The following is a 200,166-nucleotide window of genomic DNA, read 5'->3' on the forward strand; positions in this document are numbered from 1 at the left end:
AGCAACGCCACCGCCGGCGAGCCGACCAGCGACATAACGTCGCGCACCGCGTGGCCCGCAGGCAGGATGGTGGCGGAAACGGTGCCAAGCATAATGATCAGAATAGGAATGACGATCAGCGCGGCGATCAATCCGGCCGGCGGCGTGGAAGAGGGTGACGCGTTCGGCGTGGTCTCCTCCGGTTTTGCCAACTGCAACTGCTCCAGCACGTCAACGGATAGCGCATAGTTACGCCGATTGAGCCCTTTGGCGACCCAATAACTGATGATGCCGACGGGAATGGAGACCAGCAGGCCGATCATCGTCAGCCAGCCAATATCCGCATTCAATAAACCTGCCGCCGCCACCGGGCCGGGATGCGGCGGCAGGGCGACGTGAACCGTCAGCATCACCCCGGCGACCGGCAGACCGAATTTAATCGGCGACACTTTGGCGACTTTCGCAAAGCCATAAATAATCGGGGCGAGAATAATAAACCCGACATCAAAAAAGACCGGGATCCCCAGAATAAAGGCGGCGATAGTCAATGCGGCCACCATTAATCCCGGCCCCATTAACTGGGCGAAACGCCGGGCCAGTGATTCGGCGCCGCCGGAGACCTCGATCATCCTGCCCAACATGGCGCCGAGACCAATAATAATCGTCACCGAACCTAGAATACCGCCCATGCCGGAGGTCACGACTTTCATGACTTCGCCGGTCGGAATACCGGTCGCCAACGCGACCAATAAACTCACGACCAGCAACGCGACAAACGGTTGTATTTTTAATTTAATGACCATCAGGAGCAGTAATAATACCCCGGCAATGGCGATACAAAGTAATAGCGAGGTGGACATATTTATGATCTCGTCAATATATCCGTTATCTTTCACATTGCAGGAATATTGACTGCGCTGTGAAATCTATCGGGTATTTATTCGTTATTTAAAGAAAAAGACGTCCTTGTTTCCGTATTGAAATAATAGGGAAACTCGGTCTTTTCTCGTTTTTTAATAAACGCGTCTCTGGCGCCGATATATACCCAATAGATTTCGAGATGCAGAAAGGCGGTAACCGAGCGACAAATTCATCGGGAACGAATTTGACCAGCCAACGCACCTGCGACTTGAAAAATGACGGGTATAAATACAATCCAAGGTTATAGGTTATTTTTCCTCTTCAGCCAGGGTTTCACCCAACTCAACCCCGCTTCGGTTTTACCTCGCGGGTTATATTCACATCCAATCCAGCCGGAATAATTCACGTCGTCCAGCGTTGCAAACAGGAACGGATAATTAATTTCCTCGTCGTCGGGTTCATTCCGGGAGGGAACCGAAGCAACTTGAATATGCCCGACGCGCCCCTGAAGATCGTGAATAATTTGCGTCAGGTTGCCGTCCACAATTTGCGCGTGGAAAAAATCCAGTTGGATATAGACGTTCGGCCGATCGATCAGGTTCGCCAATTCCAACGCCTGATACTGACTGGAAAACAGATAATGCGGCTTCACCTTCGCGCTTAACGCCTCAATCATGATGTTGATGCCATGCGGCGCAAATTTATCAGCGGCGTAGCGCAGGTTATCGATAAACGTTTGCTGATAGGCGGCGCGATCGGCGCCGACAGGCACTACTCCCGCCATCACCAGCACCGACGGACAGTTCAGCGCCAGCGCATAGTCCAGCGCAGCGTCGATATCCCGGCGGGCATCGTCAATGCGGTCGGGCAGCGCGGCGACGCCCCACTCTCCCGCCGCGATATTGCCGGGCGCGGTATTGAATAACACCTGCGTGAGGCCGTTTTCCCGTAGTTTTTCCGCCAGCAGCGAAGCCGGGTATTCATAGGGAAACAGGTATTCGACGGCCTCAAAACCGGCGTCGGCGGCGGCTTTGAAACGATCGAGAAATGGCACTTCCGTGAACAGCATGGAAAGGTTGGCAGCAAATTTAGGCATGATTAACTCCGTAATTCATCAATTTCGTCAACGGTGAGATAACGAATACGCCGATCGCCGAGAATAAAAATCAGTTTGGCGGTCTCTTCCAGTTCTTCCATATTGTCCGCCGCCGCCCGTAAATCTTTACCGGTGACGACCGGACCGTGGTTGGCTAACAGAAACGCCCGATAATGCGGGGCCAGCTTCGCCAAATCCTCGCCGAGCCGCGCGTCGCCCGGGCGGTAATAGGGCACCACCGGCACCTCGCCGACGCGCATCACCACATAGGGCGTGAACGGTTTAATCGCATCCTGCGGGTCAAGCCCTTCCAGACAGGACAACGCCGTCAGGTAGGTGCTGTGCAGATGAACGACCGCCCGGCATTGCGGGTTATTGCGGTAAAGCGACAGGTGGAAACTGACCTCTTTCGACGGCTTGTCGCCCGAAATCCATTCGCCGCTCATGTCGACTTTGGATAAGCGCCCGGCATCCAGCTCGCCCAGACAAGATCCGGTTGGCGTGGCCAGCAACGTGCCGTCATCCAGCAGCAGCGAGAGGTTGCCTGCGGAGCCGGTGGCATAACCGCGCTGAAAGAAAGACGCCCCCAGCCTGACCATCTCGTCGCGTGCGTGTTGTTCATTCATACTGCGAACTCCCTTTGTGCTCGGGCAAAAAAGTCTTCATCGCCAAAATTGCCGGATTTCAATGCCAGCGACAGCGGGTGGTTGGTGGATCTGACCCAGGGCACGCCGGGTGAAATCGACGGGCCGATATGGAAAGCGTGGATACCCAACGTTTGCACCACAATGCTGGACGTTTCTCCGCCGGCAATGATGAAACGCTGAAATCCTTGCTGCTGAAGCTGTCGGGCCACGGCGGCGAACAGCGCCTCCACCGCCTGACTGCTGGCCTCCGCCCCCCAGCGTTGCTGGATCTGCGCGAGTTCGTCCGCTGAGGCCGTCGCGTACAACAGCGGCGCAAGCGCCTCATCGCGGTGCTCATTCACCCATGCGGCGAGCTCGCGGACATAGGCCTGCCGCTCTTCATCCCCTTGCAGGCAGCGCGCTACCTCAATGGCGCGGCTGGCCGCCTGCTGGCGGTAACGGGCGACCTGCTGATTGGTCATCAGCGAGCAGGAACCGGACAGCACCACGCCGGGACCGGGCTGCGGCATACCGGCGGCGGTGGCCGCGCCACCCTGTCCGGCGGACTGCGCCCACTGGCGGGCAAGGCCGATAGCCAGACCGGAGCCGCCGGTAACCAGCTTCATATCGCGCAGCGCCTCGCCCTGCGTCAGCAAATGTTGTTCGTTCAGGGTATCCAGCACCGCGTAACGAACGCCTTGCTGCCTGAGCTGCGCCAACTGCTGTTTAACCGCCTCCGCGCCCTGCTCCATCACCGGATAAGGCACCAGCCCGCAACGGCCGGCGGCCTGCCGCTCCATCACCCGCATCAGATTGCTGTCCGTCATCGGCGTCACCGGATGATTTCGCATACCTGATTCGGACAACAGTTGATTCATCACAAACAGATGGCCCTGATACACGGTTCTGCCGTTGACCGGCAAGGCGGGCGAAATCACGGTTTGCGTTTCCCCCAGCGTATCCAGCAACGCGTCGGTAACCGGCCCGATATTGCCTTTATCCGTGCTGTCAAAGGTCGAGCAATATTTGAAATAATACTGCTGACAGCCCTGCCGCCGGAGCCAGGACAACGCGTCCAACGACGCGGCGACGGCCTGCTGCGCCGGGCAGGAGCGGGATTTCAGGCTAATGACCACGGCCTGCGCGTTAACCTGAAAATCCGCCGGCGGGACGCCATTCAATTGCACCGTCGGCAGGCCGTTTCCGACCAGAAAGCTGGCGATGTCCGTGGCGCCGGTAAAGTCGTCTGCAATAACACCCAGGGCGATCATTTTTCCTCCCCTTTTTCCGGCAGGCTAATACCGCTGAAAATTTTGATCACCGCGCTGTCGTCTTCTTTGCCGAACCCGGCGTTGCTGGCGGCGGTGAACATGTTGAACGCAGTCGACGCCAGCGGCAGCGGGAAGTGGAGCGCTTTAGCCGTGTCGGTCACCAGCCCCAGATCCTTAACGAAGATATCGACGGCGGATTTCGGCGTATAGTCGCCGTCCACTACGTGACGCATCCGGTTCTCGAACATCCATGAGTTACCGGCGGCGTTGGTCACCACGTCATACATGATGTCCAGCGGAATGCCCGCGCGCGCGGCCAGCGCCATGGCTTCCGCGCCCGCGGCGATGTGTACGCCGGCCAGCAGTTGATGAATGATTTTTACCGTCGCGCCCAGACCGATCTCATCGCCGACGCGATAAACTTTGCTGGCGACGGCGTCCAGCACCGGCTGCAATTTTGCAAAGGCGAGATCGGAACCCGCAGCCATCACCGTGATTTCCCCGGCGGCGGCTTTGACGGCGCCGCCGGAGACCGGGGCATCCAGCATAATCAATTGATGCCCGGCGAGTCGTTGAGCGATATTCTGGGCGTCCTGCGAGGAAATGGTCGACGACACCATAACCGCCGTGCCGGGTTTCAACTTCCCGGCAACGCCAGGTTCGCCAAACAGAATGCTGTTCACCTGCGCGGCGTTGACAACCAGAAGTACCACGGCATCCAGCTTGTCGGCAAAGGCAGCAATATCCGTTTCGGCCTGTGCGGCGCCGGCCTGGCGTAAGCGTTCAAGCGCTTGCGGGTTAATGTCCACGCCGTAGGTGGTTAATCCGGCTTTGATACAGGACGTCGCCGCGCCAAAGCCCATGGAACCCAAACCGATAACGGCTACGGCATACTCTGATGTTTTTTTCATAACTGTCGCCTTTGTTAATTTTAGTGATTATTTGTTCTATGGTGTTAAATATAAGCGTTTATATTGCTATGCAGGGTGATTAATATCACATAAATTAACATTAAAATCGTAAAGATTGTGAGGAAAGCAGGCCCGCGTCGTGGTTTATAGCGTGAATTTATGATAATTATCGTTCTCAAACGCGATAGTTATCACAATATTTATCAAATAAGGATAGGAGCAGGGATGATCCCAGTAGAACGTCATCAACGTATTCTGGCGCTGGTCGCGGAGCGCGGTGTGGTTAGTATCGCTGAACTGACCGAGCGGCTTGAGGTTTCGCATATGACCGTGCGGCGGGATGTACAAAAACTGGAACAGGACGGCCTCTTGCTCAGCGTATCCGGCGGGGTGCGTTCTCCGGAGCGCCTGGCGATTGAACCGTCGCATCAGGATAAGTCCGTCATGTTCAGCCAGCAGAAAGAGGCGATTGGCCGGTTGGCGGCCCGGCAGATCCCGCCGAACAGCTGCATTTATCTGGATGCCGGCACCACCACGCTATCGTTGGCGCGCCAACTGGCCGAGCGGGATGACTTATCGATCGTGACCAACGATTTTGTGATTGCGGCCTTTCTTATTGAATCCAGCCAGTGTCGCATGATCCACACCGGCGGTACGCTATGTCGGGAAAACCGCTCCTGTGTCGGTGAGGCAACCGCGCAGGCGCTGCGCAACCTGTTTATCGATATCGCCTTTATTTCCGCTTCCTCATGGAGCCTGCGCGGCTTATCCACGCCGAATGAAGACAAAGTGGGGGTGAAACGCGCGGTAGTGACGGCCAGCAGCAAGCGTATTCTGCTCTGCGACACTTCAAAATACGGCCGCATCGCCACCTATCTGGCCACCCCGCTAACGGTTCTTAACAGTATTATTACCGATAACGGGCTGCCGGGCACGGCGAAAGAAGCGTTGGGGAAAATGGGGGTTGAGGTGCTGGTGGCGGAATAACCCGGCTAAGCGCGGAGGGACTCACACAAAAATGCCTTGTTTGTATTTTTATATTTAACATGCTGATATTAGATATAAATTTAGTGTTTAAACCGGTCACCGCACGGCGTAAGAAATTACGCTGAGGTGGACGTCCCCGCGAATGCGGCGCAAGCCAGTGCCGCGTCGGGAACGCGTCACTGGCGGTTCGGGAAAGGGGACTACCGCCGAAGGAGCCGCGTCAACGGTCTCAGGCGGCCTGAGCGGTAAATCAATCGGCCTTTAGAATGACTCCCAATTCTGCGCGCTGGACTGGCCGGCCAGTTTCAGCGTCGGCGTTTGCGCCGGACGACCGGCCTTCTGCGCAGGAATTCTACCCACATCCTCGCCGCTCAAACGGAAAGTGCTCATCAACTCAACCAGACGTCTGGCCTGATCGCTCAGGCTGTCCGCGGCGGTAGCGGACTCTTCTACCAGCGCAGCGTTCTGCTGCGTGACTTCATCCAACTGGTTAACCGCATCATTTACCTGGGAGATCCCCTGGGACTGTTCACGGGTCGTTACGCCGATTTCACCCAGCAACTCCGCGACGCGGCGTACCTGCTCGACGATTTCGCCCATCGTGGTTCCGGCTTCATTGACCAAATGTGAACCGTTTTCCACCTTTTGTACGCTCTCGCCAATCAGATCCTTGATCTCTTTGGCGGCGGATGCGGAACGCTGCGCCAGCGAACGCACCTCGCCGGCGACGACGGCGAAGCCGCGCCCCTGTTCACCGGCGCGAGCGGCTTCCACCGCGGCATTCAACGCCAGAATATTGGTCTGGAAAGCAATGCCGTCAATAACGCCGATAATGTCGCCGATCTTACGTGAACTGGCGGAAATATCTCCCATCGTGGCGACCACATTGCTGACCACGGTCCCACCTTTGGTCGCCGTGGCGCTGGCCGCGTTGGCCAGTTCCGATGCCATGGTGACGGTATCCGTATTCTGTTTGATGGTCGTATGCATCTGCTCCATGGAGGCCGCGGTCTGTTGCAGATTAGAGGCCTGTTCTTCGGTGCGCTGACTCAAATCGGTGTTGCCTATCGCAATCTGGCCGGCGCCGGTGGCAATCGATTCGCTGCTCTGACGCACCTGATTTACCGTATGGCTCAGGCCGTCGCGCATGGCCGCCATCGCCGCCAGAACGCTGCTGGTATCGCCCGGACGTAACTGGACTTCCAACGCCAGATTGCCCTGCGCCACCTGTTGCGCGATTTCAACCGCATACGTGGGTTCGCCGCCCAGTTGCTTCTTAATCTTGTAGGTAATTCCCCAGGCAACCAGCCCGCCCAACAGCGCCACCAACGCCGCTATGATGAGCATTAATGAACCCGCGGTGCGCGCCTGATGTTCTGATGCGTTTGCGGTATCAATGGTCAGCGTCGCCTGGTAGGTGACCATTTCACCCAACGCGTTAAAAATACCGTCCTGCGCATCTTGCAACTCGCCGAACAGTATATTACGCGTTTCCTCAAGCTGCCCCGACATCCCCACGCTAATCGATTTGTTTACCGTCTCAATATAAGACGGTATGAGTTTTTCCAGGTTTTGCGTGCGCGTCCGGGCTTCTGGCGAGATGGTGTTCTCCCGGATCTGCGTAAACAATTCGGCATTACGTGCCTGTAACCTGACAATACGTTGCCTCTGTTCTTCCATCTCCTGCCGATCGTCCATCAGCGCAATGTTCCTGATAACGCGCGATAGGGTATTGATGTTGTCTTTAACCTCCTGCATCAACAGCAGATTGTTGATACGCACCTGTGACAACTGGATATTGCCGCCCAGTTCTGCCAGTTGCATACGGCCAAACAGGGAGACAACAAAACCAATCAGGATAATGACGGCAAAGCCTGACCCTAGCATTGTTCCCAATTTCATGTTTTTTAAAAAATTCATAATGTTCCTTGGTGTTGAATATCTGCCGACAGATCCGCTTGCCGAGATATGTCTGTGTAATTGTTTTACATGGGGACGTTAGACAAGCTGTTGTTAAGAACTTGTTATTTATTCACGTCATACCTGATGAACTCGGGTATCGGGCAGTCAGTGATGAATAAGGAGTATAAGTGAGCGGCCAACAAATCTATTGTTGGATAAATGAGCGAAAACAGGCCTGATTGTCGCCATACAATAGTGAAAATCTACATATGTAAAAATATTGATCGTCATTGACTATTGCTATAGCGCAATCATGCTCGTAAAACTCGTACCCTGTCACAGAAGCGGCGCGCTTTTTCGCCATGCAGTCTGCATTTGTCAGCGCTGTTTGGTCTGCAACCCAAACCGTCATAGGGTGAGCGCGAGTTGACGTTTGAGGCCGGGCCGGAGCATATTCAGTTGGCAACACGCACGACTGGCGGCATTTGTCCGCACAGTCATGGTATTGGTTTGATTCGCAAAGCGGATTACGGATGGAACAATGCAAGATACCTGGCCATATCCGGCGATTGTCGCCCATCGCGGCGGCGGTTCACTGGCGCCTGAAAACACGCTGGCGGCGATTGATGTGGGCGCCAGTTTCGGTCACAAGATGATCGAATTTGACGCCAAGCTGTCGCGGGACGGCGAGATCTTTTTACTGCATGACGACACGCTTGAGCGAACCAGCAACGGTTGGGGGATTGCGGGCGATCTGCCGTGGGACAAATTAGTCGGGCTGGATGTCGGCGGCTGGTACGGTAAACAGTTTGCCGGCGAACGGTTGCCGCTGTTATCCGAAGTGGCGACGCGCTGTGAGAAATACGCGATGGCGGCCAATATTGAAATTAAACCCACCACCGGCCGCGAGCGGGAAACCGGGCGGCTGGTCGCCCTGGCCGCGCGTCGGCTCTGGCGAGATCACCCCGTCGCACCGCTGCTGTCGTCATTCTCGGCGCAGGCGCTGGAGGCGGCCCGGCAGGCGGTTCCCGAGCTTCCTCGCGGCCTGCTGCTGGATAAATGGAACGACGACTGGCAAACCCTGACGCAACGTTTAGGGTGCGTATCGCTCCACCTTAATCATCAACGGCTGACGGCGGAACGGACGGCGTTACTGAAAGCCGCCGGGCTGCGGATTCTGGCATATACCGTGAACCAACCTGCCCGGGCGCGAACATTACTTGATTGGGGCGTTGACTGTATCTGCACTGACCGGATAGATTTGATCGGGGCGGGCTTTGCTGCCGGTTGAAATCCGCCCGTTGTTGCGATTAGCGCCGGTTAATAAGGAAGTGGCTCGATGCCCGCATTTATTAGTTCGCTCTGGCACCAGATTTTCCTTTCTTTACCACTATTTGTGTTGATCATGCTGGGTTATGGCCTAATCCGCTTCGGAAAATGGCCGACGACCATTACCGACGGCATGAGCCGCTTCGTCTTCTCCGTCGCCATGCCGGCGATGTTATTCCGCATGATGTGCGATTTTGCCCAGCGTCCGACGGTTGACGCCCGCCTGCTGATCGCGTTCTTCGGCAGTTGCCTGATCGTTTTCGTGCTGGGCCGCATCGTGGCGCGTAAGATTTTTCATCTGGATGGCGTTTCCGGCTCGGTTTTCGCGCTGAGCGGCATCTTCTCCAACAATGTGATGCTGGGATTACCGATCGCCACGCTGTTGCTGGGTGAGGAGGCGGTGCCTTCCGTCGCCCTGGTGGTGGTGTTCAACGGCCTGATCCTCTGGACGCTGGTGACGGTATCCGTTGAGTGGGCGCGCAATGGCGCGCTCTCTCTGCAAGGCTTCACCAAAACCGCGCTGGGGGTACTGAAAAACCCGCTGATTATCGGTATTCTTTCCGGGACGGCGTTCAGTCTGACCGGCTTGACGCTGCCGTCTTACGTCGATAAGCCATTGGTCATGGTGGGCCAGATTGCGGTGCCGCTGTCGCTGATTGCGCTCGGTATGGGACTGGCTGAATACCGTATTCGCGACGGCTGGCAAATCAGCACGGCGATCTGTTTCATCAAATTGCTGGTACAGCCGCTGGTGATCTGGCTGCTGGCGATGGCGCTGGGCCTGCCGGAAATGGAAACCCGGGCCGTGGTGCTGCTGGGATCGATGGCGGTGGGCGTAAACATTTATCTGATGTCGCGCCAGTTTAATGCACTGGGCGGTCCGGTGGCGTCCAGCCTGTTGCTGTCGACGGCGCTGGCCGCCCTGACCACCCCGCTGATCCTGACGCTGATGGGCGTGCGTCTTTAAGCGGCCAACCGGTTAAGGGGTTTGCCGGGGTTGGGTCGGCAGCATCTTTTGCTGGGTGCTGCGTTGCCGCTCCAGCTCCAACTGCTGCTGTCGTTGCTGCTGCAACTGGGTATTGCGTTGCTGTAGCTGTTGGTTCAGTTGCTGCTTCTGCCCCTGCTGGTTCTGTTGCATGCGCTGCTGTAGCTGCTTCTGGCTGCTAATGCCGTTTTCATACTGCTGCTGCGCCGATGGCGTTTGCGGATTGGCGGCCTGGCCGGCCAGCGGCAGCAAAAACAGCGCAGACAGCAGCGTCGTCAGTGTGAATGAATACTTCATCTTCGGTCCTCCACGGCACGGAATGTGCCAAAACCGTCATTTCGCCCGGGCCGATACCCATTCAGGTAAATCATTGGCCCGTCGCTTATAGTGTAACCGTCAATAGTGAAAACGTCCTGCGGAGTAATCCGCATTGCCTGACCGTTCAGGTTTTGGGTTACTTTGATGGAATGTTATATACTGCCGACAGAATTTTTCTGGTCATTGAAGTCACTCCATGTTTCATATTGCGCTCTATGAGCCACAAATAGCCCCGAATACCGGTAATATTATCCGTTTGGCCGCCAACAACGGCTGCACGCTTCATCTGATTGAACCGCTGGGCTTTGATTTTGAAGAGAAGAAGCTGCGCCGGGCCGGGCTGGATTACCATGATTTAGCCAACGTTCGCCGTCATAAAAACTATCAGGACTTTCTGGCGACGGTGGCAGGGCTGCGTATTTTTGCCTGCACCACCAAAGGCAGCCGCCCTTACGATCGGCCGGACTATCAGCCCGGAGACGTACTGCTGTTCGGCTCGGAAACGGCCGGACTGCCCGATGAGATCCGCAATGGCTTTGCGCCGGACTTCCGTATCCGCATCCCCATGCAACCGGAGAGCCGCAGCCTGAATTTATCTAATGCGGTTGCCATTATCAGCTACGAAGCCTGGCGGCAGAACGGCTTTGGCGGCCGCGTTTAATCGCCTGCGCCAGGGCGCTGTTTTTCCGGCGGCGGATTTAGCAGAAAAACAACCTCGCCGCGATAGTAGGGAGACGCCGCAAGGCGCTGTTGCCATGCCCTGTCCCACTTACCGTGCTGCACCAACCCCAGCCGGAAAGGGATCGTCAACTTCATCAAGGCCGGCAGATAGTCGGCATAACGGGTAACCGTATTGCGCCCCTGATAGGTTTGCACCACCAGTTCGTCAACGCTGTCATGCAGTCGGTTCAGTTCGGCCGCGTCGCCGGTTTTCGCCCAGTCGAGCAGCCCGGTGATGCTCAGCCGGCAGTCTTCCGGCACTCTTTTTCGCAACTGTCGCAGAAACGCCACATATCCCGCCAGTTGGTGGCTTTTGGCGTCAAAGTCGATTTGAATTCCCGGCGCCTGATTGCCATGGCGACGCCAGCTTTCCCGCAGTTTCAGCATACGGTTGAGGTGATTATCAGACAGTTCCAGCGTGGTCAGCCGGAAAGAAAGCCATAGATGGGTTACGCGTAATTTGCTGGCGGGGATCCCCTGACGAAGAAAAACACGCTTTCCCTGCCGACGGGCGATCTCGCCCTGATGAAGATACAGCGTATCGGCTTGATGTAGCACCGGCTGCGGCCGCACCGCCGCCCACAGCCAGAAAGCCCGATAGTGCGCGGCATTAACGCTGCCGGCCTGAACCGCGGCGCTGACCGACAACAGCCAGGCCAGCGCTATCGCCCGGCCTACCAGTAATATTTGAGCCGCCCTGCCCACGGCGTGCCTTTAAACTCGGTTTTCAGCCTGGTAAACCAGGCCTTGCGCGTGGCTTTGCCGATCTCCTGCCGACCGCAGTCATTGTGTCCGCTGGGGGCGTAGCAGTAGACGGCCCGGTAGAGCGCGTAGCTTTTATCTTCCGGCGGCGCATTGGGATCGGCGATCACCCGCAGATAGCCATCCAGTCGGTTATATTCCTGGCCGGTAAACCGGGTCGGCGCGTTGATTAACTCATCCAGCATATTGCTCTCGCCCCAGTCAAAGCCGACGACATTGCCGGTGCGCAGGAAAAATTCGCCGAGGCAGTTGCTGGCCCGCGCATCGTCAGGGTGCTGACTCAACCGGTTCACCACCGCATTCAGCGCCGGACATTGATACCCTTCTTCGGCATCGCCGCCGTCCCAGTCAAACACCGCCAGGTTTTCCCGGCTCCAACTGATGTTTTCCGACTCTTTCAGCGGTGAGATGGCTTTTCTCAACTCAATGTCTTTGAGGTAGCCGGCATAATCGGCATGCGTCAGTGATTTTGTCAGCAAGGTATGCAGGGCAATGGCGCGTTCCTCATGCGTCTGCTGTGGGCCGGTTTGCTGGCGGAGCAAGTCGGCGCCGGCGCTGGTTTTTAACACCGCGGAACGAAAACGCAGATTTTTAACCGGGCTGTCGGCGGCGAATACGGCTTCCGGGCGGCCCGCCTTCGCCAGCGTCTCGGCCAGCGCGAGTTGCAGGAACTGCTGCTGGGTATAATTCGTTTTCAGCGTCAGCAGGCGGCGCCAGTGCATTTCGGCGTCCTCCCACTGCCTCTGCTGCTGGAACGCTTTTCCGCGCAGCACTTGCAAACTAAAACGGGTGGTATCGGTGAGATCGTCATCTTTAGCGGCAGGAATGCTGTTTATCACCGCAGCATAATCTTTCAGGTGATAAAACCGCCAGGCGGCCTGTAGATAGCTGAATTCCGTTTGCATACCCGCATGGTCAAACAACGCTTGCTGGCTTGCCAATTCTTGCGCGGATAAGGCCGGTAATTGCATCCAGCCATCGTCGGCGCGCAGGCGCTTAAGATCCTGCACCAGCATTAACAGCGGACTCTCCGGCGAGGTGGTGAATTTGCCATTTTCCAGCAGTTTGCTATCAATCTCATTACTCAGCGCCTGTAACTCACTGACGCTGCCGGCATGGCTCAGCGCCTGATGGTAGGTTTTCGGTAATGCATTCAGATCGCCGACTAGCCAGTACGCCCGCCGATAAAGGCCCTGCGCGGAAGCGGCGTATCGTCCTTGCGGATACTGCTTCAGATAGTCGTCAATCTGCCGTATGGCGAGCAGCCCGACGTTTTTATCGACCTTGCCGGCATCGAACATATTGTACTCGTCCAACGCATGCTGCATCGATTGGTTAATCGCCACCCGTATCAGCATATAGCGCGCCGTTTCGGCAACCCATGGCTGGTCGACCTGGGTCAGTGACTGAAACCCCGTTTCCGCCCGATCAAATTCACCCTGATAGAAAGCAAACGCAGCGATCAGATAGCGCTTAAATTCCCCCGCGCGGCCGTCGTCAGGCAGGCCGCCAAGCTCAGCTGACAACGCGGCGGCCTGATAATCCGCTGATAGCATATTCACCCGCGTCTGAGCCAGCAGCGTACGCTGCACATCCGTCAGTTGCCGATCCGCCAGCAGTACATCAAAGAACGTTGCAACGGTTGAGACCGTATTCGAGAGTTGCCGTCCCTCGCTACCGCCGGGGCTCAGTATCCTGAGCGTTTCACGGGTCGCGGGGGATAAATGAAGCTGCTGTATGTTGTTTTGCAGCGAACGCTCTTCCGCCAGCTCCGCGGGCGTCGCAGATGAAGACGTTTCTTCTGTCGCCGCCAACCCCATCACACGGTAGGCCGTGAACGGATCGATGCGCGTATTCGCCTGATCGGGCACAGGCTGGGGAACGGGCAGTGCGATATGACTGCGACTGCTCTGCAATAACATCAGGTTGGTTCGGGTGTCGTTATCCGGCGCCAGATAAGGAAATGCGGCTATCCCGCACTCTTCGTCGAAAAAACCACATATCCCATCGCTGGAGCTGAGTACCGGAGCGCTGAATAATGTGGTCAGCAAACCAACCAGCAGCGTCATGCCTTTCATGTGCATATTGCAATTTATCTCTGATGTAATGGCAGCCAGATAATTAGCCGCAGACCGCCCAGCGGGCTATCTTCCGCTTTTACCCAGCCTTTATGCTGCGCTATCGCCGTCTCTACGATTGCCAACCCCAAACCCGTACCGCCCGACTCCCGATCGCGGGCTTCGTCGGTGCGGTAGAACGGCCGGAAAATCTGTTCCCGATCTTCCGGGCTGACCCCAGGGCCATCATCATCCACTTTGATGGTGATCCCCTGATTATCGACGGAAAAGGCGACGGCAATATGCTGGTGAGAATAACGCAGCGCGTTGCGCACGATGTTTTCCAGCGCGCTGTCGAGGGCGGAGGGATTACCATACAGCGTCCACGGGCCGGGCGGATAAGTCACTTCCAGCGTTTTCCCCATCTGCTCCGCTTCAAAGCCAGCGTCATCCAAAACATTGCCCCACAGTTCATCGGCACGGAGAAATTCGCGGGTAAGTTCGTTCTTATGCTGCGTGCGCGACAGAACCAGCAGATCGTTGATCATGCTATCCAGCCGCTGCGTTTCGGTTTCAATACGGTTAAGCTCATGGCCCTCCCCCTGACGCCGGCGCAGTAATGCGGTAGCCAGTTGCAGACGCGTAAGCGGAGTGCGCAATTCATGCGAAATATCGGACAGCAGACGGTGTTGCGCCGTAACCATCCTCTCCAGCGCGCTGACCATCTGGTTAAAACTGACCCCGGTCGCCAGAAATTCCTGCGGCCCCGCCTCCAGTTCAGGATGCTGCCGCAGGTTGCCGCGCGCCACTTCGTCCGCCGCATATTTCAGCTTACGGGCCGGTTTCGCCAGGCTCCAGGCAAGCCATAACAATAAGGGCGAGCTGATCAGCATGGTGAAAATCAACAGCAACAACGGACGGTCGAACAACAGGTTGATAAAGTCTGATTGCAGGCTGCTTGCCGGACGAATCAGGTAAAGCTGGTAATTATCTTCACCGTCCCGGATAGAGAATGGCCCCAGAAGTTCGACACGGCCATATTTCTTTTTTTGTGGATGATCGGCGTTGTCGGACAGGCCGATAAAGTTACGCACAATTTGCGTTTCGCTTTTCTGCGCGCCAAGCACCCGCCCTTCGCTGGTGACCAGCAAAAGACGCTGCCCCGGCGGAGCCCATTTCTCAATGACCCAGAATAACCTCAGCCACCAGCGCAAATCGTTGGCGGGAGTATTCGCCAGATCGGCCTGAATATGTTGCTCCAGCATAATCCCTTGCCGCTGCTCGCTTTCCAGCAGCGCCGTCAGCTGACGTGAATCAAGCTTGGGCACCATCAGTACCAGCATGAGCACCAGCGCCAGCGTCAGCCAGAAAATAGCGAAAATACGTGCGGTCAAACTATTGATCATGCAGCAGACACCATGAGATAACCTCGTCCGCGCAACGTTTTAAACCACGGCAACCCATCTTTGCGCTCGGGGAGTTTGCGGCGCAGATTAGAGATATGCATGTCGATGGCGCGGTCAAACGGCGTCAGCCGTTTTCCCAGCACTTCCTGGCTCAAATGCTCGCGCGAGACAACCTGGCCCAGCCGTTGCGCCAGCAGATACAGCAGCGTGAATTCGGTGCCGGTCAGATCCAACACGGTTTCATCAAAGCTGGCTTCCTGCCGACCGGGGTTAAGGCGCAGGCCGTCAACTTCCAGCGTCGGGGCGCCGGTTTCGCCGGACTGTTGCTGATCCGTCCAGTTAGAGCGCCGCAAAATAGCGCGGATACGGGCAACCAACTCACGATCGTTAAAGGGCTTCGGCAGATAGTCATCCGCGCCCAGTTCCAGGCCGAGCACCCGATCCAGTTCGCTGCCGCGGGCAGTTAACATGATTACCGGTGTCTGGTGCTGCTGGCGCAGTTCTTTTAATGTATCGATACCGTTTTTCTTCGGCATCATCACATCCAGCAGCAACAGGTCGACAGTGTTATCCAATACGTTTAACGCCTGCTCGCCGTCGTAGGCGACAACGACGTTAAAACCTTCCATTTCAAGCAATTCTTTCAATAAAGACGTTAGCTCTCTATCGTCATCAACCAGTAGGATCTTGTTCATGTTTTCTCTACCTCCAGGGGCAAAATACGTCATAGATTACCGCTATTCCATGACTTTACGTAGTTTTACATCCTCTGACGCATGTTTGCAGCAAGACGATTAGACTGATGCTCATTGATTCACAGAACAGCACGCCACACCAGGGAGTTTTTGATGCAACACGTCACAACGTTATCTCTTGCCTCACTGCTGATGCTGAGCTCTTTCACTGCATTTGCAGCGGGTGTTGAAGGTGCGGCTGTGAATGGCTGGCAGCATGATGATGACTCTGCCATGAAAAGAATTCCTGGTCAGCAGGGCATGTTTGATGGTGTGAAGTTAACCGAGCAACAACGGCAGCAGATGCGCGATTTGATGCATCAGGGCCGTCAGGACGCCCCGGCATTTAACACTGAAGATATTGAAACCATGCACAAGCTGGTTATCGCCAATAGATTCGATGAAGCCGCCGTCCGCGCTCAGATAACCAAGATGATGCAAGGGCAGATTGAGCGTCAGGTTCAAATGACCCGAGTGCGTAATCAGATGTATAACCTGCTGACAACTGAACAGAAAAATATTTTAGACCAAAAACACCAACAGCGCATGAAAGAGATGCAGCAGCAGATATCAATTTTTAATCGGATGCCCGATCAATAATCAGGCATTCGCCCGTAATCCCGAGCAGTGAGTAGTGAGTAGCAATGTAGTTCGAGTAATACCTGTAGTAGATACACCCTATTTTCCTTGCCATAGACACCATCCCTGTCTTTTGCCCTCCATGATGGAGGGCTTTTTTTTAGCGGTTTTCCGGTAAAACCGTTTTAAAACAACCACCTATTAAGCAATCACAAGCAACTGTAAACGGTTAGAAAGTGGTCAAAAACCGGTCATTTTTGGCAAATGTGGTCACTGAGTGGTCACTGATAAACGGCTATTTTCCCCCGCAACGGGTTGAGCGTAATAGCGTTTTCCAGATAGTCCGGCGCCAGATGGGCGTAAGTCATGGTCTGCTGGATGCTTACAGTTGATATCGACGTCGGCCGATTACTCGGCGGTGCGGAAAAATTAACGTTACCGAATTCGTTAATCGACCGTATAGTTCGCTGCGTGGCAACCAACCCGGAGTAAACGTCGATCTGGTTTTCTTGCACAAGCCGCATTAGAGCGCATTTCCGCTATCCGATAAGCTATTCGATGATTTGAAAAACCCACTCGCGGATATATCTCTATATCATTCCGGTTATTCCCCTCCGCGTGACGGCAATGCGGAGGGGTCCCTATTGTTTAATGGTTAGTGCAACTCAGGCGGAAAGCGCGGCTTTTTTCCCGGCGATACGACCGAAGACAATACAGTCGGTCATCGCCACGCTGCCAAGCCTGACCGCGCCATGCACGCCGCCGACCGTTTCACCGGCGGCGTACAGACCGGGGATCGGCTTCAGATCAAACCCGATTACCTGGGCGTCTTTGTTAATCGCCAGTCCGCCCATGGTATGGTGCACCCGCGGCCACAGACGCGCCGCATAGAACGGCGGCGTGACATTAGGCACCGCGTCTTTGAAAATCATGCTGTCGAGATCCGGATCATGTTCATTACGCTGCTCGATAAACGAATTCCAGCGACTGACCTGTTCGACAAACGCGCTGACCGGCATATCATAAGCTTTCGCCACTTCTTCCAGCGTGTTGAACATTTTTAACGACCCGTTTTTCAGCGCCCCCTCTCGTTGCCCCGGATCCACCATGTTCAGGGTATTGGTTTTATCGGCGATTATCACCGCCGGATGCCCCAGTTGGATAATCGCATCGGCACGCTCTTTGCGGTTGCCGGTCTCTTTAAAGAAGCGTTTTCCGCTGGCAGGATCGACCATCAGGCCATAGCCGACGACCCGTTCAACGAACTGCGGTACATAGCCGAACCCCTGCTCGTCGGGACTGGTCCAGGGCCCCAGTTGGATCCAGTCCATCTGCGTATCCAACGCGCCAATCATGCAGGCCGCCATAATGGCCTCGCCGGTCGCGCCCGGATGATTGGTGGAGGTAAACTCCTCGGTCAGTCTGGGATCATACATCTGACGCAACGCGACCCCTTGAGAAAAACCGCCGGATGCCAGTATCACGCCCTTGGTGGCCCGGATGTAGGCGATTTTACCGGAGTCCTCATCGGGAAACCTATACCCGCGCCGAACCTCGGCCCCGATGACCTTGCCGTCCTGATCGACAACCAGCCGCAGAAGTTTGGTTCTCTGCTCGATCACCGCCCCCAGTTCCCTGGCTTTCTGCTGCTGTTTCATGATCAGTCCCGAGCCGGAACGTTGCACCAACTGGTGCGCGCGCTTCACAGAATGGCCGCCGTGATAATTGACCACGTTAAACTCCGCGCCAATACTCTGCGCCCATTCGAGCGCCTCTACCGAATGTTCCGCCACGGTTTTGGCCAGTTCCGGATAATTAAGCCAGTTGCCCGCTTTCATCATGTCCTGATACATCAGCTCCGGCGAGTCTTTGATACCCTGCTCCTGTTGCATTTTGGAGCCGGCGGCGGCCAGATCTCCGCCGTTAAGTACCGAATTTCCCCCCAGCAGCGGCATCTTATCGATGATGAGTACCCCGGCCTTCGCATTACGCGCCTCTATGGCGGCCGCCAGCCCGGCAAATCCGGTACCGACAACCAGCACGTCGACCGTGGTATCCCATTGCTTCGGTTCGGCTATCGGCGGCGTCACCGCCTGGGCCGGACGGGATAACGCCGCACCGCCCAGCGCGCCGATAACGATGCCGGTTGATTTCAGAAAGTGGCGGCGACTTTGCGGATCAGATATTGGTTTTTTACTCATTGAATTATCTCCATGTTCAAAAACAGTAAATCACGATAAAAAAACAAAGAATAATCTGGATAGTTCGCAAGATGATTTGGATAACGGCACACAGCCTGTAATCATGGCGGGAATGTTCACCGACGGCGTTATACGATATGCATTGGCCGGTGATTATTGGCAGGCTAAGTACCTGACTGTATTTCAACATAAACAGTGCGGAGTTAAACGTGAGTCCACTCTCATTGTCATACAGTCATGATTCACTTAACGCGGCGCGGCCGCAGACAGCAACCGCGAGAAACCGAAGTCGGACAGAAGGGAAAGATTAATCTTATCAGGCGCTTTCGTTTACCGAACGTCACGCCGCCGCAGGCGCCACGTCAGCAGCAGCCCGCCAAGCCCCAGTATTGCCGCCGCCAGATAGATGGACGCAATACCGGTATAGCCCATCAGCACACCGGCTGCCGGGCCTACCACGCCCAGCGAGAGATCGAGAAAAATGGTATAGGTAGCCAGCGCGCTTCCCTGATTTTGCGGGGAGACCATCTTAACCGCGACCACGCCCAGCGCCGGAAAGACAAGTGAAAAACCGGCGCCGGCCAGCAAGGCGCCCAGCTCCGCCATCAGCGGTTGCGTCGCTCCCCACACCAGCAATAATCCGATGATTTCCACCACGAAGCACGCCAGCGCCACATGCAATCCCCCAAACCGATTAATACTGTTGGGAAACAGCAATCGGGCGCCCACAAAAGCGCAACTGAAGATCGTCAGCGTGAGCGCGGCGCCCTCCCAGTTTCTGTCGGCATAGAACAACGTGATAAAGGTCGCGATCACCCCAAAGCCGGCCGAAGCGAGCGCGAGAATGACGCCGTAGACCCAGACCTTTCCCAGCACTTCCCGGAATGGGATTTTTTTGCCCGGCGTGACCTTCACCGTCGGACGCCACGAAGCAAAAATCATGGCGATCGCCGCGACCAGTATGATGAAAATCGACAGCAGTTTCAGGCCGCCGATGTGGTTAAGCCATACGCCCAGCGGCGCGCCGATCGCCATGGCGCCGTAGGTGGCGATCCCATTCCATGAAATCACCCGCCCGATATGCCGTGACCCCACCAAACCCGCGCCCCATAAGGTCGCGCCGGTTCCGGCGAAGCTCTGCCCTGCGCCAAGGATTAAGCGCCCGACGCACAACAAAAATAAGGCCATCGCCGGAGAAGCCTCGTTCCAGGCGGCCAGCAGGTAACACACGCCGCTCAGCATGGCGCCGGCCAGCCCCCAGACGACGACCTGTTTGGGGCCTTTTTCATCGGCGTACCGCCCGGCCCGGGGACGACTCAGCAAAGTGGAAAAATATTGCAGGCTAATCACCAACCCCGCCCAGAAAGCGCTGTAGCCCAGACCATCGTGAACATAACCCGGCAATACCGCCAACGGTAAACCGATTGTCAGATAGCTGGCGAAGTTGAAAATGACAACGGACACAATACGCAGATTCAAACGTAATGCGCCAACGGCAGGTTCCGATGAGGGCGAAATAGGCATGGAGAATTTTACTCACTTAACATCATTGCTTAAGGCAAAAGCATCAACCGCAGCCGGTATGGAAGCTTCGGAGTATAAACAAGCGCTTCCCGCCTTTCACCGTCAATTAATGCTAAGTCGTAACGGACGTTATAATTAGAATCTGTCCCATTAGACAAGGGTAATGCGGTAATAACCGTAACATTCTCATATTGTTGGTTATAATCAAACTCACAGCAATACTGACCGCAGGAGAAGATCAATGCCAGCATCGGCAGATCCGGAGCGTCATTCTCAGCCGACCCCCGCAGCCAAAACCGAGGATAAACCCTCGCCGCAGCCCCGAACCGTTCTGAACCGGGCCAAAAGTTGGATGCAACGTATTCAGGCTATCCCCAGCGTGGCGCATATGATCCGCGCCGGCGAACGCTTCAATGACCGAATGGGGAATCAGTTTGGCGCGGCGATCACCTATTTTTCCTTTCTATCGCTGATACCGATATTAATGGTGTCGTTTGCCGCCGTGGGTTTCGTGCTGGCCTCAAATCCAGACCTGCTTACTGAGTTGATTAACCGGATCGTCAACAGCATCAGCGATCCCAACCTGGCGAACACGCTGAAAAATACGGTGAATACCGCCATCCAGCAACGTACCACCGTCGGGATTACCGGGTTGCTCATCGCGCTTTATTCCGGCGTCAGTTGGATGGGGAATTTACGCGAGGCCATCCGCGCCCAGTCGCGCGATGTCTGGGAGCGCAACCCAAAAGATGAGGAGAAAATTTACTTTCAGTATACCCGCGATTTTCTGTCGCTGACCGGGTTGATGCTGGCGCTGGTGGTGACGCTGTTCCTGACTTCCGTCGCCGGAACGGCGCAGGATATGATTGTTCGCGCGCTGGGCCTGGAAGGAATCGAATGGCTGCGCCCGGCCATGACCCTGATCGCGCTGTCGATTTCAATTTTCGCCAACTATTTGTTATTTTTATGGATATTCTTTGTCTTACCGCGGCACAAACCCAAACGCAAGGCGTTGTTCCGGGGTACGTTAATTGCCGCAATCGGTTTTGAAGCGATTAAATTCGCCATGACCGTCGCCCTGCCCAAACTGGCAAGTTCGCCCTCCGGCGCCGCTTTCGGTTCGGTTATCGGGCTAATGGCATTTTTCTATTTGTTCGCCCGGCTCACGCTATTTTGCGCGGCCTGGATTGCCACCGCCAACTATAAAGGCGATATTTCGGCAGACCGTAATGCACCGCAAAACGACGCGCAGGAAAAAGATCCATCGACATAATTCATACCCAAACAGGAGAGTGTATGCCGTACGTAAATATTAAAATCACCCGTGATGGCGCCACGGCGGAGCAAAAGAAAACCCTGATCGCCGGCGTAACGCGGCTTCTTGCCGAGACGTTGGGGAAAAACCCGGCCACCACGATGGTGGTCATTGATGAAGTAGATACCGATAACTGGGGAATTGGCGGGGAAAGCGTCACCGATCGCCGCCGTAAATAGCCCACCCCGCGCCCGCATCATCACCGGCAAAACGGATCGGAAAACAGGGGTTTTCCGATCTGCGTCATGAAAAAATAAAACATTGTTTTAATGCTATTGACTCAATGTCTCGTTATGTTGAGACTGAGGGTAATTTCCGCATTTACCGTCTTTTTCTTCTCATACAGGCCAACAGTGATGACAACTAACCACATTGCCATAATCGGCGAATGCATGATCGAACTGTCGCAAAAAGGCACGGATCTTAACCGTGGATTTGGCGGCGATACGCTGAATACAGCCGTGTACATAGCACGTCAGGTCAGGCCGGACGTGTTAGGCGTGCACTACGTCACCGCGCTCGGCACCGATAGCTTCAGTGAAGAGATGGTTGCCGCCTGGCAGGAAGAAGGGGTAAAAACCGATCTGATCCAGCGTCTGGATAACAAATTGCCCGGTTTATATTTCATCGAAACCGACGACAGCGGTGAACGCACTTTCTACTACTGGCGCAACGACGCCGCCGCCCGCTACTGGCTGGACAGCGCCGACGCGGAAAAGATCTGCAAACAGTTGGCGCATTTTGATTACCTTTATCTGAGCGGCATCAGCCTGGCGATTCTTAATGCCGAAAGCCGCCAGCGCCTGTTGGCCTTATTGCGCGCCTGCCGCGCCAATGGCGGCAAAGTTATTTTTGATAACAACTATCGCCCACGCCTGTGGCAAAGCAGAGAAGAAACGCAGAAAGCCTATGCCGATATGCTGTCCTGCACCGATATCGCCTTCCTGACGCTGGATGATGAAGACATGCTGTGGGGAGCCAAACCGGTTGCCGAGGTGCTTAAACGGACACATGGTTTAGGCGTGACGGAGATTGTGATTAAGCGCGGGGCCGACGCCTGCCTGGTGTCGCAACAGGGACAAGAATGCATTGATGTGCCGGCCGTGACGCTGCCAAAAGAGAAAGTGGTCGATACCACCGCGGCAGGCGACTCTTTCAGCGCCGGTTATCTGGCCGTGCGCCTGAATGGCGGCGGCGCGCGGGAAGCGGCGCAGCGCGGCCACCTGACCGCCAGCACCGTTATCCAGTACCGCGGTGCGATTATCCCACAGGAGGCCATGCCGGCTTAAGCGGTGACGGGCCGCTTGCACGGCCTTGTGTTTTTTCATTACGGCGCGACGGGCGGATCCGTTTCATCCTGTGGTTTAGGATCTTCCGCGGCGGGGGCGGCCGCATCGGCAACCGGCGTCATAATCCGGCTATAGGCGGCCTGAAGCTCTTTCATATTGGCTTCCGGCTCTCCCTGCGGCTGTATCAACATCAGCGTCGCTTCCTGCGAAAGCTGGTGATGCAACGCCTCATTCAGCACATCCAGCGTCAACGCAGACAGAGAAGCCTGCCGCAGTTTCTGGTACTGCTCCGGCGCAATATCCACCACGCCGTTCTGCTGCGATCGTAAACGCTGATCCATCAACACGTCCGTACCGGTGCGGGCATAGGTGGCAAACAGTTTGCTCAGTTCATCCGTTTTGTGAGCGATAAGCCCATCAAACTCCTGCTGCGTCAGCCCGCTATCCCTTAACGACGCTAACTCCTGAGCCAGAAACGTCAGGTCCGCCATCACGCCGCTACTATCGGGAACATCCATATGCATCGCGCACTGCGCGCGGGTATAAAACACGTTACAGTCGAAACGGAGGTTATTGCCTTTTTGATGATTTTTTTGCAATGCCTGCTGCACGTGCCAGAACAGGGCTTCCCGCGCCAAATCGCTTCGCCAGTAACGGGCTAATGCCTCAGCGTCCCGAATCGGGTGCCACGGGGAATCCCATATCAGGGACAACGTATTCTGCTGAACGTTTTGATTCATCAGGCTGATAGCCTGAAGCGGCAAGGGGCTTAACGTCGGCACCGGCGCGGGAGCTTCGCGTTTGCCTTGCAGAGATGAGAACGCTTTACCGATTTGCTCAACCATGCCGCGGTGGTCGACATGCCCGACGATATAGAGCGTCATGGCATCCGGCGTGTACCAGGTTTTATAAAATTGCGTTAACTGCTCGTGATTTAACGGCGGTTTGACCGCCTGACCGGGATCGTGAGCCAAGAGCGCGGAGCCTTTCAACCGATAACGCCAGCCGGGATCCTGTGGATTAAGCGGGAATGTCGCCACCTGGTCGGGCATATTCAATGCCGCATTAATGCTTTGCTCGCTGATAGCCAGTCGTCCGGCGGTTTCGGACAGCCAGTTTAACGCCTCTTTCAGCAGCTCCGGTCGGTTATTCGGCAAACTCAGATTGTAAGACGTGAAATCATAGGAGGTGATCACCGGCGGCAAAGGACGCTTGCCGTCATTATGCTCTGTCCACATGGACGGCAGTTGCGCCGCCGAAAGCGTCTCGCCAGGCACAAACGCCAAACGAGGAAGAAAATGCGCGAACCCGATTTGCTGCGCGTTTTCCACCAGCGAACCGGTATTCACCATCAGGCGTAGCTCAACCCTGTCGCCCGGGCGCTGCGGCGTCGTCAGTAATTGCCAGGTAAAACCATTATCAAGTTTACCCTGCTGCCAGGCAGGATCGGGTTGTAGCGCTTCAGCCTGCACGTTGCTGCCGACAACCGTCAACAACATTCCACCAACTAAAAGGCCTATTTTGGTGCCCTGCATGTGAACCCCTACTTAAATAACTATCCAACATAATGTGGTCATTGTTGATAATAATAGTGGCCTTGCATTTGCCACCGAACACTCTCGTGGATGCATCACGGAAAATGGGAAAGGCGGAAGTGTACCATCCCCTTTGACCACACGCTTTTATCTATGTCACTTCACGTGGTGAAATAAAATTCAAAAAAGGGAAAATATTGAGGTATAACAGATTGGCGGCGGGATCTTGCTCGTCACTTTTCATCGTTAGGTAAGGACGATGTTCGGGGAATTCTGCAAGTCGCCACGCGCTTTCTCCGCTTGTGCTTGCGCGTCATCCGCGATGTGGCCGAACAATGCCGGCAGACATACACAGTCCGACATTTTCCGACGATAATTTACACTTTCTCCTTAATTTTCCCACGATTCGCTGAACCTTACCGGATAAAGTAAATTACGGCTGGCGCGCTCTGCGGCAGTGATTATCACGTACAGACCACCGCTGAGGAGCGTCATTCGATGGCGAATTTTTTTATTGATCGCCCCATTTTTGCCTGGGTGTTGGCAATTATACTCAGCTTGTGCGGTATGCTGGCGATCGTTTCACTGCCCGTCGAGCAATACCCCGACCTCGCGCCGCCCAGCGTGCGTATTAATGCCAACTATCCCGGCGCGTCCGCCCAAACCATTGAGAATACCGTGACGCAGGTTATCGAGCAGAGTATGACCGGGCTTGATAATTTGATGTATATGGCTTCGGACAGCAGCAATACCGGACAGGCAAGGATAACGCTCAGTTTTGAAGCGGGAACCAATCCGAATGAAGCCCGTCAGCAGGTGCAGAATCAGTTGCAGTCCGCCCTGCGAAAGCTCCCGCAGGCCGTGCAACAGCAAGGGGTGACGGTCAGTAAGACCGGCGACGCCAATATTCTGATGATCGCCTTTGTTTCCACCGATGACAGCATGGATAGACAGGATATTTCGGACTATGTCGCCAGCAATATTCAGGATCCGATCAGCCGCATCAACGGCGTGGGCGAGGTAGACGCCTATGGCTCGCAGTATGCGATGCGTATCTGGCTCGATCCCCTGAAGCTCGCCGATTACGCGCTCACCACTGAAGATGTGGTATCCGCCATCGAGGCGCAGAACAGCCAGGTTTCGGTCGGCCAGGTGGGCGGTACGCCGTCGGTGGATAATCAGACGCTGAATGCCGCCATCAACGGTCAGTCATTGCTGCAAACCCCGCAGCAGTTTCGTGACATTACCCTGCGCGTGAACCAGGGCGGCTCGGCGGTGACGCTCGGCGATGTCGCCGAAGTGGAGCTTGGCGCGGAAAGATATGACTTCCTCAGCCGATATAACGGTCAGGCGGCCTCCGGTCTGGGGATAAAGCTGGCTTCCGGCGCCAATGAACTGGAAACGGATAAACTGGTGCGCGCCCGTATTGAGGAGTTATCGCACTATTTTCCGCGCGGGCTGGAAGCCAAAGTCGCTTATGAAACGTCGCCTTTTGTTAAGGCTTCCATTATCGATGTGGTGAAAACCCTGTTTGAAGCGGTACTGCTGGTTTTCCTGGTGATGTACCTGTTTTTACAGAATTTCCGCGCCACGCTTATCCCCACTATCGCCGTGCCGGTCGTGCTGCTGGGCACCTTTGCGGTGCTGTATGCCTGCGGATTCAGCCTCAATACCCTGACCATGTTCGCGATGGTGCTGGCGATCGGTCTGCTGGTGGACGATGCCATTGTGGTGGTGGAAAACGTCGAGCGCGTCATGAGCGAGGAAGGCCTTTCTCCACGCGAGGCGACGCGCAAGTCGATGCAGCAGGTTCAGGGCGCATTGGTGGGGATCGCGCTGGTGCTGTCGGCGGTTTTTGTCCCGATGGCTTTCTTCGGCGGCACCACCGGCGCCATCTACCGCCAATTCTCCATTACCATCGTTTCATCCATGATCCTGTCGGTGCTGGTGGCGATGATCCTCACCCCGGCCCTGTGCGCCACCCTACTTAAGCCCCTGGCCAAAGGACAGCATCACGGCCGCAAGGGATTTTTCGGCTGGTTTAACCGCCATTTCAACCGCGGCGCGGCGCGCTATGAGCAGGGCGTCGCCAAGATCCTGGTGAGAAGCGGCCGCTGGATGCTGCTTTATCTTGCCGTCATCGGCATCATGGCGTTGCTGTTTATCCGGCTGCCCACGTCATTTCTGCCCCAGGAGGATCGGGGCGTGTTCATGACGCAGGTTCAACTGCCGCCTGGCTCGACACAGCAGCAGACGTTAAAAGTGGTGCAGAAAATTGAGCAGTATTACCTCACCAAAGAGAAAGAGAATGTCGTATCGGTATTCTCCACCGTGGGCGCCGGGCCGGGCGGGAACGGGCAGAACGTCGCGCGTCTGTTTGTGCGGTTGAAAGACTGGGATGCGCGCACGAGTGAAGAAAATAGCGCCTTTGCCATTATCGAACGCGCCACCCGCGCTTTTCATGCCATTAACGAAGCGCGGGTGATTGCCAACAACCCGCCGTCCATTAGCGGTCTGGGCAATGCGGCCGGCTTTACCATGCAATTACAGGATCACGCCGGGCTGGGCCACGATGAACTGATGCAGGCCCGCAACCAACTATTGTCCATGGCCGGCGATAGCCCGGATCTGACCCGGGTGCGGCATAACGGTCTGGATGATAACGCACAGTTGAAGATCGATACCGACCAACGCAAGGCGCAATCGCTGGGCCTGTCTATCGACGACATCAACAGCGTATTGCAAACCGGCTGGGGCTCTACCTATGTCAACGATTTCATCGATCGCGGACGGGTGAAAAAAGTCTATGTTCAGGCCGCCGCAAAATATCGCATGCTACCGGACGACATCAGCAAATGGTACGTCCGCAACAGCAATGGCGGAATGGTGCCGTTTACCGCCTTTGCGCAAACCTCATGGGAGAGCAGCTCGCCGCGTCTGGAACGGTACAATGGCTATTCCGCGCTGGAAATCGTCGGGGAGGCCGCGCCGGGCGTCAGCACCGGGACGGCCATGGAGATCATGGAAGCGCTGGTAGAGAAACTCCCGGACGGCATTGGCTTGGAATGGACGGGAATGTCCTATCAGGAAAAACTGACGGGCGCGCAGGCGCCGGCGCTGTACGTCATTTCGCTGCTGGTGGTGTTCCTGTGTCTGGCGGCGCTGTATGAAAGCTGGACCGTTCCCTTTTCGGTCATGCTGGTGGTTCCGCTCGGCGTGCTGGGCGCATTGATCGCCACCTGGGGACGAGGATTGGAGAACGATGTTTATTTCCAGGTAGGGCTGCTGACCGTCATCGGCCTGGCGGCGAAGAACGCCATCCTGATTGTCGAGTTCGCCAATGAGTTGAATCAGCGCGGGCGGGATCTGGTTGAAGCGACGCTGGAGGCGTCACGTCAGCGGCTGCGGCCGATACTGATGACCTCGCTGGCGTTTATTTTCGGCGTACTGCCGATGGCGACCAGCAACGGCGCGGGTTCCGCCAGCCAGCATGCCGTAGGCACCGGCGTCATTGGCGGCATGATTTCCGCGACGATCCTCGCCATCTTTTTCGTACCGTTGTTCTTTGTGGTGGTGCGCAGGCGTTTTCCGCTGCAAGAGAAAGCGCAATAAGTATTCAGCGACGCTAATGGCTTAACGATCATCCCCACCGCACAACCGTGCCGTGGGGAAAGATCAAAACGCGAGGGAAAAGCGCGGATTATGACTGCGCCGTCGGCTCGGCGGTTTTGTCGCCTTTGCTGCCGGTATCGCCCTTGTTGCCGGAAAGTACCGCGTCCATCTGCTGCGCATCCAGCTCATGGCAATACTTGGCGACGACGATGGTGGCTACGCCATTGCCAATCAGGTTGGTCAGCGCGCGGGCTTCCGACATAAAGCGGTCAATGCCCAGAATCAACGCCAGACCCGCCACCGGCAGATGGCCTACCGCCGAGAGCGTGGCGGCCAGCACGATAAATCCGCTGCCGGTAACGCCCGCCGCCCCTTTGGAAGAGAGCAGCAAAACCACCAGCAAGGTAATCTGATGCCAGATATCCATATGGCTGTTGGTTGCCTGCGCAATAAAGACGGCGGCCATCGTCAGATAAATAGAGGTGCCATCCAGGTTGAATGAATAGCCGGTAGGAATAACCAGCCCGACAACCGATTTCTTACACCCGACCTTCTCCATCTTCTCCAACATCCGTGGCAGCACCGATTCGGAAGAAGACGTACCCAGCACAATCAACAGTTCCTCTTTGATATAACGGATAAACTTGAAGATGCTGAAGCCGGTGGCTTTGGCGATACTGCCCAGCACCAGGAACACGAACAGCAGACAGGTTATATAGAAGCAGGCGATCAACTGGCCCAGCTGCACCAGTGTCCCTAGCCCATATTTGCCGATGGTGAACGCCATGGCGCCGAATGCGCCTAAAGGAGCCAGACGCATGATCATATTGATAATGCCGAAAATCACTCTGGAGAAACTTTCGATCACATCAAAGATCATTTTGCCTTTTTCGCCCAGCCGATGCAGCGCAAAACCAAACATCACCGCGAACAGCAGCACCTGCAAGATATTGCCGCTGGCGAAGGCGCCTACCGCACTGGAAGGGATCACATCCATCAGGAACGGAATCAGCCCCTGCTGCGATGCCTGCTGGGTATAAACGGCGACGGCGGAGGCATCCAGAGAAGCGGGATCGATATTCATGCCGGCGCCCGGCTTTACTACGTTGACCACGATCAGCCCGATGATCAAGGCAATCGTACTGACAACTTCAAAATACAGCAGAGCGGTCGCGCCGGTTTTACCCACTGACTTCATGCTTTCCATGCCGGCAATGCCGGTCACCACAGTACAAAAGATGACCGGAGCAATGATCATTTTAATTAATTTAACAAATCCATCGCCCAGAGGTTTCATCTGCGTGCCAAGTTCCGGATAGAAATGGCCCAGCAGTATCCCTACCGTAATGGCAGTAAGCACCTGAAAATAAAGACTTTTAAAAATAGAAGTTTTCATACGTACGTCCTATGGTGGGGAGACACAGGCGGACAATATACGAATAGGGAATACCACCTGTGATTGCGCCGGAAAATAACACCGCACTAATAGTCTGGAAATGTTTTATAACTTTAGTTTGTGAACATGAGGTTAAAAATATGAGCGGAATCGCTTCAGTAAAAGTAAACATTAAACAATAGTGCAATTTATTTGTAACAAGCAGAAAGAATCCCGGCTTAACGTCGAAGAAAAATCCGCGGCGACCAGTCATAAAGGTAGGTTAAAAGAGCAAATAACGGAGGGTGAAAATAACCATCAGGCGACGAATAAGGGATTATTCATCAAAAACATGAATGCCATTCTTCCTTTCATGGCGGGCGCGTTGCATCGCCAAACGCGCTTGCGAAAGGAAAAGCGCCGCATGCGTTGTCTGTTTGCCGGGGGATGCGTCAACGTGCAGAATACCGACGCAGGCCGTAAGCGGAGAGGCGTTATCGTTTAGTGATATGAACGGCGCATTTATTTGCATAATGACATTGCGCGCCCAGGCTTGCGCCTGCTCCACGCTCGCCAACGGTTTTCCCAGCACCGCGAACTCATCGTTGTCCAGACGGGCCAATAAAACGCGTCTTTCCTCCGGCGGTTCATTAACCGCCGCTTTTAGCTGATTAATCAACGTAGCGGAGATCTGGCTGCCGTTATCGGCCGATAGCGGCGCCAGACCGATCACCATCAGGCTAAACGGCGTGTTTTCCGCCAGCCACCGCTCCAGATGCATTATAAAATCGGCTTTATCGGGGAAGTCATACTGCATGGCGCCGGAAAAAAGCGACTGTTTCAGCAACTGTTGATTGCGGTTATAACTGCGAACCAGTACGCCAAGCTCATCGTCCTGATGCCATTCCGGCAGCGTCAGCTGATGATGCGGGATCGCTTCTGCGGGTAAATTCTGTAGTTCGGTGATAATGGCGCGTAATGGATGTACCATCAGTCGGTTCATACACCAGGTAATGGCGATGGATAAAACAAGCGCCAATAACAGGTAAGTCGCCAGCATGATCGAGAACGTACTGACGATAAACTGGAACATGCGATAAGAGTCGGCCTGCAAAACCAAATGCGCCAATGGCGTCGAATTTTGCGTCTGCGGCGGGGAATACAATGGCACGGAGATCTGTATCGGCAGTTTGAAGAAACCGGCGATCCAGTTCGGCACCGGGCGTTCCGTCGGGAAACTGGCATGCAGCGTCTGAAATTCATCGGGCAACAGCACATCCGCCCGACTGAGAAAGCCGACAGGCAGTAAACTGTTCAGAATATCTTCAGCCCGTTGCACTTCGCCTTGCAGCACCGCCTCCGTCAGCGGCTGGCGCACGGAATAAGCGATGACCTCCAGTTGCCTGGCATAATCCTCACGACGCTGATTCACGAAGTGAAAAAGCTGTATCACGATAAACAGACTGATGGTAACCAGCGCCACAGCGGACACGGCTGTCATCTGCTTAATCGTTAATGAACGTCTGAGCCGCAAACACCTTCTCCGTCAATTCTATATTGCTGCTGTAGTTGTCTAAAAAAACCAAACCTGCCATAAGGCGAAACCCCGCCAGTATAAGACAGCTTGCCGGAGCTCCCGTGCTGTTTTCGTCCTGTCGCCACAGGATTTCGTCTTAATCCTAAGCTATCCGCCCGTATCGGTTTGCCCCCGTGATAACGCGTCTCAGAATAGGGGATATCGCCCGCACAAGCCAGAAAATGGGCTCAGGTTTACGTTTGATATCAACGGGCAGGAAAATGATGGGGAATGAGAATAGCGTTAATACATAAGAATTGAGTTGTCGGCGTTAATCACCATGAAAATAAGGTCTTTATCTTTATTTCACGGCATTTTTTTATCCTCTTCTTGCAAAAGTTTCGTCAAAAAATAAAAGATCTATTATTCGCAACCATCGCGATGCCATTGTCGCTTTTTTGATTTTTTCATCGAATGGGGTATTAAACATTCCGATGATATCAATCCTGGCTACGTCCCTTTCAAGGTTAAATAAATACTCTATCGCTCAGCAATAATTACCCCGGATAACAGGTTATGGTTCCTGCGCCGGCAGGAACCATGCATCCATAAGTCATCGGCTGCTCGTCAGTCGGCGCGCCAGCAGCGAACGTCCACATGTTGTACCGTGGGCGACATCGGTTGCGGCCGCTCGCAGCCTGCGGCGGCCTGCGGGCAGCGCTCGCGGAAAAAACAGCCCCGCGGCAACACGCGGTTGCCCGGCAATTCGCCCTTACGATCCTCTATCTCTCCATCCAGCGACCGATCCACGCGCGGCACGGAATCCAACAACAGCCGGGTATAAGGATGTTTCGGCGCGGTCAGCACCTGTTGAGCGCCGCCCAGCTCGACGATTTGCCCAAGATACATCACCGCGACACGGTCGCTCATATGGCGCACCACCGACACGTTGTGTGAAATCAGCACATAGGTCAGTTGGCGCTGCCGTTGCAGTTTCACCAGCAAATTGAGAATTTGCGCCTGCACGGAAATATCCAGCGCCGACGTGGGTTCATCGAGCACAATAATATCGGGCTGCGAAGAGAGCGCACGGGCGATTGAGATACGCTGGCGCTGGCCCCCGGAAAAAGCATGGGGCAGCCGATCCAGATATTCCGGGCGAATACCGACCAGTTCCGCCAGCTCCGCCGCTAACGCACGACGCTCACGTTCACCGTTGTGCTTCTGCAACCAGACCGGCTCGGTAATAATACGCCAGACGGGTAAACGCGGATCCAGTGACGACAGCGGATCCTGAAACACCATTTGCATCCCGCTGCCAAGCCATGAGGTCGGGCTGCGGGCTCGAAAACACTCGCCCGCGGCGGGGGGCAACATACCCATCAATAACTGGGCCAGCGTGCTCTTGCCGCAGCCGGACTCACCGACGATACCCAGGGTTTCCCCGCGGACAATTTGCAAATCCAGGCCATTTAACGCATGGACCTGTTCGGTGACTTTTCCACGCCAGTTTTTCCGGGCGGGAAAATTGACATGCACATCCCGTAGTTCAAGCAAAATATCAGACATGTTCAGCCTCCCGTTGCGGATGCCAGCAGGCGGCGCGTTGTTCGCCGGCGCCGCAGGATGTTAATACCGGCTGTTGCCGACAGCGCGCGTCGGCGGCAAAGCAGCGTTCGCGGAAAGCGCAGCCCGCCGGCAGCGACGCCAGATTGGGCACCGTGCCCGGAATGGCGGGCAACACCGCGCGAGGCGGCGCGTCTTCCGGCGCGCAGCGCAACAAACCGATGGAATAAGGATGGACGGGGCGGGCAATCACATCCCGCGTGGCGCCGCTTTCGATCACCGCGCCGGCGTACATCACATACAGACGATCGCAAAGCTGAGACACCACCGCCATATCGTGGCTGATAAACAATACCGCCGTACCGCGGGCGCGCGCCTTCTGCTGTAGCAGACGCAACACCTGCCGCTGTACGGTCACATCCAGCGCCGTCGTCGGCTCATCGGCAATAATCAGCGCCGGATCGCAGGAGAAAGCCAGCGCGATAATCACCCGCTGACGCATGCCGCCGGACAATTCAAACGGATAGCGCTCCATCACCCGCGCCGCATCGGAAATCTGCATTTCATTGAGCAACGCGATGGCTTTCTGCACCGCCGCCCGGCGGGAAATCGGCTGGTGCTGGCGGATCACATCGGTCATCTGCTGCCCGATACGCCGCGTGGGATTCAGCGCCGTCATCGGCTCCTGAAAGATCATCGCCACTTGCGCGCCGCGCAGCCGCCGCATCTGTTTCTCGCTGGCATTCAGCACATCCTGACCGAGCACGGTAAGACCGCCGCCGTTGATGCGATAGCTGCCGGCCGGCAACAGGCGCATAGCCAGCATGGCGGTCACCGACTTGCCCGAACCGGATTCGCCGACCACGCCGACAATTTCGCCACGTTTGACATACAGCGAGACCTGATTGAGCGCGCGAACCTCGCCGTTATATACCGGGAAACTCAGTTGTAGATTATCGATATTCAGAACGTCATCGTGCATCAGTTGCGTCCTCCGCTTTTCGGATCGAGCAGGTCGCGCAGGCCATCGCCGAACAGATTAAATCCGACGGCGGTAATCAAGATCGCCATCCCGGGGAAGGTGCAATACCACCACTGATCGAGCACATAGTTACGGCCGTTTGCCACCATCGCCCCCCACTCCGCCGTCGGCTGTTGCGCGCCGAGGCCGATAAACCCCAGCGTGGCGGCCATCAATATGGCGGTGCCGATATCCAGCGACGCCTGCACAATCAGCGGCGGCAGCGCGTTACGCAGCACGTGCCAGCTAATCAGATGCCAGCGCGTGGCGCCGAAAATTCTTGCCGCCTGTACATAGGCCAACTGCCGCACCACCAGCGTCTGGCCGCGCGCCAGACGGACATAAAAGGGAATGCGCACAATGGCGATAGCCAGCATGGCGTTAAACAGACTCGGCCCCAGCGCGGCCGCCAGCGCCATGGTCAACACCAGCGAGGGGATCGACAGCATGATATCCATGATGCGCATAATCAACGCATCGGCCCAACCGCCCACTACGCCGGAAAAACAGCCCAACAGGGAGCCAATAATGCCGGAAAACAGCACCACCGCCAGACCGGCGGCCACCGATTGCTGGCTGCCGACCAGCACGCGGCTAAAAAGATCGCGCCCCACCTCGTCCGTGCCAAACCAGTGTTGCGCCGAGGGCGGCTGCAAACGGGCGGCCAGATCGATGGCATTGGGATCCTGCGGCGTCAACCAGGGCGAAAAGATCATCAACAGCAGCATGATCAGCATAATGACGCCGCCGATCAGCGTCAGAGGGCTGCTCTTCAGCATCCAGGCGCGTTTGCCCCAGCGTTGTCGCCGTTCGCTTTGGCGCGGCGCCGCGGCCTCGTTGCTTAACATCATCATTCAGTCCCTCCACGCCCGATGCGGGGGTCGATCCATAAATAGAGCAGATCCACCACCAGATTGACCACCACATACGCCAGCGAAACCACCACCGCAAAGCCCATCACCGCCGGGAAATCCAGCGCCTGAATCGACGAGACCACATAAGCGCCCATGCCGGGCCAGGAGAAAACGGTTTCCGTCAGCACCGCGCCATACAGCAGATCGCCCAACGCCAGCCCCAGTACGGTAATCAACGGGATCAGCGCATTGGGCAACGCATAGCCCAGGATGACGCGCCAGGCCGGTAAACCACTGGCGCGCGCGGTGCGAATATAATCTTCACTGAGTTGCTCAAGCATGGCGGAGCGAATTTGACGCGCCACGATGCCCAGGTGCACAAACGCCAGCGTTATCGCGGGCAAAATCAAATGTTGCAGACTATTCCAGAAAGCCTCCCCGTTGCCGGCCAGCAGCGAGTCGATGGTATAAAAACCGGTGACCCGCGTCGGCGGATCGATCCAGTCATCGAGACGGGCGCCGCCGGGCAGCCAGTTAAGGTGCCCGTAAAACAGGACAATCACGCCTAATCCCAGCCAGAACGCCGGGGTTGAGATACCGGTTATCGCCAATAAGCGCACCAGGTGATCGAGCCAGCGATCGCGATACACCGCGGACAGCACGCCAAGCGGCACGCCCAGCATCAGCGCCAGCAGCAGAGCGAAAAAGGCCAGTTCCAGCGTGGCGGGAAAGAAAGTGCGCAAATCTTCCAGCACCGGACGGCCGGTGCGAATGGACGTTCCCAGATCGCCATGCAGTAAGTCGCTAACGTAACGGGAAAACTGAACGTACAGCGGTTGATCCAGGCCCAGCTGTCGGCGAATATGCTCGACCATGGCGTCGCTGGCGCGATCGCCGGCCAGCAACCGCGCCGGATCGCCGGGGATCAGGTGGGAAATAATAAAGGTGATGACGCAAACCCCCGCCACCACGAGTATTAGACCCCAACAGCGCTGCCGTAAAACACTCCAGAAGGTCATGTTAAAGCCCCCAGTCAAAGAATAGGGCCAGCGGCCTGACCCCGAAATAAAAGCGGTGCCTGTTGTTATTTGCTCATGGTCGCCACGTTAAACACCTGCTCCAGCATCGGGTTGAAAACAAAGCCTTTCACTTCCTTGTTCATGGCGACCTGATAGTTTTTCTGGAACAGATAAACATAGGCGGCTTCATCAATGACGATCTTCTGCGCCGCCTGGTAAGCGTTGGTACGCTCGGCCTGATCCGACGTCGCCACGGCTTGCTTGAGCAAATCGTCGACGGTTTGGTTGTCATAGAAGGAACGGTTTCCCGGCAAGCCTTTCTTATCCGACTCGAACCAGTAGTTCATGAACATATAGGGATCGGCGAAGTCGGGGCTCCAGTTGCCGATGGCGATGTCGTAATCCCCTTTCCCGACGCGGTCGCGCATGGTGGCGTTAGCCAGTTTTTCCAGCTTGACGTTAATCCCCAGCGTATTCAGATTCGCCTGGGTGGAAATGGCGATCGGTTCCCAGTTGGGATCGCTGTCCGAATAAAGAAACGTCAGGCCTTGCGGCTTAACGGCGAGCTTGTCGTAAGCCGCTTTCGCTTTGGCGGGATCCCGGCTGTACTGCATGGCTTGCGGATCGTACCCCCACAGCCCTTCCGGGATCGGGCCGCGCATCTGCTTGCCGTTCCCGCCGAGAATACCGTTTACCATGCCCGCGTAATCGGTCGACCAGGAGATGGCGCGCCGCAGATCCGCCTGGTTTAACGGCGCCTTGCCGTTGTTGAGATAGAGATACGTCACGCGCAGCGACGGATATTCATCAGTGGCGACTTTCCCCTCCTGTTTCAACGCCGCCATTTGATCGACGGGCAGCGACTCCGCAATATCAATGTCGCCGCGGGAAAGCTGTAAGCGACGCGTCGCGCTCTCGCCGATTATTTTCACCGAGACGCGTTTAAAGGCCGGTTTCGCGCCGCTATAGTGCGGATTGGGCACCAGCACCAACTGCTGCCCTTTCTGCCAGCGTTGCAACAGGTAAGGGCCGGAACCCGCCGTGTTCTCCGCCAGCCAGCCTCTGGCGTCATCGCCGCCATGCTCTTTCATCACCGCGGGGTTAACGATCGCCGCCCCCGCATTGGCCAGCGTATAGAGGAAAGGGGCAAACGGCGTACTGAGCGTGAAACGCACCGTGTAGGGGTCAACCACCTCGACGTTGAGATCTTTTGGATAGGCTTCCGACGGCCCCTGCCCGATCTTCAGCAAGCGCTCGAACGAGAACTTGACCGCCTCGGCGGTGACCGGTGCGCCATCAGAAAATTTGGCATCGTTTTTCAGTTTAAAGGTCCAGACTTTCCCATCGTCGGAAGCCTGCCAGCTTGCGGCCAAATCGCCTTCCACCTCCGTGGAGCCTTTGCCGTTTTCCGTTTTATACTGCACCAGGCGTTGATAGACGGGGTAAGTGACCGTCCAGTCATTATTATCAATGGTGACCGCCGGATCGAGCGTCTGCGGGTCGGCGGCTTTGCCGATCACCAGCATATCCTTCGGCACCGCCGCCAGTGCCGGCGTGACGATCATGGCAATGGCCGCGGCGATCAACGCCGGTCGAAACAACGAAACTGCGGTGGTAGTCATCTTCATGGCCGTACTCCTGGTTTCATAGTAAGTTGGGGGTGGTTACGTTTCGCGGTGCGATACAGCTAAAACGATCGCTTAACAGCGGGTAGGCCGTGGAGCCGGGCAGTTCAAAGTGCCACCATTCGCTGGCGATGCCGACAAAGCCGCCGCCAAACATGATGGCGTTCAGCAACAGGCGATTGCGCTGCGCCGCAGGCGGCACGCTGGGGTGATAAGGATGCGAGCGCTCATGCATCTCATCAAATTCGGTGCCCATATCCAGCAGCCGGCCGTTTTCGTCGAAAAGCGTGACGTCAACCGCGGTGCCGCGGCTGTGATTGGAACCCTGCGAGACTTCCACCACATACCGCGGATCCGGGCAGGCCAGCCACAGATACTCTTGCGCTTTCTTTGGACGATAAGCGTCGTAAACCAGCAGCCTGACGCCCGCCAGCGCGGCGATTTCCACACTGCGCCGCAGAGCGCCGGCGGCGTCAGGATGCAGTAGGCAACGATTTTCGCTGTATATGGTCTGGCCGGTAATGTTATCCGGCGTCGCATATTTCATGTCGATGCCCACCTGCGGCAACGCGGAATAAACATCAACCAATTCAATTTCTTGATTCATATAACAGACCTTGTTTAGCGTTCAAATTGTCCAAACTCCTGTTGCAGTTGGCGGTTTAGCGCCAGACGGGGCGCCAAACGCTCGCCGAGCCGTTCCACCACCGCGGAAAGCAGCAGGTTGAACAGGCAACTGAGCGGCGCCAGCGAATCCCAAAAATGACCGGTATCGGTATGCACTTGCAGCAAATCCAGCGGATAGTCACGCGCCCACGGGCACCAGATATCGGTGACCAGCGCCAGCGGCAGGTTGCGCTCGCTGGCCGCCCGGCAATACTGGCGGGCGACGGCGGAATACGCCCGGGTGTCGGTGACCACCAGGTAAGGGCGGGCAAACTCGGAGTTGAGCGACTCGACCCAGGTGCCCGACAGGCCGTCGACATAGCTGACGCGGGGACGCAGATATTCCAGATGGCTGAAAAAAGCGTTGGCGATACCGCGCGTGGACTGAATGCCTAAAATAAACACCGCTTCCGCTTCGGCCAGTTGCCGGCTCACCCGCGCAAAGGTTTCGCTCTGCGCCAGTTGATAAACCTGAGTGATGGCCTCCAGTTCAAGCTGGAGCGACTGGGAAAAACGCTCAGGCAACGCGTGCTGTTGTTGCCATGAATCGAGGCGGTCAATCACGCCCCAGGGTTTATAGGGCATGTCCGACGTATGACGCAGGCTGCTTTTGACATCTTCCAGATTGCGATAGCCCAGTCTGCGCAGGTAGCGGCCAACGGTAATCCCCGTCGTTCCGGTTGCTTTGGCGATGCTGTCCGCGGTCTCAAACGGGATCTGGGCAATATGCGTCAGCAGCCAGCCAGCGATACGTTTTCCGCTGGGCGTTTGCTGGCTAAAGCTGGCTTCAATCCTGGCAACTAACGCTGTCGTTTCCGTCATTTCCCGCCCCAATGTTATCTTTCTGTCATTAATTAAAATGCTGTTATATGGATAACAAATGCAGGGTGCGTGCCAGGTTTTATCCGGCCGGCAGAGCGGCCGTCAGGCGGCATTCGCGGTCATTAAGCGTCAAAAATCAGGTATAAAAGCGCAAAAATCGTGCAGAACCGATCCGTTTTGGTGCATGTTGGCGCCCGTGCGGGCAAAAAGAAAGGAACAGAAACGCGCTGTGGCGATGACGCACAGCGCGGCAAGGTTTTATTTACGGATTATCGACGGCCGATGCGTTTTATGCCTGCTTAGGCTGGCCGTTAGAGGCCGTTAACCCGCCGTCGACAGGAAGATTCGCGCCGGTGATATAACGCGCGTCATCGCTGGCAAGAAAGGCAATGACATCCGCAATGTCCTCAGGTTCGCCCGCCCGCTGCATCGGGATACGCTCATAGAATTTTTCCAGCAGCGCTTTATCCTGCTCCGTGTCTTCGGTAAGTTCCGTCAGGATAAAGCCCGGGCAGATCGCATTGACGCGCACGCCGTCTGCGGCATAGTCCATGGCGACCGCTCGCGTGAAATTCGTAATCGCCCCTTTCGCGGCGTTATAGCTGCTCATGCCCCAGTCGCCGCCAAGACCGGAAACCGACGAGATATTAATCACGCTGCCTTTGGTGTTGAGCAGGGCCGGCATGAAATAATGCAGGCAATAAAATACGCCGTGCAGGTCGGTGCCCATCAATTTATGCCAGTCATCCAGCGTCAGTTCATGTACGCGCCCCTGGACGATCATCCCGGCATTGTTAACCAGCACGTCGACCCGGCCGTACTCGTCCGCTACGCGCCGGGCCAGGGCTTCGACTTCGCTGGCCTCAGAGACATCGCAAGCCGCAATCAAATGTTTTCCCGACGCTAACGATGCCGCGGTTTTTTCCAGTTTTTCCTGGGTACGGCCGACCAGAACAACGCTTGCTCCTTCGCGGGCAAAACGCCGGGCCGTTCCGGCGCCAATGCCTGAACCCGCACCGGTGATAACCACAACTTTATTCTTAAAGCGTTCCACGTTGCCTCCTGTTTGTGCTGCATTTGTTAATTGTGACGTGCATCACGTATATATTTAACCTTGGCAGCCACAGGAAACTCTGCAAGAAAAAAACGTATTTTGCGGTTAATCAACTGTTTTTTATGGCAATAAAAATCTTTAAAAATGTGTCGGATAAACCAGGCGAGCAGGGTTAAACCACCATCCCCCGCCCGCCGTAGCTTCTGGTTTGCGCCAGGTTTTCCCAGAGCGGCTGGAGCCGTTCGAGCGCAATACGCATCTGTGCGGGTTCCAACGTAAACGGTAGCCTTAGATACCGTTCAAATGCCCCTTCGATGCCAAATCGCGGGCCTGCGCCGATACGGATGCCGATGGACTCGGCGCTGGCGGCGAATACGCTTGCCAGCGGTTTTGGCAGTTCGATCCACCAGGATAAGCCGCCGGCCGGCTCGGTTATCCGCCAGTCGGGAAATAACTGTTTTATCGCCGCGCTGCTGATATCCCGCTGCCGGCGCAGCGTTTCCCGGCGCCGCGGCAGAAAATTATCGGCGTCATTAAACAGGCTGATGGCCGCAAGTTGTTCCAGCACCGGACTCCCTAAATCCAACGTGGCGCGTACCTGCATCAACGCGGCGATGGTGCGCGACGACGCGCGGATCCAGCCAAGCCGCAACCCTCCCCAAAAACTTTTTCCCGCGGAACCAAGCGTAATCACTCTGTCCGCCTTATCAAAGGCCGCCAGCGGCGGCGGCGGCGGCGCGTCGAACCATAAATTCACCATGGTTTCATCCACCACAATCGTTGTGCGGGTTCGGGCCGCAATCCCGGCTACCGCCGCACGCGTTCCGGCATCCATACAGCGCCCGGTCGGGTTATGAAAATCAGGAAGCAGGTAAGCCAAACGAGGGGAAGTCTGGGCAATGGTCGCCGCCAGTCCATCGGTGTCCCAGCCGTTTTCCGGCAGACTGACGGGCACCGGGCGACACGAAGCGCCGTTGATTGCCGCCAGCGCCATCGGGTAAGTCGGATGGTCGATAACCACACGATCGCCGGGGCCGGTAAGCAACCGCAGGATCAGACCGAATCCGCTGACCGCGCCGTTCACCACCATTATCTGATCCGCCGTGGTCGGCAGCCCGCGGCCGGCGTAGTGGCGGGCAATGATCGCACGCAGCTCAGGCAGGCCCAGTTGATCGTATCCGGTGGCGCCGAGGTGCTCCGGCAGAGCGATCAGCGCGCGGGCATAGGCCTGATGGATCTCCGGGCCCGCCGTCAGGGCGGCGATGGAGAGATCGAGCGTCGGAGCCGCACCCGGTAAAGGGGAGGAGGCATTGCCGCCGTCCGGCAGTAGCGTTACCGAGCCGGAACCGTGACGACTGAGCAGATAACCCTCGTCACGCAGTCGCGCCAGCGCGGCGGCCACCGTGGTACGGCTAATGCCCAGTGCCGTCGCCAGTTCGCGCTCCCCCGGCAGCCGGCTGTCCAGCGGCAGACGACCGTCCAGAATCAACAATCGCAGGCCATCCGCCAACTGACGATAAACCGGCATGCGCGGTAAATCCTGGCGCCAGTGTCCAAGAAGCTTAATCAACGAGGCCGTACCGGTTCTGCGCTGTGCCATATCAGTCCACTTTATAAAAACTGGACCTTAATACTAAATCCATTTTGCGAGAAGGTATAGCCACGATGAATGTATTAAGGTGAAGATCATGATGGCGCGTCGCTTGCTGCAACTTTATATCGGACTGGCGTTATACGGCGTATCCACGGCAATGTTTGTGCACGCCAATCTCGGCGTCGATCCGTGGGACGTGTTTCACCTGGGCGTGGCGCGGATCTTTTCTCTGACTATTGGTATGGTGATAATCGTCGTTGGCGCATTGGTGCTGCTGCTGTGGATCCCGCTGCGTCTGCGTCCCGGACTGGGAACCGTCAGTAACGTGATTGTGCTGGGTCTGGCGGTGGATGCCGCGCTGGCTTTGATGCCGCCTCTTGAATCGCTGATGGCGCGCGGCGCACTGTTGATTGCCGCCGTAGTAATCAACGCGTTGGCGACCGGCATGTACATCGGCGCGGGTTTTGGCGCCGGGCCGCGCGACGGGTTAATGACCGGAATTCATGCCCGCACCGGCTGGTCGGTGCGTAGCGTGCGTACCGCGATTGAAGTCACCGTACTGCTGGCGGGCTGGATGATGGGCGGCACACTCGGCGTCGGCACCGTGCTTTATGCGCTGGCGATTGGCCCGCTGATCCAGCTTTGCCTGCCGTGGTTTCATATCGATCCGCGCCCGAAAAAACCGCTGACCGAACCCTCGGTGAATAATGGAATATAATAAATAATCTAATATATTTTTTATAAAATAACGTTTTATTTTATTATCTCACGACCCGATAAAGGAATAATATTAAATAGTCGAACGGTATCAAAAGAGATAAGTAGAACATATCGCGTTTAAATTTATTTATCGTCGATATTATAATGAAAAGTTGCAACTTGATTGCAAGTTAATCCATTGTAAACGAAATGTTCGCCCTTGCTTCTACATTTTATCAACAAACCCTAATTAAATAGCAACAACATAAAATATGTTCCATGATTCAAATCACAAAATAAATTAACAATAAGTCGCTATACTGAGCCTGTGTTTATTATTAAATATAAAATCACAAAAAACATAGGATACATTATCATGTATAAAAAATTATTTGAGCCTAAAAGAATAAACCAATGCGTTATTCCTAACCGGCTTGTTGTAACCGCAATGGTAGCAAATTATTGTAACACCGACGGCACCTCTTCCGATCGATACATTGCCTATCATGAGGAAAAGGCAAAAGGCGGCTGGGGGTTAATTATCACCGAAGATTACGCGGTCAATGAACATGCGATGGGCTATCAGTATATCGCCGGTTTATGGAATGACGAACAAATCGCCAGCCATAAAAAACTGACGGATACCATTCATCGCTACGACAGTAAAATCTTTGCCCAAATTTATCATGCGGGCAGACAAAGCAACGGTAAAGTCAACGGCGGGGTTCAACCCATGGCGCCGTCGCCCATTCCCTGCCCGTGGCTGAGAGAAATGCCGCGTGAGTTGTCGATTGAGGATATTCAGAATCTGGTTAAGGATTTCGGCAACTGTGCGAAAAGAGTCAAACAGGCGGGTTTTGACGGCGTAGAGATTCATGCGGGTCACGGTTATTTAATCGCCGAGTTCCTCTCTCCCTATGTCAATAAACGCGTCGATAAATACGGCGGCTGTCTGGACAACCGGGTGCGGTTTTTGAAAGAAATCTATCAGGAAGTGCGCAGCAATGTCGGGCCGGACTTTCCGGTGATGGTCCGCTTCTCGGCGTATGAAGGTTTTGTCGGCGGCCGGGACATTTCCGAATCCCGCGTGCTGGCTCAGTTGTTTGAAGAATGGGGCGTTGATGCGCTGGATGTTTCCGTCGGCGCCTATGGCGATCATAATAAATTCGGCACGGTTTCCCCGATGTATGTAGGCCATGCCTGGACCGTGCCGTTTGCGGAAGAGATAAAGAAACTGGTGAATATCCCGGTGATTACCGCCAACCGCATTAACGACCCAAGGATGGCGGATAGCATTCTGTCGATGGGCAAAGCCGATTTTATCGGTATGGGCAGAGGCTCGCTGGCCGATCCCCATTTACCCAACAAAGCCAAAGCCGGAGAATTAACCTCAATCCGCTACTGCATCGGGTGTATGCAGGGCTGTACCGGCAGTCTGTATGTGGGCGGGCCGCTAGAGTGTCTGGTCAACCCGACCCTGGGACGGGAAGGCGTGCTGGACTACACAAAAACCTCAACGCCCAAAACCGTTTTTGTCGCCGGCGGCGGGCCGGGCGGGATGGAAGCCGCCCGCGCCGCGGCGCTACGCGGGCATCGCGTGACATTGTTTGAAAAAAGAAATCAGTTAGGCGGGCAATTCCTTTCCGCCGCGTTCCCTCCCGGCAAAGGTGAATTGGCAACCTACACCGCATGGGCTATTCAGGAATTGGAAAAACTGAATATCGACATAAAATGCGGCACCGAACTGACCGAAGACATTATCCGGCAGGAAAAACCAGACACCGTTATTATTGCCACCGGCGGGAAACCGGCTATGCCGCCGATTAAAGGCGTTAATCTCCCTCATGTTGTTTTTGCGGAAGATGTTTTGTTGGGTAAGGTAATAACAGGAAATAATATTGTTATTGCCGGCGGTGGCGAAGTGGGCGGTGAAACCGCCGCGCATCTTGCCATGCAACAAAAAAATGTGACCGTTATAGAAATGCGCGACCAGATATTGCAGGAGCTTGATGGCGTCAGTAAATTACACGTTATAAATATACTGAATGAATTCAACGTAAAACAATATCTAAATACCAAAGTGGCGGAAATTACCGACACGCATGTCATTGTTGAAAATCAACAAGGACAAGTTTCTATTGAAGCCGATACCGTCGTTCTGGCATTAGGTTATGTTCCGGTTAATGAATTAGCGAAACATCTTAATCAAACCAGCAATAATGTGGTGGTAATCGGCGGCGCGGTAAAAACCAGTAATGCCATGGTGGCAATAAAAGAAGGATTCGATGCGGGTATGGCGGTGGTTTAATTCCGTCTTACACCTTATCGATTTTACGTTGTAGAAACCGGGGCGAATCCTCTTCGCCCCGTAACACAACGCAGGCCTGCGTCACGTACTCATCCTGCACGCTGGCGGTGCAATAACGCACTGCGACCAAACACCGGAAGTCGATTTTATCCCCCGCACGCTAAGGGCTTCGCGCCCTTACCTCTCTTGTCCGGTTAAATAATTCCATTTGATAACAGTAAGATATTTTCTATATCTGCATTTTCTGCGCGGAACAGTCAGTGTGGCATGTTTCATGCTTTTATAACTACATGCAAGTTACTTGAATTAAATGCACATCACTTTCAACAGGGGAATATCATGACATTACGCAAATTCGCCGCCGTATGTTACGCATCCACGTTGTGTGCGATCGGCGCGCTGGCCGTTCCTGCCCACGGCGCCGACCTGCTGGATCGGATTAGCGCTCAAAAAACCATCACCATCGCCACCGAGGCGCGCTATGCCCCCTTTGAGTTCGTTCAGGACGGCAAAATCGTGGGTTACGATGTCGACCTGATGAACCACATTTTGCAAAAGCGCCTGCCGGACGTGAAGGTGAAACAACTGGATCTGCCGTTTCAGGGGATCCTGCCGGGGCTGGATGCGAAAAAGTTCGATTTCGTGGTCACGGCCGTCACCGTCAACAAGCAGCGGATAGAACATTTTGCCTTTACGGTGCCCATCGCCGAATCCACCGTGGCCCTGCTTAAACGCGAAAACGATACGTCGATCGCCACGCTGGACGATCTCAGCGGCAAAGTCGTTGGCTCGCAGGCAGGCTCCGGTCAGTTGCAGATTTTACAAGCGTTCAATGAGCAATTGAAAGCCGGCGGCAAGCCCGGCATCAAAGAAATCAAGCAGTACGTTTCCTTTGATGAAGCCTATGCGGATTTGGCGAACAAACGGCTTGACGGCGTCGCCCAGTCGCTGGCGAATCTCGGCCCGCTGATCAAAAGCCGCCCCGGCATCTTCAGCACGCTTGAACCGATGCTTGGCCCTACCACCTATTTCGGCTGGGTCGGACGTCAAGACCAGGATAGCGCCCGGCTGGTAAAACTGTTTAGCGACGGCATTGCCGAAGCCAACCGCGACGGCACGATGAAAGCGCTGCAAGATAAATGGTTCGGCTTCACCATGACCGTTCCGGCCGATCAGATGCCTGCGCCGAGTCTGTAAGGGAGACGCATGGCCGATTTTTACGCACGGTTCCTCGCCTGGCTTCCCGACCTGCTCAACGGGGCGGCGACCACCGCGTCGTTGTGTCTGACCGCCATCGTCGCCGGCTTTTTTGTCGGCGTGGGGCTCCATCTGATGGAACGCAGCCCGATGCGGATCTGGCGGAGCATCGCCAACGCCTGGGTCAGCCTGTTCCGCGGCACACCGGTGCTGGCGCAGATGCTGCTGTGCTTTTATCTGCCCGGCGAACTGGGGCTGGAAATATCCAGCTATCTGGCCGCCGTGTTAGCCCTGACGCTCAATACCGCCGCCTATCAGTCACAAATCCTGCGCAGCGGCTTTGCCGCCATCCCGCCCGGCCAGTTGGAGGCGGCGGCAATCTGCGGTCTGAGCCCACGCCAGACCTTGTGGCGTATTCAGGTGCCGCAGGTGCTGCGCCTGACGCTGCCGTCATTAGTTTCTGAACTGATCGACGTGGTGAAAGCTTCCGCCGTGGTATCGGTTATCGCCATCACCGACCTGATGCGGGTGGGCCAGCAACTGGCCTCGTCAACCTATCAGCCTCTACAGGTGTATATCGCCACGGCGCTGGTCTACCTGTTGCTGACCAGCCTGCTCGCGCTGCTGGGCCGTCATTTTGAACGCCGCTGGGTGAAGGAAAGAATATGAACGATCTGCTTCTCTACCTGCCTGACTACCTGCGCGCGATGGGCGTCACCCTGTGGATCAGCGCCTGCTCGGCGCTGCTGGGCGCGCTGCTCGGTTTCGCCCTGCACGCGCTGTGCCGCCGGCAGCGGGCGCTCTATGCCGCGTGGCGCTTCTACGTCTGGGCGATCCGCGGCACCCCTTATCTGGCGCAGTTGGCGGTTATTTATTTCGGTCTGCCGTCGGTCGGCATCATGCTGAGCGCCATTGAAGCCACCATTTTGTCGTTGACGTTATACAGCGCCGCCTATTTTGGCGAAATCTTCCGCGCCAGTTGGCAGAGTATTGCCCGCGGCCAGTTGGAGGCGGCGGCGGCGCACAATATTTCGCCGTGGCACAGCTTCTGGCATATCCAGACGCCGCAAGCAATGCGCTTCAGTCTGCCGCTGCTCGGCAATCAGTTCATTCTGACCATTAAAGAAAGCGCGGTGGCCTCGGTGATCACCGTGCCCGAGCTCACCATGACGACCGGACAAATCGTTGCGAATACCTATACCTACGTCCTGCCCTATGCCCTGCTGATCCTGAGCTATTGGCTGCTGGCGCAGGCCGTCAGCCTGAGCATTCGCCTGCTTGGCCGCTGGCAGACTTCTAAAGGATACCCCTATGGCTGAAACCATTATCGAACTGCGCGGCGTCGGCAAGTCATTCGATGGCAACCGGGTGCTGAAAAATATCAATCTGGCCGTCGATGCCGGCGAGATCGTCACGCTGATTGGCCCGTCGGGATCGGGGAAAACCACCGCGCTGCGCTGCATGAACTTTCTGGAAGCCTATGATGAGGGGGAGATCTGGATTAAAGGCCAGCTATTGGGTTATAGCGGGCCGGGGCGCGAGCCACGGCACCGCGACAGCCCGGCGTTGATTGCCGACGTGCGCCGTCCGCTGGCCATGGTGTTTCAACAGTTCAATCTGTGGCCGCACATGACGGTGCTGGAGAACGTCGCCGCCCCGCTGGTGCTGGGGAAAAAGCTGCCGCGCCACGACGCCCGCCAACGCGCCGCCGCCGCGCTGGCGCAGGTCGGCATGAGGGAAAAGGCCGACGCCTGGCCGTCGCGCCTGTCGGGCGGACAGCAGCAGCGCGTCGGCATTGCCCGGGCGTTGGCGCTGGAGCCGGAACTGCTGTTGCTGGATGAGCCGACCTCCGCGCTCGATCCCGAACGGGTCGAGGAAGTGCTGGACGTAATAAAAGCGCTCGCCGACAACGGCATCACCATGGTGATGGTCACGCATGAAATGTCGTTTGCCGCCCATATCTCTTCGCGCATTGTTTTCATGGCCGACGGTTCGGTGGTGGAAAGCGGCCCGCCCGGTACGCTGCTCCGCGCCCCGAAAAGCGTACGCTTGCAGACCTTTCTGGCGCCGTGGTTTAAAAGCCCGTTGCAGCTTGATGAGCCGAGGTTCGCCGATGATCAGTAAACAGGCGAAAAAAGCGGCGGACTGCGTCAGGCAGTCTCGGTTACTCGACAATCTGGCGATTCTGTCGCGATTCGGCGCGCTGGCTTCCGGCGGGGTAGACCGTCAGGCCCTTTCCACGGAAGATCTGGACGCCCGGGCCTGGCTGATCGATCTGGCGCAATCGCTGGGCTGCGAGGTCTCCACCGATGACTGCGCCAACCTGTTCATTCGCCGGGCAGGACAGCAGGATCTGCCGCCGGTGGTCACCGGCAGCCATATTGATACCCAGCCATGCGGCGGCAATCTGGACGGATGTTACGGCGTGATGGCCGGCATCGAGTGCCTGAGCGCGCTCAATGAAGCCGGCATCGTCACCCAGCGGCCGCTGGAGGTCGTCGTCTGGACCAACGAGGAAGGCAGCCGCTTTGCTCCCGGCGCCATGGGCTCCAGCGCCTTTGTCAATCCAGACTTGCTGGCGGGCTATCTGGAGAACCGCGATCGGGACGGGGTCACGGTCGGCACGGCGCTGGCCGACTGTCACCGCCGTTTTGCCTCCCTGCCGCGCCGCGCCGCATACCCGATGGCGGCGTTTATCGAACTGCATATCGAACAAGGGCCGGTGCTGGAACAGGCCGGCCTGCCGCTGGCGACCGTACAAGGCATTCAGGGCGTCCGCTGGTATCAGATCCGCTGCCTCGGCCAAAGCGCCCATGCGGGCACCACGCCGATGGATCGGCGCAAAGACGCCATGACATTAGCGCGCCGTCTGGCGGATCGCATTGAGCAGAGCGTGGCCGCGGTGCCAATCGATCGGCGGCGCTTAACGTTTGGCAGCTGGCAGGTGACGCCGAACGCCATCAACACCGTGGCGAGCGAAGTCAGTTTCACCGTCGATTTCCGCCACCCCGACGACGCCGTTTTAGACCGCTTTGATGCGGCCATCGCCGCGCTTGCCGCCGACGACGTGACCGTGACGTCATTGCTGTTTCAAGCGCCGGTCGCCTTCGACCCGCATCTGCTGGCGCAGCAGCAGGCGTGCTGCGAGGTATTGGATATTCCGACCGGTCAGTTGGTTTCAGGCGCTTTCCATGACGCGATGTATCTGGCCCGGCACTGTCCGACCAGCATGTTTTTTGTCCCCAGCCGTAATGGCATCAGCCATAACCCGGCCGAATATACCGATCCCCATTCGCTTTGGCTTGGCGCCAGAGCGCTCGCCTGCTGTCTGACAGCGCTGGCAAATCCATTAACAGGAGTCAATTCATGAGCACACACCACTACCCTGCCTGCTGTGAAAAAGATAACGGCGCCGCACTGGGCACCAACGCCACCGCCACCTCGCCGATTTCCGCCGACGGCACGCCGGTTCCCGGCGAGCTGTATACGGTGCCCGCCCGCTGCGGCCGCGCCGTGCGTCTGCAAAAAGGGCAGGTTATCCGCATTATCAATACGCCGGGAAGCCAGGTGTGCGATACCTGGCTGTTCAACAGCGACGATCTGAGCGAGTTCTCATCCATGGAGCACACCCGCGCATTTATCGACAAAATCATCCCCAAACCGGGCGACGTGCTGGTCACCAACCAGCGCCGCGCCATCGGCACGCTGCTGACCGATACCTCGCCGGGGGTGCACGACACCCTGATCGCCGCCTGCGACCTGTTCCGCTACAGCAATATGGGGATCACCGAATACCACGACAGCTGCGCCGATAACATGCGCCTGGCGCTCAATGCCATCGGTCTGCGCGCCCGTGAAGTCCCGCAGCCGCTGAACCTGTGGATGAATACGCCGGTAAACCCCGATTACAGCATCTCCTGGCTACCCGCCGTCAGCAAAGCGGGAGACTATGTCGAGATCCGCGCCGAACTGGACTGCATCGTGGTCATGTCCGCCTGCCCGCAGGACATCGTGCCAATCAATGGTTGTAATCCTCAGGCGATTCATTTTAGTGTAACGGCATAATCAGCCATGCTGCCCGCTGTCAGGCGGACGACGGGCAGCGTCTACATTCACAACCGATAACTCGTTATGAAAAAAAACGGCGATACCAGCGGTACTGTACTCTCCAATCTGGGCATGCGGCTACGGCATGCCCGTCTGGCGCAAGAAATGACCTTGAAACAGTTGGCGCAGAAGGTGGAATGCTCTGAAAGCCTGCTGTCTAAACTGGAAAACGAGGTGGCGACACCCTCACTGGCCATGCTCCACCGGCTGGCGCGCTCACTGGAAACCAACATTTCAGACCTGATGGCGGAAAACTGGGTGACGGATTCGCCGGTGCTTAAACCGGAGCAACGGCGGCGAAAACGTTTTCTGCAACGCAATAAACAGGGCGGCATCGAACTGGAAAACCTGACCTATCACCATAAGGGCGGTCTGTTACAGGGAAATATCCACATCATTGAGCCAGGCGTCGCCAGCGATGGCCTGATTGAACACCACGGCGAAGAGATGGGATATGTGCTGTCCGGCGATATCGAACTGTATCTGGGCGAAGAAACCCATCGTTTAGCCGCCGGGGATTCCTTTTATTTCCCCAGCCACATCCCTCACGGCTACAGCAACATTGGCAAAACGGTTGCCCATGTGCTGTGGGTCAATACGCCCGTTACGTTCTGAATCGCGCAGCCCCACGCGCCGCAATCCCCTCAGTCTGGCCGGCAGCCGCCCGGCCAGGCATCCCCCGCTGAAAAGCCGCCGCTGTCGATCCGACTCTGGCTATTTCCCGATCCACGCGGTGGATTCATGAACTTTTTTAGTGCGAAAATTGCTCACCCTGCTCTATTTCAGTACAGCCCCTGCCGACATCCCGCTGGCTTAGCACCGTATTTTCCCCCTATAACCACGGCACAACGCCCGTCCCGACGGCATTTTCATACCCATTTCAGGCGAATAAAAAAGCAGGCATGAAACTTGCTTTATTTAAACTCAAGTTACTTGAAAGCAAGTTAACACTATTGAATCGGAGAATGAAGATGGCCACATTTTATACCCCGCGTCCTTTTACCGCGCTCTCGCGGATAGCCGCTGTCGCCGCTGTCTCAATAACGCTTGCATACGCCAGCGTGGCCAGCGCCCAATCATTGAAGGTGGCCATTGTGATGGCCGGCAACATTACCGATCACTCGTTTAATCAGTCCGGTTACGAGGGCGTGACGCAGGCCGGCAAGGCGCTGGATCTTGAGGTGGCCTACAGCGAAAAAGTGCCCCAGCCCGATCAGGCCCGCGCGCTGTCTGACTATGCCCGTCGCGGCTACGACATTGTGATCGGCCACGGCGGCGAGTTTCAGGACGCGGTCGAGCGGGTCGCCAAACGTAATGCCAACACGCAGTTTCTGATCGTCAACGGCACCAAAAGCGGCGACAACGTCTCCACGCTGGCTTTTGACATGAAAGACATGGGTTATGTGATTGGTTTTATCGGCGGTAAAAGTTCGCAAACCGGGGTCGGCGGTTTTGTCGGGGCGCAGAAAATCAAAGCCTATACCGATCTGAACGACGGTTTCGTCGAGGGTTTTAAGGCCGCGAGACCGGATGGCAAGGTGCTCAGCGCCTGGACCAACGACTGGGACGACCTGGCTAAAGGCAAGGAAGCGGCGCTGAACCTGATTGACCAGCAGGCGGATGCCCTGTTCCCGACCATGGATAACGCGGTGCTTGGCAGCCTACAGGCGATAAGAGAGAAAAATAAACAGGGTTTCGGCATTTACTATGACGCGCTGAAAGACTGGCCGGACAACCTGCTGCAATCCGCGGTGCTGGATATGCGCGGCGCATTACTCACCGTCCTGACCCAGGCCAAAAACGGGCCGCTGGGCGGCAAAGCCTACGTCTACGGCTTCGAAACCCCGACCGCGTTTCGTCTGGGCAGCTACGGGAAAGCGGTATCGGAACAGACCAAAACCGAGGTCGCCGCGTTAATTGAGGAGATCAAACAACGCAACGCCGCCGCGGCAGCGCAACCGTAATGAATTACCTCAGCATCGAAGGCCTGAGTAAACGATTTGGCGAGTTCACCGCGCTGGACACGGTCTCGCTTAACGTCAGCAAAGGCAGCATCCATGCGTTGCTGGGAGAAAACGGCGCGGGCAAAACCACGCTGATGAATATCCTGTACGGCCTGTACCAGCCCGATAGCGGCCGCATCAGTCTGGCGGGCACCCCCCTGAAGGCGTCATCTCCCAGACAGGCGTTGGACAGCGGTCTGGGGATGATCCACCAGCATTTCATGCTGGTGGATAACCTGACGGTGCTGGAAAACGTCATTCTCGGTTTTCCCGGCGGGCTGCGGCTCAGACTGGCGGAGCACCGTCGCAGGCTCATCGAACTGAGCGAGCAGGTCGGCCTGGACATCCACCCCGACCGTCCGATATGGCAATTGCCTATCGGCATGCGCCAGCGGGTGGAGATCCTCAAGGCGCTCTACCGCAATGTTGACGTGCTGATCCTCGACGAACCCAGCAGCGTGCTCGGCCCCGATGAGATAGAAGCCTTTTTGCAGATTCTGAAAAAACTGCGCGGCATGGGAAAAACCATGCTGTTTATCACGCATAAACTGGACGAGGTGTTCCGGGTTTGCGATCGGGTGACGGTGCTGCGCCGGGGCAAGGTCGTCGGACACGCGGAAATTGCCGACACCACGCCACAGACGGTGTCGCGGATGATGGTCGGTCGCGAGTTGGCGAAGCCGCCCGATCTGCCGCCGACGCCGCCGGGCGACGCGGTGCTGGCGGTGCGGTCGCTCAATGCCGACAACGGTCGGGGAATGCGGGCGCTGCATGATATTTCATTCCAGATCCGCGCCGGCGAGGTACTGGGCATCGCCGGGGTTGACGGCAACGGTCAGTCGGAGCTTGCCGAAATCATTACCGGCTTGCGCCGGCCCACCTCCGGCGACGTCAGCATACGGGGGGAATCGATGTTGGGTTATGACGTGGGCGAACGCCGTCGCCGCTTCAAGGTGGGCTATGTTCCCGAAGATCGCCACAGCACCGGCCTGATTCTGGACTTTGCTCTTTGGCAAAACGCCATGCTGCGCGACGCCTGCCGCGCGCCCTTTGCCCGCCACGGATTGATCAACGCCCGCACAGCCCGGGACATCACCCGCGACTGGTGCGAGAAATACGATATCCGTATGCATTCGGTTAACCAACCGGTTCGCTTCCTGTCCGGCGGTAATCAGCAAAAACTGATTTTTGCCCGTGAAGTGGAATGCGACCCGACGCTACTGGTGGTGATGCAGCCCTGTAAAGGGCTGGACGTCGGCGCCATCGAGGCGGTGCAGCGCGTGGTGCGCGAGCAGCGTATGCTGGGTAAGGCGGTGCTCTATATCTCCACCGAACTGGAAGAAATTATGGCAATTTCCGACCATATTGGCGTCATGTGCGCCGGCCGACTCACCGGGATGCTGACGCGGGCCAACGCGACGACAGAACGTATCGGCGAGCTAATGACCAGCGATACCGTCGAGGACGGCGGCCATGAATAATCTGCGGCAGGCGCTCTACCGTTTACGCATGGTGTGGGCGGTGATGGCGGCCTTTGCCGTCGGTTCATTGCTGATCCTGGCGACCCATCACAACCCGATCAACGCCTATGCCGCCCTGTTCCAGGGCGCCTTTTTCGATTACTACGGTCTGGCCGATACGCTGATCAAGATGTGCCCCATGCTGCTTGCCGGCCTGGCGGTGATCGTGCCGATGCGCTGCGGCCTATTGAACGTGGGGGGAGAAGGGCAAATTTATATCGGCGGACTGGCGGCGGCGGCGGTCGCCCTCTATCTGCCGGCGGCGCCCGCCTGGCTGCATCTGCTGCTGTGTCTGCTGGCCGGTATGCTGGGCGGCGGGTTGTGGGGCGCCATCCCCGGCTACCTGCGGGCGACCCGTGGCATCAATGAGGTGATCGTTACGCTGCTGATGAATTACGTCGGCATCAACATCGTCAGCTATTTCGCCGGCGGCCCGATGATGCAGGACGGCGCCCCTTACCCCTACTCCAACGAAATCAGTGAAAGCCTGTGGTTGCCGATTTTCCTGCCGCACACCGACACCCATATCGGCGTGTTCATCGCCGCCGCGCTAAGCATGCTGCTCTTTTGGGTTTTACGCTACACCACCGTGGGTTTTTCCATGGCGGCGGTAGGTAAAAGCCCCACGGCGGCGCGGTGGCCGGGCTGGCGGGAGCGATTGAGGTTGTGGGCGTCAAGTATCGGTTGTACCACCTTTTCAGCCCCGGCTACGGTTACGACGGCATCGTGGTGGCATTTATGTCCAGCCTCAACCCGCTGTTCGCCATGCTGTCCGCCTTTTTCCTGGCCGGGTTAAGCTCCGGGGCGCAGTTCATGCAGCGGGCCATCGGGCTTGACGTCACGGCGATTGAAGCGCTACGCGGCCTGATCGTCATCTTTGTCGCCGCGGGTCTCATCTGGAAACTCAGGCGACAAAAGCCGCCGGCCGCCGCGGATAACCTCGTTCCCTCCCCCCTCTCGTCACGGAGCCACCGGTAATGGATGCAACCTATCTCGCGATTGCCTCGACAGGGCTACGCCTGTCCATTCCGCTGATCTTCGCCGCACTGGGCGGCATCTGGTCGGAACGCGCCGGGGTTTTCAACCTCGCGCTGGAAGGCAGCCTTCTTAGCGGCGCGTTCGGCGCGGCGCTGGGCAGTTTCTACTTTCACAGCGCCTGGGCCGGGCTGGCGGTTGGGCTGTTCGCCGCCGGGTTGACCGGCCTGCTGCTGGCGGTGATGACCGTCTGGCTGTCCATCAACCAGATGGTGGCGGGTATCGCCATCAATATGTTCGCGATCGGCATAACCGCCTTTCTCTCGCGCATCGTTTTCAGCGGACAAGGCGCCTCCGACAGCCTGACCGGCTTTTCTCCCCTCGCCATCCCCGTGCTGTCCTCCATACCGGTCGTCGGCAACCTGCTGTTCAATCAGGATGCGCTGGCGTACCTGATGTACGCGCTGGTGCCGCTGGCGTGGTGGTTATTGTTTCATACGTCCTGGGGGCTGAACCTGCGCGCCACCGGCGAGTATCCGCGGGCGGTTGACAGCGCCGGTCTGTCGGTGTTTGGCATTCGTTTTATCAGCGTGGTCGGGTCGGGGGTGATTGCCGGCCTCGGCGGCTGTTATCTGGTGCTGTCGCAGGTATTTATGTTTACCGAACATATGAGCGCCGGCAAAGGTTTTATCGCGCTGGCGGCGCTGATACTCGGCCGCTGGCACCCGCTCGGCGCGCTGGCGGCCTGTCTGTTGTTCGGTCTGGCGGATGCGTTACAGCTACGGCTACAGTTCAGCCATCCCGACGTGCCTTATCAGCTGTTCGTGGTGCTGCCTTATGTGGCGTCCATCGGCGCGCTGATCGTCTTTGCCGGGAAAATCAGACCGCCGGCGGCGGCCGGGGAACATTATCAGCGCGGCGGTAAATAACGCGCCGTATTTTTCCACCTCACTTATCAGGCAATGGTATGACAACAACACACGGTATGATCAACAACCCCATCCCCTGGCCCGATGGCGCGCGGTGCGCCGTGGCGATCACCTTTGATGTGGATGTAGACAGCTTTCTCCATCTGCAACGCCCAGCGGACAGCTATAAGCGGGTCAGCACCCTTTCAACGCTGCAATACGATCCCAACATCGGCGTGCCCCGCATTCTGCAAACCTATCGCGAACTGGGCCTTAAGCAGACCTTCTTTATACCGGCGTGGTGTATCGAGCGCTATCCGGCCATGGCGGAGGCCATCGTCAGGGAAGGTCATGAGATTGGTCACCACGGTTACATTCACGAGCACGTCAACGAACTCAGCGAACAGGAAGAACGCTTCTGGCTGCGCAAGTCGATTGAGATTATCGAGCGGCATACCGGCAAGCGGCCGCGCGGGTTTCGCGCCCCGCTGTATAACTTTTCCCCGGCCACCACCGATTTGCTGATTGATGAAGGATTTCAGTACGATGCCTCGCTGATGGGCGACGATGTGCCTTACCTGTTGCGCGGTAAAAAAGGCCATCTGGTCGAGCTGCCCACCCACTGGGCAATGGACGACTGGCCGCCTTACGTGCATATGAGCGACATCGACTACGTTATGCCGATTCGCTCGCCGCAGGAAGCGATCGGGGTGTATAAGGCCGAGTTCGACGCCATGTGGGAGTACGGCGGACTGCTGGTGGCGGTGTGGCACCCCTTTGTCACCGGGCGACTGGCCCGCTGGCATGAAACCGTGCGCTTTATCGAATACATGCAGTCACGCGGCGGCGTATGGTTCGCGACCCTTGAGGAAATAGCGGCCCACGTCAATAAAGTCCGCGCCGACGGGCGGGTTCATCTGCATGAAGAACAGATGCCGCCTTATCCGGGGCCGGTCACGTTCGATAAATTTTAACCCGCTATTGAACCGCCCCACAGGAAGCGGTTCGTCCCCTCGCCGACCTCAATATCCTATCGCCGCCCCCGCCGGGCGGCGAATGTCATTGGCGCCGTACAGGTAGCCTTCACGCACTTTGCCGGATACCGCCGAGTCGTTGCCGGAATTGGCGGGAGTCACCCCCGGCGCGCCGGGCAACCCGACCATGATCAGCTCCGCCGCGCCCCAGGGCGTTTGTTCAACCATTTTGTAGCCGCGCTGTTTCAGCAAAGCCAGCGTATCGGCAGACAGACCGCGTTGTTCGTAATACACCTCATCCGGCAGCCACTGATGATGAATACGCGGCGCATCCACAGCTTCCTGCGGCGCCATGCCGTGGTCGATCACATTGAGCGCCGTTTGCAAGGTAATGGTGATAATGCGCGAGCCGCCCGGCGATCCCAGCACCATGAACACTTTCCCCTCTTTGGTGACCAGCGACGGGCTCATGGATGAGAGCGGGCGCTTGCCGGGGGCAATGGCATTACGCTCCCCCTGCACCAGTCCATACAGGTTTTTCTCCCCGACCTTAATGGTGAAATCATCCATTTCATCGTTAAGGAAGAAGCCGGTGCCCGGCGCAATCACCACCGCGCCGAAACGGCCATTGACCGTATAGGTGGTGGAAACCGCGTTGCCCTGATTATCGACAATCGAATAGTGGGTGGTTTCCGGTTTTTCATGCGGCCCGATGCCCGGCTGAACCCGCAGCGACGGCGTGGCGTTTTCCGGTTCTATTTGCTTGCGGATCTCGGCGGCATAGCTTTTGCTCAGCAGGCGGTCGATCGGGTTGCGGACAAACTCGGGATCGCCAAGATAGGTATTGCGATCCATATAGGCATGACGCATTGCCTCGGTGAGCACATGCACGGAAGCCGCAGAATTAAAGCCCATCGATGCGATGTCGTACCCTTCCACGATATTGAGAATTTCACACATCGTTACCCCGCCAGAGCTGGGCGGCGGCGAGGAAATGAATTTATAGCCGCGGTAATCACAGGTAACCGGCACGGTTTCGGTGATGCGGTAATTGGCGAAATCAGCGGCCGTCAGAACACCGCCCCCCTGCTTCGCCGCCTGCTCCACCAACTGGGGAATGCTTCCCTTGTAGAACGCGTCCGGGCCGTTATCCGCGATCGCCTGCAAGGTATTCGCCAGATCGCGCTGCACCAGCTTATCGCCGGGCTGCAACGGGCTGCCGTCAGGACGCAGGAAAATCCGCGCGGATTCAGGATCGTCTTTGAAACGCTTGACCGTGGTGTCCAGAATATCGGTATCCGCCCGCGTCAGCTCGAAACCATAACGCGCCAGCTTGATCGCCGGCGCCATCACCTGTTCGCGGCTCAGCTTGCCGTACTTTTGCAGCGCCGTATCCAGCCCCAGCACCGTGCCCGGTACGCCGGCGGCCAGATAACCATACAGGCTGGCCCCTTTCTTCACGTTGCCTTGCGCATCAAGATACATATCCGCGCTGGCCGCCGCCGGCGCGGTTTCACGGAAATTGATAAACGTGTCTTTGCCGTTTGCCAGATGAATGGTCATAAACCCGCCGCCGCCAATATTGCCGCAGCAGGGATTAACCACCGCCTGCGCATAGCCCACGGCGACAGCGGCATCGATGGCGTTGCCCCCCAGCTTCATGATATCCACCCCGACCTGAGAAGCCAGATGCTGCGAACTGACCACCATGCCGTTTTTCGCTTCTACCGCCGGCGCCGAGGCGGCCCGTACCGCTCCGCCGACCAATAGCGCCGCCACGCCCAGTGACACAAGCCATTTTGCCGATACCATCACGACTCCTTTTACCCTGTTGATTGTTGAGCGCCCGCCCTCAGTCTCGTCGACATTCGCCGCGATAATCCATCGCTTTCCCTATACGCTGAATAAGCGAATGGCCGAGGTTATTGTTCCAGTTAAAGCTGTTTTGCAGCACCACGACCGCAATCTTGTGCTGGCGATCCAAGCCGATATAACTGGAGTACCCGCCAATATAGCCTACCTGATAAGTAATACGTTGCCGGCCGATCTCATCGGTAATCCAGGCAATATTTGCCGCCTCTTTGGTGCGATTGTAGTAAGTTTTCAGCGAGTCGCTGATGGCTTCATCCAGCGCGGCGTCGCCTGTCGGGTAGAGATGCGCGTGCGCAAATTTCAGCAAATCATTCGCGCTGGTGTAGAGGCTGGCCGCCCCCATCATGTTGGAAGAGAAATGCCAGTCGGGTATCGGCGTGCCGCGTAAAATAAATTTTGGCTGATCGCCCGCATGACCGATGGCGCGATAGGGGAATTGTTTTAATTTTCCGGGTGTGAAGCTGGTATTTTTCAGTCCGAGCGGCTGGATAATATGATTATTGACTAACTGATCGATCGGCGCGCCGGTTTTCAGCCGCAGGATATAATTCAGGATGGCGTAGCCGAGGTTGGAATAGATCGGCACGGGATGAGCCGGCGCATTAAAATTAGCCAGGTAGTTCAGAACATTGTCATCATCCAGCGTGGCGTAAAAGTTGTTTCCGGTGAACAGATATTCGGCGAACAATCTCAGCATCCGCACATCCATCATCTGTCGTGGTAAACCGGAGGTATGCGTCGCCAGTTGCAGCAGGGTGATCTTTTTTGCCCGCTCGCTTAAACGAATATTTCGGGGCATCAGCCGCTCAAGCGTATCATCCCATTTCAATACGCCCTGTTTTACCAGGATCGCCGTGGTTTCCGCCGTAAAACCCTTGCTCACCGAACCCACCGCAAAAAGGGTATCGCCGGTGATCAGGTAGCGATGATAAGCGTCTGTTACGCCATAGCCCCAACTGCGCATTTGCCCGTCGGCCGTCAGCACGCCGACCACCAAACCCGGCGTGATATTTTGTTTGAGTAATGGAATAGCGAGACGCTCGACTTCTTCTTGCAAATCATAACGGCAGGCCAATCCACTGCCGTCAAAATTCGACTCGTCCGTCGACATATTCGACAATGTGCCACAGCCGGAAAGCGTCAATACAAAGGCGGTACAGAACGCCAATTTAAGGGCTGCGAGCATAGTTGTCTTTTCTGAGCGCTAACATGGTTGCTTGAGATTAAACGATTTTACAGAGGATGATAATCAGATAGCTACGTTTTGTTCACCCTCCGGCTGCGTAAAACGCCGCCTGCCGCAAAGCCGTCGCATTACCGGGATGCTGATTTAGCACTTTATAAAGATCCCAAAATGGCGCTTTATAAAGAATTTTAGGGCTTAATATCCAATATTATGAACTTTATAGATAAACAAAAATACCAAAATCATAATGTGCTATTATTTTAACCTAAAGCCATATTTCTGCTATTTATGTCCTAAAAAAGGAACATTATGAGCATTGCTAATAAATCGCCGGCGGCGATTGCCGAAGAACTGGGGGAGCGCTTAAAACAGGCCCGGTTAAACAGTAACTTAACACAGTCAGACGTTGCGGAGCTGGCCGGTTTATCAAGAAAAGCGGTACTCAACGCTGAAAAGGGGAAAGTCCAACTGGAAGCGTTGGTGGCTATCATGGTTGCGCTTAATCTGGCGGAACCGTTAGATAAATTTCTGCCCGCTCAGGATATTTCCCCGATCCAACTCGCCAGGCTGCAAGGCAAGCAGCGACAAAGGGCGTCAGGTCAGAAAAAATCGAAAGATAACCAAAGTCGCGGGGACGTACTTGAATGGTAATGGAAGTTATCAACGTCAATTACAGAAATAGTGAAGTGGGCGCCGTCAGTTTTAATACGGAAACCGGTATCGGCGCATTTGAATATACCGCTTCATTTATCAGGCAAGGCGTTGAACTCGCCCCGCTTAAAATGCCGTTGGACAAACGAATATACTCTTTCCCCGAGCTTGATTTTGAAACATTCAAGGGATTACCGGGATTAATTGCGGATTCCCTGCCGGATGACTTCGGCAATGCCGTACTCAACGCCTGGGTGGCAAGCAAAGGTAAACAACCGCGCGACATTACGCCCCTGCAACGCTTGCAGTATACCGGTAAGCGAGGAATGGGCGCGCTCGAATACGCGCCTGCCACCAGGCTGAAAAATCTGAATGCCTCACAGCAGGTTGAAATTGCATCATTGGTCAGTATTGCCCAGGAGATTCTGGATAGCCGGGCAGACTTTTCAGTTGCGTTAAATAAAGCCGGTCAGGAAGATCGCGAAGCCATGATGACGCTGTTATCGGTGGGTATGAGCGCAGGCGGCGCACGCCCCAAAGCGGTTCTGGCATTTAATGATGATTTTACCCAGGTTCGTTCCGGTCAGACCGACGTTCCCAAAGGGTTTACTCATTGCCTGATGAAATTCGATGGCGTAAGCGAACACAATAAAAACCAGGAAACGTTCGGCGACCCGCTCGGTTATGGCGCCATGGAATACGTTTACCACCTGATGGCCAAAGCCTGCGGTATAGACATGATGCCTTGCAAACTGCTGAATGAAGGCCATCGCCGCCACTTCATCACCCAGCGATTCGACCGGATCGGCAATCAGAAAATTCATGTGCAAACCCTCAATGGGCTGGCTCATGTGAATTATAAAAAACCGGGTTCCTTTTCCTATGCGGAACTATTCGGGGTAGCCAGGCAGCTCCGCCTGCCAGCCGCCGCAGCCGAACAATTGTTTAAGCGTATGATATTTAATATCGTCGCCAGAAATCATGACGATCACGCTAAAAACTTTGCGTTTATTTTGAATGACGACGCCTGGGCTCTGGCGCCGGCCTATGATATCGCCTACAGCTACAAGCCACACAGCAAGTGGGTCAATAGTCATTGGATGAGCCTCAACGGCAAACGCGACGACTTTACCCGCCATGACCTCTATTCCCTCGCCGGGCTCAGCCCGCTCTTTACGCCGGGAAAGATCAATAACATGCTTGACGAAACCATCAGCCACGTCGCGCAATGGCGAAAACTGGCTACAGAACAGAGTGTGCCAGAGACGTTGATAGCGGAAATTGAGGCCAACCTCAGGCTGTCGCTATAAACGACAGCGATAAACATAGTCTGGCGGGAAGCGTTAAAATCCCCCTCACAAGCAGTTTCCCAAACGCGATTTCATTGGGAAACCGCTTGAGCGCAGAGCGTCAACGCATGGTCACAAACTCTTCCGACGCCGTCGGGTGAATGGCGACGGTATTGTCGAAATCCTGTTTTGTGGCGCCCATTTTTAACGCCACCGCAAAGCCTTGCAGCATTTCGTCCATCCCGACGCCAATCCCGTGGATACCGACGATTTTCTCTTCCTGGCCCACACATACCAGCTTCATGCGGCACGGCTGACGATGCTGCGTCACCGCGGTATACATGGCGGTGAAAGAAGAGGTGTAGACCTTCACCCGATCGTCGCCATACTGTTCACGCGCCTGTGGCTCGGTGAGGCCAACGGTGCCGATCGGCGGATGGCTGAACACCACGGTCGGAATATTGCTGTAGTCCAGATGTTCGTCCGGTTTGTCGTTAAACAAACGTTCGGACAAACGGCGGCCGGCGGCCACGGCGACCGGCGTCAGCTCTACCGCGCCGGTGTTGTCGCCCACCGCGTAAATGCCCGCTACGTTGGTATTCTGGAATTTATCGACGTTGATGTAGCCTTTGTCGTTTAACGCCACGCCCGTTACGTCCAGGTTCAGATTATCCGTCGCCGGCTGGCGGCCAATGGCCCAGATCAGGCAGTCGACGGTGTGTTGTTTACCGTTTTCCAACTGTAGCGTCAGGCTGCCGTCGGCGTTTTTTACCACCGCATTGGGAATGGATTCGGTATGCAGCGTCGGCCCTTCGCTGTTCATCACTTCAACCAGCGTGTCGACAATCAACGGATCGAAGCTGCGCAATGGCGATTGCTTACGCACAAACAGGTGCGTTTCCGACCCCAGCGCGTTCACCACGCCGGCAATTTCCACCGCGATATAACCGGCCCCGACGATAGCGGTACGTTTCGGCAACGCATCCAGCGCAAAAAAGCCGTCGGAATCGATACCGTATTCGGCGCCGGGAACATCGGGACGCGTCGGACGCCCCCCCGTCGCGATTAAAATATGGTCGGCGGTGATCCTCTCACCGTTCACTTCCACGGTATGCGCATCAACAAAGCGGGCAAAACCCCGAATGACATCCACGCTGTTTTTACCCAGCACGTTATTGTAGGACTGATGAATACGCTCAATGTAGGCGCCGCGGTTTTTAACCAGCGTACGCCAGTCAAACCGGTTGACCGTGGTATCAAAGCCGTAATCCGGCCCGTACTGATAGATTGCCTCGGCGATCTGCGCCGCATGCCACATCACTTTTTTCGGCACGCAACCGACGTTGACACAAGTACCGCCCAGATATTTTGCTTCAATCAACGCACATTTTTGCCCGTACATCGCCGCGCGGTTGATGGAAGCGATCCCGCCGCTGCCGCCGCCAATAGCCAGGTAGTCATAGTGTTTGGTCATCAGAGTATCCATGCTTGGGTAAGTAAAATTCGCCTAGAGTGTAACGCCGCCGTCCCGCCTGCCGCAAAGGTTGTGCCTATGGTTTCGATAGGGAAAACAACGCGCCTGACCGCCGCCGGATGAGCCGCTTACTCCGGTACAATCTGCTCGACGCGCACATGTCCGGTTCCCGCCGGAACCAGCACGTTATGCAGCCAGGGCAGAACGCTTTCCATTTGCGCTTTCAATTTCCACGGCGGATTGATCACCAGCATGCCGGAGGCGGTCATACCGTGCCGATCGCTATCCGGCAACACCGCCAGCTCAATTTGCAGGATGTTGCGGATGCCGGTGGCTTCCAGATCTTTCAATAAGCGCTTGATTTGCTGACGCAGCACCACCGGATACCACAGCGTAAACACCCCGGTGGCGAAACGCCGGTGGCCTTCGTGAATGCCTTTCACCACCGCCTGATAATCCGTTTTCAATTCATAGGGCGGATCGATCAGCACAAAACCGCGCCGCGACAGCGGCGGCAACTGCGATTTCAACTGCTGGTAGCCGTCATCGCGCAAAACTTTGGCACGGGCATCTTTCTGAAACTCATTACGCAACAGCGGAAAATCGCTGGGATGAAGCTCCGTCAGGTGAATTTTGTCCTGCTCGCGCAACAGCTGGCGGGCGATCAGCGGCGAACCCGGATAATAACGCAGTCGATCATTATGATTATAGGTGCGAACCGCCTGCATGTATGGTTCAAGTTCAACGGGAATATCGTCGCGCTGCCAGATTTTGGCAATGCCGTCCAGATACTCTCCGGTGCGTTCCGCATGTTCGCCGCTCAACTGATAGCGTCCGGCCCCCGCATGGGTGTCCAGATACAGGAAAGGTTTCTCTTTTTCTTTCAGCGCGGTAATGATCAGGCTCTGAACTGTGTGTTTCACCACATCGGCATGATTGCCGGCGTGGAAGCTATGGCGGTAACTTAGCATAGTGGTTCTTGCTTTCCGATGGCTTGATATTTTCAGGTTAAATCAATCAATTACCTTGATTCAGCCTGTATGTTTCCCTGCTGAACAGTTGCTGCGGCGTTGAAAATAACGGCAATCGCAGAAAGCAGGCAAAAGGATGATGTCTCCGCAGTATAAACCGTCTGACACAGAAAATGACTACACAATGCCACAGCAATATTTTTCGTCGGCGAGGGAGGGATGCCGCCGCGGTTGATTTTCATCATCCTTGCCCTCATCTTAGTGATTAATCCGCTGAAATTTACCTCGGCTTTCATAATCAGGACTGCGCTATGACGAATCCATTACTGACCCCATTCATCCTGCCTCCTTTCTCTAAAATCAAAACAGAAGACATTGTCCCGGCGGTAAAATCCGCGCTGGACGATTGTCGTCAGGCCGTAGAGCGCGTTGTCGCACAGTCCGGCCCGTTTACCTGGGATAATCTTTGTCAGCCGCTGGCCGACAGCAGCGATCGCCTCAGTCGCATCTTTTCGCCGATTAGCCATCTGAATTCGGTAAAAAACAGCCCGGAACTGCGCAGCGCCTACGAACAATGTCTGCCGCTGCTTTCCGAGTACAGCACCTGGGTCGGCCAGCACGCCGGACTGTATCAGGCCTATCGCAGCCTGCGCGACGGCGAGCATTACGCCGCCCTGAGCGTGGCGCGGAAGAAAGCCGTCGACAACGCGCTGCGCGACTTTGAATTGTCCGGCATCGGTCTGCCGCCGGAAAAACAAAAGCGTTATGGCGAAATCGCCGCCCGTCTGTCCGAGTTAGGCTCGCAGTACAGCAATAACGTACTCGACGCCACCATGGGCTGGAGCAAGCTTATCACCGACGTCGCCGAACTGGACGGCCTGCCGGAAAGCGCGCTGGCCGCCGCCAAAGCGCTGGCTGAAGCCAAAGAGCAGGATGGCTGGCTGCTGACGCTGGATATCCCCAGCTATCTGCCGGTGATGACCTACTGCGCCAATCAGGCGCTGCGTGAAGAAATGTACCGCGCCTATGCGACCCGCGCCTCCGATCAGGGGCCGAATGCCGGCAAATGGGATAACAGCGAGGTGATGGCGGAAGAGCTGGCGCTGCGCCATGAACTGGCGCAATTGCTGGGGTTCGACAGCTACGCGCATAAATCGCTGGCGACCAAAATGGCGGAAAATCCACAGCAGGTGATCGACTTTCTGACCGATCTGGCCAAACGGGCGCGCCCTCAGGCCGAAGAAGAGTTGGCCCAGCTGCGCGCTTTCGCCAAACAGCATTACGCTGTCGATGATTTACAGCCGTGGGATATCACCTACTACAGCGAGCAGCAAAAACAACATCTCTACGCCATCAGCGACGAACAGCTACGTCCCTACTTCCCGGAACAGCGCGTGGTTGAAGGGCTGTTTGAAGTGGTGAAACGCATCTACGGCATTCGCGCCAAAGAGCGGAAAGACGTGGACGTATGGCACCCCGATGTGCGGTTCTTCGATCTGTTTGATGAAGACGGCGAACTGCGCGGCAGCTTCTATCTCGATCTCTACGCCCGCGAACATAAGCGCGGCGGCGCCTGGATGGATGATTGCTCAGGCCGCCTGCGCAAAGGCGATGGCGAGTTGCAAAAACCGGTCGCCTATCTGACCTGTAACTTCAACCGCCCGGTTAACGGCAAACCGGCGCTGTTCACCCATGATGAAGTCACCACGCTGTTCCATGAGTTCGGTCATGGCCTGCACCATATGCTGACCCGCATCGATACCGCCGGCGTCGCGGGCATCAGCGGCGTGCCGTGGGATGCGGTCGAACTGCCGAGCCAGTTTATGGAAAACTGGTGCTGGGAACCGGAAGCGCTGGCCTTTATCTCCGGCCATTATGAAACCGGGGAACCGCTGCCGCAGACGCTGCTGGATAAAATGCTGGCGGCGAAGAACTATCAGGCGGCGCTGTTTATTCTGCGCCAGTTGGAGTTCGGCCTGTTTGATTTCCGCCTGCATGCCGAGTTTGATCCCGCCCGGGGCGCGCAGATCCTGCCGACGTTGGCCGAAATCAAGGCGCTGGTGGCCGTGGTGCCAAGCCCGAGCTGGGGTCGTTTCCCGCACGCTTTCAGCCACATCTTCGCCGGAGGCTACGCCGCCGGTTATTACAGCTATCTGTGGGCCGACGTGCTGGCGGCCGATGCCTACTCCCGCTTTGAGGAAGAGGGGATTTTCAACCGCGCCACCGGTCAATCGTTCCTGGATAACATTCTGTCGCGCGGCGGTTCCGAAGAGCCAATGGAACTGTTCAAACGCTTCCGCGGCCGGGAACCCAAACTGGATGCGATGCTGGCGCATTACGGCATTAAAGGATGAGCGGCAACATCGTATGAGTATCTGCCTGATCGCAGAACAAGGCGCCGATAGCGGCGCCTTATCGTTGCTGGCCGAACGCTGGGGATTGGTTTGCGATCCCGCCGCCGCGCTGGCGCTGGTGCTGACGCCGCAGCGGCTTGAGTTGCGCAAGCGGGATGAACCCCGGCTGGGGGCGATCTATGTCGATTTTGCCGCCGGCCCGCTGGCGCACCGTCGTCGTTTCGGCGGCGGTCGCGGCGAGGCCGTCGCCAAAGCGGTGGGCATCAAAAAGGATTACCTGCCCGACGTGGTGGACGCCACCGCCGGACTGGGCCGCGATGCCTTTGTTCTGGCGTCGCTGGGATGCCGGGTTCGCATGGTGGAACGCCATCCGGTGGTGGCGGCGCTGCTGGACGATGGTCTGCAACGCGGCTATCGGGATGCGGAAATCGGCCCGTGGCTGCGCGAGCGGCTCACGCTGCTGCACGCCTCCAGCCTGAATGCGCTGCGCGATATCACGCCGGCGCCCGATGTGGTGTACCTCGACCCGATGTTTCCCCATCGGCAAAAGCGTGCGCTGGTGAAAAAAGAGATGCGGGTATTTCAATCGCTGGTTGGCGCCGATGATGACGCCGACGCCTTGCTGACGCCGGCGCGGGCGCTGGCAAAGAAACGCGTGGTGGTGAAACGGCCCGATTATGCGCCGCCGCTGGCCGGCGTTGCGGCGCAATCGATGCTTGAAACCAAAAGCCACCGCTTTGATTTCTATCTGCCGCTGTAATAGGACGTTTGTACGAGTGCCGGCAATGAGGCTTCCGCCGGCTGCACCGGCTAAGCGCGTTGCCATTAATGCCCCTCCCTGCCATGCTGACTGCGACATAATTTAGGGCGTCTAATGCCGCACGACTCAATTGTCAGCCCAATGAATGAAGATCCATAAGGATTAATATCATAAATCAACCACCTTCCACTGAATTACCAGATATTAATCTGGTAATTCAGAAAAATTCCAGCAATAAATATCGATTAAAAAAACTAAAGCAAATCATCACGCCATTTATTCAAAATTAGTCAATACATTGTAAATTAAATTCAGAGTTTTGTATAACTAGTTGTTTTTAAAACATAAAAACACAACACCCATCAATATAGTCATTCAAATAAATAGAATAAGATCCTCAATAACATCCGTTTTCTAATTCATTAGCATCGGCGTAACATTCTTCATATCGAAAGGGAAACAACCTTTCATCTCGTCAACCAGAACAGGATAAGACATTATGAAAAACGTAAAAACCATCGCCGCTGCCGTTGTACTCGCCACCGTTTCTTTTGGTGCTTCCGCTGCTGATTATGTCTCCGCACAGCAAGCACAACAGTTGGAAAAAATCGGTGTGGTCTCCGCCACGGCACACGACCTCAGCTCACTGAAAGCCCAGTTGGCGGAGAAAGCGGACAAAGCCGGCGCCAAAGCTTATTCGATCACCTCGGCAACCGGTGATAACCAACTGCGCGGTACGGCGGTAATCTATAATTAATCTCTCTTTCATCATTATTACCCTCTTCCGGTTTGTCTCCTCATCAGGACAAACCGGCTTTTTTATGTCTCCCCCGGCAATTGATGGCACTTCACCTTTTTAACTATAAAAACCACAAATTGAGATTTAAAAATCGCTCGCCCTCCCTGTTATGTTTATCTCTCTAATGTTGCACATTATCACTTTATTTTAACTTTTGGTTATAAGGAGTCTCTGTGCGTACGCTGTTTATGAGCAAGGATCCAACCACCAGAAGCCCAGGCCGACACCACATGTTTCTACACCGTTGGCGAGCGGCAGTGGCTATCGTTATCGGACTGTTTAGCGTTGTCGCCCATGCGCAGGAGTCCCTACCGGAGCAGTTCCGCATCGGCTATCAAAAAGGTTCGGTCAGTCTGGTGCTTGCCAAATCCCATCAATTGCTGGAAAAACGCTTTCCTCAGACCAAAATCAGCTGGATTGAATTTCCGGCCGGCCCACAAATGCTGGAAGCGCTTAACGTCGGCAGTATCGATCTGGGCAGTACCGGCGATATTCCGCCGATTTTCGCCCAGGCCGCCGGGGCCGACTTATTGTACGTCGGCGTTGAACCGCCAAAGCCCAAAGCCGAAGTGATTCTGGTTGCCGAAGATAGCCCGATCAACACCGTCGCCGATCTGAAAGGCCGTAAAGTCGCGTTCCAGAAAGGTTCCAGCTCGCACAATCTGCTGCTGAGATCGCTGCAACAGGCGGGTTTGGCATTCAGCGATATCAAACCGACTTATCTTACGCCGGCAGACGCGCGCGCCGCCTTTCAACAAGGCAATGTAGACGCCTGGACTATCTGGGATCCGTATTACTCTGCCGTCTTATTGCAAGGGGGCGTCAGAGTGCTGGCGGACGGCACCGGCCTTAATCAAACCGGTTCTTTCTACCTGGCCGCCCGCCCGTATACCGAAGCGCACGGCGCGTTTATCGCTCAGGTACTGGAGGTGTTGACTCAGGCCGATGCGCTGACGCAAAGCGATCGGGCGCAAAGCATCACGCTACTGGCGAACGCGGTCGGTCTGCCGGAAAACGTGATCGCCACCGCCCTTGACCATCGTCCGCCAACCACCATCAAACCGCTGGAACAGCCCACGATCCAGGCGCAGCAATATACCGCCGACCTGTTTTATGAAAATCGGCTGCTGCCGGTAAAAGTTGATGTATCCCAACGCGTCTGGCGTCCCCGGCTCCAATAACCCGCCATCGCCCGGGAAAATCTTCCCGGTTCACGCATTCAGGAGATAACGCAATGAGTCTTAACGTATTCTGGTTTTTACCCACCCACGGCGACGGCCGCTATCTTGGCAGCGCGGAAGGCGCGCGCCATGTGGATTACGCCTATCTGCAACAGGTGGCGCAGGCCGCGGAACGGCAGGGATTTGGCGGCGTATTGCTGCCTACCGGCCGTTCCTGCGAAGATTCCTGGCTGGTGGCGGCCTCGCTGATCCCGGTGACCCAGCGGCTGAAATTTCTGGTCGCGCTGCGTCCCGGCGTTATTTCGCCGACCATTGCCGCCCGTCAGGCCGCCACGCTGGATCGGCTGTCAAATGGTCGGGCGCTTTTCAACCTGGTCACCGGCGGCGATCCTGAAGAGCTGGCCGCTGAAGGGCTGTTTCTGAACCATGACGAGCGTTATGAGGCCTCCGCCGAATTTACCCACATCTGGCGCAGGTTACTGGAAGGGGAGACGGTCGACTTCGCCGGCAAACATCTTCAGGTCAAAGGGGCAAAGCTGCTATTCCCGCCGGTACAGCAGCCGCGGCCGCCGCTTTATTTCGGCGGATCGTCAGCGGCGGCGCAGGATCTGGCGGCCGATCAGGTCGATCTTTATCTGACCTGGGGCGAACCGCCCGCTCAGGTGAAAGAAAAACTGGACGAGGTGCGGGCCAAAGCCCAGGCCAAAGGCCGTCAGGTACGATTCGGCATCCGTCTGCATGTGATTGTCCGGGAAACCACGCAAGAAGCCTGGCAGGCCGCCGATCGGCTGATCGCCCATCTGGACGATGACACCATCGCCAACGCGCAGGCCGCCCTGGCCCGCTTTGATTCCGTCGGACAACAGCGGATGGCCGCGCTGCACGGCGGCAAAAAAGACCGTCTGGAAATCAGCCCCAACCTGTGGGCCGGAGTCGGGCTGGTGCGCGGCGGAGCCGGTACGGCGCTGGTCGGCGACGGCCCGACGGTCGCGGCGCGTATTCAGGAATATGCCGATCTTGGCATCGATACCTTTATCCTGTCCGGTTATCCGCATCTGGAAGAGGCTTATCGGGTCGGAGAGCTGCTGTTTCCGCATCTCGATCTGGCGCACCCCACGCCGTTACGGGCGGTGGAAGCGTCCGGCGAAGCCGTCGCCAATCGTTATATTCCACAGAAAGTGTCGCAAAGCTGAGGGGACAGGCGATGGCTATCTGGCCATGAACGCCCGTGAATTTCTGCAAACGAATGTGGTGGCGGCGGCTATCGTCCTTTATGCCCTGCTCGGAAAACTGGCCGACATCAGCACGCAATGGCTGGAACGCCTGTGGCTACGCTGGAACCCGGCTTATCAGACATCATCGGGAGAACGTCATGACCGCCTTTATCTCTTCTCATGCGGCAATACCGTCGCCGATTTCCAAAGGCACGCCGCTAATACTGGATTCCATTACCAAGCGCTACGGCGGCCGCACCGTATTGGATGATGTGCGGCTACGTATCCCCGCCGGACAGTTCGTCGCCGTCGTCGGCCGCAGCGGCTGCGGGAAAAGCACGCTGCTGCGCCTGCTGGCCGGACTGGAATCCGCCAGCGGCGGCGCATTGCTGACCGGCAATATGCCGCTTGGCAGCGCCAGCGACAGCACGCGTCTTATGTTTCAGGATGCGCGGCTGCTGCCGTGGAAAAAAGTCATTGATAATGTCGGGCTGGGTCTGCGCGGCAACTGGCGAGCGCAGGCGCAGCAGGCGCTGGCTTCCGTCGGGCTGGCCGATCGCGCCAATGAATGGCCCGCCGCCCTGTCCGGCGGTCAGAAACAGCGCGTGGCGTTGGCCCGGGCATTGATTCATCATCCACGTCTGCTGCTGCTGGATGAGCCGCTGGGCGCGCTGGATGCGCTGACCCGTATTGAAATGCAGAGTCTGATCGAAAGCCTGTGGCTACAGCACGGATTTACCGTGCTGCTGGTCACCCATGATGTGGGCGAGGCCATTGCGCTGGCCGACCGCGTGGTATTGATTGAAGCGGGCCGGATAGGTCTGGATCTGAAGGTGGATCTGCCTCGGCCGCGTCGGCGCGGGTCGGCGAAACTGGCCGAACTGGAAGCGGAAGTGCTTGAGCGGGTGCTGACCCCCGCCTCTTCCTCGTTACCTCGACAAGCCGCGATATAACGAAACGGGAGCGGGAAAAAACGGATTTTCCCCGCCCATCCATTAAATCAAAAAAACTGAATGATTTACTCAATAAGCTCCGTTTTTCCTTTATCAAGTATCGGCGTAATATCCTCTCTATCGAAAGGCAATGACCTTTCACTTCAAATAACACAGAACAGGATATCCATCATGAAAAACGTAAAATTGTTCGCCGCCGCCGCCGTTCTTGCCACCGTTTCTTTTGGCGCTTCCGCTGCCGATTACATCTCTGCTCAACAGGCGCGGAATCTGGAAAAAGTGGGCGTGGTTACCGCGACCGCCCGCAACCTGGACTCGCTACAGGCGCAGTTGGCGGAGAAGGCTGAAAAAGCCGGCGCCAAATCCTATGCCATTACCTCCGCCACCGGTAATAACCAGTTGCGCGGCACGGCAACCCTGTATAACTAATGGCCTGTAAAGATAATCAAAAAAATTAAACGGACTTTCATCTATAATGATGAAAGTCCGTTTTTTCGTCAGCCGTTCCGGCGATGCTCGCCGTAATTTCAGATTTGCACAAAATGCCCGCGGGAGACTTCCCGATAGCCGCGCGCCGGGCTGATAAAGTCCGGCGGCCTCACCGGACTTTTCAACTCATCGCTAAACAAGGTGCGAACCGGTCTGGCCTCCGGGTCAGGGATCGGCACCGCCGAAATCAGGCGACGGGTATAATCATGCTGCGGATTATCGAAGATGGCGGCGCGCGGCCCGATCTCGACAATCTCCCCCAGATACATCACCGCGACGCGATGGCTTATCCGCTCAACGACCGCCATATCATGGGAAATAAACAGGAAAGACAGCCCCAGCTTCTGTTGCAAATCCAGCATCAGATTGATGACCTGCGCCTTAACGGAAACATCAAGCGCCGAAACCGATTCGTCGGCGATGATAATTTTCGGTTCCAGCGCCAGCGCTCTGGCGATACAGACCCGTTGCCGTTGCCCGCCGGAAAACTGATGCGGAAAACGTTCCGCCATCCAGTCCGGTAAACCGACCTGTTCCAGCAACGCGCTGACCCGGGCGCGAACATCCTTCGCGCTTGCCAGCCCATGAACCCGCAGCGGCTCGGCGATGGCCTCCCCCACCCGCATTCTTGGATTCAGACTGTCATAGGGATCCTGAAACACCATTTGGATCTGTCGACGACTGTCCGACAGGCTGTGCTTATCGGCAGTGAGGATATTCTGCCCTTGAACCAGAATTTCCCCGCTGGTGACCTCGGCCAGACGAATAATCGACCGCCCGGTGGTGGATTTCCCGCAGCCCGACTCGCCCACCAAAGACAGGGTTTCGCCAGGCCACAGATCAAAAGAGACGTTTTCTACCGCATGCACCCGCCCGGCCAGCCGGCGAAAAAAACCGGCGCGGATATCAAAGCGAGTCACCAGCTTTTTCACTTCCAGTATCGGCCTGTCGCCGGACAGGGTATTGACCGTCTCCGGTATCGGTTGCGGGGTTCCCGTCTGGAGATCGATCAACGGAAAACGCTGCGGCCATTCGGTGCCCGACATCGATCCCAACTTGGGTACGGCGGACAACAACATGCGGGTATAAGGGTGTTTGGGATGATGAAAAATCTCTCTGGTGGCGGCGTTTTCAACCATTTCGCCCTGATGCATCACCAACGTGCGATCGGACACTTCCGCCACCACGCCCATATCATGGGTGATAAACAGCACCGACATCCCTTCGTCTTCCTGAAGGGTTTTAATCAACGCCAGTATCTGCGCCTGAATGGTGACGTCCAGCGCCGTGGTCGGTTCATCGGCAATCAACAGTTGCGGGTTACAGGCCAGCGCAATGGCAATCACCACCCGCTGGCGCATACCGCCGGAAAAGCTTTGCGGATACTCGTTTAAACGCGATTTGGCGCCGGGAATTCGCACTTTTTCCAACAGACGAAGGGCTTCGGCCTTGGCTTGCGCTCTGTCCATCCCGCGATGCCGGCGCAACACTTCGGTAATCTGATAGCCAATCGGCAACACCGGGTTGAGGCTGGTCATCGGCTCCTGGAAAATCATCCCGATGCGGTTGCCGCGAATATTCTGCATTTCCCGCGAGGAAAGGGAGAGCAATTCCGTGCCGCCAAAGTGGATTTCCCCGCTCACCTGGCTTTGCCCGGCGGGCAGCAGCCGCATGATGGATTTCGCCATCACGCTTTTGCCCGAACCGGACTCGCCCACCACGGCGACGGTCTCTTTCTCACCGATAGTGAAGGAGAGATCGCGCAGCACATTCATCCACTCGCCGTTCACCTGAAAGGCGGTTGTCAAATGTGATACCGACATAATTGGCGACGTCATGTTGTGCCCCTTAGTTTCTTGGATTGAGGATATCGCGCAGCGCATCCCCAACCAGATTGATCGCCACAATCAGCAGCAGCAGCGTCAACCCGGGGAAGAAACTGATCCAGTAATCACCCGACATCAGGTATTCAAAACCGTTGGCAATCAGTAACCCCAGCGACGGCTCCGTCACCGGCAACCCGATGCCCAGAAAAGAGAGCGTCGCCTCCAGCATGATGGCGTACGCGATGCGCATCGTCGCCACCACAATCAACGGCGCCAGGCAATTTGGCAAGATATGCCGAAATAAAATCCGTCGATTGGATAACGCCATGCTGCGGGCGGCATCCACATAGCTTCGGCGGCGTTCGACCAACGCCGAACCGCGAATAGTGCGGGCATAATAAGCCCACTGGGTCACCACCAGCGCCAGGATAATCTTATCGACGCCCTGTCCCAGCACCGCCAGCAGGATCAGGGCAATCAGGATCGGCGGAAAGCTGAGCTGAATGTCGACGATACGCATAATCATCGCGTCCGTCCTGCCGCCCACATAGGCGCTGATTAACCCCAGCGAAGCGCCAATCAGCAGGGCGAACACCGCGCTGGAAAAACCGACCATCAGACTGATGCGGGTGCCGTAAAGAATGGCGCTGAACAAGTCGCGCCCCTGATCGTCGGTGCCCAGCCAATAGCTCATGCCGCCGGCGCTGCTCGCGCCGGGAGCCAGACGGCCTTCCATAATGTCCAACTGCATCAGGTCATAGGGGTTTTGCGGTGAAATAATCGGGGCGAATACCGCCAGCAGAATAAAAATCCCCAGAATGATCAGGCCGCACAGCGCCAGCCGGTCTTTGGCGAGCGCAATCAGAACCAGCGAGAAAGCCGAATAAACTTTCTCCTGCCCTGCCGCGCGCTGATGTACGCTATTGGTGGACATCAGTTATTCCCTCCCAGCCGCACTCGCGGGTCAACCAACACATACAGCAGGTCGACGAGCAGGTTAATCACGCTGAACATCACCACGGTTATCATCAGATAGGCCAGGATCACCGGCCTGTCCAGCACCGCGATGGAGTCAATAATCAACTTACCCATGCCCGGCCAGGCGTAAATGGTTTCCGTCACCACCGCAAACGCGATCAGCGAACCCAACTCCAGACCGATAACCGTAATCAGCGGGATCAGGGTGTTGCGCAGCACGTGCACCAGTACAATCCGGGTTTCCGACAGCCCTTTCGAGCGGGCGAATTGCACATAATCCTGTTGCAGACACTCCATCACGCCCGCGCGCATCAAACGGATAATCAGTGAGATTTTAAACAAGGCTAAATTGAAGGCCGGTAAAATCAGGTGCTCAAGGCCGTCTTTGGTCAAAAAGCTGAAAGGAACGCCAAACCACTCGCCGGTGTGACCGCGACCGGACGCCGGCAGCCAACCGAGTTTGACGCTGAAAAACATAATCATCACCAGCCCGATCCAGAACGTCGGCAAACTGAAGCCAAAGATGGAAAAGGTCATAATGGATTTGGCAATAGCGCTGTCCGGCCGTAATCCGGCATAAATGCCCAGCGGAATGCCGACCACCAGCGCGATTATAAATGCCGTCATCGCCAGTTCCAGCGTGGCGGGCATACGTTGAAAAATCAACGTCAGGGCGGGCTGGTTGAAAATAAACGATTTACCCATGTCGCCCTGCAAGGCATTCCATACAAACAAACCGTACTGTTCCCACACCGGCTTATCCAGACCAAATGACTGGATGACCGCCAATCTTTCGGCGGGCGTCGCCGTCGCGCCCAGCAACATATCCACCGGATCGCCTACCAGATAAACCCCGACGAACACCAGCACCGACATGACGATCAGCGTCAAGATAGTCTGTCCGATACGGCTTAGCAGGTAGGCAATCATTAACTTTCCTCGGAACCGTAGCGGCTCAGGTAGTCGGCAAGCAGGGACAGGAAACCCTGTTCATCAATATCCCGCATCACCAGCGCATTCTCCGGCTGGCCGAGCTTGTGATAAAAATCGGCAAAAACATAACCCGCCGTTTGACCGGTAACCTGCACCCCGACGGCGGCGCTGACGCCGGTAAACAAGGCCGGCTTGAGTAGCCACGCCACCACGGTGGCATCATGGATAGGGCCGCCGTCACGGCCGAAACGGGCGACTTCGCTGCGGTCAAAGGTACGTAAAAGCGCGGCCAACGCTTTGCCGGGCGCGCCGCTGCGCCGTTCAATTTCATCAATCTGCGCCGGGCGAATCAGCGCCTGAAACGTCATATCCAACGGCATGATCGTCACCGGAACGCCGGCGGAAAAAACGATGGCCGCCGCGTGGGGATCGGCATACACATTGAAATCGGCCCAGGGAACCCGATTACCCAGCGCGCTAAACGCGCCGCTCATGGTCACAATCCGCCGAATGCCGCGCCCGACATCCGGGTGATGGCGTAAAGCCAACGCCAGGTTGGTCATCGGCCCCAGAGCGCAAATCGTAATCGGATTGTTCTCCGCCGCCGCCCGACGCGCCGTACGCACCAGAAAATCAACGGCATGTTCCCGCTGCGGAAGAAAAGACGTATCCGGCACCAGGTCAGGGGAAAATGCCCCGATATGGGCATATTTTCCGTATACCTGATTACGCACCAGCGGCCCGTGGGCGCCGGCATAAACCGGAACATCGTTTCTGCCGGTCAACCCCACCACCTTGCAGGCATTGGCGAGCGCGGACGCCAGGGGAACATTGCCCGCCACGGCGGTGATCCCCAACACCTCCAGTTCTGGCGCCGCCAGCGCCAGCCAGATGGCAATCGCATCATCCACGCCGGGATCGGTATCAATTATAATACGTTGCGCCACCATCTCAGACTTTCTCGGCATAGCGGGTCAACAGGTCGGAAAATAGCGCAAAAACCCGTTCGGCATCGACCTGGGTAACGACATCCACATTGGGCGGCCGGTCGGTCTTGCCGTACCAGTCGGCGACGGTCTGCCCCATGCAAAGCTCACTTTCGTGCTCAATGTAAACTCGCGCCTTTTCGGTGCGAAAACACGTCGGCGCCAGCATCCAGGCGATCACCAGCGGATCGTGCAGCGGCCCGCCGCGCGATCCGTAACGGCGAACATCGTTACGATCCCAAAAGGCCATCATCTCGCCCAACGGGACGGCGATGCGCCCGGCAAGCGCGATAAACCGCGCAACGTGGTCGGGCGTCAGAATCACCTGATGCGTGGCGTCCAGCGGCAAGGCGACGATGGCGATCGAGGAAGAGAACACCACATGCGCGGCGTGCGGATCGGCCAGCATATTGAACTCCGACGTCAGGCTGCGATTACCCGCCTGGCGATAAGCTCCGCCCATCATCACGATGCGCTCGATGCCGCCGACAATGTCGGGATTCAGACTTAGCGCCATCGCCAGATTGGTTAACGGCCCCAGCGTACATAACGTTATGCGCTTGCCGGAGGCGACCGCCTTTTCACATTGCTCAATAATGAAACTCACCGCATGCTGTGGTTCGGCCTGCTTTTGCGGCGCCGGTAATACCGTATTGCCCAATCCGCTTTCACCATGAAACTGCCCATGAATAGGCTCCCGGAAAAGCGGACGATGACAGCCCGCATAAACCGGAATGTCCGTTCGTTTCCCCAGTTCGGTAATCTGTAAAGCGTTACGAACGGTACGCTCCAGCGGTTGATTGCCGCAAACCGCGCAAATCCCCAGAATATCCAGCTCAGGCGCGACAAACGCGCTTAACAGCGCGATGGCGTCATCGATACCCGGATCGCAATCAATAATAATCGGTACGGCACTCATCCGGTTATCGTTCCTTTATTCTTATTTTTTATCGAGTTAAAGCACAAACGGACGCCAGACCGCGACAAATGCACGCTTGCCCGGCCCTGTTTCAACCGTTATTGCGCGGAGCGGACAAAATACGGCAGCGTGTAAGCGTCCGAGCGCCCCACATAGGTGTACTGCTTTTTCATCGCCCAGGTGTTGGACAGGAACATCACCGGGATTACCCCCAGATCGTTCATACCGATATTCATTGCCTCGGCCAATAGCGTTTCCCGCCGCGTGCTATCCAGCGTGGAGCGCGCTTCGTTCAGCGTTTTATCAAAGACAGGATTGGAATAACGACCGCGGTTGCCCTGGCCGGCATGGGGGCCGAAGGTTTCCAGCAATGGCCCCAGTACGCCGGAGGCTTCCCCGGTTTCAATCGCGGCGCCGCCCATAATCAAGCTGAATTCAAGACGGGATGCGCGCGAAAAATAGACGCTGCCCGGCATCGTCACCACATCGGTTTTGATACCGACGCGGGTAAACATCTGACCGATGGCCTGAGCAATTTTAGAATCATTGGGATAGCGATCGTTCGAGGCGTGGAATGTCAGCGTAAAACCGTTGGGGTAGCCCGCCGCCGCCAATTCCTGCTTAGCTTTCTCCGGATTGTAAACCGGCGCGGGAATGGAAGCGGAATACCCGAAATACCCCTTCGGCACAAGCTGAGAGGCCTCAACCGCTTGCCCCTCCATAACACGCTCGACGATTGCCTGGCGATTAAGCGCTAAAGACATCGCCTGACGAACTTCTTTTTTTAGTAATGGATTCTTGCCATCGGGACCTTTAGCGAACGGTGATTCGTCTCGCTGTTGGTCCATGTGCAAGTAAATAATACGATTCCCTGGTGTTGAAATCGTTTGTAGCTGATTGTTGTTTTCAATATTACGACTGTCGGCTGTTGGAACGTTTTCAATCATGTCCACATCACCGGATAAAATTGCTGCTACACGCGCACTACTGTTTTTAAACACGCGGATTGTGACTTTGTCCCATTCCGCTTTTTCCCCCCAATAATTGTCATTACGTTCAAGGACAACTCGGTCATCAGGGACCCAGGAAACAAACTTGAAAGGCCCGGTGCCAATTACGTCTTTGCCGGAATTCAGCGTTTCCGTCGGTACGGTCTCAAGCCGGGCGGGTAAAATGGAAACCCGGCTTAAATTATTCAACAGCAAGGGCGAAGGCGCCTTGGTGATAATCTGAAGCGTTAACGGATTTATTTCTTTAACTTCAGCAATATCACTTACATAAGGAGCATATGAGCTCGGGCTGTTTTTTGATGCCAGCGCAATCCGTTTTATACTGGCAATCACATCTTTGGCAGTGAAATCACTACCGTCATGAAACTTTACCCCTGGACGTAAGGTGAATTCCCAGGTTTTATCATCAATAATTTTCCATGATGTCGCTAAAGCAGGAGAAATTTGTTGTTTTTCATCCTGTAAAACCAGAGCGTCGAAAATATTGCGCGCCATTGCGCTATTTGGTCCACCCACATAAAACTGAGGATCCATTGACGTTGTGGATGAAGCCAGCCCAATATTCAGATCGGCGCTATATACCAAAGGCGAAGACGAAAATAAAACGGCAAAACATACGGCAAGCGTTGATTTTTTCATTCAATAAACCCTCTATTCCATGATTGATTTATGAAGTGTATTAAATATTATGATTCTGAGTCTATGCGCTAGATTGAATAATGAAAAATTGCATTTTGTGTTAAATTGATAACTAAATATTATGTTTGGGAGTGGGAAAGATGCGTATCAATCCCCGTCAGGTTGAGGCTTTTCACAAAGTTATCCTTACCGGTGGGATCACAGCAGCAGCCAATATGATGCATATCACTCAGCCTGCGGTGAGCCGTCTGATTCGCGACTTTGAATACGCTCTAAACCTAAAGCTGTTCGATCGAGACGGGCGGGGCCTTATTCCCCGAGCCGAAGCGATGAAGCTCTATCGGGAAGTGGAGCGTCTGTATCTGGGGCTGGATCACATTGCCCTGATTGCCGACGAAATCCGCCATGCCAAGGGCAGCGTGCTGCGCATCGCTTCCGTTCAGGCCTTGTCCTTTCTCTGCTCTGACGACGTGTTGCCTTCCGTAATCAGCAAATATCCTGATATCACTTTATTTTTAGATATAGAAAGCACCAGTCACATCACCAAGGCGATCGCCGGCAACCAGTACGATGTCGGCTTTATTTTTGGTCAGATCGGCACAAAAGGTCTGGAAGCCGAGACGCTGGCCGACGCCAGCGTGGTCGCGGTGCTCTCCATGGATCACCCGCTTGCCAAAGCGGAGACGATCACCATCGCCGACTTAATGCGCTATCGTGCGATTCTGCCGGGCCGCACCACGCCGTTACGGGCGGAAATCGATCTGTCGATCAGAAAAAACCTGGGGTATTTACCTAACCCGATTGAAACGTCAATGGCGAACTGCTGTGTATTGGCCGCAAAAAATATCGGCATTGGCGTAGTGGATTTCGTTACGGCGCTCAATAGCCAATCCCCGATTATCGTTAAACCGTTTAATCCCGATATAAAAATGGCCTATTGTGCGGTTTATCCGCCACAAATTCCCAGAAGTCAGTTAGTTAATCACATCACTCAGTTGATGAAAGAAAAAATAATCGACTGTCTGGCGTTAAAATAATACCAGACGGCAGCGACATATATTTTACCCATGACTTCATTGGCGAAAATATCGGGAATATATTCCCTGAAATAAATAGCAGGATAATAATTATAAATAATCAGCTCTACCGTTGATGAACCCGCCGTAAGAGTGGGACACAAGAAAGCATCCCATCATAACCCCTCGGTAGGAGTAGGCCCGGGTATCCCAGGCCTACCGGCGATTTTGTCAGCCGCAGGGCGGAGGCGGTTATTTGGCGTTAAGCACAAACTTCTCAATCGCGTAAGCCACGCCGTCTTCCATATTGGTTTTGGTGACGAACTGGCTGGCGGCTTTAATCTGATCGGTTGCATTGCCCATCGCCACGCCAAGCCCGGCATAATGAATCATCGCCAGATCGTTTTCCTGATCGCCCAGCGTCATGACGCTTTCACGGGGAATGTTGAGGTGCTCGGCCAACATTTTTACCCCTTCGCCTTTATTGACCCGCTTATCCAGAATTTCCAGATAATATTCGGCGCTCTTCAGGATGGTATAATTCTCGAATGCTTCCGGCGGGATTTGACTGATAGCCCGATCCAGCACCGGCGGCTCATCAATCATCATCACTTTCGGGAACGTCAGGCGGCGATCCATCTCTTCCACCGTCCGATACTTCAACGGCATGCCGGTCAAATGCGCTTCATGAACGGTGTAAGCGCTGATGTCTTTATTCGCCGTATAGACAAAATTGAAGTCCAGGGCGTGAAAGTGGACGTTGAGTTTACGCGACATCGCCTCGAAGTAGAGATAATCATCAAAGCTAAGCGTGGTTTGCGCCACACACTCGCCATTCACGGTACGCTGCACCAGCGCCCCGTTGTTGGTGACGCAATAGCAGCCTTCCTGCTGTAAATCCAGCTCTTTCAGGTAACGTTCCACGCCAATAAACGGGCGGCCGGTGGCTAACACCACCTGTACGCCTTGCTCCCTGGCGGCGGCGATAGCGGCTTTTACGGCGGGTGAGATTTGATTTTGGGGCGTCAGCAGCGTCCCATCCATATCGATTGCAATTAATTTAATAGACATAATTTTCTCAGCATCAAATTATCTGTTTCATGCTAACGCGATTCAGTGATGAAGTCGCCAGCGAAATGCGGCATGATGACGCGCAAACGGCGCATGCAAATAAAAAAGCCGCGCTGGCCGCACGGCTTACCTCGTCAATCCTTCTCGCTACAGATCGGCGCCATTGCTGGCAATCACTTGCTTATACCAGTTAAAGCTCTTTTTGCGGGAGCGCCGTAACGTACCGGTGCCATCATCATGTTTATCGACGTAGATAAAGCCATAACGCTTGCTGTACTGGCCGGTGGTAAACGAAACGCAGTCGATACAACCCCAGGGGGTATAGCCCATTAGGTCGACCCCGTCCTCCAGCACGGCTTTCTTCATCTGTTCAATGTGCGCGCTGAGATAGGCGATACGATAATCGTCGTGGATTTGCCCATCCGCCGCCACTTTATCGACCGCGCCGAAACCGTTCTCCACAATGAACATCGGCTTTTGGTAACGCTCGTAGAAGCTATTCAGCGTGTAACGCAGCCCCACCGGATCAATCTGCCAGCCCCATTCCGAAGCGGAAACGTGCGGATTTTTCACCGCCCCCGGAAAGCCTGCGATGGCATCATCCACTTCCTGGTCTTGCGCCGCTTTCTGTACGGCATTACTCATGTAGTAGCTGAAGCCCAGATAATCGGCGCAGCCGTCACGCAGGGTTTGTTCGTCTTCCGGCTGCATATCGATGTGATAGCCTTTTCTGGCCCACTCTTTCAAGATATACGCCGGGTAATAGCCGCGTAATTGCACGTCGCCAAACAGATGACGCTCACGCATCGCCTCCTGGGCGAACATCACGTCATCCGGATGACAAGACCACGGGTAAAGCGGCACCAGCGCCAGCATACAGCCGATTTTGAAGTCCGGATTGATCTCGTGCCCCAGCTTCACCACTTTGGCGCTGGCCACAAACTGGTGATGCAGCGTCTGGTACATCGCCTGTTCAGGATTGTCGTGCTCGGTGAACACTACGCCGGAACAGCAATAACCGAACAGCGGGTAACGCCAGTTGCGCTGGTTGTTGATTTCATTAAAGGTCATCCAGTATTTCACTTTGGACCGATAGCGCTTCATCACTACGTCACTGTAGCGTACAAAGAAATCCACCACTTTACGGTTCAGCCACCCGCCATACTGTTTGACCAGATGATACGGCATCTCGAAATGAGAGAGGGTAATCACCGGTTCAATATTGTGTTTCAGCAGTTCATCAAACAGATCGTCATAGAATTGCAGCCCGGCTTCATTCGGCTCCTGCTCGTCGCCATTGGGGAAAATGCGCGTCCAGGCGATGGAGGTCCGAAAACATTTAAACCCCATTTCCGCCAACAGCGCGATATCCTGTTTATAGTGGGAATAAAACTCTACCGCCTGATGATTGGGATAGCTGAATCCGGGCTGTACCCCATCGGTTATCACACGATCCACGCCGTGCGCGCCGCCGGACAATACGTCGCAAATACTGACCCCTTTCCCACCTTGATCCCAACCGCCTTCAACCTGATGCGCCGCTACCGCGCCGCCCCACAGAAACTCTTTCGGTAACTGCTGAACAGACATCTCATATCCTTCTTTGCTTATGATGAAATAAACCGGCGTCACGCCGTTGAAATCGTGGCCGCTGCGCTTCGCCGTCTACGTCGCCGGGGGCGTAAGCGCGGCAATCTTCCGATGTAAATAAATAAGCTCTTCAACCAGTTCACGGCACAGCATCGCGTTCATCAGGTGATCTTGCGCATGGATCAAAATCAGATTGACCGGTATTTTTCCACTCCCCTCATCCGCGCCAATCAGCGTCGTCTGCATCCGATGAGCTTTACGAGCGGCGCCGGCAGCCTCGGCCAGCAGCGCGTCAGCCTTATCCCAGTCCTGTTTTCTGGCGGCGCTCAGCGCTTCCATCGCGTTGGAGCGCGCTTCTCCGGCATGGATAATCAGTTCCATTATGGTGTTTTCATCCAGTTCCATCAGCGCGCCCCCTCGGTTTGTGCGCCGTCTTTTTCCTGCGCTAAAAGCTGGCGTTCATACAGTTTGAAAAACGGGTAATAAATCACCGACGACACAATAATCAATACCCCCACCAGCACCACCGCCCGCCAATCCCAGCCGGTGGACCAGGCCGCGCCGATCGGCCCCGGCGTCGTCCAGGGCGCCAGCGCTATCACATGGTTGACCAGATCGGTTCTGGTGGCGGTATAGGCAATGACGGCGTTAACCAGCGGCGCGGCGATAAAAGGAATAAACAACAGCGGATTCATCACCACCGGCGAGCCAAAAATAACCGGTTCATTGATGTTGAACATACTGGGCACCACGGCCAGCTTGCCGATCGAACGCAGGTGCGCGGAACGGCTGCGCAGATAGAGGAACACCAGCCCCATAGTCGAACCGGAACCGCCCACCACAATAAAGAACTGCCAGAAGGGTTCGATAAAGATCTGGGTGATGGGCTCGCCCGCATTGAGCGCCTGCTGGTTGATGCCCAGGTTGGTCAGCCAGAAAGCCTGCAAAATACCTGTCACAATCACCGCGCCGTGGATCCCGGCAAACCACAACAAATGGCACAGCAGCACGGCGATCAAAATAGCCGGCAGCGAATCCGAGGCGGAGATAATCGGCGCGAAGATCGCCATAATCGCCTGCGGCAGCAGCATGTCAAACTGGCTTTGAATAAGCAGACTGAGCGGGAACAGCGTCAGGAAGATGGCGAGGATCGGAATGAGCAGGTCAAAAGACTGGCGGATCTTCGGCGGCACCTGCTCCGGCAGCCGGATACCGATATTACGCTTCTGGAGGAAATGCATTAACTCGGTGGTATAGAGCGAAACCAGGATCGCCGTAAATATCCCTTCGCCCCCCAGCGACCCCACCGGTAAGCTGCCGCCAGCCTGCGGCGCCGCCACCACCAGAAACGACATCAGCGATAAACTGGCCGCCATAAAGCCATTCATCTTATAGCTTTGCGCCAGGTTATAGGCAATTGCGCCGACAATATAGAGCGCCATGATCCCCATGGTCATATTGTAGGGCATCATAATCTGTTCGCTATGGCGTGCCACCACCCCTAACCACCACCGGGCGAACGCCCACTGGCTGTCGGCGCTAAAAGGGGGATGAGCAAATAGCAGCATAAAGGAACCGACAATCAAAAATGGCATGGAGGCGATAAAACCATCTTTAATTGCCACAATATGGCGTTGACTGGAAATTTTTACGGCAACCGGACTGATACGGTTTTCAATTACGCTGAATAATGACTCACTGAATGTACTCATTATTATTTCCCATAATTTAGCCGATCATCGCCAGCGCATCGTTGAGAACTTTTTCACCATTCATCATTCCATAATCAATGATATTGATAACGGCGATAGGCTTGTTTTGCGCAGCGGCAATCACTTTAAATTCCGCCAGCTTATATTTGATCTGCGGCCCAAGCAGACAGCAGTCATACTCTAAAATCGCCTCATTAAACTCTTCAAAACCAACAGCTTTTATCTCGACGGCGATCCCTTTTTCCCGCGCGACTTTTTCCATGCGCTGAACCAACATGCTGGTGGACATACCTGCTGCGCAACAGAGTAAAATCTTATTCATCCTGCACCTCACCGCTTAATTTTTTTATTATTCAAGCAACATAACAAGCAATGTGCAACCGGTTTCATATTAAATTCTTCGTTTTTTGAACACGATCATGGATAAGATTTATCAGCAATAAAAAACTTCCCTGTCCGCCGTTTAACGATTATAAAAAACGAGCTGTTTATCCTTATAATAAAAGGGGGAAGCAGAAAGCGGTTCCAGTTGGCTTGGCGAATTGAGAAAACAGAATGACAACCATGCTCGATGTGGCGAAAAAAGCAGGCGTATCAAAGGCGACGGTATCACGTGTGCTGACAGGTAATAACTACGTCAGCCAAACCACCAAAGACCGGGTTTTCAAGGCTATCGAGGAGATGGGATACCGGCCAAATTTATTGGCGCGTCAGCTTGCCACCAATAAATCCCAGAGCATCGGGCTGGTCGTCACCAATACGCTGTATAACGGCCCTTATTTCAATGAGTTGCTTTTCCAGACCGCCACCATGACCGAGCAACACGGACGCCAGTTGATTCTCGCCGACGGCAAACACAGCGCAGAAGAAGAACAGCAGGCCATCAAGTTTCTGCTCGATTTACGCTGCGATGCGGTCATCATCTACCCGCGTTTTCTGTCCATTGCGGCGCTGGAAAATATCATCGAGCAACACCGGCAACCCATTATGGTGGTGAACCGGAAACTGAACCATCATGAAGAAAACGGCATCTGCGCCGACCATCAGTCGCACTGTTTTGACGCCGTCAATTACCTGATTGATAACGGCCATCGGGATATTGCGTTTATTCTTGGCGCATCGGGATCGCCCACCGGGGAAAGCCGCTTTTCAGGTTATCGGCAGGCGCTGGCGGGAAAAGGCATTGCCTTCAACGACAAACTGGTGGTCGAGGGCGACTGGACGCCGGAAAGCGGTTACGCCGCCGTGAACACGCTGTACCAGCGAGGCGCCGCTTTCAGCGCGCTGGCGGCCAGCAATGACGATATGGCGATTGGCGCGGCAAAAGCCTTTCGCGAAAAGGGAATAGCGATACCGGATGATGTCTCGCTGCTGGGCTTCGATGACCTGCCCCTGGCCTCCTGGGCGCACCCGCCGCTGACCACCGTTCATGTCCCGGTGGCGGAAATGATTAAGCGCACCCTTGAGAAACTGCTCTGTATGCTGGAGGGTAAAACCGCCGCGCCGTCTCCCCCGTTTCAAGGCTCGCTGATCGTTCGCGAATCGGTGGGCAAAGGCCCGGCGGCCCGCTAACCCCGACGTTTACGCGCCAGGCCGAGCGCCTGGCGCGGCGCCAAAAAGATTGAACGCTAATAATATGCGCAATATGCTACTGTTATTCCTATCGGCTTGCGACCCGCTTGATACATCATCGCTCACTAGCCTATATATTCCTATACACTAAATAGTTCGAGTTACAGGACAAAACGTTATTGTTTTGAACAACGCAAAGCGTTGGCCCTCTATGCCGAGGCCCAGAGAGGGGCCGAGTAACAAAGCCAACGCACCTGCAACTTGAAGTATGACGGGTATAAACCTATCAGCGCCCTGACGACAAAAAATGACATTAATAAAGCTTCCCCTGCTGGCCCAGATTTCATCCGCTCACCTGGTGAGCCATTTTCATATGATGGTGCTGCCCGCGCTGATCCCGCTGCTATCGGAGCAGCGAAATATCAGCTTCGTCGAGTTAGGTTTTGCGCCCGGGATCTTACTGACCGTCGCCGCTTTCACGGGCATTAACAGCGCCTTTATCGTTGCGGGGGGAGTCGGTCTATTGATAGTTCTGCTGTTATTAGCCGGAGGCGGCCAACCCGTCCGACTTCAGCGCGCGGCTTCGGGCGGCGCGCAACCGAATAAACCCCGGGTGGCGCTTTTTACCCTGCCGATCATGGCGCTGTTGGTGTTATTCCTGCTGTTGAATCTGAGCACCAGTTCGATTCAGAATTTCTCGGTGACGGCATTTGTTACGGGCTATGACCTGCCGTTATCCCAGGCAAATATCGTGCTGACATCCTTTCTGTTCGCCAGCGCTTTTGGCGTACTGGCCGGCGGCGCGCTGGCCGATAAAACCAAACGCCACGGGCTGGTAGCGACGGCAGCGCTGGCAATGACCGCCTGTCTGGTCAGTGTGGTGGCCATCTATCCCCTGCCAGTATCCGTGTTGATTCCGCTACTGACCGCCGCCGGCTTTCTGTCCGGCATGATCGCCCCATCGCGTGACATGCTGGTACGCGCCGCCTCGCCGGCCGGCGCCGAGGGTCGCGTTTTCGGCATCGTCTCCACCGGCTTTAATATTGGCGGCGCGGCAGGCCCGGTGTTATTCGGCTGGCTGCTGGATCACGGTTATCCACAGGCTATTTTCTGGTCAGCGGTGATTTTTATGCTGATCACCGCGCTCATCACCCTACGCCAGGAATTACGCAGCGCCAGACAACGGGCGGTGGCGCTATAAAAAAAGCCAGCCCCAAAAGGAGCTGGCCAGACCGTTGACAAATCTATCATCCCTTATCGAACGGTGATAATGGAATGGAAGAGTAAAGCGTCCGCGCCAGGGATGGCGCGGTTCGAGCTTACAGGGATGTACTTGCAGCGTCTTTACGATCCATCCATTATCGCCGCTCACCGGACTTTGTCAGCAAACTCACCAGCCCCAAAAGGGGCGGGCTGAGGTTGCAGATCAGGCAGTTGTCTAATCAGATATCGATATTCAGCGCCTTCAGGGCGTTCTCTTCGATAAACGCACGACGAGGTTCAACCGCATCGCCCATCAGCGTGGTGAACAGCTCATCCGCCGCGATAGCATCTTTGACCGTAACGCGCAGCATACGACGACTGGTCGGATCCATGGTGGTTTCCCACAGCTGATCGGGGTTCATTTCACCCAGTCCTTTATAACGTTGGATGGCCAGACCACGGCGGGATTCTTTCACCAGCCACTCCAGCGCCTGTTCAAAGCTGGCTACCGGCTGACGACGCTCACCGCGTTCAATATAAGCATCCTCTTCAATCAGATCGCGCAACTTCTCACCCAACTGATTGATTTTGCGATACTCACCACCGGTGACGAAGCCGAAATCCAGTGGATAATCGGTGTCTACGCCATGTGTCCGCACCCGCAGAGCCGGTTCAAAGATCTGCTGTTCCTGATTCTCGTGGATCACAAAGCTGTAAGCGCTGCCATGCAGTTCCCGCTCATTCAGGCGAGTGACCAGCGTTTCCATCCACTGCTGAACATGCGTGCGGTCGCTTAAATCCGCTTCAGCCAGGGTTGGCTGGTAGATTAACGCATTCAACAACGCCCGTGGGAAACGACGCTCCATACGACCGATGGTTTTCTGCACCGAGTAATGTTCGGCCACCAGTTTTTCCAGCGGTTCACCGGCCAGCGCAGGCGCCGCGGCATTGGTATGCAACGTTGCCCCGTCCATCGCCAGCGCAATCTGGTACTGATCCATCGCTTCATCGTCTTTGATGTACTGTTCCTGCTTGCCTTTCTTCACTTTGTACAGCGGCGGCTGCGCGATATAAACGTGTCCGCGCTCAACGATTTCCGGCATCTGACGATAGAAGAAGGTCAGCAGCAGGGTACGGATGTGAGAACCATCGACGTCGGCATCGGTCATGATGATGATGCTGTGATAACGCAGTTTGTCCGGGTTGTACTCATCGCGGCCAATGCCGCAACCCAGGGCGGTGATCAGCGTCGCCACTTCCTGTGAAGAGAGCATCTTGTCGAAACGCGCTTTCTCAACGTTGAGAATTTTACCTTTCAGCGGCAGAATCGCCTGATTCTTGCGGTTACGCCCCTGCTTGGCGGAGCCGCCCGCCGAGTCCCCTTCCACCAGGTACAGTTCGGAAAGCGCCGGATCGCGCTCCTGACAATCCGCCAGCTTGCCCGGCAGACCGGCCAGATCGAGCGCGCCTTTACGGCGGGTCATATCGCGCGCTTTACGCGCCGCTTCACGCGCCCGGGCCGCATCAATAATTTTCCCGACCACGATTTTGGCGTCTGACGGGTTTTCCATCAGGTAATCCACCAGCTTCTCATTCATCAGCGACTCAACGGCGGTTTTCACTTCCGATGAAACCAGCTTGTCTTTGGTCTGCGAGGAGAACTTCGGATCGGGCACTTTAACGGAAACCACGGCAATCAGGCCTTCACGCGCATCGTCGCCGGTGGCGCTGATTTTGGCTTTCTTACTGTAGCCTTCTTTATCCATATAGGTGTTGAGGGTACGGGTCATCGCGGCGCGGAAACCGGCCAGGTGCGTACCGCCGTCACGCTGCGGGATATTGTTGGTAAAGCAGTAAATATTTTCCTGGAAGCCGTCATTCCACTGCAACGCCACTTCCACGCCGATGTCATCTTTCACCGTGGAAAAATAGAATACCGTCGGGTGAATCGGCGTTTTGTTCCTGTTGAGATAATCAACAAACGCCTTAATGCCGCCTTCGTAATGGAAGTGGTCGGATTTATCTTTTTCGCGCTCGTCGAACAAGCGGATAGACACGCCGGAATTCAGGAACGACAGCTCGCGCAGGCGCTTGGCCAGAATGTCATACTGAAATTCGGTCTGGTTGGTAAAGGTTTCGTAGCTGGGCCAAAAACGCACCGTGGTGCCGGTTTTCTCCGCATCGCCCACCACTTTCAGCGGCGCTTGCGCCACGCCGTGGCGATAGGTTTGCTGGTGGACTTTACCTTCACGGCGGATCACCAGCTCCAGTTTTTCCGACAGGGCATTAACGACGGAAACCCCCACGCCGTGCAAACCGCCGGAAACCTTATACGAGTTATCATCAAATTTGCCGCCGGCATGCAGCACCGTCATGATCACTTCCGCCGCGGATACCCCTTCCTCTTCATGAATACCGGTGGGAATACCACGGCCATCATCCTGTACCGAGACTGAGTTATCAGCATGGATAGTGATGACAATGTCTTTACAATAGCCAGCGAGTGCCTCGTCGATAGCGTTGTCCACAACCTCGAATACCATGTGATGCAGACCGGTACCATCATCCGTATCACCGATGTACATACCTGGGCGTTTACGTACCGCATCCAGCCCTTTCAATACCTTGATACTTGAGGAGTCATAAGAATTCGACATCAACGTTTCTCGCTCATTTTAGTCCTGTGATTGAACCGTTATTTTACCCTGTTCTACGCGGAACATCTTGCCATTTTCACCCACCATATCGCCTATCTGCTCAGCGCTGACCGCGCTGACAAAGACTTGCGCATGGGTGGCTTTTAACCGTTCAGCCAACAAACGGCGGCGGGTACTATCCAGTTCGGAAGCAAAATCATCAATCAGATACAGACAGCGCAGTCCGTTCTGACGGGTGAGAAACTCACCCTGGGCCAGCCTTAAAGCACACATCAGCAGCTTTAGCTGACCACGGGACAGCATATCCTCGACCGCCACGCCGCTGGCGCGGATACGGAAGTCGGCTTTATGCGGCCCAAGCGCCGTATAACCCAGCATACGGTCGCGTTCAAACTGCCGTTCCAGCAGTTCGGCATAATCACTTTCTTTATCCCAGCCGCGCTGGAAAGAAAAACCGAGGGCAAACTCAGGCAGAAACTGGCTACAGGTGGCGGCAATATCTTCGGCGATCGCCGAGCTGTATTGCGCCCGCCATTCGCTGATACGTTCAGCCAATGGCACCAACTCCTGATCCCAGGCCCGCAGTTGCCCGTACTGACCCACCTGCCGCAACGCCGCATTACGCTGACGCAACAGGCGTTTCATATTGCTCCAGGCGGAGAAAAAACCGGGTTCGTTATGAAAACACCCCCAGTCAAGAAAAGCACGGCGGTACTTCGGCCCGCCGTTCAGCAAGGTAAACCCTTCGGGAGTAATCAACTGAATCGGCAGCAGCTGCGCCAGTTCGGCCACTTTGTGACCGTCGCTGCCGTCAATGCGCACTTTACCGTCGCCCTGACGGTTCTTACTCAATCCGACCGATCGCTCGCCCTCAATACCGTCAATACGACCATGCAGGACAAACTCGGCCCGATCGTGGCGGATCACGCGCGCCGCCTGCACGCTGCGGAACGCCCGCCCGTGCCCCAGCGTGTAAATCGCCTCCAACACGCTGGTTTTGCCGCTGCCGTTCGGCCCGACCAAAAAGTTGAAACCGGGCGCCAGCGCCAAATCGGCCGCTTCAATATTGCGGAAATCTTTAATCAGAAGACGAGTAAGCGCCATGCGACTATCTTCTTGCGATCAAGACAGAATTGTCGCTGGCGGATTGGAGACAAGCGCGGCGAGTACCCCGAGGCGTACTCAGCGTAAGCGAGCATGGCGAGCGCCGCCCCATCCCAACCCGGCCAGTCAAATAGCTCACCAGCATACTAGAGGCGCATCGGCATAACGACGTAGGCCGCCGCCCGGCTGGCGCCATCTTCGATCTGCACGCTGGAGACGGAATCCGTCAGCAGCAAGCGAACATCCTCACACTTCAGCGCATTCAGAACATCCAATACATAACTGACGTTAAAACCAATTTCCATCTCGGTGCCGTCGTACTGCACATCCAGAATTTCTTCCGCCTCTTCCTGTTCAGGGTTATTGGCGGTGATCTTCAGTTGGTTCTGAATCAGGTGCAGACGCACGCCACGGAATTTTTCATTCGACAGTATGGCCGCACGGGAGAATGCCTGCTTAAGTAAATCGCAGCTGGCTTCCAGCGTTTTATCCGGATTCTTCGGCAATACGCGGCGATAATCGGGGAAACGGCCGTCAACCAGCTTGGAGGTGAAAATAAAATCACCGACGTGGGCACGAATATTATTACTGCCGATTTGCAGCCGCAGCGGCGCATCGCCGCCATCCAGCAAACGCGCCAGTTCCATCACCCCTTTACGCGGCACAATCACCGAATGGGATGGCAAGGGCTGCCCCACCGGCATCGAGCACACGGCCAGACGGTGACCATCGGTGGCGACGGTACGCAATTCCTCTCCCTCGGTTTCAAACAACATTCCGTTGAGGTAATAGCGAACATCCTGATGAGCCATCGAAAACTGCGTGGCTTCGATCAAACGCTTCATCGTCGCCTGCGGCAGCGAGAATTCAACGTCGCTTTGCCAGTCATCCAGATTGGGAAAATCGGCGGCAGGCAGGGTCGACAACGAAAAACGGCTGCGCCCGGATCGCACCAGCATGCGATCGCCATCCAGCATGATGGTGATTTCCGCGCCATCGGGCAGACCACGACAGATATCAAATAATTTACGCGCCGGAACCGTTGTGGCGCCCGGTTCATGGGGTTGCGTGAGCGCCACTTTGGCCACCATCTCCATTTCGAGATCGGTGCCGGTAAGCGACAATGCTCCGTCGGTGACCTGGATCAACAGGTTGCCCAAAATCGGTAACGTAGGCCGGCCGCCCAATGGGCTGCTGACCTGTTGCAGTGGTTTTAGCAGATGTTCGCGTTCAACAATGAATTTCATAATGTTATGAAGATAATGTTCTGATTAAATTGGAAAAATCTTCTTTGATGTCGTGACTTTCTTCACGCAGCTGTTCGATTTTACGACAGGCGTGCAACACCGTGGTATGGTCGCGGCCGCCAAACGCATCGCCGATTTCCGGCAGGCTGTGATTGGTCAGCTCTTTGGCCAGCGCCATCGCCATCTGGCGTGGGCGGGCCACCGAGCGGGAACGACGTTTAGACAATAAATCGGCGACTTTGATTTTATAATATTCCGCCACCGTCTTCTGAATATTGTCGATAGTAACCAGTTTTTCCTGCAACGCCAGCAGATCGCGCAGCGCCTCGCGCACAAAATCAATGGTGATGGAGCGGCCGGTAAAGTTGGCGTTGGCAATCACCCGGTTCAATGCGCCTTCCAGCTCGCGCACGTTGGAACGCAAACGCTTGGCGATAAAGAAAGCCACTTCGCCGGGCAGGCGGATATCATTCTCATCCGCTTTCTTCATCAGAATCGCCACCCGCGTTTCCAGCTCCGGCGGTTCGATAGCCACCGTCAGACCCCAGCCAAACCGCGACTTCAGGCGATCTTCCACGCCGTTTATCTCTTTCGGATAGCGATCGGAGGTTAAAATAATTTGCTGATTACCTTCCAGCAACGCATTAAAGGTATGGAAAAACTCTTCCTGCGAACGCTCTTTGTTGGCAAAAAACTGAATATCATCAATCAGTAGCGCGTCCACCGAACGGTAATAACGTTTAAACTCTTCAATGGCGTTATTCTGCAACGCCTTCACCATATCCTGCACGAAACGTTCGGAATGCATGTAAACCACTTTCGCATTGGCTTTACGGGCGATGATGCCGTTGCCCACCGCATGCAACAGGTGCGTTTTACCCAGGCCGGTTCCGCCATACAGAAACAGGGGATTGTAAGCGCCGCCCGGATTATCGGCCACCTGACGAGCGGCGGCGCGCGCCAGCTGGTTCGACTTACCTTCGACAAAGTTATCGAACGTGTGCTTGGGGTTCACGTTGGAGCGATAAGTGTGCTCCGCCTGCGCCGGTGAATTATCCCAGCTTGGGCGCACTGGCGCTAAACGCACCTGTGTCGCTGCCGCGACGCTGACATTATTATGGTGGTTGACCGGCTGACTGACTGTCTGAACCAGGGGTTTGCTACCCACTTCAAAACGCAGCAGCGGAGCATCCATCCCACAAAAATCATTCAATAAACCATTGATATTATTTAAATATTTATCACGAACCCAATCCAGTACGAAACGATTAGGGGCGTAGAGCGCCAGAGTGTTATCACTCAGCTCCGCCTGTAACGGGCGTATCCACATACTGAATTCTGTGGCAGGTAACTCATCCTGCAAACGGGCAAGACACTGCTGCCAAAGCGAAAGTGACACGGCGGACTCCACTCGAACAAGAACGATCAAAAAGAAAAGAATAAGAAACGTTATTTATATGACTCATGATTTTGGCACCTGCCCCCGTCACAACAAGACGACAGATGCACCGCGTAGTATAGTAGATGCGGTTTACCGTGACGATCCCGAAGAAGGATCGCTAACGGGACGGCGGATCATAACCTAAAGCAGCGAATAGATCCTCCCCTTCTGCACAGTTTCGATCCTTTTTATCCACAGGCTATTCTTATAGCAGCCTCAGGCAGCATGCAGAAGATCCGACTAATCTCATTCAATCAGTTATAGCAGAAGGCGCTCTAGAATAAACGATGTGGTAGGCGCGTTACGGTGACATTGATCATGATCCGGCAGGGAGGATCAATGCAGGATCCTTGCGCTTTATCCCAGAGTCCGTATAATCTTCAGCCCGCGCGTCCTCGCCTGTTTTCTGTGCTCAGCCAGACAGAAATCCAAAATAATTGGCATGGCTGGCAGGTAAAGTGTGATGTTAATTGACTCAGGGCTGTACAATTATTACAATCCCGCCTCTTTCAGTTATATGATTGTTATATGCGATTGAGGCGTCGGTCATTTTCACGCCGAGTAGCCAAACGCGTTTACTGTGAAGTCGTGTTTGTTCCCCGCGCCAGCAGGGATGAACCGTTAATTATCCAAGTTTAGGTAGAAATCGCCATGAAACGCACTTTCCAACCGTCCGTATTGAAGCGTAACCGTAGCCACGGTTTCCGTGCTCGTATGGCCACTAAAAATGGTCGTCAGGTTCTGGCCCGCCGTCGTGCGAAAGGCCGTACTCGTCTGTCCGTTTCTAAGTAATAAAAGCTAACCCACCGAGTGGTTAAGCTCGCTTTTCCCAGGGAGTTACGTTTGTTAACTCCCAGCCATTTCACTTTCGTCTTCCAGCAGCCGCAACGGGCCGGCACGCCGCAAATTACTATTCTCGGCCGCCTGAACACGCTGGGGCATCCCCGCATCGGTCTTACCGTTGCCAAAAAGCATGTTAAACGTGCTCATGAACGCAATCGGATTAAACGCCTGACGCGCGAAAGCTTTCGCCTGCATCAACATTCATTGCCCGCAATGGATTTTGTGGTGATTGCGAAAAAAGGGGTGTCCGAACTGGATAACCGAACATTGACGGAAGCGTTGGAAAAATTATGGCGTCGGCACTGTCGTTTGGCTCCCGCCTGCTGATCGGGTTGATACGTGGTTATCAACTTGTAATCAGCCCGTTACTTGGACCACATTGCCGGTTCCGGCCAACGTGTTCACAATACGGTATTGAGGCAATACGCAGGTTCGGCATGATAAAAGGCAGTTGGTTGACGCTGAAACGCGTATTAAAATGCCACCCTTTGAACCCTGGTGGTGATGATCCCGTACCGCCAAAAACCGACAATAACAGAGAACATTAACGATGGATTCGCAACGCAATCTTCTTCTCATCGCTCTGCTATTCGTAACCTTTATGATCTGGCAGGCCTGGGAAACGGACAAAAATCCGCCAGCGACCACGCAGGCCATACAGCAGGCGACGAATGCAGCACCCGGCGATGCCACCAACCAGGGCGTACCCGCTAGCGGCCAGGGTCAACTGATCACGGTTAAAACCGACGTGCTGTCTCTGACTATCAATACCCGTGGCGGCGACATCGAGCAGGCGCATCTGCTGGCTTACCCGGATACGCTGGGTTCTGATAAACCGTTCCTGCTGCTGGAAACCTCGCCCGAATTCGTCTATCAGGCGCAAAGCGGCCTGACCGGTAAAAACGGCCCGGACAACCCGGCCAATGGCCCGCGTCCATTGTTTACCGCCACGCAGGATCACTTTGAACTGGCTGACGGCGAAAACGAACTGCGCATTCCGCTGACCTATACCGCGGCTGACGGCGTCACTTACACCAAAACGTTTGTACTGAAACGCGGCGACTACGCGCTGAACGTTGATTACAGCGTCAATAACACCAGCGCCCAGCCGCTGGAACTGACCTTGTTCGGTCAGTTGAAACAATCCATCGATTTGCCCAAGCACCGCGATACCGGCAGCAGCAACTTTGCGCTGCATACCTACCGCGGCGCGGCGTTCTCCTCCAGCGAAGACAAGTATAAGAAATACAGCTTCAGCGACATGGATGAGAACCTGAATATCACCACCAACGGCGGCTGGATCGCCATGTTGCAGCAGTACTTCGCGACCGCCTGGATCCCGACCACCGCTGGCGCGAACACCTTCTATTCCAGCAATCTCGGCAACGGGCAGGCGGCGATTGGCTTTAAAGCCGCTCCGGTCGTCGTACCGGCCGGCGGCCAGCAAAACCTGAACGCCACGTTGTGGGTCGGCCCGGAAATTCAGGACAAGATGGCCGCTGTGGCGCCGCATCTGGATCTGACCGTCGACTACGGCTGGCTGTGGTTTATCTCTCAGCCGCTGTTCAAACTACTGAAATTCCTGCACGGCTTTATCGGCAACTGGGGCTTCTCCATTATTGCCATCACCTTTATCGTGCGCGGTATCATGTACCCGCTGACCAAAGCGCAATACACCTCAATGGCCAAAATGCGCATGCTGCAACCGAAGCTGACCGCCATGCGTGAGCGTATCGGTGACGACAAGCAGCGCATGAGTCAGGAAATGATGGCGCTGTATAAGTCGGAGAAGGTTAACCCGCTGGGCGGCTGTTTCCCGCTGTTGATTCAGATGCCAATCTTCCTGGCGCTGTACTACATGCTGATGGGCTCCGTTGAACTGCGCCATGCGCCGTTTGCCTTGTGGATCCATGACCTGTCCGCGCAAGACCCGTACTACATTCTGCCGATCCTGATGGGCGTGACGATGTTCTTCATTCAGAAGATGTCGCCGACCACCGTTACCGACCCGATGCAGCAGAAGATCATGACTTACATGCCGGTGATTTTCACCGTGTTCTTCCTGTGGTTCCCATCCGGTCTGGTGCTGTACTATATCGTCAGCAACCTGGTTACCATCATTCAGCAGCAGCTGATCTACCGTGGTCTGGAAAAACGTGGCTTGCATAGCCGCGAGAAGAAATAACCCCGGTGATGGACAATCATTGAGAATAAGGCGGTCAATGACCGCCTTTTTTTATAACCTGAGAGACAGAGACAACCATGAGTCATACCGACACCATCGTAGCCCAAGCCACGCCACCGGGACGCGGCGGGGTAGGTATTTTGCGTATTTCCGGAGCGGCGGCTTCGGCCGTGGCGCAAGCGGTATTGGGCAAGCTGCCCAAACCACGTCACGCCGACTATCTGCCCTTTCGCGATACGGATGGCAATCCTCTCGATCAGGGCATCGCCCTGTGGTTCCCCGGCCCCAACTCTTTTACCGGCGAGGACGTGCTGGAGCTTCAGGGACACGGCGGCCCGGTCATTCTCGACATCCTGCTGCAACGTATTCTGGCGTTACCCGATGTGCGTATTGCGCGCCCCGGCGAATTCTCTGAACGCGCGTTCCTCAATGACAAGCTCGATCTGGCGCAGGCGGAAGCCATAGCCGACCTGATAGACGCCAGTTCTGAACAGGCCGCGCGTTCGGCTTTGAACTCTCTGCAAGGCGCCTTTTCCGCCCGTATCAACCATCTGGTGGAAGCGTTAACGCATCTGCGGATTTACGTTGAAGCGGCGATCGACTTTCCTGATGAGGAAATTGATTTTCTCTCCGATGGAAAAATTGAAGGCCAGCTCAACCAGGTGATGGCCAATCTGGACGCCGTTCGCGCCGAAGCGCATCAGGGCAGCCTGCTGCGCGAAGGGATGAAAGTCGTCATCGCCGGCCGTCCCAACGCCGGAAAATCCAGCCTGCTCAATGCGCTGGCCGGTCGTGAGGCGGCGATTGTCACCGATATCGCCGGAACCACCCGCGACGTATTGCGCGAACATATTCATATCGATGGAATGCCGCTGCATATTATTGATACCGCGGGGCTGCGAGATGCCAATGACGAAGTGGAACGTATTGGGATTGAGCGCGCCTGGCAGGAAATTGAGCAGGCGGATCGCGTCCTGTTTATGGTCGATGGCACCACGACACAAGCCGGAGAACCGGCGGCAATCTGGCCGGAGTTTATGGCTCGGCTACCGAAAACGCTGCCGATTACCGTTGTGCGTAATAAAGCCGATATTACCGGCGAACCGCTGGGCATTGAAGATGTGAATACTTACTCACTTATTCGACTTTCAGCACGAACCGGCGAAGGAATCGATACGCTGCGCGACCATCTCAAGCAAAGCATGGGGTTCACCAGCAACACCGAAGGGGGTTTTCTGGCGCGCCGCCGGCATTTACAGGCGCTGGAACAGGCGGCCCAGCATCTGACGCAGGGTAAAGATCAGTTAGTGAGCGCTTACGCGGGTGAACTGCTAGCGGAAGAACTGCGGCTGGCGCAGCAGGCCCTCAGCGAAATCACCGGGGAATTTACCTCCGACGATCTACTGGGGCGTATTTTCTCGAGTTTTTGCATCGGCAAGTAACGCTGAGTCTGTAAGCGTCCACTCACTTCCACACATCCCGCATAGCGCCTTGTTATGCGGGATTTTTAGCACAATACATACTGTAATCCCGTACTTTAATGATAAATTCTGGAGATAACATGCATATACCAGAATCAATGGTTATTTAAAAAACACATTTCCGGATGCTAAATCACCGGGTTAATCAGCCCTAGCCGACTGCCTCATAATACGTTCTCTCATCACGACCCAACAATTAGATGAAAAGCATTACAGGATATCCTCTCGCCAAAACATGTTTATATCGGGCGATAGGGTCATACTCCCGCTTTAGCCATTCATTTCCATTTCATCCCGGTTTGTCAGTGGGTTATCGACCGATTCTGGCAAGATAAACGATATAGAACCCTTCAGACATTTGAAATTGATTCCCCTCTGACGGCGACTGATGGAGCTGAATCGACCCTTTTCATCTGACGGGAGTTTTGTGAGCGCAAAGCCCCCCACATCGTGATTGACCTCGGTATCAATGATCACTTTTAGCCGCTGGTTATGCCTTGTTGCACAGAAAGGCATAGCTTATGGCGAAAACGAATTTCACCCGCCCCCTGCTTTTGCTCTACTTTAAGAGGTCTGAATGCCTCAGGCTGGTGCATTTTTGCCCATATCATCAGTCAAACTTTGGTTTTAAAACTCTATCCTTTTGATTTTTAGTAGGTATTTTGTTGGCATAAAAATTGTATATACATGTCTATTCACAACATTAACTCTACGCTGGAGAAAGCAATGCGCACAACAACAATCAGGCATGCTCTGTTATTAATCGCAGGATTAACCGCTGTTACCCCTGCGGTGCAGGCAGCGGATGTGATCGTCGGCAGTAAAAACTTTACTGAGCAATATATTCTGGCGGAGATCTACGCGTCAGCGCTGGAGCAGGCCGGGATCTCTGTTGAACGCAAAATTAACCTCGGCGGCACCCTGATTGCGCAGGCAGCGTTGGTAAAAGGCGATATTGATATGTACCCGGAGTACACCGGCACCGCCCTCAGCGCGGTGGTAAAAGGTGAGCTATCGTCAGATCCGGATAAAGTTTATCAGCAGGTGAAAAGCGTCTACGCGGAAAAATATCAGCTCACCTGGCTGGCCCCGGCTAAGCTAAACAATGGTTATGCCCTGCTGGTCAGCAAAGCGCTGGCGGAAAAGTATCAGTTGAAAACGCTGTCCGATCTGGCGAAAGTCGCCCCGCAACTGACCATCGGCGCAGGCGCTGAGTTTGGTGATCGTCAGGATGGCCTGAAAGGGCTGGAACAGGTTTACGGTATCAAATTCAAATCGTTCCGTCAGTTTGCCAAAGTGGGCCTGCGCTACGATGCGCTGGCTGCCGGGCAGATTGATGTGGCGAACGGCTTTGCCACCGACTGGCAAATTGCCGATGGGCAGTATGTCTCACTGGCCGATGACAAACATCTGTTCCCTCCCTATTTCGTCGCCCCGGTGGTTCGTGACCAGACGCTGAAAGCGCATCCAAACGCGGAAGCGGTGCTGAATAAAGTCAGCGCGCTGCTGGATAACGCCACCATGCAGAAACTCAATGCCGCAGTTGAGAAAGATAAAGAAGAACCCGCTGATGTTGCCGAACAGTTCCTGCGCGAAAAAGGCATTGTGAAATCCTGATCGATCCATATTAAGAGGGGCTATGACCTTTAACCTCGGTGATAAAACCGCGTTAACTCTGGCGATGCTGGTAAAGATCGCCAGAGACGATCTTCCGGTGGCATTCAGCCCGGCGGCGCAACAGCGTATCGAACAGAGTTTCACCTTCCTTTATCAGCGGATTGCCGCTGGCGACAATATCTATGGCGTGACGACCGGCCTTGGCGCTGGCGTCGATACCGCGGTGCTGAGCAGCGCCGACGGCCAGCGTGATATTGCGCGACTCCTGGCGATCCAGCAGCGTATTCCGCTGGCGCGCGCCGTTGGCGTCGGGCCGCTGGCGAGCCGCGATCAGGTGCGGGCGATGATGCTGGCGCGGCTTGCCGGACTGGCCAGCGGCCACTCCGGTATCTCTCCGGCCAGCGCCGCGGCGCTGCTCCAGCTGTTAAATCTGGGCGTCCATCCGCTGGTGCCGTTGATCGGTTCGATTGGCGAAGCCGACCTCGCGCCGCTGGCGCATATTGGCAGAGCGCTCACCGGTGAAGGCGAAGCAGAGTATCGCGGTAAAGTCGGCGAGGTCGCCACGCTGGCGAAAACGCTCGGTTTCAGCCTGCCCTTAATGCAGGGTAAGGACGGCCTGGCGCTGGTGTCATCAAATGCCGCCAGCGTCGGCCTCGCCGCGCTGCTACTGAGTGATATCGCCCAACTGGTCAACGTGCAGGCGGGAGCGATTGCCCTGTCGTTTGAAGCGTTTCGCGCCAATATCTCCCCGCTGTCGCCGTGGGCCAGCCATATTCGTCAGTTGCCCGGCGGCGCGCAGTGCGCCAGCCATCTGCTGTCGCTGCTGGCCGGTGGGACGCTGGTGCAGGCCGGTGGCGCGCGCTTATTGCAGGACCCTCTGAGTTTCCGCTGCGCCGCATCGGTGCTGGCCAGCGTCCGGCAGGCGTTTAACCACGCCAGACAGGCGACCGAACTGGAGCTGAACAGCGCCGATGATAATCCGGCGCTGATAGCCGACGCCGATCTGGTATTAGCCAATGCCAATTTCGACGCCACCCATCTGGCGCTGGCCTTTGAAGCGCTGGGGCTGGCGCTGGCGCGTCAGGCCAGTTGCGCCGCTGAACGCATCATAAAGCTGATGTCGGCGAGCGCCAGCGGGCTACCGCGTTTCCTGACGCCACATAGCGGACAGACCGGCTTTGCCACGCTGCAAAAAACCATTTCCGCCCTCACCAGCGAGATTGTCCATCATGCTAATCCGCTGTCGGCGATTACCATTCCGGTCGCCGATCGGGTCGAAGATTACGCCGCACAATCGATGGCGATAGTGAGCAAAACCGCCCGTCTGGTCGACAGTTTCCGTTATCTGGTGGCGATTGAGCTGATGGTCGCCGCGCAGGCACTGGACTTGCGTCAGCTGGCGCAAGGTGAATGCGGCGGCGGCAGCGCCGCAGTCTATGCCCGGGTGCGCGCGCTGGTCGCGCCGCTGGATGAGGATCGTTCCACCGCTGGCGATATCGCCAGCCTTGCCAGCGCGATCGGCGCCGCCGACTGGCTGAGCGCCAGTGAACAACTTCTGGAGACCGGCTGATGCGTTGGGCCCCCAAACACCTTGATGATATTGCGCTGGCCTTATGGCAACACCTGTGTCTGGTTGGCATCTCGCTGGCCTGTGCCTTTGTGATCGCCATGCTGCTCGGCATCTGGAGCGCACGGCGGCCAAAAACCTATGCGCTGGTGCTGACGTTTACCGGCATGTTGTTTTCCATTCCCAGCCTGGCGCTGTTCGCGCTGTTTATTCCCTGGCTGGGGATTGGCCCGCTGCCGGCGATTGTTGGCCTTACCGCTTACGCCTTAATGATTCTGGTGCGCAATATCGCCACCGGCTTTCACGCCATCGCTCCTGAGGTGCTGGATGCGGCGCGCGGTATGGGTTACGGCTACTGGCGGCGGCTGTGGGAGATCGAGTTGCCGCTGGCGCTGCCGTTTATTGTTACCGGTCTGCGCATCGCCGCCACTACGCTGATAGGCATCGCCACCGTCGCCGCCTATATCAACGCCGGTGGACTCGGCACCATTATTTTCGCCGGGCTGGATCAGCGCTACCCGGAAAAAATTCTGATTGGCGGGGGCCTGACTTCGCTGCTGGCCATCGGCGTCGACGCCCTGTTCCTGCTGCTGCAACGGCGTATGGCGCGTCGTCGCCCGGTTGTTAACTTAGAGGCCAACGCATGATTTTTATTGATGCCTGGCGCTGGATCCTCGCCAACCCGCAGCAGTTCGTTGACGCCCTGCTGCAACATCTGCTGATGTGCGGACTGGCGCTGCTATTTTCGCTGCTGCTGGCGCTGCCGATCGGCGTCAAAGTCGCCGCCTCGCCGCGCGCCACCTTTATTGCCACCAATATTGCCAGCACCCTGCGCACGATCCCCAGCCTGGCGATCCTCGCCGCCGCGCTGCCGTTTCTTGGCATTGGCCTGCTGCCGTCAGTGGTGGCGCTGGTGATCCTGGCGCTGCCGCCGATCCTGCTGAATACCTGCACCAGCATCCAGTCAGTGGATAAAGATACCCTCTCCGCCGCGCAGGGCATGGGCCTGACGCGCGCGCAAATCACCCGTCAGGTGATCCTGCCGCTGGCGGCGCCCGGTATTCTCGCCGGGATCCGTACCGCCGCCGTACAGGTTATCGGCGGCGCGGCGCTAGCCTCCTTTATCGGCGGCGGCGGGCTGGGCGACTTTGTGACTACCGGCATCGCCATTATGGATATGTCACGCCTGCTGGTTGGCGCCATCCCGATTATTTTGCTGGCGATTGGCGCCGAGCTGCTGTTCGCCGCGGTAGAAAAGAGCTGGTTTAAACATGTTCCTAAAGGATAAGCCTGATGATTAGACTGGAAAATATCACCAAAATTTATCCCGGAACCCGTCATAAAGCGCTGGATAACCTGACGCTGGAGATCCCGCAAGGTTCCACCACTGCGCTGATTGGCCCCTCCGGCTGCGGCAAAACCACCACCATGCGCCTGATCAACCGGCTGGAAGATGCCAGCGAAGGGCGGGTGTGGGTTAATGGCGAAGATATCACCGCCGTCGATCCGGTGCAGCTGCGCCGCCATATCGGCTATGTCATTCAGAACGTGGGGCTATTTCCGCATATGAATGTGGCGGACAATATCGCCACCGTACCGCGTCTGCTGGGCTGGGATCGGCGTAAAACCAGTGCGCGCATTGATGAACTGCTGCACCTGGTGGGGCTGGATCCGGCCAGCGATCGTCAGCGCTATCCGGCGGAACTGTCTGGCGGGCAACGCCAGCGTGTCGGCGTCGCCCGCGCGCTGGCCGCCGATCCGCCAGTGATGCTGATGGATGAACCCTTTGGCGCCATCGATCCGCTGGTGCGTGGCCGCCTGCAACTGGAGTTTAAGCAGATCCTGCAACGGGTAAAAAAAACCGTGGTCATTGTGACCCACGATCTCGATGAAGCGATCAAAATGGGCGATCGTATCGCGATTATGCGCAACGGCAGGCTGTGCCAGTATGACACCCCGGCGGCGATCCTCAGTAACCCCGCCGACGATTTCGTCGCCGCCTTTATCGGCAGCGACGCCGCACTGAAGCTGCTGGCGCTGACGCCGGTCCGCCAGGCGATGACGCCGGTAGCTCATAGCGCCTTTGCATTGTCGGTTAAAAGCGATGTCAGCCTGAAAGAGGTGCTGTCGCTGATGCTGGCCCACGATGCGCAGGGGGTAAAGATCACCGATGACCAACACCGGTTGCTGGGAGAGTTAAATCGCCAGCAACTTTTCACTTTATCAGCAAACACTGCTTGCGGCCTGAGCGCCGAATTAAGGGAAAGAGATGACTGAACACGTCAATATCAGCTACCTCAATGGGCCAGATATCCAACAGTTGGCGATGAGCGATAGCGAAATTCTCGCTGCGGTCGAAGCCGGACTGCTGGCGCAGGGTAACAATCAGACGGTTATCGAACCACGCGTCCATCTGATCCCCGATCCGGCGTTTAACGGCCACTTTAACGTGCTGCGCGGCTATATCGCCCCGCTGAATCTCGCTGGCGTCAAGGTGGTCGGTGATTACGTTAATAATTACCAGCATGGCCTGCCGTCAGAGATGGCGATGCTTAACTTATTTAATCCGCAAACCGGTATGCCGGTGGCGATCCTCGATGCCTCGGCGATTACCGATATGCGCACCGGCGCCATCACTGCTCTCGGCGCCCGCCATCTGGCGGCGAAAAACAGCAAAGTCCTCGGGCATATTGGCGCGCGCGGCACCGCCTACTGGAATGTGCGCCTGCTTGACAGTCTGTATGACTTTGATGAAATCCGTATTCACTCGCGCCGTCCGGAGAGCCGCGAAGCCTTTGCCCGCCGCCTTGAGCAGGATCTGGGGAAAAAGATTATCGTCACCGACGACTGGGAAAGCTGCGTGCGCGATGCGGATATTGTGGTGGAAGCCTCGCGACTGGAAAAACCGGCGCCAATGCTGAAAACCGCCTGGATTAAACCCGGCGCGCTGGTGGTGCCTTACGGCACGATGAGCGCAGTTGAACTGTCGTTAACCGATATTATGGACAAAATGGTGGTGGATGACTGGGGCCAGTGTAAAGGCGGCATGTTCGGTTCGCTGCGCGCCCACGTTGAGGCCGGTAAGCTGAGCGAGGCGACGCTGCATGGCGAACTGGGCCAGATTGTCGCCGGGATTAAAAGCGGCCGCGAGCGCGATGACGAAACCATCCTGTTCTGGCATCGTGGCCTGTCGCTTAGTGATATCGCCCTCGGCCATGCGATGCTGGAAAAAGCGCAAAAGCTGGGCATCGGCCAGACGTTACGCTACGCATGATCGCCAACGGACGGATGTACTCAGTCACCGCGGCGGCGGCGGCCAACTGGAAAAATCTGTTGCAGGAGGTTTATCGCCGGGCGGAGGTGGCAGGCGGGGTGATCGACTACCCCGCCCCGGCGCCGCTGGAGGCGCTGTGGCAGCGCGCGGATCTGGCCGCGGTATTTATGTGCGGTCTGCCGTTTTCGCTGCGGCTATTCCCGGTGGTGCCGATAGCCACACCGGCGCCGCTGCATTCGCTGACGGATGGCGCAGGCAGCTATCGCAGCCGCTTAATTGTCGCGCGGGACGCCCCCTATCAGCATTTGCCGGAGACCTTTGGCCAGCGGCTGGCGTTTACCAACCCGGAATCCCACTCCGGTTACAGCGCCCTGCGCTATCATCTGCTGCGCTGGTTGCAGCCCGGTCAGACTCGCCTGTATCGGGAAACCGTCGGACCGCTGATAACCCCGCGTCGGGTGGTGGAAACCATCGCCAATGGCGAGGCGGATATCGGTCCGGTGGATAGCTATGCCTTTGAACTGCTGGCACGGGATGAGCCAGAGCTGATGCAGCAGGTGCGGGTGATCGATCAGACTGCCCCAGCGCCAATGCCACTGCTGGTGGCCTCAGCGACCATTGATGCAGGTTCGCTGGCAAAGTTGCAGCGCGCCTTTATGACGTTACAGCAGGACAGCCAGGGCGCAGCTTGCCTTAGCGCGCTACAACTCCAGGGCTTTACGCTGCCCGCCACACTGGATTATCAGCTGCTGGCGCAGCGCGCCGCGGCGGCGCGACAGGCGGGTTATTCAGTATTGCAGTAAAGCCAACTCAGATTATAAATCCGTGATGACGCTAACCTGATGTTGAAAAACATCAGGATTGGACAGCAATTCGAACTGTTCATCGTCCGGATAGATCACTGCGATAGGGTAATTTTCCCCGGCAAAGGCTTTAACTGGATCGATATCGAACGCCAAGACCAATACTAAGAGGCCCCGTAGGAGCCTAATCCCAACCGGTTGTCAGGCGCTGCGCTCTTTTCTGCAAGCTTTCTAAGATAGCTTCACGAATACGCGGAGGGAAATCAGCAGATTTTCATATTTTTTCGCGGAGTTGACGGCGTAGCGGTATGGAAAGAGAAATAGCGCCGCTGCCCGTTTTGGTGAATACGCCCACCCGGTAGCCGCTCATGTCGACATCGAGCGCGGCCATTACCACATATTCCTTCCAGGATAATGTGCAGTAGAAGCATCTTTACTGCTGCATCCGCATTACGCCCGATTCGCATTGATGAAGGCCAGACTAGGGGAGTCTTTAATAAAAGCCGGGTGGTTTTTATCATAACCCGCCAGATCCAGTTGTTTTTGTAGACGTTTATCAATGTCACGGAATTTTGTTTCATTCAGGGCGTTATATATGATATTGGCTCTGGATTTTCCGTGGCTGGAAACATCGCCGGGTGCGGTTTCAGCATAAGAAAAACCTTTATCCAGCCGATACATTCCTGCCAAATTATGCTCAATCAATGATTCCTGCGGCAGTAACTTCTGTATTTCATTCGTAAGATTCAACGCCTCGCCCACGTGGCCTTTCAGATAAAAGATGACGCTATCCGCATCCTGGCCAAAAAAGGCAGGATGGGCGATTTTGGCCGACGCTAAGTAATCTTTGTCCCTGATGAGGGCATGTAATACATCAGGCAATTGCACCGCGTTCCTGGAGTGGACGCTCCACGTAATCCTGCTCGTCGTCCCCTCTGAATCGCCGGAAGCACGCCTTGCGAACATGATAAAATTGTCGGCCGCAGCGGGATGCTCCCGCAGATAGCCTTTGAAGAGATTTTTGTCTATCGGGCCAAACTGTTGAGGGAATACATCCACCCCTTCTGTTTCGTGCAGCGCAACAAACTTGTGTAATAATATTTTTGCATCTTTTGGATCGATTAGGGGAAGGTTCGGTTTTTCTGACTTGTAAAGCGCATAGATCTCCCGTGCCGAGGGACTGTCGAGCTGTTTAGCCTGTCTGGCCCAATGCTGTATGCTTTTTAAAGAATCGTCCACGGGAATGGACGATGCAGGCCGTTCTCTTCCCTGGGTCGCCGTACTTGAAGAGGCGGTAGCATGTTCACTTTTTTCAAAAACACGCATAGCGTTTGAGCGAATCAAACGAGGTTTGCTTTCCAGTATCTGAGCGATAGCCTTACTTTCTCCCGAGCCGCCCATCATATTACCTACGGCATTAAAAAATCCCGTTGCCTTTTCAGCAAGCGCTACGTGCAATGTGGCGCCTTCCGCCGTGCTGATATGATACTTTTTGCCATTCACTTCCAACGATCCGTGATCCAGCAGACTTTTGACGTCTACCGATGACGATTGCAGTTGCTGAAGACTGGAAAAACGAGGGGTAATCGGTTGCATAAGAAATGTCTCTTTAAGCTTGACTGGCGTTTCGCCAAAATCTGATGTAATCCACCAACTCGGCAATCTTGCGCAACAAAAGCTCGGCGGTGAGTATCGATTGTTCAATAGCATGACAAGCGTAAAACTGTTTTACGCTGGGGTCGGCGGCGATAATAATAAGATTATCGCCGCGAATCAGGTTGAGGTTGGCCTCCAGCAGAACTTGAGGGTTGTGGTTCACAACATCGCCTAAAAGCGCGATCAATAAAAGCCGCTGATTGCGCGCGTCTTGCTGTAACCGGAGGGGGATTTCATTATCAACAACAAGATCGCAAACGCCTTTTTTATCCAACCGTAGGCGAGCCATTTTTAATCTGTCGGCAAACGCGCATAACAACGTATCATAAAAAAGCTGGCTCATTTCTCACCCATAGATTGATTTCTCTAGTTTATGAGTGACGCAACAGGAAAAAGAGTTCCCTGTTTCACGACCACGACCAGCAAGCTGATTACCCCACCGGGATATGTTGGCTTTTTATCACCCGCACCGCTTTTTCAATTTCCGGCGCCAGCCAGCGATCCTCTTCCCAGGCGGCGACGCGTTCGCGCAGCATCGACCACGCGCATCGCGTTCCCTCACCCGCGTTATCCGCGCCGCAAAAGTCCAGCGCCTGCGCCGCGAGCAGGTATTCAATCGCCAGAATATGGTAACAGTTGGCGGCCAGCTTCAGGAGTTTCAACGCCGAACTGGTGCCCAGACTCAGGTGATCCTCTTGCAGGCCGGAGGTGACGAAATTATCCAGTACCGCCGGCTGCGCCAGTTGCCGGTTCTCGCCGCACAGCGAAGCAGCCACATACTGTGCGATCATCATGCCGGAATTTACCCCGGGCCGGGCCACCAGAAAGGCCGGCAGGCCGCTGACCAACGGGTTGATCAGCCGGTCGAGACGGCGCTCGGCCACGCTGCCCAGCTCGGCCAGCGCGATCGCCAGCACGTCCGCCGCCATCGCCACCGATTCGCCATGCGGATTGGCCTGCGACACCACCCGCCATTTTTCCACCGTGCCCAACACCAACGGGTTATCGGTCGCGGCATTGAGTTCGGTTTCGATTTGTATCGCCGCATGCGCAAACTGATCGCGGCAGGCGCCGTGGATCTGCGGCATAGAGCGAATACTTAGGGCATCCTGGGTGCGGATCCCCTGACTTTGCGCCACGATCCGGCTGCCCGCGAGCAGCTGGCGTAAACGCAGTCCCACTCGTTGAATGCCCGGGCTGGCTTTCAGCGCCAGGATCTCCGCATCAAAGGCATCAAGCTGGCCGCGCAGCGCTTCAAAGCTCATCGCGCCGGTGACGTCGGCCCAGTCCAGCAGCCGGCTGGCATCGTCCAACGCCAGGCAGGACAACCCGGTCATACAAGGGGTGCCATTCACCAGACTGAGACCGTCTTTCGCACCCAGCGCACACAGGCTCAGACCCTCCGACGCCAGCGCTTCCGCCGCCGGAACGATGCTTCCCTGATAGCTGACGTTGCCGATGCCGATCGTCGCCAGCCCGATATGCGCCATATGAGTCAGGTAGCCCACCGACCCCTGCGAAGGCACCTGCGGCGTAATGCCGTGGTTAAGCAACGCCAGCAGCGCGTTCACCACCGCCGGGGAAATGCCGGATTTACCGTGGCTGTAGTTGGCAATCGCCGCGCAGATAATCGCCCGCACCTGTTCATCGCTCAATGGCGCGCCGACGCCGCAGGCATGACTCAGCAGGGTATTACGCGACAAGGTGCTCAGTTCATCATCATCAAGCGTGATGTTGCACAGCGCGCCCAGCCCGGTATTGATGCCATAGGCCGTCTGGCGCTCCGCCACAATCCGGCTGACGATATCGCGGGCATTATGGATACGCTGCCAGGCGGCAGCGCTAAGCCGGAGCGGCGCACGCTGCGTCGCCACCTTTACCACATCCTGCCAGCGCAGTGGGGCATCCCCCCAGATAACCTGTTGAGTATTCACCCCTTCCTCACCAATCAATGACGTTAAATAATGGGCTGACATTCACTTTCCGTTTAAATGTTATGTCTTGTATATACAACGAAGCAATTGTTATGCCGCTTCAAGTAATCATTATTAATTGATTGAAAATCAAATACTTTATAAACAACCACCGCACAGTACGCCGCTCATCCCCCCTGCCGCTATGCACCTGAATAAAGCGCCGCGCCCTACCATAAAGCGCCCATTCCTGGAACGGAGCCGTTTCGCCGCAGGCCGTTATTGTATAGACATATACAGGCTCCTCATCTGATGTGTAAACTCCCCTCTATCTCCGGTTCCAGAAAAGGTTAATACGGTGTCAGAATACAAAACGCTGTCAGAAATGATGACTCACCTCAGCGATGAGCCTGCCCCGCTATATCAACAGGTGAAAAAAGGGATCATCCGACTGATCGGTAACGGCGACTGGCAACCGCGTCAGCGTGTGCCGTCGGAGAGTGAACTGGTACTGGAACTGGGGGTCAGCAGAATGACCATCAATCGCGCGCTGCGTGAGCTGACGACCGAAGGGTATCTGCTGCGGCTACAGGGCGTGGGCACCTTTGTCGCCGAAACGAAAGCCTTCACGCCAATGCTGGAAGTGCATAATATTGCAGATGAAATCACCAGCCGCGGTCATCGCCATGCCAGTCAGGTGCTGTTTCTGCGGGCTGAACGCGCCGACGCAGGCGACGCCCGTATGTTTGGCCTTAACCCCGGCGCCACGTTGTTTCACTCACGCATCGTCCATTTCGATAACAACGTGCCGGTGCAGCTCGAAGATCGCCGCGTCAATCCGCAGGCGGCCCCGGATTACCTGCAACAGGATTTCACCCGCAGCACGCCGTTCGCCTATCTGACGCAGGTCGCGCCGCTGACTGCCGGTGAACATGAGGTCGAAGCCGTCAATGCAAACGAGGATGAACAGCAACTGCTGCAAATCGGCAATAGCGAACCTTGCCTGCAAATCCAGCGCCGTACCTGGCATCATAAGACGCTGGTGACCTGCGCGCGCCTGCTCTATCCCGGCGCGCGCTATAAGATGTTTGGCCGTTTTCAGCAGCAAAGCTGAAGAGAGGAAATCCCGCAGGTTAACGCGTGAATCGCCTTTTTCAACAGCGGTTGCAGACGGGCGGTAAAATCGTAAGGTTTTACCCTATCGCTTTCCCGCGAAAGATAACCTGACAAGGGAGTTGCCCGCCCAGCCAGTAAACCAGTTCCGCCGGGCGCGCCAGCGGCCAGTGGACAAAATCGGCCCGTTTACCGCTTTCCAGCGACCCCTGGGTTTTATCCAGCCCCAACGCCTGCGCGCCATACAAGGTGACCCCGGCCAACGCTTCCTCCGGCGTCATGCCGAACAGCGTGCAGGCCATATTGAGCATTAAACGCAGCGAGAGCGCCGGAGAGGTGCCGGGGTTGGCATCGCTGGCCAGCGCCATCGGCACGCCGTACTGACGGAAAAGCGCCACCGGCGGCACCTGCTTCTCACACAGCAGATAGAACGCGCCGGGCAGTAACACCGCCACGGTGCCGTGTTTTGCCATCGCCGCCACGTCGCTTTCGACGGCGTATTCAAGATGATCGGCGGAAAGCGCGTTGAAACGGGCGGCCAGCGCGCCGCCGCCGAGCGACGAGAGTTGTTCGGCGTGCAGTTTGACCGGCAAACCCAGACGCCGCGCCGTCTCAAACACCCGGGCCACCTGCGCCGGGGAAAAGGCCAGATGTTCACAAAAGGCATCGACCGCATCGGCCAGCCGTTCCGCCGCGACTTGCGGCAGCAGCGCCTCGCAAATCACATCAATCCAGCCGTCGGGGTTATCTTTAAACTCTGGCGGCACCGCATGGGCGGCGAGGCAGGTGGACTGAATTTGCGCCGGAACCTGCTGCGCCAGCAGGCGGATAGCCTGCATCATGCGCACTTCGCTGGCCCGATCGAGACCGTAGCCAGATTTGATTTCCAGGGTTGTGACCCCTTCCGCCAGCAGTCTGTCGAGCCGCCGGCGGGCAGACGCAACCAACTGTTCCAGCGATGCGGCCCGCGTGGCGCGCACGGTGGAGATAATGCCGCCCCCTTGCGCGGCGATCTCGCTGTAGCTGACGCCATTCAGACGCTGTTCGAATTCATGGCTGCGATCGCCGCCGAACACCAGATGCGTATGGCAATCCACCAGCCCGGGCGTCACGATGCCGCCGCCAAAATCGGTCTGTTGCGCGGCGCGGATGTGCGCCGCGTCGGCATAAGGGCCGATCCAGACGATTTTGTCGCCGCTGACCGCAATCGCCCCTTGTTGGATGATGCTGTACTTGCCCCCTTGCATGGTGACGATATCAGCGCCATACCACAAACTGTCACAGCCAAGTTCAATGGTCATCTCATCTCCGGGGATTACCCGCTTTGTTGTTATTGCATAAGTATGTATATGTATATACAACCACATTGATCGGGAAGCAACCAGGGATCGATATTTTGCGGCACGCGGCGTAATCTCCGTGCCGAGCAAATCTTTCAGCCGTGTCCTTTAAACCGCCCCAGCAGTTTATAACGCGATCCGGGGTACAACAGCCTGGCGTAGGTGACGATTTTGGCATCGCTCCAGGTCTGACGGCGGATCAACAGGCAAGGTTCATGCGGCTCCAGCGCTAAATTGCCGCACTGTTGGGCATCCGGCAATATCGCTTCAACGATGTGCTCGCCGGCGGTCAACGGCGCTACGCGCATCAGATAGGTGTACGGGGTGAGGCTGTGGTAATCCTGTTTGAGATAATCCGGCGCCACCTGCGGATTCACCAAGCGGTCTTCCATCTGCACCGGTAGTTCATTTTCGTAATGCACCATCACCGAATGAAAAATCATATCGCCGGTCGCCAGCCCCAGCACCGCCGACTGTTCGGGATCGGCTTTGATTTCACGCAGAGTGATAATCTTGCAGCTATGTTGATGGCCGCGCTGGGCAATCTCTTCAGCGATATTGTGAACCTCCAGCATGGCCGTATAACCCTTCATTTCGGCCACAAAGGTGCCGACCCCCTGCATGCGAAGCAGATAGCCTTCACTGGTCAGTTCACGCAGGGCGCGGTTGATGGTCATGCGGCTCACGCCCAGCTCATTGACCAGTTCGCTTTCGGAGGGGACTCGCTGGTTGGGCTTCCAGATGCCCGCGCTGATCTGGCTGATAATCGCCTGCTTCACACGCTGATAGATAGGCGCAGGCTGGTCGCCCATCGCCGCGGAGAGTTGCGAAATGGCAGTCTGAACAACCATAACAGGATCCTTTCGTCGGTTAATTGCGCCAGTTTACTGTTGAACCGCGTGGATGTATATACATCTACAGGGGCTGCACTACCATCGGGCGGCGTGCTTCATCATGGCGCGGATTATGGTAAACGTATGGGCTTGCGCTCAGCCCGATTTTCACCGTTGTTTGCCGTCAGCCCCCGCTCTGCGGGCTGAGGGAAGGAAAAACCGCCAGAGAAAATATTTTTCGATCGATCTGGCACAAGCGTTGCTAATTGTATATACAAGACTATACACATCTGCTTTACTCAGCGGCGCTGATTGCCATTAAAGCGAGTAAACCTGATTTTCCGTTAATTCCACCTTAGTTGGGAATAGCCATGAAACATCTTGTATATACAGGAACATACCATGCCACTTAAGAGGGAACATTGCCAACTAACGCCGGGCAAAGTGGATTTGGCCATGCTCAAAGCCATTTATCATGGCGGCGTAAAATTGACGCTGGATGAAAGTGCCCGGACGAAGATACGCAAAGCCCGTGAAACGGTTGAATCGATAGTCAGTTCCGGCAAGGTCACCTACGGCATCAATACCGGTTTCGGTAAACTGGCTCAGACATCCATTCCCGCACAGCGTCTGGCTGAACTACAGCGTAATCTGGTGCTGTCACACAGCGCTGGCGTCGGCGAGTTACTGCCGGATAACGTAGTGCGACTGGTGATGGCGACCAAAGTCATCAGCCTGTCGCGCGGTCATTCAGGAATTCGCATGGCGCTGATTGACGCCCTGCTGGCGCTATTCAATGCCGGCGTCATGCCCTGTATTCCGGAAAAAGGCTCGGTAGGCGCCTCGGGCGATCTGGCGCCGTTGGCGCATCTGTCGCTGATGCTGCTGGGGGAAGGCGAGGTTCGGGTGAACGGTACGCTGATGCCGGCGGTTGCAGGGCTTTCGCTCGCCGGACTACAGCCGTTCGTGCTCGGCCCCAAAGAGGGGCTGGCGTTGCTTAACGGCACTCAGGTCTCTACCGCTCTGGCCTTACGCGGTCTGTTTGAGGCGGAAAAGGTCTTTGCCGCCGGACTGGTTGCCGGCGCGCTGTCGCTGGAAGCGATTAAAGGCTCGCTGAAACCTTTCGATAAGCGCATTCATGCGGCACGCGGCCAGCATGGGCAAATCGCGGTGGCCGCCGCCGTCTCCGCCCTGCTGGAAGGCAGCGAAATTCTGGACTCGCACGTTCACTGCGGCCGCGTACAGGATCCCTACTCTATCCGCTGCGTACCGCAGGTGATGGGCGCATGCCTTGATAACCTGCTCCACGCCGCACGGGTGCTGCAAATTGAAGCCAATGCCGCCTCAGATAACCCGCTGGTGTTTTCCGACACCGGCGATGTGATTTCCGGCGGTAACTTCCATGCCGAGCCTGTGGCCTTCGCCGCCGATATCATCGCTTTGGCGATTGCCGAGGTCGGGGCGATTTCCGAACGTCGTCTGGCGCTGCTGTTGGATAGTACGCTCTCCGGCCTACCGCCGTTTCTGGTCAATGACGGCGGGGTTAACTCCGGTTTTATGATTGCCCAGGTGACGGCGGCGGCGTTGGCCTCAGAAAACAAATCCCTCGCCCATCCGGGCAGCGTCGACAGCCTGCCTACCTCGGCCAATCAGGAAGACCATGTCTCGATGGCGACCTACTCGGCGCGCCGTCTGGGCGCCATGTGCTTCAACACCGCCGTGGTGGTCGGCGTGGAAGCGATGGCGGCGGCACAGGGCATCGATTTTATTCGTCCGCTGCAAAGCTCGCCTCTGCTTGAAACAGAGCTGGCCGCTTTACGCCGGCGCGTCGCTTTTCTTGATCAAGACCGCCTGATGGCTCCCGATATCGAACAGATGCGTTTATGGGCGAGCAGCGACAACTGGCCCGCGCCGATAGCGGCTCTGTTACCCAGCATAACGTTAAGCAACTAACCGTTTAAGGATAGGATGATGAGTGAAGAAGTAAGCAAAGCCGTAGCTCGCGTGGTGCGCGCGCCTCACGGCAGCGATCTGCATTGCGCGAACTGGCTGATTGAAGCTGCCTTTCGCATGATTCAAAACAACCTCGATCCGGATGTGGCCGAGCGTCCTGAAGATCTGGTGGTCTACGGCGGCATCGGTAAAGCCGCGCGCAACTGGGACTGTTTTGAACAAATCCTCCGCTCGCTGCAAGCGCTGCAACCGGAGGAAACTTTGCTGGTGCAGTCCGGCAAGCCGGTTGGCGTATTCCGTACCCATGCCGATGCGCCGCGCGTGCTGATTGCCAACTCCAATCTGGTGCCGCACTGGGCCAACTGGGATCACTTCCACGCGTTGGATAAAGCCGGTCTGATGATGTACGGCCAGATGACCGCCGGTTCGTGGATTTACATCGGGGCGCAAGGCATCGTGCAGGGCACCTATGAAACCTTCGTCGAGGCGGGTCGCCAGCACTTTAACGACGATCTGAGCGGTAAATGGATCCTCACCGCCGGCCTTGGCGGAATGGGCGGCGCGCAGCCGCTGGCCGGCGTGCTGGCCGGTGCGTCGGTGCTGGCGGTTGAGTGTCAGGAATCGCGCATCGACTTCCGCCTGCGTACCCGCTACCTCGACTACAAGGCCTACACCATTGATGAAGCGCTGGCGATGATCGACCGCGCCAATAAAGAGAAACGCCCCATCTCCGTCGGTCTGCTGGGCAACGCGGCGGAAATTCTGCCGGAGCTGGTGAAACGCGCCAAAGCAGGCGGCATGAAACCCGATATCGTCACCGACCAGACCTCCGCGCACGATCCGATCAACGGCTATCTGCCCCTTGACTGGTCGCTGGCGCGCTGGGAACAAGAGCGCGCGGCCAATCCGAAAGCGGTGGAAGCAGCCGCGCGCGCCTCCATGGCGGTGCATGTGCAGGCGATGCTCGACTTCTGCCATATGGGGATCCCTACCGTCGATTACGGCAACAATATCCGTCAGGTGGCGCTGGACGAAGGGGTGAAAAACGCCTTCGACTTCCCGGGTTTTGTCCCTGCCTATATCCGCCCGCTGTTCTGCGAAGGCAAAGGCCCGTTCCGTTGGGTGGCGCTGTCTGGCGACCCGGAAGATATTTATAAAACCGATGCCAAACTGAAACAGCTCTTCCCGGACAATAAAAACCTGCATCGCTGGTTGGATATGGCGCAGGAACGTATTGCCTTCCAGGGGCTGCCGGCGCGCATCTGCTGGCTCGGCCTTGGCGAACGACATCTGGCCGGCCTGGCGTTTAACGAAATGGTGCGCAACGGCGAGTTGAAAGCACCGATAGTCATCGGCCGCGATCACCTCGACTGCGGTTCCGTCGCCTCGCCAAACCGCGAAACCGAAGCGATGCGGGATGGCTCCGACGCGGTTTCCGACTGGCCGCTGTTGAACGCGCTGCTGAATACCGCAGGCGGCGCCACCTGGGTCAGCCTGCATCACGGCGGCGGCGTCGGCATGGGATTCTCTCAGCATGCCGGCGTGGTGATTGTCGCCGACGGTACGCCGGAAGCCGACCGGCGTCTGGGCCGCGTATTATGGAACGACCCGGCCACCGGCGTCATGCGCCATGCGGATGCCGGTTACGAGCTGGCGCGGCAGTGCGCGGCAAACCACCAACTCAACCTGCCGATGGTCAAATAATACTGACGATCAAAGGGCCGGCCACGGCTGGCCCTGGATAAACCGCGACTATGCGCGGCCGAGCAGCACAACCCCGCTGACCAGCACCAGGCAGCCGACCAGTCGCCAAATGCCAACCGGCTCACGCAGGATGAACATACCGAATAGCGCGCCGACCATCATCGACATCTCGCGGGCGGGCGCGACCACGCTAAGCGGCGCGCCAAGCCGCAACGCCAGCAGCACCAGGATATACGAAAGGGGCGAAAGAACGCCTACCGCGATCGCCAACGTCCATTTGCCTCTCATAAGACCGCTTATCTCATGGCGGTGGGTAGCCAGCCAGGGCAACAGCATCACCAGACGGATGGCTTGCGAACACCAGTCCAGCACCACGGGGTGGATCCCCAAAACCTTGACGCCATAGGCGTCAACGACGGTATAGCCGGCGATCATCGATCCTGTCGCGGCGCCCCAGCGTACGCCTTTCTGTGCGGCGGGTTGGCGAAACCTGGCGAAGCTTCCCTGACTGGAAATCAACACGATCCCCATCACGATCGCGCCGAGACCCGCAACGCCCGCCAACGTTAGCGGTTCTGAAAAAAGCAGAAATGCCGCGACGCTGGACAGCATGGGCGCTGAGCCGCGAGCGACGGGATAAATAACGGAAAGATCGGCGACCTGATATCCACGTTGCAAAAACAGGCTGTACGCCAAATGCACCGCGCCGCTCATCACCACGCAGAGAATGACCGGCAGATCCCATCTCAGCGTACCGGTCGCCAACAACCAGACCACCCACGGCAGGTAAAAGAGACAGGCAATGCTACTGTAGGCAAAGACGAAAGCGACGCCAGCCGAAGCCGCGCGTTTGGCAAGCAAGTTCCAGCTAGCATGGATAAACGCGGCCAGAACGACCAGCGAAAAGGTAAGAAAAGACATAAGCGCTCCGGTTCAAAAAGTCATGGGGAAGACTCGACGTCTCCTCCTCTGGGCTTTTCTCCCTCGGGTGCAGCTGCGGCAAAAAACCGCAGTCTCTACAACGCTCGGACCAGACAACAGCGTTTGAACGCTGTCCGGAACCCTAGTTGCCACTCAGTCGATGCGGTAAATTTAGCCGAAGCCGCGGCGTCATGCAAACGGGTCGCGTCGCTGATTAGCATTCCTGCCCAAGATGCCGGGAAACAGAGCTTATCGCCCCTGCCATTACCACCGCATGGCGGGGAAAAACATCGTCATCGTTTAACGGAGTGCTTAACAATATACTTCTCGGTATTTTGGTAAGTATCTGACACATCAACTATTTTATTTTCCTGCGAAAAACTGATCGATTGCACCCGTAGCAACAGTGAATCAGGCTCTACATTCAATAAAACAGCGTGTTCTTTGGTTGCAAAAACCGGGGTGTAACTTCTATGGCTTTCAATCACCGTTACATTGCATTCGTTTTTAAAATAGTTGAATTTTGATTTTTCTAAATGCCCAATGCTCAGATAAGGAAACGCTTTGACCGGTATATAACTATTTTCTAATAAAATAGGCGTGTTTTTGATTAACCGAATGCGTTTTACAAAGTAAATTTTCTCATTCGCCTCTATTTTTAATTGATGTGCAATACTGAGCGGCGCATTAATTATATGGAAATCAACCACCTGGTTGGTGTAATCAGTCACGCCCACAATTTCCATTTGATGGTTAAACCCGTCCAGTTCCCCACCGTGATAGCTTATTTTTCTGGCGACATACGAGCCGCTACCATGTTTTTTTATAATGAGATTTTCTTCTTCCAGCGGCGCCAGCGCCTTGCGAATAGTCATTGGCGATACATTGAACTCATATGCCAACGCTTTTTCACTGGGCAACGCATCGCCAATCTCATAATTTTCGCTGTTGATTCTCATTCTTATTTCTGCGGAAATTTTTTTATATATCACTTTTATATCTCTTCTCTCAAATTAGCTCACCACAGAAGTACATACAACCAACTGATAAATATCATTATTTATTGAAAAATAAAAAATAAAACTTCGACAGCTATATAAAATCGAGAAAAAGTATATTTTGCATGCCAATAAAAATGTATGACTTTCATCACAATTACCAGACATTCAACACCAGCATCTAAAAATACCCCTTATCCTTCACTCCACACGAAGACCGCTTTTCAATATCAAAAATAAAACGTTTTCGATCGATCGCTTATTTTTAACGCTATACCCTAAATGATTCGAATCGCAGAAAGGCGGCAAGCGAAGGACAAATCGGTCTGGAACCAATTTGGACAGCGTTCGCGCTGACCCAAAGGATGAGTCTTGGGGATGAGGCTCATTAATTCTTAATCACTTACTTGGATAAGTGATTAGAGTGACTAAGCGCAGCCAACACACATACGGCTTGAAGTATGACGGGTATAGGCAACATATCTACCGGGTGGAGCTATAAATGAATATACTAAAAAAATTACAAGCATTTTCAAAAGCCATGATAGGCCCTGTACTATTTTTGCCTATTGTGGGGTTGTTAATAGCGATCGCCAGCATCATAACCAATAAGGCGTTCATCACCGAAGGCAGCTATCTTTATATCTTTGGTAAATATATATCCAGCATATTATGGGCCATTATGAATAACCTAAGCTTATTTTTTTGTTTAGGGTTAGCATTAGGGATGGCTAAAAAAAGAAAAGCAGACGCCGCCTTTGTTGCCACGATGTCCTATTTTATGTATCTGGCCGGTAATAATTCATGGCTAACGCTGACCAACAAATTAATGGAAGGTGCATCTAACGCTGAACTCTACGGCACCGGACAAATATTTACCTTCGGTTTCAAAGTTATCGATATGGGGGTTTTCTTAGGGATAATCCTCGGGGTTATTGTTGCCTATATTCATAATAAATTTATTGATAAGGAATTCAAAGGCGCCTTTTCTATCTACGGTAATAGTAAATTTGTGCTGATTGTTATGATCCCGATCATCGCAATATTCGCCATTCTGGTTGTTTACATCTGGCCGGTTATCGCCCATGGCATCTCTGCCTTAACGGAATTTATGAAAACCTTTGGAGCCGGCGGCGTTTTTTTATACGGATTTTTAAATCGATTTTTAATCCCTACCGGACTACACCATCTTATTTGGTCACCTTTTGTCTATACCTCTATTGGCGGACAGATGTTAATCGATGGACAAACACTGATTGGCGCCAAACCTATTTTTCTGGCTGAAATAGCTAACTCAAGCATAACAACGCTGGATGATTCCGCCCGTTTCCTCACTTATGGCATGGTGAAGATTTTCGGCATCGCCGGCCTGGCGCTGGCGTTCTATAAAACGGCCAAACCAGAAAACAAAGCAAAATTAAAAATTACGCTATTACCGTTGGTCGTGACCTCCGTGTTGGTAGGCATTACCGAACCATTCGAGTTTCTGTTTATTTTCACCGCGCCCTTATTATGGTTGGTCTATTCGCTATTGGACGGTTTTTTCCAAATGCTGGCCTATATTTTTGACATCCGAGTCTGTGTGACGAATGGGATTATTGACTTCTTTGTCTATAATATTCCCGCAGGTGTCGAAAGAACAAACTGGCCGATGTTTATTATATTAGGTCTTCTCGAAACGTTTACCATGTTCATGGTCGGGAAATTCCTGATTATAAAATTAAAAATGCTTACTCCGGGCAGAGGGGCGCTCGAAGAGAGTAAAAGTGAAACTATCGGTGAAACGCAAGAACGCGGTAATCAAACCAGCCTCGGTAAAGATATCGTCGCAGGGCTGGGAGGCGCTAATAATATCCGCACGGTTGACAATTGCTTTACCCGGTTAAGAGTAGACGTTGTTGATGAAAATCTGGTTAGCGAAGCGCTGCTAAAAAATACGGGCGCATCAAGTATGGTAAGAAAAGGTAATCACGTACAGATTATTTATGGATTAAAAGTGAATAAAGTCAGAAACATTGTTGATAGTGAATTAGGTATTCAGGAATAAAGAGGATATAGCATATGAAAGAGAAATACTCAATAACTATTGCTGGCGGTGGAAGTACTTATACCCCAGGCATTATTCTTATGTTGATGGAGAATGTTGATAAATTCCCAATTAGGGAAATAAAGCTGTATGATAATAATGCCGAACGTCAGTATATATTGGGCGAGGCCTGTAAAATAATGATGAAGGAGCGCCATCCGGATATACATTTTTCATATACCACCGATCCTGAAGCAGCCTTTTCCAATATTGATTTCGTGATGGCCCACATTCGTGTCGGTTTGTACGCCATGCGTGAACAGGATGAAAAAATACCTTTAAAATATGGCGTGCCGGGACAAGAAACATGCGGCCCTGGCGGCATCGCCTATGGCATGCGCTCTATCGGCGGGGTACTTGAGATCCTGGACTATATGGAGAAATACTCGCCCGACGCCTGGATGTTGAACTACTCCAACCCCGCCGCCATTGTCGCGGAAGCGACACGCCGTTTACGGCCCACATCCCGAATAATCAATATCTGCGATATGCCGGTGGCCATTGAAGGGATCTTTGCCGATATTCTGGGGTTATCATCCAGAAAAGAAATGAATGTCCGTTATTATGGGTTAAATCATTTCGGTTGGTGGACTAGCATTACCGATAAAGCCGGAAATGATCTTATGCCCCAACTTAAAGCACACGTAAGTCAATTTGGCTATTGCAGCCAGACGGAAGATTTTCAACATAAGGCGCCCAGTTGGAAAGAGACCTTTGAACAAGCGAAAAAGTTGTTCTCGTTAGATCCGGAAACCCTACCGAATACTTATCTGAAATATTACTACTACCCTGACGATGTGGTGCAACATTCCAATCCTGATTTCACTCGGGCAAACGAAGTCATGGCTGGGCGTGAAAAAGATGTTTTCGATATGGCGAAATCGATTATTGAAAAAAATACCGCTCAGAATGCGAATTTTCATGCCGGCGCTCATGCAACGTTTATTGTCGATCTGGCCTGTGCTATTGCCTTCAATACGCAAGAAAGAATGCTGTTAATCGTGGAAAATAACGGCGCCATTGCCAATTTCAGTGACGAATCGATGGTGGAGGTTCCCTGTTTAGTCGGCAAAAATGGCCCGGAACCCCTGGCGATGGGGAAAATTCCTCTTTTCCAGAAAGGATTGATGGAACAACAGGTGGCGGTTGAAAAGCTGACCGTAGATGCCTGGATTGAAGGCAGCTATCAGAAGCTGTGGCAGGCGATTACGCTCTCTAAAACCGTGCCCAGCGCGGGTGTGGCGAAAAAAATTCTCGACGATTTAATCGTTGCCAATAAAGATTTTTGGCCGCCGCTGAATTAATCGACACCTCACGGCAGTGGTCAACCCGGCGTTGGCCGCTACCGGATATCGGCACTCACGTTCGTCTGGCTGACGGCGTTATGACTGATGCGAAAGGTCACACGTTGCGGATGATTGACCGACACCAGATATTCCACCGGTTGACTCAGACGATCGTAAATAACGCCGCGATAAACCAGCGCCGGGCTGTCTGGCGGCGCCTCCAGCAGCGCTTGTTCTTCTTCGCTCATTACGCTGACGCGAATCGTCCCTTCATCGGCTATCCCCTGAATGTGATAACGCTCGGCCAACAGGCGATACAGCGAGCCGTTGGCTTCGAGCATCGGCGCGCTTAAATCCGGTACGCGCTGACGCGGCAGGTAGCTGGTTTCAAGGCAGAACGGCCGCCCGTCCGCCAGCCGCAGGCGTTTGATCATCAGCAAGGGCGCCCCGGTTTCTATTTGCAATAAGCGGGCGATGCGTTCGCTGGCCAGCGCATCCTGAAAGTAAACCAGGCGGCTGCTGGGCACCGCGCCGTTATGCTCGATAATTTTGCTGATCCCCTGTTCGATCGCCTGGGTTAGCGGACGTTCAATGGCGGCAGCCGTCAGCCAGGTGCCCTGATTACCACGTCGTTCCAGCAGCCCCTGAGCAATCAGTTCGTCAATAATTTTTCTCAGCGTCATACGGCTGATGTGCAGACGCGCCGCCAGCTCGCGCTCGGCGGGAATTTGATCGCCCTGGTTGTATTCCGGCGTCGCCAGCAGAGCCAGCAAAGATTGCCGGGCTTGTAAATAGGCTTTGCGCGGGCGCCGTTTTGTTTCGCTAATCTCAGTCATGGTCTATTTTAACTAGCTCAACGCCGTAAAATTTTGCATTAATTATACCGCTGAATATCTGATTAGCCAGAAAAAAACCACCGCCACGATAATGGAAAGCCGATATCAATATCAGACCACCATGAATAAGCAATTATTATACAAATAAAAATATCAACAATTTCTTGTATTGCGCCAAACCGGCGAGTATATCTTTTATTGGTATATTTTATGGTATGGTTACACTAACGGAGAGAACGATGAAAAAAACACTGCCTCTTTTGTTGCTTAGCCTGGCGTTGCCCTGGCTGTCTTTTAGCGTTCATGCCGAGCAGCAAATCCGCTTCGGAACAGACCCTACTTTCCCGCCGTTTGAATCAAAAGCGGCGGATGGTTCCTTACAGGGTTTTGATATTGATATCGGTAACGCGCTATGCGCCAAACTCAATGCAAAATGCGTATGGGTGGAGAGCAGTTTTGACGGGTTGATCCCGGCGCTGCATGCGCGCAAGTTTGATGCCATTCTCTCCTCCCTGTCGATTACCGACGAGCGCAAAAAAGCCATCGACTTTACCGATAAATTATTCAACACCCCCGCTTTTCTGGTCGCCCCGCTTTCCAGCGGTTTAAAACCGACCGTCGCGTCACTGCGCGGAAAGCGTCTGGGCGTGCAGCAAGGCTCAGTATTTGAGTCTTACGCTAAAAAACACTGGCAAAGCCAGGGCGTGGAAGTGATCCCCTACCCCAGCGCCGACGACGTCTATGCCGATATGGTGGTGGGAAGACTGGATGCCACGCTGGATGATGCGACCGTAGTGACCGAGTCCCTGCTCAGCAAACCCCATGGCAAAGGTTTTGCGCTGATTGAACCGCAAGTGAAGGATGAGGTGATTTTCGGGCCGGGCACGGGCATTGGCCTCAACAAGCAGAACGACAAACTACGCGAACAGCTCAACGGCGCAATTGCCGAAATCCGCCGCGACGGCACCTATGACCGTTTGGCGAAAAAATACTTTAATTTCAATGTGTATGGCGATTAATTTATGAATACCGCTGCAATCATCACTTCGTTAATAGAACGCCGCTTTCATCCAGAAGGCGGCCTGCGTCAGATCTTTCTTGTTGCCTGCGGCGGCTCGCTGGTGGATATGTATCCAGCGCATTATTTTCTTAACCGCGAATCCACCACGCTACACAGCTTTATGATGACGGCAAATGAATTCGTCCACGCGGCGCCGAAAACGCTGGGTAAAAATTCCCTGACCATCGTTTGCTCCCACGGTGGAAATACGCCGGAATCGGTCGCGGCGGCGAAACTGGCGCAGCAGCATGGCAGTACCACCATCACCCTGACGCACAATGCCGAGGCCGGGCTGATTGCCTGGTCTGACAGCAATATTCTGTATGCCTGGGGTAATGACAGCCAGGTGGTGGACAACCCGATGGCGCTAATCCTGAATCTGTGTGTCGACGCGTTGGCGCAGAGCGAAGGGTTTGACGGCTATGCGGATTTCCACAGCGGCATGGCGCAGATTGATGGCATCATTGCCCGCGCACGCCGGCAAGTGCAACAACGTTGCGCGGCATTTGCCGACCGATATCGTGACGAATCGCTGTTCTACGTGCTTTCCAGCGGCGCTTCTTACGGCCATGCTTATGGCTTTGCCATTTGTTCGTTAATGGAAATGCAGTGGCTCAATGCCGCGTCGATTCACAGCGGTGAATTTTTCCACGGCCCGTTTGAAGTCACCAATAAAAACATCCCCTGGATTGTGATGGTGAATGAAGGCCGCACACGCCCGCTGGACGAACGCGCCGTCCACTTCCTGGCGCAATATGGCGATAAAATGGAAATCGTTGACGCCAAAGAACTGGGCCTGGGCGTTATTCCGGCGTCGGTGGCGGACTATTTCAACCCGGTGCTGTTCTATAGCGTGATGTGCGAATACCGCGCCGCACTGGCCCTGGTACGGCAACACCCGCTGGAAACACGCCGTTATATGGGAAAAGTGGCGTATTAAGGACATGATGATGAAAGTGCTCGGTATCGGCGATAACGTCGTTGATCGTTATACGCACACGCATATCCGTTATCCGGGCGGCAACGCGCTTAATTTCAGCGTCTACGCGGAAATGCTCGGCGCACAGGCCGCCTATCTCGGCGTCTTTGGCGATGACGACAATGGTTCACATGTGCAACGCGCGCTGGCCGCCCGCAACATTGATACCTCACGCTGCCGCGTGGCATCAGGTGAAAACGGTTATGCCGACCTGACCATCAACCAGGGGGAGCGGATCTTCCTTGGCTCCAACGCGGGCGGCATTCGGCAACATACCTCAATGGATTTCGCCGTAGCCGATATCGCCTGGTTGAGTCAGTTCGCTTTGCTGCACACCAGCGCTTACAGCTATCTGGATAAGCAGTTGCCTGCGCTAAGCAGGTTGCCGGGCCGCCTGTCGTATGACTTTTCCGATGATTTCAACACTGCATCGGCCCTCGCTTTATGCCCGCATCTGGATTACGCGTTTTTTTCCTGTGCCGAGCGCAGCCTGGAGGAAACACGGCAAATTCTGGCTGACGCCCATCGTCAGGGCGGGTGTTGCGCCATCGCCACCCGTGGCGCTGAAGGCGCCGTACTGTTCGACGGCCAACGCTGGCTGGATCAGCCGCCGCAACCTGTTGCGGCGCTGGACACGCTCGGCGCCGGCGATGCGTTTATCACCGCGTTTTTACTGACGCATCAGGCGGGGAAATCGTTATCGGCCAGCCTGCACGCAGGCGCCGCCTTCGCCGCGCAAATCTGTCTGCTGGACGGCGCGTTTGGCGAGGGCGAGAAATATTAATGCTATCGCCCATGACGGTTGGCGGCGGCAAAATCATCACCGCCGCCAACGCCGTGTCAAATCGCCCCTTTCACCACCGTTGCCAGCGGCGTGGTGGCCCGACCGATCAGACGGCTCAATTGATGACCATCATCAAATAAACCGCCCTTCGCGGCTCCCACATCCGAATCAGCAATGATATCCGCAAACACCTCGGGTATCCCCGCCGCCGCCAACGCCGCGCTGAATTCCGCTGGCGGCAGGTTCCGGTAACCTATCGTTTTACCTGACTGGCGGCTGACTTCAGCCGCCAACTCCGCCAGCGTATAGGCTTCATCACCCGCCAGCTCATAAACCTTACCGGCCTGATTGTCCTGCGTCAGCACGGCCACCGCGGCGGCGGCATAGTCGGCGCGCGTGGCGGAGGCAATTTTCCCCTCGCCCGCGCTACCGATAAACACGCCGTGCTGCAATGCGACCGGGATGCTGGCCGCATAGTTTTCGGTATACCAGCCGTTACGCAACAACACATAAGGCAAGCCCGATGCTTTTAGCTGCGCTTCCGTTTCCTGGTGTTCGGTCGCAAGCCGCAGCGGCGAGGTATCGGCATGCAGAATACTGGTATACGCCAGCAGCTTAACCCCGGCCCGTACCGCCGCCTCAATCACGTTGCGGTGCTGTAACGCACGCTTGCCCACCTCGCTGGAGGAGATCAGCAACACCTTATCCACCCCTTGCAATGCGGCGGCCAGAGCCGCTGGCTGGTTATAATCCGCCGCCTTTACCTGAACGCCGCGCGCGGCTAAATCAGCGACTTTGCCGGTATCGCGCACCAGCGCCACAACCTCATTCGCCGGAACCTTATCCAACAGTTGTGCAATAACCAAACGGCCCAGTTGACCGGATGCACCTGTAACAGCAATCATCATAAGCCCCTTTCGTTGACTGACATTGGCTGGCATAATACCCGCTTAACTAACTTTAAGTAAGTACGCACATAAAGGTAAGTATAGTGCCGAAAAAAACAATACAGACCGCCGCTTCGTCCGTTGTCGCGTTGCAGGGGGATCTTTTTGCCGAAAAATGCCCTTCCCGCCAGATACTTAACCATGTGACCAGCCGCTGGGGAGTGCTGATTCTGGTCGCCTTGCTGGACGGCACGCTTCGTTTCAGTCAGCTGCGGCGCAGAATTGACGGCGTCAGCGAACGTATGCTGGCGCAAACGCTACAGTGGCTGGAAAATGATGGTTTCGTCCTGCGAACGGCTTATCCGGTGGTGCCGCCGCATGTGGAATACAGCCTGACGCCGATGGGTAAAGAGGTCAGTGAACGGGTCAAAATTCTGGCCGACTGGATAGAAGAAAATATAGGAATGATATTGGCGGCACAGCAGGAAAAAGATTCAGCTTTTTCTTAAAAACACATAGCTTATTGTATCTATGGCGTTTTTAACCATTAATGGCTTTTTATCTGTTATTTCATCCGGCATTTACCCTCCATCATGGTCTACGCTTGATTATATTGCCGTAAACCACAGGAGAAAATATGTCTATCGAAAAAGTTCTCTATGTTGCTCATGCTAAAGCCACCGGCGGGCGCGACGGCCGCGCGGTGTCCTCAGACAAACATCTTGATGTTAAGCTGGATGTGCCAAAAGAACTGGGTGGCAACGGCGGTGAAGGGACGAACCCTGAACAGCTGTTTGCCGCGGGTTACTCCGCCTGTTTTCTTGGCGCGCTGAAAAGCGTCGCCTCAAGTGAGAAAGTCTCGCTTCCGTCGGACACCTCAATTGAAGGCAGCGTCGGTATTGGTAAACTTCCGACCGGATTCGGTATTGAAGTCGAACTGAAGATCGCCATCCCGGGGTTTGACAAGGCAAAAGCGGAAGAATTGGTGAAGAAAGCGCACGTTGTTTGTCCTTACTCGAACGCCACCCGCAACAATATTGATGTCACGCTGACCGTTGTTGTCTGACCTTGCGTTCCGCTCACCGGTAATACCGCGCACTAAAGCCTGATTTCAGGCGCATCGATATGATAACGCCGCTCATCGACACAGAGCGGCGTTTACCGTTCCTCTCTAATGCTTAATAGGTTTCTTTACCATATTGTAATGAGCGTGGGCCATAGAGCATACCGCGCGGATGACCGGCAGCCAGCAGGCGCGCGCTGGTAATACCGGCGATATCATGAGCTTGATCGGTCATTGTACTGGCGATTTGTTCAATCGCTGCCTGCACCAGAATGCCAATAATGCCGCCGGAGTTTGATTGCTGCTCGTCGCTCGACGCGGTGGCGCTTCCGCTCCACAGTAACTTGCCGGTTCTTAAATCAACCAAACGCGCGTCAGCGGTCACCCGGGTTTCGCTATTGATAACGATGTATTTGGTGCCATACTCTCTTACCTCCAGATACAGAGCTGCATCAGCGCCAAAGATTTGTTGCAGCTTAGCCGCATTTACCGTCTGAATATCCTGTGCCACCGTCAGGCCATTTTGCTTGAAGGTTTCTTCAACAACCGCGACAGGAAACACATAGTATCCAGATTCAGCAAGCGGATAAGTCACCTGAGAGAGCAGGCTGTAACTTGCTTTAACATCCGGCGAGTGGTTTATCGGCGGCAGCACTAGAATTGATCTGGGCTTACTTTGTTTAAATGCCGTGTAGTCATAAGGAACGGGCCTGGCGCACCCGACTAATAACAAAGCGAACAGAATGCCGCATAATCCAAAGAGGCGATTCATTTGATATTTCCTTTATTTTTGCTCAACAGAAAGTCCATGAAAGGTGCTGACTCTGGAAATTTCACTTTTTCAGTTTCAAACTGCTGGCGCGCCTCGCCATCACGACCGGTATTCACGTAGAGCAATCCCAACTGAGCGTGGAGTCCGGGAGGAACGGGCTTATTTTTCGCTTTCGCTTTTTCGATTGATTCTGTAAGAGAGGCGATTTGCTCTTCCGGGCTAACTTTATCTTGTTGATAGTATTGATAAAGTGTTGGCTGATACTTATCCCAGCTATAGATGGTTTTAGGCTCGGAGACACAGCCCGCCATGACTGTCGCTGCCAGCAGCAGGACAATTTTTTTATGAGATAACATAGAGGTATCTTCCTATTCCATTAGTTTGTCGGACGCCATGCGCCACTTTCTATCCCGGCCACCAGATTATTTACCGCCTCGCGGATCGCCAAATCCAGCACTTTGCCGTTCAGCGTAGAGTCATAGCTGGCTGTACCGCCAAAACCGATGATCTCACGGTTTGACAGCGTATATTCACCCGCGCCCTGTACGGAATAAACCACTTCCGAGGTTTGTACGTTCACCACATTCAACGTGGTTTTTGCATAAGCGACCTGTGTTTTACCCCGTCCGAGGATCCCCCACAGTTGGTGATCCCCCACTTCTTTACGACCAAATTCCGTCACATCACCGGTAATGACGTAATTTGCCCCTTTCAGCGTCTGCGTTTGGCCTTTCATCCCCGCTTCTGCCTTCAGCTCATCCATATTGGTACGATCCAATACGTTAAAGCGGCCGCTTTGCTGTAAATGGCTGACCAAAATAGTTTTAGACTGGTTACCTAAACGGTCTACGCCATCAGAAAAAATACCATTCATATAATTGGAACGATTTTCAAATTTCCCGATGGAAATCGGGCTGCGAACACCTTGATAAGGCGTGCCGTAGGACGTGACTTTTTGTGCTTCAACAGTACGAGAGGATTCCGTTGCGCAACCGCTTAACAGGGCGGCGGACATTAAGATGGAACAAAAAAAAATCTTTTTATTCATAATTTCTATCCCTTAGTGAAACTCCATTAATGCAGAGCGATATTATTGACAGTAAATTGCCATTACGCTTTCAGGATGAAAGCTGTCAGCGGAATAACGCGGATATTATGGACAACGTAATGAAAAGTAACTAGTTATTTCACAAGTAAATATTCCAGAATAATGATTATGAATTCGACCCGACGGGATAAAAATCATCAAACCAGGGTAGACAATACGATCCCCATTATCGTTTGTTGCCCATATGTAAAATTATAATCAACTGAATCGATTCAATAATGTTGATCGGAAAATTTTATATTTAACCAGCTTTTTACATGCTCCACATCAAAGTAACAGCCGATAAAATCATTAGGATGATAAGCAATAACTGGGGGGATAGTTGTATTTTCTCCTGACGAGATCCTTGCCAACCCCTTCCAAACCATTTTCTGGGTGACCAGACAAAAAATCGAACGCCAAATATCAGAGGCTAGCGATCTGGACGTAAGTAAACACCTTACATCCAATGGATACGTGCGCAGCAAAAACAGGCCAGTCTGGCTGTTTTGAGCTGAGCCGCCTCTGGGTTCTTTTTTATAGGTAAATGAAGTCGGGGAAAAGGGTATGAATCGGTTTGTTATTGCAAATGCTCAGGACTGTATTGGTTGCCGCGCTTGTGAAATCGCCTGCGTGATTTCACACAACAACGATCGCTATCCAACCAGCGCCGAGATGTTCCAGCCCAGAATAAAAGCATTCAATACACAGGATTTGCGCTCCGCAGTGACCTGCCGTCATTGTGAAGACGCGCCCTGCGCCAGCGTTTGCCCAACGCAGGCCCTGGTGCATAAAGACAATAGTATTCAGATCGTGAAAGAAAAATGCATCGGTTGCAAAACCTGCGTACTGGCCTGTCCGTTCGGCGCGATGTCCATTGTGACGGACACAGCGAGCGCCGCGGCAATCGCCCACAAGTGCGATCTGTGCGCAGGCAGGCCGCAGGGGCAAGCCTGCGTGGAAGCCTGTCCGACCCAGGCGCTGCGCTTAATCAGCGAACACACGCTGGAAAACCGCCGCCATGAAAAACAGCAAAGTACGGCGCGTCGCTCGGCCGCGCATTGGCAACACGCCACGCCGGTGCTTAACACCATCATCACCAACCCGCTGAATAAACGAAAAAACTGGCCGCGCCTTGATGCGGAGAAAAAACCGCTGGCGCAACGGAAATCCACATTCGACGAAATTTACCACGGATTCACCCCGCAGCAGACGCAGGATCAGGCCGACCGCTGTCTGGCCTGCGGCAAACATTCGATCTGCGAATGGACCTGCCCGCTGCACAACAACATTCCGCAACTGCTCAGTCTGGCGAAGCAGGGACGTATTCTCGACGCGGTAGAACTGTCGCACCGGACCAGCAGCCTGCCGGAAATTTGCGGCCGGGTGTGTCCGCAAGATCGCCTATGCGAAGGCGCCTGTACGCTGGGCAAGGAGTACGGCGCGGTCACCGTCGGCAATATTGAACGCTACATTACCGACGCCGCGATGAAAATGGGATGGACGCCCGACATGACCCAGGTCGCGCCCACCGGCAAACGGGCCGCCGTTATTGGCGCCGGCCCGGCCGGACTGGCCTGCGCCGATGTACTGGCGCGCAATGGCGTTCAGGCCGTGGTATTCGATCGCCATCCTGAAATCGGCGGACTGCTAACCTTTGGCATCCCGCCTTTTAAGCTGGATAAACAGGTTTTAGCGCATCGCCGCCAGATCTTTCGTGAGATGGGCATTGAATTTCGGCTCAACGTCGAAGTAGGCAAGGATATCTCGCTGGCCCGGATCCTCGAAGAATTCGACACCGTCTTTCTGGGGGTCGGGACTTACCGCTCGATGAAAGCCGGCCTTGAACATGAGGATGCGCCGGGCGTATTCGATGCGCTGCCCTTCTTAATCGCCAATACCAAACACGTTATGGGATTACCTGAACGTGAAGACGAACCTTATATTTCCATGGCGGGCAAAAAAGTCGTGGTTCTGGGCGGCGGCGACACCGCGATGGACTGCCTGCGTACGTCAATCCGCCAGGGGGCCGAGTCAGTCACCTGCGCTTACCGCCGCGATGAAGCCAACATGCCGGGTTCGAAAAAAGAGGTAAAAAACTCCCGCGAAGAAGGCGTTGATTTTATGTTCAACGTACAACCGCAGAGAATTTGCCTGAACGAGCAGGGCGAAGTGTGCGGCGTCAGTCTGGTGCGCACCGAACTGGGCGCGCCCGATGCCAGCGGGCGTCGTCGTCCCCGCCCTATCCCCGGCTCCGAGTTTGTGCAACCCGCGGATGCCGTCATTACCGCGTTCGGCTTTCAGGCACACAGCATGCCGTGGCTCGAAGAAGCAGACGTCAGTCTGGATAACTGGGGACATATCACCGCGCCGGCCAGCGGCCGCTTTCCCTGTCAGACCAATCACCCGCAGATTTTTGCCGGTGGGGACGCCGTCCGGGGAGCCGATCTGGTGGTGACCGCGATTGCCGACGGCCGTAAAGCCGCCATGGGGATGATTGACATGATGGAGCTAAAAGCCTGTACCGCCGCGATACCGGCAACGTCGCTGGCCTGCGATTTCAACTCATCCCGGGAGGAAAATCTATGATGAATCAATTTGTTATCGCTGAGGCGGAAAAATGCATCGGCTGCCGGACCTGTGAAATCGCCTGCGCGGTCGCCCATGCGGGCGGCAACAGCGCAAAACTGCGGCCCACTCACTTTTTCCCCCGCTTAAAGGTGATAAAAAGTGCCAGCGTCAGCGTACCCGTGCTCTGTCATCAGTGTGAAAACGCGCCCTGTGCCAGCGTCTGCCCGCAGGATGCGCTGGTTCGCGATCGCGGCAGCGTTCAGGTTATCCAGTCGCGCTGCATTGGCTGCAAAAGTTGTGTTATCGCCTGCCCTTTTGGCGCGATTAATGTCGTCCTAAGGGAAAGCAATCAGGATGACGAACCGCCGTATACCGCGCCGAGTAGCGAAGTTCACAAATGTGATCTATGCGTCGACGTGGCGGATAGCCCTTCCTGCGTACGCGTGTGCCCGACGTCGGCGCTCAGGCTGGTCACATCAGCGGAATTACAACAACGGATCCTTGAGAAACAGCGGCGTTCAGCGCGAGGCCATGGAGACGTTCGTTTACTTTAACGCTGGTGCGGAAAGACACCGCGGTAATGTCAGGTGAGAGAGGAGATTTTGGAACATCATTGCGATTAATAAATAAAAATCGCCGATTTATCCGCTTATTTTTCTTTAGTTCATATTTTTGTCTGATAATATGCATCTGTTATACTATAAATAACGACTCGAATGAGATACGCCATTTTAATCGTCATCACGGAGTGAATAATGACCTGCCATTTCGTCAGGTGGACCAGCACGGAAGCACTTCCTGACCTACACAGACTACCCGATGAACTCATTTCATCGGCGCAGGGCTTTCCCGCTAAACGCAGCGAGCGTTATCTGAAAAGCCGGGCGTTGCTGGCCGAGATGATGTTCTATTTTTTCGGCTATCCGCGATTGCCCAAGCTGCTTATTTCGCCGGATGGACGGCCCTATTTCGCCGATCCCAACCTGCCTAACTTCAGCCTGGGTTATGCCGGAAATACCATTGCCATTCTGCTGAGCGAAGAAGGCTGCGTCGGCATGGATATTGAGATTGTGCACGTCAGAACCCATACCCCACCCCCCGCACGTATGCAAACACAGACCCTTGCCGAAAAAGCATGGATTGAAGCACAGCACGACCCATTGGAGGCCGCGACCCAGCTATGCACTATTCGCCAGTCGCTGATGAAAATTCCAAGATCCCATGAATGCCGGGCGGAAAATCTGAAACTTCATCCGGCATCAGGCCGGCTGCGCTCCAACTGCCATCCCACGGTGGAAGTCATGAGTGATATTGATGATTATCTGGCTTGGGCATGTGCGCATGTTCCGGCGCTGAACCGGCTGATTATGTGGACATACGACACGGGATCGGGCATGAAGAAAACCGGAGAAATCGTGCAACAGCAGCGCCAATCCCTGCGCTATATGAAACTGACCAGCCACACCGCGGAAAAAGCGGCACAGAATCACGCGTCGTCGACCCTCTCAAACTAGCGCAGCTCCGGAGCGAGCCCCGGAGCATAATGTTATTAATGCGCGTCGATAAAAATAATTTTTAACAGGAACAACAGCGCAACCACCACCACGCAGGGGCTGATTTCGCGCCAGCGGCCGGTCGCCAGCTTCATCACGCAATAAGAGATAAAGCCCAGCGCAATCCCTTCGGTGATCGAGAAGCTGAACGGCATCATCACCGCCGTAATAAAGGCCGGTACGGCTTCGGTCAGATCGTCCCATTTCACCCGCGCCAGGCTTGATGTCATCAACACGCCCACATAAATCAGCGCGCCTGCGGCGGCATAGGCCGGCACCATACTCGCCAGCGGCGACAGAAAAATCACAAACAGAAAGAGTAAACCCACCACAACCGCGGTCAGCCCGGTGCGGCCGCCGACGGACACGCCGGAAGAGCTTTCGATATACGCCGTCACCGATGAGGTGCCGATAAAAGCCCCGCCCACCGAGCTAATGCTATCCACATACAGCGCCTGTTTCATACGGGGAAACTTACCGCGTGCATCCACCAGACCGGCTTTATCCGTTACCCCAATCAGCGTACCGGAGGAGTCGAACAGGTTGACCAGCATAAAGGAAAAGATAACCCCGGACAGCCCCAGATTCAGCGCTCCCGCCAAATCAACCTGTCCAACCACCGATGTGACGCTCGGCGGCATGGAGAAAACGCCGGCAAATTTCACATCGCCGAGCAGCAGGCCAATGGAGGTCGTCACCACAATGGAAACCAATACCGCGGCGTGGATATTGCGTGAAGCCAGCGCGGCAATAATGAAAAAGCCAAGCGCGCCCAGCAATACGCCGTGTGACGTCAGATTACCGACGGCAACCAATGTTTCAGGGTTGGACACGATAATACCGGCGTTCTTCAGCCCCATCATGGCGATGAACAGACCGATACCGCTGGCGATCCCCAAGCGCAAACTGAGGGGGATATTGGCAATCATCCAGTAACGGATCTGGAAAATGGTCAGCAACAGGAAACCGATTGCGCCCCAGAAAATAGCGCCCATGGCGACCTGCCATGAAAGCCCCATCGCCCCGACGACGACAAACGCGAAGAAAGCGTTCAGTCCCATGGCCGGCGCCAGCGCAACCGGCAGGTTGGCCAGCAATCCCATCAGGATGCTGCCAAACGCGGCGATCAAACAGGTGGTGACAAAGACGGCTTTGGTATCCATACCGGCCGCGCCTAAAATCTGCGGGTTAACAAAAACGATGTAGACCATGGTCAAAAAGGTGGTGAAGCCGGCGATCGTTTCCGTCCGCGCGGTGGTGCCGTGCTGTTGCAATTTAAACAGCCGCTCCAGCAGGCCTTGCTTCGCCGCAAGGCCGGATTGCGATTTACTCATTGTCAGCGTTCCAAAGAAAGGGATAGTGGTTTTCGGGTATCCTATAACAAATTCGCGCGTATTAACCTGGATTCGCTATTTTTTTCTTCAGCAAATTAGCCTCTGCAACGGTTCACGATCTCAGCCCACAGACTGGGGCGGGAAAAGCGGCGCATCATCGAATTCATTACCAGCCCAATCCAGCGGGCGACACAGGAAAGTTTACGGGAAAGATAAACGACGCTCCCTGTCAACCGTTTGTTTTTCATTGAAAATGAAAGCAGGGTAGTGGTTTCATCGTACATATTATACTCTGTTCGATGACAAAGGTCGGCGGACGCGCGTGCGTTCATCCGCTGGTCAACGACCCAGGCCGATTTGCTCATTGATAAGGATCCTTCATGCCCCGTATTGAATGCGTTTTCTTCGACTGTGACGGCACGCTGGTAGATAGCGAAGTCTTATGCTGCCAGGCTTACGTGAATATTTTTATCCCTTATGGCGTCGAGCTATCTCTGGAAGAGGTGATAAAAACCTACAAGGGCGTGAAGCTGTACGAGATTATTGCCCGCATCAGCCGGCAATATGGGCTACAGGTATCGATGGAAAAAGCCGAGCGTCATTTTCGACAGGAAATCAAGCGCCTGTTTGATGAATCCCTGCAACCTATCGCCGGCGCCCGCGAGCTGGTGCAATCAATTAAGGTGCCGATGGCCGTGGTGTCGAATGGCCCGGTCAGTAAGATGCACCACTCTTTAGGGCTGACGGATATGCTCGAACTCTTCGGCGACCACCTTTACAGCGGTTACGATCTGCAAAAATGGAAGCCCGACCCCGCCCTGTTATTCCATGCGGCGGAGCAAATGCAGGTTCCCATTCAAAACTGTATTCTGGTGGACGACTCCGCCTCCGGCGTTCAGGCGGGTATCGCCGCCGGCATTCCGGTGTTCTACTACTGCGCCGATGCGCACAACACGCCGATTCACCACCCGCTGGTCACCCGGTTTGACGACATGAAAGCATTGCCGCAGATATGGCGTGAAAAAGGCTGGGATATAGTGGCGTAAAAATCAGGCGGGCTTGTTGCGCCACCCAAACCATGTGCGTTTTGGCCGTTTTTCCTGCCGGCTAAAACGCTTGTTGATCCCGTTCGCCAGCAGTTCCAGCGACAGACAAAACACAAAATAGACCAGCGCGACAAACAGGAAAACCTCCATCGGATAAACCATGCTGCGGTTGTTCACCTGCGTGGCCAGGAATGTCAGTTCGCCCACCCCCACGATGTACGCCAACGAGGTATCTTTAATCAGCGAAATCCATTGGTTGATGAAAGACGGCGCCATCATCCGCAGCGCCTGGGGCAAAACGATATGCCACAGCACCGCCCAGCGATTAAACCCCAGGGATAACCCGGCCTGCCATTGACCACGACCGATAGCCACGATCCCCGCTTTCACGCCGTGCGCCAGATAGGCCGATGCAATCAGCGCCAGCGCGCACACCACGGTGGTAATTTCAGGGATCTCCACGCCGAACAGAATAGGCAGCAGGAAATAAGTCCAGAAAATCAGCATGATGACCGGAATGGCCCGAAAGAAGCCGAGGATCATCGCCAGCAGCGCCGCCCACCTTCCGCGGGACATCGCCAGCGCAACGCCCAGCAGGGTTCCCAGCACCGCGGAAGCGATACCCGCCAGCAGGCTAATCGCCAGCGTCAGCGCCGCCCCGCCCAGCGGGCCATCGGGAAAGGCGCCCCACATCAGATAGCTGAAGTTATCGTAAATAATAGTGAAATCCATTTTCAGCGCTCCCCGACCGGATGACGTTGCTGACGCCACATTCCCCAGCCTTCCATTAACGCAATGATGGCGATGTACAAAACCGTCGCCACCCCAAACGCCTGAAAGGTGCGCAACGTTTCGGTTTCCACCTGACGGGAGGCATAAGAAAGTTCGGCAACGCCAATCGCCATTGCCAATGAGGAGTTTTTAATCACATTCATGTACTGCCCCAGCAAGGGCGGCAGGGCGATGTTCAATGCCTGCGGCAACACCACGTAACGCATGGATTGCCACCCTGTTAACCCCAGCGCCAGCGCGGCGTACTTTTGCCCACGCGCCACACCGCCGATACCGGCGCGGATCTCTTCCGCAATAAACGCGCTGGAATAGAGCGTCAGCCCTAACAGCCCGGCCAGAAACTCAAACGAGGGCCACCCCACGCTCACCCCCAGCAGGGTGAAGTCATGCGGCGTGTTAAGCCATTGCATCATGGCCGAGGGGAACAACTGACCGGCGCCGAAGTACCAGAAAAAAAGCTGTATCAGCAAAGGCGTATTGCGGAATAACGAACTGTAAGCCATGACCGGCCAGCGCAATACGCGCAGTTGGCTATCCCTCGCCGCCGCCAGCAGGAACCCCAGCGACGTGGCTAAAATTACCGTACAAAGGGAGATCCACAGCGTGACCAGAAAACCCTGCCAGAGCCAGCCGAGGTATTGGGGAGCCAACAGCCACTCATCAATATAGTGCAGCGCGGTATCCGTCAGTTTCATAATTAGCCGTTTTTATATTTTATCGGGTGTTACAAACAAGAATGCCCTCTGCTTGCAGAGGGCCGAAAATGCCATGGTTAATCACCCGGTTAGCGTATCAGGCTTTTGGCTGCCGATCTAACGGTGCGAAAGTAAAGTCGCCGCGCGGCTGAGCAGATTTTGTCTCTGGCCCGAACCAGCGGTCATAAATCGTTTTTGCTTCGCCCTGTTTTTCCAGATTCGATAAGGTTTCGTTTACTTTCTCCGTCAGACGTTCTTCACCTTTGGGAATGCCCACGCCCTGATACTCTTTGGTTATGCTGAACGGCGAGATTTCAAAATCGGCTTTCTGGGCATCCGGTACGTTCGCCAGCAAACCGACCAGTTTGGCGTCATCCTGGGTGATGGCCTGAACATTCCCGTTGCGCAGCGCGGCAAACGCCAGCGGCGTATCGTCATAGGAGATCACTTTGGCGGTGGGATAGTGCTCACGCAGGGTAATTTCCTGTACCGTGCCTTTATCCGCGCCAATACGCAGCGCTTTAATATCTTCCGGGGTTTTCAGCACGCCTTTGCGGGCAATGAATTTTTGTCCGGTGGCGAAATAAGGAATGCTGAAGTTGACCTGCTTGGCGCGTTCATCGGTGATGGTGAAGTTGGCGGCGATCAGATCCACTTTTTTAGCGCTTAGTAATGGAATACGGTTGGCCGGATTGGTTGCGCGCAGTTCTACTTTCACTCCCAGCGCTTTAGCAATCGCTTCGGCGATATCCACATCGTAACCCACCAGCTTTTTGCTCTGCGGATCGACAAAACCAAACGGCGGATTGCTGTCGAATACCGCGATTTTGACTACGCCCGCTTTTTGAATATCATCCAGCTTATCAGCCTGTGCAGCCCCGGAAACGGCGGCCAAACCGGCCAACAACGTCAATGCCACAATACGATTCTTCATTCTTTGCCCCTGAATGGTTTAATTATTGAATTCAGGCTATCAGCGGGATGAAAAAGCGGGAAATAACATAAATAGCTATAATATAACCTTATGTTACATGGGGTATTTAGCAGATTATACTGATAAATAAATTCGCCGAGATCGATAAGATATCGCGCGTAATGAGGAAAAATAAATGAAAGCCAAATCCCCTCTGGTGACGCCTCCCCCTGAGGAAAAGAAATCTTATGAACTGGATCGCTTCGATACGGCCATTCTGCGACTTTTGCAGGCGGATGCCTCTTTGTCCAACGTGGCGCTGGCGGAAAAAGTCAATCTCAGCCCGCCGGCCTGCCTGAGACGCGTCGAACGCCTCAAACAGATTGGCCTGATTAAAAACGTCGTCGCGCTGCTTAACCCTGAAGCGCTTAACGCCGGGCTGGTGGTATTAATCGGGGTGGTGTTGGATCGCTCGACGCCAGGCTCGTTTGAAGATTTTGAAGCCGCGGTACAGAAAATCAGCGGCTGTATGGAATGCCATGTGGTTACCGGTGAGTTTGATTATATTTTGATGATCCGCACCCGCGACAATCAGAGTTTTAACCGGCTGCATGCCGAACAATTGCTTTTTCTACCCGGCGTGCGCCAGATCCGCTCCTTTATCGGCCTGCGGGAAGTGCTTTCCACCACGCAGTTGACTTTTTAAGGTAGAAATACGCGCACAACGGACCAAACCGCCATTCCCGCGCAGGCGGGAATCTTTTTAATCAATGAGTTATCTATAAAAAAATCCCCGCTTTCGCGAGGATGACGACCGAAAGGCTACTTGACTGTCTAGAACCCACTCGTGGGCACAATACTGTCCGTCAACCGTTACGGAAAATATAGCTATAGGCGCTCAGCGCCGGCGCGCCGCCCAGATGGGCATACAGCACTTTCGAGCCTTTTGGGAACTCCCGGTTGCGGATCATATCGATCATACCCTGCATGGATTTCCCCTCATACACCGGATCGGTCATCACGCCTTCCATTCGGGCGCACAGACGAATGGCTTCCAGCGTGCCCTCGCTCGGCAGACCGTATTCCGGGCCGCCATAGCGGGTATCCAGCACCACATCTTCCTCGGTGATTTCCCGGCCCAGCTCAACCAGATTCGCCGTGTTCTGCGCAATACGCAGGATCTGCGCCCTGGTTTTTTCCGGTTTGGCCGACGCATCAATACCGATGACATTCCGGGCGCGGCCATCGGCGGCAAAGCCGACCACCATACCAGCCTGGGTGCTGCCGGTAACGGAGCACACGACAATATAGTCAAACTTGAAGCCCAGCTCTTTTTCCTGCTGGCGAACTTCTTGTGCAAAACCGACAAATCCCAGGCCGCCATAAGGGTGTTCGGAACAACCGGCAGGAATAGGGAACGGTTTACCGCCATTCTGCGACGCTTCTTCCATGGCGTTTTTCCAGCTTTCGCGGATGCCGATATCAAAACCGGCGGCATCCAGGCGCACATCCGCGCCCATAATGCGGGATAACTCAATATTCCCTACCCGGTCGTACACCGCATCGGCATAATTCACCCAATTTTCCTGCACCAGGATACACTTCATGCCCAGATGAGCGGCCACCGCGGCCACCTGACGCGTCTGATTCGACTGAATGCCGCCGATGGAAACCAGCGTATCGCACCCCTGTTCCAGCGCTTCAGGAATAAGATATTCCAGCTTACGCGTTTTATTGCCGCCAAACGCCAGACCACTATTACAATCTTCACGTTTGGCATATATTTCTACCTCGCCGCCTAAATATTCACTGAGCCTTTTCATTGGCGTAATAGGGGAAGGTCCAAAAGTTAATGGATAACGTGGAAATTTCTCCAGATTCATAATAATGCTCCAGTAAATAATAAGGAGTGGTAGCCGCAGGTTGCCAATATTCCATTGAGAAATACCGTCATCCCATAACCATAATATTACCTATAAACAGATGAATTTAAATTGCTAAATTCTTCAAAATTAATCATTTAAATTTCACAAAAAACAGTTAAAACAGCCTTTACACTAAAAAAATACCCACATCACGAAATAAAATTAATCTGCTATGGCAGCACAATGCCTTCCGGCGGCAAAGGCAGGGTGGTCTTATAGCGCACCTGCTTGAGCGCAAAACTGGATCGAATGTTGGCCACCCCGGGAATGCGCGTCAGATGGTGGAGGATAAAATGCTCTATCTCATTGATATTTTTTACCAATACCCGCAGAAGATAGTCCGCGTCCCCGGTCATCAGATAGCACTCCATGACTTCCGGGCGCTCAGCGATGGCCTGTTCAAAACGTTGCAGAACCTCTTCCACCTGTCGGTCAAGACTGACGTGGATAAACACATTCACGTGCAGCCCAAGCCGTTCCGGCGAAAGTAACGTGACCTGCTGACGGATAAGCCCGAGCTCCTCCAGCGCTTTCACCCGGTTAAAACAAGGCGTGGTGGAAAGATTGACCGCTTTCGCCAACTCCACATGCGTGACTTTCGCATTTTCCTGCAACTTATTGAGGATACGGATATCGGTTTTATCCAGTTTACGCATAAAAGAAAACCTTGCCTGTTAATAACAAATCGGTTGGAAAAATTACCCTGCAAAAACCAACTATCCGGATTAATAAGGGAAAAAATTTCCGTTGGAAAAATAATAAACTGGATTTATCCAGCAACCGGCGAAAAGAAAATATAAAATGATTTCTCCCTCGTTAATAAATAAGAAAATAATCTGGCTGAAAGAAAAATCAGCCGGCGCATTATCGTTGCGTCAGATTGGGGGAGTGATACTGCTTTTGCTGGCGATCGTGATTTGGGGCGCCAACTGGCCGGTCATGAAACTCGGACTGGAACATATTACGCCGCTCTGGTTCTCTGCGCTGCGTTTCGCGCTGGGCGGGCTGTGCCTGTTCTTTATCCAGATTGTCACCGGCACGCTGAAACTGCCTCAACGTCGCGATATCCCCCTGCTGTTCAGCGTCGGCCTGTTGCAGATGCTGACCTTTACCGCGCTGGGCGCCATCGCCATGATGGCGATCCCCGCCGGCCGCTCCGCCATTCTGGCCTATACCACGCCCCTGTGGGTTCTGCCGGGCGCCATTCTGCTCTTCAGACAACGCGTGACCCGTCGGGAACTGCTCGGCACGCTGATGGGCATTGCCGGCGTCGCTATTCTGTTTAACCCGCTGACGCTGGACTGGACGGACAGCGACGCGCTGCGCGCCAATGCCCTGCTGCTGATCGCATCATTCTGCTGGGCCATCTGCATCCTGCATTTGCGCCATCATCGCGGCGCGTCCAGCGCCTATCATCTGGCGCCCTGGCAAATGCTGATTGCCGCCGTGCCGCTGATTGTTATCGCTTGGTATAAAGAAGGGCCTTATACCGGGGATAACTCACCGCGCCTGTGGGAAATCGCCCTGTTTGTCGGGCCGCTCGCCACCGCCTTCTGTTTCTGCGCCGTGAATACGGCCAGCCAGTGGATTTCAAGCACCAGCATGGCATCCTCCATGCTGGGCGTTCCGGTTGTCGGGTTGATTATCTCGATTCTGTTTCTGAATGAGTCTTTAACCCTCGGGCTGATTATTGGCGTCACCGCCATTATTGCCGGCATGCTGGTCGTCACCCTGAACAGACCCTGTCCTTCGCAACGCCGACGCAGGTCATGACTTCCGCACCGCATGAGCGGAGCGATGTCGCCATCAGCCTAAAACGCCGTATTCCTGGCGAAACCGCGCATCCTGTATCGCCAGCTCATCACGTAAAAACTCAACAAAACCTTTCAGCGCCGGCGTCGTCGGCTTACTGACTTCGGTCTGGATCTGTAGGGTTCGCTGGCTCAATGGCTCCATATTGACCGACTTCACCTGTAAACCATCGCGTCGGGCGCTGTACAACACGGAAAAATGGCTGCATATGGCGATAGCATCCGGCGTATTGAGCAAAAAAGCATACAGGGTGGAGAAATGATTACAGGTAAAGACCGGATCGATGAAAACGCCGTTCATGCGGCATGAAAGATCAAACAATTGACGGATGGTCGCCGCCTGATCGGGAAGCGCGACCGGAAAAGCATTCAGATCGGCCATCTGGAAATCCGTTGTTGCCAACGGGTGATCCTCTTTCATCACCGCCATAAACGGCGCGGAAAAAGAGGCGAAAACCTGAACGCCGTGTTCCGGCGCCAGGCTGTACTTTAGCGCCACATCGCATTCGCCGTTGCGAACCAGATCGGGCACCTGCCTGGCGCTGCCCACCGTCAGCACAAAGTTGACCGCCGCATGCTGCTGACGATATTTCGCCAGCAGCGTCGGCAGAAGGTTAAAGCCGAGGCCGTCGGTGCAGACCACCCGGAGGGTGGTCTGACGGGTGGATTTCAGTCCTTCGATTTCGGCAATCGCCAGTTCCATGTCGGTGATGCTGCGCCGTACATGATTTTCCAGAATATGTCCGGCATCATTCAGTATCATCCCCCGGGCATGCCGCTCGAACAAAGGGACGCCCAGACGAGCTTCCAACTGCTGGATCTGTCTGCTGATGGCTGAAACGGCGACAAACAACTGCTTGCTGGCGGCGCTCAGCGAACCGGTATTCGCCACCGCCATAAAATAACGCATTTCGTTGCTATGCATCCGACCTCCCACACTGGGTGTTGAAGCTTATAGCGCTGCCGCCGATTGAGGTTTCGTTATCTGTGAACGCATCCGTAAAATGTCCGCCCCTTGCTCAGCCAGATCCCAGAACAGACCGGTCATGATTTTAAGGGCTTCCAGCGTCATATCCGCCAGAATATGCTCATTCGGCGCGTGTTGCGAACAGGCAGGATAGGAATGCGGCACCCACAGCGTCGGCAACCCCAGCGTTTCCGAGAAGCAGGCATTGGGCAGTCCGCCGCCGAAATTGGGCAATACCGCCGCTTTGGCGCCGGCAGAGCGGGTTATCGACGCCGCCCCCCATTGCACCCACAAATCGTTGGGATCAAGCCGGGTAGCGGCATAATGGCTAACCGCATTAACCACCTCCACGTCTTCAAATCCGTTGGCATCCAGATGATGGCGGACATGCCGGCTAAAGTTCGCCACGTCGCTGCCCAACACATAACGCATATGACAATGTGCTTTGGCATGCGGCGGAATAGCGTGGGCGGGCTTATCCGGATTGCCGGTCACAAATGCCAGCACATCCAGCGTATTCCAGCCGTAAAGTTTTTCCGCCGCCGTCAGGCCCGGTTCTCCCCAGCCGGGATCGATAGCCGGGTCCGTCGCCCCGCCGCCCAGTTCAATGTCGGCGAGAATACGGCGCAGGGTCTCGGATATCGCCGGCGGCCGCAGCCCCGGCACCAGAATCTGGCCGTGGGCGTCCACCATGCTGGAGAGGGCATGCGCCAGGCGAATGCCCGGGTTGCTCAACAGCCCCCCCCAGTTGCCCGAATGGTGCGCGCCTTCGCGCAAATTCAGCCGTAGTTCAAAATTGAACACCCCGCGGGACCCGAGAAACAGGGTCGGACGGGCGGCGGAAATCCTCGGGCCGTCCGAGGCAATAAACAGATCGGCGGCCAGCCAGTCGCGGTATTGTCCGCAGATCGCGTCCAGCCCCGGCGAACCATCCTCTTCCCCCATCTCCAGAATGATTTTCACGTTGTAGCCAAGATGACCGTTGCGCGCGGTCAGCACCTGCTCCAGCGCCGACAGGTTGATGGTGTGCTGCCCTTTGTTATCGGCGGTTCCGCGTCCGTACCAGAGGTTGCCGTCCTTCACCAGCTCCCACGGCGATAATCCCTCACGCCATTGGTCGTCATAGCCCCGCACCACATCGCCATGACCATAGGTCAATAGCGTCAACGCGGCGTCAGGCTCTATGCGCCGGGCCAGCAAAAAAGGCGCTTTGCCGCCGATGGGGTTTTCCACGATCAGACATTCGAAACCCAATGCCCGCAGCGCGGGCAGCATCTCATCCGTCAGGTAGGACATCAGAACCGGCCCGCTGCCGGCATCCTGGCTTTCCGTCCGGTACGCCACCCTGCGCGCCAGGGTGGCCGTGAATTTGCCTGCATCAAAATAATCGACGGTAGCCCGGATAGTCTCTTCACGCGTCATCGTCAGTCTGTCCTCTTTTTATCCGATATTGATGAGTAAACAGCATGGCTCCCGCGGAGCCGTTGCGTGTTTGTCCGTGCGGTCTGCGCTTGGTTCGGGTTAATGCGGTTCGATATCCGGAATGCCCAGTCCCGGCTCCGGCGTCAGCACCGAAGCCAACAGCGATTTGGTATAAGGGTGCTGCGGCGAGTGGAAAATCTGCTCGCGCGTACCCTGTTCGACAATCGAACCTTTCTGCATCACCGCCACGTGATCGACCAGATGCTCCACCACCGACAGGTTGTGGCTGATCAGCAGATAGGTCAGGCCAAATTCCTGCTTGAGCGCCAGCAGCAGATTAAGGATTTGCGCCTGCACCGACACATCCAGCGCGGAGGTCGGCTCATCACAGATTAGAATGTCAGGGCGCATAATCAGCGCCCGGGCGATCGCCACCCGCTGACGCTGGCCGCCGGAAAGCTGACCGGGATACTGACTGTGCGTCCGGGCGGGCATCCCCACCACATCCAGCATTTCGGTGACCCGTTGTTTACGCTCCGCCGGCGTGCCGATACCGTGCAGGCGCAGGGCGACCTCCACGATATCCGCCACCGTGCGGCGCGGATTGAGCGATGAGTAAGGATCCTGAAAAATAGGCTGAATGTGGGCCGACATTTCCTTGCGGTTGCCGGCATCAATTTCACGCCCTTCGATCAGCACGTTGCCGGACGTCGGCGGCAACAGGCCCAGCAGCATTTTCGCCAGCGTGCTTTTTCCGCAGCCGGACTCGCCCACCAGCCCCAGCGTTTCTCCCCGCCGGATGCGTAGCGAAACATCGTTCACCGCCCGGATTTCGCCCGCGCGGGTAAACAGCCCGCGATTGAGGCGGAAAACCCGCGATAGCGAACACAGCTCCAGCGCAATATCATCATTGCCCGGAATATGCGTCGGCAACGCCGAAGACGCGACATGAGGGTTCAGGCTATCACTCATGCGACCTCCGCGTTCCGTATCGGTAAGGCCCGAATGCAGCGCACCGCATGTTGGTCCGTTACCTTGACATAAGGCGTGTCCTGATCACAGGCCGCCGCACAGTGGCAACAACGATTGCTGAACGCACAGCCCCGCTGGGCGCCAATCAGACTGGGCACCACGCCGGGAATGGCGTTCAGCGGCTGACCGGGAATGGTTTTCCCCTGAATCGGAATACACTCGAGCAAGGCCCGGGTATACGGGTGACACGGATGGTTAAACAACGTCATCACCGGCGCGGTTTCCACGATCTGTCCGGCATACATCACCGCCACCCGATCGGCGATACGCGCCACCACCCCCAAATCATGGGTGATGAAAATCACCGCCATGCCAAACTCCTGCTGCAACTCGCGCAGCATGCGCAGGATCTGCGCCTGAATGGTGACATCCAGCGCGGTTGTCGGTTCGTCGGCGATAATCAGTTCCGGTTCGCACATCAGCGCCATGGCGATCATGATGCGCTGCCGCAGACCGCCGGAAAGCTGATGGGGATACTGATTCAGGCGATCGGCGGCCATGGGAATGCCTACCCGCTCCATCAGATAAACCGCCCGATCCCGGGCCTGTGACTGCGAAACCTTGCGGTGCGCCTGAAGCGTTTCGCACAGTTGATTACCCAGCGTGAACGAGGGATTGAGCGAGGTCATCGGTTCCTGAAAGATCATCGACATTTGATCGCCGCGCAGCGCGGTGATCTCGCGTTTTTTCAGCGATTGCAATTCGATGCCCTTAAAACGAATATGATCCGCCGTGCGCACCGCTTTACGCGGCAGCAAATCCATCAGCGCCAGCGACGTCATGGACTTGCCGCAGCCGGACTCGCCGACCAGACACAGCATTTCCCCGCGTCGTACCGAAAAATCCAGCCCGCGAACCGCATGCAGCGTACCCCGGGACGTGGGCAGGTCGACGCGCAGGTTTTTTACATCCAGCAAAATGTCGTTATTCATGGCGTGTTCCTCAGTTACGTCCGTCCAGCGCGGTAATATCACGCAGGCCGTCTCCCACCAGATTGATCCCCAGCACGAGGATAGCCAGCACAATACCGGGGATCAGGATGACCCACGGTTGAAAGAACATGTACGCCTTGCCTTCCGCCACCATTAGCCCCCATGACGGCATCGGCGGCTGTACGCCCAGCCCGAGGAAAGAGAGCGTGGCCTCCAGCAAAATGGCATGGGCGATTTCCAGCGTGGCGACCACCGTCAGCGGGCCAAGCAGGTTAGGCAGGATCTCCCGCAGCATGATGAACAGTGAAGATGCGCCCAGCGTCTTGGCGGCGGCGATAAACTCCGCCTCACGCAACTGCCGGGTAACCGAACGGGAAACAATCAGGAAGCGATCCCACAGCAGTAATCCCAACAGCAGGATCACCACTTTTACCGAGCCGCCCACCAGCGAAGCCGTCGCCAGCGCCACCAGAATGATCGGCATGGACAACCGCACCGTCAGGATATAGCTGACCAGCGCATCCACCCGGCCGCCGAAATAGCCGGCCAGCACCCCCAGCGTAATGCCGATAAATCCGGCCACCAGCACGGAAACCACACCGATGGTTAACGACACCCTGGCCCCGAACAGCAGGCGGCTCAGATAGTCACGCCCCAGCTTGTCGGTGCCGAGAATATGTTCCCAACTGCCTTTTTCATGCCATACCGGCGGAATCAGACGCCGGCTTACATCCTGCGCGTAGGGATCGTGCGGGCTGATTAACGGCGCCAGGACGGCCGCCAGGACAATAACCGCCAGAATCGTCAGACCGATCATCATGCTGTGATGCCCGAGGATGCTGCCAAGCCATTTCCGCCAGGGCGCCGGTTCCGGAATCAGCCCCGGTTCAGGCATCGACGCCTTGGCGACCAGCGTGGAAGAGAGTGATGAAGACGTTTTCATGGAGGCTCCCTATGAAGTACGCAGACGCGGATCGAGCGCCGCATTAAGCACATCGGCCAGAAACGTCAGCCCGATATAAAACACGGAGATAATCAGTACGATGGCCTGCACAACCGGAAAATCGTTGCGGGAAATGGAGTCCCATGCCAATTGCCCCAATCCCTGTAGGGCGAACACCGACTCAATGACCACCGAACCGCCCAACATAAAGCCCAGTTCGACCGTCGCCAGCGCCACCACGGGAATGATGGCGTTACGCAGCCCGTGCTTGACGATGACCCGGAAAGAACTCAACCCCTTTGCCCGTGCGGTACGGATATAGTCCGACCCCAGCACGTCCAACATGCCGGAGCGCGTCAGACGCATCAGCGACGGCATGGCGTAATAGCCCAGGGCGATGGCCGGCAACACAAAGTTCTGCCAACTGCCGTTCCCGGCCACCGGCAACCATTTCAGGCCCACGGCGAAGATGACAATCAGCAGCAGGGCAAACCAGAAATTCGGCATCGCCTGACCGATAACGGAAATGAAAATGGAACATCTGTCGATCCAGGTATCGCGAAACACGGCGGCCAGCACGCCGAGGGGGATCGCCACCACCAGCGCCAGCAGCAGGGAAACCGCTCCCAGCTTCAGGGTAATGGGCATCCTCTGGCCGACCAGCTCCATCACGGTGTTCTCAAAATAAAACGAGCGCCCGAAATCAAGATGCAAAGCCGACCACATCCAGTGAGCAAACTGCGTAATCAACGGCTGATCCAGGCCATATTGCACCCGGATACGCTCAACCACCTCGGCCGTGGCTTCCGGGCCGGCAATCGCCGCCGCCAGATCGCCGGAAAGATGCAGGAGAGAGAAACTGACGACCGCCACGGTAAACAGCACCGCCAGCGCGACGAGCAGCCGATGTAAAATATAGATAATCATAAGCTGTTCCCCATTCTCACCGGATATTGTCGGGAATCGATACCGCTACCGATCCCCGACAGCCGGTTACTTCCAACTCGCCAGCGCGAAGCGCGGCAGTTCATCCGGCCAACTGTCAAAGTTCAGATCGGAGGTAAAGGCATAATTGGTTGAATAGGAAAACAGCGGCGCCAGATACGCTTGGGAAGAAATACGCCCCAGCACATCCGCATACATGGCGCTGCGCTGCTTGGTATCGATGGTTTCATCCGCCTGGTTCAACATGCTGGTGACTTCCGCGTCTTTCCAGATATCGTCTCCCTTGCCGCCGAAATAAGGCGTAACAAAAGCGGACGCATCGTTGATGGAATAAGAGCCCCAGGTGCGTACCGCCATCGGCGCTTTACCGGAGATCAGATCGGCCGCCAGAACCGAATGCTGCACATAATGCAGCCGGGCATTGATGCCGACTTTGCGCAGATCGCCAATGATGGCTTCAGCGTAGTCCCGTTCGCGATAGGCCCAGATATCGGTATCAAAACCGTTGGGGTAACCGGCCTCCGCCAGTAGCTGTTTGGCTTTTTCCGGGTTGTACTCGTACTTGATCACTTTGCTGGTGTTACAGGCGGCCTGGGCGGAGAAACAGGCGGAATAGACCGGCTGACTGCCGCCGCGCACCAGATTATCGACCATTCCCTGACGGTTAATGGCGTGGTTTACCGCCTGACGGACGCGCAGGTCTTTGAACGGTTCGCCGCCCGGCCCGCTGGCATGGGTGTTCAGCGCCAGGAAACCGATACGCATGGTTTCGCCGCTTTTCACTGAAAGATTCGGCATGGTTTCCAGCGAGGTCATCTGATCGGCCGGCACCCGCCAGATCCAGTCAACCTGACCGGTCATCAACTGCGCCAGCCGGGTTTCCGGATCGCGGATCACCACAAATTGCAGTTTGCCGATTTTAGGTTGTCCGACCGGGCTTTCCTTGAAGTAATCGGGATTTTTCTCCATCGTGACCCCCTGCGCCGGCGTCACGCCGGTGACCTTATAAGGGCCGGTGCCAATCGGGGCTTTACTGAAGCCGGCCAGCTTAACCTGCTGGTAGTATTTGGCGGGATAGATCGGCGTCGGGCCGGACAAATATTCCAGCGCCGCCGGGAAAGGTTTTTCCAGATGCAGTTTTACCGTGTAGTCATCGACTTTTTCGGTTTCCTTAATCCAGTTAACGCTCTGCGGCATAACTGAATCGGTATTATCGCCGGCGATATTATTGAAGGTGTAAACCACATCATCAGCGGTAAAATCATCGCCGTTATGAAATTTAATGCCTTTGCGCAAATGCAGAACCAATATTTCCGGCGAATCCCATTCCCACGCGGCGGCCAACTGCGGTTCATATTCACCGGTTTTTGGATCGCGATAGACCAGTCTGTCCCACACCAGATTGGAGATAATCACGCCTTCGCGCAGGGTATTATGATAAGGGCTGATATTCTCTACCTCGTTATCCGAGGCATACACCAAAGTATCGTTCTGCTTTCCCGCATAACTATATGAGGCGCATCCAATCAATAATGCGGATAAAGCATAGTGTTGTATCCGTCTTGCCAGGGAACGAGTCATGCCATTTCTCCATGCCGTTAATGAATAAACCATGAATACTCACGGTGTAATCATTGCAAGACTGAAGCCAATAGCAGATTTATAACCTTACAGATTTTAGGTAAGAGGTTTCTAAAAATACGAAACCGTAGGCGTGGCGTGCACTATTTTTGAATACTGCGGCGGAGAAACGACACGCTATTTTTAGCATAAGCGTTTCATCTGGATGATTAGCGCGCTAATAGTGCGGAGATGTTCTTTTTTTGCACTATTTAAAAGCACGACGCCCTGCAAGCAGGGCGTCAGACCATTGACAAAACCCGTAATTAGGGAGAGCGTGGCGAGGGGCCGGAGCGCCCCTCGGTACGGTAGGCCCGGGTATCTCGGGCTTACCGACGACTTTATCGGCAAGCGGAGATAGGGACTGATAGGTTTGTCAGCGGTCTGAACCGGAAAGAAAGGCTATTCCTCTTTCTTGCTCTCTTTCTCGACCAGCAGTTTTTCCAACGCATCGCCGCCAATATGGCGAAAATCCTGCCCCTTGACGAAATAGAAGATAAATTCGCAGATATTCTGGCAACGGTCGCCAATACGCTCAATTGAACGTGCGCAGAACAACGCCGTCAGCACGCTGGGGATGGTGCGGGAGTCCTCCATCATGTGCGTCATCAGCTGACGGACGATGCCTTCATACTCTTTATCCACCTTTTTATCTTCACGATAGATACGCACCGCCTCATCCAGATCCATGCGGGCAAACGCATCCAGCACGTCATGCAGCATCTGCACCGTGTGTCGTCCTAACGATTCCAGGCTGACCAGCAGCGGTTGATGCTGATGGGAGAATTTTTCCAGCGCGGTGCGGCAGATCTTATCCGCCACGTCGCCAATGCGTTCCAGTTCGGAAATGGTTTTGATGATCGCCATCACCAACCGCAGGTCGCTGGCGGTTGGCTGACGTTTAGCGATAATGCGCACGCAGGCTTCATCGATGGTCACTTCCATCATGTTGACCTTGGCGTCTCCCTCAACCACTCTCTGCGCCAGTTCGGCATCCTGATTGTGCATCGCGGTGATGGCGTCGGTCAGTTGTTGCTCAACCAGCCCGCCCATGGTCAACACCTGGGTACGAATATGTTCCAGTTCGGCGTTGAACTGCCCGGAAATGTGTTTGTTCAGATTCAAATTGTCCATGATGCTTCCCGTAATCAACCGTAGCGGCCGGTGATGTAATCTTCGGTCTGTTTCTGCCGTGGCGCAGTAAACAGGGTATCGGTATCGCTGAATTCGATGAGCTCGCCCAGATACATAAACGCCGTATGGTCTGAACAACGTGCAGCCTGCTGCATATTGTGGGTGACGATCACCACGGTGTAGTCTTTCTTCAACTCGGAAATCAGCTCTTCGATTCTGCCGGTGGAAATCGGGTCAAGGGCGGAACAAGGCTCATCCAGCAACAGCACTTCCGGACGGATCGCGATGCCCCGCGCGATGCACAGGCGCTGCTGCTGACCGCCGGACAGGCTGTATCCGCTCTGATGCAGCTTATCTTTGGTTTCATGCCACAGCGCCGCTTTGGTCAGCGCCCACTCCACCCGTTCATCCATATCCACCCGCGATAGCTTCTCAAACAGCCGCACGCCGAAGGCGATGTTGTCGTAAATGGACATCGGAAACGGCGTCGGCTTCTGGAAAACCATCCCCACCTTGGCCCTCAGCAGTGAGATATCCTGCTTATCGGTCAGGATATTATCGCCATCCAGCAAAATATCGCCCTCGGCATGCTGCTCGGGATAGAGCTGATACATTTTATTCAGGGTGCGCAGTAACGTGGATTTGCCACAGCCCGACGGGCCGATAAAAGCCGTAACCTGATTGGCGGCAATGTCCAGCGTGATATCTTTTAACGCATGGAATTTGCCGTAATAGAAATTCAGATTACGTACCTGGATTTTACTGGTGGATGTCTTTGTCGCCATACTCATCAAGACTCTCTTTTATACCGGCGCTGCCAGGCAACGCCTTAAATTTATTAATATTTCTTGCCGGAAAAAATAACGCGCGCCAGAATATTCAGCAGCAGAACACACAGGGTAATCAGCAATACCCCCGCCCAGGCCAGCTGCTGCCACTCCACAAACGGACTCATGGCAAACTTGAAGATGGTGACCGGCAGGTTGGCGATCGGATGCATCAGATCCGTACTCCAGAACTGATTGGACAGCGAGGTAAACAGCAGCGGCGCGGTTTCCCCGGCAATGCGCGCGATCGCCAGTAAAATCCCGGTCATAATGCCGGATACCGACGCTTTCAGCGTGATGGCGGAAATCATCTTCCACTTCGGCGTACCCAGCGCATACGCCGCTTCACGCAGGCTATCCGGCACCAGCTTGAGCATATTTTCCGTGGTGCGGATAACGATGGGCACCTGCAACAGCGCCAGCGCAATCACCCCGGCCCAACCGGAGAAGTGCTGCATTTTCGCCACCACCAGCGTATAGACAAACAGCCCGACCACAATCGAAGGCGCCGACAACAGGATGTCGTTAATGAAGCGGATAACTTCGGCGATCCATGACTTGCGGCCATATTCCGCCAGATAGATACCGGCCATGATGCCGAGCGGCGTACCTAAGATGGTCGCCCACAGGATCAATAAACCGCTGCCGGCGATGGCGTTCGCCAATCCCCCGCCCTCGGTGTTCGGCGGCGGCGTCATTTCGGTAAACAGCGCCAGCGACATGCCGTCAACCCCTTTGGTGATGGTCGAAAACAGGATCCACACCAGCCAGAAAAGGCCAAAAGCCATGGTGACCATCGACAAACACAGCGCAATACGGTTTTTCTGACGTCGCCAGATCTGCATATTACGTCGGGAACGCGCCAGCGCCGCGTCCTGATCTCTGCCTAACGCCGCCATCAGCGCGCCCCCTCATTCTTGGTCAGTCGCATAATCATTAATTTCGAACACGCCAGCACAATAAAGGTAATCATAAACAGGATCAGACCCAGTTCCATCAGCGCGGCGGTATGCAGACCGGATTCCGCTTCGGCAAACTCATTCGCCAGCGCCGAGGTAATACTGTTACCGGGCATATACAGCGATATGCTGTCCAATTGATAGGTATTGCCGATAATAAAGGTCACCGCCATGGTTTCGCCCAGCGCGCGCCCCAGCCCCAGCATAATGCCGCCAATCACCCCGTTCTTGGTATAAGGCAGAACGATATGCCAGATCACTTCCCAGGTGGTGCAGCCGATGCCGTAGGCCGACTCCTTCATCATCACCGGCGTTTGTTCAAACACATCGCGCATCACCGCCGCAATATAAGGAATGATCATGATGGCCAGAATCACCCCGGCGGCAAGAATGCCGATGCCAAAGGCCGGGCCGGAGAACAGCGAACCGACGATCGGAATACCGGACAGCACGTTACCTAGCGGCTCCTGAAAATATTTGGCAAACAGCGGGGCGAAAACAAACAGCCCCCACATGCCATAGACAATACTGGGGATCGCGGCCAGCAGTTCAATCGCCACGCCCAAAGGACGCCGAAGCCAGCCCGGCGCCAGTTCGGTCAAAAACAGCGCGATGCCGAAACTGATCGGTATCGCAATAACCAGCGCAATCAGCGAGGTGACGATGGTGCCGTAGATCGGCACCAGCGCGCCAAATTGTTCGGCCGGCGCATCCCAGTCCTTGGTCCACAGAAAAGCAAAACCAAACTTTTCGATGCTGGGCCAGGAGGCCACAATCAGGGAAACAATGATGCCGCCCAACAACAACAGCGTCACCAGCGCGGCCAGTTTCACCAGCGCGCCAAAAATAATATCGCCATGTTTCCCAGGGGCTTTGATAGTTGGCTTGTACTCCGCCATGCGTCTCTCTTCTTAATTTAACCGCGTTTGATAACGAAAATAACGCAGAGCGAAAGGTGTTCATCACCTCTCGCCCCATTGTACCTTGCGGCAACTCAGCTTACGGCCTTACTGCCAAACACAAGGAAAGCAGTACAATTTTAGTACAATCAGGCTTAATGCCATTATTTTTAACACTAATCATTTTTAATACTAATTATTTTTAATACAACGCATTACCGCTGCCGTCTTTTATATCGGTCTTCCAGGCGGCGCGTACCTGCTCCACCACTTCATTGGGCAGAATGGCGTAATCCAGCGCCGTTGCCTGCTCGCCGCCTTTGGTATAAGCCCAGTCAAAGAACTTCAGCACTTCCGTACCCTGTGCGGCGTTCGGCTGTACTTTTTGGATCAGGATGAAGGTCGTCGAGGTAATCGGCCAGGCATCCTCACCTTTCTGGTTGGTCAGATCCTGCGCGAAAGATTGGCTCCAGTCTGCGCCTTTGGCCGCATTACTGAAGCTTTCCTCTGTCGGGCTGACCACTTTTCCGTCAGCGGAAACCAATTTGGTGTAGGCCAGGTTATTCTGCTTGGCGTAAGCGTATTCAACATAGCCGATGGAACCCGGCAGACGCTGAACGAACGCGGCAATGCCATCGTTACCTTTTCCGCCCAGCCCGGTCGGCCAGTTAACCGTGGAGCCCGCGCCGATTTTTTCCTTCCACTCCGGGTTCACTTTCGCCAGATAGCTGGTGAACACGAAAGAAGTACCCGCTCCGTCCGCACGACGCACCACCGCAATATTCTGATCCGGCAGTTTGGCGTTCGGGTTCAGCGTGACGATGGCGGGATCGTTCCATTTTTTGATTTTGCCCAGATAGATATCACCCAGCGTCTTACCGTCCAGCGTCAGATCGCCGGATTTGATGCCCGGAATGTTAACCGCCAGCACCACGCCGCCGATCACCGTCGGGAACTGGATCAGACCGTCCTGCGCCAGCTTATCATCGGACAGCGGCGCATCCGTCGCCCCGAAATCCACGGTCTTGGCGATAATCTGCTTTACCCCGCCAGACGATCCAATACCTTGATAGTTAACTTTATTACCGGTTTCTTTATGATAGGAGTCAGCCCATTTGGCGTAGACCGGCGCGGGAAATGTCGCGCCCGCGCCGGTGAGGTTGGCGGCGGCCAAAGCGGAAAGCGATGTCAGTGAAAACGTGACCGCAGCGATATGGGTAATCGTGGTACGCATAAGTTTCATAATCCCTCCTGTGGGAGACTAAAAGTAGTGCCGACCCGGAGCCGTGATTAATCAGAGTGTAGTGTGCAGGAGGAAAAATAGAGCAGTTGAGTGACAGTAAAATGTACGAAATATGACAGTTTTATGACATACGGCAAAAATGCCGTTTCCGCTTCTTCCCGCATCGTGCCCCTGTGCCGGTGGTTCCTGCCGGCGCAGGAACGACGGGGATGATCCCATCCCCGGTTATCTCAGTCCTGCTTCCAGCGGCGGAAAATCAGCGAGGTATTGATGCCGCCAAAGGCAAAATTATTCGACTGCACATAGTCGGTATCGATATGCCGCGGTTCGCCCATAATGTAGTCCAGTTCGCCGCAATCTTCCGCCGGTTGCCGCAAATTGAGGGTCGGAGCGAACCAGCCTTCACGCATCATTTCAATGCTCATCCAGGCTTCCAGCGCGCCGCAGGCGCCCAGCGTATGGCCGAAATAGCTTTTCAGGGAAGAGATGGGCGTAGCGCGGCCAAAAACCGCGGCGGTCGCCTGACTTTCCGCCACGTCCCCGCGGTCGGTCGCCGTGCCGTGTGCATTGATATAGCCGATATCGCCGGCCTGTAAACCGGCGCAGCGCAGCGAACCTTCAATGCAAATCTGCATGGTTTCGCGCTGCGGTTGCGTAATGTGCGCCGCATCGCAATTGGTATAAAAACCCACCAGCTCGGCATAAATCGTCGCGCCACGCGCCTGCGCATGTTCCAGCTCTTCCAGAATCAGCGTGCCCGCGCCTTCGCCAATCACCAGTCCATCGCGTCCGGCGTCAAAGGGGGACGGCGTGGTCTCCGGCGCGTCGTTGCGCTGGCTGGTGGCAAACAGCGTATCAAACACCGCCGCTTCCGACGGGCAAAGTTCTTCCGCGCCGCCGGCCACCATAACCGTCTGATAACCATGACGGATCGCTTCCCAGGCATAGCCTATCGCCTGACTGCCGGAGGTACAGGCGCTGGAGGTGGGAATAACCCGGCCGCGCAGACCAAAGAACAGCCCGGCGTTGACGGCCGTGGTGTGCGGCATCATCTGTACGTAGGTGGTGCCGGTAATATTGTTGGTATGTTTTTCGGTCAGCATGGTGGCGAACTCGCTGACCGGGCCGGTGCTGCCCGTTGACGAGCCGTAGGCAATCCCGGTTTCCCCGTTGGTCAACACCGGGTGCTCCAGCAGCCCGGCTTGCTCCAGCGCCAGCTCCGTGGCGCGCGTCGCCAACAGCGAGACTCGCCCCATCGAGCGAATGCGTTTGCGCGTGTAGTGCGCGGGCAGACTGAAATGGTCAATGGGCGACCCCAGTTGAGTATGCAGGCCGGCATAAATCCGCCACTCCGGCATCTTGCGTATCGCATTACGACCGGCGCGCAAACCGCTTGAAACGCTTTCCCAGCACTCGCCAAACGCAGTCACGCCGCCCATTCCCGTTACCACCACACGACGCATCACAGCATACCTCCGTTAATAGAAATAACCTGACGCGTCACGTAACCCGCGATATCGGACATCAGATAGCTCGCCAGCCCCGCCACTTCATCCGCCTGCCCCATGCGTTTCAGGGGGATCATTTTCATCGCTTCCTCAACGGCCGCCGGCTCCATCTGGATCATGCCGGTATCAATCAGCCCGGGGGCAATACAGTTGACGGTGATTTTCCGCTTCGCCAGTTCGATAGCCAGCGCTTTGGACGCGCCGATAATGCCCGCTTTCGCCGCGCTGTAGTTGACCTGCCCGCGGTTTCCCATCAGGCCGGAAACCGAGGACAACGTAATGATCCTTCCCCCTTTACGCAGGCCGATCATCGGCATCACGCAGGGGTGGATAACGTTGTAGAAACTATCAAGATTGGTGTGGATCACGCTGTCCCAGGCGTCGTCATCCAGGGCGGGAAACGCGCCGTCGCGGGTAATTCCCGCATTGTTGACCACGCCATAATAGGCGCCGTGGGCTGCAATATCTTGTTCGATAACCGCGCGGCACATTTCCCGATTAGCGATATCGAATCCGACGATGCGCCCCGAGCCATGATTCTCGATAATCTGGCTTAAGGTCTTTTCGACCCCTTTTTCGTCGCGGTGATAATGCACCGCCACCGTAAAACCATCTGCCGCCAGACGCAGCGCGATGGCCCGACCGATCCCCTTGCTGGCGCCGGTTACTAACACGCAACGCGTCATCACTGTTTTCCCTGTTCTAAAAGCTGTTTTAATTCGTTGTCGTCAGGCTGATAGGTATTCAGCCTGCCGGTGGCGTAGGTTTCACCATCAATCACAATTTCACCGTCAAAGCTGCCGATTTTTTCATCACGCATCAGTAACGTCACATAGACGTCAAGCCGCGAGGACGCAGGGAAAAACGCCTGCTTACAGCGGTAGCCCCGCCCGCCCAGCAACATGCCGGGACGCGGTTTTTTATGGCGGGCGTCCTGCCCGCCCCCCTTCGGGCCGTCGCAAGCGACGTTTAAAATCGCTCCTGACGATTTTTTATGGCGGGCGTCCCGGCTCCCATGCCACCCTGACCAGACGCCTATCGCCTGGGCGATGATTTCAATACCGAACCAGGCGGGCAGATGCCCATCGGCATTCAGGAACGGCGCCAATATACCTGCGCGGCTGACCGACACCCGGCAATGAGCATGTTCATCATCGACGTGGATAACCTCGTCCACCAATACCATCGGCGACTGGTGAGGCAGATAGTGCGCCGCCGGAAAATAGTCAGCCATCCGCTTTCCCCAAAATCAGGCAGGCATTATTGCCGCCAAAAGCAAATGAATTAGACAAAATAACCGGCCGCCGGAGCTGGCCGGGCGCAGTGAGCAAACCGCAAGGCGGCAATGTCTCGTCCCGGGCGCCGAGCGAAAAATCCTGCGGCGGCAGCGGCAGTCCGCGTGTCAACAACAGCCAGCAAATCGCGGCTTCACAGATGCCCGCCGCGCCAAGCGTATGCCCGGTAAGGTATTTGGTCGAGCTACAGGGCGTTGCGTCGCCAAATATAGCATGAATGACTTTCGCTTCGATTTGGTCGTTCAGGCGGGTTGCCGTGCCGTGCAGATTGATGTAGCCGATATCCTCAGGCCGGAGGCCGGCCTGCCGCAGGGCCATCTCAATCGCCCGGGCCGCGCCCTCGCCCTCTGGATGAGGCGCCGACATATGGTGCGCATCGGAAGATTCGCCGGCGCCCAGCAGCGCCACGCCGTCAGGCTCGCGCCCGATCAGCATCAGCGCCGCGCCTTCGCCAATGGTAATACCGTCACGCCGCTGACTGAAAGGCGCGCAGCGTTGCGATGAGAGAGACTCCAGGCTGTCAAAACCATTCAGCGGCATCCGGCTCAGCGTGTCCGCGCCGCCGACGATCGCCGCATCCGCCAGTCCGGCGTCAATCAGGCGCTGTCCGCTGATTAACGCCCGGGCGCTGGAAGAACAGGCGGTCGATAGCGTGTAGGCCGGCCCGTCCGCCCCGAGAAAGGCGGCCAGGAAACGGGAAGGGTCGCCAAGTTCCTGCTGTAGATAAAAGTAGCCGGGCAGATCGTGGCTGACGTAGCGATCGGCTTCGTCCAGACCGGAGGTGCTGGTTCCCATGATCACCGCAACGCGATCGGAACCAAAACGGGCGATCGCCTCATCCACCTGCGGCCGGATTTGCGCCAGCGCGGCCAGCAACAGTTGGTTATTACGGCTGTTATGCTCGGCCAGCGCATCAGGTATTGCCGGCAAATCCGCATCGACATTTCCGGTCCAGCACGCTTTTCCCTGCACCAGCCAGCCGTTGTCCGGCCGCATACCTGGCGCAGTGAGTCTGGCAAGGTTATCCGCCATCTGCTCCAGGTCGTTACCCAACGCATTGAGCGCCCCCACGGCGTTAATGTAGATCATGCTAGCCATCCAAATGTTGAATCACGATGTGATAACCAAACGCGAACTGTTGAACACCGATCGGCACCCGCTGGTTGTTGCGGGTCATATAACGAATTTCGGTAATCAGATTGCCGCGATTATCACGCAGTTGCCTGCTGTCGCCATTATCCCGCAGCGTCCAGCCGGCGGGAAGCTGCGGCCGCCAGGCGGCTATCGGCCAGTGGCTCAGCATAACATCGGCCAGCACCTGGCTGGCGGGCGGCATCTGCGGCAGTACGATGGACTGCTCGGTATGAATGCCCTGTGCGTCATAGGTGACCAGAAACAGACGGATGCCGATGGAAGACAGCCCGACCAGCGAGAGCTGCCGGTCATCCGCGTTCAGCATGACCAGCAGCGACTGCTGCTTGCCTTTAAACGTCCCGGTCAATAACTGTTGCTCATTGACCGCCGGGGCGATGCCCGGCGCGGGCAGCGTGACCTGCACCCCCGGCTTGAGCCATGCCCGCGGACGGTTATCGTCCTGATGCGTGCTGACACAGCCCATCAGTAACAGCGCACAGGCGAGCAGCATCCCGCGTCGTGGTAATTTCATTTTCGTTTTCCTTTCGAATCGGGCAACGCCAGCGGCGCCAGCAGGAAGGCGGTAAAAATACCGCTGCACAGTACAATACCAAAGCTGCTGATCGCCTGAGTGCCGCTGAACACCAGCATCCCCAGCGTCAACAGCGCGGTGCACATCGCCAGCGTGACCGCCAGCAGCGAGGTCATCGGCGTGCCGCGCGGATTACTGAAAAACAACGTGTAGTTAATGCCGATGCCTAATACCAGAACCAGGGCCAGCAATGAGAACAGATTCAGCGAATGACCGCTCAGCGCCAGCGCCGCCAGACCGCCGCCCAGCGACAGCGCCGAAGGCACCACGCTCAGCAGTCCGCGATGCAGCCCCATGCGAACCACGTAGCTCAGGGCAATCACCGCCAGCGCGGCGACCAACAGCCAGCTCAGCATCACGCGATAGAAACCGAACAGATCGTCAAAAGTGCTTTTCCGGTCGATCCACTCAACGCCGGGCAGTTGAGTGGCCAGTTGCGCCAATTCCGCGCTGTGCGTAACGCCGCTTACCGGCACCAGCGCCCCGCTTTCCCCTGCGGGCAGGGTCAGCCACAGCAGCCGCCAACCCTCGCTTATCGGGCTGTTCAGCCAGGTTTCCGGCGTCACCGGCATGGGCTGCGCGTTCGGACCGGCGACGTCCACCCCCGCCTCGCTAAGCCGCCCGACGACGGTTGGCGCCGCCGACGCGATAAGTTGCAGATCGCGTCGCTGCTGCGCCAAAGAAGAGAGCGGCAACAAACGGTAGGTTGTCAGCCATTTCCGTTGCTGCGCATCGCGCAGTTTCGGCGCCAGGTGTTCCAGCCGTTGTAACACCTGCTCGGCGCTGTCGCCGTGAACCACAAACCAGGTTTGATCGGCGCTCTGTCCGGTCAGCGCCGTTATCTGACGCTCCTGCCGCATTAACGTTTCCGGCAACGCCTGAAGCTGCGAAATGTCATCATTCACCTCCAACCGCAGCAGCCCAACCACCGAGACAACCAGCAGCGCCAGCGGCAATCCCCAGCGCACGGCGCGATTACGCCGCCAGGCGGCCAGCCAGCGCCCCATCAGCACCATGGCGGGAACAGGCCGCACCGGCAGGCCATTAACCAGAAAAGGATACCAGCACACCACCGTCAGACAGGATGCCGTCAGCCCGGTCGCCGCAAATACCGCCAGCTGTTGTAAGCCGGGGAACGGCGCCAGCACCATCATCAGATAGGCGATCGCCGCGGTTCCCAGCGCCAGCAGCAGCGCGGGAAGCACTTTTCTCAGGCTCTCAAGCGCGGAGACATTGCCGCCGTGCACCATACGCTCGGTCAGATAGTAGAGCGTATAGTCCGCCGAAATCCCGACAATGCTGATGCTCATCACCAGCGTCATCAGATGCAGCTCGCCAAACAGCAACAGCGTAAATACCGTACCGGCCAGCGCACCGATGCCGACCGACAGCGCGCACAGCAACAATGGCCGGGGGGAGCGAAAGACGGAAAAGATCAGCAGCAATACGCCCGCCACCGTCGCCACCCCCAGGGTCGACACATCCTGCTTCGCCTGCTGGCTGGCGTAGTTGCTGAACAGCACCGTACCGCGCGTTAACACCTGCGCCTCGGGGAACGAGGCTTTCAGCGTGGCCTCCAGCGCATTAAGTTTTTCGACCAGTTGCCGATTATGCGTCATATCAAACGACGCGCCGCTCAACTCGCCGTGCAGGAAATACCAGCTTCTGCCCTGCGCATCTTTGGTCGTCAACCAGCCCTGAGACAATCCCAACTGACTGGCGTTTTGTTGCAGCGCCAGCTGCGAACCGCGCACCAGCATCAGCGGATCGTGATTCAATTCCTGGCCGCTGACCCCGGCAAAGGCGGAATAAAGCTGCGCCAATACCCACTCCGCCTGTACATTTCCGCCGTTTTCCAGCCGCGCGCGCGTCGCGGAATCGACCAGCCCGTTGCGATGTTCAAACACAAACTTTCCCCACCGCTGTTGCTGTTCGGCGTCAATCGGGCCTTTCACATTTTGCAGATCGGGAAGCGATTGCAACTGTTTCAGCCACGCGTCGGCAACGGCGGGATCCGCCCGCTCGCCGGACGTTACCAGCCACACCATCTGCCGATCGAGGCGTTGCATAAAACCTTGCTGCAACGCCGGCGGGATCGCCCCCATCGATTGTTTCGGCAGCAGCGCCAGCACGCTGCTGTTGATCTGCGCCTTCGGCAGCAGCAACGCCAGCCCCGCAATCAGCATCACACAGCAGACTACCCACAACCGGGCCGCGCGGCGCACCCGCTTAGAAAACGAAACGCTGCTGCTCGTCATCACTTAACGTCCTGGGAGTGAGCCGCTGATTGCTCAGGGTAATTTGGGTCATATCGCCCTGTCGGTCATCCAGTTCAATACCCGCCAGAAATTCACCGCCGTTCAGCGTAATGGTGTTAAACAGCTTATCCAGCGGCGAGGTTTTCGGCGTCAACACCAGCCGCCATTGCCGTTCGCCAAGATCGGTAAAATCGATGGCGAAATTTTGCTCCAACACGCGGCGATCGGCCTGAAACAAGGCGCGCAGCAAATGATTGAACTGAAACATCTGCGGATTGTTTTCCGCGGTGACAATCTGCGGCGGCTGCCCGTTCATCACCTGAACCATGCGCTTATCGTCCAGCACCATCGTCAGCGGAAATGGCGCCGCCTGATGCCACCACAGCCCTTTGTCATGCGCGATTAACAGTTGCCCGCTGGATTTAAGCGGTTTCGCCATTCCCTTGATTTCCCGCAGTTGAGTAAAATCAGCCCGTACCACCGGCTGGCTGCTGAAACGCTGTTGTAAATCGTCCAGCGTCACCGCCTGCGCGATACCGCTAAATAGCATCAGTACGGCAAACCATATTTTCATCATGGCGTCACTCCAAGGCGCTCAAACAAAATGGGGGGAGAAACAAAACTCAGCTCGCGGCTATTTTCCTGTACCGCCACCTGAATCGTATAACCGGTGGTCATACGCTGGCCGCTTTCCACATCGAAAATCTGGTAGGCGATGCGCAAACGGTTTTCGACTTCGTCGATGGTGGCGCGCACCCGGATACGCTGCTCATAGGTCAGTGCGGCGCGATACTTAACGCGCGTATCCACCACCGGCCACACATAGCCAGACGCCTTCATCTCGCGGTAGCCATAGTTGAATTTACTGAGCAACGCCTCGCGGGCGACCTCGAAAAAGCGGAAATAGTTGCCATGCCAGACAACGCCCATGGGATCGCAGTCATGAAAGGAGACCGTCAGTTCCACCTCATGGCTTAAACGGGGATCGTTTAACACTGTTACTCCTTTTTCCCGGCGGCCTGATCCTCATGCGGCAGACGCCAGAAATCAAAAAAATTAAACCAGTCGAGGGGCGATTTCAGCGCATAGTGCGCCAGACGTTCGGCATAGCGATCGACCACCTGCTGTAATGCCTGCTGACGGGTGGCGCGCGGCAACACAATCGGGTCGGCGAACGACTCGCAATAGACGCGCAGCATCTTGCGTTCGCGGATCACAAACATCAACAGCACCGGACAACGCAGCGCCGCCGCCAGAATGAATGGCCCCTGGGGAAAGGGGGCGTCACGCCCGAGAAACCGGCTCCAGACAACGCGACGAACGCCGCCGCGCTGGCGGTTTACCGCCGTGCGGTCGCCAACGATCGCCACCCACTCGCCGGCTTCCAGCTTTTGTTGCAGCATCATCGCCGTATCCGGGCCGATATCGCTGACCGGGATGAGATTCACCCCGGCCTGCGGGGCGATCTCTTCCAGCACTTGCTTAAAACGCTGCGCGTTATCGGTAAAGACCAGCGCATTGATCACCAGTCCGCTCACCTGCTGCGCCAGCGCCCGGCAGACTTCAATATCACCAAGATGAGACGCCAGGATCAACTGCCCGCGCGGCCGCCCTTGTTCGATCACCTCCCGGGCGCCGGGAGCGAAATCAATATCGGTTCCCCAGTGTAATTCGCCCCGCCAGCTGGCGACTTTATCCAGCATCGACTGACCAAATCGCAGAAAATGACGATAACTGTTCAGCGGCAGCGGCAGCGAAATCCGATGCCGACGCGCGTAATCGATTATCTGGCGCAGCCACGCCTGAGAGGCTTTACGCTGCGAGCCGCCGGTAAGCCAGTAAAAGGCGATAACCGGCCACAGCAACAGCGTAAACACCCCGCGCCCCAGCCGTTGATAAACCGCCAGCATAAAGCGCATGCCGAGCAAGCCCTTGCGCTCTTCCACGCCTGACCAGTGCGCCTCACGGCGCTGCTTCAGCAACCAGGGAATGCGCGGCAACATGCCGAAAAACAGCCGGGTATGCATCCAGGAAATACGCAGGTTATCGCGCAGGGCATCGAAATGAGAAAGCCCGTTGTGCGGATAGACCACTTCGGTATCGATAAAACGGCTGGGCGTGCCGGCCCAGTAAAGCCGCACCATGATTTCCGTATCGAAATCCATGCGGCGGCCAACCGTATGCTGTGCGGTCAACGCCAGGGTGGCTTCAAGGGGATAAACCCGAAAGCCGCACATGCTGTCCTTCAGGGAAAACGACAGCGTTTCAATCCAGACCCAGACATGGGTGACATAGCGCCCATACAGGCGCGATTTCGGCACCGAGGCATCGTAAACCGGCCGGCCGGAAATCAGGCAATCAGGAAAGCGTTTGGCCTCCGCCAACAGGCGAGGCGCATCCTCAATCCGGTGCTGGCCGTCGGCATCCACCTGCAACCCATGGCTATACCCGGCTTGCGCCGCGGCCTCAAGGCCACAGATCACCGCCGCGCCTTTGCCGCTGTTTTGCGCCAGACGCACCAGCGTGACGCGTTGGTTTTCCCGCGCCAATTGCGCCAGTACCGTTTGCGTCGGCGCATCGCTTCCGTCATCGACAATAAAAATCGGCAGGCAAAGCGCAGCCAGACGCGCCATGACATCGCGCATCATGGCGCCGTGGTTATAGCAGGGGATCACCACACAGGGTGAAAACTCACCCTTTATCGACGCGTGTTTTATCGACATAGCTTAATTTTCCCGCTGCTGGCGATTCGCTCCGCCTCATCGTCCAGAATATGGTAGCTAAAGGTCAGCCATTGCTTGTCGGCATGCCAAACCAACACCAGACGCAGGATTTTACCGGGCAGAATCGGCTGCTGGAATTTAATGTTTTCGACCGACGAAAACCGCCAGCCCGGCGCCAACAGTTCCGCCGCGTAGCGCAGCGCCCAGTCCAACTGCGCCACCCCGGGCAACAGCGGCTGTCCGGGAAAGTGGCCTTTGAACCAGAACAGATCCTCCGTCGCCCGCAGGGTAAGCTCGGCCCGCTGTTCCGCGCACTGACGTGAAAGCTCAACGGGTAGCATGAAACAACGCCTGTATTTGCGGCCAGGCGCGCTTGCTCTGGCTATTGTGGGGAATAACATCGACGACGCGCCAGAAACGCGGCATCGCCAGCGGCTCCAGCCAGTTGTGCAGTTCATGCCGCCACTGACGCTTTAAACGCGGCAGATCGGCGGCCAAATCCGCTGACGTCAGTACCAGCACCACGCCGATACCGCTGCGCTCGGTACGCGTAATTTGTAAAGCAACCGCATCGGCAATTTCCGGCAGTTCAAGTAAACGCCGTTCGATCTCGCTGAGGGAAATACGTTTATCCTCTATTTTAACCACCCGATCGTGCCGGCCGCACAGTTGGAAGTTTCCCGCGTCGTCAAACGCCAGCTTGTCATCCAGCTTCTGCCCGGCCGGATGCGGGATCAGCGCCGAACGCGCCCACCAGTTATCCTGCTCGTCGGGCAACAACGATACGCCGGCGAAAAGCCGCCACGGCGTGTTTTCAGCCTTACGGGTTCGCCAGGCAAGCACGCCGGTTTCAGTGCTACCGTAAATTTCATCAACCGGCGTGGAAAACCAACTGATTGCCGCCTCGGCGTTTACCCAGGGCAAGGCGCCGCCGGCGGAAACAATCAACCGGCAGGTCGGCGCCTTAAGCGAACGGTCGATACGACGTAAAAAAGCCGGGCTGCTGATAAAAACATAACGCCGCTGCGGATCCCGGGCGGCGAGCTGTTCGGTATAAAGCACCGCCCGGCTGTCAAAACACAAACCCAGCGCCATCGGCAACCAGATACGAAACGTCAGGCCATACAAATGCTGATGGGTAACGGACGCGATAACGCAGCATTCTTGCAGCCGATCTCCCCAGCGTTGAGCCAGCCAGCGCGATTCTTCGTCCAGACAGCGCACCGGTTTCACCACTTGTCGCGGCTTGCCGGTAGAGCCGGAGGTAAACAGCACGATACAGGCATCGTCCGCTATTTCAGGCAGCGCGGCACCACCACATTGTTCGCTTGCGGTTACCGTAAGCACCGGACAGTTCAGATTGAGCGCCGCATCGGTCAGCAAGGCGTCAAACTCATCGGCCTGCTCTTGCAGAACAGACTGTCGGCAATGCCCGGGAACCACCGGAACTTTTCCCGCATGCAGCGCCGCCAATAGCCCGACGGTAAAAAAGTAACTGTCCTCAAAGCACAGCGCCCAGCGCAACTCGTTACGGCCAAGCAACTGCTGGCAAAGCGCGGCGACCTGCCGTTTTAACCTACCCAACGTGAACGCCTGCGCGCCATTGTCGGCGACAATTCGCTGCGGGTCATCATCGTCGTTCAGCCAGTTGCCGATAGCCCGGGGGGTCATGCAACTCATGCCTGTCTTCTCAGACGCTGGCGTACTATCCATTCGCCCCCCATCAACAGCCCCATCAGCAGGTAACCGATCATGCCATTCCATAACGTCCACCAATGAACATTGCCTGCCAGGCAGGTCAGTACGGCAACACCGCCGTTAAAAACGAAAAACAGACACCAGATTTGCGTGACGCGGCGCGTATAGGCGACCGCCCGCGGCGGGAGTTCCGGCTCCCGCAAACGAGCAAGGCGTTCCACCAGCGGCATTCCGCGATAAAGGGAACTGCCGAACAGCAGCAACATCACGGCATTTACCGCAACGGGATACCACAATAACCATTGCCCGTCGCTCAGCAACAAACTGGCGAGGCACAGCGCCGCACCCGCTGTCGCCAGCAGCAACCCGGTTCCCTTAAAAAGATTTTTATCGCCTCGCACGGTGGCGAAGCGCAAAAAAAACATCAGCGCCAGCGCTGCCGGCAGCCAGCGATGCTCCGGGTGAACAACGCTGAACCAGACCAGAAAAGGCCACGCCAGCGTCATCAGCCAGTTCAGGCTGTTTATCAGCGCGCGCATCCGTTGGTTCGCTCGTCAGCCTTCATTGATCAGGCTTTCCACCGCATCGGCAACGTCCTGCACGGTACGCACCGATTTAAAGGTTTCCGGCGAAATTTTGCGGCCAATGCGCTTTTGCAGATGAACAACCATATCCACCGCGTCAATACTGTCCAACTCAAGATCTTCATAAAGTCGGGACTCAGGCTTGATATCCTCCGCATCCAGCTCGAACAGCTTGACCAACAGATCGGTAATTTCCTGATAAATTTCGTTTTTATCCATTATTGACTCGTTATTTTATTATCAGGCACTCACTGCGCGCTGAGTGTTAATGAAAGCGGCCAGGGTGGCCACGGAAAAAAAGTGCTGACGCATCTCTTCGCTTTCAGAGGAAAGCACTACGCCATAGCGATTTTTTATCGCCAACCCCAGTTCAAGGGCGTCGATGGAATCCAGGCCGAGACCATCGCCAAACAGCGGCGCATCGGTCTCGATCTCATCGACGCTAACGTCTTCAAGATTCAGAGATTCAATAATCATCTCTTTAATTTCAATGAATGTATTTTCCATGCCTTTTCCCGAATAATTATAAATTTTCTGGTGTTAAAGATTGGTGTAAAAGGCGATTCAGACGGCGCGCGGCCAAAGGCAGCGCGTCTTTTTCTTCTGTCGCCATAAAAGTTTTATTACCGATCCGTTCGCGAACGCTGACGGTGAAAAAAGGTTTCTCCGGCGGAATTTGATACCAACGACTTTGTTTATCCAACATCTTCTGATTACAGCGAATGTGCACAATCCGCAAATCACAGCCACAACGCACGGCGATATTGGCGGCGCCACGCTGCAACACCATCGGCTCGCCATAACGCGTACGCGTGCCTTCGGGGAAAATAATGATCACATCCCCGGCGTCCAGTCTCTGCTGACAATCGGGAAGCAGCGTCGCGGACTGACTGTTAAGCAGGTAATTTGCCGAGCGAATGACGCCCCGAATAAAGAAATTATGCTGCAACTCGGCCTTAACCAGACAATCCACATCCGGCATCACCGAGGCCAGCAACACGTAGTCGATTAACGATGGGTGGTTGGCGACCACCAGACAGCCTCTATCGGCTTGCAAGCTTTCAACGCCTTCAATGCGATAATCCAAGACCCCCAGCGTCCGCAAAAGCCATAAAAAGAAACGGAAACTGACCGATATGCTGCGACGAGCCAGTCGACGACGGCGAGCGGCGTCGCGTTGAATCAGCAGCAGATTGAACCACACCAGCGACAGCAGTAAACCACCAAGCCCAAACAGCGCAAAACAGCAGCCGGTCATCGCCAGTCGCCATAAACGATTTAAACCTGATGATGCGCGTAATATTAATGAAGATTCAGACATCGCACCTATCCCATTGCCAGTTGAGCCGTTCGCCGCGAATATGAAACGCCGGTTGCCGGGCCAGAAACGCATGCAAAAAGCGCAGACTTTGCGGTAATTCCGGCTCTTCACGTTCCGCCACCGGCGTCGATCGACAGCTTATCTCTTCACCGCACCCCAACAGCACGGCAACGGCATAAGGATAACGAGGCATCCTGGCAGGAATGTGGCGATGATAAAACTCAGGGATCGCGCCGTCGAAATCCACCAGCAGCACGTTTTTGTAGCCCGCGGCCTGTAATGCGCTTACCTCGACCAACCCCTGCTGGAAAGAATCGATGCCGGCCGCCAGCGATGTCGATACCAGCGGCGCCGCGGCGGCAATGGTCAGGCTTCCTACCGCCGCATTGTGAACCGACATGGCAAAATCGGTAGGGGAAATATTTTCATTGCGTGATAACGCCTGCAAAATGCGCAGGTTGCGCTCCAGCTCACCGTGACGAGAGGTAAAAACAATCGCATCGGCCGCCTGACGACGCAGCAGCGCCAATCCACAATCCACGGCCAAACGGCTGCCGCTGTTTAAACGACGGGCCATCATCATCGGCAGTTGGCGACACTTCTCCAGCGGCCGATCGGCGTGTATTGCCGCCGGCCGCGTCGCCCAACGCAACCAGTCATCAATATTGCCAAGCCCCGGTGCGCTGGCCTGCCAGTCAAGGATTGAAAAAGCGAGTTTCATACTATTGTTCTTCTTTCGATGTTCCATAAACCAACTGGAAGCACATATGCCATACCGCCGCGGCTTTATTGTTTTTTACAGATCAGCAGCGTGTGACCAATACCAAGACCGTCAATTTGTTGCTCCACGCTAAACCCGGCTTCGCCCAACAGCGGCAAAAAGCGTCTGGCCGCATAAAAACGGCTGGTGCCGTTAGCCAGGCAGGTAAAGTAGAGCGAAGAAGCGTTAAGACTGAAAGCCCCGGCTTCCCACTGCTGGCGATCCCAGAAAATCTCCAGAATACAGACGCGTGCATCCGCTTTCATCGATCGGGCGATTTTGCCTAAAATAGCCACGATCTGTTCCTCGCTAAAACAATCGAGGAACTGGCTCATCCACCAAATATCCGCATCGCCCGGCAACGGGCTGTCTGAGAGCATATCCACAGCCACACCGCAAATACGATCGGATTTACCCGTATCTGCGATATTTGCTTGCGCCAGATCGATCTGTTCAGGCAGATCGAGAATAGTGACGTGAACATCACTATCGTAGTCGCAACAGCGTATTGCCCATTTCCCGGTATTTCCCCCCACATCATACAAATGCTTCGGTTTTTGCTGAAAAATATGCGGCAATGCGGCATCAAACGCGGCGTCGGAATAGAAATGATCGAAAGCGAACCAACTTTCTTTTACCTGCGGCGGCAACTGACTCAAAGCCGGGTAAATAGTCGGCCATTCACCAAAAACCTTTAATCCCGCAGGCTTACTTTTCGACAATGCTTCATCAAGATAAAACATCCCCTGATAACAAACGTCCTGGGTGAAATCCATATTGACGCGGGTCATGCGATCGTGAAGCAGATAGTGACCGATTTTAGACAGAAAATAATCATCGCCACGCTGTATGACAATATGACCGCTCAGCCCAACATCCAGCAGCAGCTCAACCGCGTAGCGGCTTAATGAAACGTTGTTGACGATATCGTCAAGGCCGGCGCCGTTATGGCCGCATTTATCCAGAAAAGCCAGAATGCCGTAATTGCGCAGGTTGATAGCCGCCTGAAATAGCATCGGTGCAAAAGCAATACGCTGAGCTTCAGTAATCGCGTCCAGCGCGCTGACGCTATCTTTGTCATATCCGTAAGACACGATGATTTCCCTTGCGGTGGCAAATATTACCGAGTAAAAAAGCCGAATAAGCGTATATTTATTCGGCTGTTATATTTTATTTAATCTGCTGTTCTGCAAGTTTTAATTGAATATCGCGATCCAGATTATTTATCCAGCTATTATAGTTACGATGGATTTTCCCCTCGCCCGCCAACAGGTTCTGGCTGCTAACGTAATTGATTGAATAACTGGTTGTTGAATAATTAATACGAATATTGGCGACATGACTACGCTGTATTAAACGCCCTTCAATCACGCCGGAATAAATCGGCGTCATTATCCATTTACGTTGCTGGCCGGCCGCAAGAATGGCTGTTTTTATTTGATCGTTGGTGTGTTGCCCGGCGATGGGTGTCGTCACATTCGCCACCGGGACGGTACGCGTCGCACAACCGGCCAATGCAGCAATACAAATCAAGCCCGCTAAAATAAGTTGTTTTTTCATCATATCCCTGTCAATAAATCAATACGTTAGCCGCTACCAAGCAAAACTTCCACATGGAAATAATGCACCATTCAAACTATTTTACACAAAATAAATATACGTTGACAAAAAAGCATCAAAAATACGCCGTTTACCCCGCCCGACTGAAGCCGGCGCAGCAAAGGTTTAGACAGGTTGAGCCTATGATACTTACAAAAAAATCCGCCTTGTGGATACCATCACCACAAGGCGGATTTGATCTTGACGAGCAGACGCGGTTTATTCCACCGTAACAGACTTGGCCAGATTGCGCGGCTGATCGACATCAGTGCCTTTGATCAGCGCGACATGGTAAGCCAGCAATTGCAGCGGCACCGTATAGAAAATCGGCGCGATGATTTCTTCAATGTGCGGCAACGGAATAATTTTCATATTTTCGCTACTGACGAATCCGGCATCTTGGTCGGCAAAGACATACAGCTCACCGCCGCGCGCGCGAACTTCTTCGATATTGGATTTCAGTTTTTCCAGCAGTTCATTGTTGGGCGCCACCACCACGACCGGCATATCCGCATCAATTAACGCCAGCGGGCCATGTTTCAATTCACCGGCGGCATAGGCTTCCGCATGAATATAGGAGATTTCTTTCAGCTTCAGCGCCCCTTCCATCGCGATCGGATACTGATCGCCACGGCCGAGGAACAACGCATGATGCTTGTCAGAGAACCCTTCCGCCAGCGACTCGATAAGCTTATCCTGCGACAGCATTTGTTCAATACGCGCCGGCAGCGCTTGCAGACCATGGACGATGTCATGCTCAACCTGCGCATCCATACCGCGCAGTCGGCCAATACGCGCCACCAGCATCAACAGCACGGTCAACTGGGTGGTAAACGCTTTGGTTGATGCAACGCCGATTTCAACGCCGGCTTTGGTCATCAGCGACAGATCGGACTCGCGCACCAGCGACGAACCCGCCACGTTGCATATCGCCAGCGACCCCAGATAGCCCAGCTCTTTGGACAAACGCAGCGCCGCCAGCGTATCCGCCGTTTCACCGGACTGAGACAAGGTAATCATCAGGCTATTCTGCCGCACCGCCGGTTTGCGATAACGGAACTCGGAGGCGATTTCCACATCACACGGGATCCCCGCCAACGCTTCAAACCAGTAGCGGGAAACCATACCCGAGTTGTAAGAGGTGCCGCAGGCGATGATCTGAACATGCTGCACTTGCGCCAGCAGTTCGTCCGCTTTCGGGCCTAATTCAGAGAGATTGACCTCACCGTGGCTGAAACGCCCTTCCAGCGTATTCTTGATGGCCATCGGTTGTTCATAGATCTCTTTCTGCATGTAATGACGGTAAGCGCCTTTATCACCGGCATCATAATTAACTTTTGATTCAATCTCTTCGCGTACGGCAAGGTTGCCCGTTTTATCAAAAATGCGAACGCTGCGGCGCTGAACTTCAGCTATATCGCCTTCTTCCAAAAACATGAACCGACGGGTAACCGGCAGCAACGCCAACTGGTCGGAAGCAATGAAGTTTTCCCCCACGCCGAGACCGATAACCAGCGGACTGCCCGAACGCGCGGCAACCAATACGCTTGGATCGCGACTATCCAGCACCACCATGCCATAGGCGCCGCGCAGTTGCGGAATAACCCGCTTGACCACCTCAAGCAGCGAACCGCCCTGTTTCTGTTCAAAATGAACCAGATGCGCCACCACTTCGGTGTCGGTTTCCGACACAAAGCGATAGCCGCGTTCGATCATCAGCTCGCGCAAAGGTTCGTGGTTTTCGATAATCCCGTTATGTACGATGATGATATTTTCAGAAATATGCGGATGCGCATTGGCCTCTGACGGTTCACCGTGCGTGGCCCAACGGGTATGGGCAATCCCGGTACCGCCATGCAGTTGGTGCTCTTCAGCGGCCTGAGCCAGAATCTGCACTTTACCCAGACGCCGCAGACGGGCGACCTGCCCTTCATTGTCCACCACCGCCAGACCGGCTGAGTCATAGCCGCGATACTCAAGACGGCGTAAACCTTCCAACAAAATTTCCGAAATATCACGTTGCGCAACAGCGCCTACAATTCCACACATCGATTGTATTCCTATAAAAGTGACATATTGTGTCACCTGGGATGTCTTAGACCTGATTGTTCCGGATTTTCCGGGTTCCCCGAGCCTTGTAGAGAGTTGGGGATTATTATGTTTTGCCCTGTGCTTTTTATGGCCGAACCATCAATGAAAACACAGCGCAAAACAGCCTCCGAGGTGACGAAGGCTGATAAATCCATTATTTCTTCTTCACCGGCCGCCGCCAGTCATCAATGTGCTGCTGCTTGACGCGGCTGATCACCAGTTGGTTTTCCGCCACATCGCGCGTGACGGTGGTGCCCGCGCCGATGGTCGCGCCGCTGGCAACCTTGACCGGCGCGATCAGCTGGGTATCCGACCCGACAAACACATCATCGCCAATCACCGTTTTATGCTTGTTGGCGCCGTCATAATTACAGGTGATGGTTCCCGCCCCAATATTAACACCGGCGCCGATATCGGCATCGCCCAAATAACTCAGATGACCGGCTTTTGAACCTTTACCCAGGCGGGCTTTTTTCAGTTCGACAAAGTTACCGACATGGGCGCCTTCCGCCAGCTCGGCGCCCGGACGCAAACGGGCGAACGGCCCGATGGTGCAGTGCGCTTCAAGCGTGGCGTTTTCCAGCACTGAGTATGGACTGATTTCACAATCATCACCAATCACGCTGTTTTTAATCACACAGCCCGCGCCGATTTTAACCCGATGGCCCAGCGTAACCTGACCTTCCACCACCACGTTGGCATCAATGGTAACATCGCGGCCGTGAAGCAATTCACCACGCAGATCAAAACGGGAGGGATCAAGCAACATTACGCCGGCCAGCAATAATCTTTCCGCCTGTTCATGCTGATAAACACGCTCCAGCGCCGACAGTTGCAGGCGATTATTCACCCCCTCCACTTCGCTCAGGCGATCGGGATGCACCGCGACGACGCGTCGGCCTTCTGCCGCCGCCATCGCAATAATATCGGTGATGTAATACTCGCCCTGCGCATTATCATTATTCAACTGGCTTAACCAGCGCTTCAAATCCTTACCGGCGGCCACCAGAATCCCGGTATTGATTTCATTAATCCGGCGCTGTTCGTCGCTGGCATCCTTGTGCTCAACGATCCCGACAATCGCCCCGTTTTCACGCACAATGCGTCCATAACCCGAGGGGTCGTCCAACTTTACCGTCAGCAAGCCAATTCCGCCCAGGGGCTTAGCCTGCAACAGGTTGCGTAGCGTTGTCGGTGAAATTAACGGCACATCGCCGTACAGCATCAGAATATCTTCATCATCGGCAAAAAACGGCGCCGCCTGCTGCATGGCATGCCCGGTTCCCAATTGCTCCGCCTGTAATACCCAGTTCAACGCCGGATCGGACAGTTCGCGCTTCAGCAGGTCGCCCCCGTGCCCGTAAACCAGATGGACATGCTGCGCGCCGATGGTCATCGCGGCGTCAATCACATGCTGAACCATCGGTTTACCCGCTAATGGGTGCAAAACTTTAGGAAGATCGGAATACATTCGGGTTCCTTTGCCTGCGGCAAGGATAACCACACTCATCGCGCTGTTCGTCATAAGCATCCTGACAAAAACTGATTGGCGGACAATCAAAAGGGGTGAAATAAGGTATAACCAGAGTGTACCGAAACTTATACTCAAATAAGATAGTTTTTCATGAGTTTTTTCTGAAAACAGAGCGAAGTTAAGCGCTTAATACATCCATAACATGACGACATCGCTATTCAGGCTTCCGGGGTTAATAGAAGTAAAAACGAATAATTTCGTTTCAATCACAGTCTCCGCCACTTTTCCTCGTGATGATAAAGGTGATCGGGTTAATGATTACGTTATCAAAAATAAACCGGCGAATTTAGTCAACCGTCTGCGAAAGCAGGTATAAAACAGCCAAAGGATCGATATGGTAAATGTAGTAGGTATTGATCATCTTGCCATTCGCGTGAGTGATTTGGCGCGTTCAAAATACTTTTATGATCACATCCTCGGCTTCCTGGGATTCGCTATCGAGTGGGAGTTCGATCGCGTAATCGGCTGGAACAATGGCGAAACCATGTTCTGGATTACCGAGGCTGATGCAAAAGGGCGTAAACACCCGCACCGTACGGGGGATGTGGGATATCATCATTACGCATTTGAGGTAGAAAAACGTGAGGATGTCGATGCGCTTTATACCTTTATTCAACAAAAAAACGTGACTATCGTGGATGCGCCAGCCGATTATCCCGACTACGGCGAGGGCTATTACGCGGTTTATTTTCTTGATCCGGACGGATTAAAGCTGGAGGTGATGTTTTTCCTGGAAAAACAGAAACGACGCGCATTGAAGACTGCGGCACAAAATCCTGATACATGAAAAAAGCCAGTCAGTATCAACTGGCTGGCTTCTGTTTATAACACGCTAATCGGTTACATCGCTTTTCTGGTCAGTTCGATAACGCGCAGCTTGGCAATCGCTTTCGTCAGCTCCGCGGAAGCCTGGGCATAATCCACGTCGCCATGCGAATTGCGGATATGATCTTCGGCTTTGCGTTTCGCTTCCAACGCGCGTGCTTCATCCAGATCCTGCCCGCGGATGGCGGTATCGGACAGTACGGTAACCATGTTCGGCTGCACCTCAAGGATGCCGCCCGACAGGTAGATATACTCCTCTTCACCGTGCTGTTTCACAATACGAACCATACCAGGCTTAATGGCAGTGAGCAGAGGGGCATGTCCCGGATAAATACCCAGTTCGCCTTCGCTCCCGGTCACCTGGATTTTCTGCACCAGACCGGAGAACATCGCCTGTTCCGCACTAACGACATCCAAATGGTAAGTCATAGCAGCCATATCACCCTCCTACAAGGCGTTACAGTTTCTTGGCTTTTTCCATTGCTTCTTCAATGGAGCCAACCATGTAGAACGCCTGCTCCGGCAGGTGGTCGTATTCGCCGTCCATAATACCTTTAAAGCCGCGAATGGTATCTTTCAGGGATACGTACTTGCCCGGAGAACCGGTGAACACTTCCGCCACGAAGAACGGCTGTGACAGGAAACGTTGGATCTTACGAGCGCGGGATACCACCAGCTTGTCTTCTTCAGACAGCTCGTCCATACCCAGGATCGCAATGATGTCTTTCAGTTCCTGATAACGTTGCAGAATGGACTGCACGCCACGCGCCACATCGTAGTGTTCCTGACCGACAACCAGCGGATCCAACTGACGGCTGGTGGAATCCAGCGGGTCAACGGCCGGGTAAATCCCCAGAGACGCGATCTGACGGCTCAGTACCACGGTGGCATCCAGGTGCGCAAAGGTGGTGGCGGGCGACGGGTCGGTCAAGTCATCCGCTGGCACGTAAACGGCCTGAACGGAGGTGATGGAGCCGGTTTTGGTGGACGTAATACGTTCCTGCAATACGCCCATTTCTTCCGCCAGCGTCGGCTGGTAGCCTACCGCAGAAGGCATACGGCCCAACAGTGCGGAGACTTCCGTACCGGCCAGGGTGTAACGATAAATGTTATCGACGAACAGCAGCACGTCGCGGCCTTCATCACGGAATTTTTCCGCCATGGTCAGACCGGTCAATGCCACGCGCAGACGGTTGCCCGGCGGCTCGTTCATCTGACCATAGACCAGCGATACTTTATCGATAACGTTGGATTCGGTCATTTCATGGTAGAAGTCGTTACCTTCGCGGGTACGTTCGCCTACACCGGCAAACACCGAGTAACCGGAGTGCTCGATGGCGATGTTACGGATCAACTCCATCATGTTTACCGTTTTACCTACGCCGGCGCCGCCGAACAGGCCGACTTTACCGCCCTTGGCAAACGGACACATCAGGTCGATAACCTTGATGCCGGTTTCCAGCAGTTCCTGCGAGTTGGACAGTTCTTCGTAGCTTGGCGCCGCGCGGTGAATCGCCCAACGCTCTTCTTCGCCGATGTCGCCTTTCATGTCGACCGGTTCGCCCAGTACGTTCATGATACGACCCAGCGTCGCTTTACCAACCGGTACTTCGATCGCATGTCCCAGGTTATTTACCTTCAACCCGCGACGCAGGCCGTCGGAAGACCCCATTGCGATACAGCGAACCACGCCGCCGCCTAACTGCTGCTGCACTTCCAGCACCAGTTTTTCAGCACCGTTCTCCACCTCAAGCGCATCGTACACTTTCGGTACGGCATCTTGCGGGAACTCGACGTCCACCACGGCGCCGATTACCTGGATAATCTTTCCAGTAGCCATCTTGAATCCTCTACGTAATTCGACAATACGTAATTCGTAAACCTGCTTTAAACCGCGGAGGCTCCCCCGACGATTTCGGTGAGTTCCTGAGTAATGCTGGCCTGACGAGCTTTGTTGTATACCAACTGCAACTCTTTGATCAGGCTGCCGCCGTTATCGGTCGCGGCTTTCATCGCCACCATTCGCGCGGCCTGCTCACTGGCCAGATTCTCTACGACGCCCTGATAAACCTGGGATTCCACGTAACGACGCAGCAGAGTATCCAGCAGCGACTTGGGATCGGGTTCATACAGGTAATCCCAGGATTTTTTCTTCAACTCACCGTCATCCGAAGGCGGCAACGGCAACAGCTGAACAACCAGCGGTTCCTGAGACATGGTATTGATGAACTTGTTGCTCACGATATACAGCTTGTCCAGGCGACCTTCGTCGTAGGCTTGCAGCATAACCTTCACCGGACCGATCAATTCCGACACGGAAGGGTTATCCCCCATGCCGGTGACCTGAGCAACAATGTTTCCGCCCACCGAACCGAAAAAAGAGACCGCTTTGGAGCCAATCAGCGCTAAATCGGTTTCAACGCCTTTGTCGCTCCAGGATTTCATCTCCGCCAGCAGTTTTTTGAACAGGTTGATGTTCAAACCACCACACAGGCCACGATCGGTAGACACCACCAAATACCCGACACGCTTAACGTCACGCTCTTCCAGGTACGGGTGTTTATATTCCAGATTTCCCAACGCAAGGTGACCAATCACATTGCGTATGGTTTTCGCATAAGGACGGCTGGCCGCCATACGATCCTGCGATTTACGCATTTTGGAAGCGGCGACCATTTCCATCGCTTTGGTGATCTTTTGCGTGTTTTGGACGCTTGCGATCTTACTACGTATCTCTTTTGCGCCGGCCATCTTTAGCTTCTCCTCAATGCCTTGCGGCCTGCTTTACAGCAGGCCACCGGCGTTACCAGGACTGGGTTGCCTTAAAGGTATCGAGGATGCCTTTGAACTTGCCCTCGATCTCATCGTTATAAGCGCCAGTCTGGTCGATTTGTTGCAGAAGTTCGCCATGCTCACGATCGGCATACGCCAGCAGCGACGCCTCAAAGCTGCCGACTTTCGCCAGTTCAACGTCTTCCAGATAACCGCGTTCCGCCGCATACAGAACCAGAGACTGTTGCGCAACCGACATCGGCGCATACTGTTTCTGCTTCAGCAGCTCGGTCACTTTCTGACCGTGGCTCAACTGCTTACGGGTTGCATCGTCAAGATCGGATGCAAACTGGGAAAACGCCGCCAGTTCACGGTACTGCGCCAGCGCGGTACGGATACCGCCGGACAGTTTTTTCATGATCTTGGTCTGAGCGGCGCCACCCACGCGGGATACGGAAATCCCCGGGTTAACCGCGGGACGGATGCCGGCGTTGAACAGGTTGGACTCCAGGAAGATCTGACCGTCGGTAATAGAAATTACGTTGGTCGGAACGAACGCGGAAACGTCGCCCGCCTGGGTTTCAATGATCGGCAGCGCGGTCAGGGAACCGGTTTTTCCTTTTACTTCACCCTTGGTGTAAGCCTCGACGTAGTCGGCGTTGACACGCGCGGCACGTTCCAGCAGACGGGAGTGGAGATAGAAAACATCGCCCGGATAAGCTTCACGACCTGGCGGACGACGAAGCAACAGAGAGATCTGACGATAAGCGACGGCCTGTTTGGACAGGTCATCATAAATAATCAGCGCATCTTCGCCGCGGTCGCGGAAATATTCGCCCATGGCGCATCCGGCGTACGGCGCCAGATATTGCAACGCGGCGGATTCAGACGCGGTAGCCACCACCACAATGGTGTTTTCCAGCGCGCCATGTTCTTCCAGCTTGCGCACCACGTTGGAAATGGTGGACGCTTTCTGCCCGATAGCGACATACACGCACTTGATGCCGGAATCACGCTGGTTGATGATGGCGTCGATAGCCAGCGCCGTTTTACCGGTCTGACGGTCGCCGATAATCAGCTCACGCTGGCCGCGGCCGATAGGGATCATGGCATCGACGGATTTATAGCCCGTCTGAACCGGCTGATCGACGGATTGACGCTCGATAACGCCGGGAGCGATCGCTTCAACCGCAGAGAAACCGTCGTGATCCAGCGGGCCTTTACCGTCAATCGGCGCACCCAGCGTGTTAACCACGCGCCCCAGCAGGCCGCGGCCAACCGGTACTTCAAGAATACGGCCGGTGCATTTGACTTTCATGCCCTCGGCCAGGTCCGCATACGGCCCCATCACCACCGCACCAACGGAGTCGCGCTCCAGGTTCAGTGCAATCGCATAACGGTTGCCCGGCAGGGAAATCATCTCCCCCTGCATCACGTCGGCCAGACCGTGAACGCGGATGATCCCGTCGCTGACGGAAACAATAGTACCTTCATTGTGAGCTTCGCTCACCACATTGAACTGAGCAATGCGCTGCTTGATCAGTTCGCTGATTTCGGTGGAATTCAGTTGCATGCTCCAGTCCCCTTAAGACTGCAAGACGTCTGCCAGACGTTCCAGACGACCGCGAATGCTGCCATCTATCACCATATCGCCTGCGCGTATCACCACGCCGGCCATGACAGACTTATCAATTTTGCAATTCAGCTTCACTTTGCGTGACAGACGTTGTTCCATCGCAGCGGCTATCTTCGATAATTGCTGCTCACTCAACGCACTGGCAGAAACAACCTCGACGTCAACCGTCGATTCCTGCGCTGCCCGCAGTTGAATAAATTGTTCCAGCACTTCGGGAAGCACCGGTAAACGTCCGTTCTCGGCCATCACCTTAATCAGGTTCTGACCGGCTTCATCAAGTTGATCGCCACAAACGGCAATAAACGTTTTAGCCAGTTCAATCGGCGCCATCGCACCGGAAAGCAACTCGCCAATCTGTTCGTTGCGCGTGACTTCAGACGTAAACGCCAACATGTTTTGCCAGCGTTCAACCGCCTGGTTCTCAACCGCAAAGTCAAAAGCTGCTTTGGCGTAGGGGCGAGCTACCGTGACAAATTCAGACATCAGCCCCTCCCTCCTTACAGTTCAGCGACCAGTTTATCAACGATGTCGCTGTTGGCAGCTTCATCCACGGAACGTTCAATAATTTTCTCGGCACCGGCGATAGCCAACATGGCGACTTGCTTACGCAACTCTTCACGCGCGCGTTTACGTTCGGCTTCAATTTCAGCCTGCGCCTGCGCCACAATTTTGTTACGTTCGGCTTCCGCTTCCACTTTCGCTTCATCCAGGATTTGAGCGCGGCGTTTGTTTGCCTGCTCAATGATGACCTGCGCGTCCGCTTTGGCTTTCTTCAGTTGATCTGTCGCATTGGCCTGCGCCAGGTTCAAATCTTTTTTGGCACGTTCGGCAGAAGCCAGACCGTCAGCAATTTCTTTCTGACGTTTCTCAATGGCAGCCATAATCGGCGGCCATACATACTTCATGCAGAACCAGACAAACAGGACGAACGCAATGGCCTGGCCGAGGATTGTTGCGTTAATATTCACAGCACAATGCCTCTTTCAAAGTTAAATAAGTTGATGTTTCAATCCCGGCGGAAAACATTTTCCGCTTAGGCCACCGCAAACATCACATACAGGCCCAGACCAACAGCAATCATCGGGATGGCGTCAACCAGGCCCATTACGATAAAGAACTGTGTACGCAGCAGAGGAATCAGGTCAGGCTGACGCGCAGCACCTTCCAAGAATTTACCACCCAGAATGCCGATACCGATCGCAGCACCGATTGCCGCCAAACCCATCATTAACGCGGCAGCCATGTACAGCAGATCCACACTCAGGTTTTCCATGACAGTCTCCAGTTTATTTCAGTTAAAACGTTATTGTGTTGAAAGAAAATCAATGCTCTTCAGATGCCATCGAGAGATAAACAACCGTCAGAACCATGAAAATAAAAGCCTGAAGCGTAATAATCAAAATGTGGAAAATGGCCCAGGGCACATTCAACAACCATTGCGACCACCACGGCAGCAAGCCGGCAATCAGGATGAAGATCAACTCACCCGCATACATGTTGCCAAACAGTCGCAAACCAAGAGAAACCGGCTTGGACAGCAGGCTGACACCTTCAAGAATCAGGTTGATAGGAATAAATACTGGATGATTGAACGGCTGCATGGTCAGTTCTTTAACGAAACCACCCACCCCTTTCATTTTGATGCTGTAGAACAGAACCAGGGCGAAGACCCCCAGCGCCATTGACAGCGTAATGTTGACATCGGCAGACGGCACCACGCGTAGAGCGGGCAGACCAAGAACATGTTCGCCGATGTAAGGCAGAAAATCGATTGGCAGCAGATCCATCAGGTTCATCAGGAACACCCAGACGAAAATGGTCAGCGCCAGCGGCGCGATCAGCTTGCTTTTGCCATGGAACATATCACGCACGTTGCTATCAACGAAGCCGACAATCAGTTCGACCGCCGTTTGCAATTTACCCGGCACACCGCTGGTCGCATTTTTGGCAACCCGGCGGAAGATCACCAGAAAGAGGATCCCAAGAGCGACAGAGAAAAACATCGAATCGATGTTGATCGACCAGAATCCCGTTCCCACCTGCAAATGCGTCAGGTGATGACCGATATACTCTTGCGGAGTAGAGATTTCTCCAGCAGCCATGATGTCTCTTACCCTTTTGTTGTTAATTACGGTAACGATTAATAACGGCCGGTGCCGCTATCTGCATAACCAGCACCGATAAATAAGTCAGGCCAAGCGGAAAAAAAGCCGCGTTGAATACGCCCAACGCCACCACCAACAATGCAATGGTGATCAATACCTTGAGTGCCTCACCGATGGCAAATGACCAGGCAACGCGTCCATCCGCGGGTTTGTCCGACTGACGACGCAAGGCAAACAGCACAAACAGGACATTCGGCAACCAAACCGCCAGCCCCCCGCCTAACGCGGAAGCTCCGGCTTCAACACTGCGAACAGCGAAAATAACGCTCAACAGGGCAAAAGCAGCAAACTGCAATAACAGCAGCTTCAAAGCCGTTTTTCCGCTGTAAAAGGATACAGGCATGGCGTTTGCTTTCTCCGTCCCTTCCAGAGGTATGCTGAATGACGTATAAAACTGCCTTTATACCGTTGAGTCAAGCAGCAAAAAACGAGCAAATTATACGGGTCATACCTGCGAATTCAATGGATAAGTAGCGAAAAGGTGAACAATTATTTAAATTTCTTTCCGGCGCTTCATTTTGGCTGGCAATCATAATCGCACCTATGCGGTGTAATTAATTTCTAAAGGCCTCTAATATGTGATACGCCTCACACAAACGATTCCTTAACATTTCATAATAGATCACGCTATTTTTTATCTTTGGCCAAGAAAGCTATTTATTCAATTTAAATTCAATAAGTTAAAAAGAAATAACCTAAAAACATCCGATAAACATCATTTCAACTATCTATTGACATTATTGATATTATTTTTTTACTTAACCAAAACAAAAATCCGCGAATTTTTGGCGTCCTGGAGTTATTTTCGCCAGTGACTATTAATCGTGAAAGTATATCCCTCATCCGAAAAATACCGCATATGTGAAATTTTGGTGATCGTTAATCGCCAAACGACCAAACCGCATGTCCGGAATGTGAATAACCGCCGGCGAAATAATTAGTTATAATTTTTTTGATAAAACGCAAAATTAATTTGGTTTAAGTACAATCAGATGGCGCTCGCCTTCCAATTCCGGCACCGATAAGCGGATCGCCTGCTCTAACTCAACGCCTTCAGGAAGCGTCTTCAGTTCATCCTCAGGCAACATGCCTTTCAGCGCATAAAAGCGCCCTGACGGTCTGGCGGGAAGATGATGACACCACATAACCATATCCTGTAGCGAAGCAAATGCCCGGCTGATAATACCGTCAAAGGGCGGTTCGGCAGGAAAGTCCTCAACCCGGCTTTGCACCGGGAAAATGTTTTCAAGCTGTAATTCGTGCTGCACCTGACGCAAAAAGCGAACGCGTTTTCCCAGGCTATCAAGCAAAGTAAAGTGCGCTGACGGACGGACGATCGCCAGCGGGATCCCCGGCAATCCGGGGCCGGTTCCGACATCGATAAAGCGTTGCCCCTGCAAATAAGGCTCGACTACGATACTGTCCATAATATGGCGGATAAGCATCTGCCGGGGCTCGCGAACCGACGTCAGATTATAGGCTTTATTCCACTTATTCAGCATTTCAACATACTGTATTAATAAGTCTTTTTGCCTGTTGGAAATCACAATGCTGGCAGTTTCCAGCAAATTATCAAGAGTGTGGCGCACAATAAGATTCCGGGAGTTATTTACGTTGATTCAGGCGCTGCGGCGCAGCAGGCCCTGCTTTTTCAACCAGACCAGCAAAATGGAGATCGCCGCGGGCGTAATACCGGAAATACGCGAAGCCTGACCGATTGAACCCGGTTTATGATCGTTCAGTTTGGCGATCACCTCATTGGACAAACCGTTAACCTGGCGGTAATCCAGATCGGCTGGCAAAAGCGTATTCTCGTTGCGCAGCTGCTTCTCGATTTCGTCCTGCTGACGGGCAATATAACCTTCGTATTTAACCTGAATTTCAACCTGCTCCGCGGCTTGTTGGTTCGTCAACGCCGGCGCAAATAACGGCAGGGCGGTCAGCAGGGCGTAATCCACCTCAGGACGGCGCAGCAGCTCCTCGCCGTTCGATTCGCGGGAAAGCGGCGTTTTCAACAAGGCATTGACCTGTTCCAACTGCTCCGACTGCGGGTGAACCCGGATATCGCGTAAACGCTGACGCTCTTTTTCTATGCTTTCCAGCTTCTCGTTAAAACAAGCCCAGCGATAATCATCGACCATCCCCAGTTCACGGCCGATTTCCGTCAGGCGTAGATCGGCGTTGTCTTCCCGCAGCATCAGGCGATATTCCGCCCGTGAAGTGAACATCCGGTAGGGTTCTTTGGTGCCCAACGTACAGAGATCGTCAACCAATACGCCCAAATAGGCCTGATCGCGGCGCGGCGCCCAACCTTCCTGATCGAAGGCCAGACGGGCCGCGTTTAAGCCGGCGAGCATCCCCTGCGCGGCGGCTTCTTCATAACCGGTGGTGCCGTTAATCTGGCCGGCAAAGAACAGACCGTGGATGAATTTGTTTTCCAGCGTGGTTTTCAGATCCCGCGGATCGAAGAAATCGTACTCGATGGCATAGCCCGGTCGAACAATACGGGCGTTTTCCATCCCAGTCATCGAACGGACGATCTGCCACTGCACGTCAAACGGCAGGCTGGTTGAAATGCCGTTGGGGTAGATTTCGTTGCTGGTTAACCCTTCCGGTTCCAGAAAGATCTGGTGCGAATTGCGATCGGCAAAGCGCATCACTTTATCTTCAATGGAAGGGCAATAACGCGGTCCGATCCCTTCGATGATCCCGGCATACATCGGGCTGCGATCCAGATTATTGCGGATCACCTCATGGGTTTTTTCGTTGGTATGAGTGATGTAGCACGGCATTTGCGCCGGATGCTGGCTGGCTTGTCCCAGGAATGAAAATACCGGCATGGGATTATCGCCATGCTGCTGAGCCAATACGCTGAAATCAATGGTTCTGGCATCGATACGCGGCGGCGTACCGGTTTTAAGGCGATTAACGCGCAGCGGCAACTCACGCAGACGCCGCGCCAGAGGAATGGAAGGGGGATCGCCAGCACGTCCGCCGCTATAATTATCCAGGCCGATGTGAATTTTTCCGTCAAGGAAAGTACCAACGGTCAACACCACCGCTTTAGCGCGGAATTTTAGCCCCATCTGGGTAACGGCGCCGACCACGCGATCGTTTTCAACGATAAGATCGTCGACTGCCTGTTGGAAGATCGTCAGGTTGGGTTGGTTTTCCAACGCGGTGCGCACCGCCTGCCGATAAAGCACGCGATCCGCCTGTGCCCGGGTTGCCCGCACCGCAGGACCTTTACTGATGTTTAGTATCCTAAACTGAATGCCTGCCTGATCGACGGCGCGAGCCATCAGTCCCCCCATGGCATCGATCTCTTTAACCAGATGGCCTTTTCCAATACCGCCGATCGCCGGGTTACAGGACATTTGTCCCAACGTATCGATATTGTGCGTCAGCAAAAGGGTTTGTCGTCCCATCCGCGCTGAAGCCATCGCGGCTTCCGTGCCGGCATGACCGCCGCCGATCACGATGACGTCAAAAGGATCTGGATAAAACATGGTACTGCTCCTCGCATGGTTGCGAATGAATAATTGCCAACGATCGTTACTTGCCCTGGGGTGGAGGATTCTACTCAACTTTACGCAAACGACCAAGCGCGTTGGATCGTCGTTAATTAAAGAAAGATCTTTTTATTTAAAGATCTCTTTATTAGATCTCTTATTAGGATCGTCAGTTTGTGTGGATAAGTGATTATTCATATTAAGGATCAAGATATTAGTGAAGATCATTAGCTGTGAATGATCGGTGATCCCGCATCGTATAAGCTGGGATCTTAATGCCTGGTTATGCACAGGACAAAAAACAACCAGCGGTTGTTATTGGGATAACTACCGCTTTTACACCGTAATAAAGCCTACTTATCCACATTCAACTGCTGAATATTTCGTCTTATTTGAGTAAATAAGTCCAGGATCCTAACCATTCCTCTGCGGGATCTTCCGGAATTTCGTGCTCGGTGATATCGATCTGTAGAATGTCGCCGATCCTTTTGGCGCCCAGTTGGCTCAATACACGATCCGCGGTGAGGATCGCACCGCAAAAGGTGTCGTACTCTTTACTGCCAATGCCGATCGCGCCAAAACGCACCTGGGAAAGATCGGGTTTACGTTCTTCAAGCTGTTCGAACAACGGTTGCAGGTTTTCCGGCAGTTCGCCGGCGCCGTGGGTTGATGTGACCACCAGCCATAAACCGCTGTTCGGTAACTCATCCAGTTCGGGGCCGTGCAACATCTCGGTGGAGAAGTTTTCCTTTTCCAGCAGTTCGGCTAAATGTTCCGCAACGTATTCCGCGCTGCCCAAGGTACTGCCGCTGATTAGCGTAATGTCTGCCATACACGATCCCACCTGATATAAGACGGAACATTGTACGCTGTGATCAGGCTGGGATCTACCTGTGGATAATAGGGGTATAAGGAAAAGGCGCTAGGGGGCGATCGTCCGCATGATGGGGTTTTGCAGCGAGATCAACGTTTCCGTGGACTGAATTTCATCAATCGTTTGGATCTTGTTGATAAGTACATGTTGCAGGGCGTCGATCGAGCGGCACATGACCTTAATGAAGATGCTGTAATGGCCGGTGGTGTAATACGCTTCCACCACCTCTTCCAGGTTGTTCAGTTTTTCCAATGCGGACGGATAGTCTTTGGCGCTTTTCAAAATGATGCCGATAAAGCAGCAAACGTCATACCCCAGCTGTTTCGGACTCACGTCCAGACGGGTGCCGATGATGATCCCCGCCTGTTTCATTTTTTCCACCCGGACATGGATGGTTCCCGGGCTGACGGCAAATTGCTTCGCCAGTTCGGCGTAGGGGGTGCGGGCATTTCCCATCAACGCGGTAAGGATGCCGCGATCGAGATTATCAATCTGATAAATTTCTGTCACTTTTAGCCCCTTAAATTACCGAATTTTCATTTTATACCGCTATAAAATGATGGATTAAAGTCATAAAGGCAATTTATCCATAAGATTATTGAATACTCGTACCTTTCGTTGCTTAATTGGCAACTAAAGCGATTGATGAGAAAGCGGCAATGAAAAAACAATACATCCAAAAACAACAACAGATCAGTTTCGTTAAATCTTTTTTCTCTGATCAACTGGAACAACTGCTGGGGTTGATTGAAGTTCAGGCGCCGATCCTCAGTCGCATTGGCGATGGTACGCAGGACAACCTCTCCGGTACGGAAAAAGCGGTGCAGGTTAAGGTTAAAGCGTTGCCGGACGCTTGCTTTGAAGTGGTGCATTCGCTGGCGAAATGGAAGCGTAAAACGTTGGGCGCCTACGATTTCAGTAGCGGTGAAGGGATATATACCCATATGAAGGCGCTGCGCCCTGACGAAGATCGCCTTAGCCCGATTCACTCCGTCTATGTGGATCAGTGGGACTGGGAACGCGTAATGGGAGAGGGGGAACGCCATGTCGGCTACCTGAAATCAACGGTGACGCGTATCTATCAGGGGATTAAAGCGACCGAAGCCGCCGTTCATCAGGCTTTTGGCATCAAACCTTTCCTGCCGGAACAGATTCAGTTTGTGCATACTGAAACCTTGTTGGAGCGCTATCCCGATCTGGATGCCAAAGGGCGCGAACGTGCTATCGCCAAAGAGCTGGGCGCGGTGTTTTTGATCGGTATCGGCGGTAAATTATCCAGCGGGCAATCTCATGATGTTCGCGCGCCGGATTATGATGACTGGACGACGCCGGGAGAGCAGGGGTTGGCCGGATTGAATGGCGATATTGTCGTGTGGAACCCGATACTGAATGATGCTTTCGAAATCTCCTCAATGGGAATACGTGTGGATGCGGTTGCGCTGAAACGCCAGCTTTCGCTGACTCAGGATGAAGAGCGGCTGAAACTGGACTGGCACCAGTCGCTGCTAAGTGGCGAAATGCCGCAAACCATCGGCGGCGGTATTGGTCAGTCGCGGTTGGTGATGCTGTTGTTGCAATTGCCGCACATCGGTCAGGTTCAGTGCGGTGTTTGGCCAATGGCGGTTCGTGAATCCGTACCCGGTCTGCTTTAAGCGTCAGCCCTGCTGCCAGCGCCGCATCAGGCGGCTTTTTAACCCGGTGTCGAAGCGCCAGATATGGTCGAAAATACGCATGATGCCTGGTTTGCCATGATCGGACATCGCTACGGCATGAAACCGGTGCTGTAGCTGTTTCTGACGCTGTTTGACTTTACCGATCAGGTCGTCCGGCAGGCGTTGGGCAATAAAATCTGAAATGACCACGGCATCGGCATCATGCCAAAGTTGGTCGTCCATTTTATCCAGCAACGCGGATAAACAGGCGCTCAGATCGGTTCCACCGCGAAAGGCCTGGCTGAGAAAGCGTACGGCCTGTTCGAGTCCGTCAGCGGTGGTCAGTTCATATCTCACGATGCCGGTTGAAAAAAGCATGATGTAACAACGGCGGTTGTCCGCCAGGGCGATACGTAATAGCGCCAGACAGAAAGCCTTGGCGCAGCGTTCGTTGAATCCACCCATTGATCCGGAAGTATCCACGCAGACGATAAACGGCCCGCGCGGCTGCTGCTCATTCTGTTGGTGGATCACCGGCCGCTCGGCGGTTTTTTCACGCCAGTTTTCCCCTTGCAAGCGATAAGTCAGCAGACGATGTTCCAACAGCCGGCGATAGAACTCATATTCCAGCTCGCTTAGGCTCATCGCCGCCAGCTCAGCCGGTAATAACCGCAGGATATCGTCGCTCTGGTGAATCCCGCTGACTTGTTCAGGAACGGTTGCGGGTTCGCGAACCATCACGCGGAACGTTTCTTTCGGCGCATCCTGACTGAGGATGGATTTTGTTTCGCGGCTGCGTCCTAACCGTTCGGCCAGGCGTTGCAGTGCTGGTTGTCGTTGCAGGAAAGCGCCGAAGTCCAGCAGGATTTTTGGGTCGGTGTGAATCCGCTGCCCCGCGCTGAGATCCCACAAGCGCCCCGCCGCATGTTCGTTTTCAGCCAGAATCGGCTCCAGTTTGCCGCTCAGCGTCAGACGCTGCTGTAATTCATCCAGCAGGATCTCGCGCTCCTGTTCCATTACCTGATGGTGCAGGGAAACGGTTTGCAGCGTCAGGCTCAACCGCCAGCGTTGTAGAAACAGGGCGTGTAATCCGCTGCTGATTTTTTGCCCTAACGTGTATTCCGGCTGGTGTATCAGCCGATCGGCCTGCGTCAGAAAGGGCGATTCAACTGTGCTTAGCATGTTCATGATTCGTGGCAGGCGAGTCTGAAACGCCTGATTGTCCACCGCCTGAGCCCGTTGATAGCAGGAGAATTCCGTTTCCAGCTCCGGCGGCGCCGGTGTATTGCGCAGACGCTGTTTTAAGGTGGCCTTCCAGTCGGAAAGGTCGTTGAGCAGCGCTGATTTGAGGTTGGGATATTTTTCAAAGAAAGTCGCCAACTGCGGTGTCGCCAGCAGCGTTACCACCAGATCGTCCAGTAGTTCGTTTTCGTCTATCGACAGCAGTATTTCCAGCGATTCCAAGGTGAGCATCGGCGCTTAATCCTGCTCTGATAGCTGAATCTGTTCGGCAACCCGTTGCAGACTGGCTTCAATTTTTGCCAGCCATTCTGTGGGAACGAACAGACAAGGCTGATGTTGACTGAATAATCGCCGTTGTTCATTTAACTGAATTTTCAGCTTTTCATATTCATCCAGAAGTTCGGCCGGTAGTGCGCCGTCGCGTTTTTCAGGCAGAGAAAGAATGGAAGATTGCAGGCTGATGTCCCGGATGGTCAGGTGGTGGCGATCGTCCACCAGCAGATCCAGACGCTGGGTAAAACCGATGCCGTTCAGTTTTCCCCGTATTTCGCCGCCTTTCTGTAGCCAGTTTTGCAGCGCGTTTTTATCGATAGTCAGATGCGTGACTTCAATGTCGTTAAGGATTAACGGACGTTGCAATACCAGGTTGAGCGAATCCGCCGTTAGCGATTCAGGCAAGGAATAATGGAATTTTCGGCCTAAAAAAGTTGTCTGTTTTTCCACGCAAAGCGCCTGCGACTCGCTCTGTCGTATCTGATATTGTTGGCGCTTCAGGTTGACCTGTTGTAGACGGAACAGCAAATTCTGCTGCTGGTAGGCCTGCTCCGTAACCAGCTGTTCAAGCTGCTGTTCTATCAGTGTTAGTGTGTCTCTGTCGTACCAGAGACAGTCTTTCAGCAGAATGATATCCACCGGGGTGATGCTGTCCCGTCCGCTGAAAAAAGCACAGGCCTGAAGTAAACGCAGGGCTTTTTTCCAGCGCCGGTCGGACACATAAGGAGATTGCTCCAGGGTGTCCAGGCGCTGACGAAGTTGATAGATCAATTCAAAACCGTTTTCCGGCAACGCGACGTGGTCAATATCCTTTTGCCACTGTTGATATTCTTCATCACTGACGCTGACTGAAGGGCTGACCGGGTTGTCGCGTTCGCTGCCGTTATTCGCCAGCAAGGCGCGGAAATTCTGTTTTTCCTGTACCCGATCCAGCCACAGACGAATGAGCATCCGGTCATACAGCGCTTCCAGACTGCCGTCGGCTTCAGGCAACTCATTGGACGCGGTGACCAGAAGACGCATAGGGATGGCGTCCTCGCTATTGCCGTTGCGGAAACGACGTTCGTTAATCGCCGTCAGTAACGTGTTTAAAATGGCGGGGCCGGCTTTCCAGATTTCATCCAGAAAGACAATCTCGGCTTCCGGCAGATAACCCTCGGTTAATCGCTGATAGCGACCTTCATCCTTTAATGCCTGAATAGACAAAGGGCCGAAGACTTCTTCGGGGGTGGAAAAGCGCGTCATCAGGTATTCAAAAGCCTTCGCCTGACGAAAAGCGAATTTAAGACGCCGGGCAATCATGCTTTTGGCAATGCCCGGCGGACCCAGCAGAAAAACGCTCTCTCCACTTAATGCCGCCAGCAAACACAAGCGGATGGCATGTTGTCGTTCATACAGTCCGTGTTCAAGCGCATTACTGAGGCGCGAAATTCTGTCAGCCAACGCGGCGGATTGAAGCATAATTAATCAATCATTCCCATGGTTTCATTTGCAGCAGAAGCGGTATCTTCAAAAGGACGCTTTTCAGCAGAATAATTAGTGTAAAAATAAACGGCAGATCACATATTTTTATTAGTTGATTATTGGCATTTCTGATGCGGTTAATCAATAAACCACCTTTTACAGGATGTTTCATATCCGATATAAAAATGGGCTTTTTCCCTGATTTGTCATACTGTGCGCTTTTGGGCGAATCGCCGGGGAAAACGGCGATTCGCTAACGGATTGATAATAGAAGATAAGTTCTATGAGTTCAGAGCATAAACGTTCGCTTTCGGCCGTTACGCTGGCAGCGATAGGGGTGGTTTACGGGGATATAGGAACCAGCCCGCTGTATACGCTAAGAGAGTGTTTGTCCGGGCAGTTTGGTTTTGGCGTTACGCCTGACTCGGTATTTGGCTTCCTCTCGTTGATCTTTTGGTTATTAATTATTGTGGTCTCGTTTAAATACCTGACCTATGTCATGCGAGCCGACAACGCCGGAGAAGGCGGCATACTTACGCTTATGTCGCTGGCCGGGCGCAATACCTCTGACCGGATGACCTCGGTGTTGGTCATCTTGGGGCTGATTGGCGGCAGTTTCTTTTACGGCGAAGTCGTCATTACGCCAGCCATATCGGTGATGTCGGCGATGGAAGGGATGGAGATCGCCACGCCGTCGATGGATAGCTACATTGTTCCCCTGTCCATCGTTGTTCTGACGTTGCTGTTTATGATCCAAAAACGCGGTACCGGCAGCGTGGGGAAATTATTTGCGCCGGTCATGTTGATCTGGTTTCTTACGCTTGGCGCTCTGGGCGCGCGCAGCATTATTGAAAACCCCCAGGTGTTGCAGGCGCTGAACCCGATGTGGGCGGTGCATTTCTTCGTCGAATACAAAATGGTGTCTTTCTTCGCGCTGGGGGCGGTGGTTCTGGCTATCACCGGTGTGGAGGCGCTGTATGCGGATATGGGACATTTCGGCAAATTTCCTATTCGTCTTGCCTGGTTTACCGTCGTGCTTCCGTCGCTGGCGCTGAATTACTTTGGTCAGGGCGCGTTGCTGCTGAAAAACCCGGAAGCGATTAAAAATCCCTTCTTTCTGCTGGCGCCCCAGTGGGCGCTGATTCCGCTATTGCTATTGGCGACGCTGGCGACGATCATCGCTTCACAGGCGGTGATTTCAGGCGTGTTTTCCCTGACGCGGCAGGCCGTTCGTCTGGGGTATCTGCCGCCGATGCGCATTGTGCATACCTCTGATATGGAGTCCGGGCAGATCTATATCCCGGCGATTAACTGGCTGTTATATATCGCCGTGGTGATAGTCATCGTCAGTTTCGAGCACTCCAGCAACCTGGCCGCGGCATACGGCATCGCGGTGACCGGCACGATGGTATTGACCAGTATTCTGTTTTGCACGGTGGCGATAAAGAACTGGCACTGGCATCGCTATCTGGTGTGGATATTACTCATCGGCCTGCTGTTGATTGATGTTCCGATGTTCCTGGCCAACGTGGTGAAAATCTTGTCCGGCGGCTGGCTGCCGCTGGCATTGGGCGTGGTGATGTTTATTATCATGACCACCTGGAAAAGCGAGCGTTTCCGGCTGTTACGCCGTTTGCATGAACATGGTAATTCACTGGATGCGATGATTGCGTCGCTGGAGAAATCCCCGCCGCTAAGGGTGCCGGGCACGGCGGTTTACCTGTCGCGCGCGACGCATGTTATCCCGTTTGCTTTATTGCACAACCTGAAACATAACAAGATATTGCATGAACGGGTGGTGCTGTTGACCATGCGAACTGAAGATGCGCCTTACGTACTCAATGCCCGCCGGGTGACGGTTGAACAACTCTCGCCGACGTTCTGGCGGGTGATCGCCAACTATGGCTGGCGTGAAACGCCCAATGTGGAAGAGGTGTTTCACCGCTGCTGGCAGGATGGATTAACCTGTCAGATGCTGGAAACCTCGTTTTTTATGTCCAATGAATCGCTGACGATGGGGAAACGTCCCTGGTATCTGCGTATCCGCGGCAAGCTGTTTATGGTGCTCAGCCGTAATGCCCTACGGGCCGCCGATCAGTTTGAAATTCCGCCCAACCGGCTGATTGAACTCGGTATTCAGGTGGAGATTTAATACGCGCAAGGGTCGGTTAGACCGGCTCTTACCAACTGACGGATGCTATCAATCCTCCCGCGGGCCGGTTGGCGAGATTGACCTGCATACCGTGCAATCGGGCGATATTGTTCACAATGGACAGCCCTAAACCGCTGCCGGATTTTTCCTGTCCCGGGGGACGGAAAAAGCGCTCGCCGACCCGCGGCAATATGTCGTTGCTTATGCCCGGCCCGTCGTCGGCGATCTGGATGTTTCGCTCGGTGAGCGTCAGTGTTACCGTTCCGCCCTCACGGCTGTAGCGAATGGCGTTATCAAGCAGATTGCGGATCAGCAGCGTCAGCAGCAACGGGTGTCCCTGCCGGACAACGGGATCGTTTGGTACATTCAGCATCAGTTCAATACCTGCCGCCTGCGCTTTATGATAATGGTCGATAACCATTTGTCGCAGCAGCGTCTGCAACTCAACGGGTTGTTGACCGTCGACGAATGATTCTGAATCCAGTCGGGACAGCGTTAACAACTGATCCACCAGCCGGGCGGCGCGATCGATTCCCTCATCCAGATTATTCAGGGCATGGCGGCGCACCGGCTCGTCGTCATGCGCCAACTGCGCCAATTCAGTCTGTACCTTCAGCGCCGCCAGCGGACTGCGCAACTCATGCGCCGCATCCGCGGTAAATCGACGTTCGCGCACCAGCATGTCGCTGATGCGGGCAAACAGATCGTTCAGTTCACTCACCAAAGGGCGAACTTCCTGGGGAATATTGTGGATATCCAATGGCGTATCATCTTCCGGCGGGCGTTGGCGCAACTGCGTGGTAATACGTTTGAGCGGCGACAATTCACGAGAAATCATCCAGAACATTAAAATCAGCATCGCCGGCAGGGCGAACAGCCAGGGCATGAGGTTGGTCTGTACAATATCCAGCACCATATCCTGGCGGTATTCCCATTCCTGACCGACCACGACGACATAGCGATTATCCGCCGTCGCCAGCCACACCAAGCGCCACCGGTCGTTGTCGTCGCGCAGTCTGCCGTCGGTAAAACCGTTTTGCGAATAGTTGAAGATAAAATCTTTACCGTTCTCACCGTCATTCAGCACCATCTGTCCGCTACGGGTGAAAATGGCAAACGCCAGCGCGTCTTCTTCCTGATTGCCCCGGCGGTCGCGAACCCAACTTTTGGTTTGCGGCAATGATGCGGACGCCGGGTTTATCTCCTCCGGGTTCATGGTGGCGAGCCGCTTGGCGAATAACATCTGCTGGGTATCAAATAATTCATTAATATTATGACGGGTTTGATACCACGACAGGAACCCGGCGCTTCCCCAGCAAATCAGCGTCAGCAGAATAAAGCCGGCAATCAGGCGCAAGCGCAGGCTGAGATGCGTCATTGCGCTTCTCCCAATATATAGCCGACGCCATGTACGGTGCGGATAAAGTTGCTGCCCAGTTTTTTACGCAGGTGGTGAATGTGGACTTCCACGGCGTTGCTCGAAACATCATCGTCCCAGCTATAGAGCTTTTCTTCCAACTGAGAACGCGTCAGCACGCGGGCGGGATTCATCAAAAACAGCTCCAGCAGCGCCAGCTCACGGGATTTAAGCATCAGTGGCTCATTGTTGAACGTAACGGTACGGGAACCCGGTTCCAGCGATACGGCGCCGTGGGTGAGCGTCGGCTGTAATTGACCATGCCGGCGGCGGATTAACGCTTGCAGGCGGGCGGCGACCTCCGCCAGCGCAAAAGGTTTGCACAGATAGTCATCCGCGCCGAGCTGCAAGCCTTCAACCCGTTGTTCCAGCGCATCCCGCGCGGTAAGGATCAATACGGGCTCGTCATGTCCCGCTTGACGCCAGTGACGCAGGATTTCCAGCCCGTCCATTTCCGGCAGACCGAGATCGAGAACCACGGCGTCGTAGGGGGCGGCATCCAACGCGGCTAACCCTTCTTTGCCCTGCGTAAACCAGTCAACATTAAAACCGAGCTTAATCAGCCCGGCTTTCAGGCCATCGCCGATCAAGCGGTCATCTTCTATTAGCAATATTCTCATACCGTCCACCAGGTTGCTTATCGCGATGTTATACGGTTTAACGCACGGCGCTGGCAACCAGAAAACCGTCAAACGCGGAGCGCTTCGCAGTATTTATTAAAGATAAGGAAATCTGACCTATCCTTAAGATCCTGTTAAGAACATTTTGTTTTACTTTGCGCGTAAAACAAATCACGCGCAGTTTTGCTGCGCGGCAAATCGAAAGAAACTAAGGAAACCAAGCTATGAAAAAAACAGCTGCTGTATTCGCTATCGCCGCACTGTGTGCCGCACCGGTTTTCGCCGCACAAACCGGCGGGTTTGTCGATCCTAAAGCGCCTGCCGCTCATAGCCAGAATGCCGCTGGCGGATTTATCGGCCCTCAGGGGAGCGTAACGACGGTTGCGAAAGCCAAAGAGATGAAAGACGACAGTTGGGTTATCCTGCAAGGCACCATCGAACAGCGCATCGGGGGCGAAGACTATCTGTTCCGCGACGAGTCAGGCACCATCACGGTTGAAATCGATGATAAATACTGGAACGGGCAGACCATTACCCCTCAGGATAAGGTTGAACTGCAAGGGGAACTGGATAAAGGGTTCAGTTCGGCCGAGTTGGATGTCAAACAGGTGAGAAAAATCCAGTAGTAACATCATACTATTAGCCGATGGGCGGATAATACGCCGCCCTTTTGTCCAACATTGATTAATCCAGCTAATGGGTGGATACAAGACGAATACGTTTTTTCAAATCCACTTTTTGTCTTCGCGCCATCTTTTCAGCGTTCATCAACAGCTCTCTTCCCAAAGCGCCCGTTTTTTCCCGCGCGCGAGCGAAACGTTTCGATAACGATCACATTTTCGTTACGTCCTCTTTGCCTTTCTAACTTATCTTTTTCTAATATGACCATCAGCGAAACGTTTCGCTGATGGGATAAAAAGATGAAAAAAGCGGTATTACTGAACTCTGAGGTTTCTGCTGTTATTTCCCGTTTGGGGCATACCGACCAGGTAGTGATTTGTGATGCAGGGTTGCCTATTCCTGACACCACGACCCGAATCGATCTGGCATTAACGCATAACGTTCCAGGATTTTTGCAGGTTGTGGATGCGGTAATCAGTGAGATGCAGGTAGAGGCCGCCATTCTGGCGGAAGAGATCGTCGAAAAAAATCCAACACTCCATGACGCATTACTTGATCAATTAAAACAACTTGAGCGACACCAGGGAAACTCAATTGAATTGCATTATATCAGCCATGAAGTTTTTAAAACCCAAAGCGGGAAAAGCCGGGCCATCATTCGCAGTGGAGAATGTTCCCCGTATGCCAATGTCATCCTTTGTGCTGGCGTAACGTTCTGAGGCATCAATGCAACCTTTACTGCAACTGCAAGGAATTAATAAGGCTTTCCCCGGCGTTAAGGCGCTTTCCGGCGCTGCATTAAATGTTTACCCGGGAAGAGTGATGGCGCTGGTGGGCGAGAATGGCGCCGGTAAATCCACCATGATGAAAGTGCTGACCGGTATCTACGACAAAGATTCCGGCAGCGTGCATTTCCTGGGAAAAGAAGTGGAGTTTAACGGCCCTAAAGCCTCACAGGAGGCGGGGATTGGCATTATTCATCAGGAACTTAACCTTATCCCCCAACTCACCATCGCCGAGAATATTTTCCTGGGACGGGAATTCACCAATCGCTTTGGCCGCATTGACTGGAAGAAGATGTACACGGAGGCCGACAAACTGCTGAAGCGCCTGAATCTGCGCTATGACAGTCGCCGCATGGTGGGCGAATTGTCGATTGGCGATCAGCAGATGGTGGAGATTGCCAAAGTTCTGAGCTTTGAATCGAAAGTCATCATTATGGATGAGCCCACCGATGCGCTGACGGACACGGAAACCGCGTCGCTATTCAGCGTGATCAAAGAACTGCGGGCCCAGGGGCGCGGCATTGTTTACATTTCTCACCGTCTGAAAGAAATTTTTGAAATATGCGACGACGTCACCGTGTTCCGTGACGGCCAGTTCATCGGCGAACGCTCGGTCAGCGAGTTGCAGGAAGATCGGCTTATTGAAATGATGGTGGGCCGTAAGCTTGAAGAGCAGTATCCGCGACTGAATCAAACGCCGGGAGACGTCCGTCTGCTGGTGAAAAATCTTTCCGGGCCGGGGGTCGACGCCGTTAGCTTTATCGTTCGCAAAGGGGAAATTCTTGGTGTGGCGGGGTTAATGGGGGCCGGCCGTACCGAGTTGATGAAGATCCTTTACGGCGCCCTGCCGCGCACCAATGGCTATGTGGCGCTGGATGGCCGTGAAGTGGTGACCCGCAGACCGCAGGATGGTTTGGCGAACGGCATTGTCTATATATCTGAAGATCGAAAACGTGATGGGCTGGTGCTCGGCATGTCGGTCAAAGAGAACATGTCATTAACCGCGCTGCGTTACTTCAGCCGTCGCGGCGGGCAACTCAGGCACCCTGAAGAGCAGTTGGCCGTCGGCGATTTTATCCGCCTGTTTAATATCAAGACGCCGTCAATGGAACAGCCTGTCGGGTTGTTATCCGGCGGAAACCAGCAAAAAGTGGCGATCGCCCGTGGGTTAATGACTCGCCCGAATGTACTGATCCTTGATGAGCCTACCCGCGGCGTCGACGTGGGGGCGAAGAAAGAAATTTACCAGTTAATCAATCAGTTCAAACAAGAAGGGCTGAGCATCATCCTGGTGTCGTCCGAAATGCCCGAAGTTTTAGGAATGAGCGATCGCATTATTGTGATGCATGAAGGCCGTTTGAGCGGTGATTTTCCGATTGAACAAGCCACCCAGGAAGCGCTGATGGCAGCGGCCGTTGGTAAGCAATACGGCGTAAAGCAGGAGTAAGTCAGACATGAGTTCCCAATCTATCACGGCAAAACGCTGGTTCAGCAAAGAATGGCTATTGGAGCAGAAATCGCTGATCGCCCTGCTGATCCTTATTGCGGTTGTTTCCGCCATGAGTCCGAATTTTTTCACCCTCAACAACCTGTTCAATATTCTCCAGCAAACGTCGGTGAATGCCATTATGGCGGTGGGAATGACGCTGGTCATTCTCACTTCCGGCATCGATCTTTCCGTGGGTTCTTTGCTGGCGCTGACCGGCGCGGTTGCCGCCTCGATTGTCGGTCTTGAGGTTAATGCGCTGCTGGCGGTTTTCGGGGCATTGGCATTAGGCGCGATTATTGGCGCGGGGACGGGTGTTATTGTTTCCAAAGGCAGGGTTCAGGCGTTTATCGCCACGTTGGTGATGATGCTGTTGTTGCGCGGCGTGACCATGGTTTATACCAATGGCAGTCCAATCAACACCGGTTTTTCCGATGTAGCGGACACCTTTGGCTGGTTCGGCATCGGCCGTCCCTTGGGTATTCCCACGCCGATCTGGATTATGGCCATCGTATTTGCGGCGGCCTGGTACATGCTTCATCACACCCGGTTAGGCCGTTATATCTATGCGCTGGGCGGGAATGAAGCCGCCACCCGACTGTCCGGCATCAGCGTTGATAAAATTAAAATCATCGTCTATTCCCTGTGCGGCCTGTTATCCGCACTGGCGGGAATCATCGAAGTAGCGCGTTTATCGTCGGCTCAGCCTACCGCTGGAACAGGCTATGAGCTTGATGCCATCGCGGCCGTGGTGCTGGGGGGCACGAGTCTGGCCGGCGGCAAAGGGCGTATTGTCGGCACATTGATAGGCGCGCTGATCCTGGGGTTCCTTAACAATGGATTGAATTTGTTAGGTGTTTCTTCTTACTACCAGATGATCGTCAAAGCAGTCGTCATTTTGCTGGCGGTTTTGGTAGATAACAAAAGCAGTAAATAACCTTTATTCACACAGGAATTGAGCTATGAATATGAAAAAACTGGCTACTCTGGTTTCTGCTGTTGCGTTGAGCGCGACTGTCAGCGCCAATGCATTAGCAAAAGATACGATTGCTCTGGTGGTATCAACATTGAATAACCCGTTCTTTGTGTCGATGAAAGAAGGGGCGCAGAAGGAAGCTGACAAACTGGGCTATAACCTGGTGGTGCTGGATTCTCAGAATAACCCGGCTAAAGAGCTGGCTAACGTTCAGGACCTGACGGTTCGCGGCACGAAAGTGTTGCTAATTAACCCGACCGACTCCGATGCGGTCGGTAACGCTATCAAGCTGGCTAATCAGGCGAAAATTCCGGTGATCACGCTCGATCGCGTAGCCAGCAGCGGTGAGGTTATCAGCCATGTGGCTTCTGACAACGCCTTTGGCGGTAAAGTCGCCGGCGATTTTATTGCCAAACAAGCGGGTGAAGGCGCCAAAATCATTCAATTGGAAGGCATCGCCGGAACGTCAGCGGCGCGTGAGCGCGGCGCGGGATTTATGAAATCGGCTGAAAAGAACAAATTCGCGATCCTGGCTAGTCAACCCGCCGACTTCGATCGAACCAAAGGCTTGAACGTTATGCAGAACCTGTTGACCGCGCATCCCGATGTGCAGGCCGTATTTGCTCAGAATGACGAAATGGCGCTCGGCGCGTTGCGTGCGCTGCAAACCGCAGGTAAAAACGATGTGCTGGTGGTGGGATTTGACGGTACGGAGGATGGCGTGAAGGCGGTTGAGTCAGGCAAACTGGCGGCAACGGTCGCGCAACGTCCCGATCAGATCGGCGTCATCGGTGTTGAAACTGCGGATAAGGCGCTGAAAGGCGAGAAAATACAGGCCATTATTCCAGTTGATCTGAAACTGGTGACTAAACAATAAAAAGATAAAGAAAAGCAGGGCGAGCGCCACCGTATCAACGGTGGCGCATAATAAACATGTCGGAATTCAGCATAATGAAAACGGGTAAGCTGGTGGTGCTGGGCAGTATTAATGCTGACCATATTCTCAATCTGGAGCAGTTTCCCCGCCCGGGTGAAACGGTGATCGGTAAGCAATATCGAATCGCTTTCGGCGGCAAAGGCGCCAATCAGGCGGTAGCGGCCGGCCGAAGTGGAGCGGATATCTCGTTTATTGCTTGTGTCGGCGATGATGATATCGGGGCGCGGATTCGCCAGCAGTTGTCCGATGACAGAATTGACGTTTCGGCGGTTGAGGCTGTCGCTAACGAAACAACCGGCGTGGCCTTAATCTTTGTAAACGGCGAGGCGGAGAATATCATCGCGATTAATGCCGGCGCCAATGCTGCGGTTACGCCTGACTATCTGAACCGTCACCAGCAGCAGATAATTGATGCCGACGCCTTGCTTATGCAGTTGGAATCGCCGCTGGAAACCGTTCTTGCTTCAGCCAGGCTGGCGCATGAGAATCACACCCGCGTTATCCTTAACCCCGCGCCAGCCTGTGAACTGCCCGATGAATTGTTGTCGTTGATCGATATCATCACGCCGAATGAAACGGAAGCCCAGCGCCTGACGGGGATCGCCGTCAACACAGAAGACGACGCTGCCCGCGCCGCTCGGGTATTGCACCAAAAGGGCATCGCGACCGTGTTGATCACGTTAGGCAGCCGGGGCGTCTGGTTGAGTGAAAATGGTCAGGGGCAACGTATCCCCGGCTATCGGGTTCAGGCTGTGGACACCATTGCCGCCGGGGACACGTTCAACGGCGCGCTGGTAACGGCGCTGTTGGAGAATCAGTCGATGTTGTCTGCCGTAAAGTTCGCTCATGCCGCCGCCGCGATTGCCGTCACCCGCCCGGGCGCTCAGCCTTCCGTTCCGTGGCGTGAAGAGATAGATGCTTTCTTGCAATCCCAGAGGTGAACTTTGACGACCATGAAAGACGTCGCCCGTTTGGCGGGCGTTTCCACCTCTACGGTTTCTCACGTTATCAACAATAACCGCTTTGTCAGCGAGATTATCCGCGCCAGAGTGATGGCTGCCGTTGAACAACTGAATTACGCGCCTTCAGCGCTGGCCAGAAGTCTTAAAATAAATCAGACACAAACCATAGGCATGCTACTGACCGTCAGCAATAACCCTTTTTATGCCGAAGTGGTGCGTGGCGTTGAACGGTGTTGCTATGAGCGGGGCTACAGCCTGATTTTGTGCAACACCGAAGGCGATCCCGACCGAATGAGCCGCAGTCTGGAAACATTGCTGCAAAAACGCGTCGACGGCGTACTGCTGCTGTGTACGCAGAACCACCGTCCTTTGCCTGATATGGTCAGTCGCTATCCTTCTATACCGATGGTGATGATGGATTGGGCGCCGTTTGATGGGCATGTTGACGTTATTAAGGATAATTCTCTGCTGGGCGGCGAGATGGCGACCAATTACCTTATTTCCCGCGGTTACCGGAAAATCGCCTGTATTGCCGGTCCAAAAGATAAGGCGACCGCCTATAACCGGCTGGAAGGATATCGTCAGGCGATGCAACGCGCAGGATTGGCGATTCCGGCTGACTATGAGATTTTTGGCGATTTTGAATTTGAAACAGGTTATCGGGCGATGCAGCAACTGTTATCGCTGAACGATAGGCCGGATGCCGTTTTTGCGGGTAATGACGCCATGGCCGTTGGTGTTTACCATGCGCTGTATCAGGCTGGATTGGTGATCCCCCGGGATATGGCGGTGATTGGCTATGATGATATTGAGCTGGCCCGCTATATGTCTCCCCCGCTGACGACAATTCATCAGCCGAAAGACGAACTTGGCGAATTAGCCGTCGATACGTTACTTCATCGTCTGGAACACCCCGATACAGAACCGAATATTCTGGTGCTGACGCCAGAGTTAATGGTGCGAAAGTCTGTTGGATAACGTGTTTTGCCGAAGAACGCGAGAAAATGGCGCTGAAAAAAAGCGCATAGTGTCGCCTTTTCCCGCGCATTGCCGAAAAAAAACGCACTCGGTCGCTTTTTTGCATTTAGCGCTTGTAAGCCGCGGGGAAGTGCCTATAATGCGCCTCCACTGACACGGCAACGGCGGTTACGCGGTTGGGGTGACGGTAAGGAGTCAGGCAATAATCACTTGACTT

Annotated in this window: 188 protein-coding genes and 2 pseudogenes (1 of these 190 cut by a window edge); 76 read left to right on the forward strand and 114 right to left on the reverse strand. The window is 55.0% G+C overall.

Annotated elements, in window-relative coordinates:
- From JG725_RS09570 to ltnD, 5 genes are all read right to left on the reverse strand, one after another.
- Positions 1-839, reverse strand: partial view of a GntP family transporter gene (locus JG725_RS09570; RefSeq protein ID WP_172290484.1) — the 5' portion only. Its footprint begins 520 nt before the window's first position; 839 of the gene's 1,359 nt are visible here — the first part of the coding sequence; it begins with the start codon at positions 837-839; the stop codon falls past the left edge of the window.
- 302 nt (positions 840-1,141) lie between these two features.
- The gene (otnI, locus tag JG725_RS09575) at positions 1,142-1,936 is read right to left on the reverse strand and encodes a 2-oxo-tetronate isomerase (protein ID WP_172290485.1); all 795 of its coding nucleotides are present in this window, start codon (positions 1,934-1,936) and stop codon (positions 1,142-1,144) included.
- Positions 1,937-1,938: 2 nt separating this feature from the next.
- Positions 1,939-2,562, reverse strand: coding sequence for an aldolase (locus JG725_RS09580; RefSeq protein WP_172290486.1), 624 nt, complete (start codon positions 2,560-2,562; stop codon positions 1,939-1,941).
- Positions 2,559-3,833: a 3-oxo-tetronate kinase gene (otnK, locus tag JG725_RS09585; RefSeq protein WP_199377768.1), complete on the reverse strand. Its 1,275-nt coding sequence runs from the start codon at positions 3,831-3,833 to the stop codon at positions 2,559-2,561. Before otnK ends, JG725_RS09580 begins: the two co-directional genes overlap by 4 nt.
- A complete protein-coding gene (ltnD, locus tag JG725_RS09590) occupies positions 3,830-4,744 on the reverse strand; it encodes an L-threonate dehydrogenase (RefSeq protein ID WP_199377771.1) in 915 nt (304 codons plus the stop codon). The genes otnK and ltnD overlap by 4 nt, the downstream gene beginning before the upstream one ends.
- A gap of 225 nt (positions 4,745-4,969) precedes the next feature.
- Here ltnD and ygbI point away from each other — a divergent pair, with 225 nt between their 5' ends.
- Positions 4,970-5,731 carry a DNA-binding transcriptional repressor YgbI gene (ygbI, locus tag JG725_RS09595; protein WP_199377773.1) on the forward strand — a complete coding sequence of 254 codons (762 nt, stop codon included), beginning with the start codon at positions 4,970-4,972 and terminating at the stop codon, positions 5,729-5,731.
- A 261-nt stretch (positions 5,732-5,992) separates the two neighbouring features.
- On the opposite strand, the gene JG725_RS09600 is transcribed toward ygbI, so the two are convergent.
- On the reverse strand, positions 5,993-7,651 hold the full coding sequence (locus JG725_RS09600; RefSeq protein WP_172290490.1) for a methyl-accepting chemotaxis protein: 1,659 nt from the start codon (positions 7,649-7,651) through the stop codon (positions 5,993-5,995).
- 523 nt (positions 7,652-8,174) lie between these two features.
- Here JG725_RS09600 and ugpQ point away from each other — a divergent pair.
- On the forward strand, positions 8,175-8,924 hold the full coding sequence (ugpQ, locus tag JG725_RS09605; protein WP_199377775.1) for a glycerophosphodiester phosphodiesterase: 750 nt from the start codon (positions 8,175-8,177) through the stop codon (positions 8,922-8,924).
- 48 nt (positions 8,925-8,972) lie between these two features.
- Complete coding sequence (locus JG725_RS09610) at positions 8,973-9,929, forward strand: AEC family transporter (protein WP_172290492.1); 957 nt, start codon at positions 8,973-8,975, stop codon at positions 9,927-9,929.
- Between the two features lie 12 nt (positions 9,930-9,941).
- Here JG725_RS09610 and JG725_RS09615 read toward each other — a convergent pair whose 3' ends face one another.
- On the reverse strand, positions 9,942-10,244 hold the full coding sequence (locus JG725_RS09615; RefSeq protein ID WP_199377777.1) for a hypothetical protein: 303 nt from the start codon (positions 10,242-10,244) through the stop codon (positions 9,942-9,944).
- A gap of 217 nt (positions 10,245-10,461) precedes the next feature.
- Here JG725_RS09615 and JG725_RS09620 point away from each other — a divergent pair, with 217 nt between their 5' ends.
- Positions 10,462-10,926 (forward strand): tRNA (cytidine(34)-2'-O)-methyltransferase, encoded by a 465-nt coding sequence (locus JG725_RS09620; protein ID WP_172290494.1) that lies wholly within the window; start codon positions 10,462-10,464, stop codon positions 10,924-10,926.
- On the opposite strand, the gene JG725_RS09625 is transcribed toward JG725_RS09620, so the two are convergent.
- The 4 genes from JG725_RS09625 to cpxR are packed head-to-tail and all read right to left on the reverse strand — an operon-like array spanning position 10,923 to position 15,905.
- Complete coding sequence (locus tag JG725_RS09625) at positions 10,923-11,690, reverse strand: DUF3142 domain-containing protein (RefSeq protein WP_199377779.1); 768 nt, start codon at positions 11,688-11,690, stop codon at positions 10,923-10,925. The two genes, JG725_RS09620 and JG725_RS09625, sit on opposite strands and share 4 nt — an antisense overlap.
- Complete coding sequence (locus JG725_RS09630; protein ID WP_199377903.1) at positions 11,660-13,825, reverse strand: hypothetical protein; 2,166 nt, start codon at positions 13,823-13,825, stop codon at positions 11,660-11,662. Before JG725_RS09630 ends, JG725_RS09625 begins: the two co-directional genes overlap by 31 nt.
- Before the next feature lie 14 nt (positions 13,826-13,839).
- Entirely contained in the window at positions 13,840-15,210 is a 1,371-nt protein-coding gene (cpxA, locus tag JG725_RS09635; RefSeq protein WP_172290496.1) for an envelope stress sensor histidine kinase CpxA, read from the reverse strand.
- Positions 15,207-15,905, reverse strand: coding sequence for an envelope stress response regulator transcription factor CpxR (cpxR, locus tag JG725_RS09640; protein WP_172290497.1), 699 nt, complete (start codon positions 15,903-15,905; stop codon positions 15,207-15,209). Before cpxR ends, cpxA begins: the two co-directional genes overlap by 4 nt.
- A gap of 153 nt (positions 15,906-16,058) precedes the next feature.
- Here cpxR and cpxP point away from each other — a divergent pair, with 153 nt between their 5' ends.
- Together cpxP and JG725_RS20640 are read left to right on the forward strand one after the other, a co-directional pair.
- Positions 16,059-16,544 carry a cell-envelope stress modulator CpxP gene (gene cpxP / locus JG725_RS09645; RefSeq protein ID WP_172290498.1) on the forward strand — a complete coding sequence of 162 codons (486 nt, stop codon included), beginning with the start codon at positions 16,059-16,061 and terminating at the stop codon, positions 16,542-16,544.
- Positions 16,545-16,910: 366 nt separating this feature from the next.
- Positions 16,911-17,073: pseudogene (locus tag JG725_RS20640) on the forward strand (type II toxin-antitoxin system HicB family antitoxin); the annotation flags it as partial.
- Between the two features lie 115 nt (positions 17,074-17,188).
- On the opposite strand, the gene JG725_RS09655 reads toward JG725_RS20640, so the two are convergent.
- From JG725_RS09655 to JG725_RS09665, 3 genes are all read right to left on the reverse strand, one after another.
- Positions 17,189-18,724, reverse strand: a complete 1,536-nt coding sequence (locus JG725_RS09655; RefSeq protein ID WP_199377781.1) for a flavocytochrome c — start codon at positions 18,722-18,724, stop codon at positions 17,189-17,191.
- A 330-nt stretch (positions 18,725-19,054) separates the two neighbouring features.
- Positions 19,055-20,248, reverse strand: coding sequence for an MFS transporter (locus JG725_RS09660; RefSeq protein ID WP_172290501.1), 1,194 nt, complete (start codon positions 20,246-20,248; stop codon positions 19,055-19,057).
- Between the two features lie 29 nt (positions 20,249-20,277).
- Positions 20,278-20,499 carry a hypothetical protein gene (locus tag JG725_RS09665; RefSeq protein ID WP_199377783.1) on the reverse strand — a complete coding sequence of 74 codons (222 nt, stop codon included), beginning with the start codon at positions 20,497-20,499 and terminating at the stop codon, positions 20,278-20,280.
- Here JG725_RS09665 and yhjD point away from each other — a divergent pair.
- From yhjD to JG725_RS09680, 3 genes are all read left to right on the forward strand, one after another.
- Positions 20,490-21,521, forward strand: a complete 1,032-nt coding sequence (gene yhjD, locus JG725_RS09670; RefSeq protein ID WP_199377785.1) for an inner membrane protein YhjD — start codon at positions 20,490-20,492, stop codon at positions 21,519-21,521. The two genes, JG725_RS09665 and yhjD, sit on opposite strands and share 10 nt — an antisense overlap.
- 23 nt (positions 21,522-21,544) lie before the next feature.
- Entirely contained in the window at positions 21,545-21,742 is a 198-nt protein-coding gene (locus JG725_RS09675; protein WP_172290503.1) for a 2-hydroxymuconate tautomerase family protein, read from the forward strand.
- Between the two features lie 177 nt (positions 21,743-21,919).
- The gene (locus JG725_RS09680; protein ID WP_172290504.1) at positions 21,920-22,852 is read left to right on the forward strand and encodes a sugar kinase; all 933 of its coding nucleotides are present in this window, start codon (positions 21,920-21,922) and stop codon (positions 22,850-22,852) included.
- A 38-nt stretch (positions 22,853-22,890) separates the two neighbouring features.
- Here the strand turns inward: JG725_RS09680 and JG725_RS09685 are convergent, their stop codons facing one another.
- Positions 22,891-24,387: a pitrilysin family protein gene (locus JG725_RS09685; protein WP_199377787.1), complete on the reverse strand. Its 1,497-nt coding sequence runs from the start codon at positions 24,385-24,387 to the stop codon at positions 22,891-22,893.
- Between the two features lie 498 nt (positions 24,388-24,885).
- Between JG725_RS09685 and acrD the strand changes: the two genes are divergently transcribed.
- A complete protein-coding gene (gene acrD, locus JG725_RS09690; RefSeq protein WP_199377790.1) occupies positions 24,886-27,999 on the forward strand; it encodes a multidrug efflux RND transporter permease AcrD in 3,114 nt (1,037 codons plus the stop codon).
- An 88-nt stretch (positions 28,000-28,087) separates the two neighbouring features.
- Here the strand turns inward: acrD and JG725_RS09695 are convergent, their stop codons facing one another.
- From JG725_RS09695 to JG725_RS09745, 11 genes are all read right to left on the reverse strand, one after another.
- Positions 28,088-29,395 carry a dicarboxylate/amino acid:cation symporter gene (locus JG725_RS09695; RefSeq protein ID WP_172290507.1) on the reverse strand — a complete coding sequence of 436 codons (1,308 nt, stop codon included), beginning with the start codon at positions 29,393-29,395 and terminating at the stop codon, positions 28,088-28,090.
- A gap of 316 nt (positions 29,396-29,711) precedes the next feature.
- Complete coding sequence (locus tag JG725_RS09700; RefSeq protein ID WP_172290508.1) at positions 29,712-30,875, reverse strand: diguanylate cyclase; 1,164 nt, start codon at positions 30,873-30,875, stop codon at positions 29,712-29,714.
- 642 nt (positions 30,876-31,517) lie between these two features.
- Positions 31,518-32,459 carry an ABC transporter ATP-binding protein gene (locus JG725_RS09705; protein ID WP_172290509.1) on the reverse strand — a complete coding sequence of 314 codons (942 nt, stop codon included), beginning with the start codon at positions 32,457-32,459 and terminating at the stop codon, positions 31,518-31,520.
- Entirely contained in the window at positions 32,452-33,438 is a 987-nt protein-coding gene (locus tag JG725_RS09710; protein WP_172290510.1) for an ABC transporter ATP-binding protein, read from the reverse strand. The genes JG725_RS09705 and JG725_RS09710 overlap by 8 nt, the downstream gene beginning before the upstream one ends.
- Positions 33,438-34,325 carry a D,D-dipeptide ABC transporter permease gene (ddpC, locus tag JG725_RS09715; RefSeq protein WP_370541638.1) on the reverse strand — a complete coding sequence of 296 codons (888 nt, stop codon included), beginning with the start codon at positions 34,323-34,325 and terminating at the stop codon, positions 33,438-33,440. Before ddpC ends, JG725_RS09710 begins: the two co-directional genes overlap by 1 nt.
- A gap of 2 nt (positions 34,326-34,327) precedes the next feature.
- Positions 34,328-35,350: an ABC transporter permease gene (locus JG725_RS09720; protein ID WP_199377792.1), complete on the reverse strand. Its 1,023-nt coding sequence runs from the start codon at positions 35,348-35,350 to the stop codon at positions 34,328-34,330.
- A 65-nt stretch (positions 35,351-35,415) separates the two neighbouring features.
- The gene (locus JG725_RS09725; RefSeq protein WP_370541639.1) at positions 35,416-36,972 is read right to left on the reverse strand and encodes an ABC transporter substrate-binding protein; all 1,557 of its coding nucleotides are present in this window, start codon (positions 36,970-36,972) and stop codon (positions 35,416-35,418) included.
- Positions 36,973-36,994: 22 nt separating this feature from the next.
- Entirely contained in the window at positions 36,995-37,582 is a 588-nt protein-coding gene (ddpX, locus tag JG725_RS09730) for a D-alanyl-D-alanine dipeptidase (protein ID WP_172290513.1), read from the reverse strand.
- Between the two features lie 14 nt (positions 37,583-37,596).
- The gene (locus JG725_RS09735; RefSeq protein WP_172290514.1) at positions 37,597-38,463 is read right to left on the reverse strand and encodes a MurR/RpiR family transcriptional regulator; all 867 of its coding nucleotides are present in this window, start codon (positions 38,461-38,463) and stop codon (positions 37,597-37,599) included.
- A 289-nt stretch (positions 38,464-38,752) separates the two neighbouring features.
- On the reverse strand, positions 38,753-39,517 hold the full coding sequence (locus tag JG725_RS09740) for an SDR family NAD(P)-dependent oxidoreductase (protein WP_172290515.1): 765 nt from the start codon (positions 39,515-39,517) through the stop codon (positions 38,753-38,755).
- 172 nt (positions 39,518-39,689) lie between these two features.
- Complete coding sequence (locus tag JG725_RS09745) at positions 39,690-41,117, reverse strand: PLP-dependent aminotransferase family protein (protein ID WP_172290516.1); 1,428 nt, start codon at positions 41,115-41,117, stop codon at positions 39,690-39,692.
- 91 nt (positions 41,118-41,208) lie between these two features.
- Here JG725_RS09745 and JG725_RS09750 point away from each other — a divergent pair, with 91 nt between their 5' ends.
- The 15 genes from JG725_RS09750 to JG725_RS09820 all read left to right on the forward strand — a co-directional run bounded on the left by JG725_RS09750 (position 41,209) and on the right by JG725_RS09820 (position 55,802).
- Positions 41,209-41,829 carry a YitT family protein gene (locus tag JG725_RS09750; RefSeq protein ID WP_172290658.1) on the forward strand — a complete coding sequence of 207 codons (621 nt, stop codon included), beginning with the start codon at positions 41,209-41,211 and terminating at the stop codon, positions 41,827-41,829.
- A gap of 357 nt (positions 41,830-42,186) precedes the next feature.
- Entirely contained in the window at positions 42,187-44,118 is a 1,932-nt protein-coding gene (locus tag JG725_RS09755) for an FAD-dependent oxidoreductase (RefSeq protein ID WP_199377794.1), read from the forward strand.
- A 339-nt stretch (positions 44,119-44,457) separates the two neighbouring features.
- Positions 44,458-45,315, forward strand: coding sequence for a transporter substrate-binding domain-containing protein (locus JG725_RS09760; protein WP_199377797.1), 858 nt, complete (start codon positions 44,458-44,460; stop codon positions 45,313-45,315).
- A 9-nt stretch (positions 45,316-45,324) separates the two neighbouring features.
- Positions 45,325-45,984: an amino acid ABC transporter permease gene (locus JG725_RS09765; RefSeq protein WP_199377799.1), complete on the forward strand. Its 660-nt coding sequence runs from the start codon at positions 45,325-45,327 to the stop codon at positions 45,982-45,984.
- Positions 45,981-46,634 carry an amino acid ABC transporter permease gene (locus tag JG725_RS09770; protein WP_199377801.1) on the forward strand — a complete coding sequence of 218 codons (654 nt, stop codon included), beginning with the start codon at positions 45,981-45,983 and terminating at the stop codon, positions 46,632-46,634. The genes JG725_RS09765 and JG725_RS09770 overlap by 4 nt, the downstream gene beginning before the upstream one ends.
- A complete protein-coding gene (locus JG725_RS09775; RefSeq protein ID WP_216660496.1) occupies positions 46,627-47,439 on the forward strand; it encodes an amino acid ABC transporter ATP-binding protein in 813 nt (270 codons plus the stop codon). Before JG725_RS09770 ends, JG725_RS09775 begins: the two co-directional genes overlap by 8 nt.
- Positions 47,429-48,685, forward strand: a complete 1,257-nt coding sequence (locus tag JG725_RS09780; protein ID WP_172290520.1) for a M20 family metallo-hydrolase — start codon at positions 47,429-47,431, stop codon at positions 48,683-48,685. The genes JG725_RS09775 and JG725_RS09780 overlap by 11 nt, the downstream gene beginning before the upstream one ends.
- Complete coding sequence (locus tag JG725_RS09785) at positions 48,682-49,380, forward strand: DUF1989 domain-containing protein (protein ID WP_172290521.1); 699 nt, start codon at positions 48,682-48,684, stop codon at positions 49,378-49,380. Before JG725_RS09780 ends, JG725_RS09785 begins: the two co-directional genes overlap by 4 nt.
- A gap of 66 nt (positions 49,381-49,446) precedes the next feature.
- Positions 49,447-50,037, forward strand: a complete 591-nt coding sequence (locus JG725_RS09790; RefSeq protein ID WP_172290522.1) for a cupin domain-containing protein — start codon at positions 49,447-49,449, stop codon at positions 50,035-50,037.
- A gap of 356 nt (positions 50,038-50,393) precedes the next feature.
- The gene (locus JG725_RS09795) at positions 50,394-51,386 is read left to right on the forward strand and encodes a BMP family protein (protein ID WP_172290523.1); all 993 of its coding nucleotides are present in this window, start codon (positions 50,394-50,396) and stop codon (positions 51,384-51,386) included.
- Positions 51,386-52,906: an ABC transporter ATP-binding protein gene (locus JG725_RS09800; protein WP_199377804.1), complete on the forward strand. Its 1,521-nt coding sequence runs from the start codon at positions 51,386-51,388 to the stop codon at positions 52,904-52,906. The genes JG725_RS09795 and JG725_RS09800 overlap by 1 nt, the downstream gene beginning before the upstream one ends.
- Positions 52,899-53,741 (forward strand): ABC transporter permease, encoded by an 843-nt coding sequence (locus tag JG725_RS09805; RefSeq protein ID WP_199377806.1) that lies wholly within the window; start codon positions 52,899-52,901, stop codon positions 53,739-53,741. Before JG725_RS09800 ends, JG725_RS09805 begins: the two co-directional genes overlap by 8 nt.
- Positions 53,684-53,923, forward strand: a complete 240-nt coding sequence (locus tag JG725_RS09810) for a hypothetical protein (RefSeq protein ID WP_199377808.1) — start codon at positions 53,684-53,686, stop codon at positions 53,921-53,923. The genes JG725_RS09805 and JG725_RS09810 overlap by 58 nt, the downstream gene beginning before the upstream one ends.
- Positions 53,923-54,849 carry an ABC transporter permease gene (locus tag JG725_RS09815; RefSeq protein ID WP_172290526.1) on the forward strand — a complete coding sequence of 309 codons (927 nt, stop codon included), beginning with the start codon at positions 53,923-53,925 and terminating at the stop codon, positions 54,847-54,849. The genes JG725_RS09810 and JG725_RS09815 overlap by 1 nt, the downstream gene beginning before the upstream one ends.
- Before the next feature lie 38 nt (positions 54,850-54,887).
- Entirely contained in the window at positions 54,888-55,802 is a 915-nt protein-coding gene (locus tag JG725_RS09820) for a polysaccharide deacetylase (RefSeq protein ID WP_199377810.1), read from the forward strand.
- 48 nt (positions 55,803-55,850) lie between these two features.
- Here JG725_RS09820 and ggt read toward each other — a convergent pair whose 3' ends face one another.
- Complete coding sequence (gene ggt / locus JG725_RS09825; protein WP_199377812.1) at positions 55,851-57,614, reverse strand: gamma-glutamyltransferase; 1,764 nt, start codon at positions 57,612-57,614, stop codon at positions 55,851-55,853.
- A 40-nt stretch (positions 57,615-57,654) separates the two neighbouring features.
- The gene (locus JG725_RS09830; RefSeq protein WP_199377814.1) at positions 57,655-58,860 is read right to left on the reverse strand and encodes a serine hydrolase; all 1,206 of its coding nucleotides are present in this window, start codon (positions 58,858-58,860) and stop codon (positions 57,655-57,657) included.
- Between the two features lie 309 nt (positions 58,861-59,169).
- Between JG725_RS09830 and JG725_RS09835 the strand changes: the two genes are divergently transcribed.
- Together JG725_RS09835 and JG725_RS09840 are read left to right on the forward strand one after the other, a co-directional pair.
- Entirely contained in the window at positions 59,170-59,511 is a 342-nt protein-coding gene (locus JG725_RS09835) for a helix-turn-helix transcriptional regulator (RefSeq protein ID WP_199377816.1), read from the forward strand.
- On the forward strand, positions 59,505-60,821 hold the full coding sequence (locus JG725_RS09840) for a type II toxin-antitoxin system HipA family toxin (RefSeq protein ID WP_199377817.1): 1,317 nt from the start codon (positions 59,505-59,507) through the stop codon (positions 60,819-60,821). Before JG725_RS09835 ends, JG725_RS09840 begins: the two co-directional genes overlap by 7 nt.
- A gap of 100 nt (positions 60,822-60,921) precedes the next feature.
- Here the strand turns inward: JG725_RS09840 and gorA are convergent, their stop codons facing one another.
- From gorA to JG725_RS09855, 3 genes are all read right to left on the reverse strand, one after another.
- A complete protein-coding gene (gorA, locus tag JG725_RS09845) occupies positions 60,922-62,274 on the reverse strand; it encodes a glutathione-disulfide reductase (protein WP_199377819.1) in 1,353 nt (450 codons plus the stop codon).
- Positions 62,275-62,402: 128 nt separating this feature from the next.
- The gene (locus JG725_RS09850) at positions 62,403-63,245 is read right to left on the reverse strand and encodes a 23S rRNA (adenine(2030)-N(6))-methyltransferase RlmJ (protein ID WP_199377821.1); all 843 of its coding nucleotides are present in this window, start codon (positions 63,243-63,245) and stop codon (positions 62,403-62,405) included.
- Positions 63,246-63,295: 50 nt separating this feature from the next.
- Entirely contained in the window at positions 63,296-63,490 is a 195-nt protein-coding gene (locus JG725_RS09855) for a hypothetical protein (protein WP_172290532.1), read from the reverse strand.
- A 66-nt stretch (positions 63,491-63,556) separates the two neighbouring features.
- Here JG725_RS09855 and prlC point away from each other — a divergent pair, with 66 nt between their 5' ends.
- From prlC to JG725_RS09895, 8 genes and pseudogenes are all read left to right on the forward strand, one after another.
- Positions 63,557-65,599: an oligopeptidase A gene (gene prlC, locus JG725_RS09860; RefSeq protein ID WP_199377823.1), complete on the forward strand. Its 2,043-nt coding sequence runs from the start codon at positions 63,557-63,559 to the stop codon at positions 65,597-65,599.
- A gap of 13 nt (positions 65,600-65,612) precedes the next feature.
- Positions 65,613-66,359 carry a 16S rRNA (guanine(1516)-N(2))-methyltransferase RsmJ gene (gene rsmJ / locus JG725_RS09865; protein WP_199377825.1) on the forward strand — a complete coding sequence of 249 codons (747 nt, stop codon included), beginning with the start codon at positions 65,613-65,615 and terminating at the stop codon, positions 66,357-66,359.
- A 499-nt stretch (positions 66,360-66,858) separates the two neighbouring features.
- Positions 66,859-67,116, forward strand: coding sequence for a YdgH/BhsA/McbA-like domain containing protein (locus JG725_RS09870; protein WP_172290535.1), 258 nt, complete (start codon positions 66,859-66,861; stop codon positions 67,114-67,116).
- A 272-nt stretch (positions 67,117-67,388) separates the two neighbouring features.
- Positions 67,389-68,339 carry a sulfonate ABC transporter substrate-binding protein gene (locus tag JG725_RS09875; protein WP_172290536.1) on the forward strand — a complete coding sequence of 317 codons (951 nt, stop codon included), beginning with the start codon at positions 67,389-67,391 and terminating at the stop codon, positions 68,337-68,339.
- Between the two features lie 53 nt (positions 68,340-68,392).
- A complete protein-coding gene (gene ssuD, locus JG725_RS09880) occupies positions 68,393-69,532 on the forward strand; it encodes an FMNH2-dependent alkanesulfonate monooxygenase (RefSeq protein WP_172290537.1) in 1,140 nt (379 codons plus the stop codon).
- Between the two features lie 4 nt (positions 69,533-69,536).
- A pseudogene (gene ssuC / locus JG725_RS09885) lies at positions 69,537-69,689 on the forward strand (aliphatic sulfonate ABC transporter permease SsuC); the annotation flags it as partial.
- Positions 69,690-69,711: 22 nt separating this feature from the next.
- Positions 69,712-70,506 carry an aliphatic sulfonates ABC transporter ATP-binding protein gene (ssuB, locus tag JG725_RS09890; RefSeq protein ID WP_172290538.1) on the forward strand — a complete coding sequence of 265 codons (795 nt, stop codon included), beginning with the start codon at positions 69,712-69,714 and terminating at the stop codon, positions 70,504-70,506.
- 171 nt (positions 70,507-70,677) lie between these two features.
- On the forward strand, positions 70,678-70,935 hold the full coding sequence (locus JG725_RS09895; RefSeq protein WP_199377827.1) for a YdgH/BhsA/McbA-like domain containing protein: 258 nt from the start codon (positions 70,678-70,680) through the stop codon (positions 70,933-70,935).
- Between the two features lie 98 nt (positions 70,936-71,033).
- Here the strand turns inward: JG725_RS09895 and JG725_RS09900 are convergent, their stop codons facing one another.
- From JG725_RS09900 to JG725_RS09925, 6 genes are all read right to left on the reverse strand, one after another.
- Positions 71,034-72,833, reverse strand: a complete 1,800-nt coding sequence (locus tag JG725_RS09900; RefSeq protein ID WP_172290540.1) for an ABC transporter ATP-binding protein — start codon at positions 72,831-72,833, stop codon at positions 71,034-71,036.
- 10 nt (positions 72,834-72,843) lie between these two features.
- Positions 72,844-73,755: an ABC transporter permease gene (locus tag JG725_RS09905; RefSeq protein ID WP_199377829.1), complete on the reverse strand. Its 912-nt coding sequence runs from the start codon at positions 73,753-73,755 to the stop codon at positions 72,844-72,846.
- On the reverse strand, positions 73,755-74,729 hold the full coding sequence (locus tag JG725_RS09910) for an ABC transporter permease (RefSeq protein WP_172290542.1): 975 nt from the start codon (positions 74,727-74,729) through the stop codon (positions 73,755-73,757). Before JG725_RS09910 ends, JG725_RS09905 begins: the two co-directional genes overlap by 1 nt.
- Entirely contained in the window at positions 74,729-75,682 is a 954-nt protein-coding gene (locus JG725_RS09915) for a nucleoside hydrolase (protein ID WP_199377905.1), read from the reverse strand. The genes JG725_RS09910 and JG725_RS09915 overlap by 1 nt, the downstream gene beginning before the upstream one ends.
- Position 75,683: 1 nt before the next feature.
- Positions 75,684-76,637 (reverse strand): nucleoside hydrolase, encoded by a 954-nt coding sequence (locus JG725_RS09920; RefSeq protein ID WP_199377831.1) that lies wholly within the window; start codon positions 76,635-76,637, stop codon positions 75,684-75,686.
- Positions 76,638-76,735: 98 nt separating this feature from the next.
- Positions 76,736-78,286 (reverse strand): ABC transporter substrate-binding protein, encoded by a 1,551-nt coding sequence (locus JG725_RS09925; RefSeq protein ID WP_172290544.1) that lies wholly within the window; start codon positions 78,284-78,286, stop codon positions 76,736-76,738.
- 140 nt (positions 78,287-78,426) lie between these two features.
- Here JG725_RS09925 and JG725_RS09930 point away from each other — a divergent pair, with 140 nt between their 5' ends.
- Positions 78,427-79,323 carry a LysR family transcriptional regulator gene (locus JG725_RS09930; RefSeq protein ID WP_172290545.1) on the forward strand — a complete coding sequence of 299 codons (897 nt, stop codon included), beginning with the start codon at positions 78,427-78,429 and terminating at the stop codon, positions 79,321-79,323.
- A gap of 231 nt (positions 79,324-79,554) precedes the next feature.
- On the opposite strand, the gene yidA is transcribed toward JG725_RS09930, so the two are convergent.
- From yidA to JG725_RS09955, 5 genes are all read right to left on the reverse strand, one after another.
- A complete protein-coding gene (gene yidA / locus JG725_RS09935; protein WP_172290546.1) occupies positions 79,555-80,373 on the reverse strand; it encodes a sugar-phosphatase in 819 nt (272 codons plus the stop codon).
- A gap of 147 nt (positions 80,374-80,520) precedes the next feature.
- Complete coding sequence (locus JG725_RS09940; protein WP_172290547.1) at positions 80,521-81,963, reverse strand: 6-phospho-beta-glucosidase; 1,443 nt, start codon at positions 81,961-81,963, stop codon at positions 80,521-80,523.
- 75 nt (positions 81,964-82,038) lie between these two features.
- Complete coding sequence (locus JG725_RS09945) at positions 82,039-82,368, reverse strand: PTS lactose/cellobiose transporter subunit IIA (RefSeq protein WP_172290548.1); 330 nt, start codon at positions 82,366-82,368, stop codon at positions 82,039-82,041.
- Positions 82,368-83,675 (reverse strand): PTS sugar transporter subunit IIC, encoded by a 1,308-nt coding sequence (locus JG725_RS09950; protein WP_172290549.1) that lies wholly within the window; start codon positions 83,673-83,675, stop codon positions 82,368-82,370. Before JG725_RS09950 ends, JG725_RS09945 begins: the two co-directional genes overlap by 1 nt.
- Before the next feature lie 16 nt (positions 83,676-83,691).
- A complete protein-coding gene (locus JG725_RS09955) occupies positions 83,692-83,997 on the reverse strand; it encodes a PTS sugar transporter subunit IIB (protein ID WP_172290550.1) in 306 nt (101 codons plus the stop codon).
- A gap of 233 nt (positions 83,998-84,230) precedes the next feature.
- Here JG725_RS09955 and JG725_RS09960 point away from each other — a divergent pair, with 233 nt between their 5' ends.
- Both JG725_RS09960 and JG725_RS09965 read left to right on the forward strand, forming a co-directional pair.
- A complete protein-coding gene (locus tag JG725_RS09960) occupies positions 84,231-85,247 on the forward strand; it encodes a LacI family DNA-binding transcriptional regulator (protein ID WP_199377833.1) in 1,017 nt (338 codons plus the stop codon).
- 307 nt (positions 85,248-85,554) lie between these two features.
- On the forward strand, positions 85,555-86,448 hold the full coding sequence (locus tag JG725_RS09965; protein ID WP_199377835.1) for an MFS transporter: 894 nt from the start codon (positions 85,555-85,557) through the stop codon (positions 86,446-86,448).
- Positions 86,449-86,689: 241 nt separating this feature from the next.
- On the opposite strand, the gene gyrB is transcribed toward JG725_RS09965, so the two are convergent.
- The 4 genes from gyrB to dnaA all read right to left on the reverse strand — a co-directional run bounded on the left by gyrB (position 86,690) and on the right by dnaA (position 92,857).
- Positions 86,690-89,107 (reverse strand): DNA topoisomerase (ATP-hydrolyzing) subunit B, encoded by a 2,418-nt coding sequence (gyrB, locus tag JG725_RS09970; protein ID WP_172290553.1) that lies wholly within the window; start codon positions 89,105-89,107, stop codon positions 86,690-86,692.
- A gap of 18 nt (positions 89,108-89,125) precedes the next feature.
- Positions 89,126-90,211: a DNA replication/repair protein RecF gene (recF, locus tag JG725_RS09975; protein ID WP_199377837.1), complete on the reverse strand. Its 1,086-nt coding sequence runs from the start codon at positions 90,209-90,211 to the stop codon at positions 89,126-89,128.
- Between the two features lie 146 nt (positions 90,212-90,357).
- The gene (dnaN, locus tag JG725_RS09980; protein WP_172290555.1) at positions 90,358-91,458 is read right to left on the reverse strand and encodes a DNA polymerase III subunit beta; all 1,101 of its coding nucleotides are present in this window, start codon (positions 91,456-91,458) and stop codon (positions 90,358-90,360) included.
- A 4-nt stretch (positions 91,459-91,462) separates the two neighbouring features.
- Entirely contained in the window at positions 91,463-92,857 is a 1,395-nt protein-coding gene (dnaA, locus tag JG725_RS09985; RefSeq protein WP_172290556.1) for a chromosomal replication initiator protein DnaA, read from the reverse strand.
- A 693-nt stretch (positions 92,858-93,550) separates the two neighbouring features.
- On the opposite strand from dnaA, the gene rpmH reads away from it, so the two are divergent.
- The 12 genes from rpmH (at position 93,551) to JG725_RS10045 (ending at position 104,669) form a co-directional block, all read left to right on the forward strand.
- Positions 93,551-93,691, forward strand: a complete 141-nt coding sequence (gene rpmH / locus JG725_RS09990; RefSeq protein WP_005976668.1) for a 50S ribosomal protein L34 — start codon at positions 93,551-93,553, stop codon at positions 93,689-93,691.
- 18 nt (positions 93,692-93,709) lie between these two features.
- Complete coding sequence (gene rnpA, locus JG725_RS09995) at positions 93,710-94,069, forward strand: ribonuclease P protein component (protein ID WP_009115146.1); 360 nt, start codon at positions 93,710-93,712, stop codon at positions 94,067-94,069.
- The gene (gene yidD / locus JG725_RS10000) at positions 94,033-94,290 is read left to right on the forward strand and encodes a membrane protein insertion efficiency factor YidD (RefSeq protein ID WP_009115145.1); all 258 of its coding nucleotides are present in this window, start codon (positions 94,033-94,035) and stop codon (positions 94,288-94,290) included. The genes rnpA and yidD overlap by 37 nt, the downstream gene beginning before the upstream one ends.
- A gap of 2 nt (positions 94,291-94,292) precedes the next feature.
- Positions 94,293-95,927, forward strand: a complete 1,635-nt coding sequence (gene yidC, locus JG725_RS10005; RefSeq protein ID WP_172290557.1) for a membrane protein insertase YidC — start codon at positions 94,293-94,295, stop codon at positions 95,925-95,927.
- 77 nt (positions 95,928-96,004) lie between these two features.
- Positions 96,005-97,369: a tRNA uridine-5-carboxymethylaminomethyl(34) synthesis GTPase MnmE gene (gene mnmE, locus JG725_RS10010; protein ID WP_199377839.1), complete on the forward strand. Its 1,365-nt coding sequence runs from the start codon at positions 96,005-96,007 to the stop codon at positions 97,367-97,369.
- 765 nt (positions 97,370-98,134) lie between these two features.
- Positions 98,135-99,025: a glycine betaine ABC transporter substrate-binding protein gene (locus tag JG725_RS10015; protein ID WP_199377841.1), complete on the forward strand. Its 891-nt coding sequence runs from the start codon at positions 98,135-98,137 to the stop codon at positions 99,023-99,025.
- A gap of 22 nt (positions 99,026-99,047) precedes the next feature.
- Positions 99,048-100,595: a histidine ammonia-lyase gene (gene hutH / locus JG725_RS10020; protein ID WP_199377843.1), complete on the forward strand. Its 1,548-nt coding sequence runs from the start codon at positions 99,048-99,050 to the stop codon at positions 100,593-100,595.
- Positions 100,595-101,239, forward strand: a complete 645-nt coding sequence (locus JG725_RS10025) for an ABC transporter permease (protein ID WP_172290561.1) — start codon at positions 100,595-100,597, stop codon at positions 101,237-101,239. Before hutH (JG725_RS10020) ends, JG725_RS10025 begins: the two co-directional genes overlap by 1 nt.
- Entirely contained in the window at positions 101,236-101,880 is a 645-nt protein-coding gene (locus tag JG725_RS10030) for an ABC transporter permease (RefSeq protein ID WP_172290562.1), read from the forward strand. The genes JG725_RS10025 and JG725_RS10030 overlap by 4 nt, the downstream gene beginning before the upstream one ends.
- 5 nt (positions 101,881-101,885) lie before the next feature.
- Positions 101,886-102,869, forward strand: a complete 984-nt coding sequence (locus JG725_RS10035) for an ABC transporter ATP-binding protein (RefSeq protein WP_199377845.1) — start codon at positions 101,886-101,888, stop codon at positions 102,867-102,869.
- Complete coding sequence (locus tag JG725_RS10040) at positions 102,862-103,866, forward strand: ornithine cyclodeaminase family protein (RefSeq protein ID WP_199377847.1); 1,005 nt, start codon at positions 102,862-102,864, stop codon at positions 103,864-103,866. Before JG725_RS10035 ends, JG725_RS10040 begins: the two co-directional genes overlap by 8 nt.
- On the forward strand, positions 103,863-104,669 hold the full coding sequence (locus JG725_RS10045; RefSeq protein ID WP_199377849.1) for a phosphate/phosphite/phosphonate ABC transporter substrate-binding protein: 807 nt from the start codon (positions 103,863-103,865) through the stop codon (positions 104,667-104,669). Before JG725_RS10040 ends, JG725_RS10045 begins: the two co-directional genes overlap by 4 nt.
- Before the next feature lie 450 nt (positions 104,670-105,119).
- Here JG725_RS10045 and JG725_RS10050 read toward each other — a convergent pair whose 3' ends face one another.
- The 3 genes from JG725_RS10050 to hutH (JG725_RS10060) form a co-directional block, all read right to left on the reverse strand.
- On the reverse strand, positions 105,120-106,265 hold the full coding sequence (locus JG725_RS10050) for a T3SS effector HopA1 family protein (RefSeq protein WP_199377851.1): 1,146 nt from the start codon (positions 106,263-106,265) through the stop codon (positions 105,120-105,122).
- Positions 106,266-106,278: 13 nt separating this feature from the next.
- Positions 106,279-106,668: a CesT family type III secretion system chaperone gene (locus JG725_RS10055; protein ID WP_172290567.1), complete on the reverse strand. Its 390-nt coding sequence runs from the start codon at positions 106,666-106,668 to the stop codon at positions 106,279-106,281.
- Between the two features lie 88 nt (positions 106,669-106,756).
- Positions 106,757-108,301 carry a histidine ammonia-lyase gene (gene hutH, locus JG725_RS10060; protein WP_172290568.1) on the reverse strand — a complete coding sequence of 515 codons (1,545 nt, stop codon included), beginning with the start codon at positions 108,299-108,301 and terminating at the stop codon, positions 106,757-106,759.
- 295 nt (positions 108,302-108,596) lie between these two features.
- Between hutH (JG725_RS10060) and hutC (JG725_RS10065) the strand changes: the two genes are divergently transcribed.
- Complete coding sequence (hutC, locus tag JG725_RS10065; protein ID WP_199377853.1) at positions 108,597-109,352, forward strand: histidine utilization repressor; 756 nt, start codon at positions 108,597-108,599, stop codon at positions 109,350-109,352.
- A gap of 79 nt (positions 109,353-109,431) precedes the next feature.
- Here hutC (JG725_RS10065) and hutI read toward each other — a convergent pair whose 3' ends face one another.
- Both hutI and hutC (JG725_RS10075) read right to left on the reverse strand, forming a co-directional pair.
- Entirely contained in the window at positions 109,432-110,652 is a 1,221-nt protein-coding gene (gene hutI / locus JG725_RS10070) for an imidazolonepropionase (RefSeq protein ID WP_199377856.1), read from the reverse strand.
- 134 nt (positions 110,653-110,786) lie between these two features.
- Positions 110,787-111,542 carry a histidine utilization repressor gene (gene hutC, locus JG725_RS10075; RefSeq protein WP_172290571.1) on the reverse strand — a complete coding sequence of 252 codons (756 nt, stop codon included), beginning with the start codon at positions 111,540-111,542 and terminating at the stop codon, positions 110,787-110,789.
- A 384-nt stretch (positions 111,543-111,926) separates the two neighbouring features.
- Between hutC (JG725_RS10075) and hutH (JG725_RS10080) the strand changes: the two genes are divergently transcribed.
- On the forward strand, positions 111,927-113,477 hold the full coding sequence (hutH, locus tag JG725_RS10080; RefSeq protein WP_172290572.1) for a histidine ammonia-lyase: 1,551 nt from the start codon (positions 111,927-111,929) through the stop codon (positions 113,475-113,477).
- A gap of 18 nt (positions 113,478-113,495) precedes the next feature.
- Positions 113,496-115,181, forward strand: a complete 1,686-nt coding sequence (gene hutU / locus JG725_RS10085; protein WP_172290573.1) for a urocanate hydratase — start codon at positions 113,496-113,498, stop codon at positions 115,179-115,181.
- Between the two features lie 48 nt (positions 115,182-115,229).
- Here hutU and JG725_RS10090 read toward each other — a convergent pair whose 3' ends face one another.
- Positions 115,230-116,102, reverse strand: coding sequence for a DMT family transporter (locus JG725_RS10090; RefSeq protein ID WP_199377858.1), 873 nt, complete (start codon positions 116,100-116,102; stop codon positions 115,230-115,232).
- 293 nt (positions 116,103-116,395) lie between these two features.
- Complete coding sequence (locus tag JG725_RS10095) at positions 116,396-117,094, reverse strand: GntR family transcriptional regulator (protein WP_172290575.1); 699 nt, start codon at positions 117,092-117,094, stop codon at positions 116,396-116,398.
- A 508-nt stretch (positions 117,095-117,602) separates the two neighbouring features.
- Here JG725_RS10095 and JG725_RS10100 point away from each other — a divergent pair.
- Together JG725_RS10100 and JG725_RS10105 are read left to right on the forward strand one after the other, a co-directional pair.
- Positions 117,603-119,147 (forward strand): PTS transporter subunit EIIC, encoded by a 1,545-nt coding sequence (locus JG725_RS10100; RefSeq protein ID WP_199377860.1) that lies wholly within the window; start codon positions 117,603-117,605, stop codon positions 119,145-119,147.
- A 14-nt stretch (positions 119,148-119,161) separates the two neighbouring features.
- Positions 119,162-120,490 (forward strand): 6-phospho-alpha-glucosidase, encoded by a 1,329-nt coding sequence (locus JG725_RS10105; protein WP_172290577.1) that lies wholly within the window; start codon positions 119,162-119,164, stop codon positions 120,488-120,490.
- 38 nt (positions 120,491-120,528) lie between these two features.
- On the opposite strand, the gene JG725_RS10110 is transcribed toward JG725_RS10105, so the two are convergent.
- A complete protein-coding gene (locus tag JG725_RS10110; protein ID WP_172290578.1) occupies positions 120,529-121,308 on the reverse strand; it encodes a GntR family transcriptional regulator in 780 nt (259 codons plus the stop codon).
- Between the two features lie 239 nt (positions 121,309-121,547).
- Here JG725_RS10110 and JG725_RS10115 point away from each other — a divergent pair, with 239 nt between their 5' ends.
- From JG725_RS10115 to JG725_RS10125, 3 genes are read left to right on the forward strand one after another with little or no spacing between them, the layout of a single operon-like run.
- On the forward strand, positions 121,548-122,327 hold the full coding sequence (locus JG725_RS10115; protein WP_172290579.1) for an ABC transporter substrate-binding protein: 780 nt from the start codon (positions 121,548-121,550) through the stop codon (positions 122,325-122,327).
- Positions 122,328-122,330: 3 nt separating this feature from the next.
- On the forward strand, positions 122,331-123,308 hold the full coding sequence (locus tag JG725_RS10120; protein WP_172290580.1) for an SIS domain-containing protein: 978 nt from the start codon (positions 122,331-122,333) through the stop codon (positions 123,306-123,308).
- A 10-nt stretch (positions 123,309-123,318) separates the two neighbouring features.
- A complete protein-coding gene (locus tag JG725_RS10125) occupies positions 123,319-124,131 on the forward strand; it encodes a PfkB family carbohydrate kinase (RefSeq protein ID WP_199377862.1) in 813 nt (270 codons plus the stop codon).
- A gap of 56 nt (positions 124,132-124,187) precedes the next feature.
- Here the strand turns inward: JG725_RS10125 and JG725_RS10130 are convergent, their stop codons facing one another.
- Positions 124,188-125,036 carry an SDR family oxidoreductase gene (locus tag JG725_RS10130; RefSeq protein WP_172290581.1) on the reverse strand — a complete coding sequence of 283 codons (849 nt, stop codon included), beginning with the start codon at positions 125,034-125,036 and terminating at the stop codon, positions 124,188-124,190.
- 86 nt (positions 125,037-125,122) lie between these two features.
- Here JG725_RS10130 and JG725_RS10135 point away from each other — a divergent pair, with 86 nt between their 5' ends.
- On the forward strand, positions 125,123-125,527 hold the full coding sequence (locus JG725_RS10135) for a helix-turn-helix domain-containing protein (RefSeq protein ID WP_199377864.1): 405 nt from the start codon (positions 125,123-125,125) through the stop codon (positions 125,525-125,527).
- A 128-nt stretch (positions 125,528-125,655) separates the two neighbouring features.
- Positions 125,656-126,084 (forward strand): organic hydroperoxide resistance protein, encoded by a 429-nt coding sequence (locus tag JG725_RS10140; RefSeq protein ID WP_172290583.1) that lies wholly within the window; start codon positions 125,656-125,658, stop codon positions 126,082-126,084.
- A 112-nt stretch (positions 126,085-126,196) separates the two neighbouring features.
- Here JG725_RS10140 and JG725_RS10145 read toward each other — a convergent pair whose 3' ends face one another.
- The 3 genes from JG725_RS10145 to JG725_RS10155 are packed head-to-tail and all read right to left on the reverse strand — an operon-like array spanning position 126,197 to position 127,901.
- Positions 126,197-126,853, reverse strand: coding sequence for a DUF799 domain-containing protein (locus JG725_RS10145; RefSeq protein WP_172290584.1), 657 nt, complete (start codon positions 126,851-126,853; stop codon positions 126,197-126,199).
- Complete coding sequence (locus tag JG725_RS10150; protein WP_172290585.1) at positions 126,850-127,209, reverse strand: DUF4810 domain-containing protein; 360 nt, start codon at positions 127,207-127,209, stop codon at positions 126,850-126,852. The genes JG725_RS10145 and JG725_RS10150 overlap by 4 nt, the downstream gene beginning before the upstream one ends.
- A gap of 20 nt (positions 127,210-127,229) precedes the next feature.
- A complete protein-coding gene (locus JG725_RS10155) occupies positions 127,230-127,901 on the reverse strand; it encodes a CsgG/HfaB family protein (protein ID WP_172290586.1) in 672 nt (223 codons plus the stop codon).
- Positions 127,902-128,507: 606 nt separating this feature from the next.
- Here JG725_RS10155 and aegA point away from each other — a divergent pair.
- The 3 genes from aegA (at position 128,508) to JG725_RS10170 (ending at position 132,025) form a co-directional block, all read left to right on the forward strand.
- Positions 128,508-130,529, forward strand: a complete 2,022-nt coding sequence (gene aegA, locus JG725_RS10160) for a formate-dependent uric acid utilization protein AegA (protein ID WP_199377866.1) — start codon at positions 128,508-128,510, stop codon at positions 130,527-130,529.
- Positions 130,529-131,065, forward strand: coding sequence for a 4Fe-4S dicluster domain-containing protein (locus JG725_RS10165; protein ID WP_172290665.1), 537 nt, complete (start codon positions 130,529-130,531; stop codon positions 131,063-131,065). The genes aegA and JG725_RS10165 overlap by 1 nt, the downstream gene beginning before the upstream one ends.
- Before the next feature lie 201 nt (positions 131,066-131,266).
- Entirely contained in the window at positions 131,267-132,025 is a 759-nt protein-coding gene (locus JG725_RS10170) for a 4'-phosphopantetheinyl transferase superfamily protein (RefSeq protein WP_199377869.1), read from the forward strand.
- A gap of 35 nt (positions 132,026-132,060) precedes the next feature.
- Here the strand turns inward: JG725_RS10170 and JG725_RS10175 are convergent, their stop codons facing one another.
- On the reverse strand, positions 132,061-133,398 hold the full coding sequence (locus JG725_RS10175; RefSeq protein WP_172290589.1) for an NCS2 family permease: 1,338 nt from the start codon (positions 133,396-133,398) through the stop codon (positions 132,061-132,063).
- A gap of 95 nt (positions 133,399-133,493) precedes the next feature.
- Entirely contained in the window at positions 133,494-133,763 is a 270-nt protein-coding gene (locus tag JG725_RS10180; RefSeq protein ID WP_172290590.1) for a hypothetical protein, read from the reverse strand.
- Between the two features lie 15 nt (positions 133,764-133,778).
- Here JG725_RS10180 and yieH point away from each other — a divergent pair, with 15 nt between their 5' ends.
- The gene (gene yieH, locus JG725_RS10185) at positions 133,779-134,444 is read left to right on the forward strand and encodes a 6-phosphogluconate phosphatase (protein ID WP_172290591.1); all 666 of its coding nucleotides are present in this window, start codon (positions 133,779-133,781) and stop codon (positions 134,442-134,444) included.
- Positions 134,445-134,447: 3 nt separating this feature from the next.
- On the opposite strand, the gene JG725_RS10190 is transcribed toward yieH, so the two are convergent.
- The 3 genes from JG725_RS10190 to JG725_RS10200 all read right to left on the reverse strand — a co-directional run bounded on the left by JG725_RS10190 (position 134,448) and on the right by JG725_RS10200 (position 136,865).
- Positions 134,448-135,176: an amino acid ABC transporter permease gene (locus JG725_RS10190; RefSeq protein WP_172290592.1), complete on the reverse strand. Its 729-nt coding sequence runs from the start codon at positions 135,174-135,176 to the stop codon at positions 134,448-134,450.
- Between the two features lie 2 nt (positions 135,177-135,178).
- Entirely contained in the window at positions 135,179-135,931 is a 753-nt protein-coding gene (locus JG725_RS10195; RefSeq protein ID WP_172290593.1) for an amino acid ABC transporter permease, read from the reverse strand.
- Positions 135,932-136,028: 97 nt separating this feature from the next.
- The gene (locus JG725_RS10200; RefSeq protein WP_199377871.1) at positions 136,029-136,865 is read right to left on the reverse strand and encodes an ABC transporter substrate-binding protein; all 837 of its coding nucleotides are present in this window, start codon (positions 136,863-136,865) and stop codon (positions 136,029-136,031) included.
- 175 nt (positions 136,866-137,040) lie between these two features.
- On the opposite strand from JG725_RS10200, the gene JG725_RS10205 reads away from it, so the two are divergent.
- Positions 137,041-137,550 (forward strand): Lrp/AsnC family transcriptional regulator, encoded by a 510-nt coding sequence (locus JG725_RS10205; protein WP_172290595.1) that lies wholly within the window; start codon positions 137,041-137,043, stop codon positions 137,548-137,550.
- Between the two features lie 160 nt (positions 137,551-137,710).
- Here JG725_RS10205 and JG725_RS10210 read toward each other — a convergent pair whose 3' ends face one another.
- Together JG725_RS10210 and JG725_RS10215 are read right to left on the reverse strand one after the other, a co-directional pair.
- Complete coding sequence (locus JG725_RS10210) at positions 137,711-138,727, reverse strand: 1-aminocyclopropane-1-carboxylate deaminase (protein ID WP_172290596.1); 1,017 nt, start codon at positions 138,725-138,727, stop codon at positions 137,711-137,713.
- 212 nt (positions 138,728-138,939) lie between these two features.
- Positions 138,940-139,425 (reverse strand): Lrp/AsnC family transcriptional regulator, encoded by a 486-nt coding sequence (locus JG725_RS10215; RefSeq protein WP_172290597.1) that lies wholly within the window; start codon positions 139,423-139,425, stop codon positions 138,940-138,942.
- 145 nt (positions 139,426-139,570) lie between these two features.
- Between JG725_RS10215 and JG725_RS10220 the strand changes: the two genes are divergently transcribed.
- Positions 139,571-140,542 carry a DMT family transporter gene (locus JG725_RS10220; RefSeq protein ID WP_199377873.1) on the forward strand — a complete coding sequence of 324 codons (972 nt, stop codon included), beginning with the start codon at positions 139,571-139,573 and terminating at the stop codon, positions 140,540-140,542.
- 33 nt (positions 140,543-140,575) lie between these two features.
- Here the strand turns inward: JG725_RS10220 and JG725_RS10225 are convergent, their stop codons facing one another.
- From JG725_RS10225 to glmU, 32 genes are all read right to left on the reverse strand, one after another.
- Entirely contained in the window at positions 140,576-141,505 is a 930-nt protein-coding gene (locus JG725_RS10225; protein WP_172290599.1) for a LysR family transcriptional regulator, read from the reverse strand.
- Positions 141,506-141,532: 27 nt separating this feature from the next.
- A complete protein-coding gene (locus JG725_RS10230; protein ID WP_172290600.1) occupies positions 141,533-142,969 on the reverse strand; it encodes a M20 family metallopeptidase in 1,437 nt (478 codons plus the stop codon).
- A gap of 99 nt (positions 142,970-143,068) precedes the next feature.
- Positions 143,069-143,941 (reverse strand): ATP-binding cassette domain-containing protein, encoded by an 873-nt coding sequence (locus tag JG725_RS10235; protein ID WP_172290601.1) that lies wholly within the window; start codon positions 143,939-143,941, stop codon positions 143,069-143,071.
- Positions 143,938-144,933, reverse strand: coding sequence for an ABC transporter ATP-binding protein (locus tag JG725_RS10240; protein WP_172290602.1), 996 nt, complete (start codon positions 144,931-144,933; stop codon positions 143,938-143,940). The genes JG725_RS10235 and JG725_RS10240 overlap by 4 nt, the downstream gene beginning before the upstream one ends.
- Positions 144,934-144,943: 10 nt before the next feature.
- Positions 144,944-145,876 (reverse strand): ABC transporter permease, encoded by a 933-nt coding sequence (locus tag JG725_RS10245; protein ID WP_172290603.1) that lies wholly within the window; start codon positions 145,874-145,876, stop codon positions 144,944-144,946.
- Positions 145,877-145,885: 9 nt separating this feature from the next.
- Positions 145,886-146,803, reverse strand: coding sequence for an ABC transporter permease (locus JG725_RS10250; protein WP_172290604.1), 918 nt, complete (start codon positions 146,801-146,803; stop codon positions 145,886-145,888).
- A gap of 66 nt (positions 146,804-146,869) precedes the next feature.
- Entirely contained in the window at positions 146,870-148,402 is a 1,533-nt protein-coding gene (locus tag JG725_RS10255; protein ID WP_172290605.1) for an ABC transporter substrate-binding protein, read from the reverse strand.
- 441 nt (positions 148,403-148,843) lie between these two features.
- On the reverse strand, positions 148,844-149,575 hold the full coding sequence (gene phoU, locus JG725_RS10260) for a phosphate signaling complex protein PhoU (RefSeq protein WP_172290606.1): 732 nt from the start codon (positions 149,573-149,575) through the stop codon (positions 148,844-148,846).
- 14 nt (positions 149,576-149,589) lie between these two features.
- Positions 149,590-150,366, reverse strand: coding sequence for a phosphate ABC transporter ATP-binding protein PstB (gene pstB, locus JG725_RS10265; protein ID WP_172290607.1), 777 nt, complete (start codon positions 150,364-150,366; stop codon positions 149,590-149,592).
- A gap of 47 nt (positions 150,367-150,413) precedes the next feature.
- Positions 150,414-151,301: a phosphate ABC transporter permease PstA gene (gene pstA / locus JG725_RS10270; RefSeq protein WP_172290608.1), complete on the reverse strand. Its 888-nt coding sequence runs from the start codon at positions 151,299-151,301 to the stop codon at positions 150,414-150,416.
- Positions 151,301-152,260 carry a phosphate ABC transporter permease PstC gene (gene pstC / locus JG725_RS10275; protein ID WP_172290609.1) on the reverse strand — a complete coding sequence of 320 codons (960 nt, stop codon included), beginning with the start codon at positions 152,258-152,260 and terminating at the stop codon, positions 151,301-151,303. Before pstC ends, pstA begins: the two co-directional genes overlap by 1 nt.
- Positions 152,261-152,462: 202 nt before the next feature.
- Positions 152,463-153,503: a phosphate ABC transporter substrate-binding protein PstS gene (gene pstS, locus JG725_RS10280; protein WP_172290610.1), complete on the reverse strand. Its 1,041-nt coding sequence runs from the start codon at positions 153,501-153,503 to the stop codon at positions 152,463-152,465.
- Positions 153,504-153,733: 230 nt separating this feature from the next.
- On the reverse strand, positions 153,734-154,966 hold the full coding sequence (locus tag JG725_RS10285) for a beta-ketoacyl-ACP synthase (protein ID WP_172290666.1): 1,233 nt from the start codon (positions 154,964-154,966) through the stop codon (positions 153,734-153,736).
- A complete protein-coding gene (locus tag JG725_RS10290; protein WP_199377875.1) occupies positions 154,966-155,697 on the reverse strand; it encodes a 3-ketoacyl-ACP reductase FabG2 in 732 nt (243 codons plus the stop codon). The genes JG725_RS10285 and JG725_RS10290 overlap by 1 nt, the downstream gene beginning before the upstream one ends.
- A complete protein-coding gene (locus JG725_RS10295) occupies positions 155,697-156,245 on the reverse strand; it encodes a hotdog family protein (RefSeq protein WP_199377877.1) in 549 nt (182 codons plus the stop codon). The genes JG725_RS10290 and JG725_RS10295 overlap by 1 nt, the downstream gene beginning before the upstream one ends.
- Complete coding sequence (locus tag JG725_RS10300; protein WP_199377879.1) at positions 156,238-157,395, reverse strand: beta-ketoacyl-[acyl-carrier-protein] synthase family protein; 1,158 nt, start codon at positions 157,393-157,395, stop codon at positions 156,238-156,240. The genes JG725_RS10295 and JG725_RS10300 overlap by 8 nt, the downstream gene beginning before the upstream one ends.
- 1 nt (position 157,396) lies before the next feature.
- Complete coding sequence (locus JG725_RS10305; RefSeq protein WP_172290613.1) at positions 157,397-157,972, reverse strand: DUF3261 domain-containing protein; 576 nt, start codon at positions 157,970-157,972, stop codon at positions 157,397-157,399.
- Positions 157,969-160,290 (reverse strand): MMPL family transporter, encoded by a 2,322-nt coding sequence (locus JG725_RS10310; protein WP_172290614.1) that lies wholly within the window; start codon positions 160,288-160,290, stop codon positions 157,969-157,971. The genes JG725_RS10305 and JG725_RS10310 overlap by 4 nt, the downstream gene beginning before the upstream one ends.
- The gene (locus JG725_RS10315; protein WP_370541640.1) at positions 160,262-160,864 is read right to left on the reverse strand and encodes an outer membrane lipoprotein carrier protein LolA; all 603 of its coding nucleotides are present in this window, start codon (positions 160,862-160,864) and stop codon (positions 160,262-160,264) included. Before JG725_RS10315 ends, JG725_RS10310 begins: the two co-directional genes overlap by 29 nt.
- Positions 160,864-161,286, reverse strand: a complete 423-nt coding sequence (locus tag JG725_RS10320) for a thioesterase family protein (RefSeq protein WP_172290616.1) — start codon at positions 161,284-161,286, stop codon at positions 160,864-160,866. Before JG725_RS10320 ends, JG725_RS10315 begins: the two co-directional genes overlap by 1 nt.
- A gap of 2 nt (positions 161,287-161,288) precedes the next feature.
- On the reverse strand, positions 161,289-163,013 hold the full coding sequence (locus JG725_RS10325; protein WP_199377881.1) for a glycosyltransferase: 1,725 nt from the start codon (positions 163,011-163,013) through the stop codon (positions 161,289-161,291).
- Positions 163,004-163,354 carry a 3-hydroxyacyl-ACP dehydratase FabZ family protein gene (locus JG725_RS10330; protein WP_172290618.1) on the reverse strand — a complete coding sequence of 117 codons (351 nt, stop codon included), beginning with the start codon at positions 163,352-163,354 and terminating at the stop codon, positions 163,004-163,006. The genes JG725_RS10325 and JG725_RS10330 overlap by 10 nt, the downstream gene beginning before the upstream one ends.
- Positions 163,341-164,693 carry an AMP-binding protein gene (locus tag JG725_RS10335; RefSeq protein WP_199377883.1) on the reverse strand — a complete coding sequence of 451 codons (1,353 nt, stop codon included), beginning with the start codon at positions 164,691-164,693 and terminating at the stop codon, positions 163,341-163,343. The genes JG725_RS10330 and JG725_RS10335 overlap by 14 nt, the downstream gene beginning before the upstream one ends.
- A complete protein-coding gene (locus JG725_RS10340; protein WP_199377885.1) occupies positions 164,690-165,250 on the reverse strand; it encodes a hypothetical protein in 561 nt (186 codons plus the stop codon). The genes JG725_RS10335 and JG725_RS10340 overlap by 4 nt, the downstream gene beginning before the upstream one ends.
- Positions 165,251-165,265: 15 nt before the next feature.
- A complete protein-coding gene (locus JG725_RS10345) occupies positions 165,266-165,514 on the reverse strand; it encodes an acyl carrier protein (protein ID WP_172290621.1) in 249 nt (82 codons plus the stop codon).
- Between the two features lie 21 nt (positions 165,515-165,535).
- The gene (locus JG725_RS10350) at positions 165,536-165,802 is read right to left on the reverse strand and encodes a phosphopantetheine-binding protein (protein WP_172290622.1); all 267 of its coding nucleotides are present in this window, start codon (positions 165,800-165,802) and stop codon (positions 165,536-165,538) included.
- Between the two features lie 16 nt (positions 165,803-165,818).
- Positions 165,819-166,616, reverse strand: coding sequence for a 1-acyl-sn-glycerol-3-phosphate acyltransferase (locus JG725_RS10355; RefSeq protein WP_172290623.1), 798 nt, complete (start codon positions 166,614-166,616; stop codon positions 165,819-165,821).
- A complete protein-coding gene (locus JG725_RS10360) occupies positions 166,609-167,337 on the reverse strand; it encodes a beta-ketoacyl synthase chain length factor (RefSeq protein ID WP_172290624.1) in 729 nt (242 codons plus the stop codon). The genes JG725_RS10355 and JG725_RS10360 overlap by 8 nt, the downstream gene beginning before the upstream one ends.
- A gap of 65 nt (positions 167,338-167,402) precedes the next feature.
- Positions 167,403-168,470 carry a methyltransferase gene (locus tag JG725_RS10365; protein WP_172290625.1) on the reverse strand — a complete coding sequence of 356 codons (1,068 nt, stop codon included), beginning with the start codon at positions 168,468-168,470 and terminating at the stop codon, positions 167,403-167,405.
- A gap of 76 nt (positions 168,471-168,546) precedes the next feature.
- Positions 168,547-168,936: a hypothetical protein gene (locus JG725_RS10370; RefSeq protein WP_172290626.1), complete on the reverse strand. Its 390-nt coding sequence runs from the start codon at positions 168,934-168,936 to the stop codon at positions 168,547-168,549.
- A 258-nt stretch (positions 168,937-169,194) separates the two neighbouring features.
- Complete coding sequence (gene glmS / locus JG725_RS10375) at positions 169,195-171,024, reverse strand: glutamine--fructose-6-phosphate transaminase (isomerizing) (protein ID WP_172290627.1); 1,830 nt, start codon at positions 171,022-171,024, stop codon at positions 169,195-169,197.
- Between the two features lie 196 nt (positions 171,025-171,220).
- Positions 171,221-172,591 (reverse strand): bifunctional UDP-N-acetylglucosamine diphosphorylase/glucosamine-1-phosphate N-acetyltransferase GlmU, encoded by a 1,371-nt coding sequence (glmU, locus tag JG725_RS10380; protein WP_199377887.1) that lies wholly within the window; start codon positions 172,589-172,591, stop codon positions 171,221-171,223.
- Positions 172,592-172,934: 343 nt separating this feature from the next.
- Here glmU and JG725_RS10385 point away from each other — a divergent pair, with 343 nt between their 5' ends.
- Positions 172,935-173,387, forward strand: coding sequence for a VOC family protein (locus JG725_RS10385; protein WP_172290629.1), 453 nt, complete (start codon positions 172,935-172,937; stop codon positions 173,385-173,387).
- Between the two features lie 53 nt (positions 173,388-173,440).
- Here the strand turns inward: JG725_RS10385 and JG725_RS10390 are convergent, their stop codons facing one another.
- From JG725_RS10390 to asnC, 13 genes are all read right to left on the reverse strand, one after another.
- Positions 173,441-173,854, reverse strand: a complete 414-nt coding sequence (locus JG725_RS10390; protein ID WP_172290667.1) for a F0F1 ATP synthase subunit epsilon — start codon at positions 173,852-173,854, stop codon at positions 173,441-173,443.
- A 28-nt stretch (positions 173,855-173,882) separates the two neighbouring features.
- Positions 173,883-175,265 (reverse strand): F0F1 ATP synthase subunit beta, encoded by a 1,383-nt coding sequence (atpD, locus tag JG725_RS10395; protein WP_172290630.1) that lies wholly within the window; start codon positions 175,263-175,265, stop codon positions 173,883-173,885.
- A gap of 47 nt (positions 175,266-175,312) precedes the next feature.
- Positions 175,313-176,176 (reverse strand): F0F1 ATP synthase subunit gamma, encoded by an 864-nt coding sequence (atpG, locus tag JG725_RS10400; RefSeq protein ID WP_172290631.1) that lies wholly within the window; start codon positions 176,174-176,176, stop codon positions 175,313-175,315.
- Positions 176,177-176,228: 52 nt separating this feature from the next.
- Positions 176,229-177,770, reverse strand: coding sequence for a F0F1 ATP synthase subunit alpha (atpA, locus tag JG725_RS10405; RefSeq protein ID WP_172290632.1), 1,542 nt, complete (start codon positions 177,768-177,770; stop codon positions 176,229-176,231).
- A gap of 12 nt (positions 177,771-177,782) precedes the next feature.
- Positions 177,783-178,316 (reverse strand): F0F1 ATP synthase subunit delta, encoded by a 534-nt coding sequence (atpH, locus tag JG725_RS10410; protein ID WP_172290633.1) that lies wholly within the window; start codon positions 178,314-178,316, stop codon positions 177,783-177,785.
- Positions 178,317-178,330: 14 nt separating this feature from the next.
- On the reverse strand, positions 178,331-178,801 hold the full coding sequence (atpF, locus tag JG725_RS10415) for a F0F1 ATP synthase subunit B (RefSeq protein WP_109491494.1): 471 nt from the start codon (positions 178,799-178,801) through the stop codon (positions 178,331-178,333).
- Between the two features lie 65 nt (positions 178,802-178,866).
- Positions 178,867-179,106 carry a F0F1 ATP synthase subunit C gene (gene atpE / locus JG725_RS10420; RefSeq protein WP_005976545.1) on the reverse strand — a complete coding sequence of 80 codons (240 nt, stop codon included), beginning with the start codon at positions 179,104-179,106 and terminating at the stop codon, positions 178,867-178,869.
- A 49-nt stretch (positions 179,107-179,155) separates the two neighbouring features.
- Complete coding sequence (gene atpB, locus JG725_RS10425; protein WP_172290634.1) at positions 179,156-179,935, reverse strand: F0F1 ATP synthase subunit A; 780 nt, start codon at positions 179,933-179,935, stop codon at positions 179,156-179,158.
- Positions 179,936-179,957: 22 nt separating this feature from the next.
- On the reverse strand, positions 179,958-180,341 hold the full coding sequence (gene atpI / locus JG725_RS10430) for a F0F1 ATP synthase subunit I (RefSeq protein ID WP_172290635.1): 384 nt from the start codon (positions 180,339-180,341) through the stop codon (positions 179,958-179,960).
- A gap of 625 nt (positions 180,342-180,966) precedes the next feature.
- Entirely contained in the window at positions 180,967-181,587 is a 621-nt protein-coding gene (gene rsmG / locus JG725_RS10435; RefSeq protein ID WP_199377888.1) for a 16S rRNA (guanine(527)-N(7))-methyltransferase RsmG, read from the reverse strand.
- 30 nt (positions 181,588-181,617) lie between these two features.
- Positions 181,618-183,507: a tRNA uridine-5-carboxymethylaminomethyl(34) synthesis enzyme MnmG gene (gene mnmG, locus JG725_RS10440; RefSeq protein ID WP_172290637.1), complete on the reverse strand. Its 1,890-nt coding sequence runs from the start codon at positions 183,505-183,507 to the stop codon at positions 181,618-181,620.
- A gap of 391 nt (positions 183,508-183,898) precedes the next feature.
- Complete coding sequence (gene mioC / locus JG725_RS10445; RefSeq protein WP_172290638.1) at positions 183,899-184,342, reverse strand: FMN-binding protein MioC; 444 nt, start codon at positions 184,340-184,342, stop codon at positions 183,899-183,901.
- Between the two features lie 90 nt (positions 184,343-184,432).
- Positions 184,433-184,894 (reverse strand): transcriptional regulator AsnC, encoded by a 462-nt coding sequence (gene asnC / locus JG725_RS10450; protein WP_172290639.1) that lies wholly within the window; start codon positions 184,892-184,894, stop codon positions 184,433-184,435.
- A 149-nt stretch (positions 184,895-185,043) separates the two neighbouring features.
- Here asnC and asnA point away from each other — a divergent pair, with 149 nt between their 5' ends.
- The gene (gene asnA / locus JG725_RS10455) at positions 185,044-186,036 is read left to right on the forward strand and encodes an aspartate--ammonia ligase (RefSeq protein ID WP_172290640.1); all 993 of its coding nucleotides are present in this window, start codon (positions 185,044-185,046) and stop codon (positions 186,034-186,036) included.
- Between the two features lie 3 nt (positions 186,037-186,039).
- Here asnA and viaA read toward each other — a convergent pair whose 3' ends face one another.
- Together viaA and ravA are read right to left on the reverse strand one after the other, a co-directional pair.
- On the reverse strand, positions 186,040-187,509 hold the full coding sequence (viaA, locus tag JG725_RS10460) for an ATPase RavA stimulator ViaA (protein ID WP_172290641.1): 1,470 nt from the start codon (positions 187,507-187,509) through the stop codon (positions 186,040-186,042).
- Positions 187,510-187,515: 6 nt separating this feature from the next.
- The gene (gene ravA / locus JG725_RS10465) at positions 187,516-189,012 is read right to left on the reverse strand and encodes an ATPase RavA (RefSeq protein WP_172290642.1); all 1,497 of its coding nucleotides are present in this window, start codon (positions 189,010-189,012) and stop codon (positions 187,516-187,518) included.
- Between the two features lie 286 nt (positions 189,013-189,298).
- On the opposite strand from ravA, the gene kup reads away from it, so the two are divergent.
- Positions 189,299-191,167, forward strand: coding sequence for a low affinity potassium transporter Kup (kup, locus tag JG725_RS10470; protein WP_199377890.1), 1,869 nt, complete (start codon positions 189,299-189,301; stop codon positions 191,165-191,167).
- A 28-nt stretch (positions 191,168-191,195) separates the two neighbouring features.
- Here kup and qseC read toward each other — a convergent pair whose 3' ends face one another.
- Together qseC and qseB are read right to left on the reverse strand one after the other, a co-directional pair.
- A complete protein-coding gene (qseC, locus tag JG725_RS10475; RefSeq protein WP_199377892.1) occupies positions 191,196-192,545 on the reverse strand; it encodes a quorum sensing histidine kinase QseC in 1,350 nt (449 codons plus the stop codon).
- Positions 192,542-193,204 carry a quorum sensing response regulator transcription factor QseB gene (gene qseB, locus JG725_RS10480; RefSeq protein ID WP_199377894.1) on the reverse strand — a complete coding sequence of 221 codons (663 nt, stop codon included), beginning with the start codon at positions 193,202-193,204 and terminating at the stop codon, positions 192,542-192,544. The genes qseC and qseB overlap by 4 nt, the downstream gene beginning before the upstream one ends.
- A 224-nt stretch (positions 193,205-193,428) precedes the next feature.
- Here qseB and JG725_RS10485 point away from each other — a divergent pair, with 224 nt between their 5' ends.
- The 7 genes from JG725_RS10485 to rbsR all read left to right on the forward strand — a co-directional run bounded on the left by JG725_RS10485 (position 193,429) and on the right by rbsR (position 199,949).
- A complete protein-coding gene (locus JG725_RS10485; protein ID WP_172290646.1) occupies positions 193,429-193,830 on the forward strand; it encodes a YgiW/YdeI family stress tolerance OB fold protein in 402 nt (133 codons plus the stop codon).
- A gap of 294 nt (positions 193,831-194,124) precedes the next feature.
- Complete coding sequence (gene rbsD / locus JG725_RS10490; protein ID WP_199377896.1) at positions 194,125-194,544, forward strand: D-ribose pyranase; 420 nt, start codon at positions 194,125-194,127, stop codon at positions 194,542-194,544.
- Between the two features lie 7 nt (positions 194,545-194,551).
- Positions 194,552-196,057, forward strand: coding sequence for a ribose ABC transporter ATP-binding protein RbsA (gene rbsA, locus JG725_RS10495; RefSeq protein WP_199377898.1), 1,506 nt, complete (start codon positions 194,552-194,554; stop codon positions 196,055-196,057).
- Positions 196,058-196,064: 7 nt separating this feature from the next.
- Complete coding sequence (gene rbsC / locus JG725_RS10500) at positions 196,065-197,033, forward strand: ribose ABC transporter permease (RefSeq protein WP_172290649.1); 969 nt, start codon at positions 196,065-196,067, stop codon at positions 197,031-197,033.
- Between the two features lie 25 nt (positions 197,034-197,058).
- Complete coding sequence (gene rbsB, locus JG725_RS10505) at positions 197,059-197,949, forward strand: ribose ABC transporter substrate-binding protein RbsB (protein ID WP_172290650.1); 891 nt, start codon at positions 197,059-197,061, stop codon at positions 197,947-197,949.
- Positions 197,950-198,023: 74 nt separating this feature from the next.
- Positions 198,024-198,950 carry a ribokinase gene (rbsK, locus tag JG725_RS10510; RefSeq protein WP_199377901.1) on the forward strand — a complete coding sequence of 309 codons (927 nt, stop codon included), beginning with the start codon at positions 198,024-198,026 and terminating at the stop codon, positions 198,948-198,950.
- A gap of 3 nt (positions 198,951-198,953) precedes the next feature.
- On the forward strand, positions 198,954-199,949 hold the full coding sequence (rbsR, locus tag JG725_RS10515) for a ribose operon transcriptional repressor RbsR (RefSeq protein ID WP_172290652.1): 996 nt from the start codon (positions 198,954-198,956) through the stop codon (positions 199,947-199,949).
- Positions 199,950-200,166 lie beyond the last annotated feature (217 nt).

The organism is Brenneria sp. L3-3C-1, assembly GCF_016456245.1.
Classification (GTDB): Bacteria; Pseudomonadota; Gammaproteobacteria; order Enterobacterales; family Enterobacteriaceae; genus Brenneria.

What these genes read in the sequence shown, in the direction of transcription:
- otnI (WP_172290485.1), bottom strand. Translation starts at nt 1,936, where the DNA reads ATGCCTAAATTTGCTGCCAACCTTTCCATGCTGTTCACGGAAGTGCCA.
- JG725_RS09580 (WP_172290486.1), bottom strand. Translation starts at nt 2,562, where the DNA reads ATGAATGAACAACACGCACGCGACGAGATGGTCAGGCTGGGGGCGTCT.
- otnK (WP_199377768.1), bottom strand. Translation starts at nt 3,833, where the DNA reads ATGATCGCCCTGGGTGTTATTGCAGACGACTTTACCGGCGCCACGGAC.
- ltnD (WP_199377771.1), bottom strand. Translation starts at nt 4,744, where the DNA reads ATGAAAAAAACATCAGAGTATGCCGTAGCCGTTATCGGTTTGGGTTCC.
- ygbI (WP_199377773.1), top strand. Translation starts at nt 4,970, where the DNA reads ATGATCCCAGTAGAACGTCATCAACGTATTCTGGCGCTGGTCGCGGAG.
- JG725_RS09600 (WP_172290490.1), bottom strand. Translation starts at nt 7,651, where the DNA reads ATGAATTTTTTAAAAAACATGAAATTGGGAACAATGCTAGGGTCAGGC.
- ugpQ (WP_199377775.1), top strand. Translation starts at nt 8,175, where the DNA reads ATGCAAGATACCTGGCCATATCCGGCGATTGTCGCCCATCGCGGCGGC.
- JG725_RS09610 (WP_172290492.1), top strand. Translation starts at nt 8,973, where the DNA reads ATGCCCGCATTTATTAGTTCGCTCTGGCACCAGATTTTCCTTTCTTTA.
- JG725_RS09615 (WP_199377777.1), bottom strand. Translation starts at nt 10,244, where the DNA reads ATGAAGTATTCATTCACACTGACGACGCTGCTGTCTGCGCTGTTTTTG.
- JG725_RS09620 (WP_172290494.1), top strand. Translation starts at nt 10,462, where the DNA reads ATGTTTCATATTGCGCTCTATGAGCCACAAATAGCCCCGAATACCGGT.
- JG725_RS09630 (WP_199377903.1), bottom strand. Translation starts at nt 13,825, where the DNA reads ATGAAAGGCATGACGCTGCTGGTTGGTTTGCTGACCACATTATTCAGC.
- cpxA (WP_172290496.1), bottom strand. Translation starts at nt 15,210, where the DNA reads ATGATCAATAGTTTGACCGCACGTATTTTCGCTATTTTCTGGCTGACG.
- cpxR (WP_172290497.1), bottom strand. Translation starts at nt 15,905, where the DNA reads ATGAACAAGATCCTACTGGTTGATGACGATAGAGAGCTAACGTCTTTA.
- cpxP (WP_172290498.1), top strand. Translation starts at nt 16,059, where the DNA reads ATGCAACACGTCACAACGTTATCTCTTGCCTCACTGCTGATGCTGAGC.
- JG725_RS09655 (WP_199377781.1), bottom strand. Translation starts at nt 18,724, where the DNA reads ATGAGTAAAAAACCAATATCTGATCCGCAAAGTCGCCGCCACTTTCTG.
- JG725_RS09660 (WP_172290501.1), bottom strand. Translation starts at nt 20,248, where the DNA reads ATGCCTATTTCGCCCTCATCGGAACCTGCCGTTGGCGCATTACGTTTG.
- yhjD (WP_199377785.1), top strand. Translation starts at nt 20,490, where the DNA reads ATGCCAGCATCGGCAGATCCGGAGCGTCATTCTCAGCCGACCCCCGCA.
- JG725_RS09665 (WP_199377783.1), bottom strand. Translation starts at nt 20,499, where the DNA reads ATGCTGGCATTGATCTTCTCCTGCGGTCAGTATTGCTGTGAGTTTGAT.
- JG725_RS09675 (WP_172290503.1), top strand. Translation starts at nt 21,545, where the DNA reads ATGCCGTACGTAAATATTAAAATCACCCGTGATGGCGCCACGGCGGAG.
- JG725_RS09680 (WP_172290504.1), top strand. Translation starts at nt 21,920, where the DNA reads ATGACAACTAACCACATTGCCATAATCGGCGAATGCATGATCGAACTG.
- JG725_RS09685 (WP_199377787.1), bottom strand. Translation starts at nt 24,387, where the DNA reads ATGCAGGGCACCAAAATAGGCCTTTTAGTTGGTGGAATGTTGTTGACG.
- acrD (WP_199377790.1), top strand. Translation starts at nt 24,886, where the DNA reads ATGGCGAATTTTTTTATTGATCGCCCCATTTTTGCCTGGGTGTTGGCA.
- JG725_RS09695 (WP_172290507.1), bottom strand. Translation starts at nt 29,395, where the DNA reads ATGAAAACTTCTATTTTTAAAAGTCTTTATTTTCAGGTGCTTACTGCC.
- JG725_RS09700 (WP_172290508.1), bottom strand. Translation starts at nt 30,875, where the DNA reads ATGACAGCCGTGTCCGCTGTGGCGCTGGTTACCATCAGTCTGTTTATC.
- JG725_RS09705 (WP_172290509.1), bottom strand. Translation starts at nt 32,459, where the DNA reads ATGTCTGATATTTTGCTTGAACTACGGGATGTGCATGTCAATTTTCCC.
- JG725_RS09710 (WP_172290510.1), bottom strand. Translation starts at nt 33,438, where the DNA reads ATGCACGATGACGTTCTGAATATCGATAATCTACAACTGAGTTTCCCG.
- ddpC (WP_370541638.1), bottom strand. Translation starts at nt 34,325, where the DNA reads ATGTTAAGCAACGAGGCCGCGGCGCCGCGCCAAAGCGAACGGCGACAA.
- JG725_RS09720 (WP_199377792.1), bottom strand. Translation starts at nt 35,350, where the DNA reads ATGACCTTCTGGAGTGTTTTACGGCAGCGCTGTTGGGGTCTAATACTC.
- JG725_RS09725 (WP_370541639.1), bottom strand. Translation starts at nt 36,972, where the DNA reads ATGACTACCACCGCAGTTTCGTTGTTTCGACCGGCGTTGATCGCCGCG.
- ddpX (WP_172290513.1), bottom strand. Translation starts at nt 37,582, where the DNA reads ATGAATCAAGAAATTGAATTGGTTGATGTTTATTCCGCGTTGCCGCAG.
- JG725_RS09735 (WP_172290514.1), bottom strand. Translation starts at nt 38,463, where the DNA reads ATGACGGAAACGACAGCGTTAGTTGCCAGGATTGAAGCCAGCTTTAGC.
- JG725_RS09745 (WP_172290516.1), bottom strand. Translation starts at nt 41,117, where the DNA reads ATGGCACAGCGCAGAACCGGTACGGCCTCGTTGATTAAGCTTCTTGGA.
- JG725_RS09750 (WP_172290658.1), top strand. Translation starts at nt 41,209, where the DNA reads ATGGCGCGTCGCTTGCTGCAACTTTATATCGGACTGGCGTTATACGGC.
- JG725_RS09755 (WP_199377794.1), top strand. Translation starts at nt 42,187, where the DNA reads ATGTATAAAAAATTATTTGAGCCTAAAAGAATAAACCAATGCGTTATT.
- JG725_RS09760 (WP_199377797.1), top strand. Translation starts at nt 44,458, where the DNA reads ATGACATTACGCAAATTCGCCGCCGTATGTTACGCATCCACGTTGTGT.
- JG725_RS09765 (WP_199377799.1), top strand. Translation starts at nt 45,325, where the DNA reads ATGGCCGATTTTTACGCACGGTTCCTCGCCTGGCTTCCCGACCTGCTC.
- JG725_RS09770 (WP_199377801.1), top strand. Translation starts at nt 45,981, where the DNA reads ATGAACGATCTGCTTCTCTACCTGCCTGACTACCTGCGCGCGATGGGC.
- JG725_RS09775 (WP_216660496.1), top strand. Translation starts at nt 46,627, where the DNA reads ATGGCTGAAACCATTATCGAACTGCGCGGCGTCGGCAAGTCATTCGAT.
- JG725_RS09780 (WP_172290520.1), top strand. Translation starts at nt 47,429, where the DNA reads ATGATCAGTAAACAGGCGAAAAAAGCGGCGGACTGCGTCAGGCAGTCT.
- JG725_RS09785 (WP_172290521.1), top strand. Translation starts at nt 48,682, where the DNA reads ATGAGCACACACCACTACCCTGCCTGCTGTGAAAAAGATAACGGCGCC.
- JG725_RS09790 (WP_172290522.1), top strand. Translation starts at nt 49,447, where the DNA reads ATGAAAAAAAACGGCGATACCAGCGGTACTGTACTCTCCAATCTGGGC.
- JG725_RS09795 (WP_172290523.1), top strand. Translation starts at nt 50,394, where the DNA reads ATGGCCACATTTTATACCCCGCGTCCTTTTACCGCGCTCTCGCGGATA.
- JG725_RS09800 (WP_199377804.1), top strand. Translation starts at nt 51,386, where the DNA reads ATGAATTACCTCAGCATCGAAGGCCTGAGTAAACGATTTGGCGAGTTC.
- JG725_RS09805 (WP_199377806.1), top strand. Translation starts at nt 52,899, where the DNA reads ATGAATAATCTGCGGCAGGCGCTCTACCGTTTACGCATGGTGTGGGCG.
- JG725_RS09810 (WP_199377808.1), top strand. Translation starts at nt 53,684, where the DNA reads ATGTCCAGCCTCAACCCGCTGTTCGCCATGCTGTCCGCCTTTTTCCTG.
- JG725_RS09815 (WP_172290526.1), top strand. Translation starts at nt 53,923, where the DNA reads ATGGATGCAACCTATCTCGCGATTGCCTCGACAGGGCTACGCCTGTCC.
- JG725_RS09820 (WP_199377810.1), top strand. Translation starts at nt 54,888, where the DNA reads ATGACAACAACACACGGTATGATCAACAACCCCATCCCCTGGCCCGAT.
- ggt (WP_199377812.1), bottom strand. Translation starts at nt 57,614, where the DNA reads ATGGTATCGGCAAAATGGCTTGTGTCACTGGGCGTGGCGGCGCTATTG.
- JG725_RS09830 (WP_199377814.1), bottom strand. Translation starts at nt 58,860, where the DNA reads ATGCTCGCAGCCCTTAAATTGGCGTTCTGTACCGCCTTTGTATTGACG.
- JG725_RS09835 (WP_199377816.1), top strand. Translation starts at nt 59,170, where the DNA reads ATGAGCATTGCTAATAAATCGCCGGCGGCGATTGCCGAAGAACTGGGG.
- JG725_RS09840 (WP_199377817.1), top strand. Translation starts at nt 59,505, where the DNA reads ATGGTAATGGAAGTTATCAACGTCAATTACAGAAATAGTGAAGTGGGC.
- gorA (WP_199377819.1), bottom strand. Translation starts at nt 62,274, where the DNA reads ATGACCAAACACTATGACTACCTGGCTATTGGCGGCGGCAGCGGCGGG.
- JG725_RS09850 (WP_199377821.1), bottom strand. Translation starts at nt 63,245, where the DNA reads ATGCTAAGTTACCGCCATAGCTTCCACGCCGGCAATCATGCCGATGTG.
- JG725_RS09855 (WP_172290532.1), bottom strand. Translation starts at nt 63,490, where the DNA reads ATGATGAAAATCAACCGCGGCGGCATCCCTCCCTCGCCGACGAAAAAT.
- prlC (WP_199377823.1), top strand. Translation starts at nt 63,557, where the DNA reads ATGACGAATCCATTACTGACCCCATTCATCCTGCCTCCTTTCTCTAAA.
- rsmJ (WP_199377825.1), top strand. Translation starts at nt 65,613, where the DNA reads ATGAGTATCTGCCTGATCGCAGAACAAGGCGCCGATAGCGGCGCCTTA.
- JG725_RS09870 (WP_172290535.1), top strand. Translation starts at nt 66,859, where the DNA reads ATGAAAAACGTAAAAACCATCGCCGCTGCCGTTGTACTCGCCACCGTT.
- JG725_RS09875 (WP_172290536.1), top strand. Translation starts at nt 67,389, where the DNA reads ATGTTTCTACACCGTTGGCGAGCGGCAGTGGCTATCGTTATCGGACTG.
- ssuD (WP_172290537.1), top strand. Translation starts at nt 68,393, where the DNA reads ATGAGTCTTAACGTATTCTGGTTTTTACCCACCCACGGCGACGGCCGC.
- ssuB (WP_172290538.1), top strand. Translation starts at nt 69,712, where the DNA reads ATGACCGCCTTTATCTCTTCTCATGCGGCAATACCGTCGCCGATTTCC.
- JG725_RS09895 (WP_199377827.1), top strand. Translation starts at nt 70,678, where the DNA reads ATGAAAAACGTAAAATTGTTCGCCGCCGCCGCCGTTCTTGCCACCGTT.
- JG725_RS09900 (WP_172290540.1), bottom strand. Translation starts at nt 72,833, where the DNA reads ATGACGTCGCCAATTATGTCGGTATCACATTTGACAACCGCCTTTCAG.
- JG725_RS09905 (WP_199377829.1), bottom strand. Translation starts at nt 73,755, where the DNA reads ATGTCCACCAATAGCGTACATCAGCGCGCGGCAGGGCAGGAGAAAGTT.
- JG725_RS09910 (WP_172290542.1), bottom strand. Translation starts at nt 74,729, where the DNA reads ATGATTGCCTACCTGCTAAGCCGTATCGGACAGACTATCTTGACGCTG.
- JG725_RS09915 (WP_199377905.1), bottom strand. Translation starts at nt 75,682, where the DNA reads ATGGTGGCGCAACGTATTATAATTGATACCGATCCCGGCGTGGATGAT.
- JG725_RS09920 (WP_199377831.1), bottom strand. Translation starts at nt 76,637, where the DNA reads ATGAGTGCCGTACCGATTATTATTGATTGCGATCCGGGTATCGATGAC.
- JG725_RS09925 (WP_172290544.1), bottom strand. Translation starts at nt 78,286, where the DNA reads ATGAAAAAATCAACGCTTGCCGTATGTTTTGCCGTTTTATTTTCGTCT.
- JG725_RS09930 (WP_172290545.1), top strand. Translation starts at nt 78,427, where the DNA reads ATGCGTATCAATCCCCGTCAGGTTGAGGCTTTTCACAAAGTTATCCTT.
- yidA (WP_172290546.1), bottom strand. Translation starts at nt 80,373, where the DNA reads ATGTCTATTAAATTAATTGCAATCGATATGGATGGGACGCTGCTGACG.
- JG725_RS09940 (WP_172290547.1), bottom strand. Translation starts at nt 81,963, where the DNA reads ATGTCTGTTCAGCAGTTACCGAAAGAGTTTCTGTGGGGCGGCGCGGTA.
- JG725_RS09945 (WP_172290548.1), bottom strand. Translation starts at nt 82,368, where the DNA reads ATGGAACTGGATGAAAACACCATAATGGAACTGATTATCCATGCCGGA.
- JG725_RS09950 (WP_172290549.1), bottom strand. Translation starts at nt 83,675, where the DNA reads ATGAGTACATTCAGTGAGTCATTATTCAGCGTAATTGAAAACCGTATC.
- JG725_RS09955 (WP_172290550.1), bottom strand. Translation starts at nt 83,997, where the DNA reads ATGAATAAGATTTTACTCTGTTGCGCAGCAGGTATGTCCACCAGCATG.
- JG725_RS09960 (WP_199377833.1), top strand. Translation starts at nt 84,231, where the DNA reads ATGACAACCATGCTCGATGTGGCGAAAAAAGCAGGCGTATCAAAGGCG.
- JG725_RS09965 (WP_199377835.1), top strand. Translation starts at nt 85,555, where the DNA reads ATGACATTAATAAAGCTTCCCCTGCTGGCCCAGATTTCATCCGCTCAC.
- gyrB (WP_172290553.1), bottom strand. Translation starts at nt 89,107, where the DNA reads ATGTCGAATTCTTATGACTCCTCAAGTATCAAGGTATTGAAAGGGCTG.
- recF (WP_199377837.1), bottom strand. Translation starts at nt 90,211, where the DNA reads ATGGCGCTTACTCGTCTTCTGATTAAAGATTTCCGCAATATTGAAGCG.
- dnaN (WP_172290555.1), bottom strand. Translation starts at nt 91,458, where the DNA reads ATGAAATTCATTGTTGAACGCGAACATCTGCTAAAACCACTGCAACAG.
- rpmH (WP_005976668.1), top strand. Translation starts at nt 93,551, where the DNA reads ATGAAACGCACTTTCCAACCGTCCGTATTGAAGCGTAACCGTAGCCAC.
- yidD (WP_009115145.1), top strand. Translation starts at nt 94,033, where the DNA reads ATGGCGTCGGCACTGTCGTTTGGCTCCCGCCTGCTGATCGGGTTGATA.
- yidC (WP_172290557.1), top strand. Translation starts at nt 94,293, where the DNA reads ATGGATTCGCAACGCAATCTTCTTCTCATCGCTCTGCTATTCGTAACC.
- mnmE (WP_199377839.1), top strand. Translation starts at nt 96,005, where the DNA reads ATGAGTCATACCGACACCATCGTAGCCCAAGCCACGCCACCGGGACGC.
- JG725_RS10015 (WP_199377841.1), top strand. Translation starts at nt 98,135, where the DNA reads ATGCGCACAACAACAATCAGGCATGCTCTGTTATTAATCGCAGGATTA.
- hutH (WP_199377843.1), top strand. Translation starts at nt 99,048, where the DNA reads ATGACCTTTAACCTCGGTGATAAAACCGCGTTAACTCTGGCGATGCTG.
- JG725_RS10025 (WP_172290561.1), top strand. Translation starts at nt 100,595, where the DNA reads ATGCGTTGGGCCCCCAAACACCTTGATGATATTGCGCTGGCCTTATGG.
- JG725_RS10030 (WP_172290562.1), top strand. Translation starts at nt 101,236, where the DNA reads ATGATTTTTATTGATGCCTGGCGCTGGATCCTCGCCAACCCGCAGCAG.
- JG725_RS10035 (WP_199377845.1), top strand. Translation starts at nt 101,886, where the DNA reads ATGATTAGACTGGAAAATATCACCAAAATTTATCCCGGAACCCGTCAT.
- JG725_RS10040 (WP_199377847.1), top strand. Translation starts at nt 102,862, where the DNA reads ATGACTGAACACGTCAATATCAGCTACCTCAATGGGCCAGATATCCAA.
- JG725_RS10045 (WP_199377849.1), top strand. Translation starts at nt 103,863, where the DNA reads ATGATCGCCAACGGACGGATGTACTCAGTCACCGCGGCGGCGGCGGCC.
- JG725_RS10050 (WP_199377851.1), bottom strand. Translation starts at nt 106,265, where the DNA reads ATGCAACCGATTACCCCTCGTTTTTCCAGTCTTCAGCAACTGCAATCG.
- JG725_RS10055 (WP_172290567.1), bottom strand. Translation starts at nt 106,668, where the DNA reads ATGAGCCAGCTTTTTTATGATACGTTGTTATGCGCGTTTGCCGACAGA.
- hutH (WP_172290568.1), bottom strand. Translation starts at nt 108,301, where the DNA reads ATGTCAGCCCATTATTTAACGTCATTGATTGGTGAGGAAGGGGTGAAT.
- hutI (WP_199377856.1), bottom strand. Translation starts at nt 110,652, where the DNA reads ATGACCATTGAACTTGGCTGTGACAGTTTGTGGTATGGCGCTGATATC.
- hutC (WP_172290571.1), bottom strand. Translation starts at nt 111,542, where the DNA reads ATGGTTGTTCAGACTGCCATTTCGCAACTCTCCGCGGCGATGGGCGAC.
- hutH (WP_172290572.1), top strand. Translation starts at nt 111,927, where the DNA reads ATGCCACTTAAGAGGGAACATTGCCAACTAACGCCGGGCAAAGTGGAT.
- hutU (WP_172290573.1), top strand. Translation starts at nt 113,496, where the DNA reads ATGAGTGAAGAAGTAAGCAAAGCCGTAGCTCGCGTGGTGCGCGCGCCT.
- JG725_RS10090 (WP_199377858.1), bottom strand. Translation starts at nt 116,102, where the DNA reads ATGTCTTTTCTTACCTTTTCGCTGGTCGTTCTGGCCGCGTTTATCCAT.
- JG725_RS10100 (WP_199377860.1), top strand. Translation starts at nt 117,603, where the DNA reads ATGAATATACTAAAAAAATTACAAGCATTTTCAAAAGCCATGATAGGC.
- JG725_RS10105 (WP_172290577.1), top strand. Translation starts at nt 119,162, where the DNA reads ATGAAAGAGAAATACTCAATAACTATTGCTGGCGGTGGAAGTACTTAT.
- JG725_RS10110 (WP_172290578.1), bottom strand. Translation starts at nt 121,308, where the DNA reads ATGACTGAGATTAGCGAAACAAAACGGCGCCCGCGCAAAGCCTATTTA.
- JG725_RS10115 (WP_172290579.1), top strand. Translation starts at nt 121,548, where the DNA reads ATGAAAAAAACACTGCCTCTTTTGTTGCTTAGCCTGGCGTTGCCCTGG.
- JG725_RS10120 (WP_172290580.1), top strand. Translation starts at nt 122,331, where the DNA reads ATGAATACCGCTGCAATCATCACTTCGTTAATAGAACGCCGCTTTCAT.
- JG725_RS10125 (WP_199377862.1), top strand. Translation starts at nt 123,319, where the DNA reads ATGAAAGTGCTCGGTATCGGCGATAACGTCGTTGATCGTTATACGCAC.
- JG725_RS10130 (WP_172290581.1), bottom strand. Translation starts at nt 125,036, where the DNA reads ATGATTGCTGTTACAGGTGCATCCGGTCAACTGGGCCGTTTGGTTATT.
- JG725_RS10140 (WP_172290583.1), top strand. Translation starts at nt 125,656, where the DNA reads ATGTCTATCGAAAAAGTTCTCTATGTTGCTCATGCTAAAGCCACCGGC.
- JG725_RS10145 (WP_172290584.1), bottom strand. Translation starts at nt 126,853, where the DNA reads ATGAATCGCCTCTTTGGATTATGCGGCATTCTGTTCGCTTTGTTATTA.
- JG725_RS10150 (WP_172290585.1), bottom strand. Translation starts at nt 127,209, where the DNA reads ATGTTATCTCATAAAAAAATTGTCCTGCTGCTGGCAGCGACAGTCATG.
- JG725_RS10155 (WP_172290586.1), bottom strand. Translation starts at nt 127,901, where the DNA reads ATGAATAAAAAGATTTTTTTTTGTTCCATCTTAATGTCCGCCGCCCTG.
- aegA (WP_199377866.1), top strand. Translation starts at nt 128,508, where the DNA reads ATGAATCGGTTTGTTATTGCAAATGCTCAGGACTGTATTGGTTGCCGC.
- JG725_RS10165 (WP_172290665.1), top strand. Translation starts at nt 130,529, where the DNA reads ATGAATCAATTTGTTATCGCTGAGGCGGAAAAATGCATCGGCTGCCGG.
- JG725_RS10170 (WP_199377869.1), top strand. Translation starts at nt 131,267, where the DNA reads ATGACCTGCCATTTCGTCAGGTGGACCAGCACGGAAGCACTTCCTGAC.
- JG725_RS10175 (WP_172290589.1), bottom strand. Translation starts at nt 133,398, where the DNA reads ATGAGTAAATCGCAATCCGGCCTTGCGGCGAAGCAAGGCCTGCTGGAG.
- JG725_RS10180 (WP_172290590.1), bottom strand. Translation starts at nt 133,763, where the DNA reads ATGAGCAAATCGGCCTGGGTCGTTGACCAGCGGATGAACGCACGCGCG.
- yieH (WP_172290591.1), top strand. Translation starts at nt 133,779, where the DNA reads ATGCCCCGTATTGAATGCGTTTTCTTCGACTGTGACGGCACGCTGGTA.
- JG725_RS10190 (WP_172290592.1), bottom strand. Translation starts at nt 135,176, where the DNA reads ATGGATTTCACTATTATTTACGATAACTTCAGCTATCTGATGTGGGGC.
- JG725_RS10195 (WP_172290593.1), bottom strand. Translation starts at nt 135,931, where the DNA reads ATGAAACTGACGGATACCGCGCTGCACTATATTGATGAGTGGCTGTTG.
- JG725_RS10200 (WP_199377871.1), bottom strand. Translation starts at nt 136,865, where the DNA reads ATGAAGAATCGTATTGTGGCATTGACGTTGTTGGCCGGTTTGGCCGCC.
- JG725_RS10205 (WP_172290595.1), top strand. Translation starts at nt 137,041, where the DNA reads ATGAAAGCCAAATCCCCTCTGGTGACGCCTCCCCCTGAGGAAAAGAAA.
- JG725_RS10210 (WP_172290596.1), bottom strand. Translation starts at nt 138,727, where the DNA reads ATGAATCTGGAGAAATTTCCACGTTATCCATTAACTTTTGGACCTTCC.
- JG725_RS10215 (WP_172290597.1), bottom strand. Translation starts at nt 139,425, where the DNA reads ATGCGTAAACTGGATAAAACCGATATCCGTATCCTCAATAAGTTGCAG.
- JG725_RS10220 (WP_199377873.1), top strand. Translation starts at nt 139,571, where the DNA reads ATGATTTCTCCCTCGTTAATAAATAAGAAAATAATCTGGCTGAAAGAA.
- JG725_RS10225 (WP_172290599.1), bottom strand. Translation starts at nt 141,505, where the DNA reads ATGCATAGCAACGAAATGCGTTATTTTATGGCGGTGGCGAATACCGGT.
- JG725_RS10230 (WP_172290600.1), bottom strand. Translation starts at nt 142,969, where the DNA reads ATGACGCGTGAAGAGACTATCCGGGCTACCGTCGATTATTTTGATGCA.
- JG725_RS10235 (WP_172290601.1), bottom strand. Translation starts at nt 143,941, where the DNA reads ATGAGTGATAGCCTGAACCCTCATGTCGCGTCTTCGGCGTTGCCGACG.
- JG725_RS10240 (WP_172290602.1), bottom strand. Translation starts at nt 144,933, where the DNA reads ATGAATAACGACATTTTGCTGGATGTAAAAAACCTGCGCGTCGACCTG.
- JG725_RS10245 (WP_172290603.1), bottom strand. Translation starts at nt 145,876, where the DNA reads ATGAAAACGTCTTCATCACTCTCTTCCACGCTGGTCGCCAAGGCGTCG.
- JG725_RS10250 (WP_172290604.1), bottom strand. Translation starts at nt 146,803, where the DNA reads ATGATTATCTATATTTTACATCGGCTGCTCGTCGCGCTGGCGGTGCTG.
- JG725_RS10255 (WP_172290605.1), bottom strand. Translation starts at nt 148,402, where the DNA reads ATGACTCGTTCCCTGGCAAGACGGATACAACACTATGCTTTATCCGCA.
- phoU (WP_172290606.1), bottom strand. Translation starts at nt 149,575, where the DNA reads ATGGACAATTTGAATCTGAACAAACACATTTCCGGGCAGTTCAACGCC.
- pstB (WP_172290607.1), bottom strand. Translation starts at nt 150,366, where the DNA reads ATGAGTATGGCGACAAAGACATCCACCAGTAAAATCCAGGTACGTAAT.
- pstA (WP_172290608.1), bottom strand. Translation starts at nt 151,301, where the DNA reads ATGGCGGCGTTAGGCAGAGATCAGGACGCGGCGCTGGCGCGTTCCCGA.
- pstC (WP_172290609.1), bottom strand. Translation starts at nt 152,260, where the DNA reads ATGGCGGAGTACAAGCCAACTATCAAAGCCCCTGGGAAACATGGCGAT.
- pstS (WP_172290610.1), bottom strand. Translation starts at nt 153,503, where the DNA reads ATGAAACTTATGCGTACCACGATTACCCATATCGCTGCGGTCACGTTT.
- JG725_RS10285 (WP_172290666.1), bottom strand. Translation starts at nt 154,966, where the DNA reads ATGCGTCGTGTGGTGGTAACGGGAATGGGCGGCGTGACTGCGTTTGGC.
- JG725_RS10290 (WP_199377875.1), bottom strand. Translation starts at nt 155,697, where the DNA reads ATGACGCGTTGCGTGTTAGTAACCGGCGCCAGCAAGGGGATCGGTCGG.
- JG725_RS10295 (WP_199377877.1), bottom strand. Translation starts at nt 156,245, where the DNA reads ATGGCTGACTATTTTCCGGCGGCGCACTATCTGCCTCACCAGTCGCCG.
- JG725_RS10300 (WP_199377879.1), bottom strand. Translation starts at nt 157,395, where the DNA reads ATGATCTACATTAACGCCGTGGGGGCGCTCAATGCGTTGGGTAACGAC.
- JG725_RS10305 (WP_172290613.1), bottom strand. Translation starts at nt 157,972, where the DNA reads ATGAAATTACCACGACGCGGGATGCTGCTCGCCTGTGCGCTGTTACTG.
- JG725_RS10310 (WP_172290614.1), bottom strand. Translation starts at nt 160,290, where the DNA reads ATGACGAGCAGCAGCGTTTCGTTTTCTAAGCGGGTGCGCCGCGCGGCC.
- JG725_RS10315 (WP_370541640.1), bottom strand. Translation starts at nt 160,864, where the DNA reads ATGAAAATATGGTTTGCCGTACTGATGCTATTTAGCGGTATCGCGCAG.
- JG725_RS10325 (WP_199377881.1), bottom strand. Translation starts at nt 163,013, where the DNA reads ATGTCGATAAAACACGCGTCGATAAAGGGTGAGTTTTCACCCTGTGTG.
- JG725_RS10330 (WP_172290618.1), bottom strand. Translation starts at nt 163,354, where the DNA reads ATGCTACCCGTTGAGCTTTCACGTCAGTGCGCGGAACAGCGGGCCGAG.
- JG725_RS10335 (WP_199377883.1), bottom strand. Translation starts at nt 164,693, where the DNA reads ATGAGTTGCATGACCCCCCGGGCTATCGGCAACTGGCTGAACGACGAT.
- JG725_RS10340 (WP_199377885.1), bottom strand. Translation starts at nt 165,250, where the DNA reads ATGCGCGCGCTGATAAACAGCCTGAACTGGCTGATGACGCTGGCGTGG.
- JG725_RS10345 (WP_172290621.1), bottom strand. Translation starts at nt 165,514, where the DNA reads ATGGATAAAAACGAAATTTATCAGGAAATTACCGATCTGTTGGTCAAG.
- JG725_RS10350 (WP_172290622.1), bottom strand. Translation starts at nt 165,802, where the DNA reads ATGGAAAATACATTCATTGAAATTAAAGAGATGATTATTGAATCTCTG.
- JG725_RS10355 (WP_172290623.1), bottom strand. Translation starts at nt 166,616, where the DNA reads ATGTCTGAATCTTCATTAATATTACGCGCATCATCAGGTTTAAATCGT.
- JG725_RS10360 (WP_172290624.1), bottom strand. Translation starts at nt 167,337, where the DNA reads ATGAAACTCGCTTTTTCAATCCTTGACTGGCAGGCCAGCGCACCGGGG.
- JG725_RS10370 (WP_172290626.1), bottom strand. Translation starts at nt 168,936, where the DNA reads ATGAAAAAACAACTTATTTTAGCGGGCTTGATTTGTATTGCTGCATTG.
- glmS (WP_172290627.1), bottom strand. Translation starts at nt 171,024, where the DNA reads ATGTGTGGAATTGTAGGCGCTGTTGCGCAACGTGATATTTCGGAAATT.
- glmU (WP_199377887.1), bottom strand. Translation starts at nt 172,591, where the DNA reads ATGACGAACAGCGCGATGAGTGTGGTTATCCTTGCCGCAGGCAAAGGA.
- JG725_RS10385 (WP_172290629.1), top strand. Translation starts at nt 172,935, where the DNA reads ATGGTAAATGTAGTAGGTATTGATCATCTTGCCATTCGCGTGAGTGAT.
- JG725_RS10390 (WP_172290667.1), bottom strand. Translation starts at nt 173,854, where the DNA reads ATGACTTACCATTTGGATGTCGTTAGTGCGGAACAGGCGATGTTCTCC.
- atpD (WP_172290630.1), bottom strand. Translation starts at nt 175,265, where the DNA reads ATGGCTACTGGAAAGATTATCCAGGTAATCGGCGCCGTGGTGGACGTC.
- atpG (WP_172290631.1), bottom strand. Translation starts at nt 176,176, where the DNA reads ATGGCCGGCGCAAAAGAGATACGTAGTAAGATCGCAAGCGTCCAAAAC.
- atpA (WP_172290632.1), bottom strand. Translation starts at nt 177,770, where the DNA reads ATGCAACTGAATTCCACCGAAATCAGCGAACTGATCAAGCAGCGCATT.
- atpH (WP_172290633.1), bottom strand. Translation starts at nt 178,316, where the DNA reads ATGTCTGAATTTGTCACGGTAGCTCGCCCCTACGCCAAAGCAGCTTTT.
- atpE (WP_005976545.1), bottom strand. Translation starts at nt 179,106, where the DNA reads ATGGAAAACCTGAGTGTGGATCTGCTGTACATGGCTGCCGCGTTAATG.
- atpB (WP_172290634.1), bottom strand. Translation starts at nt 179,935, where the DNA reads ATGGCTGCTGGAGAAATCTCTACTCCGCAAGAGTATATCGGTCATCAC.
- atpI (WP_172290635.1), bottom strand. Translation starts at nt 180,341, where the DNA reads ATGCCTGTATCCTTTTACAGCGGAAAAACGGCTTTGAAGCTGCTGTTA.
- mnmG (WP_172290637.1), bottom strand. Translation starts at nt 183,507, where the DNA reads ATGTTTTATCCAGATCCTTTTGACGTCATCGTGATCGGCGGCGGTCAT.
- mioC (WP_172290638.1), bottom strand. Translation starts at nt 184,342, where the DNA reads ATGGCAGACATTACGCTAATCAGCGGCAGTACCTTGGGCAGCGCGGAA.
- asnA (WP_172290640.1), top strand. Translation starts at nt 185,044, where the DNA reads ATGAAAAAACAATACATCCAAAAACAACAACAGATCAGTTTCGTTAAA.
- viaA (WP_172290641.1), bottom strand. Translation starts at nt 187,509, where the DNA reads ATGCTCACCTTGGAATCGCTGGAAATACTGCTGTCGATAGACGAAAAC.
- ravA (WP_172290642.1), bottom strand. Translation starts at nt 189,012, where the DNA reads ATGCTTCAATCCGCCGCGTTGGCTGACAGAATTTCGCGCCTCAGTAAT.
- kup (WP_199377890.1), top strand. Translation starts at nt 189,299, where the DNA reads ATGAGTTCAGAGCATAAACGTTCGCTTTCGGCCGTTACGCTGGCAGCG.
- qseC (WP_199377892.1), bottom strand. Translation starts at nt 192,545, where the DNA reads ATGACGCATCTCAGCCTGCGCTTGCGCCTGATTGCCGGCTTTATTCTG.
- qseB (WP_199377894.1), bottom strand. Translation starts at nt 193,204, where the DNA reads ATGAGAATATTGCTAATAGAAGATGACCGCTTGATCGGCGATGGCCTG.
- JG725_RS10485 (WP_172290646.1), top strand. Translation starts at nt 193,429, where the DNA reads ATGAAAAAAACAGCTGCTGTATTCGCTATCGCCGCACTGTGTGCCGCA.
- rbsD (WP_199377896.1), top strand. Translation starts at nt 194,125, where the DNA reads ATGAAAAAAGCGGTATTACTGAACTCTGAGGTTTCTGCTGTTATTTCC.
- rbsA (WP_199377898.1), top strand. Translation starts at nt 194,552, where the DNA reads ATGCAACCTTTACTGCAACTGCAAGGAATTAATAAGGCTTTCCCCGGC.
- rbsC (WP_172290649.1), top strand. Translation starts at nt 196,065, where the DNA reads ATGAGTTCCCAATCTATCACGGCAAAACGCTGGTTCAGCAAAGAATGG.
- rbsB (WP_172290650.1), top strand. Translation starts at nt 197,059, where the DNA reads ATGAATATGAAAAAACTGGCTACTCTGGTTTCTGCTGTTGCGTTGAGC.
- rbsK (WP_199377901.1), top strand. Translation starts at nt 198,024, where the DNA reads ATGAAAACGGGTAAGCTGGTGGTGCTGGGCAGTATTAATGCTGACCAT.